General features: G+C 70.7%; 182 protein-coding genes, 3 pseudogenes and 2 riboswitches (1 of these 187 only partly in view). Of the genes and pseudogenes, 121 read left to right on the top strand and 64 right to left on the bottom strand.

All coding sequences use genetic code 11. The features are described 5' to 3' along the window. Positions 1–1,314, top strand: partial view of a nucleotide pyrophosphatase/phosphodiesterase family protein gene (locus QIY60_RS03560; RefSeq protein ID WP_283141094.1) — the 3' portion only. Its footprint begins 69 nt before the window's first position; only the last 1,314 of its 1,383 coding nucleotides appear in the window; its start codon lies beyond the left edge, outside the window; the stop codon is at positions 1,312–1,314. Between the two features lie 122 nt (positions 1,315–1,436). Here QIY60_RS03560 and QIY60_RS03555 read toward each other — a convergent pair whose 3' ends face one another. Next, a complete protein-coding gene (locus QIY60_RS03555) occupies positions 1,437–2,519 on the bottom strand; it encodes a methyltransferase (protein WP_283141093.1) in 1,083 nt (360 codons plus the stop codon). Between the two features lie 373 nt (positions 2,520–2,892). On the opposite strand from QIY60_RS03555, the gene QIY60_RS03550 reads away from it, so the two are divergent. The 9 genes from QIY60_RS03550 (at position 2,893) to QIY60_RS03510 (ending at position 16,008) form a co-directional block, all read left to right on the top strand. After that, positions 2,893–4,095: a ScyD/ScyE family protein gene (locus tag QIY60_RS03550; protein ID WP_283141092.1), complete on the top strand. Its 1,203-nt coding sequence runs from the start codon at positions 2,893–2,895 to the stop codon at positions 4,093–4,095. Between the two features lie 281 nt (positions 4,096–4,376). Further along, the gene (locus QIY60_RS03545; protein WP_283141091.1) at positions 4,377–4,832 is read left to right on the top strand and encodes a carboxymuconolactone decarboxylase family protein; all 456 of its coding nucleotides are present in this window, start codon (positions 4,377–4,379) and stop codon (positions 4,830–4,832) included. Between the two features lie 249 nt (positions 4,833–5,081). Next, a complete protein-coding gene (locus QIY60_RS03540) occupies positions 5,082–6,650 on the top strand; it encodes a DUF4192 family protein (protein WP_283141090.1) in 1,569 nt (522 codons plus the stop codon). Between the two features lie 386 nt (positions 6,651–7,036). Next, complete coding sequence (locus QIY60_RS03535) at positions 7,037–9,022, top strand: glycogen debranching N-terminal domain-containing protein (RefSeq protein WP_349253894.1); 1,986 nt, start codon at positions 7,037–7,039, stop codon at positions 9,020–9,022. Positions 9,023–9,231: 209 nt separating this feature from the next. After that, positions 9,232–10,002, top strand: coding sequence for an NUDIX domain-containing protein (locus QIY60_RS03530; RefSeq protein ID WP_283141088.1), 771 nt, complete (start codon positions 9,232–9,234; stop codon positions 10,000–10,002). 298 nt (positions 10,003–10,300) lie between these two features. Next, positions 10,301–12,085 (top strand): ATP-binding cassette domain-containing protein, encoded by a 1,785-nt coding sequence (locus tag QIY60_RS03525; RefSeq protein ID WP_283141087.1) that lies wholly within the window; start codon positions 10,301–10,303, stop codon positions 12,083–12,085. Positions 12,086–12,245: 160 nt separating this feature from the next. After that, entirely contained in the window at positions 12,246–13,133 is an 888-nt protein-coding gene (locus tag QIY60_RS03520) for an FCD domain-containing protein (protein ID WP_283141086.1), read from the top strand. Positions 13,134–13,481: 348 nt separating this feature from the next. Further along, positions 13,482–15,023, top strand: a complete 1,542-nt coding sequence (locus tag QIY60_RS03515; RefSeq protein ID WP_283141085.1) for an RNA polymerase sigma factor — start codon at positions 13,482–13,484, stop codon at positions 15,021–15,023. Positions 15,024–15,177: 154 nt separating this feature from the next. After that, positions 15,178–16,008, top strand: coding sequence for a serine protease (locus tag QIY60_RS03510; protein ID WP_283141084.1), 831 nt, complete (start codon positions 15,178–15,180; stop codon positions 16,006–16,008). Between the two features lie 98 nt (positions 16,009–16,106). Here QIY60_RS03510 and QIY60_RS03505 read toward each other — a convergent pair whose 3' ends face one another. Beyond that, positions 16,107–16,337 (bottom strand): hypothetical protein, encoded by a 231-nt coding sequence (locus tag QIY60_RS03505; protein ID WP_067165114.1) that lies wholly within the window; start codon positions 16,335–16,337, stop codon positions 16,107–16,109. 432 nt (positions 16,338–16,769) lie between these two features. On the opposite strand from QIY60_RS03505, the gene QIY60_RS03500 reads away from it, so the two are divergent. The 6 genes from QIY60_RS03500 to QIY60_RS03475 all read left to right on the top strand — a co-directional run bounded on the left by QIY60_RS03500 (position 16,770) and on the right by QIY60_RS03475 (position 23,662). Further along, complete coding sequence (locus tag QIY60_RS03500; protein WP_283141083.1) at positions 16,770–18,890, top strand: DNA topoisomerase IV subunit B; 2,121 nt, start codon at positions 16,770–16,772, stop codon at positions 18,888–18,890. Positions 18,891–19,070: 180 nt separating this feature from the next. After that, complete coding sequence (locus QIY60_RS03495; protein ID WP_283141082.1) at positions 19,071–19,586, top strand: CcdC protein domain-containing protein; 516 nt, start codon at positions 19,071–19,073, stop codon at positions 19,584–19,586. Next, complete coding sequence (locus QIY60_RS03490) at positions 19,583–20,758, top strand: histidine kinase (RefSeq protein ID WP_283141081.1); 1,176 nt, start codon at positions 19,583–19,585, stop codon at positions 20,756–20,758. The genes QIY60_RS03495 and QIY60_RS03490 overlap by 4 nt, the downstream gene beginning before the upstream one ends. 122 nt (positions 20,759–20,880) lie before the next feature. Beyond that, positions 20,881–21,492, top strand: coding sequence for a response regulator transcription factor (locus QIY60_RS03485; protein ID WP_283145802.1), 612 nt, complete (start codon positions 20,881–20,883; stop codon positions 21,490–21,492). Positions 21,493–21,590: 98 nt separating this feature from the next. Continuing rightward, a complete protein-coding gene (locus QIY60_RS03480; RefSeq protein WP_283141080.1) occupies positions 21,591–22,067 on the top strand; it encodes a DUF485 domain-containing protein in 477 nt (158 codons plus the stop codon). Further along, on the top strand, positions 22,064–23,662 hold the full coding sequence (locus tag QIY60_RS03475) for a cation acetate symporter (protein WP_283141079.1): 1,599 nt from the start codon (positions 22,064–22,066) through the stop codon (positions 23,660–23,662). Before QIY60_RS03480 ends, QIY60_RS03475 begins: the two co-directional genes overlap by 4 nt. Positions 23,663–23,761: 99 nt before the next feature. Here QIY60_RS03475 and QIY60_RS03470 read toward each other — a convergent pair whose 3' ends face one another. After that, a complete protein-coding gene (locus QIY60_RS03470) occupies positions 23,762–24,451 on the bottom strand; it encodes a response regulator (protein ID WP_283141078.1) in 690 nt (229 codons plus the stop codon). Between the two features lie 134 nt (positions 24,452–24,585). Here QIY60_RS03470 and QIY60_RS03465 point away from each other — a divergent pair, with 134 nt between their 5' ends. From QIY60_RS03465 to QIY60_RS03455, 3 genes are read left to right on the top strand one after another with little or no spacing between them, the layout of a single operon-like run. Further along, the gene (locus QIY60_RS03465; protein WP_283141077.1) at positions 24,586–25,431 is read left to right on the top strand and encodes an ABC transporter ATP-binding protein; all 846 of its coding nucleotides are present in this window, start codon (positions 24,586–24,588) and stop codon (positions 25,429–25,431) included. Then, positions 25,421–26,281, top strand: a complete 861-nt coding sequence (locus tag QIY60_RS03460) for an ABC transporter permease (protein WP_283141076.1) — start codon at positions 25,421–25,423, stop codon at positions 26,279–26,281. The genes QIY60_RS03465 and QIY60_RS03460 overlap by 11 nt, the downstream gene beginning before the upstream one ends. A gap of 54 nt (positions 26,282–26,335) precedes the next feature. Then, positions 26,336–27,376, top strand: coding sequence for an ABC transporter substrate-binding protein (locus QIY60_RS03455; RefSeq protein ID WP_283141075.1), 1,041 nt, complete (start codon positions 26,336–26,338; stop codon positions 27,374–27,376). A gap of 19 nt (positions 27,377–27,395) precedes the next feature. On the opposite strand, the gene QIY60_RS03450 is transcribed toward QIY60_RS03455, so the two are convergent. The 5 genes from QIY60_RS03450 to QIY60_RS03430 all read right to left on the bottom strand — a co-directional run bounded on the left by QIY60_RS03450 (position 27,396) and on the right by QIY60_RS03430 (position 31,708). Further along, positions 27,396–28,073 carry a response regulator gene (locus tag QIY60_RS03450; RefSeq protein WP_283141074.1) on the bottom strand — a complete coding sequence of 226 codons (678 nt, stop codon included), beginning with the start codon at positions 28,071–28,073 and terminating at the stop codon, positions 27,396–27,398. Then, positions 28,070–29,764 carry a sensor histidine kinase gene (locus tag QIY60_RS03445; RefSeq protein WP_283141073.1) on the bottom strand — a complete coding sequence of 565 codons (1,695 nt, stop codon included), beginning with the start codon at positions 29,762–29,764 and terminating at the stop codon, positions 28,070–28,072. Before QIY60_RS03445 ends, QIY60_RS03450 begins: the two co-directional genes overlap by 4 nt. 297 nt (positions 29,765–30,061) lie before the next feature. Continuing rightward, on the bottom strand, positions 30,062–30,298 hold the full coding sequence (locus tag QIY60_RS03440) for a hypothetical protein (protein WP_283141072.1): 237 nt from the start codon (positions 30,296–30,298) through the stop codon (positions 30,062–30,064). A gap of 96 nt (positions 30,299–30,394) precedes the next feature. Next, the gene (locus QIY60_RS03435; protein ID WP_283141071.1) at positions 30,395–30,976 is read right to left on the bottom strand and encodes a DUF6082 family protein; all 582 of its coding nucleotides are present in this window, start codon (positions 30,974–30,976) and stop codon (positions 30,395–30,397) included. A gap of 24 nt (positions 30,977–31,000) precedes the next feature. Continuing rightward, on the bottom strand, positions 31,001–31,708 hold the full coding sequence (locus QIY60_RS03430; protein ID WP_283141070.1) for a DUF6082 family protein: 708 nt from the start codon (positions 31,706–31,708) through the stop codon (positions 31,001–31,003). A gap of 414 nt (positions 31,709–32,122) precedes the next feature. Between QIY60_RS03430 and QIY60_RS03425 the strand changes: the two genes are divergently transcribed. After that, on the top strand, positions 32,123–33,226 hold the full coding sequence (locus QIY60_RS03425; RefSeq protein ID WP_283141069.1) for a CobW family GTP-binding protein: 1,104 nt from the start codon (positions 32,123–32,125) through the stop codon (positions 33,224–33,226). 39 nt (positions 33,227–33,265) lie between these two features. Here the strand turns inward: QIY60_RS03425 and QIY60_RS03420 are convergent, their stop codons facing one another. Further along, the gene (locus tag QIY60_RS03420; RefSeq protein WP_283141068.1) at positions 33,266–35,716 is read right to left on the bottom strand and encodes a DNA topoisomerase IV subunit A; all 2,451 of its coding nucleotides are present in this window, start codon (positions 35,714–35,716) and stop codon (positions 33,266–33,268) included. Positions 35,717–35,897: 181 nt separating this feature from the next. Here QIY60_RS03420 and QIY60_RS03415 point away from each other — a divergent pair, with 181 nt between their 5' ends. The 4 genes from QIY60_RS03415 (at position 35,898) to QIY60_RS03400 (ending at position 40,688) form a co-directional block, all read left to right on the top strand. After that, complete coding sequence (locus tag QIY60_RS03415; protein ID WP_283141067.1) at positions 35,898–37,250, top strand: pitrilysin family protein; 1,353 nt, start codon at positions 35,898–35,900, stop codon at positions 37,248–37,250. Next, complete coding sequence (locus QIY60_RS03410; protein WP_283141066.1) at positions 37,247–38,635, top strand: pitrilysin family protein; 1,389 nt, start codon at positions 37,247–37,249, stop codon at positions 38,633–38,635. The genes QIY60_RS03415 and QIY60_RS03410 overlap by 4 nt, the downstream gene beginning before the upstream one ends. Before the next feature lie 225 nt (positions 38,636–38,860). After that, positions 38,861–39,021: riboswitch (cyclic di-AMP (ydaO/yuaA leader) on the top strand. Positions 39,022–39,034: 13 nt separating this feature from the next. After that, positions 39,035–39,805, top strand: coding sequence for a M23 family metallopeptidase (locus QIY60_RS03405; RefSeq protein WP_283141065.1), 771 nt, complete (start codon positions 39,035–39,037; stop codon positions 39,803–39,805). 205 nt (positions 39,806–40,010) lie between these two features. Next, positions 40,011–40,688: a GntR family transcriptional regulator gene (locus QIY60_RS03400; RefSeq protein ID WP_283141064.1), complete on the top strand. Its 678-nt coding sequence runs from the start codon at positions 40,011–40,013 to the stop codon at positions 40,686–40,688. Between the two features lie 212 nt (positions 40,689–40,900). Here QIY60_RS03400 and QIY60_RS03395 read toward each other — a convergent pair whose 3' ends face one another. Further along, entirely contained in the window at positions 40,901–41,182 is a 282-nt protein-coding gene (locus tag QIY60_RS03395; protein WP_067165150.1) for an HPr family phosphocarrier protein, read from the bottom strand. Positions 41,183–41,356: 174 nt separating this feature from the next. Here QIY60_RS03395 and QIY60_RS03390 point away from each other — a divergent pair, with 174 nt between their 5' ends. The 4 genes from QIY60_RS03390 (at position 41,357) to QIY60_RS03375 (ending at position 47,013) form a co-directional block, all read left to right on the top strand. Further along, the gene (locus QIY60_RS03390) at positions 41,357–44,476 is read left to right on the top strand and encodes a GNAT family N-acetyltransferase (protein WP_283141063.1); all 3,120 of its coding nucleotides are present in this window, start codon (positions 41,357–41,359) and stop codon (positions 44,474–44,476) included. 36 nt (positions 44,477–44,512) lie between these two features. Then, positions 44,513–45,100 carry a DUF5998 family protein gene (locus QIY60_RS03385; RefSeq protein WP_283141062.1) on the top strand — a complete coding sequence of 196 codons (588 nt, stop codon included), beginning with the start codon at positions 44,513–44,515 and terminating at the stop codon, positions 45,098–45,100. Then, positions 45,100–46,293 carry a nucleotide pyrophosphatase/phosphodiesterase family protein gene (locus QIY60_RS03380; RefSeq protein WP_283141061.1) on the top strand — a complete coding sequence of 398 codons (1,194 nt, stop codon included), beginning with the start codon at positions 45,100–45,102 and terminating at the stop codon, positions 46,291–46,293. Before QIY60_RS03385 ends, QIY60_RS03380 begins: the two co-directional genes overlap by 1 nt. Before the next feature lie 72 nt (positions 46,294–46,365). Beyond that, on the top strand, positions 46,366–47,013 hold the full coding sequence (locus QIY60_RS03375; protein ID WP_283141060.1) for a thymidine kinase: 648 nt from the start codon (positions 46,366–46,368) through the stop codon (positions 47,011–47,013). A 104-nt stretch (positions 47,014–47,117) separates the two neighbouring features. On the opposite strand, the gene QIY60_RS03370 is transcribed toward QIY60_RS03375, so the two are convergent. Next, complete coding sequence (locus tag QIY60_RS03370; RefSeq protein WP_283141059.1) at positions 47,118–47,891, bottom strand: VOC family protein; 774 nt, start codon at positions 47,889–47,891, stop codon at positions 47,118–47,120. Positions 47,892–48,115: 224 nt separating this feature from the next. Between QIY60_RS03370 and QIY60_RS03365 the strand changes: the two genes are divergently transcribed. Beyond that, the gene (locus QIY60_RS03365) at positions 48,116–48,964 is read left to right on the top strand and encodes a sulfurtransferase (RefSeq protein ID WP_283141058.1); all 849 of its coding nucleotides are present in this window, start codon (positions 48,116–48,118) and stop codon (positions 48,962–48,964) included. Positions 48,965–49,059: 95 nt separating this feature from the next. Here QIY60_RS03365 and sepH read toward each other — a convergent pair whose 3' ends face one another. Then, positions 49,060–50,094 carry a septation protein SepH gene (gene sepH / locus QIY60_RS03360; RefSeq protein ID WP_283141057.1) on the bottom strand — a complete coding sequence of 345 codons (1,035 nt, stop codon included), beginning with the start codon at positions 50,092–50,094 and terminating at the stop codon, positions 49,060–49,062. A gap of 499 nt (positions 50,095–50,593) precedes the next feature. On the opposite strand from sepH, the gene QIY60_RS03355 reads away from it, so the two are divergent. Next, a complete protein-coding gene (locus QIY60_RS03355; protein WP_283141056.1) occupies positions 50,594–51,394 on the top strand; it encodes a hypothetical protein in 801 nt (266 codons plus the stop codon). Between the two features lie 4 nt (positions 51,395–51,398). Here QIY60_RS03355 and QIY60_RS03350 read toward each other — a convergent pair whose 3' ends face one another. Together QIY60_RS03350 and QIY60_RS03345 are read right to left on the bottom strand one after the other, a co-directional pair. Then, complete coding sequence (locus QIY60_RS03350) at positions 51,399–52,709, bottom strand: D-arabinono-1,4-lactone oxidase (protein ID WP_283141055.1); 1,311 nt, start codon at positions 52,707–52,709, stop codon at positions 51,399–51,401. Further along, positions 52,678–53,916, bottom strand: a complete 1,239-nt coding sequence (locus QIY60_RS03345; protein ID WP_190091538.1) for an MFS transporter — start codon at positions 53,914–53,916, stop codon at positions 52,678–52,680. Before QIY60_RS03345 ends, QIY60_RS03350 begins: the two co-directional genes overlap by 32 nt. A gap of 214 nt (positions 53,917–54,130) precedes the next feature. Here QIY60_RS03345 and QIY60_RS03340 point away from each other — a divergent pair, with 214 nt between their 5' ends. Both QIY60_RS03340 and QIY60_RS03335 read left to right on the top strand, forming a co-directional pair. After that, the gene (locus tag QIY60_RS03340) at positions 54,131–55,282 is read left to right on the top strand and encodes a ferrochelatase (protein WP_283141054.1); all 1,152 of its coding nucleotides are present in this window, start codon (positions 54,131–54,133) and stop codon (positions 55,280–55,282) included. A gap of 9 nt (positions 55,283–55,291) precedes the next feature. After that, entirely contained in the window at positions 55,292–56,110 is an 819-nt protein-coding gene (locus tag QIY60_RS03335; protein ID WP_283141053.1) for an inositol monophosphatase family protein, read from the top strand. 66 nt (positions 56,111–56,176) lie between these two features. On the opposite strand, the gene QIY60_RS03330 is transcribed toward QIY60_RS03335, so the two are convergent. Continuing rightward, entirely contained in the window at positions 56,177–56,350 is a 174-nt protein-coding gene (locus tag QIY60_RS03330) for a hypothetical protein (protein ID WP_190091535.1), read from the bottom strand. Between the two features lie 392 nt (positions 56,351–56,742). On the opposite strand from QIY60_RS03330, the gene QIY60_RS03325 reads away from it, so the two are divergent. The 4 genes from QIY60_RS03325 (at position 56,743) to QIY60_RS03310 (ending at position 60,318) form a co-directional block, all read left to right on the top strand. Beyond that, entirely contained in the window at positions 56,743–57,396 is a 654-nt protein-coding gene (locus QIY60_RS03325; protein WP_101390599.1) for a response regulator transcription factor, read from the top strand. 5 nt (positions 57,397–57,401) lie between these two features. Further along, positions 57,402–58,643, top strand: coding sequence for a HAMP domain-containing sensor histidine kinase (locus tag QIY60_RS03320; protein ID WP_283141052.1), 1,242 nt, complete (start codon positions 57,402–57,404; stop codon positions 58,641–58,643). 393 nt (positions 58,644–59,036) lie between these two features. Continuing rightward, positions 59,037–59,333 carry a DUF4193 domain-containing protein gene (locus QIY60_RS03315; RefSeq protein WP_067165176.1) on the top strand — a complete coding sequence of 99 codons (297 nt, stop codon included), beginning with the start codon at positions 59,037–59,039 and terminating at the stop codon, positions 59,331–59,333. A gap of 10 nt (positions 59,334–59,343) precedes the next feature. Then, entirely contained in the window at positions 59,344–60,318 is a 975-nt protein-coding gene (locus QIY60_RS03310; RefSeq protein ID WP_283141051.1) for a hypothetical protein, read from the top strand. A 110-nt stretch (positions 60,319–60,428) separates the two neighbouring features. On the opposite strand, the gene QIY60_RS03305 is transcribed toward QIY60_RS03310, so the two are convergent. Next, a complete protein-coding gene (locus QIY60_RS03305; RefSeq protein WP_283141050.1) occupies positions 60,429–60,884 on the bottom strand; it encodes a DUF3093 domain-containing protein in 456 nt (151 codons plus the stop codon). 58 nt (positions 60,885–60,942) lie between these two features. Here QIY60_RS03305 and QIY60_RS03300 point away from each other — a divergent pair, with 58 nt between their 5' ends. From QIY60_RS03300 to QIY60_RS03265, 8 genes are all read left to right on the top strand, one after another. Further along, positions 60,943–61,527: a PaaI family thioesterase gene (locus QIY60_RS03300; RefSeq protein ID WP_283141049.1), complete on the top strand. Its 585-nt coding sequence runs from the start codon at positions 60,943–60,945 to the stop codon at positions 61,525–61,527. Further along, positions 61,524–62,039 carry a dUTP diphosphatase gene (dut, locus tag QIY60_RS03295; protein WP_190091529.1) on the top strand — a complete coding sequence of 172 codons (516 nt, stop codon included), beginning with the start codon at positions 61,524–61,526 and terminating at the stop codon, positions 62,037–62,039. Before QIY60_RS03300 ends, dut begins: the two co-directional genes overlap by 4 nt. Position 62,040: 1 nt before the next feature. Next, positions 62,041–62,829, top strand: coding sequence for a DUF3710 domain-containing protein (locus QIY60_RS03290; protein WP_283141048.1), 789 nt, complete (start codon positions 62,041–62,043; stop codon positions 62,827–62,829). Between the two features lie 134 nt (positions 62,830–62,963). Next, positions 62,964–63,695, top strand: coding sequence for an ABC transporter ATP-binding protein (locus tag QIY60_RS03285; protein WP_190091527.1), 732 nt, complete (start codon positions 62,964–62,966; stop codon positions 63,693–63,695). 157 nt (positions 63,696–63,852) lie between these two features. After that, positions 63,853–66,396: a sensor histidine kinase KdpD gene (locus tag QIY60_RS03280; RefSeq protein WP_283141047.1), complete on the top strand. Its 2,544-nt coding sequence runs from the start codon at positions 63,853–63,855 to the stop codon at positions 66,394–66,396. A gap of 31 nt (positions 66,397–66,427) precedes the next feature. After that, positions 66,428–67,117: a response regulator gene (locus QIY60_RS03275; RefSeq protein ID WP_190091525.1), complete on the top strand. Its 690-nt coding sequence runs from the start codon at positions 66,428–66,430 to the stop codon at positions 67,115–67,117. A gap of 108 nt (positions 67,118–67,225) precedes the next feature. Continuing rightward, positions 67,226–67,624 (top strand): OB-fold nucleic acid binding domain-containing protein, encoded by a 399-nt coding sequence (locus QIY60_RS03270; protein ID WP_079126363.1) that lies wholly within the window; start codon positions 67,226–67,228, stop codon positions 67,622–67,624. Between the two features lie 3 nt (positions 67,625–67,627). Beyond that, positions 67,628–68,356 carry a DUF3159 domain-containing protein gene (locus QIY60_RS03265; RefSeq protein ID WP_283141046.1) on the top strand — a complete coding sequence of 243 codons (729 nt, stop codon included), beginning with the start codon at positions 67,628–67,630 and terminating at the stop codon, positions 68,354–68,356. 115 nt (positions 68,357–68,471) lie between these two features. Here the strand turns inward: QIY60_RS03265 and QIY60_RS03260 are convergent, their stop codons facing one another. Then, positions 68,472–69,149 carry a TrkA family potassium uptake protein gene (locus QIY60_RS03260; RefSeq protein ID WP_283141045.1) on the bottom strand — a complete coding sequence of 226 codons (678 nt, stop codon included), beginning with the start codon at positions 69,147–69,149 and terminating at the stop codon, positions 68,472–68,474. Next, complete coding sequence (locus tag QIY60_RS03255) at positions 69,149–69,817, bottom strand: TrkA family potassium uptake protein (RefSeq protein ID WP_283141044.1); 669 nt, start codon at positions 69,815–69,817, stop codon at positions 69,149–69,151. The genes QIY60_RS03260 and QIY60_RS03255 overlap by 1 nt, the downstream gene beginning before the upstream one ends. A gap of 270 nt (positions 69,818–70,087) precedes the next feature. Here QIY60_RS03255 and QIY60_RS03250 point away from each other — a divergent pair, with 270 nt between their 5' ends. Together QIY60_RS03250 and QIY60_RS03245 are read left to right on the top strand one after the other, a co-directional pair. Beyond that, on the top strand, positions 70,088–72,139 hold the full coding sequence (locus QIY60_RS03250) for an APC family permease (RefSeq protein WP_283141043.1): 2,052 nt from the start codon (positions 70,088–70,090) through the stop codon (positions 72,137–72,139). A gap of 119 nt (positions 72,140–72,258) precedes the next feature. Then, a complete protein-coding gene (locus tag QIY60_RS03245) occupies positions 72,259–73,605 on the top strand; it encodes a TRAM domain-containing protein (protein ID WP_283141042.1) in 1,347 nt (448 codons plus the stop codon). A gap of 226 nt (positions 73,606–73,831) precedes the next feature. On the opposite strand, the gene QIY60_RS03240 is transcribed toward QIY60_RS03245, so the two are convergent. Beyond that, complete coding sequence (locus QIY60_RS03240; RefSeq protein WP_283141041.1) at positions 73,832–74,941, bottom strand: hypothetical protein; 1,110 nt, start codon at positions 74,939–74,941, stop codon at positions 73,832–73,834. Between the two features lie 957 nt (positions 74,942–75,898). Here QIY60_RS03240 and QIY60_RS03235 point away from each other — a divergent pair. Continuing rightward, positions 75,899–77,725, top strand: coding sequence for a reverse transcriptase/maturase family protein (locus QIY60_RS03235; RefSeq protein ID WP_283141040.1), 1,827 nt, complete (start codon positions 75,899–75,901; stop codon positions 77,723–77,725). Positions 77,726–77,800: 75 nt separating this feature from the next. Here the strand turns inward: QIY60_RS03235 and QIY60_RS03230 are convergent, their stop codons facing one another. After that, positions 77,801–77,980 (bottom strand): hypothetical protein, encoded by a 180-nt coding sequence (locus tag QIY60_RS03230; protein ID WP_283141039.1) that lies wholly within the window; start codon positions 77,978–77,980, stop codon positions 77,801–77,803. On the opposite strand from QIY60_RS03230, the gene QIY60_RS03225 reads away from it, so the two are divergent. The 6 genes from QIY60_RS03225 (at position 77,942) to QIY60_RS03200 (ending at position 86,704) form a co-directional block, all read left to right on the top strand. Then, positions 77,942–79,225, top strand: coding sequence for a transposase (locus tag QIY60_RS03225; RefSeq protein ID WP_283141038.1), 1,284 nt, complete (start codon positions 77,942–77,944; stop codon positions 79,223–79,225). The two genes, QIY60_RS03230 and QIY60_RS03225, sit on opposite strands and share 39 nt — an antisense overlap. A 655-nt stretch (positions 79,226–79,880) precedes the next feature. Next, positions 79,881–81,779, top strand: a complete 1,899-nt coding sequence (locus QIY60_RS03220; RefSeq protein ID WP_283141037.1) for a hypothetical protein — start codon at positions 79,881–79,883, stop codon at positions 81,777–81,779. After that, a complete protein-coding gene (locus QIY60_RS03215) occupies positions 81,779–83,929 on the top strand; it encodes a DEAD/DEAH box helicase family protein (protein ID WP_283141036.1) in 2,151 nt (716 codons plus the stop codon). The genes QIY60_RS03220 and QIY60_RS03215 overlap by 1 nt, the downstream gene beginning before the upstream one ends. Before the next feature lie 59 nt (positions 83,930–83,988). After that, the gene (locus QIY60_RS03210) at positions 83,989–84,174 is read left to right on the top strand and encodes a hypothetical protein (RefSeq protein ID WP_283141035.1); all 186 of its coding nucleotides are present in this window, start codon (positions 83,989–83,991) and stop codon (positions 84,172–84,174) included. Further along, positions 84,171–86,231: an AAA family ATPase gene (locus QIY60_RS03205; RefSeq protein ID WP_283141034.1), complete on the top strand. Its 2,061-nt coding sequence runs from the start codon at positions 84,171–84,173 to the stop codon at positions 86,229–86,231. Before QIY60_RS03210 ends, QIY60_RS03205 begins: the two co-directional genes overlap by 4 nt. Then, on the top strand, positions 86,231–86,704 hold the full coding sequence (locus QIY60_RS03200) for a DNA phosphorothioation-associated protein 4 (RefSeq protein WP_283141033.1): 474 nt from the start codon (positions 86,231–86,233) through the stop codon (positions 86,702–86,704). The genes QIY60_RS03205 and QIY60_RS03200 overlap by 1 nt, the downstream gene beginning before the upstream one ends. Positions 86,705–87,732: 1,028 nt before the next feature. Here QIY60_RS03200 and QIY60_RS03195 read toward each other — a convergent pair. The 5 genes from QIY60_RS03195 to dndB form a co-directional block, all read right to left on the bottom strand. Further along, positions 87,733–89,445 (bottom strand): hypothetical protein, encoded by a 1,713-nt coding sequence (locus QIY60_RS03195; RefSeq protein ID WP_283141032.1) that lies wholly within the window; start codon positions 89,443–89,445, stop codon positions 87,733–87,735. A gap of 134 nt (positions 89,446–89,579) precedes the next feature. Next, on the bottom strand, positions 89,580–89,957 hold the full coding sequence (gene dndE / locus QIY60_RS03190; protein ID WP_283141031.1) for a DNA sulfur modification protein DndE: 378 nt from the start codon (positions 89,955–89,957) through the stop codon (positions 89,580–89,582). Then, a complete protein-coding gene (gene dndD, locus QIY60_RS03185; protein ID WP_283141030.1) occupies positions 89,947–91,974 on the bottom strand; it encodes a DNA sulfur modification protein DndD in 2,028 nt (675 codons plus the stop codon). Before dndD ends, dndE begins: the two co-directional genes overlap by 11 nt. Continuing rightward, on the bottom strand, positions 91,961–93,559 hold the full coding sequence (gene dndC / locus QIY60_RS03180) for a DNA phosphorothioation system sulfurtransferase DndC (RefSeq protein WP_283141029.1): 1,599 nt from the start codon (positions 93,557–93,559) through the stop codon (positions 91,961–91,963). The genes dndD and dndC overlap by 14 nt, the downstream gene beginning before the upstream one ends. Next, positions 93,556–94,695 (bottom strand): DNA sulfur modification protein DndB, encoded by a 1,140-nt coding sequence (gene dndB / locus QIY60_RS03175; RefSeq protein WP_283141028.1) that lies wholly within the window; start codon positions 94,693–94,695, stop codon positions 93,556–93,558. The genes dndC and dndB overlap by 4 nt, the downstream gene beginning before the upstream one ends. Before the next feature lie 247 nt (positions 94,696–94,942). Between dndB and dndA the strand changes: the two genes are divergently transcribed. Beyond that, positions 94,943–96,109: a cysteine desulfurase DndA gene (gene dndA, locus QIY60_RS03170; protein WP_283141027.1), complete on the top strand. Its 1,167-nt coding sequence runs from the start codon at positions 94,943–94,945 to the stop codon at positions 96,107–96,109. A 21-nt stretch (positions 96,110–96,130) separates the two neighbouring features. On the opposite strand, the gene QIY60_RS03165 is transcribed toward dndA, so the two are convergent. Both QIY60_RS03165 and QIY60_RS03160 read right to left on the bottom strand, forming a co-directional pair. Further along, a complete protein-coding gene (locus QIY60_RS03165) occupies positions 96,131–97,567 on the bottom strand; it encodes a DNA phosphorothioation-associated putative methyltransferase (RefSeq protein ID WP_283141026.1) in 1,437 nt (478 codons plus the stop codon). Between the two features lie 717 nt (positions 97,568–98,284). Continuing rightward, positions 98,285–98,680, bottom strand: coding sequence for a hypothetical protein (locus QIY60_RS03160; protein ID WP_283141025.1), 396 nt, complete (start codon positions 98,678–98,680; stop codon positions 98,285–98,287). A 1,450-nt stretch (positions 98,681–100,130) separates the two neighbouring features. Between QIY60_RS03160 and QIY60_RS03155 the strand changes: the two are divergent. Further along, positions 100,131–100,310, top strand: a pseudogene (locus tag QIY60_RS03155) (hypothetical protein); the annotation flags it as partial. A 315-nt stretch (positions 100,311–100,625) separates the two neighbouring features. On the opposite strand, the gene QIY60_RS03150 reads toward QIY60_RS03155, so the two are convergent. Then, on the bottom strand, positions 100,626–101,306 hold the full coding sequence (locus QIY60_RS03150; RefSeq protein ID WP_283141024.1) for a hypothetical protein: 681 nt from the start codon (positions 101,304–101,306) through the stop codon (positions 100,626–100,628). A 911-nt stretch (positions 101,307–102,217) separates the two neighbouring features. On the opposite strand from QIY60_RS03150, the gene QIY60_RS03145 reads away from it, so the two are divergent. Together QIY60_RS03145 and QIY60_RS03140 are read left to right on the top strand one after the other, a co-directional pair. Then, positions 102,218–102,631: a hypothetical protein gene (locus QIY60_RS03145; protein ID WP_283141023.1), complete on the top strand. Its 414-nt coding sequence runs from the start codon at positions 102,218–102,220 to the stop codon at positions 102,629–102,631. Positions 102,632–103,116: 485 nt separating this feature from the next. After that, positions 103,117–103,707: a hypothetical protein gene (locus QIY60_RS03140; protein WP_283141022.1), complete on the top strand. Its 591-nt coding sequence runs from the start codon at positions 103,117–103,119 to the stop codon at positions 103,705–103,707. Positions 103,708–104,808: 1,101 nt separating this feature from the next. Here the strand turns inward: QIY60_RS03140 and QIY60_RS03135 are convergent. Together QIY60_RS03135 and QIY60_RS03130 are read right to left on the bottom strand one after the other, a co-directional pair. Then, positions 104,809–105,207, bottom strand: coding sequence for a DNA-binding protein (locus tag QIY60_RS03135; RefSeq protein ID WP_283141021.1), 399 nt, complete (start codon positions 105,205–105,207; stop codon positions 104,809–104,811). Next, positions 105,204–105,488 (bottom strand): hypothetical protein, encoded by a 285-nt coding sequence (locus QIY60_RS03130; protein ID WP_283141020.1) that lies wholly within the window; start codon positions 105,486–105,488, stop codon positions 105,204–105,206. Before QIY60_RS03130 ends, QIY60_RS03135 begins: the two co-directional genes overlap by 4 nt. Before the next feature lie 468 nt (positions 105,489–105,956). Between QIY60_RS03130 and QIY60_RS03125 the strand changes: the two genes are divergently transcribed. The 9 genes from QIY60_RS03125 (at position 105,957) to QIY60_RS03085 (ending at position 117,619) form a co-directional block, all read left to right on the top strand. Beyond that, entirely contained in the window at positions 105,957–106,814 is an 858-nt protein-coding gene (locus QIY60_RS03125; protein WP_283141019.1) for a hypothetical protein, read from the top strand. A 15-nt stretch (positions 106,815–106,829) separates the two neighbouring features. Beyond that, positions 106,830–107,618 carry a hypothetical protein gene (locus QIY60_RS03120; RefSeq protein ID WP_283141018.1) on the top strand — a complete coding sequence of 263 codons (789 nt, stop codon included), beginning with the start codon at positions 106,830–106,832 and terminating at the stop codon, positions 107,616–107,618. 115 nt (positions 107,619–107,733) lie between these two features. Further along, positions 107,734–107,934, top strand: coding sequence for a helix-turn-helix domain-containing protein (locus QIY60_RS03115; protein ID WP_283141017.1), 201 nt, complete (start codon positions 107,734–107,736; stop codon positions 107,932–107,934). Position 107,935: 1 nt separating this feature from the next. Further along, positions 107,936–108,418, top strand: coding sequence for a hypothetical protein (locus QIY60_RS03110; protein ID WP_283141016.1), 483 nt, complete (start codon positions 107,936–107,938; stop codon positions 108,416–108,418). A gap of 98 nt (positions 108,419–108,516) precedes the next feature. Further along, positions 108,517–109,005, top strand: a complete 489-nt coding sequence (locus QIY60_RS03105) for a hypothetical protein (RefSeq protein WP_283141015.1) — start codon at positions 108,517–108,519, stop codon at positions 109,003–109,005. Positions 109,006–109,432: 427 nt separating this feature from the next. Then, positions 109,433–110,995 (top strand): TIGR02677 family protein, encoded by a 1,563-nt coding sequence (locus tag QIY60_RS03100; protein WP_283141014.1) that lies wholly within the window; start codon positions 109,433–109,435, stop codon positions 110,993–110,995. Beyond that, positions 110,992–112,230 carry a TIGR02678 family protein gene (locus QIY60_RS03095; RefSeq protein ID WP_283141013.1) on the top strand — a complete coding sequence of 413 codons (1,239 nt, stop codon included), beginning with the start codon at positions 110,992–110,994 and terminating at the stop codon, positions 112,228–112,230. The genes QIY60_RS03100 and QIY60_RS03095 overlap by 4 nt, the downstream gene beginning before the upstream one ends. Beyond that, positions 112,227–116,366 (top strand): TIGR02680 family protein, encoded by a 4,140-nt coding sequence (locus QIY60_RS03090; RefSeq protein WP_283141012.1) that lies wholly within the window; start codon positions 112,227–112,229, stop codon positions 116,364–116,366. The genes QIY60_RS03095 and QIY60_RS03090 overlap by 4 nt, the downstream gene beginning before the upstream one ends. Positions 116,367–116,377: 11 nt before the next feature. Then, complete coding sequence (locus QIY60_RS03085) at positions 116,378–117,619, top strand: TIGR02679 family protein (RefSeq protein WP_283141011.1); 1,242 nt, start codon at positions 116,378–116,380, stop codon at positions 117,617–117,619. Positions 117,620–118,032: 413 nt separating this feature from the next. Here the strand turns inward: QIY60_RS03085 and QIY60_RS03080 are convergent, their stop codons facing one another. Beyond that, positions 118,033–119,106 carry an enoyl-CoA hydratase/isomerase family protein gene (locus tag QIY60_RS03080; protein WP_283141010.1) on the bottom strand — a complete coding sequence of 358 codons (1,074 nt, stop codon included), beginning with the start codon at positions 119,104–119,106 and terminating at the stop codon, positions 118,033–118,035. A 231-nt stretch (positions 119,107–119,337) separates the two neighbouring features. Here QIY60_RS03080 and QIY60_RS03075 point away from each other — a divergent pair, with 231 nt between their 5' ends. After that, a complete protein-coding gene (locus QIY60_RS03075; protein ID WP_283141009.1) occupies positions 119,338–119,733 on the top strand; it encodes a helix-turn-helix transcriptional regulator in 396 nt (131 codons plus the stop codon). Between the two features lie 24 nt (positions 119,734–119,757). Here QIY60_RS03075 and QIY60_RS03070 read toward each other — a convergent pair whose 3' ends face one another. After that, entirely contained in the window at positions 119,758–121,326 is a 1,569-nt protein-coding gene (locus tag QIY60_RS03070; RefSeq protein WP_283141008.1) for a PucR family transcriptional regulator, read from the bottom strand. A gap of 303 nt (positions 121,327–121,629) precedes the next feature. On the opposite strand from QIY60_RS03070, the gene QIY60_RS03065 reads away from it, so the two are divergent. Then, complete coding sequence (locus QIY60_RS03065; protein WP_283141007.1) at positions 121,630–122,133, top strand: molybdopterin-dependent oxidoreductase; 504 nt, start codon at positions 121,630–121,632, stop codon at positions 122,131–122,133. A 45-nt stretch (positions 122,134–122,178) separates the two neighbouring features. Here the strand turns inward: QIY60_RS03065 and QIY60_RS03060 are convergent, their stop codons facing one another. Then, a complete protein-coding gene (locus QIY60_RS03060) occupies positions 122,179–126,726 on the bottom strand; it encodes a bifunctional nitrate reductase/sulfite reductase flavoprotein subunit alpha (RefSeq protein WP_283141006.1) in 4,548 nt (1,515 codons plus the stop codon). Positions 126,727–126,999: 273 nt separating this feature from the next. Further along, positions 127,000–127,151, top strand: a riboswitch (cobalamin riboswitch). 183 nt (positions 127,152–127,334) lie between these two features. On the opposite strand from QIY60_RS03060, the gene metE reads away from it, so the two are divergent. Next, entirely contained in the window at positions 127,335–129,656 is a 2,322-nt protein-coding gene (gene metE / locus QIY60_RS03055; RefSeq protein WP_283141005.1) for a 5-methyltetrahydropteroyltriglutamate--homocysteine S-methyltransferase, read from the top strand. A gap of 60 nt (positions 129,657–129,716) precedes the next feature. Here the strand turns inward: metE and QIY60_RS03050 are convergent, their stop codons facing one another. Further along, positions 129,717–130,511 carry a VOC family protein gene (locus tag QIY60_RS03050; protein WP_283141004.1) on the bottom strand — a complete coding sequence of 265 codons (795 nt, stop codon included), beginning with the start codon at positions 130,509–130,511 and terminating at the stop codon, positions 129,717–129,719. Between the two features lie 238 nt (positions 130,512–130,749). Here QIY60_RS03050 and QIY60_RS03045 point away from each other — a divergent pair, with 238 nt between their 5' ends. From QIY60_RS03045 to QIY60_RS03025, 5 genes and pseudogenes are all read left to right on the top strand, one after another. Continuing rightward, positions 130,750–131,658: an ABC transporter substrate-binding protein gene (locus QIY60_RS03045; protein WP_283141003.1), complete on the top strand. Its 909-nt coding sequence runs from the start codon at positions 130,750–130,752 to the stop codon at positions 131,656–131,658. A 113-nt stretch (positions 131,659–131,771) separates the two neighbouring features. Beyond that, positions 131,772–132,161: a cell division protein SepF gene (locus QIY60_RS03040; RefSeq protein ID WP_283141002.1), complete on the top strand. Its 390-nt coding sequence runs from the start codon at positions 131,772–131,774 to the stop codon at positions 132,159–132,161. 123 nt (positions 132,162–132,284) lie between these two features. Then, positions 132,285–133,409, top strand: a complete 1,125-nt coding sequence (locus QIY60_RS03035) for an ATP-binding protein (protein WP_283141001.1) — start codon at positions 132,285–132,287, stop codon at positions 133,407–133,409. Further along, a pseudogene (locus tag QIY60_RS03030) lies at positions 133,406–133,726 on the top strand (nucleotide pyrophosphohydrolase); the annotation flags it as partial. The gene QIY60_RS03035 and the pseudogene QIY60_RS03030, both read left to right, overlap by 4 nt. Before the next feature lie 230 nt (positions 133,727–133,956). Beyond that, on the top strand, positions 133,957–134,448 hold the full coding sequence (locus QIY60_RS03025; protein ID WP_101390628.1) for a DUF6099 family protein: 492 nt from the start codon (positions 133,957–133,959) through the stop codon (positions 134,446–134,448). 26 nt (positions 134,449–134,474) lie between these two features. Here QIY60_RS03025 and QIY60_RS03020 read toward each other — a convergent pair whose 3' ends face one another. Continuing rightward, positions 134,475–134,705: a hypothetical protein gene (locus QIY60_RS03020; protein WP_283141000.1), complete on the bottom strand. Its 231-nt coding sequence runs from the start codon at positions 134,703–134,705 to the stop codon at positions 134,475–134,477. A 248-nt stretch (positions 134,706–134,953) separates the two neighbouring features. On the opposite strand from QIY60_RS03020, the gene QIY60_RS03015 reads away from it, so the two are divergent. The 6 genes from QIY60_RS03015 (at position 134,954) to argF (ending at position 143,567) form a co-directional block, all read left to right on the top strand. Next, positions 134,954–135,883 carry an LLM class F420-dependent oxidoreductase gene (locus QIY60_RS03015; protein WP_283140999.1) on the top strand — a complete coding sequence of 310 codons (930 nt, stop codon included), beginning with the start codon at positions 134,954–134,956 and terminating at the stop codon, positions 135,881–135,883. Positions 135,884–135,885: 2 nt separating this feature from the next. After that, the gene (gene mmuM / locus QIY60_RS03010; RefSeq protein ID WP_283140998.1) at positions 135,886–136,833 is read left to right on the top strand and encodes a homocysteine S-methyltransferase; all 948 of its coding nucleotides are present in this window, start codon (positions 135,886–135,888) and stop codon (positions 136,831–136,833) included. Positions 136,834–137,011: 178 nt separating this feature from the next. Next, positions 137,012–138,478 carry a 3' terminal RNA ribose 2'-O-methyltransferase Hen1 gene (locus tag QIY60_RS03005; protein ID WP_283140997.1) on the top strand — a complete coding sequence of 489 codons (1,467 nt, stop codon included), beginning with the start codon at positions 137,012–137,014 and terminating at the stop codon, positions 138,476–138,478. Beyond that, positions 138,475–141,141 (top strand): polynucleotide kinase-phosphatase, encoded by a 2,667-nt coding sequence (locus QIY60_RS03000; protein ID WP_283140996.1) that lies wholly within the window; start codon positions 138,475–138,477, stop codon positions 141,139–141,141. The genes QIY60_RS03005 and QIY60_RS03000 overlap by 4 nt, the downstream gene beginning before the upstream one ends. A 99-nt stretch (positions 141,142–141,240) precedes the next feature. Continuing rightward, positions 141,241–142,473, top strand: a complete 1,233-nt coding sequence (locus tag QIY60_RS02995) for an arginine deiminase (RefSeq protein WP_283140995.1) — start codon at positions 141,241–141,243, stop codon at positions 142,471–142,473. Between the two features lie 62 nt (positions 142,474–142,535). After that, positions 142,536–143,567, top strand: a complete 1,032-nt coding sequence (gene argF / locus QIY60_RS02990) for an ornithine carbamoyltransferase (RefSeq protein ID WP_283140994.1) — start codon at positions 142,536–142,538, stop codon at positions 143,565–143,567. On the opposite strand, the gene QIY60_RS02985 is transcribed toward argF, so the two are convergent. Then, positions 143,527–143,988 (bottom strand): ATP-binding protein, encoded by a 462-nt coding sequence (locus tag QIY60_RS02985; protein WP_283140993.1) that lies wholly within the window; start codon positions 143,986–143,988, stop codon positions 143,527–143,529. The two genes, argF and QIY60_RS02985, sit on opposite strands and share 41 nt — an antisense overlap. A gap of 586 nt (positions 143,989–144,574) precedes the next feature. Here QIY60_RS02985 and QIY60_RS02980 point away from each other — a divergent pair. From QIY60_RS02980 to QIY60_RS02970, 3 genes are all read left to right on the top strand, one after another. Continuing rightward, positions 144,575–145,402, top strand: a complete 828-nt coding sequence (locus tag QIY60_RS02980; protein ID WP_283140992.1) for an enoyl-CoA hydratase family protein — start codon at positions 144,575–144,577, stop codon at positions 145,400–145,402. 3 nt (positions 145,403–145,405) lie between these two features. Beyond that, on the top strand, positions 145,406–147,721 hold the full coding sequence (locus QIY60_RS02975; protein ID WP_283140991.1) for a bifunctional salicylyl-CoA 5-hydroxylase/oxidoreductase: 2,316 nt from the start codon (positions 145,406–145,408) through the stop codon (positions 147,719–147,721). A gap of 126 nt (positions 147,722–147,847) precedes the next feature. Further along, positions 147,848–148,303: a TerB family tellurite resistance protein gene (locus tag QIY60_RS02970; protein WP_266984794.1), complete on the top strand. Its 456-nt coding sequence runs from the start codon at positions 147,848–147,850 to the stop codon at positions 148,301–148,303. Between the two features lie 64 nt (positions 148,304–148,367). Here the strand turns inward: QIY60_RS02970 and QIY60_RS02965 are convergent, their stop codons facing one another. The 4 genes from QIY60_RS02965 to QIY60_RS02950 form a co-directional block, all read right to left on the bottom strand. Further along, complete coding sequence (locus tag QIY60_RS02965) at positions 148,368–149,330, bottom strand: M56 family metallopeptidase (protein WP_283140990.1); 963 nt, start codon at positions 149,328–149,330, stop codon at positions 148,368–148,370. Between the two features lie 4 nt (positions 149,331–149,334). Further along, positions 149,335–149,760: a BlaI/MecI/CopY family transcriptional regulator gene (locus QIY60_RS02960; protein WP_283140989.1), complete on the bottom strand. Its 426-nt coding sequence runs from the start codon at positions 149,758–149,760 to the stop codon at positions 149,335–149,337. 113 nt (positions 149,761–149,873) lie between these two features. After that, positions 149,874–150,713: a PaaX family transcriptional regulator C-terminal domain-containing protein gene (locus QIY60_RS02955; protein WP_283140988.1), complete on the bottom strand. Its 840-nt coding sequence runs from the start codon at positions 150,711–150,713 to the stop codon at positions 149,874–149,876. 4 nt (positions 150,714–150,717) lie between these two features. After that, positions 150,718–152,337 (bottom strand): AMP-binding protein, encoded by a 1,620-nt coding sequence (locus QIY60_RS02950; RefSeq protein ID WP_283140987.1) that lies wholly within the window; start codon positions 152,335–152,337, stop codon positions 150,718–150,720. Between the two features lie 210 nt (positions 152,338–152,547). Between QIY60_RS02950 and QIY60_RS02945 the strand changes: the two genes are divergently transcribed. The 11 genes from QIY60_RS02945 (at position 152,548) to QIY60_RS02895 (ending at position 165,274) form a co-directional block, all read left to right on the top strand. Beyond that, positions 152,548–153,657: an acyl-CoA dehydrogenase family protein gene (locus QIY60_RS02945; RefSeq protein WP_283140986.1), complete on the top strand. Its 1,110-nt coding sequence runs from the start codon at positions 152,548–152,550 to the stop codon at positions 153,655–153,657. After that, entirely contained in the window at positions 153,654–154,052 is a 399-nt protein-coding gene (locus QIY60_RS02940; protein WP_283140985.1) for a RidA family protein, read from the top strand. The genes QIY60_RS02945 and QIY60_RS02940 overlap by 4 nt, the downstream gene beginning before the upstream one ends. A 344-nt stretch (positions 154,053–154,396) precedes the next feature. Then, positions 154,397–156,751, top strand: a complete 2,355-nt coding sequence (locus tag QIY60_RS02935; protein ID WP_283140984.1) for a collagenase — start codon at positions 154,397–154,399, stop codon at positions 156,749–156,751. A gap of 80 nt (positions 156,752–156,831) precedes the next feature. Continuing rightward, positions 156,832–158,028 carry an FAD-binding oxidoreductase gene (locus tag QIY60_RS02930; RefSeq protein WP_283140983.1) on the top strand — a complete coding sequence of 399 codons (1,197 nt, stop codon included), beginning with the start codon at positions 156,832–156,834 and terminating at the stop codon, positions 158,026–158,028. Further along, on the top strand, positions 158,025–158,396 hold the full coding sequence (locus tag QIY60_RS02925; RefSeq protein WP_283140982.1) for a (2Fe-2S)-binding protein: 372 nt from the start codon (positions 158,025–158,027) through the stop codon (positions 158,394–158,396). The genes QIY60_RS02930 and QIY60_RS02925 overlap by 4 nt, the downstream gene beginning before the upstream one ends. Then, entirely contained in the window at positions 158,377–159,825 is a 1,449-nt protein-coding gene (locus tag QIY60_RS02920) for an NAD(P)/FAD-dependent oxidoreductase (protein WP_283140981.1), read from the top strand. The genes QIY60_RS02925 and QIY60_RS02920 overlap by 20 nt, the downstream gene beginning before the upstream one ends. A gap of 119 nt (positions 159,826–159,944) precedes the next feature. Next, on the top strand, positions 159,945–160,874 hold the full coding sequence (locus QIY60_RS02915; protein WP_283140980.1) for a dihydrodipicolinate synthase family protein: 930 nt from the start codon (positions 159,945–159,947) through the stop codon (positions 160,872–160,874). Positions 160,875–160,876: 2 nt separating this feature from the next. Next, positions 160,877–161,878, top strand: coding sequence for a proline racemase family protein (locus QIY60_RS02910; RefSeq protein ID WP_283140979.1), 1,002 nt, complete (start codon positions 160,877–160,879; stop codon positions 161,876–161,878). After that, positions 161,875–162,843 carry an ornithine cyclodeaminase family protein gene (locus QIY60_RS02905; protein ID WP_283140978.1) on the top strand — a complete coding sequence of 323 codons (969 nt, stop codon included), beginning with the start codon at positions 161,875–161,877 and terminating at the stop codon, positions 162,841–162,843. Before QIY60_RS02910 ends, QIY60_RS02905 begins: the two co-directional genes overlap by 4 nt. A 28-nt stretch (positions 162,844–162,871) precedes the next feature. Further along, entirely contained in the window at positions 162,872–163,582 is a 711-nt protein-coding gene (locus tag QIY60_RS02900) for a GntR family transcriptional regulator (protein ID WP_283140977.1), read from the top strand. A 144-nt stretch (positions 163,583–163,726) separates the two neighbouring features. Beyond that, positions 163,727–165,274, top strand: a complete 1,548-nt coding sequence (locus tag QIY60_RS02895; protein ID WP_283140976.1) for an MFS transporter — start codon at positions 163,727–163,729, stop codon at positions 165,272–165,274. Between the two features lie 53 nt (positions 165,275–165,327). On the opposite strand, the gene QIY60_RS02890 is transcribed toward QIY60_RS02895, so the two are convergent. Next, a complete protein-coding gene (locus tag QIY60_RS02890; protein ID WP_283140975.1) occupies positions 165,328–166,854 on the bottom strand; it encodes a UDP-N-acetylglucosamine 1-carboxyvinyltransferase in 1,527 nt (508 codons plus the stop codon). A 366-nt stretch (positions 166,855–167,220) separates the two neighbouring features. Between QIY60_RS02890 and acnA the strand changes: the two genes are divergently transcribed. Beyond that, a complete protein-coding gene (acnA, locus tag QIY60_RS02885; protein ID WP_283140974.1) occupies positions 167,221–169,935 on the top strand; it encodes an aconitate hydratase AcnA in 2,715 nt (904 codons plus the stop codon). Between the two features lie 88 nt (positions 169,936–170,023). Here the strand turns inward: acnA and QIY60_RS02880 are convergent, their stop codons facing one another. The 5 genes from QIY60_RS02880 to QIY60_RS02860 all read right to left on the bottom strand — a co-directional run bounded on the left by QIY60_RS02880 (position 170,024) and on the right by QIY60_RS02860 (position 178,507). Then, entirely contained in the window at positions 170,024–170,941 is a 918-nt protein-coding gene (locus tag QIY60_RS02880; RefSeq protein ID WP_283140973.1) for a VCBS repeat-containing protein, read from the bottom strand. Between the two features lie 216 nt (positions 170,942–171,157). Continuing rightward, positions 171,158–172,090 (bottom strand): VCBS repeat-containing protein, encoded by a 933-nt coding sequence (locus QIY60_RS02875; protein WP_283140972.1) that lies wholly within the window; start codon positions 172,088–172,090, stop codon positions 171,158–171,160. Positions 172,091–172,340: 250 nt separating this feature from the next. Further along, the gene (locus tag QIY60_RS02870) at positions 172,341–173,306 is read right to left on the bottom strand and encodes a VCBS repeat-containing protein (protein WP_283140971.1); all 966 of its coding nucleotides are present in this window, start codon (positions 173,304–173,306) and stop codon (positions 172,341–172,343) included. A 213-nt stretch (positions 173,307–173,519) separates the two neighbouring features. Next, entirely contained in the window at positions 173,520–174,506 is a 987-nt protein-coding gene (locus tag QIY60_RS02865) for a VCBS repeat-containing protein (protein WP_283140970.1), read from the bottom strand. A 149-nt stretch (positions 174,507–174,655) separates the two neighbouring features. Beyond that, a complete protein-coding gene (locus QIY60_RS02860) occupies positions 174,656–178,507 on the bottom strand; it encodes a GH92 family glycosyl hydrolase (RefSeq protein WP_283140969.1) in 3,852 nt (1,283 codons plus the stop codon). Positions 178,508–179,037: 530 nt separating this feature from the next. On the opposite strand from QIY60_RS02860, the gene ngcE reads away from it, so the two are divergent. The 10 genes from ngcE to QIY60_RS02810 all read left to right on the top strand — a co-directional run bounded on the left by ngcE (position 179,038) and on the right by QIY60_RS02810 (position 192,777). Then, positions 179,038–180,492 (top strand): N-acetylglucosamine/diacetylchitobiose ABC transporter substrate-binding protein, encoded by a 1,455-nt coding sequence (ngcE, locus tag QIY60_RS02855; protein ID WP_283140968.1) that lies wholly within the window; start codon positions 179,038–179,040, stop codon positions 180,490–180,492. A gap of 58 nt (positions 180,493–180,550) precedes the next feature. Then, positions 180,551–181,477: a sugar ABC transporter permease gene (locus tag QIY60_RS02850; protein ID WP_283140967.1), complete on the top strand. Its 927-nt coding sequence runs from the start codon at positions 180,551–180,553 to the stop codon at positions 181,475–181,477. Further along, positions 181,474–182,388 carry a carbohydrate ABC transporter permease gene (locus QIY60_RS02845; protein ID WP_283140966.1) on the top strand — a complete coding sequence of 305 codons (915 nt, stop codon included), beginning with the start codon at positions 181,474–181,476 and terminating at the stop codon, positions 182,386–182,388. The genes QIY60_RS02850 and QIY60_RS02845 overlap by 4 nt, the downstream gene beginning before the upstream one ends. A 216-nt stretch (positions 182,389–182,604) precedes the next feature. Further along, positions 182,605–183,804: an ROK family transcriptional regulator gene (locus tag QIY60_RS02840; RefSeq protein WP_283140965.1), complete on the top strand. Its 1,200-nt coding sequence runs from the start codon at positions 182,605–182,607 to the stop codon at positions 183,802–183,804. Between the two features lie 120 nt (positions 183,805–183,924). Next, a complete protein-coding gene (locus QIY60_RS02835) occupies positions 183,925–185,040 on the top strand; it encodes a sugar ABC transporter substrate-binding protein (protein ID WP_283140964.1) in 1,116 nt (371 codons plus the stop codon). Between the two features lie 198 nt (positions 185,041–185,238). Then, the gene (locus tag QIY60_RS02830; protein WP_101390667.1) at positions 185,239–186,027 is read left to right on the top strand and encodes an ATP-binding cassette domain-containing protein; all 789 of its coding nucleotides are present in this window, start codon (positions 185,239–185,241) and stop codon (positions 186,025–186,027) included. 56 nt (positions 186,028–186,083) lie between these two features. Beyond that, on the top strand, positions 186,084–187,364 hold the full coding sequence (locus QIY60_RS02825) for a sugar ABC transporter permease (RefSeq protein ID WP_283145801.1): 1,281 nt from the start codon (positions 186,084–186,086) through the stop codon (positions 187,362–187,364). Positions 187,365–187,578: 214 nt separating this feature from the next. Further along, positions 187,579–189,525 (top strand): 1-deoxy-D-xylulose-5-phosphate synthase, encoded by a 1,947-nt coding sequence (gene dxs / locus QIY60_RS02820; protein WP_283140963.1) that lies wholly within the window; start codon positions 187,579–187,581, stop codon positions 189,523–189,525. Between the two features lie 163 nt (positions 189,526–189,688). Further along, positions 189,689–191,164 carry an amino acid permease gene (locus QIY60_RS02815; RefSeq protein WP_283140962.1) on the top strand — a complete coding sequence of 492 codons (1,476 nt, stop codon included), beginning with the start codon at positions 189,689–189,691 and terminating at the stop codon, positions 191,162–191,164. A 140-nt stretch (positions 191,165–191,304) separates the two neighbouring features. After that, positions 191,305–192,777, top strand: a complete 1,473-nt coding sequence (locus QIY60_RS02810; RefSeq protein ID WP_283145800.1) for a glycosyltransferase family 39 protein — start codon at positions 191,305–191,307, stop codon at positions 192,775–192,777. Here QIY60_RS02810 and QIY60_RS02805 read toward each other — a convergent pair. Further along, positions 192,741–193,148, bottom strand: coding sequence for an NTP pyrophosphohydrolase (locus QIY60_RS02805; RefSeq protein WP_283140961.1), 408 nt, complete (start codon positions 193,146–193,148; stop codon positions 192,741–192,743). The two genes, QIY60_RS02810 and QIY60_RS02805, sit on opposite strands and share 37 nt — an antisense overlap. 160 nt (positions 193,149–193,308) lie before the next feature. Between QIY60_RS02805 and QIY60_RS02800 the strand changes: the two genes are divergently transcribed. After that, positions 193,309–194,472, top strand: a complete 1,164-nt coding sequence (locus tag QIY60_RS02800) for a hypothetical protein (RefSeq protein ID WP_283140960.1) — start codon at positions 193,309–193,311, stop codon at positions 194,470–194,472. 77 nt (positions 194,473–194,549) lie between these two features. Here QIY60_RS02800 and QIY60_RS02795 read toward each other — a convergent pair whose 3' ends face one another. From QIY60_RS02795 to QIY60_RS02775, 5 genes are all read right to left on the bottom strand, one after another. Continuing rightward, positions 194,550–196,679: a 3-hydroxyacyl-CoA dehydrogenase NAD-binding domain-containing protein gene (locus QIY60_RS02795; RefSeq protein WP_283140959.1), complete on the bottom strand. Its 2,130-nt coding sequence runs from the start codon at positions 196,677–196,679 to the stop codon at positions 194,550–194,552. Continuing rightward, entirely contained in the window at positions 196,676–197,902 is a 1,227-nt protein-coding gene (locus tag QIY60_RS02790) for an acetyl-CoA C-acyltransferase (protein ID WP_283140958.1), read from the bottom strand. Before QIY60_RS02790 ends, QIY60_RS02795 begins: the two co-directional genes overlap by 4 nt. A gap of 206 nt (positions 197,903–198,108) precedes the next feature. Beyond that, complete coding sequence (locus QIY60_RS02785) at positions 198,109–199,392, bottom strand: ribonuclease D (protein WP_283140957.1); 1,284 nt, start codon at positions 199,390–199,392, stop codon at positions 198,109–198,111. 113 nt (positions 199,393–199,505) lie between these two features. Beyond that, positions 199,506–200,168, bottom strand: a complete 663-nt coding sequence (locus QIY60_RS02780) for a response regulator transcription factor (RefSeq protein WP_101390672.1) — start codon at positions 200,166–200,168, stop codon at positions 199,506–199,508. Positions 200,169–200,475: 307 nt separating this feature from the next. Then, a complete protein-coding gene (locus QIY60_RS02775; protein ID WP_283140956.1) occupies positions 200,476–201,120 on the bottom strand; it encodes a DUF3000 domain-containing protein in 645 nt (214 codons plus the stop codon). A 148-nt stretch (positions 201,121–201,268) separates the two neighbouring features. Here QIY60_RS02775 and hemE point away from each other — a divergent pair, with 148 nt between their 5' ends. After that, positions 201,269–202,315 carry a uroporphyrinogen decarboxylase gene (gene hemE / locus QIY60_RS02770; RefSeq protein ID WP_283145799.1) on the top strand — a complete coding sequence of 349 codons (1,047 nt, stop codon included), beginning with the start codon at positions 201,269–201,271 and terminating at the stop codon, positions 202,313–202,315. A gap of 1 nt (position 202,316) precedes the next feature. Here hemE and QIY60_RS02765 read toward each other — a convergent pair whose 3' ends face one another. Further along, positions 202,317–203,696 (bottom strand): FAD-dependent oxidoreductase, encoded by a 1,380-nt coding sequence (locus tag QIY60_RS02765; RefSeq protein ID WP_283140955.1) that lies wholly within the window; start codon positions 203,694–203,696, stop codon positions 202,317–202,319. Between the two features lie 122 nt (positions 203,697–203,818). Here QIY60_RS02765 and hemG point away from each other — a divergent pair, with 122 nt between their 5' ends. Both hemG and hemQ read left to right on the top strand, forming a co-directional pair. Further along, positions 203,819–205,258: a protoporphyrinogen oxidase gene (hemG, locus tag QIY60_RS02760; RefSeq protein WP_283140954.1), complete on the top strand. Its 1,440-nt coding sequence runs from the start codon at positions 203,819–203,821 to the stop codon at positions 205,256–205,258. Positions 205,259–205,262: 4 nt separating this feature from the next. Beyond that, a complete protein-coding gene (gene hemQ / locus QIY60_RS02755) occupies positions 205,263–205,976 on the top strand; it encodes a hydrogen peroxide-dependent heme synthase (RefSeq protein WP_283140953.1) in 714 nt (237 codons plus the stop codon). A gap of 74 nt (positions 205,977–206,050) precedes the next feature. On the opposite strand, the gene QIY60_RS02750 is transcribed toward hemQ, so the two are convergent. From QIY60_RS02750 to QIY60_RS02725, 6 genes and pseudogenes are all read right to left on the bottom strand, one after another. After that, on the bottom strand, positions 206,051–207,649 hold the full coding sequence (locus tag QIY60_RS02750; RefSeq protein WP_283140952.1) for an alpha/beta hydrolase: 1,599 nt from the start codon (positions 207,647–207,649) through the stop codon (positions 206,051–206,053). A 141-nt stretch (positions 207,650–207,790) separates the two neighbouring features. After that, the gene (locus tag QIY60_RS02745) at positions 207,791–208,540 is read right to left on the bottom strand and encodes a TIGR04222 domain-containing membrane protein (RefSeq protein ID WP_283140951.1); all 750 of its coding nucleotides are present in this window, start codon (positions 208,538–208,540) and stop codon (positions 207,791–207,793) included. Positions 208,541–208,614: 74 nt separating this feature from the next. Then, positions 208,615–209,361, bottom strand: a complete 747-nt coding sequence (locus QIY60_RS02740; RefSeq protein ID WP_283140950.1) for a DUF4142 domain-containing protein — start codon at positions 209,359–209,361, stop codon at positions 208,615–208,617. Positions 209,362–209,515: 154 nt separating this feature from the next. Beyond that, entirely contained in the window at positions 209,516–210,949 is a 1,434-nt protein-coding gene (locus QIY60_RS02735) for a DUF692 domain-containing protein (protein WP_283140949.1), read from the bottom strand. Between the two features lie 153 nt (positions 210,950–211,102). Further along, positions 211,103–211,705, bottom strand: a pseudogene (locus QIY60_RS02730) (DUF4142 domain-containing protein); the annotation flags it as partial. A 156-nt stretch (positions 211,706–211,861) separates the two neighbouring features. After that, positions 211,862–212,590 (bottom strand): peptidyl-tRNA hydrolase, encoded by a 729-nt coding sequence (locus tag QIY60_RS02725; RefSeq protein WP_283140948.1) that lies wholly within the window; start codon positions 212,588–212,590, stop codon positions 211,862–211,864. Between the two features lie 71 nt (positions 212,591–212,661). Between QIY60_RS02725 and QIY60_RS02720 the strand changes: the two genes are divergently transcribed. The 4 genes from QIY60_RS02720 to QIY60_RS02705 are packed head-to-tail and all read left to right on the top strand — an operon-like array spanning position 212,662 to position 215,028. Continuing rightward, the gene (locus QIY60_RS02720) at positions 212,662–213,339 is read left to right on the top strand and encodes an AIM24 family protein (RefSeq protein WP_283140947.1); all 678 of its coding nucleotides are present in this window, start codon (positions 212,662–212,664) and stop codon (positions 213,337–213,339) included. Between the two features lie 5 nt (positions 213,340–213,344). Continuing rightward, complete coding sequence (locus QIY60_RS02715; RefSeq protein WP_283140946.1) at positions 213,345–214,166, top strand: ATP-binding cassette domain-containing protein; 822 nt, start codon at positions 213,345–213,347, stop codon at positions 214,164–214,166. Beyond that, positions 214,163–214,831: an ABC transporter gene (locus tag QIY60_RS02710; RefSeq protein ID WP_283140945.1), complete on the top strand. Its 669-nt coding sequence runs from the start codon at positions 214,163–214,165 to the stop codon at positions 214,829–214,831. The genes QIY60_RS02715 and QIY60_RS02710 overlap by 4 nt, the downstream gene beginning before the upstream one ends. 14 nt (positions 214,832–214,845) lie before the next feature. Next, a complete protein-coding gene (locus tag QIY60_RS02705; RefSeq protein ID WP_283140944.1) occupies positions 214,846–215,028 on the top strand; it encodes a hypothetical protein in 183 nt (60 codons plus the stop codon). Positions 215,029–215,051: 23 nt separating this feature from the next. Here the strand turns inward: QIY60_RS02705 and QIY60_RS02700 are convergent, their stop codons facing one another. Continuing rightward, positions 215,052–215,948, bottom strand: a complete 897-nt coding sequence (locus QIY60_RS02700; protein ID WP_283140943.1) for a polysaccharide deacetylase family protein — start codon at positions 215,946–215,948, stop codon at positions 215,052–215,054. 617 nt (positions 215,949–216,565) lie between these two features. On the opposite strand from QIY60_RS02700, the gene QIY60_RS02695 reads away from it, so the two are divergent. The 4 genes from QIY60_RS02695 (at position 216,566) to QIY60_RS02680 (ending at position 222,791) form a co-directional block, all read left to right on the top strand. Further along, a complete protein-coding gene (locus QIY60_RS02695) occupies positions 216,566–217,951 on the top strand; it encodes an MFS transporter (protein WP_283140942.1) in 1,386 nt (461 codons plus the stop codon). Beyond that, on the top strand, positions 217,948–219,921 hold the full coding sequence (locus QIY60_RS02690; protein WP_283140941.1) for a prolyl oligopeptidase family serine peptidase: 1,974 nt from the start codon (positions 217,948–217,950) through the stop codon (positions 219,919–219,921). The genes QIY60_RS02695 and QIY60_RS02690 overlap by 4 nt, the downstream gene beginning before the upstream one ends. A 201-nt stretch (positions 219,922–220,122) precedes the next feature. Beyond that, positions 220,123–222,063: a RiPP maturation radical SAM C-methyltransferase gene (locus QIY60_RS02685; RefSeq protein ID WP_283140940.1), complete on the top strand. Its 1,941-nt coding sequence runs from the start codon at positions 220,123–220,125 to the stop codon at positions 222,061–222,063. A 50-nt stretch (positions 222,064–222,113) separates the two neighbouring features. Then, positions 222,114–222,791, top strand: a complete 678-nt coding sequence (locus QIY60_RS02680) for a DUF5825 family protein (protein WP_283140939.1) — start codon at positions 222,114–222,116, stop codon at positions 222,789–222,791. Positions 222,792–222,807: 16 nt separating this feature from the next. Here QIY60_RS02680 and QIY60_RS02675 read toward each other — a convergent pair whose 3' ends face one another. The 4 genes from QIY60_RS02675 to zapE form a co-directional block, all read right to left on the bottom strand. Then, positions 222,808–223,692, bottom strand: a complete 885-nt coding sequence (locus QIY60_RS02675) for a PPK2 family polyphosphate kinase (protein WP_283140938.1) — start codon at positions 223,690–223,692, stop codon at positions 222,808–222,810. Between the two features lie 60 nt (positions 223,693–223,752). Then, complete coding sequence (locus QIY60_RS02670) at positions 223,753–225,129, bottom strand: alkaline phosphatase PhoX (RefSeq protein ID WP_283140937.1); 1,377 nt, start codon at positions 225,127–225,129, stop codon at positions 223,753–223,755. Between the two features lie 167 nt (positions 225,130–225,296). Next, positions 225,297–225,722, bottom strand: coding sequence for an OsmC family protein (locus QIY60_RS02665; protein WP_283140936.1), 426 nt, complete (start codon positions 225,720–225,722; stop codon positions 225,297–225,299). Positions 225,723–225,774: 52 nt separating this feature from the next. Continuing rightward, complete coding sequence (gene zapE / locus QIY60_RS02660; RefSeq protein WP_283140935.1) at positions 225,775–226,845, bottom strand: cell division protein ZapE; 1,071 nt, start codon at positions 226,843–226,845, stop codon at positions 225,775–225,777. Positions 226,846–226,881: 36 nt separating this feature from the next. Here zapE and QIY60_RS02655 point away from each other — a divergent pair, with 36 nt between their 5' ends. From QIY60_RS02655 to msrB, 4 genes are all read left to right on the top strand, one after another. After that, positions 226,882–227,646: a pyrimidine reductase family protein gene (locus tag QIY60_RS02655; protein ID WP_283140934.1), complete on the top strand. Its 765-nt coding sequence runs from the start codon at positions 226,882–226,884 to the stop codon at positions 227,644–227,646. A 164-nt stretch (positions 227,647–227,810) separates the two neighbouring features. Beyond that, entirely contained in the window at positions 227,811–228,281 is a 471-nt protein-coding gene (locus QIY60_RS02650) for an indole-3-glycerol phosphate synthase (protein ID WP_283140933.1), read from the top strand. Positions 228,282–228,433: 152 nt separating this feature from the next. Further along, a complete protein-coding gene (gene murC, locus QIY60_RS02645; protein ID WP_283140932.1) occupies positions 228,434–229,825 on the top strand; it encodes a UDP-N-acetylmuramate--L-alanine ligase in 1,392 nt (463 codons plus the stop codon). A 13-nt stretch (positions 229,826–229,838) separates the two neighbouring features. Continuing rightward, positions 229,839–230,246 carry a peptide-methionine (R)-S-oxide reductase MsrB gene (gene msrB, locus QIY60_RS02640; RefSeq protein WP_283140931.1) on the top strand — a complete coding sequence of 136 codons (408 nt, stop codon included), beginning with the start codon at positions 229,839–229,841 and terminating at the stop codon, positions 230,244–230,246. The last annotated feature ends 440 nt before the right edge of the window (positions 230,247–230,686 follow it).

Here is a 230,686-nt window from a genome sequence, read left to right as displayed (position 1 = left end):
ATGCCCCGGCTCAAGGCGCTCGCGGGCTCCGGCTCCCAGGCCCGGCTCGGCACGGTGCTCCCGGCCGTGACCTGCGCCGCCCAGTCCACCTTCCTCACCGGCACGCTCCCCGCCGAGCACGGCATCGTCGGCAACGGCTGGTACTTCCGCGACCTGGGCGACGTCCTCCTGTGGCGCCAGCACAACGGCCTGGTCGAGGGCGACAAGCTGTGGGACGCGGCCCGCCGCGCCCACCCGGGCTACACGGTCGCGAACATCTGCTGGTGGTACGCGATGGGCGCGGACACCGACATCACGGTCACCCCCCGTCCGGTCTACTACGCCGACGGCCGCAAGGAGCCCGACTGCTACACCCGGCCCCCGGCGCTCCACGACGAACTCCACGACAAGTTCGGCACGTTCCCCCTATTCAACTTCTGGGGACCCGGCGCGAACATCGTCTCCTCCCAGTGGATCGTCGACGCGACCCGCCACATCCTGGCGACCCGCACCCCCGACCTGGCGCTGTGCTATCTGCCGCACCTGGACTACGACTTGCAGCGGTACGGGCCCGACGACCCGCGCTCCTACAAGGCGGCCGCCGACCTGGACGCGGCCGTGGCGCCGCTGCTCGACGACGCGGAGGCGGGGGGCCGCACGGTCGTGGCCCTGTCGGAGTACGGCATCACGCGCGTCAGCCGGCCCGTGGACATCAACCGCGCCCTGCGCCGCGCCGGGCTGCTCGAAGTCCACACCCAGGATGGCATGGAGTACCTGGACCCGATGGCGTCCCGCGCCTTCGCGGTGGCCGACCACCAGCTCGCGCACATCTACGTCCGCAGGCCCGAGGACCTGGACGCCACCCGCGAGGCCCTCGCGGACGTGGCGGGCATCGACCAACTCCTCGACGACGAGGGCAAGAAGAGCTTCGGCCTCGACCACCCGCGGTCGGGCGAACTGGTCGCGGTCGCGGAGCCGGACGCCTGGTTCACGTACTACTACTGGCTCGACGACGACCGCGCCCCCGACTTCGCCCAGCTCGTCGAGATCCACCGCAAGCCCGGCTACGACCCGGTCGAGCTGTTCATGGACCCGCTCGACCCGTATGTGAAGGTCAAGGCCGCGAAGGCGCTGGCGCGAAAGAAGCTGGGGATGCGCTACCGGATGGCGGTCGTGCCGCTGGACCCCTCGCCGGTGCGGGGCAGCCACGGACGGCTGCCCGACGACCCGCAGGACGGGCCGCTGCTGCTGTGCTCGGCTCCGGACGCGGTGGGCGACGAGGTGGAGGCCACCGAGGTGAAGGGGCTGCTGCTGAGGCTGGCGGGGCTGGAGTAGTTCCCCGTTGCACCTGTTGTACGAAGAAGCCCGTGCACGAAGAAGCTTCCGTGCACGAAGAAGCTCCTGGCGGATCGTTCCGCCAGGAGCTTCTTCGTACGCGTACGTGAGGTGGGGCCGGGTCAGACCGGGCGCGCCTCGACGATCGAGACGCCCGCGGCGGTCTGCACGATGCGGTCCAGCTGGAAGCCGGTGGCGCGCAGGATCTCCGAGTACTGGCGGGCGGTGCGCTCCTTGCCGCCGACCAGGATCATCAGCCACAGGTCGACGAGCTTGGCGGGGTGCGCCGCGTTGCCCTCCGGAGGCACGAATTCCATGACGAGCAGCCGGCCGTCGGGGCTGATTGCCTCACGGGCGTTCTTGAGGATCTCCAGCGCCTTCGGTTCCGGCCATTCATGCAGAATGTGCTTCAGCAGATAGGCGTCCGCACCGGCCGGCAGCGGACCGAAGAGATCGCCCTTGTCGATCTCGACCCGGTCGACCACGCCCTCTTCCGTGAGAAACGCGTCGGCGCCGAGCTCGTCCGCCCGGGAATCGAAGAGGATGCCCTTCGACTGGGGCGTCTTCTTCAGGATCGCGGACAGCAGACCGCCGCGGCCGCCGAAGACGTCGACGAGCGTCTTGTACTTGGAGAAGTCGTACGCGGCGAGAATGGGCTCGGTCTCCATATTCGAGAGCGTGCCCATGCCGTTGAGGAAGATCTCCGCGAATTCCGGGTTCTGGCCCAGGTACTCGTACGCGTGCATGCCGCGGTTCTTCTCGAGGCTCGGCTGGCCGGTGCGCACGGTGTGGATGAGCCCACCCCAGTCCTCCCAGCTCGCGGGGTGGCCTGTCAACAGGGCCATGTCGCGCATCGACATCGGCGTGCCGGTGCGCAGCGCGTCGGCCATGGGCGTCAGCTTGAACCGGCCGTCGCTCTGCTCGCTGAATATCTTGTAGCCGGCGAGGGCGCGCAGCAGCCGGTGGACCGCGTCCGGGTCGGCCTCGATCCGCCGGGCGATCTCCTCCGAGGACAGCGGGCCGTCGGCGAGCTGGTCGGCGATCTTCAGCTCGGCCGCCACGTAGATCGCCTGGGACACCCAGGCGCCCTGGGCCAGTTCGAGGACGGCGATCGGCGCGGGCACCATCAGCTGGGCGAGGCGCTGCACCCGCGCGCGCACCCCTTCGACGATGCGGACGACTCGGGCGGGCGGAATTGGGGGCATACGTATCCTCCGTGGGCGGGTTGCGCAGCGGTATGCAAGAGTCTCAATTACCGGGATACCGGAAACTATGGGCGTCGCCCGGCAGACTCTAGAGCCGAGCCCGGCGGCGAACAACCACTCAACGCGCAAGAACCCGCCCCGAGTTGGCCGAAATTCGGCGCGAGTTCGGCACCAGTGAATTCCTAGTGCGAATCAAGTGTGCAACTGCGGCTGGGGCGCAGTCGGACAGGGCTTACAACTTACCGGGGAATACAGGACGGTTGAGGTAGAAGCGTCTATCGTGGCGCCGGTTGAGTCGGCTCCCAATGACGGGGGCACGCCATGATGAGGGAGAGACATGTCGAGAATACGCAGGTCTTGGAGTGGGGCCTTCGTGGCAGCGGCGGCGGTGGGCACCCTGGCCGTCACGCTGATCCCCGGCCCGGCACAGGCCTCGCCGAAGGAGGCGAAGGCCGCTGCCGGTACCACCGCGGGTGCCACTGCCAACGTCGAGGTCATCGCGAGCAAGCTCAACAACCCCCGCGGCCTCTCCGTCCAGGCGGACGGGACGATCCTGGTCGCCGAGTCGGGCGTGGGCAAGCCGGGCTGCGCGCCGGGCACCCACTGCGTCGGGCTGACCGGTTCCGTCTACCGTGTCAAGGGCACCCAGCAGGGCCGCGTGGTCACGGGCCTGCCGTCCTCCGCCGTGGCCCCGAAGACCCCGTACGAGCCGATCTCGGCCGCCGGTCCGAACGACGTGGAGGCCAACGGGTCGGGTTACCTCGTCCTCAACGGCTTCGGCGGCGGTACGGACGACCGCGCCAAGCTCGGCGCGGACGCGGCCAAGCTCGGCACGCTCCAGACGGCGAGCGGCTGGGTCGTCGGCGACCCGGTCAAGCACGAGACGCTGCTGGACCCGGACTGGATCCTCGGCCACCCGGCCAACGGGGAAGAGGCGTCCATCCACAGCAACCCCTGGCGCTTCGCCCGCAACGGCCGCGGCTTCCTGGTCACGGACGCCGGCGCCAACGACCTGATCGGCGTCGGCTTCGGCGGCCGCACCACGACCGAGGCGATCTTCCCGGACAACGAGCTCCCGGCGCCGGGCGCCGCCGCGGCCCCGTCGGCCAAGGAGAAGAAGGCCCTGGAGTCGCTCGCCCCGCAGACCAAGTCGGTCGCGGCCGACGGCACGGTCAAGGTGCAGTCGGTGCCCAGCGGCATCGTCAAGGGCGCAGACGGCGCGTTCTACATCTCCGACATGGGCGGTCTGCGTCAGGGCGGCTCGCGCATCTGGCGGATCGTGCCGGGCCACCGCGCGGAGGTCTTCGCCAGCGGTCTGACCGCGGTGACCGACCTGGCCGCGGACAAGAACGGCAACCTGATCGCCGTGTCGCTGACCGCCGGCTTCCAGCAGCAGGGCCCGCCGCTGCCGGGCAAGCTGAACCGGATCGACATCAAGACCAAGGCGGTCACCGAGATCCCGACCGACGGCAAGCTGTCGTTCTCCACCGGCCTGGCCGTCGGCCCGAACAACGAGTTCTACGTGACCAACAACTCGGTCGGCACCGAGGGTCAGCTGCTCAAGATCACGGAGTAGTTCCGATCGGCCGGTCCTGATCGACCGGTCCCGATCGGTTGGTCCTGATCGACTGGTCCTGATCGACTGATCAGCGCGTGACGTGCGGCCCCGCCGGGCACCTGACACCCGGCGGGGCCGCTTCGTCGTACGCTCCGAAGATCGCCCGAAAAATTCTTCTTCTCCCTCGGTCACACTCCTTCGCCGGGACCCGTCAGACCAGTGACGCGGGATCCCGACCGATGGGATCGAGCCGGCGTCACCGCTGAAAGATCGCAGTAGATCTCTGAAGGAGAGCAGTCATGGAAGCACGGATGCAGAACCCGGCGATGGTCCTCCCCGACGCGATGCAGGCCATCCAGGGCCTGTACAAGGCCACCTACGCGGGCGGCGTCCCGGCGGGCCTGCTCGCGCTGAGCCACCTGCGCGCGAGCCAGATCAATGGCTGCAGCCCCTGTGTGGAGTCGGCGTCCGGCCAGGCGCGCAAGGCGGGCGAGAGCGACGAGAAGATCTTCTCCGTCGGCGCGTGGCGGGAGACCCCCTTCTTCACCGACTCCGAGCGGGCCGCGCTGTCGCTCACCGAGCACGTCACGCGGCTGAACGACCGCGAGGACCCGGTCCCGGACGCGGTGTGGAACGAGGCCGCCAAGCACTTCAACGAGCAGGAGCTCGCGGCGCTCGTGCTGCACATCTCCGTCAGCAATCTGTTCAACCGCCTCAACGTCACGACGAAGCAGCAGGCCGGCCAGAAGTGGTAGGCACGGCCTAGCGAGGTGTTCGGTACGGCCCCGCCGGACCCGGACCGAGCGGGCGGTGTGGCGGTCGCGCGACGACACGCGACGGCCACGCCGCCCCTCAACACACGGATCGGTCCGCTGAGGCCGCTCACGCGGATCGGTCCGCCGACGCAGATCAGTATGCAGATCATCGCGGTGGCTCGTTCTCGCCTGTGGACAACGTTTTCCACAGGGGTGGTGAGGGGTGGCCGGGCGCGGGACCGTCGAGGCATGAACAAGCACCACGAATCGTACGGTTCCCACGGTCTGCCCGACGACGACCCGCAGCTCACCCTGCGCAACCCGGCCGAACTGGCCGATGCCCTGCCGTATTTGATGGGCTTCCACCCGACGGACTCCATCGTGATGGTCGCCCTCCACGGTCGCCGGGGCCGCTTCGGCGGGCGGCTCCGGCTCGGCATCCCCCGTGCGCCGGGGGAGTGGCCGCACGTCGCCGAGCAACTGGCCGAGTGCCTGGTGGCGGGGAGCGAGCGACGGGGCCCGCGCCCGGACGCGATCATCGCGTTCCTCTGCCAGGACCCGGACCCGGCGGGTGAAGTGACGGCTGGTCAAGTCATGGAGAGGCTGAGGCCGTTGGCCCAACTCCTGCGGACGGCGTGCGGCGCGCTGGACGTCCCGGTCCTGGAAGCGCTGTGCATCTCGGACGGGAGGTACTGGTCGTACTGCTGCCCGGACGCGCGCTGCTGCCCACCGGAGGGGAACGTGCTGGCCATGCCCGGTACGTCGGTGCTGGCGGCGGCCGCGACCTTCGCCGGACTCCAAGTCCGGGGCTCCCTACGGGAGATGGAGGCGCGTCTCGCCCCCTGGCGGCGCCCGGCGGCGGCCGACCAGGAGCGCGTGCTCGCGGTGGCGGAGGAGGCCCTCGTGCCGCGCATCCTGGACGAGGAGGAGCGGCTGCGGGTCGGACGGGAGACCCTGGACCTGGCGGGCCGCGTGATGCGCCGCCTCTCCGGCGCACCCCCGGCCACGGGCCGCACGGACGCGGACGCGCTGGACGACGGCCTGATCGCCCACGACGAGGCGGCGGCCCTGGTCCTCGGCCTCCAGGACCGCACCACCCGGGACCGCGCGGCCGAGTGGATGGAGGGCCCGGACGCCGCCCCGGCCCAGCGACTGTGGCGCGCCCTGGCCCGCCGCTGCGTGGGGCGCTACGGAGAGCACGCGGCGGCCCCGCTCACCCTGGCGGGCTGGGTGGCCTGGTCCACGGGCGACGAGCCCGCCGCCAGGGTCGCCCTGGGCCTGGCGCTGCGCGCCGATCCCGAGTACCAGTTCGCCCAACTCCTCCACCAGGCCTGCAACCAGGGCCTGGACCCGGAGGCGCTGAGGAGATGCCTGCGGGAGGAGAGGCGGGAGCGGGAGGGGGCAACGGCTGCGACGGGGGGTGCGGTCGGGGATCCGGTGGCTGTTGCGGTCGGCGGGTGTGGCGACCCGCGCTCGGGTCTCGGGGCTGAGGCGGGCTTGGCCGAGCCTGCGATCGGGCCCGCCGCTCATGAGCCTGGCGTCCCAGGGGCCGGGCCTGCCGTCGCCGGGCACGGGGTGGCCGTGGAGGCGACAGCATCCGGTGTGGCCGGGCCCGCTCGGCGGCTCAAGTCCCGCCGCAAGGCTGCGGCGAACCGGAACGACCGCACTGCTGCCACCGCCCCGGCGAACAGGAGGGACGCGGCATCCGCCTCCGTCCGGCCCGAAGGTGTCGAGGGCGGCGCCCCGGCGGCCGGGTCCGCCCGGCGTGGGGCCCGGCGGACCGGTCGGGCGGGGCAGCGGGACGGGACCGGCCGATGACGCCGGGTCCACGCCGCGCCGTGTCGCTCCGTGACCCGTGCACGGCCCGCCGCGTTCACGAGGGGGGCGCCGCGCGAGGGCGGTCCGCCCGACCCGCGAATGCGGCCGGAGTGCTCGGAAGGCAAGGTATGGCGTTCAATGTCCCTCCCCGGGCCAATCCCCCCTCCCGGGTCGATCCCTCTCCCCGGACTCCCCGGGCCGAAGACCCGCCCCCGCCCTGGGGTGATGTCTCTCCCCGGGCCGACGCTCCTGCCCGGGGTCATGTCCCGCCCCGGGCCCCGGTCGGAGGCGGTCCGGCCTCCCCGGGAACGGGCCGAGGATCCGGGCTCGGGTCCGGACCAGGCGCAGGCCCAGGACCGGGGCGGCGCCCGGCACCCGCACCCCGGGTGTCCGGCCCGGCCGGAACCTCAGGACCCGGCCCCGGCTTCGGTGAACTCCCCCCACTGCACGCGGCCCTGATCTCCGTTGCCCTGCCCGGCCTCGTCGTCTCGGCGGAGCACGGCCAGCTCACCGGCCACGGCCTGGAGGGCTTCTACCGCCACGGCCGCCGCCTGCTCGCCCGCTGCCAGCTGAAGGTGGCGGGGCGGGAGCCGATCGCCCTCCAGGGCAGACCGATATCGGCCGACCGCGCCCGCTTCTTCGCGGTGGTGCGCACCCCGGCCGACAGCGGCCCCGACCCCGAGATCGCGATCGAGCGGCTGCGCCAGGCCGACGGCAGCGAGCGGATCACCCTGCGCAGCTCGTCGCCCCGCCCCCTGCGGCTGCCTGTGGAGATCGCCCTCGGGACCGACCTCGCCGATCTGGGCGCGGTCGCGGCGGGCCGGGCCGGACCCGAACTGCCGGGCAGCGTCCACGACTCGGGCATGCGCTGGACGGCCCCCGGCGCGCACGCGGTGGTGAGCGCGCACCCGCCCCCGGCCGACGCGCTCGCCTCGGCGGGCGTGCTGCGCTGGGACGTGGAGCTGCCCCCGGGCGGTACGTACACGATCGAGCTCCACATCCGCACCGACCGCCCCGCCCGGCTGCCCGGCCAGGCCGCGAGCCACCCGCTGCCGCAGGCCGAGGCGGAGGGCGACGACCCCCGGGTCGGGCCGCTGCTCCAGAGCGGCCTCGACGACCTGCGGGCCCTGCTCGTACGGGACCCGGCCCACCCGGCGGACGTGTACGCGGCGGCGGGCGTCCCCTGGCGCACCGGCCCGGCCCCGGCCGAGGCGCTGTGGGCCGCGCGGATGGCCCTGCCGCTCTCCACCCGGCTGGCAGCCGCGACCCTGCGCGCCGTCGCGCGTACCCAACTGGCGGGCGGAGAAAGGGAGTCGGGCCGCATCCCCGGGCCGCTGCGGGACGCGGGACCGCATCTGCCGCCGAGCTGCACCGGAGTGGAGGCCACGCTCGCGTTCCCGGTGGTGCTCGCCGAGGCCCGCCGCTGGGGGCTCGCCGAGTCCGAGGTGGCCGAGCTGCTGCCGGCGGCGGAGCGGTGTCTGCGCTGGCTGCGCGTGTGCGTAGGTGAGGACGGCTATCTCGGCGAGCCGGGCCCGGCGGCGGGCCTGGCCCGGGCCGAGACCCAGGCCCACGCCCACCGCGCCGCCGTCCTGGGCGCTGAGCTGCTGCGGGAGTGCGGCAGGCCGGGGGCCGAGGAGTGCGCGGCCTTGGCGGCGGGGCTGCGCGAGCGGTTCCGGGAGGAGTTCTGGATCGAGGACCTCGCGGGCGGGCGCCCCGCCGCCGCCCGTACCGCCGACGGCCGACGGTTGCCACCGCTCGGCGCGGGCGCCGCCCACCTCCTGGACACCGGGCTGCTCGGCGCGGGACGGCTCGCCCCCGGGCTGCTCGACAAGGTGCAGACGGAGCAGCTGGCCCGGCTCCTGGGCGGCCCGGCCATGGACTCCGGCTGGGGCCTGCGCGGCCTCGGCGCCAAGGAGCCGGGCTACAACCCGTTCGGCCACCGCGCGGGCGCGGTGCGGGTGTACGACACGGCGGTCGCCGTCACGGGCCTCGCGGCCGCCGGGTACGAGAAGGAGGCGAGCGCGCTGCTGCGCGGACTCCTGGACGCGGCCGAGGCGTTCGGCTACCGGCTGCCCGAGATGTACGCGGGGGAGCAGCGCACCGCGGACGGCGCCCCGCTGCCGCACCCCGCCGCGTGCCGCCCGGCCGCCGTCGCCGCGGCCTCGGCGGTCCAGCTGCTCACCACGCTCGCGGGGATCCGCCCGGACGCCCCGGCGGGCACGGTAGCCCTCTGTCCCGTACGGTCGGCGCCGCTCGGCGCGGTGCGGCTGTCGGGGCTGAGCGTCGCGGGGGAGCCGTTCGCCGTGCGGGTCAGCAGGCTCGGCGTCGGCATGGTCGAGCAGGCCGCCGGCCGGCTCCAGTTGGGAGGCTGAACGGAGTGCTGAGTGAATCCGGTACGGAGGAAGAGGTCGCGCCGGTCCCCGCGGTGGGGGCGGTGGGCGCCGAGGGCATCGAGCCGCATGTGGTGAGAAGCCGTGCGCGGGGCGCCTCGGGAGGGACCCGTGGGGCGCCTGGTGAAGATGGTGCGACCAGCCGCGTCCGGGGGCGTGTTTATCGTCAGGGAGACGACTATGATCGCTTCATGTCTCCCTACGACCCGTCGGCCTTCCCGCCCTTCGCCGTGACCGTCGACCTGGTCGTGCTCACCGTGCGGCGCCACGCCCTGTGCGCGCTGGTCGTCCGTCGCGGGGAGCCGCCGTTCCAGGGGCGGTGGGCGCTGCCGGGCGGCTTCGTCCGGGGCGACGAGGACCTGTCGGCCGCGGCGGCCCGCGAGCTGACCGAGGAGACCGGACTCTGCGCCCAGGACCCGGCGGCCACCGCCCCGGCCCCGGGCAACGGCGCCCATCTGGAGCAGCTCGCCACGTACGGCGACCCCCGGCGCGACCCCCGGATGCGGGTGGTCAGCGTGGCGCACCTGGCGCTCGCCCCCGATCTGCCCGCCCCGCGCGCGGGCGGTGACGCGCACAGCGCGCGCTGGGCGCCGGTCGAGGACCTGCTGAGCCAGGACGGCGGCTTCGGCCGCGAGGACGAGCAGCCCGCCCCGCTCGCCTTCGATCACGCCCAGATCCTCGCGGACGGCGTGGAGCGGGCCCGTTCCAAGATCGAGTACTCGTCGCTGGCCACGGCGTTCTGCCCGGCCGAGTTCACCGTCGGGGAGCTGCGGCGGGTGTACGAGGCGGTGTGGGGGGTCGCGCTCGACCCCCGCAACTTCCACCGCAAGGTGACCGGCACCCCGGGCTTCCTGGTCCCGGCGGGCGGCACCACGACCCGTCAGGGCGGCCGCCCCGCGCAACTGTTCCGCGCGGGCGGCGCGACGCTCCTGAACCCCCCGATGCTCCGCCCGGAGGTCTGACCCACCTGGGAGGCTCGCGCCCGCAAAGGGGCGCGGGGCTGTGTCATTGTGCGGCTCCGCCGCGATGGGGGTCCCCCCTGTTCGAGCGAAGCCGAGAACAGGGGGGAGCGACCAGCCACGCACGGTCCGCAGCTGAAAGACACCTCCAGCGGGCTGCCCGCGCGCGGGTGGACGCATACCCGCCGTGGCACACGCATGCTCCGGGATGCACGAAAAGTCGGAAATGTCGCGTTATGTTACTCCGGTACTCGGCGCCCCCGCCGCACCGTCGAGCGGTCTCACCCCCGCGAGAGAAGCGATGCTCCAGGCCATCGGACTCACCAGCACACCCCGCCGCGACCGTCCGCCCGAGGTGGACGACCTGACCTTCGAGGCCCGGCCGGGCCTGATCACCGCGCTGCTCGGCGCCCCCGGTTCCGGCAAGACCGCGGCCCTGCGCCTGATGCTGGAGCTCGAACCGGGCCGGGGCGTCACCTACTTCCGGGGCCGCCCGCTCCACAAGGTGGCCCACCCGGCCCGCGAGGTCGGCACCCTGCTCGGCGACGTGCCGGGCCACCCCGCCCGTACGGTCCGGGGCCAGCTCCGCCTCATGTGCGCGGTCGCCGGGGTCCCGGCCGCCCGCGCCGAGGAGATGCTCCACGTCGTCGGCCTCGACGGCCTCGGGGACCAGCGGCTAGGCACCCTCTCGCTCGGCATGGACCGCAGGCTCGGCCTCGCCGCCGCCCTCCTCGGCGACCCGCACACGCTGCTCCTCGACGAGCCCGCCGAGGGCCTCTCGCCGCGCGAGAACAGCTGGCTGTACGGGCTGTTGCGCGGCCACGCGCAGCACGGCGGCACCGTGCTGTGCACCTTCGCCGACCCCAAGGAGGCGGCCCGGGTGGCCGACCGGGTGGTCACCGTCGACGGGGGCCGCCTCGTCGCGGACCAGGACGCGACCGAGTTCGCCCGCACCCGGCTGCGCCCCCGGGTGGCCGTCGCCACCCCGCACGCCGCCCGCCTCGGCGCCCTGGTCAGCCGCGAGGCCCGCGCCGCACGCCGCTCCGTCGAGGTGGTCACCGAGGACGGCAGCCACCTCTCCGTCTACGGGACGACCTGCGCCGAGGTCGGCGAAACGGCCTTCCGCCACGGCGTCCTCGTCCACCGCCTCACGGAAGAGGTCGGCGACACCGGCCCGACGGCACCGGGCCCCCGCCCGTCCCCGGCTCCGGCGGCGGCCACCGCCCCGGACCCCGCCGCGCCCACGGAACTCCTCCCGTCGCACACCGGCGCCCCCACCCCCCACCCGCGCCCCCCGATCACCCCCGCCCTCCCCCGCACCCCACTCCGCCCCCTCCGCTACGAGCTCCGCCGCCTGCTCGGCGTGCGCACCACGTACCTGCTCGCCGGTGCCGTGCTCGTCGGGTCGGTCGCGCTCGCCGTGGCGCTCGGGCGCACCGGGCGCACACCGCTGCCGCACCTGGCCGCCGCCTGGCCGCAGCTGCTGCCGCTGCCGCCCGCCGCGTTCGGCGCCGGTGTCCTCGGCGCGCTCGCCTTCGGCGAGGAGTACCGCTACCCCGCGCTCGCCGCCGACCGCGGCACCGTCCCGCGCAGGCTCGGGCTGCTGCTCGCCAAGCTCGCCGTGTCGGCCGGGGCCGCCCTCCTGCTGGCCGTGCTCACGGTCGTCCTGGACGTGCAGGCCCTGCGTCTGGTGTACGGCGGCGACTTGGTGCGGATCCCGCCGGACTGGCCCTCGCTGGCGGCGAGTTGGGCGGGGCTGACCGTCGGCTGCGCCTGGGCCGGGCTGCTCGCGGCCGGCGTCTTCCGGGCCACCACGGCCGGGCTCGCCGCCGTCCTGGCGGTGCCGGTCGCCGTCGTACCCCTCGTACAGAAGGCGCTGTCGGCGCCGCAGGCGCGTTCGGTCGCCGGGCTTCCGGCCCGGCTGCGGGACGTGGCCTGGCTGCGCTGGCCGCACGCGCTGGACAACGGGCTCGGTGCGGCGCTGCACCTGCTCGCCCGGCCGCAGGGCGCGGCCCTCGCGCTGTCGCTCTGCGTCCTGCTCTGCGCCTACGTGGTCACCGGCCTTCGCGCGAGGGCCCGTTGGTGACCCCGTCCTGACCTCGGCGTATGGCGATGGCCGCAACTCCCCAAGGAATGCCCGCTTCTTTCCGATAAAGCGTCAATTGCGAGGGGTGCGGCGATCACCCTTTCGTGTGCTTTTCACCAAAGACCTCAAGGGCCGTGGAAGTCCCGCCGACAAAGGATGCGTGAGTACCCTTGCGCACACCATGATGACCACCGCCCGCGCCGCCGACACCGGCCTCGCAGGACCGGGCGAACTCGACCGCTACCCCTACGCGGAGGCGCGTGGCGCCGACCGCGTCTCCCTCCCCGCGTGGGACGGGGGCGAGGCAGACCTCGGCCGGGTCAGCCGCCGCGCGGCGGGCAGCCGCGGGAGAGGACTGCACGGCCAACTCGTCCAGCAGCTCGGCCAGATGATCGTCTCCGGCGATCTCGGCGCCGACCGCCCGCTGGTCCCCGAGGAGATCGGCCAGCGCTTCGAGGTCTCCCGGACCGTCGTGCGCGAGTCGCTCCGCGTACTGGAGGCCAAGGGCCTGGTCAGCGCCCGCCCCAACGTCGGCACCCGGGTCCGCCCGGTCAGCGACTGGAACCTGCTGGACCCCGACATCATCGAGTGGCGCGCCTTCGGCCCGCAGCGTGACGACCAGCGGCGCGAGCTCAGCGAGCTGCGCTGGACGATCGAGCCGCTGGCCGCCCGGCTCGCGGCGGGGCACGGCCGCGAGGACCTCCAGCAGCGCCTCGGCGACATGGTCGAGATCATGGGGCACTCGCTCACCCAGGGTGACGTGATCACCTTCTCGCGGGCCGACGCGGAGTTCCACTCCCTGCTGATCCAGGCCGCGGGCAACCGCATGCTGGAGCACCTCTCCGGCATCGTCGGCGCCGCCCTCCAGGTCTCCGGCGGACCGGTCACCGGCTGTGACCGCCCCTCCGACGCGGCGCTCACCCACCACGCCCGGATCGTGGACGCGCTGGCGGCCGCCGACGGGGCGGCCGCCGAGGCGGCCATGCGGCAGCTGCTCACCGTCCACCCCGAGGTGGAGCGCGTCGTTCCCGCGCCGCGCGAGCACTGACGGCGGAGCGCGGCCGGGCGCGGGCCCGCCGCCCCGCCCGGAGGAAGCACGCGTCGCCGGACCTCGGGGGGTCCGGCGACGCGATTGTGGGCACTATGACCCGTGTGGCCGTTTTTGTCGTGAATGGGGTGTGACTCGGGCCACGTGGATTGGGCGTAACACTCCTCGAAACCGTGCGATGACCTAAGAGGTAACAGCCGAGGAAGGAATACAGCGGCCGCTCGCGGCGCTGTGCAGCTCCGAGGTTCAGCCCGCGCCGTCGGCACAATCCCCAGCCGACGGTCGTCGGCTCCGGCCCGATCATGGGCGGGGCCGGAAGCCGTTTTCCATCGTTCCGAGAGGTTGTTCGTGTCGGCCAGCACATCCCGTACGCTCCCGCCGGAGATCGCCGAGTCAGAGTCTGTGATGGCGCTCATCGAGCGGGGAAAGGCTGATGGGCAGATCGCCGGCGATGACGTGCGTCGGGCCTTCGAAGCCGACCAGATTCCGCCAACCCAGTGGAAGAATGTTCTGCGCAGCCTCAACCAGATCCTCGAGGAAGAGGGTGTGACGCTGATGGTCAGTGCCGCGGAATCTCCCAAGCGCACCCGGAAGAGCGTCGCAGCGAAGAGCCCGGCGAAGCGCACCGCCACCAAGACCGTCGCGGCCAAGACGACCGTGACCAGGACCGTCGCGGCCACCGCGGCCCCGACGGCCGAGACCGTGGACGTGTCGGCGGACGACGCCGAGGCGCCCAAGAAGGCCGCCGCCAAGAAGACGGCCGCGAAGAAGACCGTCGCCAAGAAGGCCGTGGCCAAGAAGACGGCCGCCAAGAAGACCGGCAAGAAGGGCGACGACGAGGTCATCGAGGGCGACGAGCTCCTCGAGGACGTCGCGCCCGGCAAGGGTGACGAGGAAGAGCCCGAGGGCGAGAGCAAGGGCTTCGTCCTGTCCGACGAGGACGAGGACGACGCGCCCGCCCAGCAGGTCGCCGTCGCCGGCGCCACCGCCGACCCGGTCAAGGACTACCTGAAGCAGATCGGCAAGGTCCCGCTCCTCAACGCCGAGCAGGAGGTCGAGCTCGCCAAGCGCATCGAGGCCGGCCTGTTCGCCGAGGACAAGCTCTCGGCCGCCGACAAGCTCGCCCCCAAGCTCAAGCGCGAGCTGGAGATCATCGCCGAGGACGGCCGCCGCGCCAAGAACCACCTGCTGGAGGCCAACCTCCGCCTCGTGGTCTCGCTGGCCAAGCGCTACACGGGCCGCGGCATGCTCTTCCTGGACCTGATCCAGGAGGGCAACCTCGGTCTGATCCGCGCGGTCGAGAAGTTCGACTACACCAAGGGCTACAAGTTCTCCACGTACGCCACCTGGTGGATCCGTCAGGCGATCACCCGCGCCATGGCCGACCAGGCCCGCACCATCCGTATCCCGGTGCACATGGTCGAGGTCATCAACAAGCTCGCGCGCGTGCAGCGCCAGATGCTCCAGGACCTGGGCCGCGAGCCCACCCCGGAGGAGCTGGCCAAGGAGCTCGACATGACCCCGGAGAAGGTCATCGAGGTCCAGAAGTACGGCCGTGAGCCGATCTCCCTCCACACCCCCCTGGGTGAGGACGGCGACAGCGAGTTCGGTGACCTCATCGAGGACTCCGAGGCGGTCGTCCCGGCCGACGCGGTCAGCTTCACGCTCCTCCAGGAGCAGCTGCACTCGGTCCTCGACACCCTGTCGGAGCGCGAGGCGGGCGTGGTCTCCATGCGCTTCGGCCTCACCGACGGCCAGCCGAAGACCCTGGACGAGATCGGCAAGGTCTACGGAGTGACGCGTGAGCGCATCCGCCAGATCGAGTCGAAGACCATGTCGAAGCTCCGCCACCCGTCGCGCTCGCAGGTCCTGCGCGACTACCTCGACTAGGTCGCGTTCTTACGTACGCAGTACGTAGTCGTACGTGACGCAGGGCCCGGTTTCCGCAAGGGAACCGGGCCCTCGTGCGTGTCTGAGCGGGTGCGGGCCGTCAATAGCTCGTTGACTCTGGGTGTGCCTGTGTCACCCGGAGTCAGGAGACCGTATGCGACGTCCCACCGTCCTAGCGCTGCGCGGGGCGCTGGCCCTCACGGCCGCCGCGACCGCCGTACCGCTGGCCGCGCCCGTACCGGCCGCCGCCGACAGCGTGGTCATCGGGGGCACGCCCGCCTCCGTCGAGGACAACCCGTACGCCGTCGCGCTCTCCAGCCGTACCCGGTTCGGGGGTACGCGTGCGGGGCAGTTCTGCGGGGGAGTGGTGGTCGCGCCCACCAAGGTGGTCACCGCCGCGCACTGCCTCAGCAAGGAGGTGCTCGGCGCCGACGGGGTGGGGGACCTGAAGGTGATCGCGGGGCGCTCCCAGCTGCGCAGCAACAAGGGCGAGGAGGTCGTCGTGCGGGAGACCTGGGTCAACCCCGCCTACGACCCGGTGAGCAACGCCGGTGACCTGGCGGTGCTCACCCTGGCGAGCGCGCTGCCCGCGTCGTACGTCATCGGGGTCGCCGGGCCGGGCGACGCCGCGTACGAGGCGTACACCGCCGCGACCGTGTACGGCTGGGGCGACACCTCGGGGCGGGGCACTTACGCCTCGGTGCTGCGGTCGGCCCCGGTCCAGGTGCTGCCGGACGGGGCCTGTGAGCGCGCCTACCCGGGGAACTCGGAGGGTGAGTACCTGAGCGCCACCATGCTCTGCGCGGGCGATCCCAGGGGCGGCCACGACGCCTGCCAGGGCGACAGCGGGGGACCGCTCATCGCCCGTGGGCGCCTGATCGGCCTGGTGTCCTGGGGCAGCGGCTGCGGGCAGGCCGAAAGCCCGGGGGTGTACACCCGTATCTCCGCGTTCGTCGGCCCGTCACGGAACGCGGCGCCCCTGTAGCGGGGCGCGGGCACGAGAACGGGCGGCCGCCCCCGCGCGCGGGGGCGGCCGCCCGTCGCCGGTCCTGGACCGGCCCTGGCTCGTCGTCAGTGCGAGGTTCAGCGATCCTCTTCGCCTGCGGATTCGGGCACCGCGGTGAGGCGGTCCGTCTCGTCCTGTATCTCAGCGGCGATCTTCTTCAGTTCCGGCTCGAACTTGCGTCCGTGGTGAGCACAGAAGAGCAGTTCGCCGCCGCTGGTCAGAAGGACACGCAGGTATGCCTGTGCGCCGCAGCGGTCGCAACGGTCAGCGGCCGTCAGGGGGCTCGCGGGGGTCAGAACAGTAGTCACGTCGCCTCTTCTCTAGCTCGACGAGCTGTCGTACCAGGGTCAACATCCAACCAGGCCGAAAACGTTCCCGCTCGTGCCTTTTCCTCGAAACTTCTTGGTCAAGGTGGCTGTCTGCTGCCGGTTGGCGGCGAATGAGCCGTATTGCGGTGCTTTACGGTTTCGCGTTGCTTGTCTCGTTTGGTCCTCCCGGCGGGGTTGCCGGTTGTTCATGAGGACGTGCCCGGAGCCTAAATGGTTCATGCCTGGATGGGAACGTGATATCCGCATCACCCCAACGAGGGATCGAACATGCATACGAGGCTGGACTAGCATGAGTATTGCCGAGGGTGGCGTGACAAAGGCTCTACCAGGCCTCGGTACCCTCTGACCGGCGACCGACGCCGACCCCCTACCCATCGGGGGCGAATTGAAATTCAGCGAGGAGCGAACTGCGTGACCGCCGAGACGTCCGTTCCGTCCACTGCGCTGCTGTCCGGCGCCGACCGGGACGGCTCCAACTACACCGCGCGGCACCTGCTCGTCCTTGAAGGCCTCGAAGCGGTCCGCAAGCGCCCCGGCATGTACATCGGCTCGACCGACAGCCGCGGCCTGATGCACTGCCTCTGGGAGATCATCGACAACTCCGTCGACGAGGCCCTGGGCGGGTACTGCGACTTCATCGAGGTGATCCTGCACGACGACGCCTCGGTCGAGGTGCGGGACAACGGCCGGGGCATCCCGGTCGACGTCGAGCCCAAGACCGGTCTGTCGGGCGTCGAGGTCGTCATGACCAAGCTGCACGCCGGCGGCAAGTTCGGCGGCGGCTCCTACGCCGCCTCCGGCGGTCTGCACGGCGTGGGCGCGTCCGTGGTGAACGCGCTCTCGGCCCGCCTCGACGTCGAGGTCGACCGCAACAGCGCGACGCACTCGATCAGCTTCCGGCGCGGCACCCCCGGCATGTTCACCGAGCAGGGCCCCGACGCCCCCTTCGACCCGTCGAGCGGGCTGCTCAAGGGCAAGCGGGTGCCCAAGACCCGCACCGGCACGCGCATCCGCTACTGGGCGGACCGCCAGATCTTCCTGAAGGACGCGAAGCTCTCCCTGGAGACGCTCCACCAGCGCGCGCGCCAGACCGCCTTCCTGGTCCCCGGCCTGACCATCGTCGTCCGGGACGAGCGCGGCCTCGACGGCGAGGGCAAGACGGAAGAGACGTTCCGCTTCGACGGCGGGATCAGCGAGTTCTGCGACTACCTGGCCCAGGACAAGGGCGTCTGCGACGTGCTGCGGCTCACCGGCCAGGGCACCTTCAAGGAGACCGTCCCGGTCCTGGACGAGCGCGGCCACATGACCCCCACCGAGGTCACCCGCGAGCTCGCCGTGGACATCGCGCTGCGCTGGGGCACCGGGTACGACACCAACCTGAAGTCGTTCGTGAACATCATCGCCACCCCCAAGGGCGGCACCCACGTCACCGGCTTCGAGCGCTCGGTCACCAAGACCGTCAACGAGGTGCTGCGCTCCGCGAAGCTGCTGCGCGTCGCCGAGGACGACGTCGTCAAGGACGACGCCATGGAGGGCCTGACGGCGGTGGTCACCGTCCGTCTCGCCGAGCCGCAGTTCGAGGGCCAGACCAAGGAGGTGCTCGGCACCTCGGCGGCCAACCGGATCGTCGCCAATGTGGTCGCCAAGGAGCTGAAGGCGTTCCTGACCTCCACCAAGCGCGACGCCAAGGCGCAGGCCCGATCGGTGCTCGACAAGATCGTGGCCGCGGCCAGGACCCGGATCGCCGCCCGGCAGCACAAGGAGGCGCAGCGGCGGAAGACCGCCCTGGAGTCCTCCTCGCTGCCCGCCAAGCTGGCCGACTGCCGCAGCGACGACGTGGAGCGCAGCGAGCTCTTCATCGTCGAGGGCGACTCCGCGCTCGGCACCGCGAAGCTCGCCCGGAACTCGGAGTTCCAGGCGCTGCTCCCGATCCGCGGCAAGATCCTCAACGTTCAGAAGGCGTCCGTCTCGGACATGCTCAAGAACGCCGAGTGCGGCGCGATCATCCAGGTCATAGGAGCGGGCTCGGGCCGGACCTTCGACATCGACGCGGCGCGGTACGGCAAGATCGTGCTGCTCGTCGACGCCGATGTCGACGGCGCCCACATCCGCATCCTGCTGCTGACCCTCTTCCAGCGCTACATGCGCCCGATGGTCGAGGCGGGCCGGGTCTTCGCCGCCGTCCCGCCGCTGCACCGGATCGAGCTGGTCCAGCCCAAGAAGGGCCAGGACAAGTACGTGTACACGTACTCGGACAGCGAGCTGCGCCAGACCCTGCTGGAGTTCCAGCGCAAGGGCGTCCGGTACAAGGACTCCATCCAGCGCTACAAGGGCCTCGGCGAGATGGACGCCGACCAGCTGGCGGAGACCACGATGGACCCGCGGTTCCGCACCCTGCGCCGGATCAACATCGGTGACCTGGAGGCCTCCGAGCAGGTCTTCGATCTGCTGATGGGCAACGAGGTGGCGCCGCGCAAGGAGTTCATCACCAGCTCGGCGGCGACGCTGGACCGCTCGCGCATCGACGCCTAGCCGCGGCGGGCCCGGCCGGAGTGGCCGGGCCGGTCCGGGCGGCCGGGGTGGCGTGTCCACCCGTGGGTGGAGCCGAGAGCTCCACCCACGTTCAACCCCTGCTCCGATGTGTCTGACCAGCCCGTTTCCGTAACTTCGATGGCGTAGGGAAGTCCTGCCGTCGTGGTTCCGGAGGCCCAGATGTCCGCGCTCGTGAATGTGCTGGTGGCGGTAGCCGTCGTCGCGCTGATCGTCTCGCGCCAGGTGCGGCCCCAGCAGCCGGCCGACGCCAAGCGCTGGTGGCTCGTCCCGGCGGTCCTGGTGTACCTGGCGATACGGGAAAAGGGCCTGGTCGACCCGGACCACCACCTGGCCTCGGTGCTGCTGCTCGGCACGGAGGTCGCGACCGGGCTGCTCATGGGCGCGGCCTGGGGCTGGACCGGCAAGCTGTGGACCGGGGCGGACGGCTCGGTGTGGACCAAGGGCACCAGGGCGACGGCGGCCGTCTGGGCCGTGGGCATCGCCGTCCGGGTGGGGCTCGCCGGCATCGGCGCCCTGGCCGGGATACGGATGGGCACGGGCGCGCTGCTCCTCGGCCTGGCGGCCTCGCTCCTGGTGCGCAGCGGCATCCTGGTGCGGCGGGCCCAGTCGCTGCCCGCGTCGTACGGTGTTGCTGCCGACGGCCCGGCCCGGCCGCTGTGGAAGGACCGCGTGTGACCACCGACGTCTGGTTCACCTGGCCCTCGCGGGAGGCGCTCTCCGGCGAGGGGCTCAGCCGCGCACGGCTGGGCATCATGTGGGGCGTGCGCGGGCTGCTGCTCGGCGGAATGCTGTGGACCGCGATCAGCGAGAAGGGGCCCGACGGCTGGGCCTGGGCGGTGGGCGTCACCATGGTCCTGGTCATGGTCGTGCTGGCCCGGGCGTTCTGGCAGCAGACGCTCGCCCACCGGCTGTGGCCCTCGCTGGGGCTGCTCGCGCTGCTGATGGCGTCGGCGCTGGCGGCGCAGCAGACCGACTGGCACGTCTTCGCGATCATCGTGTGGTGCGGTTGCGCGATCTCCGCCCTGGAGCGGCTCCCGCTGGGCGCCGCCGTCCCCTGCACCCTGGTGGCCCTCGGGGCGTACGCGGTGGTGAACACCGACAGCTGGCTGACCACCGCCCTCACCACCGCGGGGCTCGGCCTCGCCGGATATGTGCTGCGGCTGGACGCGGAGGCGCGGGGCAGCGCCCAGCGGCTGCTCGCCCAGGAGCGGGCCGCCCGCGCCGCCGAGGCCGAGTCGGCCGCGCTCGCCGAGCGGGCCAGGATCGCCCGCGAGATCCACGATGTGCTGGCGCACAGCCTCTCCGCCCAGCTGGTGCATCTGGAGGCGGCCCGGCTGATGATCGAGCGCGAGCCCGCCGGGGACTTCCGGGACCGGATCCTGGAGCGGGTGGTCGCCGCCCGGTCGATGGCGCGGGACGGCCTGGCCGAGACCCGGCAGGCGCTCTCCGCGCTGCGCGGCGAGATCACGCCGGTCGAGGACTTCCTGCACACGCTCGTCGACGGCGGCGGGCCCGGCGGCCCGGCCGGGGTCGAAGTGGCGGGGGAGCGGCGGCCGTTGACGGCCGAGGCGTCCCAGGCGGTGCGGCGCGTGGCGCAGGAGGCCTTGACGAATGTGCGCAAGCACGCGCCGGGCGCGGCCGTGGCCGTCCGGCTGGAGTATCTGCCGGACGAAGTGGCCCTGGAAGTGCGGGACTCGGGCGGCGGCCGGGTCGCCGACGAACTGGCGGTGAGCGGTTCCGGATACGGTCTGCTGGGGATGAGGGAGCGCGCCGAGCTGCTCGGCGGGACCCTGGAGGCGGGACCGGAGGAGGAGGGCTTCGTGGTGAGGCTGAGGGTGCCGGCATGACCGGCGAAGGGGGCGGTGTGGCTGTGGGAGGTGCCGGGGCCGGGAGCGGGCCCGGAGGCGGGGGCCGCGCGATCCGCGTGGTCGTGGCGGACGACCAGTCGGTGGTGCGCGAGGGGATCGTGATGCTCCTCGGGCTGCTGCCCGGAGTCGAGGTGGTGGGCGCGGCCAGGGACGGCGAGGAGGCGGTCGCGCTGGTCGCCGAAGTGGCCCCGGACGTCGTCCTGATGGACCTGCGGATGCCGCGCTGCGACGGGGCCGAGGCCACCCGCCGCATCCGCTCCGCGTATCCGGGCACGCAGGTCGTGATCCTGACGACATACGCCGACGACGACTCGCTCTTCCCGGCGCTGCGGGCCGGGGCGCGCGGGTATCTGACCAAGGACGCGGGCGGCGACGAGATCGTCAAGGCGATACAGGACGTGCTGGCCGGACAGGCCGGTCTGGCGCCCTCGGTGCAACGGCGGCTGCTCGAACGGGTGACGGCGCCACCGCCCGCGGCGGCTCCGGCGGTGCTGCCCGACGGGCTCACCGGCCGCGAGGGCGAGGTGCTCGGCCTGGTCGCGGAGGGCCTGTCCAACCCCGAGATCTCCCGTGCGCTGCACATCTCCACGGCGACGGTGAAGACGCACATCAACAACATCTTCGCCAAGACGGGAGCCAGGGACCGGGCACAGGCCGTGCGGTACGCGTATCAGCACGGCCTGGCGCGGCCACCGGGTTCGGCCATCACCTAATGGGGTGAAGAGGGGGCGTTGAAGAGTGCGGGGGCGTCCCCTCTGCCCATCCTTGGGCACGCGGCCGAACAGGGCCGTGGACTAAGGAGTGTTGTTCGGTGGAGAGACAGGAACGGCACGAACCGGCGGCGGGACGGATCGACGACCCCTGGTACGACGCGCTCGCCTCCGGGTGGGGCGAACTGGACGGCACGGTACCCGCGTTCGCCCCGCCGCAGCAGCGGGCGGCCGAGCCGGACCCGGGGCACAGTGCGGCCGACATCTATCTGGAGGTGCAGCGCAGCGCCGCCTTCCAGGAAGTGCGCGCCCGCTACCGCAGGTTCGTGATCCCGGCCGCGCTGGCGTTCCTCGCCTGGTACATCGCGTATGTCGTCGCCGCGACCACCGCACCAGCCCTGATGGCCCGTCAGGTGGTCGGGGCGGTCAATGTCGCCATGGTCGCCGGGCTCGGCCAGTTCCTCTCCACCTTCCTGCTGACCTGGGCGTACGCGCGTCATGCGCGGCTGCGCCGGGACCGGGCCGCGCTCGAACTGCGCTGGGACACCCAGGAGATGACGCGGGGGATGGCCCGGTGAGCGTCGGCAGGGATCATCAGGCGCTGGCGCTGCTGCTGTTCAGCGCGTTCGTGGCGGCGACGCTGGCGATCACCACCTGGGTGAGCCGCAACCGGCGCGGCTCGGCGGAGGAGTTCTATGCGGGCGGGCGGCTGTTCTCCCCCATGGAGAACGGTTTCGCCATCGCGGGCGACTACATGTCGGCCGCCTCGTTCCTGGGGATCTCCGGACTCATCGCGCTCTTCGGGTACGACGGGATGCTCTACTCCGTCGGGTTCCTGGTGGCCTGGCTGGTGGTGCTGCTGCTGGTGGCCGAACTGGTCCGCAACTGCGGGCGGTTCACCCTCGCCGATGTGATCGCCGCCCGGATGAGCGAGCGCCCGGTGCGGATCGCGGCGGGAACTTCTTCGGTCACCGTGTCCGTTCTCTATCTGGTGGCGCAGATGGTCGGCGCGGGCAGTCTGGTGGCGCTGCTGATCGGCGGCTCCAGCGGCGCGGCCCGCTCGTGGACCGTCATCGGCGTGGGCGCGCTGATGGTGGTCTATGTGTCGCTCGGCGGGATGCGGGCGACCACCTGGATCCAGATCGTGAAGGCCGTCCTCCTCATGGCCGGAGCGGTCACGCTCACCGTGCTGGTGCTGATGCGCTTCCACGGCAACATCAACCTGCTGCTCAACACGGCGGCCGATCGGAGCGGCCACGGAAAGGAGTTCCTCTCCCCGGGGCTCAGATACGGCGGCGGCTGGACCGCGCGGCTCGACTTCATCAGCCTGGGCCTGGCCCTGGTGCTCGGTACGGCGGGGCTGCCGCACATCCTCTCCCGCTTCTACACGGTGCCGACCGCCCGGGCCGCGCGCCGCTCGGTCGTCTGGGCGATCGGTCTCATCGGCGGCTTCTATCTGATGACCATCGTGCTCGGCTTCGGCGCGGCCGCCGTGGTCGGCTCCGCCGAGGTGAAGTCCGCGAACGCGGCGGGGAACACGGCCGTACCGCTGCTGGCGCTGGATCTGGGCGGCGGTGCGGGTTCCACAGGCGGAACGGTTCTCTTCGCGGTCGTGGCCGCGGTGGCCTTCGCCACCATCCTGGCCGTCGTCGCCGGGATCACGCTCGCCTCCTCCGCCTCCGTCGCCCATGACCTGTACGCCTCGCTGCGGCGGCGCCACGCCAAGCAGCACAGCGAGGTCGCGGTGGCCCGGGTCGCCGCCGCCGGGATCGGGGCGGTCGCCATCGGCCTCGGGCTGCTGGCCCGGGACCTGAACGTGGCGTTCCTGGTCGGGCTGGCCTTCGCGGTCGCGGCCTCGGCCAATCTGCCCGTGCTGCTCTACACGCTGTTCTGGCGGAACTTCACCACCCGGGGCGCGGTCTGGTCGGTCTACGGCGGGCTGGTTCCGGCGCTGGTCCTGGTGGTGCTCTCACCGGTGGTCTCGGGCGGGCCGCACGCGCTGTTCCCCGGGGTGGACTTCCAGTTCTTCCCGCTGGAGAACCCGGGGCTCGTCTCCATTCCGCTGGGCTTCCTGTCCGGGTGGCTGGGCACGCTGACCTCGCCCGAGCCGCCGGACGAGGCCCGCCACGCGGAGACGGAGGTGCGGTCGCTGACGGGGGCGGGCGCGGTCTAGCTGCCGAGCAGGATCGATCCTCCCGAGGTCAGGGCCGCGCGTCCGCCGCCCTCGTGGCCCGGGCCGTCCGTCAGACGTCCGCCGGGCCCGGCCCGTCCCTCACACCGCCCAGGCGTACCGGTGTTCCGGGCGGCCCGTCTCCCCGTACCGCAGGGTGAGGCGGAGGCGGCCGGACTGCTCCAGGAGCCGGAGGTAGCGCTGGGCGGTGGAGCGGCTGAGGCCGGTGCGGCCCGCCACCTCATGGGCCGACAGCGGATGGTCCGCGTGGTGCAGCACCTCGCGGATCAGCTCCGCCGTGGGCTCCGAGTGGCCGCTGGGCAGCCCGGGGGCGGTCGCGGCGGTCCGCAGCGCCCCGAAGATCCGGTCGACCTGGTCCTGCCCGGTTCCCTCGGCGCCGTCCTCCCCGGCGCGGTCCACGGTGCGGCGCAGGGTCGCGTACGCGTCGAGCTTGGTCCGCAGGCCCGCGAAGGTGAACGGCTTGACGAGGTAGTGCAGCGCGCCGTGGCGCATCGCGGCCTGGACGGTGGCCACGTCGCTGGCCGAGGTCACCATGATCACGTCGGTGTGGTGGCCGAGCCGGCGCATCCGGCGGACCAGCGAAAGACCGGTCTCGTCCGGCAGGAAGTGGTCGAGCAGCACCAGGTCGACCCGGTGGCGCTCCAGTGCCGCCAGTGCCTGGGCGGCGCTGTGCGCGCGGGCGACGACCCGGAACCCGGGAACCTTCCCGACGTATGCCGCGTTGATCTCGACGACACGGAAGTCGTCGTCCACGACCAGGACGTCTATCAACGTGTTTCCTTCCCGTTGAATCCCCGCAGTTGTAGCGCGAGCAAAACGAGCACAACAGGGGTCAGCGAGCAGAAGTGCGGCTTGCGCCCACAAGGCTGCCGCCGTGCCCGGCGCCGCCTCTACGGTCCCGCTCCATGAGCACAGAGCAGAGGGGCACAGAGCGGAGCGGCCCCGGCAGAAGCCCCGCCATCGAACTGCGGAGCGCGAGCAAATCGTTCCGTACGCCGTCCGGGGCGCTGCACACGGCCGTCCGGGACCTGGACCTGACCGTGGGGCGCGGTGAGTTCGTCGCCGTGGTCGGCCCCACCGGCTGCGGGAAGTCGACGACCCTGACCCTGGTGAGCGGTCTGGAGGAGCCCACCGAAGGCGAGGTCCTGGTGGCCGGGGAGCCGGTGGACGGCATCGGCGACAAGGTCGGCTTCGTCTTCCAGCAGGACGCCGTCTTCCCCTGGCGGACCGTCCTGTCGAACGTGATGGCGGGGCCGCGCTTCAGGGGCGCGTCGAAGGCGGAGGCCAGGGAGCGGGCCCGCGCCTGGCTGGCCCGGGTCGGGCTCGCGTCCTTCGAGGACCGCTATCCGCACCAGCTCTCCGGCGGCCAGCGCAAGCGCGTCGCCCTCGCCGCGACCTTCGTCAACGACCCCGAGATCCTGCTGATGGACGAGCCGTTCTCGGCGCTCGACGTACAGACCAGGGCGCTGATGTCCGACGAACTCCTCGACCTGTGGTCCGGAACGGGATCCTCCGTCGTCTTCGTCACCCATGACCTGGAGGAGTCGATCGCCCTCGCCGACAGGGTCGTCGTGATGACCGCGGGCCCCGCGACCGTCAAGCAGGTCTTCGACATCGACCTGCCGCGCCCCCGCAAGGTCGAGTCGATCCGTCTGGAGCCCCGGTTCATCGAGATCTACCGGGAGATCTGGGAGTCGCTCGGCGAAGAGGTCCGCATCACCCGGGAGCGGGGTGCCGCCGATGTCGCCTGACACGATCGCCGCCGCCCCGGCCAAGCCGACCGAGCGGACGAAGGCGCGGGCGCGCGCCGCGCGCAACCGGCGCTTCCTGGTCCACGGAAGCCGTGTCGTGCTGCTGGTCGCCGTGATCGCGCTCTGGGAGGTGCTGGCCCGCACCAAGGCCATCGATCCCTTCAACTTCTCGATGCCGTCGAAGATCTGGGAGCAGATACGCGACTGGGCCGTGCACGGCACCGCGCAGGGCTCCCTGTGGGAGCAGATCTGGTACACGCTGTACGAGGCGCTGCTCGGCTGGATCATCGGCGTCCTGGGCGGTGTCGTCCTCGGCATCACCCTCGGCCGGATCCGGTTCCTCGCCGATGTCCTCGGCCCGTACATCAAGGTACTCAACGCGATCCCGAGGATCGTGCTCGCGCCGATCTTCCTCATCTGGTTCGGGCTCGGCCCGGCCTCCAAGGTCGCGTCGGCGGTCGTCCTGGTCTTCTTCCCGGTCTTCTTCAACGCGTTCCAGGGCGCCCGCGAAGTCGACCGAAATCTGGTGAACAACGCCCGCATCCTGGGCGCGAGCAACCGCCGGGTCACCCTCCAGGTCGTCGTTCCCTCCGCCACGTCCTGGATCTTCACCAGCCTCCACATCAGCTTCGGGTTCGCGCTGATCGGCGCGATCGTCGGCGAGTACATCGGCGCGACCAAGGGCCTCGGGCTGCTCGTCGCCGCCTCGCAGGGGACGTTCAACGCCGCCGGGGTGTACGCGGCGATGGTCATCCTCGCGGTCGTCGCCCTGCTCACCGAGGGGCTGCTCACCTTCGCCGAACGCCGGCTGTTCCGCTGGCGGCTCACCGAGCCCGGCGCCGAACGCTGACGGGCCCGCCCCCCCTGTACTTCCCACTCTCACCTATCACCGGGACGTGATGACATGCGCAGCCACCACTTCAGCAGAATCCCCGCGGCCGTCCTGGCGGGCGCCCTGGCCGCCACCGCCCTCACCGCCTGCGGCTCGGACGACTCCGGCTCCGGCTCGTCGAACAAGGTCAAGATCATGGTCGGCGGTCTGGACAAGGTCATTTATCTGCCCGCGATGCTCACCCAGCAGCTCGGCTTCTTCAAGGCCGAGGGCCTGGACGTCCAGCTGCTCAGCGAGCCCGCCGGGGTGCAGGCCGAGACCGCGCTGATCTCCGGCGACGTCCAGGGCGCCGTCGGCTTCTACGACCACACGCTCGACCTCCAGGTCAAGGGCAAGCAGGTGGAGTCGGTGGTGCAGTTCTCGCACGCGCCGGGCGAGGTGGAGATCGTCTCCAGCAAGGCCGAGGGTGACATCGCCACGCCCAAGGACTTCAAGGGGAAGAAGCTCGGCGTCACCGGCCTCGGCTCGTCGACCGACTTCCTCACCAAGTACCTGGCGGTCCGCGACGGGCTGAAGACCAGCGACTTCACGCCGGTTGCGGTCGGCGCGGGCCAGACGTTCATCGCCGCCCTGAAGCAGGGCTCCATCCAGGGCGGCATGACGACCGACCCGACGGTCGCCAACGTCCTGGACCAGAAGCTCGGCAAGGTCCTCATCGACATGCGGACGCCCGAGGGCTCGCGGGCCGCGCTCGGCGGCCCGTACCCCTCGTCGAGCCTCTACATGAACGCGAGTTGGGTGAACGGGCACCAGGAGACCGTGCAGAAGCTGGCGAACGCGCTGGTCAAGACGTTGCGGTGGATGTCCTCGCACAGTGCGGAGGAGATCGCGGCGAAGATGCCCGCCGACTATGCGAAGGGCGGCAAGGCGCTCTACGCGCAGTCCATCAAGAGCACCCTGCCGATGTTCACCAAGGACGGAGTGATGCCCGCCGACGGCCCCGAGACGGTCGAGAAGGTCCTGAAGGCGTTCAACCCCAACCTCAAGAACGCGGACGTGGACCTGTCCAAGACGTTCACCACCGAGTTCGTGAACAAGGTCCCCAAGGGCTGAGACACCCCGGACCCCGGTGTCAGCGGCCGGTCGCCCACTCGTAGCGGTGCTCGGGGCGGCCGGTCTCCCCGTAGCGCAGACCGAGCCGCACCCGGCCCGCCCGCTCCAGGAGCTTCAGATAGCGCTGGGCCGTCTGCCGGCTCACCCCCGCCCGCTCCGCGATCTCCTGTGCCGAGAGCGGGCCGTCGGCCGCGAGCAGCACCTGGCGCAGCAGTTCGGCGGTGGTGGGGGAGTGGCCCTTGGGCAGGTCGGGCTCGGCGGAGACCGAGAGGGCGCCGAAGATCCGGTCCACCTGGGCCTGTTCGGCCTCGCCGCCGCCGTCGAGGGTGCGGCGCAGCGCGGCGTACGCCTCCAGCTTGGTGCGCAGCCCCGCGAAGGTGAACGGCTTGACGAGGTACTGGAGCGCCCCCTGGCGCATCGCGGCCTGGACGGTGCTCACGTCGCGGGCGGCCGTCACCATGATCACGTCGGTGTGGTGGCCGAGCCGGCGCAGCTCGCGTACGACGGCGAGGCCGTTCTCGTCCGGCAGATAGTGGTCGAGCAGGATGAGATCGACGGGGCGCTCGGCGATGAGCGCGAGCGCCTCCGCGGCCGAATGCGCCTTCGCCACCACCCGGAAACCGGGAACCTTTTCGGCGTACGCGGCATTGATGTCGGCGACCCGCCGGTCGTCGTCCACGACGAGGACGTCGATCATCGCGCCTCCCTGGGCAGTACGGTCCCGTCCGGATCGCCGCGCAGTACGGCCCCATCCGGATCCCTGTCCAAGGCCTCGCTCAGCGCCTCCGGCAGGACCACGGTGAACTCGGCCCCGCCGTCCGGACCCGTCGCCACGCGCGCGTGCCCGCCCTGCCGCTCGGCGAACCGCCGGACCAGGGCGAGCCCCAGGCCCCGCTTGCCGTGGGCGGGCAGAGCCTTGGTGGACCAGCCCTCGGTGAAGATCAGTTCGCGCTGCCCGTCGGGAACGCCGGGGCCGCTGTCGACGACCCGCAGCACGGCCGTACGCCCCTCGGCGCGCAGCGTCACCCCGACCGAGGCGTCCGGAGTGCCGGCGGCCGCGTCCAGTGCGTTGTCCACGAGGTTCCCGACGACGGTGACGAGCCCGCGCGGGTCGACCAGCCGGTCGGGGAGCAGGGTGTCCGGGGTGATGCGCAGGGCGACCGCGCGCTCGGCCGCCACGGTGGCCTTGCCGACCAGCATCGCCGCGAGCAGCGGGTCGCGGACCTTCTCGGTGACCTGCTCGGCGGTGGTCCGGTGCACCCCGACGACCTCGGTGACGAACTCGACCGCCTCGTCGTGCATCTCCAGCTCCAGCAGGCCGAGCAGGGTGTGCAGCCGGTTGGCGTGCTCGTGGTCCTGGGCGCGCAGGGCGTCGATGAGGCCGTGGGTGGAGTCCAGCTCGCGCCCCAGGCGCTCCAGCTCGGTGCGGTCCCGCAGGGTGGCCACGGCGCCGCCGTCGTCGGTCGGCACGCGGTTGGCGACCAGGACGCGGTGGCCGCGTACGGTCAGCAGATCGGTGCCCGAGACGCGGCCCGCGAGCACATCGGTCGTCCGCCCCGCGCCGAGCACCTCGTCCAGGGGACGGCCCGCGGCCTCGGGGCCGACGCCGAGCAGCCGCTGGGCCTCGTCGTTGAGCAGCCGGATCCGGCCGGTCCGGTCGAGCGCCACCACGCCCTCGCGGATCGAGTGGAGCATCGCCTCGCGCTCCGCGAGCAGCGCAGAGATGTCGGAGAAGGCCAGGTCACGGGTCTGTTTCTGGATCCGTCGGGAGATCAGGTACGCGGCGAGCGCGCCCGCCGCGAGGGCGCCGCCCGCGTAGGCGAGCAGCCCGGGGATGGCGGCCAGCAGCCGGGCGCGCACGCTGTCGTACTCGATCCCGACCGACACCGCCCCCACGATGGCGCCGCCGGAGTCCCGCAGCGGCACCTTGCCGCGTGCCGAGCGGCCCAGCGTGCCGCTGTCGATCTCCATGACCTCCTCGCCCGCCAGCGCCTCGCTGGGGTCGGTGGAGACGACCTTGCCGATCTGCCGGCCGTCGGTGTGCGACCAGCGCACGCCGTGCCGGTCCATGACCACCACGTATTCGGCGCCGGTGGCCCGGCGGATCCGCTCGGCCTCGCGCTGTACGGGGCCGTCGGCGGCGGGCCGGGACGCGACCAGGTCCGCCGCGACCTGCGGCTGGGCGGCCGTCGACTGGGCGATGGCGAGGGCCCGGCGCATCGCCTGGTCGTCGAGCTGGTGGCTGAGCGGGGCGAGGAACAGGCCGGTCGCGAGCACGGTGACACCGGCGGCGATGGCCAGCTGCATCAGCAGCACCTGGGAGAAGACGCGCTGCGGCCAGCCGAACCGCCGCCGTCCGGGTGGGGGCGTGCTGGGGACGGCATTCATGCCTATGCACGGTAGACGGCTCCGCGGCGCATTCCGAAATCTGTTCGTACCGTGGGCGCCGCCCGCATTCGCGGCGGCTGTTTCGCCCGACAGCGCCCTGGGGCCCGTCGGCCGGGGGTCTTCCCACACTGAGCCCGAAGGGGACCATCGATGAGACGCACCCGGCTCCGCCCCACCCTGACCGCCCGCGGCACCAGCACCAGCGGGCCGGTGGACCACACCGGGCGACTGCCGAGGGACACCGCTGTCTGGCTTCGGGCGTGAATTCCTTATCCGCTCTTTATCTTTATCGGCTCCTCATGCCTCCGGGATGTCCGCCTTGGCGCGCACCAGCGTTTCGCGGGTGATCGCGACGATCCGCTCGTATTCGGCCCGCGCGGCGTCACTCGGCAGCTTGCCGTCCAAGTCGTCGGTCATGTCCGTGCCGATGACGGCGAACCTGCCGTCGCTCAACTCGAAGATGTCCGGGCACGTCTGTCCCGACAGGCTGCCGCGTTCCCGTGGGGAGGCACCGACCCTGCGCACGATTTTCACCAAGGGACCGTTCCAATGGCTCGGAGGAGTCTAGGACGTAGGACAGATAACCAGACTCTCGGAGGCCGCGGTGGGCCCGTGCGGAATTGGTGAGGATTACCTCAACTTGCTGATGTTTCGCACGATCTCGTCCACACGGCGGCCGAGACGTGCCTCCTGCGAGTCCTTCTGCAGCGCTGCCCGGTGCTGCCGGGTGAACTCCCAGTATTCGCGGAAAATAGGACTGCGGCAGATGACCCGCAGATGCCCGCCGATCTCGCTCTCGCTCGTCGAACCGGTCCGGTACGCGTGCAGCACATTGCTGTAGAGGGCGTTCGCGTAGAGGAACTGCCGCTGTTTGACCGGGGGCACGTCCTCCTCGAACGTGTCCAGGACCGCCGCGAGTTCGGGGTCGTCCATGGCCTTGCTGAGCAGGTCGAAGTGGAGCCGGTGCTGGTGGGTGAGGGTCATCCGGCGGGCCAGCAGCCGGTGCTGGAGGGCGAGTCCGGCGGCGCCCGCGGCGACCGCGAGCCCGGCGAAGACGCCGCCGGCGGAGGCCCCGGCGGCCGCCGGGGCGATCGCGTGGAACCCGGCGCCGAGCGCCAGGCTGAGGACGGCGGCCAGCGCCACGGCGCCCGCCGCGAGCGCCGCCGTCGCCGCCGTACCGTCGTGCTGTCCGGTTCTGTGCAGGCTGGTCATGTCTCTTCTCCCGTACGACTGTTACTACTCTGGGGGAGCGGGCGGCCCCGGCGTGGCCCTGATCTCCTCATCGATCAGCTCTGCCAGTTTCCTTTCGTGACTGTCCCCGGGAAGCGCGAATTTCGCGTCCCTGGAGAGCGCCCAGTAGCGACGATAGGGCTCGCTGCTCCGTAAGGACCGTGCGTGTACGCGCAGTTCGTCGTCCGAATAGCTGCCCCACTGGCGGGCGAGCAGCAAGTGCCCGAACGTCAGGTTGGCGAACAGGTACTGACGCTCCTCCTCGTGAGGGATACCCGGAAAGCCGTTCCACACTGCCGCGAGCGACGGATCCTCCATGGCCATCCGGGTGAGCTGCACATGGAGGGAGCGCATATTCGCCTCGGCGCTGCGGTGCAGTTCCTGGCGGGACTGGGTCAGTTCCTCGCGCTGGTCCGCGAGTTCGGTCCGCTGCATGCGCAGTTCCTGGTATTGGAGCAGCAGCGCCACCACGAGTATGAGGAATGCCAGGCCGGAGAAGACGGCGCTGGCGGCGCTGAAATAGTTGCCGATCTGGCTGCGGTGCTCGGCGCGGCCGAGGCTGCCCTCGCGCCGCTGGACGGTGTCGATGAGCCAGCCGCTGACCAGGACGGCGGCGGCACTCACCAGGGCGGTTCCGGCGAGCGTGGCGGCCGTCCAGAGGGCGAACTTCGCGGTGGAGCGGAGCCAGGCGGACGGGGCTGGGGTTCCTGTCATGAGACCTCCCGGGTGTGGGCAGTCAATCTGCCCGCGAGCCCTTTGGGCGACGCGCGGCCGGGACGGCGGGCGCGGGCGTTCCGGCCACGGGCGGGGGGCGCTCGGGCGCGTGGGGTGCGGCTGATGCGCTGCGGGCGGGTGGCGACGTGCTGACGCGCCGCGGGGGAGGGCATCGGGCTGGACCCACGTCGTCCGGGCAGTCCGATCCCGTCCGGTCGCCTCATCCGCTCCGGCCGTCCCGTCCCGTCCGGGCGCCCCGTCCCTCCGACCCACCCCGTCGGGGCTGCCCCACCTCGCCCGGGCCGCCCCCCGTCCCGTCCACGGCCTCCCTGCCCCGGGGACGCCAATATCCTGGAGCGGGCCCGAGGAACGTCCCCGGGCCCCGCCCACGCCCCCCGCCTGAGAGAGGCCCCCGTGAGTCCGACCGGTCCGACCCAGCAGATCCCCGTCGTCGTCCTCGCGGGCTTCCTCGGCTCGGGCAAGACCACCCTGCTCAACCATCTCCTCCGGGCCAGCAGGGGCACCCGGATCGGGGCGATCGTCAATGACTTCGGGTCCATCGAGATCGACGCGATGACCGTGGCCGGACAACTCGGCGACTCGACGCTGTCGCTCGGCAACGGCTGCCTGTGCTGCGCCGTCGACGCGAGCGAGCTCGACGTCTATCTGGAGAAGCTGACCCGGCCCGCCGCCCGGCTCGACGTCGTCGTCATCGAGGCGAGCGGCCTCGCCGAGCCGCAGGAGCTGGTGCGGATGGTCCTGGCCAGCGAGAACCCCCGGGTCGTGTACGGCGGGCTCGTCGAGGTCGTCGACGCGGCCGAGTACGAGGCGACCCGTGAGAAGCACCCCGAGATCGACCGGCACCTCGCGGTCGCGGACCTCGTGGTGCTCAACAAGACCGACCGGGTGCCCAGGGCGGGCCTCGACCGGCTGCGCGCGTCGCTCGGCGGGGCCGCGTCGGTGGTCGAGTCCGTGTACGGCCGCGTCGACCCGGAACTGTTCTTCGACCGCAGGCCGAGCACCGAGCGGGTCGGGCAGCTCGCCTTCGAGGACCTGCTGGACGACGAGGAGGAGCACGGGCACGGGGAGGCGTGCGGCCCCGAGTGCGGCCACGGGCACGCGGCCCATCTGCACGCCGCGTACGAGTCCGCCGCCTTCACCTCGGCCGCGCCCATGGACCCGCGCCGGCTGATGGCCTTCCTCGACAGCCGCCCCGAAGGCCTCTACCGCATCAAGGGGTTCGTCGACTTCGGCGCGGCCGACCCGCGCAACCGCTACGGCGTCCACGCCGTCGGCCGCTTCCTGCGCTTCTACCCGGAGCCCTGGCCGCCGGGCGAGGAGCGCCTCACCCAGCTCGTCCTGATCGGCTCCGGGATCGACGCGGAAGGCCTGCGCAAGTCACTGGAGGCGGCGGTCGCGGGCCCGGGGGAGATCCAGGACGAGCCCGCGATGTGGGGCGTGCTCCGCTACGTACAGCAGGCGGACGAGGCCGAGGAGGCCCCGGGCGCGGACGACTGACCGCGGCCGGAGCCTCCCCGTACGACTGCCCTCGTACCGCTACGACGCCGGGCCCGCCAGCACCGTCACCGCGTGGCCCAGCGGCGTGCCCGAGCCGTCGCGGCGCGGGTCCGGCTCCGGGAGCTCCACCGGCGTGCCGTTGGCCTGCGCCGCCTTCGCCGGGGCCGCGCCCGCCCAGGCCAGGACCAGCATGTCCTCGCCCTTCAGGAACCGCTGGCAGCGCACCCCGCCGGTGGCCCGGCCCTTGCGCGGATACTGGTCGAACGGCGTCAGCTTGACGGTCGCCGCCGAGTCCCCGAGCAGTGTGCCGCGCGAGCCCGCCACCGTGAACACCACGCCGTCCGCCGCCGGGTCGACCACGGTGAACGAGATCACCTTGGCGCCCTCGGCGACCTTGATGCCCGCCATACCGCCCGCCGGGCGGCCCTGCGGCCGTACCTGCGAGGCCTGGTAGCGCAGCAGCTGGGCGTCGTCCGTGATGAAGACCAGGTCCTCCTCGCCGGTGCGCAGCTCCGCCGCGCCGACGATCCGGTCGCCGTCCTTGAGGGTGATGACCTCCAGCTCGTCCTTGTTGGCCGGATAGTCGGGCACCACGCGCTTGACCACGCCCTGCTCGGTGCCGATCGCCAGCCCCGGCGACGACTCGTCCAGGGTCGTCAGACAGACCAGTGTCTCGTCGGCCTCCAGCGACAGGAACTCCGAGACCGGGGCGCCGCCCGAGAGGTTGGGCGCCGCCGCCGTGTCCGGCAGCTGCGGCAGGTCGATCACGGCGAGCCGCAGCAGCCGCCCGGCCGAGGTGACCGCGCCGACGTCGCCGCGCTGGGTGGCGGGCACCGCGGACACGATCACATCGTGCTTGGTGCGCCGCTCGGCCTCCGCGAGCGGTTCCGCGTTCGCCGTACGCGCCAGCAGGCCCGTCGAGGAGAGCAGCACCCGGCACGGGTCGTCCGCGACCTCCAGGGGCACGGCCGCGACCGGCGCGCCCGCCGACTCCAGCAGGACCGTCCGCCGCTCGGTGCCGAACTTCTTGGCCACCGCGGCCAGTTCGGTCGAGACCAGCTTGCGCAGCTCGGTGTCGGACTCCAGGATGCCGGTCAGCTCGTCGATCTCACCGGTGAGCCGGTCGCGCTCGCTCTCCAGCTCGATGCGGTCGAACTTGGTGAGCCGGCGCAGCGGGGTGTCCAGAATGTACTGCGTCTGGATCTCGCTGAGCGAGAAGTGCTCGATCAGGCGCTGCTTGGCCTGCGCCGAGTTGTCACTCGACCGGATGAGACGGATGACCTCGTCGATGTCGAGGAGCGCGACGAGGAGGCCCTCCACCAGGTGCAGCCGGTCGCGGCGCTTGGTGCGGCGGAACTCGCTGCGGCGGCGCACGACCTCGAAGCGGTGGTCGAGGTAGACCTCCAGGAGCTCCTTGAGGCCCATGGTGAGCGGCTGGCCGTCCACAAGGGCCACGTTGTTGATGCCGAAGGACTCCTCCATCGGCGTCAGCTTGTAGAGCTGCTCCAGGACGGCCTCGGGCACGAAGCCGTTCTTGACCTCGATGACCAGGCGCAGACCGTGCGAGCGGTCGGTGAGGTCCTTGACGTCGGCGATGCCCTGGAGCTTCTTCGAGCCGACCAGGTCCTTGATCTTGGAGATCACCTTCTCCGGGCCCACCGTGAACGGCAGTTCCGTGACGACCAGGCCCTTGCGGCGGGCCGTCACGTTCTCCACCGACACCTTGGCGCGGATCTTGAAGGTGCCGCGGCCCGACTCGTACGCGTCCTTGATGCCGGACAGGCCGACGATCCGGCCGCCGGTCGGCAGGTCGGGGCCGGGGACGAAGCGCATCAGCGCTTCCAGGTCCGCGTTCGGATACCGGATCAGGTGGCGGGCGGCGGCGATGACCTCGCCCAGGTTGTGCGGCGGCATGTTCGTGGCCATGCCGACCGCGATCCCCGTCGCGCCGTTGACCAGCAGGTTCGGGAACGCGGCGGGCAGGGCCACCGGCTCCTGCTCCTGGCCGTCGTAGTTCGGGGAGAAGTCGACGGTGTCCTCGTCGATCGACTCCGTCATGAGCGAGGTGGCGTCGGCCATCCTGCACTCGGTGTAGCGCATCGCGGCCGGCGGGTCGTCGTTGCCGAGCGAGCCGAAGTTGCCGTGGCCGTCGACCAGCGGCAGGCGCATGGAGAAGGGCTGAGCCATCCGCACCAGCGCGTCGTAGATCGACGCGTCGCCGTGCGGGTGGAGCTTGCCCATGACCTCGCCGACCACGCGCGCGCACTTCACGTAGCCGCGCTCGGGGCGCAGGCCCATCTCGTTCATCTGGTAGACGATGCGGCGGTGGACCGGCTTCATGCCGTCGCGGGCGTCCGGCAGGGCCCGCGAGTAGATCACCGAGTAGGCGTACTCGAGAAAGGAGCCCTGCATTTCGTCCACGACGTCGATGTCGAGGATCTTCTCCTCGAAATCGTCCGGCGGCGGGGTCTTCGTGCTGCGGCGGGCCATCGCGGCTGTGGCTCCTTCACCAACGAGTTCTTCTTAGCGACCACCAACAAGGTCTGCTGCTGACGCCGACCATTGTGGACCGTCCCACTGACAACGCCGACCGCGACCCGGGAACTTCGCCAGGTGTCGGTGCGCTTGCATACAGTGGCAGGACTTCTTCACCGCGATCGAAGGGACGTACATGCCCATGGGTCACACGGCCACCGCCCAGGCCGGCTCCGGCGGCCTGACAGCGACCGAGCACCGGCTGGCCAACGGCCTGCGCGTGGTGCTCTCCGAGGACCACCTGACCCCGGTCGCCGCGGTCTGCCTCTGGTACGACGTGGGTTCCCGCCACGAGGTCAAGGGCCGCACGGGCCTGGCTCACCTCTTCGAGCACCTGATGTTCCAGGGCTCGCACCAGGTCCACGGAAACGGTCACTTCGAGCTGGTGCAGGGCGCGGGCGGCTCGCTCAACGGCACCACCAGCTTCGAGCGCACCAACTACTTCGAGACCATGCCCACGCACCAGCTGGAGCTGGCGCTGTGGCTGGAAGCCGACCGCATGGGCTCCCTGCTCTCCGCCCTGGACGACGAGTCCATGGAGAACCAGCGCGACGTCGTCAAGAACGAGCGCCGCCAGCGGTACGACAACGTGCCGTACGGCACGGCGTTCGAGAAGCTCACCGCCCTTGCCTACCCCGAGGGCCACCCGTACCACCACACGCCGATCGGCTCCATGGCCGACCTGGACGCGGCGACGCTGGAGGACGCCCGGAACTTCTTCCGTACGTACTACGCGCCGAACAACGCGGTCCTCTCGGTCGTCGGCGACATCGACCCGGAGCGCACCCTCGCCTGGATCGAGAAGTACTTCGGCTCCATCCCGACCCACGACGGCAAGCAGCCGCCGCGCGACGGCGCGCTGCCCGGCGTCATCGGCGAGCAGCTGCGCGAGGTCGTCCACGAGGACGTCCCCGCGCGCGCCCTGATGGCCGCCTACCGGCTGCCGCACGACGGCACGCGCGAGTGCGACGCCGCCGACCTGGCGCTCACCGTCCTCGGCGGCGGCGAGTCCTCCCGCCTGCACAACCGCCTGGTGCGCCACGACCAGAGCGCCGTGGCGGCCGGGTTCGGCCTGCTGCGGCTGGCCGGCGCGCCCTCGCTCGGCTGGCTGGACGTGAAGACGTCCGGCGGCGTCGAGGTCCCCGACATCGAGTCGGCCGTCGACGACGAGCTGGCCCGGTTCGCCGAAGAGGGCCCCACGGCCGAGGAGATGGAGCGCGCCCAGGCCCAGCTGGAGCGCGAGTGGCTGGACCGGCTCGGCACGGTCGCGGGCCGCGCCGACGAACTGTGCCGGTACGCGGTGCTGTTCGGCGACCCCCAGCTCGCCCTGACCGCCGTCGACCGGGTGCTCGACATCACCGCCGAGGAGGTGCGGGACGTGGCCCGGGCCACCCTGCGCCCGGACAACAGGGCGGTGCTGGTGTACGAGCCGACGACCGCCGAAGCAGATGACGCGGCCGACGCCGACGCCAAGGGAGCAGAGCAGTGAGCGAGACCGGCGTGACCATGCAGTTCCACCCCCAGCCGGCCGCCGGCACCGCGCGTCCCTGGGCGTTCCCCGCCCCCGGCCGCGCCACCCTGCCCAACGGGCTCACCGTGCTGCGCTGCGACCGCCCCGGCCAGCAGGTCGTGGCCGTCGAGATCTTCCTCGCCGCCCCGCTGGACGCCGAGCCGGCGGGCCTGGACGGCGTCGCCACGATCATGGCGCGCGCGTTCTCCGAGGGCACCGACAAGCGCTCCGCCGAGGAGTTCGCCGCCGACCTGGAGCGCTGCGGCGCCACCCTGGACGCGCACGCGGACCACCCCGGCGTGCGGGTCTCCCTCGAAGTGCCGGTCTCCCGGCTGCCCAAGGCGCTCGGCCTGCTCGCGGAGGCGCTGCGCGCCCCCGCGTTCGCCGACGCGGAGGTCGACCGGCTGGTCCGCAACCGCCTGGACGAGATCCCGCACGAGCTGGCCAACCCGGCCCGCCGCGCCGCCCAGCAGCTCTCCAGGGAGCTCTTCCCGGCCACCGCGCGCATGTCGCGCCCGCGCCAGGGCACCGAGGAGACCGTCACGCGGATCGACGCGTCGGCGGTGCGGGCCTTCTACGAGGCGTACGTACGCCCGGCGGCGGCCACCGCGGTGGTCGTGGGCGACCTGGGCGCCACCGACCTGGACGCGGTCCTGGCGGACACCCTGGGCGCCTGGACCGGCACCCCGGCCGTGGAGCGCCCGATGCCCCCGGTCACCGCCGACGACACCGGCCGCGTGGTCATCGTCGACCGGCCCGGCGCCGTCCAGACGCAGCTGCTGATCGGCCGGATCGGCCCGGACCGCCACGACCGGGTCTGGCCCGCCCAGGTCCTCGGGACGTACTGCCTGGGCGGCACGCTCACCTCCCGCCTGGACCGCGTCCTGCGCGAGGAGAAGGGCTACACGTACGGAGTGCGGGCGTACGGACAGGTGCTGCGCTCCGGCGCGGAGGGCACCGGCGCTGCCATGCTCGCCATCAGCGGCTCGGTCGACACGCCCAACACCGGCCCGGCCCTCGACGACCTGTGGACGGTGCTGCGCAAGCTCGCCGCCGAGGGTCTCGACGACGCCGAGCGGGAGACCGCCGTGCAGAACCTGGTGGGCGTGGCCCCGCTCAAGTACGAGACGGCGGCCGCCGTCGCCGGGACGCTGGCCGACCAGGTCGAGCAGCACCTCCCGGACGACTTCCAGGCGCAGTTGTACGCGCGGCTGGCCGACACGGGCACCGTGGAGGCCACCGCGGCGGTCGTCAGCGCCTTCCCGGTGGACCGTCTGGTGACCGTCCTGGTCGGTGACGCGGCGCAGATCGAGGAGCCGGTCAAGGCGCTCGGCATCGGTGAAGTCACCGTCGTCGCGGGCTGATTGAGCCACCCGCCGGGGCTGTCCCGCAGGCGGGCGGACGAGGTGGGTGAGGACCCCGGTGGCCGAGTGGCCGTCGGGGTCCTCCCTTATGTCCGGTTTATTGGGGAGGTTGCCTGTCTGTCATGTGGCGTGCGCTACAAAAAGACGTGTCTGTTTGGTGATTGAAAGATCGGCCGTCTAGCGTCGGTCGGGCTGTCCGTCACCACCCGTCGCAGCCGCGGCACCGGACAGCGATCGCCGAGTCCCCAACTGGCGCGAGCCAGGGGAGCCGGGGACCCACTCAGTCCCTGGGGTGAATCGGACGCCTCCGCCCGCGGAGGGGCCCGTAGGAGACCTTCCAGCTCCGAACCCGTCAGCTAACCCGGTAGGCGAGATGGAAGGAAAGGACACCGCCTCTCCATGGCGTTCACCCGTGCCACCGGGAAACACCGTCGTCCGAGCGCCGTGTCGCGCAAGAGCGCGAACATAGCGGGCATCGCCACCCTCGCCACCGCCGGCGTCGTGGGCACCCTCGCCTCCCCGGCCCTGGCCGCCGAGAACGCGGCGCCCGCCGCGGCCTCCGTCGAGGACACCGGCATCACCCAGGCCATCGTGATCGGCGACTCCCTCGCCGACCGCATCGACGCCCAGGCCGCCGCCCAGAAGCACGCCGCCGACAAGGCCCGCGCCGCCGCCGAGGCGAAGCGCAAGGCCGAGGCGAGGGCCAAGGAGGAGCGCGAGGCCAAGGAGCGCGCCGCCCGCGAGGCCGAGCGCAAGCGCCTCAACTCCTTCGTCGCCCCGATCGACGGCGGTTACGTCTCCACCGGCTACAAGACCGGCGGCTCGATCTGGTCCTCCGGCAGCCACACCGGCATCGACTTCCATGCGGGCGAGGGCACCTCGGTGCACGCCGTCGGCCTGGGCACCGTCGTCGAGGCGGGCTGGGGCGGCGCGTACGGCAACAACATCGTGATCCGGATGAACGACGGCACGTACACGCAGTACGGCCACCTGTCGTCCATCGGCGTCTTCGTCGGCCAGCGCGTCGAGCCGGGCCAGCAGATCGGCCTCTCCGGCAACACCGGCAACACCACCGGCCCGCACCTCCACTTCGAGGCCCGCACGGCGCCGACGTACGGCTCGGACATCGACCCGATCGCGTATCTGCGCTCGCACGGCGTCAACGTCTGACGGCCGTCCCCGCACGTTCCACCGGAGCCCCCGGCGCACCCGCGCCGGGGGCTCCGGCGTCCGGGCCGGATGCGGAGAGCCGTCCGTGGCCAAAAGATATGCATTGCATACGGCATGTCACCGGGAATTAACAGCCGCTGGAATAGAGTCGCCGAACAGGCGTCGATCGACCGCGTTTCGCGGGGATTAAGGCGGAGGTTCGGTCATGCGCATTCCGGCGCAATCGGTATGCACGGCAATCCGCGACGACATCGTCGCGGGGCTCTTCGCGCGCGGCAGCCGGCTCACCGAGGAAGTGCTCGCCCGGCGGTACGGGGTCTCGCGCGTCCCGGTCCGCGAGGCGCTGCGCACGCTGGAGTCCGAGGGGTTCGTCACCACGCGCCGGCACGCCGGGGCCTGTGTCGCCGAGCCGACCGAGCAGGAGGCCGCCGACCTGCTCGAACTGCGCGCGATGCTGGAGCCGCTGGCCGCCTCGCGGGCCGCCGCCCGGCGCACCGAGGCCCATCTCAAGGTGCTGCGCGGCCTGGTCAGGCTGGGTCAGGACCGCATCCGGCGGGCCCAGGGCGAGGATCTGCGCTCGCTGGGCGTCTGGTTCCACGAGACGCTCGCCCAGGCCTCCGGCAGCCCCGGCCTCATCGCGCTGCTCACCCAGCTGCGGCACAAGATCGCCTGGATGTACGTGGTGGAGCAGCCCGCGCTGCCCGCCGAGTGCTGGGCGGAGCACGGGGCGCTCGTGGACGCGGTGGCACGCGGCGACGCGGAGCGGGCCAGGTCGCTGGCGGCCCACCACGCCGAGCGTGCGTTTTCCGCCTATCGCCTGCGGCGCCCGGTGGACGTGAGGACTTCGCAACATGCCGTAAACGCCGCGAGCGCCCGCGCTTAACGGGGTCGCCGTATACAAAGGGAGTGCTGGGGCGGGGTTCTTTTGCGCTGCCCGGAATCGCCGCGGGAATTGGCGGCGCGAGCACGAGGCTCGCGCAGTCGTGTATCCCACCCGAATAGAAAGGAGCCGCGGACCCTGAATTCAGGATCCGCGGCTCCTTTCGCGAAGTGCGGTGACGCGCCGGTCCGGGCCGTTCGGCCGACCGGATGCGGTCAGACGGTCTCGGGGAGCTCCTCGAGGCCCTCCGCGACGAGCTTCGCCAGGCGCTCCAGGGCCGCCTCGGCGCCCTCCGCCTCGGAAGCCAGCACGATCTCCTCGCCGCCCTGCGCACCCAGGCCGAGCACCGCGAGCATGGAGGCGGCGTTGACCGGGTTGCCGTCGGCCTTGGCGATCGTCACGGGGACGCCGGAGGCCGTGGCGGCGCGGACGAAGATGGAAGCGGGGCGGGCGTGCAGGCCCTCGGCCCAGCCGACATTGACGCGGCGCTCAGCCATGGTGATGCCCTTCGAAATCTCTGACGGTTGTCTAGACCAGTCTCTCATGTCCTGCGGAGTGCTCGTGCCGACGTCGGTCCCGGATCCGGCGGCCCTTCGGCCCTGGCCGCCGTCTCCACCCTGCCCCCTACCTTGACCTGACCGCAGCGGCCCCGCGACCCGTAGGCTGCCGGTATGCAGGCTCCCCAGGAGAAGACGCAGGACCCCGCGTACCCGGCCCACTGGGAGGCCGACGTCGTGCTGCGCGACGGGGGGACCGCGCGGATCAGGCCCATCACGACCGACGACGCGGAGCGGCTCGTCTCGTTCTACGAGCAGGTGTCGGACGAGTCCAAGTACTACCGCTTCTTCGCGCCCTACCCCCGGCTGTCGGCGAAGGACGTGCACCGCTTCACCCATCACGACTACGTGGACCGCGTCGGGCTCGCGGCGACGGTGGGCGGCGAGTTCATCGCGACCGTCCGCTACGACCGGATCAACGCGCAGGGCAGGCCGGCCTCGGCGCCGGCCGACGAGGCCGAGGTGGCGTTCCTGGTCCAGGACGCGCACCAGGGGCGCGGGGTCGCCTCCGCGCTGCTCGAACACATCGCGGAGGTCGCGCGCGAGCGGGGGATCCGGCGGTTCGCGGCGGAGGTGCTGCCCGCCAACAACAAGATGATCAAGGTGTTCACTGACGCGGGCTACCAGCAGAAGCGTTCCTTCGAGGACGGCTCGGTCCATCTCACGCTCGATCTGGAGCCGACCGCCGAGTCGCTGGCCGTGCAGCGCGCCCGCGAGCAGCGCGCGGAGGCGCGCTCGGTGCAGCGGCTGCTCGCCCCCGGCTCGGTGGCCGTGATCGGCACCGGGCGCGCGCCCGGCGGCGTGGGCCGCACGGTGCTGCGCAACCTGCTCGGGGCGGGGTTCACCGGACGGGTGTACGCGGTCAACAGGGCCTTCCCGGAGGGCGGTTCCGAGGTCGACGGCGTACGTGGAGTCCGCTCGCTCGGCGACATCACCGAACAGGTCGACCTCGCGGTGGTCGCGGTCCCGGCCGAGCGGGTGCCGGAGGCGGTCGCGGAGTGCGGCGAGCACGGGGTGCAGGGCCTTGTGGTCCTGTCCGCCGGGTACGCCGAGAGCGGCGCGGCCGGACGCGAGCGCCAGCGCGAACTGCTGCGGCAGGTGCGGTCGTACGGCATGCGGCTGATCGGCCCCAATGCCTTCGGCGTCATCAACACCGCACCCGGCACGCGCCTGAACGCCTCGCTCGCCCCCGAGCCGCCGCAGCGCGGCCGGATCGGCCTGTTCACCCAGTCGGGCGCGATCGGGATCGCACTCCTGTCGGGCCTGCACCGGCGGGGCGCGGGCCTGTCGACGTTCATCTCGTCGGGCAACCGGGCGGACGTCTCGGGCAACGACATCCTCCAGTACTGGTACGAGGACGCGGACACGGACGTGGTCCTGCTGTACCTCGAATCCATCGGCAACCCGCGGAAGTTCACGCGGCTCGCTCGGCGGACGGCGAGGGTGAAGCCGGTGGTCGCGGTGAAGGGCGCCCGCCACAGCGGCTCGACCCCGCCGGGCCACGCGGTCCCGGTGACGCGGGTCCCGGACGCGGCCGTGTCGGCGCTGCTGCGCCAGGCGGGCGTGATCCGGGTGGACACGGTGACCGAGCTGGTCGACGCGGGCGTCCTCCTCGCGGGCCAGCCGCTCCCGGCGGGCCCGCGCGTGGCCATCCTCGGAAACTCGGAGTCCCTCGGCCTCCTCACGTACGACGCCTGCCTCACGGAGGGCCTGCGCCCGCACCCGCCGGTCGACCTCACGACGGCGGCCACCCCCGAGGACTTCCGCGACGCGCTGGCGCGGGCCCTGGCGGACGAGTTCTGCGACGCGGTGGTGGTCACGGCGATCCCCTGGGTGGGCGAGCCCAACTACCCCGACGAAGCCCTGGCCACGGCCCTCCAACAGGCCACAGCCACGGCTCCGGCGAAGCCGGTGGCGGTGGTGCACGTGGAGCTGGGGGGCTTGGCGGAGGCGCTGGCCAGCGCGGCGAGCACGGGGCGGCGCAACGCGGCTGCGGGCCGTGGGTCCGCTGTGCCCACCCTCCCCCAAGCTCCCGGCTCCGCTCGAGCAGGGGGGACCCCCATCGCCCCAGCGGAACGACTGCCCACAGCTGAAGGCAGCAGTCCGGCGCGGCGGGCCGGGGCTGCGGGCCCCGAGGTGGCCCCAGGGCACAGCCCCCAGGGGGTGCAGGGGCGCAGCCCCGCGGCTGGCGCGGGCGCGGTTCCCGCGGTGGTGCCCGGGGCGCAGTCCGAGCGGGGCGCAGGGGCCGCAGGCCCCGCCGGGGGGCCGGGGGCGGAGCCCCCGGGGGCTTCCTCCTACCTCGACCCACCCCCACCCCCGGAGGGTCCAGGGAAGGGGCGGGGTGGGGAACAAAACCCCGCCCACCCCCACCGCATCCCCGCCTACCCCGCCGCAGAACGAGCCGTACGCGCCCTCGCGGAAGCCGTCCGGTACGGGCAGTGGCGGCGGCAGGCCGCCGAGCAGGGGAAGGTGCCGGAGTACGACGACATCGACGAGACCGGGGCCGCCGCCGACATCGAGCGGCTGCTCGGGGACGCGGACCCGAGGGGGACGACCCTCGCCGCCGCCGACGCGGAGGCCCTGCTCGGCAGGTACGGCATCCCCGTCCGACGGGCCCTGCCCGCGCCCCACCCGGACGCCGCCGTCGACGCCGCCACCCGCCTCGGCTACCCCGTGGCCCTCAAGACCACCGCCCCCCACCTGCGCCACCGCCCCGACCTCGGCGGCGTCCGCCTCGACCTCGCCGACGAGGAGCAACTGCGGCGCGCGTACGCCGAGTTGACCCAGGTCCTCGGCAAGCCGGAGGAGCTGCTGCCGGTCGTCCAGGCGATGGCACCGCGCGGGGTGGACACCGTCGTACGCGCCGCCATCGACCCGGCCGTCGGCGCCGTGCTCTCCTTCGGCCTCGCCGGAGCCGCCTCCGAGCTGCTCGGCGACACCGGCCACCGGCTGGTCCCGGCCACCGACCGGGACGCCGCCGAGCTGGTCCGGTCGATCCGGACCGCACCCCTCCTCTTCGGCTGGCGCGGCTCCGCGCCGGTGGACACGGCCGCCCTCGAAGAGCTGCTGCTGCGGGTATCCCGCCTGGTCGACGACCACCCGGAGGTCGTCGCCGTCTCCCTGGAACCGGTCGTCGTCGCCCAGCACGGCCTCTCCGTACTCGGCGCGAGCCTGCGCCTGGCGCCCCCGCCGCCCCGCTCCGACCTGGGGCCGAGGCGTCTGCCCAGCTACTGAAACGATCGGGCCCGAAGGCCCCGTAGGATGGAGCTCATGGCGAAGACCGGCACGATGACCCAGGGGCTGCGCGCGGCGATCGAGCGCAGCGGCTACTACCCGGCCCTTGTGGCCGAGGCGGTGGAGGCCGCCGTCGGTGGTGAGCCCATCGCGTCGTACCTGGTCCATCAGGAGACCACCTTCGACGCCAACGAGGTGCGCCGCCACGTGACGGTCCTGGTCCTCACGGGAAACCGTTTCATCGTCAGCCACACCGACGAGCAGAACGCCGACACCAGCTCCCCGACGCCGTACGCGACGACCTCCACCGAGTCCGTGAAGCTCGACCGGATCTCGTCCGTGGTCGTCAGCCGCGTGGTCGCCAACCCCGAGTCGTACACCCCGGGCACCCTGCCCCGCGAGGTCGTCCTGACCATCGGCTGGGGCGCGGTCTCCCGCATCGACCTGGAGCCCGCCGCCTGCGGCGACCCCAACTGCGACGCCGACCACGGCTACACCGGCAACGCCACCGCCGACGACCTGAGCCTGCGCGTCAGCGAGGCCGGGGACGGCCCGGACACCGTGCGCCAGACCCTCGACTTCGCCCAGGCGCTCTCCGAAGCCACCGCGGCCACCGCCCGCTGATGGCCCAGCCCGCCTGGCAGGACCCCGAGCCCCTCGCCCTCGACACCGCCCCCCTGCCCGAGTACGGCAGCGGTTCGCTAGCCGACCTGCTGCCCACCCTCGCGGCCGGCATGGGCGTGCCCGGCGTGACCGCCGCCATCCCCGAGCTGACCCCGGCCGACCGGAACTGCGTGTTCCTGATCGACGGGCTCGGCTGGGAGCAGATCAAGGCCCACCCCGACGAGGCGCCCTATCTGCACGGGCTGCTCGCCACCTCGCGCGGCGGCACCGGACGGCCGATCACCGCCGGGTTCCCCGCCACCACCGCCACCTCGCTCGCCTCGGTCGGCACCGGCCTGCCGCCCGCCGCGCACGGCCTGCCCGGCTACACCGCGCGCGATCCGCAGACCGGCGCGCTGATGAACCAGCTCCGCTGGAAGCCCTGGACCGACCCGCACGTCTGGCAGCCGTACCCCACGGTCTTCCAGCTGGCCGACGCGGCCGGCGTGCACACCGCCCAGGTCTCCTCGCCCACCTTCGAGCACACCCCGCTCACCAAGGTCGCGCTCAGTGGCGGAACGTTTCACGGCCGGCTGACCGGCGAGGACCGCATGGACCTGGCCGCCGGGCAACTGGCCGCCGGAGACCGCTCGCTGGTCTACACGTACTACAGCGAGGTCGACGGCAAGGGCCACCGCTTCGGCGTCGACTCGGACGCCTGGCGCGGCCAGCTGATGTACGTCGACCGGCTCGTCCAGCGCCTCGCCGAGCAGCTGCCGCCGCGCTCCGCGCTCTACGTCACCGCCGACCACGGCATGATCGACATCCCCTTCGACGAAGAGTCCCGCATCGACTTCGACGAGGACTGGGAGTTGCGCGCCGGAGTGGCCCTGCTCGGCGGCGAGGGCCGGGCCCGGCACGTGTACGCGGTCCCGGGCGCCGAGGCCGACGTGCTCACGGTCTGGCGCGAGGTCCTCGGCGAGCAGTTCTGGGTGGCGAGCCGCGACGAGGCGATAGCGGCGGGCTGGTTCGGACAGCCGGGCGCCTGCGACGAGCGCGTGTACGGCCGGATCGGCGATGTCGTCGCGGCCGCGAGCGCCGATGTGGTGATCACCGCCTCGCAGAACGAGCCGCACGAGTCCGCGATGGTCGGCATGCACGGCTCGATGACCCCCGTCGAGCAGCTCGTACCGCTCCTCGAAGTACGCTCGTAACCCTTCCGCACTTCCCCCTGTCCTCTCCTGTACGCGGACGCGTGCGCAGATCCGAAAGGCCGTCACCTTCCCATGCCCGAGCTGGTGTTCTTCTCCGGAACGATGGACTGCGGAAAGAGCACCCTCGCTCTTCAGATCGAGCACAACCGCTCCGCGCGCGGCCTCCAGGGCATGATCTTCACGCGGGACGACCGCGCGGGCGAGGGCAAGCTGTCCTCCCGGCTCGGCCTGGTGACGGACGCCGTCGAGGCCGCCGAGGGCTTCGACTTCTACGCGTATCTGGTCGCCCACCTCTCCAAGGGCGGCCGCTGCGACTACGTGATCGCCGACGAGGCGCAGTTCCTCGCGCCCGGCCAGATCGACCAGCTCGCCCGGGTCGTCGACGACCTCGACCTGGACGTCTTCGCCTTCGGCATCACCACCGACTTCCGCTCCAAGCTCTTCCCCGGCTCGCAGCGCCTGGTCGAGCTGGCCGACCGCGTCGAGGTACTCCAGGTCGAGGCGCTCTGCTGGTGCGGGGCGCGGGCCACGCACAACGCGCGCACCCGGGGCGGCGAGATGGTCGTCGAGGGCGCGCAGGTCGTGGTCGGGGACGTGAACCAGTCCGAGGACGAGATCGGGTACGAGGTGCTGTGCCGGCGCCACCATCGGCGGCGGATGACGGCTGCGGTCGCGCGTGCGGGTGCGTTGTCGCCGGATGTGCTGCCGGTCGACGCGTAGCGCTCCGCGGGGGCCCGGGGTCTGTCTGCGGGGCGGTGGGGGCTGGGCGTGCCCACGCGGCGGAGCCGCAAAATGTCACAGTCCCGCGCCCCTATCGGGGCGCGTCAGCCGCTTGAACGTACCAGCGTGAACACCGCCCCCTCCGGGTCCGTCACCGTTGCCGTGCGGCCGCTCTGGTCCTCGTGCGGGGGTCTGAGCACCTGGCCGCCCAGCTCCGTGACCCGCTCCGCCGCCTCGTCCGTGTCCGCCACCTCGAAGTACGTCATCCAGTGCGCGCCCTTGTCGCGCGGCAGGGCGTTGCCGACGCCGTGCAGGGAGCAGACCGGGCGGCCCTCGATGTGCAGCGTCACGTAGTCGAAGTCGGCCGAGACCACCGCCTCCTTCTCGTAGCCGAACACCGACTCGTAGAACTTGCCGACCGTGGACGTCTCGCGGGTCACCAGCTCGTTCCAGACGGGGGTGCCCGGCGCGCCCGCCACCATCGTGCCGACGTGCGCCTCGGCCTGCCAGGCGCCGAAGACCGCGCCCTCCGGGTCCGAGGCGATCACCAGGCGTCCCGCGTCGCCCGCGTCGAGCGGACCGACCCCGACCGTGCCGCCGCAGTGCCGGATCGTCTCGGCCGTCGCGTCGGCGTCGTCGGTGGCCAGATACGTCGTCCAGGCGATCGGCAGATGGCGGTCGGGCGGCAGCTGGCCGATGCCCGCGACCTCGGCGCCGTCGAGCAGCGCCCGCACATAGGGGCCGAGCGAGGCGGGCCCCGGCCGGAACTCCCAGCCGAACAGCGCCGCGTAGAACTCCTGGGTAGGAGCCAGGCCGTGCACCATGAGGCTCACCCAGCAGGGTGTGCCGGGCGTGCGCCGGGTCTCTGCCTGGGACATCGTGACTCTCTCCTCGGACCATCGCTGGGGGAACGCGCCCTGAAGAGGCGGGCGGCCGGGCCGCGCCGGCGCCCACCCCCTCGCTGATGCTTGCACCACCGACGGCGAAGCGCTCCCCGGCCGCGCCGCTTTTGGCGCGTTCCCGCAGGAGCATGCCCGCTTTGGTATTTCCCATCCGTTTCGCGGCCGTTACGCGGCGCCGCGCGCTGCGCGAGGATGGCCCCATGAACGCCATCATCAGCGCATCCGAACTGGCGGACGAGCTGGCCGGGGCCCGCCCCCCGGTCCTCCTGGACGTCCGCTGGCAGCTCAGCCTGGCGAAGGCCGCCGGCGCCGCCGCCTTCGACGGCCGGGCCGAGTACGAGGCCGGGCACCTGCCCGGCGCGGTCTTCGTCGACCTCGACGCGGAACTGGCCGGGCCGCCCGGCGCCGGCGGCCGCCACCCGCTGCCCGACGTGGCCGCCTTCGGCGCCGTGATGCGCCGCGCGGGCGTCTCGGCCGGGACACCGGTGGTCGTCTACGACGGCGGCCAGGGCTGGGCGGCCGCGCGCGCCTGGTGGCTGCTGCGCTGGACGGGTCACCAGGACGTCCGCGTCCTCGACGGCGGCCTCGCCACCTGGACCGGCGCACTGTCCACCGACGTCCCGGCACCCGCCGAGGGCGACTTCGCCCCCGAGCCCGGCGCGGTGGGCCTGCTCGACGCGGACGGGGCAGCCGCGCTGGCCCGCTCCGGACTGCTGCTGGACGCCCGCGCGGGGGAGCGGTACCGGGGCGAGGTCGAGCCCATCGACCGGGTCGGCGGCCACATCCCGGGCGCGGTCTCCGCCCCGACCACCGAGAACGTGGGCCCCGACGGGCGCTTCCTGGCTCCCGAGGCCCTCGCCGACCGCTTCAAGGCCCTGGGTGCCTCCGGCACCGAGGTCGGCGTCTACTGCGGCTCCGGGGTCTCCGGCGCCCACGAGGTGCTGGCCCTGGCGGTCGCGGGGATCCCCGCCGCGCTCTACGCCGGGTCCTGGTCGCAGTGGTCCTCGGACGAGTCGCGCCCGGTCGCGACGGGCCCCGACCCGCAGTAGCGCACGACGAGGGGCCCGCGCTCGGCGCGGGCCCCTCGGCTCGTATCGACGTACCTCGCACCGACGTGTGAAGCGTCGATGTGCGAGGCGTCCTACTACTCCTGTTTCTTGCGCCGGGTTCCGAAGACGATCTCGTCCCAGCTCGGCACGGCGGCCCGGCGCCCGGGCCGGACGCCGTCCGCCTCGGCCTGGCGGTCCGTGGTGCCGGTGAGGCGGTCGCGGTGGCCGCTCACCGAGCGGGGCATCAGGACGTCCGCGTACGCCGCGCCGGCGCCCGCCGACGCCGCCGGTGCGGGCGGCTCCTCGACCTCGGGCTCCGCCTCGGGCTCGCTCGCCGAGGGCTCCGGCGGAGCGGCGGGCCGCTCGGGCACCACCATGTCGCCGCGGAAGCTCGGCACGGCCTCCAGGAGGCTGGTGAGCGAGTCGCTCTCGTCCGCCGCCGGTTCCGGCGCGGGCGCCGTGGGGCGCTCCAACTGGCGGTCCAGGGCGCGGTCCAGCGGCCGGTCCCGGGGCAGTCTGGCGATCCTCGGCACGAACGGGAAGCTCGGCTCGGGGGTGTCGTCGGTCTCGCCGATCAGCGAGCGGGCCTCGTCGTCGACGGCCTGGACGAGCCGACGCGGCGGGTCGTAGGTCCAGCTGGCCGCGTGCGGCTCGGTCGCCACCCGGTACACGAGCAGGACTTCCCAGGTGCCGTCGTCGCGGCGCCAGGAGTCCCACTGGACGCTGTCCTTGTCGGCGCCGCGCAGCAGCAGCCGCTCCTGGACGGCCTCGCCGAGCTGGGGTCCGGTGTTCTCGCCGGGGCGCCGCACGGGGGTCTTGCGCGCCCGCTCGGCCATGAAGGCGCGCTCCGCGAGCACCGGGCCCTCGAAGCGCCGGACCCGGTCGACGGGGATCCCGGCGAGCTGGGCGACCTCCTCGGCCGAGGCACCCGCACGTATCCGTGCCTGGATGTCGCGAGGCCGGAGGTGGCTCTCGACCTCGATCTCGATCTGCCCGAGCCGGGCGCGGTCGTTGCGCACGGCGGCGCGCAGCCGCTCATCGATCGGAAGCGTGTACTCCGTGCTGTCCGCAGCCTTGAGCACCAGTCGTGTGCCGTCGTTGGAGACGGCCACGACACGCAGTTCGGGCATGGGGACCTCCCGGGTGGTGCCTGCCGACGTCACCTGCGTCGCTGCTTCCGCTAGTCGAGTGTGGCCTGCCCGGGTGCAGCCTGCCACAACCTTGCCGAGTTGCCCGGCGTGTCGGGCATGGGCCCTGGAACGCCGTTATGGCACGGTTACCTGTTTGCAACGCAGAGTGACCGAAGTGGTCGCTCTGGACAGCAGGCGTCCGTGCGGTGCCGCGGCGCCGCCGGTTCGAGTGCCGCTTTCGGCCCCCTCCCGCAGAGCCCGGAAACCCGAGAGGGAGACCAGGCCCAGGGCTCGCCACAGTACTCCATTCGGGCCACCTGGGTGGACCGCCGCGCCGCCGAAGTTCTCCCGGGGGGCGGGAGTTGGACGCCGTGCGCCCGGCGAATACGCACTTCATACGTGTCGTGCTTCACAGAATCGCCAGAAACGGAACTAATCGCTTCGCCCATAGGTCCCCTCTACGTACAAGCTGACGGAGAAGGGCGAACAGAGGCTGTAAATGGGTGACAAGCCGGATACCGGTACGAAGCAGGACGAGAGGCGCCTCGATCTGAGTGTGCCCCAGGTCGCGGGCAGCGCGCTCGCCGCGATCGCGGCCGCCGTGCTCGCCTCCAAGCTCGGTGTCTACGGGACGATCCTCGGCGCCGGTGTGGTGAGCGTCGTCGCCACCTGCGGCGGCACGGTCTTCCAGCACCTGTTCCGCCGCACCGGGGAACAACTGCGCGACGTCACCGTCCAGTCGCTGCCCAAGGCGCGCCGCGACCCGGACCTTCCGGCGTACGAGGACACCCGCGAGGGCGAGTTCGGCGCGGCCACCGTCCACGGCACCCGGCTGCGGGGCTGGAAGCGGTCCGCGCTCGGCGCCGCCGTCGTCTTCGCGGTCGCGATGGGCGGCATCACCGCCTACGAACTGGCGTCCGGCGGGGAGCTGGGCGGCGGCAAGGGCGGCACCACCTTCGGCTCGGTCGTGAGCGGCAGCGGGGGCGGCGGCAAGCCGTCGCGGAAGGACTCGGAGAAGGACTCCGAACCCGGGCGGCGCACCCCGCACACGCCCGGCACGGGCGCCGACGGGGGCACGTCCCCCTCACCGGACCCCGCGCAGGGGACCGTCGGAACGCCCGCTACCGGCGGCGCTTCGGGCACGGGAGGCACCACCCCGACGCCCACCCCCACTCCCTCGACTTCCACCGGCGGCACCCCGAGCCCGCCGCCGTCGCCCCCGCCGTCCACCGGCTCGGGCAGCGCCACCCCGGACACCGGGTCGGCAGCGGGGTCCGCAGCGACCCCGCCCGCGCCGTAGGGCGTCAGTCCCCGAGCACCCGGCGCAGATAGGCGTTGCCGAACAGCCGGTCCGGGTCGAGCCGGTCGCGCAGCGCCGTGAACTCGCCGAAGCGCGGATAGGCCTCGGCGAAGTACTCGGCGTCGCGGGTGTGCACCTTGCCCCAGTGCGGCCGGCCCGCGTGCACGGCCATGATCCGCTCCACGGCGGTGAAGTACGCCTGGTACGGCGTGCCCTTGTACATGTGCACGGCGATGTACGCGGTGTCGCGGCCCGACGCCGTGGAGAGCGCGATGTCGTCGGCCGGGGCGGTGCGCACCTCGACCGGGAAGCTCACCCGCAGGTTCGACCGGTCGACCAGCGCCCGCACCTCGCGCAGCGCCGCCACGACGGCCTCGCGCGGCACCGCGTACTCCATCTCCACGAACCGCACCCGGCGCGGACTTGTGAAGACCCTGTACGGAATGTCGGTGTACGTACGGGCGGAGAGGGCGCGGCTGGAGACCTTGGCGATCGCGGGGATCGTCGCGGGGACGGCCCGGCCCAGCGAACAGACGACCTGGAAGAGGCCGTTGGACATGAACTCGTCCTCGATCCAGCCGCTCACCCGGCCGGGCGGGGCAGCGGGGCCGGCGCTGCGGTTGTTGCGCTTGGTGTTGCAGTTGCCGGTGTGCGGGAACCAGTAGAACTCGAAGTGCTCGTTCTCGGCGTGCAGCGCATCGAACTCCGAGGTCACCTTGTCGAAGGCCATCGGCTCCTCGCGCGCGGTGAGCAGGAACTCGGGCTCCACGGCGAGGGTGATGGCCGAGACGACGCCGAGCGCCCCCAGCCCGATCCGGGCCGCCGCGAAGACCTCGGGATTCTCCTTGGCCGAGCACTTCAGGAGCGAGCCGTCGGCGGTGATCAGCTCAAGGGCGGTGATCTGCGCGGCTATAGAGGCCGAGTCGCGGCCGGTGCCGTGGGTGCCGGTGGAGGTGGCCCCGGCCACCGTCTGCTCCATGATGTCGCCCATGTTGGTGAGCGAGAGGCCCTCGCGCGCGAGGACCGCGTTCAGCCGCTTCAGGGGCGTGCCCGCCTCGACGGTCACCGTCATCGCCGTACGGTCGATCTCCCGGATGCCGGTGAGCAGATCCGGACGTATGAGCACGCCGTCGGTGGCGGCGGCCGTGGTGAAGGAGTGGCCGGTGCCGACCGCCTTCACCTTCAGGCCGTCCTCGGCCGCCCGGCGCACGGCGTCGGCCAGTTCGGCCGCCGAGGCGGGGGAGACCTCCCGCACCGGCCGGGCCGTCACGTTGCCCGCCCAGTTACGCCACGTGCTGCTGCTCGCTCCGCTCATCTGCTCCGAGCCCCTCCCGTTGCGGCGCCGGCCTGCGCAGCCGGCGGTACCCCAGGAACGCCACCGCGGCCGCGAGCGCTCCCGCCACGACGGGCACCAGATACCCCGAGCGCGCGCCCGCCGCGTCCACCGCCCAGCCGGCGGCCGACGACCCGAGCGCCACACCGACCGCGAGCCCGGTACTGGTCCAGGTCATGCCCTCGGTGAGCTTGCTGCGCGGTACGTGCTGTTCGACGAGGGCCATGGTGGTCACCATCGTCGGTGCGATGGACAGGCCCGCGACAAAGAGCGCCACGGCCAGGAACGGCAGGCTCCCGGCCAGTTGGAGCGGGATCATACTCACCGCCATCGCACACACTCCCACCAGCCACCTCGTGGCCGGGGCGCCCTTGAGGCGCAGCAGCCCGAACACCGCTCCCGCGAGGCACGAGCCCAGCGCGTACACGGCGAGCACCAGACTGGCCGCCGCCTTGTGGCCGCGCTCGTCCGCGAAGGCCACGGTGACCACGTCGACCGCGCCGAAGATCGCGCCGGTGGCGACGAAGGTGGCGACGAGGACCTGGAGGCCGGGGGAGCGCAGCGCGGAGCCGCCGGTGTGGTGCTCGCGCGGGTGCGGCACGGGCTCGGTGGCGCGCTGGGCGGTCAGCCAGAAGACGCCGACGACCAGGAACCCGGCCGCCATCAGCGGCCCCGCCTCGGCGAACCAGGCGGTGGAGAGCCCGATGGAGAGGATCGGCCCGACGATGAAGCAGAGCTCGTCGACGATCGACTCCCACGAGTACGCGGCGTGCAGGCTCTGCCCGTCGCCCCGGTAGAGCTCGGCCCAGCGGGCGCGGACCATGGAGCCGACGCTGGGCACACAGCCCGCGGCCGCCGAGAAGACGAACAGCGACCAGTCCGGCGCGCCCTGCTGGGCGCAGACGAGCAGCCCGGCCACGGCGGCCACCGCGGCGAGGGTCGCGGGGCGCAGCACCCGGCGCTGGCCGTGCCGGTCGACCAGGCGCGAGATGTACGGGCCGAGCACGGCGGCCGACATCGCGAGGGTCGCCGAGAGCGCCCCGGCCAGGCCGTAGCGGCCGGTGAGCTGGGAGACCATCGTGACGATGCCGATCCCCATCATGGACAGCGGCATCCGGCCGAGCAGCCCGGCCGCGGAGAACCGCTTGGTGCCGGGGGCGGCGAATATCGCGCGGTACGGACTGGGCATGGGCGCTCCGGCGGCCGGCTCAACCATGTGGCTGAAGCGTGTAATTAATACCTAAACCTTACGGTGTTGAAGTTACGGCGCCGAGTGCCACGGCGCACGCGGTTTTCCGGCCCGCTTCCCGGCCCCGTTTCCGGCCCCGCCGGTGTGCGTCCCGTGGCCGCCCCGTTCCCGGCCGGTTCCGCGGTTGTCAGTGGCGGATGGCAGGATCGGAGCCATGTCCGATCTGCGCGATCAAGCTCCCGGAGCGGCCGACGACGCGGCTCCGTACGACGCCCTGCTGCTGCTCTCCTTCGGCGGCCCCGAGGGCCCCGACGACGTGGTCCCGTTCCTGGAGAACGTGACGCGCGGCCGGGGCATCCCCAAGGAGCGGCTCAAGGAGGTGGGGCAGCACTACTTCCTGTTCGGCGGGGTCAGCCCCATCAACGACCAGAACCGCGCCCTCCTGGACGCCCTGCGCGAGGACTTCGCGCAGAACAGCCTGGACCTCCCGGTCCACTGGGGCAACCGGAACTGGGCGCCGTACCTGACGGACACCCTGCGCGAGATGGCCCTGGCGGGCCACCGCCGCATCCTCGTGCTCACGACCAGCGCCTACGCGTCGTACTCGGGCTGCCGCCAGTACCGGGAGAACCTGGCGGACGCGCTGGCCGCGCTTGAGGCGGAGGGCGTCGAGCCGCCGCGCGTGGACAAGCTGCGGCACTACTTCAACCACCCCGGCTTCGTGCGCCCGATGATCGACGGCGTCCTCGCCTCGCTGGCCGGGCTCCCCGAGGAGGTCCGCGCCGGCGCCCACCTCGCCTTCACCACCCACTCGATCCCGGACGCCTCCGCCGACACCTCGGGCCCGGCCGAGGAGCACGGCGAGGGCGGCGCCTATGTGCGCGAGCACCTGGACGTGGCCCGGCTGATCGCCGACGCGGTGCGCGAGGAGACCGGCGTCGAGCGGTCCTGGGAGCTCGTCTACCAGTCCCGCTCCGGCGCCCCGCACATCCCCTGGCTGGAGCCGGACATCTGCGACCACCTGGAGGCGCTGCACGGCAAGGGCGTGCCCGCGGTCGTGATGGTGCCCATCGGCTTCGTCTCGGACCACATGGAGGTCCTGTACGACCTGGACACGGAGGCCACCGCCAAGGCCGCCGAGCTCGGTCTGCCGGTCGTGCGGTCGGCCACGGTCGGCGCGGACCCCCGGTTCGCCGCCGCCGTGCGCGAGCTCGTCCTGGAGCGGGCGGCGGCCGAGCGCGGACAGAGCGTCGAGCGCTGCGCCCTGGGCGCGCTCGGCCCCTCGCACGACCTCTGCCCGGTCGGCTGCTGCCCGGCCCGCGCCCCCCGGCCCGCCGCGGCCGGCGCCGACAGCCCGTACGCGTAAGGAGCGACGATGACCAACGCCGAGAACGCTGAGAACGCCGAGAACAGGGAGCTGCTCGCGCTCGCCCTGGAGGCCGCCCGCCGGGCCGGGGCGCTGCTGCGGAACGGGCGCCCGGACGACCTGGGCGTCGCCGCCACCAAGACGAGCTCCATCGACGTCGTCACCGAGATGGACATCGCCGCCGAGAAGCTGATCACCGGCTTCCTCTCCGAGCACCGCCCCGCCGACGGCTTCCTCGGCGAGGAGGGCGCCTCCAGCGAGGGCACCAGCGGGATCCGCTGGGTCATCGACCCGCTCGACGGCACCGTCAACTACCTGTACGGACTGCCCACTTGGGCCGTCTCCATCGCCGCCGAGCGCGACGGCGTGCGGGTCGCGGGCGTGGTCGAGGCCCCGATGCGCGGCGAGACGTACCACGCGGTGCTCGGCGGCGGAGCGTTCCTCGGCGAGCGGCGGCTGCGCTGCCGTCCGGCCGCCCCGCTGGAGCAGTCCCTGCTCGGCACCGGCTTCGCCTACGTCCAGTCGGTCCGGGCCCACCAGGCGTCCGTCGTCCAGCGGCTGATCCCGCGGTTCCGGGACATCCGGCGCGGCGGCTCGGCGGCGATCGACCTGTGCGACGTGGCGGCCGGGCGGCTCGACGCGTACTACGAGCGCGGGCTGAACCCCTGGGACCTGGCGGCGGGCGACCTCATCGCGCGCGAGGCGGGCGCCCTGACCGGCGGGCGCGCGGGCGACCCGCCCTCCCGGGAGCTGACGATCGCGGCGACCCCGGAGCTCTTCGGCCCGCTCCAGGCCCTCCTGGAGGAGCACGGCGCCTGGCACGACTAGGGCCTGTCCCCGGACAGCGGAGACCCCCGGCACCGTCCCGCGGTGCCGGGGGTCTCCTGCGGCGCGTCAGTGTGCCGCGGCCGCCACCTCGACGCCGTGTTCGGCGGCGAGGCGGTGGAGATCGTCGAGCTCGGCCTGCTCGACCTCCGCGAGGAAGTCGTCGCCGTTCTCGCGAGCCCGCGTGAGGTCCGTCTCCGTGGCTTTGATGCGCTGCAGGAGTCCTGCGGTGAATGCGTCCATGGTGCGCCCCCTCGTCGTGGGTCGGTGGCGGTGGCACGGGGGTGTGCCGACGGTGGGTCACGATCACGAGCAGCGGGTAGTGGCATGCCACATACAGGGCGTGATCGCGGGTGTGCAGTCGTCCTCCCCCAGCCCGCTGTACGAGAAACCTCAACTCGCGCGGCAATCCCGGGAATTCCCGGACGACCCGGGAAGCCGCAGGTCGGGCGGCAGCTGGGCGGCGGCACCGTCTTACCGCCGGTTTATGGCCGTAAGGGGCAGGATGGAAGCACACAGTCACTGCTTCAGTGCCCACAGAACGGCCCGTACGGGCTCAGGAACGCCCGCGCGGGGCCCACAGGCGCCCACGGGGCATCACCGGCCCGCGAGGGCTCACAGGAAGGAAATGCGCCGTGCGCGTACTCGTCGTCGAGGACGAGCAGCTGCTCGCCGATGCGGTGGCCACCGGACTGCGCCGGGAGGCAATGGCCGTCGACGTCGTGTACGACGGCGCCGCCGCCCTGGAGCGCATCGGGGTCAATGACTACGACGTGGTCGTGCTCGACCGGGACCTCCCGCTGGTGCACGGCGACGACGTCTGCCGCAAGATCGTCGAGCTGGGGATGCCCACCCGGGTCCTGATGCTGACCGCCTCCGGCGACGTCAGCGACCGGGTGGAGGGCCTGGAGATCGGCGCCGACGACTATCTGCCCAAGCCGTTCGCCTTCAGCGAGCTGACCGCCCGGGTGCGGGCCCTGGGCCGGCGCACCACGGTGCCGCTGCCGCCCATCCTGGAGCGCGCGGGCATCAAGCTCGACCCCAACCGGCGCGAGATCTTCCGCGACGGCAAGGAGATCCAGCTGGCCCCCAAGGAGTTCGCGGTCCTGGAGGTGCTGATGCGCAGCGAGGGCGCGGTCGTCTCGGCCGAGCAGCTCCTGGAGAAGGCCTGGGACGAGAACACGGACCCGTTCACCAACGTGGTGCGCGTGACGGTCATGACGCTGCGCCGCAAGCTCGGTGAGCCGCCCGTCATCGTCACCGTGCCCGGCTCGGGATACCGGATCTGACCGCGATGGCCACCACCCCCGCGCCACCCGCGGCGCCACCGAAGCCGACCTGGGACCCGAGGGGCGCCGAACCCCCCCTGCCATGGTTGCGCCCGACCATCCGCATACGGCTGACCCTGCTCTACGGCGGAATGTTCATGATCGCGGGCATCCTGCTGCTCTCGATCATCTATCTGCTGGCGGCGTCGGCCCTGCGCACCGGGAACGACCTGCCGTTCAAGCTGCTGCCCGGCAACCAGATCACGGTCAACGGCACCTGCCCCGGGCTCTCCGGCCAGATGCCCGCCGACGTGGCGAACTCCGCCCTCAGGGCGTGTTTCGCCCAGCAGCGCCAGCACGCCCTGGACAACCTGCTGACCCGCTCGCTGATGGCGCTGGTGGGTCTCAGCGTCATCGCCTTCGCGTTCGGATACGCGATGGCGGGCCGCGTCCTGTCGCCGCTGGGCCGGATCACCCGCACCGCCCGCCGGGTGGCCGGGACCGACCTGACCCGGCGGATCGAGCTGGACGGCCCGGACGACGAGCTCAAGGAGCTCGCGGACACCTTCGACGACATGCTGGACCGCCTGGAGCGGGCCTTCACCGCCCAGCAGCGGTTCGTCGCCAACGCCTCGCACGAGCTGAGGACCCCGCTGGCGATCAACCGCACGCTCCTGGAGGTCCACCTCTCCGATCCCGGGGCGCCCACCGAGCTCCATCAGCTGGGCAAGACGCTGCTCGCCACCAACGAGCGCAGCGAGCAGCTGGTGGAGGGCCTGCTGCTGCTCGCCCGCAGCGAGAACGAGATCGTCGACCGCAAGCCGGTCGACCTGGCCGAGGTCGCCTCCCGCGCCATCGACCAGGCCCGCGGCGAGGCCCAGGCCAAGGGCGTGGAGATCCGCGGCGAGCGGGCGCTCGCGGTGGTCCAGGGCAACGGCGTCCTCCTGGAGCGGATCGCCCTGAACCTGGTGCAGAACGCCGTACGCTACAACGTGCCGCAGGACGGCTGGGTCTCGGTGACCACCGAGCTCAAGGACGGCCACGCGGTCCTGGTGGTCTCGAACACGGGGCCGGTGGTTCCCGCGTACGAGATCGACAACCTCTTCGAGCCGTTCCGGCGGCTGCGGACCGAGCGGACCGGCAGCGACAAGGGCGTCGGCCTCGGCCTGTCCATCGCCCGATCCGTCGCGCGGGCCCACGGAGGCCGTATCATCGCGGAGCCCCGTGAAGGAGGCGGCCTCGTGATGCGTGTCACCCTGCCCGTCTGAGATGCTTTTCGATGCCATCGAGAAGTTCGCTTTGAGCGGAATTTTCGGGACCTGTTCCGAAGATATTCGTGTGTGATCAATCACAGGGGCAAATTTCCGGCCATCTACTCTCCGTGATCAAGGCTTCCCCCGGAAAACCGGGAAAAGTCCGGGTTTCCGGGGGGTGAGATCACGGGAAGTACACGGGGTGACGCCCGTGAAGTGCGACATTCGGACCGTGTACGGTCCCGATCGCCATCCAAGACGATCACTCTTGAGGAGTGCGGCTGGGTGTCGATTGAGTAACAGACCTTGATGTGAGGCAAAATCTCCGCCTCGGGTCGGGCACAAGTCCGGCCTCTCACGCGTTACGTGCGCTGGAGACACCGCAACCACCCAGAGGGGGAGAGCGACATGGCAACGGACTACGACACCCCACGCAAGACCGATGACGACGTCGATTCCGACAGTCTTGAAGAACTGAAGGCCCGGCGGAACGACAAGTCCGCCTCGGCCGTCGACGTCGACGACTTCGAGGCCGCGGAGGGCATGGAACTGCCCGGCGCGGACCTTTCCAACGAGGAACTCGCCGTCCGGGTCCTGCCCAAGCAGGCCGACGAGTTCACCTGCATGAGCTGCTTCCTCGTGCACCACCGCAGCCAGCTGGCCCGGGAGAAGAACGGCCAGCCGATCTGCCGCGACTGCGACTGATCAGCAGGCCGTGGCAGGCGCCGAACCGCCCCGGAAGCGACCGTTCCGGCGAAAGGGTGCCTCGGGTACGCCCGAGGTGTCACAGGGCGGCACAGGCCCGGCAGAGGGCGTCCAGACGCCCGCCGAGCCCTCCGCCCTCCCCGCGGTGAGCTCTGCCGCTCGTGCACATGAGGACGAGCGGGGCCGGCCGGCCTCGCTCGAAGCAGTACTGGACGACCAGGCGGGGCCCGCGGCCGGGGCCCGACGCCTGGACGCCCTGCGCCGAGCCGCCGCAACCAAGGGCGTCCCGGCGCTCAAGAAGGGCGTCCGCTGGAGCGGCGCGAGTGCCAGGGCCGGAATCGGGCACCTCACCGACCGCGTCATCGAGATCGCCCCGCGCATTCCGGTCCGCGACCTGGCGACCCTGCGCCGGCAATTCCCGGGTCTCGGCCCGGAGGAAATCGCGGACAAACTGATCACGGGCGCCGCGAACGCCACGTCGACGGTGGGCGCGGGCATCGGCGCCGCCGCGATGCTCCCCGTCCCGCCGGCCATGCCGGCCGAGCTGGCCGCCGAGATCACCGGCGTCGCCGCCATCGAACTCAAGCTCATCGCCGAGCTCCACGAGGTCTACGGGATGCGCCCGCCCGGCAATCTGAAAGAGCGCTCCATGGCGTATCTGACGTCCTGGACCGAGGAGCGCGGCGTCCAGGTGACCAAACCGGCGACCGTCAATGCCGCGCTCGGCGGCCAGATGAAGCGCGAACTGCGCCAGCAGATCATGAAACGCATGGTCCGCAATCTGCCGAACCTGACGCCGTTCATGGTCGGGGCGGCGGTGGGTGCGGTGATGAACCGGCGCGACACGAAGAAAGTGGCCGCGCATGTCCGTGCGGATCTGCGCAAGCACCAGGTGCCGTGGGATGCGCTGTCCTCGCTCCCGGCGCTGGAGCAGCCCGCCGATCCCCTGCGGCCCGGGGAGCTCCCGAAGGAGCTCGGGCGCTAGGCGCTTCGCTGGAAATGGGGTTTGTCGGCTGCGGGCTGTCTGTGGCTGGTCGCGCAGTTCCCCGCGCCCCTGAAGGGGCGCGGTACCGCACCGGACCTCCACAAGTCCGCTCAGGCCGAGGAGGCCTCCAGCGCCTGCTTCAGCCCCTGCGGGTCCCGTGTCGACAGATAGACGTACGGCGTCGGGTCCTGCGGGTCCGTGACCTCCACCCGCACCGCCGTCGGGATGTAGCTGCGCAGCAGCATGAAGGCGCGCGGGTCGGCCTTGTGGAGGCGCCAGGCCCTGGCCTCCTCCGCGTCCAGCACCTCGGGCTCGCCGAGCGCCGTCACCGGGATCCGGGCGTCGCCCGCCACCAGCGTGCCCGCCACGACCCGGATCCGTACCGACCCGTACGAACTCACCACCACCGCGGCCGCGGCCGTCCCACCGATGAGGCCCGCGAGCAGCGGCAGGCCGCCCAGCGGCAGCAGCATCAGCGCGCACGCCACCCCGACCAGGGCGGCGATCAGCCACCACGAGCGAGGGGCGGTGAGGCGTTCGGTGTACTGAGGGGCGTTCGGCTGCATGACAGCAAGCTTGGCACGGCGCGACTCGCGCCCGGGACCGCGGGTAAGGTCAGCGGCTGTGACTGCTAGATCTGCGTCCCTGACGCCCCCGGCCGACGCGAAGCCGCCGGTCCGGCACCCCGACGCGCCCGCCCCGGGCGAGCTGCTCGGCGCGCACTACGAGCACTGCTTCGGCTGCGGCGGCGGACAGCCCCACGGACTGCACCTGGAGGCGCGGGCCGGCGCGGGCGTGACCGTCACCGCCGAGTTCACCGTGCGCCCCGCGCACCAGGGCGCCCCCGGCCTCGCGCACGGCGGGGTGCTCGCCACGGCGCTCGACGAGACGCTCGGCTCGCTGAACTGGCTGCTGCAGACGATCGCGGTGACCGGCCGCCTTGAGACCGACTTCGTGCGGCCCGTGCCGGTGGACACCGTGCTGTTCCTGGAGGCCGAGGTCACCGCCGTCGACGGCCGGAAGATCTACTCCAGGGCGACCGGGCGGATAGGCGGCCCCGACGGGCCGGTGGCGGTCCGGGCCGACGCCCTCTTCATCGAGGTGAAGGTCGACCACTTCATCGAGAACGGCCGCCCGCAGGAGATCCAGGCCGTCATGTCCGACCCCGACCAGGTCAGGCGCGCCCGCGCCTTCGAGGTGAACCCGTGACCCGTAACCCCGTAGACGTCCTCATCCGCCGAGTGGACCCGGAGGTGCCGATTCCGGCGTACGGGCACCCCGGCGACGCGGGGGCCGACCTCGTCACCACCGAGGCCGCCGAGCTCGCCCCCGGCGAGCGGGCCGTCCTGCCGACCGGGGTGAGTATCGCCCTGCCCGACGGGTACGCGGCCTTCGTGCATCCGCGGTCCGGCCTGGCCGCGCGCTGCGGTGTCGCCCTGGTGAATGCCCCGGGGACGGTGGATGCCGGGTACCGTGGGGAAATCAAGGTGATCGTGGTCAATCTCGACCCGCGCGAGACCGTGCGGTTCGAGCGATTCGACCGGATTGCCCAACTTGTCGTCCAGCAGGTCGAGAAGGTCCGCTTCCACGAGGTGGCGGAGCTTCCCGGCTCGGCGCGGGCCGAGGGGGGCTTCGGTTCCACCGGCGGTCATGCCGCCGTGGACGGCACTACGGGTGGGAATCGATACGCTTCGGTCGTATCCGACCGGGAAGGACAGTGACGTGTTCGGACGTCGCAAGAAGAGCGGATCCGCCGAAGACACGGCGGGCGAGGCCGAGCAGGTCGTCGACGGCATCGATGCCGAAGATACCGACTACGCCGATGACACCGCCGACGACGCGGACGAGCCGCGCAGGGCGAACCTGCCGCCGGCGCCCCGGCCGGACGGTCCGTGGGACATCTCCGAGGTCTCCGAGGCCGGCGAGGGCCGGGTCGACCTGGGCGGGCTCTTCGTCCCCGGGGTCGAGGGCATGGAGCTGAGGGTCGAGGTCGCGGGCGACGCGATCGTCGCGGCGACCGTCGTGCTGCGCGACAGCGCCGTACAGCTGCAGGCCTTCGCGGCCCCCAAGAACGAGGGGATCTGGGGCGAGGTCCGCGAGGAGATCGCCTCCGGCATCACCCAGCAGGGCGGCATCATCGACGAGGTCGAGGGTCCCCTCGGCTGGGAGCTGCGGGCCCAGGTGCCCGTCCAGCTCCCGGACGGTACGAACGGGGTGCAGCTGGTCCGCTTCGTGGGCGTGGACGGGCCGCGCTGGTTCCTGCGCGGTGTGATCTCCGGCCAGGGCGCGGTGCAGCCGCAGGCCGCGGGGCTCCTTGAGCAGATCTTCCAGGACACGGTCGTCGTGCGCGGCGAGGGCCCGATGGCCCCGCGCGACCCGATCGTCCTGAAGCTGCCGGACGACGCGCAGATGATGCCCGACGGCGTCCAGCAGGAGGAGCAGGAGGGCTCGCGCTTCTCCGGCGGCATGGGCCAGCTCCAGCGCGGCCCGGAGATCACCGAGGTCCGCTGACCGTTCGCGGTTCTCCGGCGGGCCGTACCCCTTCGCGGGGTGCGGCCCGTCGGCGTTCGCGGGCATTGCCCGGAAGGGTGCCTGCTGCACATACTGGCGCGGGCCGGGGCACACAGACGTACGGGGGAGTGGGCATGAGCGAGAGCACCAGCGGGCGCGGCACGGCCGTAGCCGAGCAGCCGGGCACCGGGCCGATGGTCCGCGTCGAGGACCTGCGCCGTTCGTACGGCGAGGGCGCCGCCGCCGTCCACGCGCTGCGCGGGGTCTCCTTCGAGGTGCCGCGCGGCGAGCTCGTCGCCCTCAAGGGGCGCTCCGGATCGGGCAAGACGACGCTGCTCAACCTGGTCGGCGGGCTCGACCGGCCCGACGGTGGCCGGATCACCGTCGACTCCACCGACCTGGCGGACCTCGGCGAGGAGGGCCTCCTCGCGCTGCGCCGCGACCGGATCGGCTTCATCTTCCAGTCCTTCGGACTGATCCCGATCCTGTCGGCCGCCGAGAACGTCGGCGTCCCGATGCGGCTGCGCAAGGCCGACCCGCGCGAGCGCGACGCGCGCGTGGAGCTGCTGCTCGCCCTGGTCGGGCTCGGCGACCACGCCCAGCAGCGCCCCGGCGAGCTCTCCGGCGGCCAGCAGCAGCGGGTAGCCATCGCCCGCGCGCTCGCCAACCGGCCCGCGCTCCTGATCGCCGACGAGCCCACCGGCCAGCTGGACGCCGAGACCGGGCTCGCCGTCATGGAGCTGCTGCGCGCGGTCGTGCGCAGCGAGGGCGTCACCGCCCTGGTCGCCACCCACGACACCCAGCTGCTCGGGCTCGCGGACCGCGTCCTGGAGCTGAGCGACGGGCGCATCATCGACCACGGCTGACCGCCCCGGGCCCCACCCCGCGTATCAGAATCGCGTCAATACGGCAGCTCAGCCGCACCCCCGGTCCGATTTGCCGGAATCGGGGGCCGTAAGGTCGGCAGCGCGTACGCGGCAGTTCTCTGAAGTACGCAGCAGTTCTCTGAAAGACAATGGGGCCATGGCACGCGGCAAGCTTCGGATATACCTCGGTTCGGCACCGGGCGTCGGCAAGACGTACGCGATGCTGTCCGAGGGCCACCGGCGCGTGGAGCGCGGCACCGACTGCGTGGTGGCGTTCGTGGAGCACCACGGGCGCCCGCGCACCGAGGTGATGCTGCACGGCCTGGAGCAGATCCAGCGCCGCACGATCGAGTACCGCGGCTCCACCTTCACCGAGATGGACGTCGACGCGGTCCTGGAGCGCGGTCCCGCAGTCGCCCTGGTGGACGAGCTCGCCCACACCAATGTGCCCGGCTCGCGCAACACCAAGCGCTGGCAGGACGTCGAGGAGCTGCTCCAGGCGGGCATCGACGTGGTCTCGACCGTCAACATCCAGCACCTGGAGTCGCTGGGCGACGTCGTCGAGTCGATAACCGGCGTGCGCCAGCGCGAGACGGTGCCCGACGAGGTGGTGCGGCGGGCGAACCAGATCGAGCTCGTCGACATGTCGCCCCAGGCGCTGCGCCGCCGGATGGCGCACGGCAACATCTACAAGTCCGACAAGGTCGACGCGGCCCTGTCCAACTACTTCCGCCCCGGCAATCTGACCGCGCTGCGCGAGCTCGCGCTGCTGTGGGTCGCCGACCGGGTCGACGAGTACCTCCAGCAGTACCGGGGCGAGCACAACATCCGCTCCACCTGGCAGGCCCGGGAGCGGATCGTCGTCGGTCTGACCGGCGGGCCCGAGGGCCGCACCCTGATCCGGCGCGCGGCCCGGATGGCCGCCAAGGGCTCCGGCAGCGAGATCCTCGCGGTGTACGTGGCCCGCAGCGACGGGCTGACCTCCGCCTCGCCCAAGGAGCTGGCCGTCCAGCGCACCCTGGTCGAGGACCTCGGCGGATCGTTTCACCACGTCATAGGCGACGACGTGCCCGTCTCCCTCCTGGAGTTCGCCCGGGGCGTCAACGCCACCCAGATCGTCCTCGGCTCCAGCCGCCGCAAGGCCTGGCAGTACGTCTTCGGGCCGGGCGTCGGCGCCACCGTGGCCCGCGAGTCCGGGCCCGACCTGGACGTGCACATCGTCACCCACGAGGAGGTCGCCAAGGGGCGCGGCCTCCCGGTGGCGCGCGGCGCCCGGCTCGGGCGGGCCCGGAGCATCTGGGGCTGGCTCGCGGGCATGGCGGGACCGGCGCTGCTCACGCTGCTGCTGACCAACGTCGACGCGGACCTCGGGCTCGCCAACGACATGCTGCTCTTCCTGACGCTCACGGTCGCCGCGGCCCTGCTCGGCGGACTGATGCCGGCGCTGGCCTCCGCCGCGTTCGGCTCGTTCCTGCTGAACTACTACTTCACCCCGCCCGTCCACGAGATCACCATCGCGGACCCCAAGAACATCCTCGCCATCGCGATCTTCTTCCTGGTGGCGGTCTCGGTGGCCTCCGTGGTCGACCTCGCGGCCCGCCGCACCCACCAGGCGGCCCGGCTGCGCGCCGAGTCCGAGATCCTCTCGTTCCTGGCCGGCAGCGTGCTGCGCGGCGAGACCACGCTCGACGCGCTCCTGGAGCGGGTCCGCGAGACCTTCGCCATGGAGTCCGTGGCCCTCCTGGAGCGGGCCGGCGACGTCGAGCCGTGGACCTGCGCGGGCAGCGTCGGCCCGCACCCCGTGGCCCGCCCCGAGGACGCCGACGTCGACATGCCGGTCGGCGACCACATGGCGCTGGCGCTGAGCGGCCGGGTGCTGCCCGCCGAGGACCGCAGGGTGCTCGGCGCCTTCGCCGCCCAGGCCGCCGTCGTCCTCGACCGCCAGCGCCTGGTCGACGAGGCCGAGGAGTCCCGCAAGCTCGCCGAGGGCAACCGCATCCGCACCGCGCTGCTCGCCGCCGTCAGCCACGACCTGCGCACCCCGCTGGCGTCCATCAAGGCCGCCGTCACCTCGCTCCGCTCCGACGACGTCCAATGGTCCGAGGACGACGAGGCCGAGCTCCTGGCGGGCATCGAGGACGGCGCCGACCGGCTCGACCACCTCGTCGGCAACCTGCTCGACATGTCCCGCCTCAACACCGGCACCGTCAGGCCGATCATCCGCGAGATCGACCTCGACGAGGTGGTCCCGATGGCGCTCGGCGGCGTCCCCGAGGACAGCGTCGAGCTGGACATCCCCGAGAGCCTGCCGATGGTCGCCGTCGACTCCGGGCTCCTGGAGCGGGCCGTCGCCAACATCGTCGAGAACGCCGTCAAGTACAGCCCCGACGCCACGCCCGTCCTGGTGGCCGCCAGCGCGCTCGGCGACCGCGTGGAGGTCCGGGTGGCCGACCGCGGCCCCGGCGTCCCCGACGACAGCAAGGAACGGATCTTCGAGCCCTTCCAGCGGTACGGTGACGCTCCGCGCGGCGCCGGAGTGGGACTGGGGCTCGCGGTCGCCCGGGGATTCGTCGAGTCGATGGGCGGCACCCTCACCGCCGAGGACACCCCCGGCGGCGGCATGACCATGGTGCTCACCCTCAGGGCGGTGCCCGGCCCCGGCCCGGTCGTCGCCGACCTCTCCGCCCAGGTCACCTCGTGACCCTCGGCCCACGGCAGAAAGCAGGATCCGCATGACCCGGGTGCTCGTGGTGGACGACGAGCCACAGATCGTCCGCGCCCTCGTGATCAACCTCAAGGCGAGGAAGTACGAGGTGGACGCGGCCCCCGACGGGGCGACCGCCCTCCAGCTCGCGGCCGCCCGCCACCCCGACGTGGTCGTCCTGGACCTCGGTCTGCCCGACATGGACGGCGTCGAGGTGATCAAGGGGCTGCGCGGCTGGACCCGGGTGCCGATCCTGGTGCTCTCCGCCCGCCACACCTCCGACGAGAAGGTCGAGGCGCTGGACGCGGGCGCCGACGACTACGTCACCAAGCCGTTCGGCATGGACGAGCTGCTCGCCCGGCTGCGGGCGGCCGTCCGCCGCGCCGAGCCGGTCGGCGGCGAGGGCGCGGACGACGTGGTGACGGTGGAGACCGACGGCTTCACGGTCGACCTGGCCGCGAAGAAGGTCAACCGGGAGGGCCGGGACGTACGCCTCACGCCCACCGAGTGGCACCTCCTGGAGGTGCTGGTCCGCAACACCGGCCGGCTGGTCAGCCAGAAGCAGCTCCTCCAGGAGGTCTGGGGCCCCTCCTACGGGACGGAGACGAACTACCTGCGCGTCTACATGGCCCAGCTGCGCCGCAAGCTGGAACTGGACCCCTCGCATCCGCGCCACTTCATCACGGAGCCGGGCATGGGGTATCGCTTCGAGCGGTGAGCGCGCTGTGTCCGCGCGGTGAGCGGGGTGTGAGCGGGGTGTGAGCGGGCTCGTGACGGGGTGACCGCGGACACCTCCCGTGTCGGTGGGGGCCGGTACGCTTTCTGTATGAGTGCTGACCTTCGAACCGAGAAGCCCGCGGGGCGCTTCCGCCGGATGCTCGACCGGCTGTCCACCTCGCAGGAGGAGCTGCACTCCGCGGAACTGCAGGAGGACACGCAGGCCACGGGGTGCACCCGCATCTCCGACTGCGACGACCGCCAGATAGTCAAGGTGACTGGTACCTTGCGGACGGTCACCCTGCGCCCGAGGGCGGGCGTCCCGGCGCTGGAAGCCGAGCTCTTCGACGGGACCGCCCCGCTGGACGTGGTGTGGCTGGGACGGCGCTCGATCGTGGGCATAGAGCCGGGCCGCAAGCTGATCGCCTCGGGCCGGATCTCGATGAGCCACGGCCGGCGGGTGCTGTTCAACCCCAAATACGAACTCCGACCGCTCGGACAGGAGTAGCCGGTGACGTCAGTCGACAAGCCGACCACCACCACGACCGCCGCCAAGCACGCGCGCACCGCACCGGACGCCGACGCCAAAGCCGTCACCGAAGCCGCGCTCTTCGAGGCGTTCGGCGGGATCCGGGGCATGGTGGAGACGTGCCTGCCCGGCCTCCTCTTCGTCACGATCTTCACGGTCAACAAGGACCTGCACAGCTCGGCGATCGCCGCCGTCGCGGTCTCGCTGCTGCTCGTCGTGGTCCGGCTGATCCGCAAGGACACCGTCAAGCACGCCTTCAGCGGCGTCTTCGGCGTGGCCTTCGGCGTGGTCTTCGCGATGATGACGGGTAACGCGAAGGACTTCTACCTGCCGGGCATGCTCTACACCCTGGGCCTGGCCGTCTCGTACCTGGTGACGACGCTCTTCGGGGTCCCGCTGATCGGGCTGATGCTGGGCCCGGTCTTCAAGGAGAACCTGTCCTGGCGCACCAGGAACCCCGGCCGCAAGAAGGCGTACGCGAAGGCGAGTTGGGCCTGGGGCCTGATCCTGCTCGCCAAGTGCGCGATCCTCTTCCCGCTCTACTGGTGGGCCAACACCTCCCAGCTCGGCTGGGTGCTGATCGCCCTGAAGATCCCGCCGTTCCTCCTGGCGGTCTGGCTGACCTGGATCTTCCTGGCCAAGGCCCCGCCGCCGATCGACGTGTTCGCGGAGATGGAAGCGGAGGAAAAGGCCGCGGAAGCGGCCCAATAGGGGCGCGGGGAACTGCGCGACCAGCCACAGACGGTCCGCAGTGACACGATCACCAATGGAAGGGGCCGGGAGTACGCAACGTACTCCCGGCCCCTTCCATTGGTGTGAGGGAGCGTCAGCTCGCGGTGTCGTCCCGCCGCACGGACAGCAGATCCTCCAACTGCTCCTCGCGGGCCTGGGCGGCAACGAACAGCAGCTCGTCCCCCGCCTCCAGCGTCTCCTCCGCCTGCGGAGTAAGCACCCGGGTGCCCCGGATGATCGTGACCAGCGAGGTGTCCTCGGGCCAGGCCACGTCCCCGACCTGGGTGCCCGCCAGCGCCGACTCCGGCGGCAGCGTCAGCTCGACCAGGTTGGCGTCGCCGTGGCTGAAGCGCAGCAGCCGTACCAGGTCGCCGACGCTCACCGCCTCCTCGACCAGCGCCGACATCAGCCGCGGGGTCGAGACGGCCACGTCCACGCCCCACGACTCGTTGAACAGCCACTCGTTCTTCGGGTTGTTGACCCGGGCGACCACGCGCGGCACGCCGTACTCGGTCTTCGCGAGCAGCGAGACGACCAGGTTCACCTTGTCGTCGCCGGTGGCCGCGATGACCACGTTGCAGCGCTGCAGCGCCGCCTCGTCCAGCGAGGTGATCTCGCAGGCGTCGGCGAGCAGCCACTCCGCCTGCGGCACCCGCTCCACCGAGATGGCGGTGGGCGCCTTGTCCACGAGGAGCACCTCGTGACCGTTCTCCAGGAGCTCGCCCGCGATGGAACGACCCACCGCGCCGGCCCCGGCAATCGCGACGCGCATCAGTGACCGCCCTCCTCGGGACCCTGGGCGAAGGCCGCCTCGACCTTCTCGACCTCGTCCGTACGCATCATCACGTGGACGAGGTCGCCTTCCTGCAGGACCGTCTGGGAGCTCGGCAGCACCGCTTCGCCCAGCCGGGTGAGGAACGCGACGCGCACGCCCGTCTCCTCCTGCAGCTTGCTGATCTTGTGGCCGATCCAGGCCGTGGAGGTGTGCACCTCCGCCAGCTGCAGCGCGCCGCTCGGGTCGCTCCACAGCGGCTCCGCGCCGGACGGCAGCAGCCGCCGCAGCATCTGGTCGGCGGTCCAGCGGACCGTGGCGACCGTCGGGATGCCGAGCCGCTGGTACACCTCGGCGCGGCGCGGGTCGTAGATGCGGGCCGCGACGTTCTCGATCCCGAACATCTCGCGGGCCACCCGGGCCGCGATGATGTTGGAGTTGTCGCCGCTGGAGACCGCCGCGAACGCGCCGGCCTCCTCGATCCCCGCTTCACGCAAGGTGTCCTGGTCGAAGCCGACGCCGGTGACCCGGCGCCCGCTGAACCCCGAACCGAGCCTGCGGAAGGCCGTGGGGTCCTGGTCGACGACGGCGACCGTGTGCCCCTGCTGCTCCAAGGTCTGCGCGAGAGCGGCTCCCACTCGCCCGCAGCCCATGATGACGATGTGCACGTCCCCTCACATACTTCCTTGTCGGCGTTGCCCGGTGACGAGCTTATGCGGCTCGCGGCGGGATGCACTCACCAGCGTCGGTACTTCCGCGGGCGCAGTCGGTGAGCCTCCCACCGGACGACGCCCCGCCGCACACCCGTCGCGCAGGCTGAGACGCGCGAAAACGACAAGGCGTTCACTCCACTGCGGCCATCTGGGCTTTTACCACTTGCTGACGGAATGGCGGGGGCGGTGGGCCGCATCCGTATGAAGCCCTTACGCTTCTCTGTTGTGTCCAAACTGACCGACGTGCCCAAACGGATCCTGATCGGCCGGGCGCTGCGCAGCGACAAGCTGGGAGAAACGCTCCTCCCCAAGCGCATCGCGCTCCCCGTCTTCGCGTCCGACCCGCTCTCGTCCGTTGCGTACGCGCCCGGAGAAGTCCTCCTGGTGCTCTCCGTGGCGGGTGTGTCGGCGTACCACTTCAGCCCCTGGATCGCGGTCGCGGTCGTGGTGCTGATGTTCACCGTGGTCGCCTCGTACCGGCAGAACGTGCACGCCTACCCCAGCGGCGGCGGCGACTACGAGGTCGCCACCACCAACCTGGGGCCCAAGGCCGGACTCACCGTCGCCAGCGCGCTCCTCGTCGACTACGTCCTGACCGTGGCCGTCTCGATCGCCTCCGGCATCGAGAACCTCGGCTCGGCCGTCCCGTTCGTCGTCGAGCACAAGGTGCTCTGCGCGGTCGTCGTCATCGTGCTGCTCACGCTGATGAACCTGCGCGGCGTGAAGGAGTCGGGCAAGCTCTTCGCCATCCCCACGTACGTCTTCGTGGGCGGCGTCTTCGTCATGATCGCGTGGGGCGCCTTCAAGGGCATGGTCCTCGACGACACGATGAAGGCCCCGACGGCCGACTACACGATCCACGCCGAGCACCAGGGCCTGGCGGGCTTCGCGCTCGTCTTCCTGCTGCTGCGCGCCTTCTCCTCCGGCTGTGCCGCGCTCACCGGCGTCGAGGCGATCAGCAACGGCGTCCCGGCCTTCCGCAAGCCCAAGTCGAAGAACGCGGCGACCACCCTCGCCCTGATGGGCGGCCTCGCGGTCACCATGTTCTGCGGCATCATCGCGCTGGCCATGGCCACCAAGGTGCGGATGGCCGAGAAGCCCGGCACCGACCTGCTCAGCAACGGCGTCCCGGTCGGCGACGGCTACGTCCAGAACCCGGTGATCTCCCAGGTCGCGGAGGCCGTCTTCGGCAAGGGCAGCATCTTCTTCATCATCCTGGCGGCGGCCACCGCGCTGGTCCTGTTCCTGGCCGCGAACACCGCGTACAACGGCTTCCCGCTGCTCGGCTCGATCCTCGCCCAGGACCGCTACCTGCCGCGCCAGCTGCACACCCGCGGCGACCGCCTGGCGTTCTCCAACGGCATCGTGCTGCTCGCCGGGGCCGCGATCCTGCTCGTGGTGATATACGGCGCGGACTCGACCCGGCTGATCCAGCTCTACATCGTCGGCGTCTTCGTCTCGTTCACCCTCAGCCAGACCGGCATGGTCCGGCACTGGAACCGGCACCTGGCCGGTGAGCAGGACCCGGCCAAGCGCCGCCACATGGTCCGCTCCCGCGCGATCAACGCGTTCGGCGCCTTCTTCACCGGGCTCGTCCTGGTCGTCGTCCTCGCCACCAAGTTCACCCACGGCGCCTGGGTCGCCCTGATGGGCATGGTGATCTTCTACGGAACGATGACCGCGATCCGCAAGCACTACGACAAGGTGGCCGACGAGATCGCGGCGGCCGAGGAGCGCCCGGACGAGTACGTCCGCCCCTCCCGCGTCCACTCCGTGGTCCTGGTCTCCAAGCTCCACAAGCCGACCCTGCGCGCCCTCGCCTACGCCAAGCTGCTGCACGCCAACCAGCTGGAGGCGATCAGCGTCAGCGTGGACGCGGCCGAGACCAAGGCGCTCAAGGACGAGTGGGAGCGGCGCGGCATCGACGTACCGCTGAAGATCATCGACTCGCCGTACCGCGAGATCACCCGCCCGGTCATCGAGTACGTCAAGGGCCTGCGGCGCGAGAGCCCGCGCGACGCGGTGAGCGTCTACATCCCCGAGTACGTGGTGGGCCACTGGTACGAGCACCTGCTGCACAACCAGAGCGCACTGCGCCTGAAGGGCCGCCTGCTCTTCACGCCGGGCGTGATGGTGACGTCCGTCCCTTACCAGCTCCAGTCCTCGGAGGCCGCCAAGAAGCGGGCCCGCAAGCGGCAGGAGTGGAACGCGCCGGGTTCGGTGCGGCGGGGCCCGGTGGCACCGCAGCGCCCGAAGGAGCCGAGCGGCAAGGGCTGAGCGGCAACGCTCAGCGGTCGGCGCGGTCGGCGTCGTCGGCGCGCGCACGTAGACTGGGGGGCTGCCGTCCGTACGAGGACGGCGGCCCCCCTTCCCCTTGGCACCTGGAGTCCTCCGTCATGCAGAACGAGCCTGAGTCCTCGTCTTCGTCCTCGTCCTCGCTGGTCGGGGAGGAGTACGAGGTCGAGGTCGGTCCCGTCGCGCACGGCGGCCACTGCATCGCCCGCACGGAGCAGGGCCGGGTGCTGTTCGTGCGGCACGCGCTGCCGGGCGAGCGGGTCGTGGCCCGTGTGACGGAGGGCGAGGAGGACTCCCGCTATCTGCGGGCCGACGCGGTCGAGGTCCTGTCCGCGTCCAAGGACCGGGTCGAGGCGCCGTGCGTGTTCGCGGGCCCGGGCAAGTGCGGCGGCTGCGACTGGCAGCACGCGAAGCCGGGCGCGCAGCGCCGCCTCAAGGGCGAGGTCATCGCCGAGCAGCTGCAGCGGCTCGCCGGGCTGACGCCCGAGGAGGCCGGCTGGGACGGCACGGTCATGCCCGCCGAGGGCGACAAGCTCCCCGCGGGCCAGGTCCCGGCGTGGCGCACCCGCGTCCAGTACGCCATCGACGAGGACGGCCGGGCCGGCCTGCGCAAGCACCGCTCGCACGACGTCCAGGTGATCGACCACTGCATGATCGCGGCGCCCGGCGTCAGCGAGCTGGGCATCGAGAAGCGCGAGTGGCCGCAGATGGAGTCGGTCGAGGCGATCGCCGCGACGGGCTCGCACGACCGCCAGGTGGTCCTGACCCCGCGCGCGGGCGGCCGCCTCCCGCTGGTCGAGCTCGACAAGCCGGTCTCGGTCCTGCGGGTGGAGGAGAAGGACGGCGGCGTCCACCGCGTCCACGGCCGGGCGTTCGTCCGCGAGCGCGCCGACGAGCGCACCTACCGCGTGGGCATGGGCGGCTTCTGGCAGGTCCACCCGCAGGCCGCGGACACCCTGGTCAAGGCCGTGATGCAGGGCCTGATGCCGCGCAAGGGCGAGATGGCGCTCGACCTGTACTGCGGCGTGGGCATCTTCGCGGGCGCCCTCGCCGAGCGCCTCGGCGAGACCGGCGCCGTCCTGGGCATCGAGTCGGGCAAGCGCGCGGTGGAGGACGCCCGCCACAACCTGGCCGACTTCCCCCGCGTCCGGGTCGAACAGGGCAAGGTCGAGCAGGTCCTGCCCCGCACGAAGATCACCGAGGCCGACCTGATCGTCCTCGACCCGCCCCGAGCGGGCGCGGGCAAGCAGACGGTCAAGTACCTCGCTGGCCTGGGCGCCCGCCGCATCGCCTATGTGGCCTGCGACCCGGCGGCGCTGGCTCGGGATCTGGGGTATTTCCGGGAGGGCGGGTACAAGGTGCGGACGCTTCGGGCGTTCGATCTTTTCCCGATGACCCATCATGTTGAATGCGTCGCGATCCTTGAGCCTGCCGAAAAGGGCATCTGACCTGCAGGTTTAGGTGGTGTGCATTATGTGCGTTGTGGGCGTTACGGGCGATATCTTGACGCATATTCGACGCATGTGAGGCCCTCCTGACGCACGTTTGACGCACGTTCTGATGGCCCGCCAGGCAGCCGTTCGCGCAGGTGACGGTGCGTCGGGTGGGGTCTGTCGGGGTTCCTTCTTTGCTATCTCTTGGTAAAGAGCTGTCGTTTATAGCTGGGTTTGGGGCTCAGTAGGAGCGGGGTCCGTAAGGGCTCCAGTGGCCGAGGAAAGGCTTGAGGTCGTCGCCGCTGGGCTTCGGCGGGGAGGGCAGCTTCGGCGTTTCGGCGGACTCGGTGAGGTGTTGGAGGCGGGCATCCGCGAAGGCGAGCCACGCCTCGATCTCGGTCTTTTCCTGCCCAGACGGCAGTGATGTGGCTTGGTCGCGCACGGCGGTGACGTATTCGGTCAGCCGCTTGGTCTGGTGCCAGGCGTCTGCCTGTTCTCCGAGGTGTTTGACTCGATAGGCGTGCTCGTACGCGGCGCGGGCTTTGTCCATGGCGGTTTCCCAGTTCCGCTGCTGCTCCTCGCGGGCTTGCTGGTCTGCAAGACGTTTTCGTTCGGCGGCTTCGCCGCGGAGGTCGACTTCTTGCACGATTTCGGCGAGTTGGTCTTCCAATGGCCGGTCGGGGAGGTCGGCCCATTCGCTGGCGCGGTGCGGGTTGCCGCCACGGAGTATGAAACGCAGGCGGTTTGAGTGCGTGTAGTCGAAGCGGGCGATGCGCATCCATGAGTACTTCTTGGCGTCGGTGAGTTCCTTGTCGGTGGGGACGTGTTCGCTGCGGTCCTGTTCCTGGAGGACGAGGAATCCGACGCTTTCGCCTTGGGCGGTGACGGTGAAGTGGGGTGGCGCTTTGCGGCGCCGATGGGGTGGGGGAGCGCCCTGGGTGGTTCCGAGCGCTGCCTTGTGGCCTTGTGTTTCGGTGGCGGTGATGAGGGCCTGGATGATGCGCAAGGCCCGGCCTTGGACGGGTTTGGTCAGGCCCATGGGCTGTGGCAGCTTTTGAAGGGCGGCCACGATGGAGTGGGGTTTGGTGAGTCTGGCCGGAACGGGGAGCGGGGTGAGTTCGGCGAGGCGCCAGGCGGGGATGTCGACGAGTTTGATTTCGTAGCCGCGGTGGGTTCGGTATCCGTAGACCTCCTGTGTGTGAGGGATCTTGCCGGACTTGCGGGCGGCGCTGACCCGTGACGCCCAATTCACTGCGTGCGGGCCGGATTCGAGGGGCTTGACGAGACAGCCATCGTTCGCGGCCAGTTCTTCGAGGAGTTGGTCCGCGTAGTTCGTACGGGCCTGCGGCACAGTTCTGGGACGTGCTGCTGGTGTCCGATTGCGGCCGGGCCTCTCAGCTTGGCTCTGTCGGGGATCTTGGAGTTTTCCGGTGTGGCAGCGTGATCAGTGGGCATGCTCGGGCTGTTCCGAAGGCCGATGCAGTTGTCGAGGTGCACGTTGTCCCTCCGCCCCCGTCCTGGTGAGCAAGTACCGTCTCTGACCGCGCAGATCGCGCGAGCAAGCAACCCGGGCGGTACGACGGCGATATGGGTACGTGACCGCCTCGATGGGCTGTGGAACGACGAAGACTTCGCCGACTGGTACCCACGCGATGGTCGGCCGAGCCTCTCACCTGCCCAATTGGCCACCGTCTGTGTGCTGCAGTTCCTGCTCGGCTTGTCAGACCGGCAGGCCGCCGAAGCGGTGCGCTGCCGCATCGACTTCACATGTGCGCCGTTTCACTCGGCGCTGGATCGCTCCCGCAGGGAGCCGAGGTTCGGAAGGAGGTGGCCTCGGGGCTGCCCGTCTGACCTGGACGCGAAAGCGCGAGGGGACCACAGCATGACGGGAAAGCATGGAGGGTTGCGAAGGCATCGAAGACCCTGCTGTGCGAGGCCCGCGTGATACGGCGAAGGCCATACTGCTTGAAGCCGAGTCTCCAGGGACGCAAGTCGTACGTCCTGCGACACGATGCCTGTAGTCGCAGCCACCGGTATCGGGCGGTCCTATTTGAGCCGCCTCAACCCTTCCGGCCGGTGGACAGCGGGCAGCGAGCCCGCTCAAGGGGACGGACAGGCCGCCTACGTCACGCTCGATACGTCCAGCGCAAGGGGAATGCGGGATCGCCTACGGGGCGCGAGCCCTATGGCGACGGAGTGCCCGTAGTAGTCGTGGGAGTCACGCCCCACCAAGGAGGACGGGAAAGCCGTCCGCAGGGCCAAGGGGCACAGGTGTCAGCAGATCGACGGTGATGGTGAGGTATGCGTAATGCAGAGCGCCGAAGCCCTCCTGGAGATCATTCGTGAGCGCGGCAGGAAGAGGCTGCCGCTGGAACGCCTCTACCGATGTCTGTTCAACCCGGAGTTGTACTTGGTCGCCTACGGGCGGATCTATCGCAACCATGGAGCGATGACACCGGGCAGTACTGCCGAAACCGTGGACGGCATGTGCCTGGCAAAGATTCAGGCGATCATCGACGCGCTCCGATCTGAGCGTTATCGCTGGTCCCCGGCACGCCGCGTCTACATCGAGAAGAAGGGAGCGACGAAGCGTCGGCGCGGTTTAGGTCTGCCAACCTGGTCGGACAAGCTGTTGCAAGAGGTGATGCGTCTGTTGCTTGAGGCGTATTACGAGCCGCAGTTCTCCGATCACTCCCACGGATTCCGGCCCGGCCGGGGCTGCCACACCGCCCTGCAGGAGATCTATGCCGGGTGGCGAGGAGCCACATGGTTCGTCGAGGGAGACATCGCCCAGTGCTTCGACCGGCTCGACCACCAGGTCCTGCGGTCGATCCTGGCCGAGAAGATCCATGACAACCGCTTCCTGCGGTTGGTCGACGGACTACTCCAGGCCGGATATCTGGAACAGTGGCGCTATCACGCGACGTTGAGCGGTTCGCCGCAAGGCGGCGTGATCTCGCCGATCCTGTCCAATATCTACCTGGACCGGTTGGACAAGTACATCGAGGCGAAACTGCTGCCCGCCTACAACCGGGGAGCCCGACGTGCCGAGAACCCGGCATACGCACGGATTGCGCACGCGATCGAGACAGCCCGGCGGAACCACCGCGTCGAGGAGGTACGGCAGTTGCGCAAGCAGATGCAGCGCATGCCCTCCAAAGACGTGAATGACCCCGGCTTCCGGCGCCTGCGATATATCCGTTATGCCGACGACTGGGTGCTGGGCCTGACCGGCCCAAGGCAGGAAGCAGAGCAGATCAAGGAGGAGGTCGGCCGGTTCCTGCATGACGAGCTCAAGCTGGAACTGTCCGAGACCAAGACCTTGATCACCCACGGACGGACGCAGGCCGCCCGCTTCCTGGGCTACGAGATAGTGGTCCTGGACAGCGACAGCAAGCACGACCGGCGCGGTCGCCGCAGCATCAACGGGCAGATCGGGCTGAAGGTGCCGGCTGACGTCGTCCACGCCAAGTGCAGGCCCTACCTCCACCACGGCCGACCGGCCAGGATCGCCGGACGCATGGTCGACAGCGACTTTTCCATTGTCGCCCAGTACCAGGCCGAGTTCCGTGGCATCGCGGAGTACTACCAACTGGCGTTCAACCGCCACCGCTTCCGACGGCTGAAGTACGCCATGGAAGTGTCGCTGACCAAGACGCTGGCGCAGAAACACCGCACCAGCGTCCCGAAGGTCTACCGCCGCTACCGCGCCGTGCTCCAGACCGACCTCGGCCCCCGCAAGGGGCTGCGGGTCACCGTCGAACGCGGCGACGGGCGACCGCCGTTGGTAGCCGAGTGGGGTGGGATCTCACTGAAGCGAAGGACCAAGGTCTCTCGCCTCGACGACCAGCCCCGAAGGGTCTGGAACGGTGACCGGACGGAGCTGCTGCAACGGCTCCTCGCCGATGTCTGCGAGCTCTGCGGTTCGCGGACGGATGTGGAAGTACACCACATCCGGCACCTGAAGGACCTGACCGTCAAGGGGAGGCCCAAGCGTTCGACATGGGCCAGGACGATGGCCGCGCGCCGTCGCAAAACCCTGGTCGTCTGCCGTCGCTGCCACGAGGACATCCACGCCGGACGTCCCACGGGCAACAACTCACGAAGAACGGCACTGGAGAGCCGGGTGCGGTGACAAGCCGCACGCCCGGTTCGGGAAGGGGCCGTCGGAAAAGGACCCCAGCCAGAGGCACCTCGTCGGCGGCCTACTTCACACGCCCTCGCGCTGGAGCTCGATGATCCCGGCTTCCACCACAGCGTGCTGTCCGACTTCCGAGAGCGCCTCGCCGAGGGCGACCGTGCCGACCGACTCCTGGACCTCGCGCTCGTTCGACTCAAGGACGCCGGGCTCGTGCGTGAGCGCACCACCCAGCGCACCGACTCGACCCACGTGCTGGCCGCGGTCCGCGACCTGACCCGGCTGGAACTGGTCACCGAGGCAGTCCGTGCCGCGCTGGAAGAAGTGGCCCGCACCGCTTCGCACCTGCTGGCCGGCCTGGTGGACGAGGACTGGGGGCGCCGCTACGGCCGCCCGGTCCGACTGGGCAAAAACCCCACCCGCCCCAAGACGCGGATCCTGGCCGCCGGTGACGACGCCTGCCGGCTGCTGGAGCGCCTGCACCGGCAAGGACCGGGCTACGGGCCCGGCCCGCAGGCCGAGGCCCTGCGACGAATCGTCGTGCAGAACTACTACCGCGACGCGGCCTACCGCCTGCGCTGGCGCACCGCCGAGGACGGCGGGCTCCCGCCTTCGGCGGCGGCAGTCGTCTCTCCCTACGACACCACGGCCCGTTACGTCCGGCACGGGCACATCATCCGCTGGAAGGGGTTCGCCGCCCACCTCACCGAGACCTGCGCGCCCGGCAGCGTCAACGTGATCACGGACGTGGCCACCACCTCGGCCGCCACCAGCGACGCCCAGGTTCTGCCCGGCCTCCACAGCCGTCTGGCGCGTCGCGGACTGCTGCCCGCCGAGCACCTGGTCGACGGCGGCTACACCTCGCTGGTCCACCTGGAACGAGCCGCCCGCGAACACCAGGTCACCGTCAGCGGGCCGCTGACGGCCAACCCAACCCGCCAGCACCGCCGGAACGAGGGCTTCGACCGGGACGACTTCCATATCGACTTCGACCGACAACAGGTCACCTGCCCCAACGGCCAGGTCAGCACCGGCTGGCACGGCCCCTACCCGACCTCCGTGCTCGCCGGCGCACCCCTGATCGTGGCGCGGTTCACCCGGAGCCAGTGCCAGCCGTGTTCGGACCGCCCCCGATGCACCAACGCCAGTGCCAGGAACGTGGGCTTTCCTCCGCGAGAGCTCCGCGAGCTGCAACTGCGCGTCCGCGCCGAACAGCAGACACCCGAGTGGAAGGCCCGCTACGCGGTCCGCTCCGGGGTGGAGGGCACCATCAACGAGTTCGCCCACGGACACGGCATGCGCCGCTGCCGCTACCGAGGCCAGCCGAAAGCCCACCTGCAGCACGTGCTCACCGCCATCGCCGTGAACATCGAACGGCTCAGCGGCCGACCGGCCACCGAGGAAACCCGCACACCCAGACCGCCGACCGCCTTCCAGACCTACCTCGACCAGCACCACATCCCCCGGCCGAAGTCCTGGCGAACCCTCGGCACCTGACCTCCACCACCAAGATCCCCGACAGAGTCAAGCTCAGGTGGTTCAGCGCTCTGCTCCACCGGACAGTTGTCCCGGGCGGTGAGATGCTGCCGCCCTTTGTCGGCGAGCTGGGCGTTCCAATGCCCGCGACGCTTGGTGATTTTGATGAGCCCTCGACTCTGTAGGGCCTGGGCGCTGGTCTTGTAAGTGCTGTCCGTCCAGAATCCGTTGGGGCACCCCCGGCCCACCCAGTCGAGCACCGCCTGCTGCCGCTCGTTGAGAGCCTGGCGCATGTAGTCCCTCCGTGGTTCTCCGCTCGTGCTGCAGAGAGAATGCCCCGTCCGCATCCGTTGCATTGAGGTGGCCGCCGGTCTCGAGGGTGCGTTCCCGGTGCTGGTACCTGGTGACCGGCAGCGTGGGGCGTGCCGTCGGCCGATCCTGCCCCGCTTGCGGGGACAGCCCGCCTCAGGTCACAAGGAGTCGGAGACCGTGAGATCGGGCACCGATAGGACCGTGCTCCGTCGACGTCCCCCTGTACCGTTGATGCGACCGCGCTGTCGCTGGGGTACTGGGAGGGAACACAGCTTCAGGGGGCGCGCGGGGCAGAACGTAGTGACGTCTTCGGCGTGTGGCATCAGGTGTTCCCTGTCGCACGCTGTTGGCGGTTGCCTCCGGTATGGAGATCACCGGACTCACACCGATCTTTCTGAGGGCCATGAACGCATTCCGCAGCTGGTACGAGGAGCTCAGCAGCCTCAGCCGGGACATCGTCTTGGAACATCTCTGCGCAGATGTTCCAGTGCCGCTGGAGCAGCTGGCTCAAAAGCATGTCCTCTCCCGGGAGGTAATAGGGCAGCGCTGTAGCTATCTCAGTTACAGCTTCAACCAGTGCTTGTCGGACAGTTCGGTCCCGAGTGGCTGGATAGCCCAGGTTGAACTTGAGCTTCAGCAGCCGCGTGTAGTCAGCGGACTCCTCTACCGCTACCCCTGGCTTGGCGAGAACGTTGGGGGCGGGCTCACGACCCTGCGCTTTCTCACCGGTATGTACTGGCAGGACGCAAGCACTGACGCGAGCGGGCAGTGGATCTACGGTTCTGATCTGCGAAAATGCGCGGCTGAGACGGTGCGAGTGCTCGATCTCTGCTCCGACGAGGTCATCAGCCTGTCGACAGCGACCCGTCTTTTCGAAGCGAGTGGAGCCCCGGTACCCGAAGATCCTGATGACCTGGACGCTTGGCTGGTCCACTGCGGGTTCGCGCGCGATGGAGATCAGATCTCGCAGTCTCTCCCAGACCCCGACGCTCTGGCTGAGTCGGTCGTCGAGGAGCCCGAGGACCTGCCCGAGCTCGTGCAGCGACTGACTCAGCTCCTCCAAGTAAACGAAAATCCCGTCGCCAATCTCACTCTCGGTGAAGTATTGCAGAGGGCGGGCGCACTTGACGGCGAGCTGGGTGAGGTTGTATGCCAGCTTCGGGATGCAATGTTCTTGGGTGATGGATTGTGGGTCATTCCCGAGAAAACAGCTGTCCGGAGGGTCGAAGGAGCGGGAGAGTCGGCCGATGATCTGCGACCGTCCGCTGACGAGGGGAGCGGTCGGACTGTAAGTTCCAGCATGAGTGAGCACGGCGAGATCATTGCGGAGAGTGACATTCCTTCTCTTGCTGACGGCTCGCACGTTCCAGAGGGGCAAGAGCCGGTGGGTCAGGGCGCTCGGCGCCAGAAACCCCTCCGTAGCGACCTTGATCGATCTGCGGCTCCTGCAGATCGCATCGCGAACCTGCTCGAAGACAAGCCTGAGGGCTTGAGTAGCTCGCTCATCAGGCATGCTCTTGGCGCGACAGTTTCTCAGGAACAGGTGATAAAGGCGCTCTTTGGAGATGACCGCTTCGCTATCACGCATCAAGGAGCGTGGTACCTGCAGAGTTTATTCGGGATGTCTTCCCCGTCTGCTGATGCCCCTGAGCATCCCCTCTTCACCATCGCTGAAGAACCTGCCGACGCCGCTCCCTCGGCCAGTGGAACAGCTGTTGGGTTCCGGGCTGCGGCTGGGGGGGCCAGAGCGGGCGGTGTCGCACAGCACGGAAACGACAGGCTCGACAAGATCGAAGCGGCGCTTCGTGAGGTAGACCGTCCACTGAGCATCGATGAGCTGAAGGCGCAGACGGGCATCACGCTTGGCAACCCCTATCTGAGACAGCAGATCGAGGCGGATCCGCGCTTCAGTCGGAGCCAGAAGACGATGTGGGCTCTGACCGAGTGGGGTATGCCTGTCTACAAGCCGATCAAGGAGTTGGTCTCGGACCTGGTCGACGCCCACGGCGGTGCGATCGCTGCCGACGAGGTCATCCGGCTCCTCCGGCGTGACTTTGAGATCAAGGAGTCGAGCCTGAGGCAGACCATGTCCTCACCTCCCTTCGCTACCTGCGGTGGAACGGTCCGTCGTCTCGGGGAGGACATTGGTGAGAGCGAGGTGTCTATTCCGGCTGGCCGGTCTGCGTCGCCCGAGGAATCCGGACGGCCGGACGATGAAGCGCCTGACGTAGACGATCTCATGGGCAAGATGGGACTGATCTGATGGCTGAGGAACCTCGACTGCGTGGGTGCAGCCTGGAGTCTGACTACCGCAGCGATCGCAGTCACCTGATCGAAGACTTCTATCTGCCCGCCCTGGCGGCCTCCACCACGTACGACCGGGCCGTGGGCTACTTCGCGGCCTCAGTGATTGCCACGCTCGGACAAGGCATCGACGACTTCACCGAGCGCGGCGGCACCATGCGGATCATCGCGTCTCCTTACCTTGAGCCAGCAGATATCAAGGACATCGAAGAGGGCTACGAGCTGCGCGAAGTCCTTCACCGAGCCGCCGTACGCGATCTTGAACAGGCAGTGGAAGACCAGCGCGCTGCGCGAGGACTCGGCAAACTTGGGCGTCTGGTCGCCGAAGGACGCATCGATTTCAAGCTGGCGTACGTCGAAGAGCGCGGCCGTGTCGGGATGTACCACGAGAAGATCGGTGTCTTCCGGGACGGGCGCGACATCGTCGCCTTCAAGGGGAGCGCGAACGAGACCCGCTCGGGTCTCGTCGGCAACTTCGAAGCGATCGAGGTCTACCGCAGCTGGGACCCTCGGGACACCGATCGTGCTGCACGGATAAGCAAAGACTTCGAAGACCTGTGGCACGACCGGACTCCGACGCTGCGCGTCGTGCCGTTCACTGAAGCAGCCAAGGCGGCTGTCGAGCGCAGCGCATTGGCGACTACTGGCCGCTACGAGCTGGACGATCTTCCGACTGGCGGGGCGCCCATCGTGATGTCTCCGCAGCCGCCGGCCGGAGCGCTAACGATCCCGCAGAGCCTGGTGGTGCGCGACTACCAGAAGGAGGCGGTGCAGAACTGGTTCCGCAACCAGTGCCGCGGCATCCTGCGCATGGCCACTGGTACGGGGAAGACCCTGACCGCGCTCTCTGCTGCAGCTCAACTCGGATCGTTCTTGTGTAAGAACGATGACAACGCCTCGCTGCTCGTCATCGTCGTGGCCCCGTTCCAGCACCTGGTCGATCAGTGGGCCAAGGACATCGAATGGTTCGGCGTGACCCCGCTTCGCGCGTACGAGTCGTCCAGCAAGTGGTCTCCACGTGCCCATGCCCTCCTGCAGAACCTCGCCTTGGGCGGCATGAGCGGCGGAGTTATCGTGACCACCAACGCCACCTTCGGCGGCGACACCTTCCAGAACTTTCTCGATGCCTACGGGGGCCAGCTTCTCGTTATCGCGGACGAGGCACACAATCTCGGCGCTCGGCACCTTCGCACTCAGCTCCCAGAGAAGGCTCAGTACCGACTCGGCCTGTCAGCGACGCCGGAACGCTGGTTCGACGATGAGGGAACTGACGCCCTCACCGACTACTTCGGCGAGATCGTCTTCGAGATGGGCATTGGCGAGGCCATCCGTTGCGGAGCCCTGTGTCGTTACACCTATACGCCTGTCCTTGTGGAGCTGGACGACGAGGAAGCTGAGCTCTATGCCGAGACCAGCGCGAAAATCGCCCGGCTCATCGCGTCAGGTACGGACTTGAGGGAGACAGTCGATCGCGACAGCCCGCTTGGCCGGCTCCTGAAGAAGCGCGCGGACATCATCGGCCACGCCCGGGGCAAGCTGGAGGTCCTGCGTACGGAGCTCGAGAAGCGCCGGGAGACCAGCCACCAGCTGATCTACTGCGCGGAGGGCAAGCACCCGCTCCTCTACGAGCAGGGCACCGAAGGGCCACGTCAGATCGACCAGGTGATGGACATGGTGGGCAATGAACTTCAGTTGGCTGCCGCCCGCTACACCTCCGAAACGAAACGACCCGCGCGGCAGGACATCCTTCGCCGCTTCGAAAGAAACGAGCTGCAGATCATCTCGTCCATGCGCTGCCTTGACGAGGGCGTGGACGTTCCTGCGTCGCGCACTGCTTACCTCATGGCGAGTTCGTCCAACCCCCGCCAGTTCATCCAGCGCCGCGGTCGTGTACTACGGAAGGCCCCTGGAAAGGACCGGGCAGACATCGTCGACTTCGTCGTCGTACCACCTGTGGGAGGCGGAGCGATTCAGTACGAGACCGAACGCAACTTGCTCCGCCGCGAGTTCGCTCGGGTCGAAGAGTTCGCCTACCTCGCCGAGAACGAAGCAGTCACCCTGGACGTCCTGCGCCCCGTGCGCGAGCGCTACGGCCTGTTCGACACCTGAGACCCACACCAAGACCCCCTCATTTATCCCGCATCCTCGACTCGAATCAGGAGTAACCCGTGAGCGACGAAACAGCCGGCTCACCCTCCGCGCGGACAGTGCGCGAGGTACTGAGCGAGCTGTCGCCGACTGCTAGGACCCTCGTGCAAAAGGTCATCGACCTGGAGAACGAGAACATCCACATCAGGGAATCGACGAAGGTGGTCCCCAGCATTGTGGACGCCGTGAGGGAGTTGACCAAGTGAAGCTGCTCAAGCTGACCCTCAAGGACTTCCGTGCCTTCTACGGTGAGCAGGTCCTCGACCTCTCCGTCAGGGAGGACAAACCGGCCGTTCTCATCTTCGGCAACAACGGCGCGGGCAAGACCACGCTGCTCAACGCGTTCGGATGGGTGCTGTACGGCACCTTCTCGGACGACGTCGAACAGCAGCACCGGGTGATCCACGACAAGAAGTGGGAAGAGACCTCCTTCGGGGAGGAGGCGACGTCCTCGGTCCGACTCGACTTCGAGCACGAGGGCATCCGCTTCTCCGCGACTCGGGGCGTCACGGTCAACAAGCAGACGGAAGAACAGCAGACGGTCAGCCCGTCTCTGACAGTCACCGAGGTTGGGCCCGACGGCGAGGCCAAGTCTGTACCGAATGGCCAGGACCGGATCGAGAAGATCCTTCCCAGGGGGCTGCGACAGTTCTTCTTCTTCAACGGCGAGCGTATGGAGAAAATGTTCTCCGGCGACGACAACAACGAAGAAGTGAAGAAGGCCATCAAGACGCTTCTCAACTTGGAGACCATTGAGCGGGCCATCGCTGATCTCCCCAAGGCTTCTCGTCTCCTTGCCCGTGCGATCGACTCCAAGGGCGATACCCGGCTGAAGCAGCTCACGGATCGCCAAGAGGAACTGGCGGCGCGAGCAAAGGCGGAGGAAGATGAAAAACTCCGCCATTCTGCAGCAATCAGCACCTTCCAGAAGGAAGTCGAGTCGATTGGTCGTGCTCTGCGTCAAAACGAGCAGGCCGAGCCATTGCAGAAAGAACGCGAGCGACTCACCCGCCGTATCAACCAGGAGAAGGAACGTCTTGCGGACCATAAGAGCCGCAAGCGTGAGCTGCTCTCCAAACATGGGTTCCTGGCCCTCACCGGCGGGCTCGACGACAAGGTAGTCGAACTTGCGGATCGGATGCGTGAGCGCAGGCAGCTGCCAGCCGGCATCCAGCGCAGCTTCATCGAGGACATCCTCGAAGAACAGCTGTGCATGTGCGGCCGCTCTGTCGAGGAGGGGACTCCCGAGTACGAGGAGCTCAACAAGCGGAAGTACAACGCTGGCCTTGAGGATGTCCAGCACCGCTGGATGCACGTCAGCGGCGAGATGCGCAGCATGAGCGACAAACGGCAGGAACTTCTGGAGCAGCTCACTCTGAACGCTTCTGACATCCAGAAGGCAGACGCTGCCATCAGCCAGCTGGAAGCGGAGCGGTCCGAGGTGGACCGCCAGCTGGAAGGTGTAAACATCCAGGACGTGAAACGTCTGGTCGAGCGCCGCAAGGAGTGTGGCGATAAGGAGACCGAGTCCCGCGTTGCGCACAGGGAATCCGAGAACCGGATCGCCTTGATCGAACAGGAATTGGTGAGTGTTGCTCGCCAGTACAAGTCTGCGGCGGCCAAGAACGAGGAGTCTCGCAGGATTCAGACTCAGGTCGGTTTGGTCGAGTCGGTTCGAAACGCGCTGATCGAGATTCTGACGATCAAGACGGAAGAAGTCCGGGATCAGCTCGACAAGAAGGTCAAGGAAGTCTTCTCCCGGATCTTCATCAAGAGCTACATCCCCGAGCTCAATGATTCCTTCGAGTTGGAATTGCGCGCGCCGAGCGGTGTAGCCATCCGCTCCACGGGCGAGAACCAGATTCTCGGGCTGAGTTTCGTAGGCGCTGTTTCCGAAGTGGCCCGGAGTATCAATGCCCGAAAGAGCCACGCAGATGAGGCGACGATTGAAAGCAGCGGCAGTGGTGTCTACCCAGTCGTGATGGATGCGCCCTTCGGTAGCCTTGATCTCACCTATCAGGAAGAGATCTCGAAGGCGCTTCCGGCGTTGACGTCGCAGATCGTGACCCTGCTGTCGCAGTCGCAGGCCCGTGGCAACGTTATGGAGAATTTGCAGCATGCGGCCAACCGCATGTATGTGCTGCGATCCTTCACGCCGAACAGGGCAGCTGAAGAAGAGACCATTGAGATCAACAACCGTGCAGTGCCGTACGTTTCCTACGGCGCCTTCGAGTACACCGTCCTGGAGGAGGTGACCGTCTGATGGCTACTACGGATCGCTTCCGTCGCCCGCACTCCCATGAGTCTCTGCTGGATAAGCTCGCAGACAAGAAGACCGGACCATTCGCGACCATGGTCGAGGCGATGATGTTCGCCGCCGTACTTGGGCACCGCAAGGGCGAGCGCATCGCGTTTGAGAAGTCCGACGAACCGATTCGCCTGGCACTGATGGAGGGCCGACTCTACGGTGACGTCCTTCTCGATATGCTCGCAGCGGTCGAGCATGAGGACGACCCGAAGATCCTCGGCAATGACCGGCAGGATGAACGAGTCCTGATCTTCGAGGAGTACGCGAACGGTGGCCTTGCGCATTTGCAGACGCTGATAAATCGCCAGCCACACCAGGAACTCGAGGTCATCATCTCTAACTTGGTCCTCGAGGGGCTCCGGAACCCTCCGGAGGAGAAGAAGGACGACGTCGGCGAGATCTTGGCCAGCGCTTCCCTGGACTGGTAGCCGTAGAGGCGGGGCGTTTCTCTTTTTACAGTAGAGGAACGCCCCATGATCACAAGTTGCTCTTTTGGAACCTTTGCGCATACGTGCCAGCCCCTATGAAGCGCTCCCGTTTCCACGGGTCATGCTCCCTGCAGTAGACGGCACAGTTCGTCGGGTTGATTGCCCCAGATAGACGGCGAGGCGCCACAAAAAGCTCCGCATTTTGGAGTCGTGCGTTACAGCCGGACGGGTCTTCGCACCGGCCACGCATTTTAGTTAGCCGGACTACCCATAGTGGACGGGGGATGCTGATAGTTCCCAGCGTTGGATGAATGAATATTCCGGCGTAGGCTGATGGCGCCCCATAGATCTCGATATGTGACGACTTCTTGCGGTTGCACCAGCCGCAAGCCAGCCGCAAGTTTTCGACGGCAGTTTCTCCGCCAATTGCGACAGGTCTAACGTGGTCAACTTGCGGGAGGAGGTCGACTGATTTTAGGCCGCGGGGGCGGATGAAATCGACCGCCACAGCTGGCTGCATCGCCGGACTGTTGTCGACTTTGAGGAAAAGATCTCTGGCCGTTGGGGAAAATAGATAGCCGCAAAGATAGCATCTAGGTTTTGATTCGCTGTACCAAATCTCTTCCCGTACGCGCTTGGAAATGCGCTGACGGGCAATTATGCGGCGAAATTCAATCTCGCTCCAAGCCGTCATGGAGATGACCCTGGCCAAGTGAGATACTTCGTCTATCGGAGTTGATGCATGGTCTCTACGTAGCGATTCTCTGACTTCGTTATAGAAGTGCGCGTAGCTTAGACTTGCATCTCTTTCGAAGGAAGCCGTGTCAACGATTCCGCTTATGTACCAGACGGCCCAGGTCGAATTGATATCGGACTTGAGTAGCCACCCTAATGGGCCATGGGCGAAAGGCGGAACCACTTCTCGCGCAAGTGCATGGATCGGATCCGTCTCCCACGGGGAGCTGAAGGTATCTTGGGCCACCTTTACCCAGGAGGCCAAGCTCTTAGTGTCCATGGTGGCGCCTCAGTCAGGGCTTGTAGTTTTCTACGCGAGGAAGACGTTCAGGGTCCTTACGATATTCGACCCACACCTTGGCCCACCTCTCCCGGACAGCCTTTTGGTCCTTCTTCAGGCCGACGCGCCAATCTCGATTGAAGTACTGAAGATTTACGCCTTGGAGCCAGGAGTCCATAGTTTCGGTCACGTCGGCGACAGAGCTCAAGGTGAGGTCGCGATCTGTCAGGAACTGAAAATAGTCGGCGCTTAGGATGGTGAGGTGAATCTTGTTGTACAGGTTCGAGTTGGTGTTCCCCCATGCATTATGGGAATTTTGGTCATCGTCGCCGAAGCGAGTTCTGATTTCCCAGAAGAATTTAATAGCCACATCGCGCCAAGGCCCATCAGCGGCTTGCCAGATGATCTGTTTACTTTCAAGTGTTTGGCCGGCTGAAACGAATTCTGAATCTTCGAGGAGCTTCCTGCGCCAAAGGTCGGCAAAGTCGACACTCTGGCCGAAAAGTTTACCTCCCTTGAGTTCGCGAAATATAGCGGTCAGGGATTTGAGCACCGTCCACTTCAGCAGTCCGCTTGCGTCGCCACCAATCCCTGTCTGCACGAGCCCCTTGAACGGACTGTCGCTAGACCTGGTCATGTATGCGACGGCCTGGGAATCATCAAATGGAATCCCTGCGCGCCGCAGGCGATCCGCTACCGGCTCTGTTTCTTCTTTGGAGAGAGAAGTGGAGACGATAGTGCCAAGGAGTGCTGGTTGCATCGGAGTGGCTTTCTGGTTAACCACCACGAACTGGAATACATGTTCCGAAGGGCTGGGGTCGAGCAGGAGTGAGATGGGGAGCGAGCGAGCCTTCAGCTCTAGGACTTTCCTATTTGTGAGATCCGGGTCCTCCCCGCGATTGATCCCTTCGGCGGCGAGTTCCATTCCCTCCTGAGTTCTTGTGAAATTCTGAGCGGCGTAAACCGCACCGTGGAGGCGATGCTGTCCATCTACCAAGACGATGGGGCGCAAGTAGCTCAGCATTGCATCGATACTGAATCCTGCCAGAGTGTCTGGGCGTTGTTCCGGGACCATCTCTCGAAGGATCGATGCTCGGATCTTCAACTCCTGATAGAAGTCCAAGATCTGAGTTTCTTCTACCAAGAGAACCGAAGTCAGATCGACTGACTGCTCGACTGTTTCGGAGTCTGATGAAAGGTCTTCAGGCGCCAACTCTTCTTGATCTGTATCTTCCTCATCGGAAAACTGGGTATGCCAGCCTTCATTTTGGTCGCGCGCTTGATCCAAGATAGCTCGGCGGCGATCTAGATCGAGGGGGTGCTCTCGGAGTGCAGGGACACGCTCTTCCAGCCGGTGGCACACTCGCTCCAGGGCGTCAAGAAGCGTGAGGCCATCAACGGATCGACTTCGGATGGTCAGATGTCCGAAGTTGGGATGTTGTGGATCTTCTACGAAAGTAACTGCGAGCGGGTCCTGGAGGGCGCCGAGTAGCGGGTTCTGAACGACATTGCGTTCATCGCTGAAGAAATGGGCCAGCTCACGAAGTCGTGCACGGCTCTCTTCGCGTTGCCAGCCCACAGTTTCGCTATCGCTGAGGCGGCGCCGTTGGGGAACTCCGACCCAGCGGTCGATGTCCGTGGCTTTGGCGGAGAAGAGTAGGAGGGGCTTACTGGTGCCTGACTCCCTTGAGACATACACCGGGTACTCGAAGATCTCCTCGGTCATGCCCGCTCCCCCTGCTCACGAATCGGCTCAACTCGCGCGATCTTACACGTGTTGCACGTCACGTGCGTCTGGCTTGTGTCGTGCAGGGGGGAGCCGCAGCCCGGCGTGAAGTCGGTGATCTGGTAGAGGTTTTGTTACCTTGCCGTCGACGAGATGAGCCCTTCGACCGTGGTCATCTCCTTGTGGGCACCGAGATACCCGATACCCCGAGCCAGGTGGATCGTGAGCGTCTTGGAGACATTCTCGTCCGTCGGCTCCAGGCCGTCAGCGACGCAGCGCTGCTTCAAGAGAGCCAAGTAGAGGTCTCCGTGCTGGCCGGCAAAGGTCTTCCAGGACATCTCGACGTTGGAGTCGGTGACGATGTCCTTGACCAGCGGGGTGGAGGCATCTGCCAGCGAGAGGGCGAGGGCCCAGCGGCACAGGACGTTCCACTGGGAGATGCCGGTGGTGCGCTTGAGGCGCACCAGGCGGTCCTTGCTCGGGGTGGCGAGGCGGATGTTCTCAAGCGACATTCTGAACTCCTTCGTTCCACCAGTAGCCCTCGACGACGCTGGTGGTGAAGTCCGTGTCGTCGTGGACCAGGGTGTACGTGTGGGCGACGGACTTCTTCAGGCGGCCCAGCAGGTACTCATCGATCTCCTCGTCTGTGGAGAGGAGGAGGACCTGTTCGCTGGCGTACGGGAAGTAGCGGTCGACGAGGTGCTCCCGGTGACGGCTGTCGAGGCGGCCGAGAGGGGTGTCGATGACGCTGGGCAGACGGTTTCCTGCCACCTTCATCAGCCCCCAGAGGAGGGAGATCGCAAGGAGCTGCCGTTCACCGGCGCTGAGCCGCCCGGGGTCGAGGGCTTCGCCTTCACCGTCGGACAGGGTGAGCGTGAACTTGTCGGTGTCGATCCTCAGGTCATGGACCAAGCCCTGCTTCCGCACGAGCTCCTTGAAGCTCTGCAGGACAGCGACTTCCAGGCGGTTGATGTGGCGATGGAGCAGAGCCTCACCGAAGCGTTCCAGAGTGCTGCGGGCCTTCTCCGAGTACTTGATGATCCGCTCGACCTCTTCGGCCTTGACCTTGGTCTGAACGAAGCTCTTGTGAGCGCGCTCCAGAGCGGCACTGGCATTCTCTCGTCGCCGCTTCAGTTCAGTGATCCGCTGGTCGTCGCGGGCCATACCTTCCTGAACGCGGGTGACCTTCTGAACCTGCTCGTCACGGGCCACCTGGAGAGCCTCCACCTTGCTCTGCGCAGGGACACCGGCCAGCTGACGGTCCAGCTGATCTACCTCTTCGGAGGCGGTGGTGGCCTGTTCTAGGAGTTCCGCTGCTCGTGCCTTGTCGCGGACCAGGCCCTCGTCCAGTACGGAGATCTGCGCCATCGCGTCGTGAGGAAGACCGAGATCGACCTTGAGGGCAGTGGACTTCGAGCGCTTGGCCCTGTCCTGGTCCAGCTTCTCCATCACTTCGGAGCGGGCGTTCTCAGGCAGGAGCTTGAGCAACCACTCATCGCGTTCGGTGAGGACATCGAGAACCTGTCCTGCCTCCGCCGCGGAGTGCTCCTGCTTGGCCTGCTTACGGAGGTCTTTGAGCTGCTTCCCCATCAGGAGGAAGGGGAGCGGGCCAGCCGCCAACTGGATCAGTGAAGCACGGAGGTCGGCCAGCTGGCCGACTGCGCGCTTGCGCTCGGCGTCCAGTTCAACGCGCCGCTCGAAGAGCCCGCCGCCCTCCTTTTTGAACGCGTCTTCGAGGTCACCGAGGTCACGCTCAGCCTTGCGGAGGGTCTTCGCGCGGTCGGCCCGCTCTTGCGCCGCGACATCCAACTCCTGCTGCACAGAGGCAAGCTCTTGCTCCTGCGCATGGATGTTGTCCATCAAATGCTGCTCTTCGGCAGAGAGCTTCTGGCGGCGCTGGAGCGCGAGGAGGTCGGTACGGAGTTGCTCCACTGTGCTCACGCCGAGGAGCGAGTGGACGGCCGACTCGATGACCGTCGCAGCGCGCTCGGGATCGGCGAGCGACTCGATCTTTTCCCCATCGAAGAAGGAGAGGGAGGCGACCTCCAGCGGGACTAGGTCCTCGACGTGGTCGGCCCACCCCTCGCTGAGATGCCGGCTGAACTTGAGCTCGGGCTGCGCACGGCGTGTGGCTTGGCCCTTGTCGCCGTAGCTCTCGTCGGCGAAGACGTTAAGGAACTCCTTCAAGGACTTCCCGCTGGTGTGCCAGCTCCGAACGACCTTGTAGTAGTGCTCCTTGGCATCCACCGTGACGGTGAACTCCAACGTGATCGACGAGCCGCGGGTCGGGTCGTGCTGCCGGTTGATGCTCTCGCGGAGGAAGGTTTCGTACGCCTTGTTGCCGCGGCCGCTACAGCGGGCCCGGGGTCCGTAGAGCACGAGCTGGATGGCGTCGAGAAGGGTCGTCTTGCCGCAACCGTTGAGACCGCCGATCAGGATAATCGGCTTGTTCTCCTTCACGGTGAGGTCAAGAGACTGCTTACCTCGGTACGCCCCGAACTCTTCGAGGGTGATCTTACGCAGGAGCATCGATGCCGGTTTCTTCGTCGAAGGTCGGGTTGGTCTCCGCGTCCTTGCGCCACTGCTTCTTGCGCTGAGCGAAGGCGAATGCGTCGTCGCGGTCCTCGTAAAAGCCCTTCTGGACAGCCGACTCGAGGGCATGGAAGAGACCGGAGCGCCGGGACATGGTCCGATACTTGCGCTCCACGGAGAGCAGCTCACGCACCATGTCGTAGTGCAGCTCGTCGCCCTCACAGACCTCCTTGAGGAGCTCCATCTCATCGGCACCCATGACGAGTTGCTCGTCGAGTGCGCCGCCGGGGAAGTCCTCGCCCGTAGCCTCCTTGTAGATCCTCGGCACGCTGTCCTCGACCTCGTGCTTGTCGAAGACCCAGATACGGCGGATCTCGTGGAGTTCGGCAGGAGTGATCAGCTCGATGTTGCGGACGTGCTCGGGCGCGTGGGCCCTGATCCAGGTCTGAGCGTCGAGGAGGTCCTTGAGCCACTTCTCCCGGAAGCTCTGGAGGTACGGGCCATGGACGACCACATCTTCACCGTCGCTGCGACGCGTGAAGAGGTTCACCTGGCCGTTCATCCGGCGGAAGTCGCGGGCCGGCCGGTCGGGGCGGGCGTGGGGCAGCTTCTTGACCGGGTTGTAGTCGGGGTCGTCCTTGTCCTCGACGAATCCGAAGGGGGAGTCGAGCTTGTCCCGGAGGTCCAGGAGCGGTCGCATCCACTCCTTCTCCTCGTCGTTACTGATCATGGCATTCATTGACTTGTCCTGCTCGACCAGAGTGCAGGTCCAGCAGCCGAAGCGACTGGATCCGCAGGACGGTGTGGTCGAGTCGACGACCAGCGGGCACTCGCCGTCTTCTGAAGCGCCCTGGTACATGGTCAGCAGGTCGTGATTGTTGTAGCCCCAGGGGTTGGGCTTCTGCATCAGGTATTCCCAGACGTCGTCGTTAGTCCAGTCCTCGACCGGGCTGTAGACGAGCGAGTTGGGGAGGTTCGCGTTGGGGGAGAGGCGGTCGCGGACACGCCGCTTCTCGTGCTTCTCCATGGCGCGGGCTCGGGCCTGGCTTTCCGTCTTGCGGATACCGAGGACCATGATGGCCTCACCATGTGCCGCCACGACGTTGCGGATGAAGGAGTTGGAAGGCTTGATCTTGAGCCGCTCGGTGCACCAGCGGAACTTCGGGCGCGGGGCGGGGTAGCCGCGGCCGATGAGGTTGACCCAGAAGGTGTCCTTGATCTCCGGGGTCAGCCGGTGAGGCTCAACGGGGAGGCCCTGCTCAGCGGCGGCCGTCTCCATGGCTTCCAGTGACGTGGTGACCCAGGCAGCCACAACGGGGTTCTCGACCAGCGTGTCCGTACTGATGACGTGAACCGTCTTGGTCCGCTTCTCGGCCGGCAGCTCCTTGAGGGCAGTCCAGACCAGCTGGAGGACAGCAGTGGAGTCCTTACCGCCGCTGTAGCCGATGACCCAGGGAACCTCGTCCGCGGTGTACAGCTCGCGGACCTCCTCGGTCAGCTCGGTGGTGACCTCGTCGAGCGACCGCCCGTCGAACGGCAGCCGTCGTACGGTGGGGATACCAAGAGGTAGCGGAGTGCTCATGCTTCGCCTCGCAGATAGGCGTTTTCCACACGCTGTTCCTCCGGGCTGAGGTCCAGGCCAAGGTGGTTACGCAGGTAGTTCACGGTCAGGGTCACGTTCTGGTGGCTCTTGGAGACACGGCCTCCCACGATCGCGCGTCCTTCCCAGTGCGGATTCGCCCGGGTCCAGTTCACCGTCTTCAACGGTGCCAGTTGCTTCTTCCACTTGGAGGGTGCGGTGGACTCCCGGAACAGGGAGTTCCCGATACGCCCCAGGGCGTGGAGCGCGATGCCGTGGCTGTGGATGAAATCGCGGCGCATCTCCGTTGCGGAGAGCTCTTTGTTGCGGACCTGTGCCCACTCGGGGAGCGACTTGTCGATCGCTTCCCAGTACGACAGCGCGAGATCGGTGGCCTTGGCGGCCTCGATCTGCAAGCCCTGCAACAGGGCCTGGGTTCCGAAGTAGAGGGCGCTGAGCGTGAACATCATCCGAGATCGGGGTGAGAGGTTGCTCTTCTCCATCTCGACGTAGCCCTTGAAGGTGCTCGACTGGCTGATCATCGAGCGGACTACCTGGGACGACGGGTCCCGATGGTCGTAGAGGACACCGATGGAGCGCGCCGGTCGCACCGCGTGCCGGTTGAGGTCGGCGAACATCTGCTGGGACCGGGCAAGCCCGGTGTCCTGGAAGAAGACGACGGCGATCGTCTCCTCGCCGAGGTCGGGGTTCTCCTTGAGCGCGAGCTCGATGGCGGCGCGTCGGTGCTGGCCATCGTTGATCAAGAACCGGGCGTCCATAGGGATCCGGAGCTGCCCTGTACGGAAGCCGGTGCCGTCAGGGCTGTGGCTCTCGAAATCCATGTCACCGTCGACGGAAGCGGTGAGGGCGCTGAAGATGTAGTCGTCCGGGTTGTCCAGGATGTACTTGGACAGTGCGGGGAGGCGTCCCTTGTTGAGGATGCGCTGAGCGCGCAGCTCGGGGGACAACTCGTCCTCGTCGAAGATAAAGATCTTGGGGATCAGGCGTAGCGGGCACATCGAGACGTAGAACTCGCGACCTGCCTGGATGCCGCGAATTGCCGGGAAAGTGTACTCGAACCCGGTAGATGTGCGTGGGGCGACGACTCGGGTCGTAGGTGCCACAGCTTCGTTCTCCACTTCGGCAACTTTAACGTACTCGCGGTCGCTGACGTCCCTAGTTTGACGTACCAAGGCGTGCTCCTGTGCGCAGGGCGCAGTTGGAGCAGTGGAAGCGACCGGCGAGGTGGGAGTGCCCGTCTTGGCGTATTGCCACCTGCGAGGATGACGTGAGCTGCTCTTGTTGTTGGCGTACGTAGGGGTGCCCTGCTGTGCGCTAGCTGGTGACGCGTGTACGTTAGCGGATTGACGTACACGGTGACAGTGAATGACCAAGAAGTGGGTGGCTGATTTGGTGGTGTATCTGGATGTGGCAGCAACGACGCGGGTCGACCCTCGGGTCGCCGACGTGGTGCTCCACTGGATGACCGAAGACTTCGGGAACGCCGGCAGCCGTACCCACGAGTACGGAACCAGGGCAAAGAAGGCGGTCAAGGAGGCGCGGACATTCCTGGCGGGAACGGTCGGCGCCAAGGTCGAAGAGGTCATCTTCACCAGCGGAGCCACCGAGTCCAACAACATCGCGCTCCTGGGTATCGCCCCGTACGGGGAGAAGCATCAGCGCCGCCACATCATCACGTCCGCCATCGAGCACAAAGCAGTCGTCGAGCCCCTGCTGCACCTCCAGAGCAAGGGGTTCGAAGTCGACTTTCTGAAGCCCGGCCCTTCGGGGCGGATCACTACGGAGGCCGTGCTGGAGAAGCTGCGCCCGGACACCCTCCTGGTGTCACTGATGCACGTGAACAACGAGACCGGCGTGATCCAGCCCGTGGCTGAGCTCGCGGAGAAGCTGAGGGCGACGCCGACGTACTTCCACGTGGATGCTGCCCAGGGGTATGGGAAACTTCCCGAGGATCTGACGGCGCCTATCGACTTGATCAGCATCAGCGGCCACAAGGTAGGGGCGCCGAAGGGCGTGGGAGCGCTGATCACGCGACGGCGTGGTTGGGACAAGGTGCCACTGGAGCCGATCATGTTTGGCGGCGGGCAGGAGCGGAAACTTCGCCCGGGGACGCTGCCCGTACCGTTGATCATGGGGTTCTACGAGGCGGCCAAGATCTTCCAGGAGTCGCGAGGGAACTGGGAGCGGGAGGCACGCGATATGCGCGAGCGCATCTTGAAGGCGCTCGGTAAGACTCGGTTCAAGGTCAACGGCGATGTGGATCATTCGGTGCCACACATCCTGAACGTGACCTTCGACGGCCTGAACGCGGAAGCGTTGATCGTGCGGCTGAAAAACCAGGTCGCGGTCGCTACAGGGTCGGCGTGCACTAGCGCCTCGTACACGCCGAGTCATGTTCTAACCGCGATGGGGCTTCCCGAGGACGTCGCTGCGAACGGGCTGCGCTTCTCCTGGTTCCCCAGCCAGGTTCTCGACTTCGATCCAGAGGAGCTTGCGGAGACAGTGGCACGGATGCAGCCGGACGCACCCTGAAGCCCGTATATCTTACCGGGATCAGTCGGTTGCGCGGTGCACCAGGCGGTGGCCGCGCAGCTCGCGTCTGCAGCGGATCAGCTCTGCTTCCCAACCACTCTCGGTACCGATGAGGTGAGGGTGCTCGTACAGTCCAGCCTTGATTTCTGAGTCGGTGAGACGGCGGTACTTCTGGGCGTCCGGGTCGTCGGGCGCCAAGAACTCGTGCTTCCTGTGTAGCAGAGGGCGGTTGGCGGAGTCGGAGTACGAGATGTGTGAGGTCTCAAGAGTCTTCAGGTCTACGAGGTAAGACGACGTGATCCGCGGGTGAGGATCGGTATCGAACTCCGGGTAGTCGAGCCAGCTCACTGAGCGACCTTGATGCTTGAGCTTGGTAACGGCCCACTGCTGCGGGCGGCCAGCGGCGATCGACGCGCAGTGCTCGTACAGCCGCAGGACGGTAGGCATGTGATCGACCGCGCGGCGGTGCACGTAGAGCGCGGTCTGGGTCAGCTTGCCGACTGCGGATGCGTGCATCGCGCTGCGTACGTAGCCGTCGTCGCGGAGCTTCAGTAGGAGGCGGTCTGCCCGCTGACACGCCTCTTTGTAGGAGGAGAAGAACGCGCGGACGTCGAGCTGGACGCTGAGAGGCAGGCCGTTGAAGGGGCCGCGCCCGTTGAAGAGTTCAACGGCCAGGAACAGCAAGGTGTTGAGGGTGGCGCGTTTTCCGCCTTCGCCCACCTTGTCCGCGTCGGCAGTGTCGCGGGTGAGGCGTTTGAGCTCGCCGGGTTTGAGGTGGGCCAGCAGCTCGGCCATCGGCCGCGGCATCTCCTCGACGTGGGGTGGCCGGCCACGCCGCTCGAGGTAATCGATGAGCGACGCGATGGCCGTGGTGGTGTCCTCGGAGGTGAGCCATTCCGCGTCCGGCACGATGCGGTGGGCCAGGTAGCTCAGGCGAGCGCTGTCATTCTTGAACGCGTAGACGATGCCGGGGGCAGCAGAGACACAGCGTGTGCCTGTGGTCTCTTCGACGTAGTTACGGATCTCGCTTGAGCCGAAGAGGTGCTGGAAGGTCCTGCGGCTGGTGAGCAAGCCGTCCCCGAACTCTTCACCTCGAACCTTGGACTTCTCCCAGGTGAGGCGAGTGGAGACGATCAGAACGGTGGTCGCCAGCTCCCAGGCGTGTAGCAACGTCTGGCGGCGCTCTTTCGGGTCCTCGATGACGTTGAGAACGTAGGTGAGCAGGACGACGTCGGCCGGAGCAGTGGGGCAGTCGGGGCTGTAGTACGGGTCCCAGCCGGTGATACGGCAGTCGAGTCGTTCCAGAGACCGGACGTCACCGCCGCGGCCGCAGCCGTAATCGAGGATGGTGCGGCCAGGGGCAAGTTGCTGGTCGGCCAGAGCCTGACGGGCGGGGATGGAGAGCGTGGCGCGACCGATTGCTGTACGCCGACGGTCACTGTTCCAGGACTCCTGCATGGGGCCTCGCTGAGTTGTGCGCGGTGCAGGCAGGTTATCCATTCGGTACAGGGCTGTCCCGAGAATCGGCGGGTATCTCGGTGCAGTGCACGGGCCTTGGTGATCTAGGCAATGGCCCGGGTGTCTGCCCGCGCCCCGTGGAGGCGAGTCGGAGGGCGTCCGCGCCGGGTGCGGCGTGCGTCAAGAGATCGCACGTAGCGCCCGTAACGCACACTGAACCCTGGTCCGAATTGTTCCTGGTGTGCTGCTGACCTGTGGTTTTCTTTCACATGTTTCTGATTCACATCTTCCCGATGACCCATCATGTTGAATGCGTCGCGATCCTTGAGCCTGCCGAAAAGGGCGCCTGACCTGCGGTATCGCCGAGTGTACATTATGTGCGTTGTGGGCGTTACGGGCGATATCTTGACGCATATTCGACGCACGTGAGGCCCTTCTGACGCACGTTTGACGCACGTTCTGATGGGTTGTCAGGTGTGCGTTTCTGCAGGTGGCGGTGCGTCAGATGCGGCCTTCCAGGAGTCCATCTTTACTGTCTCTTGGTGAAGCCGTGCCGGTTATGGTCTGATTTGAGGCTCAGTCGGAGCGAGGTTCGTAGCGGCTTCGGTGGCTGAGGAACGGCTCAAGATCTGAGCTGCTGGGCTGCGACGGTGTGGGCAGTTTCGGCGCCAAGGCGGACTCGGTGAGCTGTTGTAGGTGGGCGTCTGCGAACGCGAGTCACGCTTCGATTTCGGTCCTTTCCTGCCCGGGGGGCAGCGATGTGGCGTGGTTGCGCACTGCTGTGACGTATTCGGTCAGGCGCTTGATCTGATGCCAGGCATCCGCCTGTTCTTCGAGGTGCTTGATGCGATAGGCGTGGGTGTACGCGGCGCGGGCCTTGTGTGCAGCGCTTTCCCAGCTCTGCTGTACCGCCTCCTGGGCTTGCTCGTCTGCATGGCGGTTGCGTTCCGCGGCTTCGCCGCGGAGGTCGACTTCTTGCGCGATTTCGGCGAGCTGGTCTTCCAGGGGCCGGCCAGGGTGATCGGTCCATTCGCTGCCGCGGTGTGCGGTGCCGCCGCGGAGGATGAGACGCAGCCGGTTGGCGGGGGTGTAGTCGAAGCGGGGGATGCGCATCCACGTGTGCCTTTTGGCGTCGGCGAGTTCCTTGTCGGTGGGGACGTGTTTTCTGTGGTCTTGTTCTTGGAGGACGAGGAAGTCGATGCTTTCGCCGTGGGCGGTGACGGTGAAGTGCGGTGCTGCCTTCCGGCGGTGGCGGGGTGGGGGAGCGGTTTGAGTGGGGCCGTGCCGTATGGCCTTGTGATTCGGTGGCGGTGACAAGGGCCTGGATGATGCGCAGGGCTCGGCCGTAGACTGATTTGGGCAGTCCCATGTGGTGGGGTTGCTGTTGCAGGGCGGCCACCACGGGATGGGGCTGGGTGAGTCTCGCTGGCACGATGGGCGGGGTGAGTTCGGCGAGGCGCCAGGCGGGGATGTTGACGAGCGTGATTTCGTAGCCGCGGTGGGTTTGCTTTCCGCGGAGCTCGTGTGTGTGAGGGATCTTGCCGGACTTGCGTGCGGCGCTGGCCCGCGATGCCCAATTCGCCGCGTGCGGGCCGGATTCGACCGGCTTGATGAGGAAGTTGTTGTTGACTGCCAGCTCTTCGAGGAGCTGGTCGGTGTAGTTCGTGCGGCCCTTCGGCGCGGTATGCGGCGGCGTCAGCGTTGTTCCGGGCGCCTGGGGCACTTCGTTACTGTGCTCCCGGGGGCTGGTGTCGCCATCGGCGAGATACTCTCGCCCCTTGTCGGTTAGCTGGGCGTTCCAGTGCCCCCGGCGTTTGGTGACTTTGATCAGTCCTCGGCTTTGCAGAGCCCGAGCGCTGAACTTGTGGGTGCTGTTTGCCCAGACTCCGTCGGGGCACCCCTGCCCCACCCAGTCGAGAACGGCTTGCTGCCGCTCATTGAGGTTCCTGTGCATGCGGTCCTCCCGCGCGTCCTCTGGCGTACTACCCGGGAGACAATGCCCGCCGCTTCCAAGGGAATTCCGGGGGCCATGAGAGGCCGTTCGTTCGGATGAGACGTGCTGCGCGGCCTGTTTAAGTGGAGAACAACCGGGCGTTGGCGTCTGCGGAGAGGTGGAGGGGAACGGCTGCCCGTCCGAGAACACGGGTGCCGCGACAGTGACTGCCACCGCGCGGGGTCTGTTGACGGGAAGCGTCTCCTCTGTCTGTACGAGTCGGTCGAGCCGTGATTCGGGTAGTGTCCCGTTGGTCCGTCACGCCACGTGTGTTTACTGGTTCGGCGGGGCACTTTCCGCTGCGGCGGGCTCGTCGGGGTCGCCGTCGTGTGGCAGAACGTATTGTGTGGTTTTTACCGCCAGATGGAGCGGGAGAGGCAGCCCCAGAGTCACGTTGTAGTCAGGTGGGTGACGGCAGCCCAAGCTCCCGGCATACTGGACTTCTCTGGTACGGCGACAACCGCGATCTCCAGTGCAGCCGGGTTCCATGCGTTGGTGCCCGTGTCGATGACAGGCTCCGGCTCTTGGTCCTCTTGCTGGCTTGCCCTGTGGGGTGGGCGGGAAGGATAGAACCCCAGCAGTGGGGCGTACGGCATCCCTCAGTCGCTGCCCGCTGACAAGATGGCAGCGGCCGGGCCGGACTGGCTCACCAACCTTGTTACTCAAGAGCGGTGGGGCCTTGGCTACATCAAGGACCGCTACGGCGACCCGGCGACGGCCTGGGATTTTTGGAAGCGGAACCACTGGTACGCCAAGGGCACGACGAGTGCATCCCCGGGTCTGGCCCTGGTCGGCGAGCAGGGACCCGAGCTGATCGACATGCGGGGCGGAGAGACGGTTTTCTCCGCTCGTGACACCTCCTCCATGTTGGAAGGCCGGAACGTCACCGTTCACGTGCATGCGGCTCCTGACGTGCCCACCGAGGAGACCATCCTTCGGGCCCTGGAGCGCGCACACATCATGCACGGCCTGTAGTTCACGCGGCTCACGATGCTTTGGTGGGCCGCGCGCTCCGCTGGGTCGCATGTAGGTGTTTCGAAACGGGCGCTTTCGGCATGTGATGCGTCACACGTGCTTTGCTGGCGCGCCAATTTCCGCACGTTCCTCAGTTCGGCTGCGTCGGGTGCGCCAGCTCCACACTGTGTGCCCTACGAGGGCCACCGCTACGACACAGGCCCCGATGCGTACCGTGTTCAAGGTGACGATGAGGACCTGCGTGTCCGCCTCGGCCCTCAGTCGCTCGTTGGCCTCGAACACGGTGACCACCGGAATGAGCAGGCGGAACGGGAGCCCGCCGACGCCGGGGGTGCGTGCCACGTTCCCGATGAACCCCAAAGGCGCACCGAAGATCACCGCGCAGGCTGCCCACACGGCGATATGGTCCGTGAGGAGGCTGCCGCCGTGGTCCGGTACCAGCTGCTCTTTTATCTCTTCCGGTATCGAATCGTTGGACGCGGACGGAATTCCGGGCACAGGCGTGGGGTACAGGTCCTTGAAAACGTAGTAGGTGATTACGGCGACAATCAGACCGAGCGGTGCCAGCAGCGACGACTCGATTTTCGAGCGGCGCCAATAGCCGACCAGGAACGCATAGCACGCCCACGTCCATCCGATGGAGAACATGGCACCCACACCGGAGACGACGGAATTGTCTCCCCTCTCGGAGGCGGGGCCGATCAGGCCGAGCAGCACACCCCCCACGACAGCCACGGCGACCGGCATGACACGGGTGCGCCACACGTGCATGTTCCCTCTTCCCTGTTCCTTGAACCCAGTTGGCGCCGCTTCGGGGCTGTACGTGAGAGTGTGGCCCCGCAGCGGCGCCAACCTACCTCACCCGCCGCGGAGTTACCGCTCGGCGGCGGTGCCGGATACTAGACGACGGCGTAGTAGGTAGAGCACCTGTAGATCAATCCCGCTGTGATGCTTGCCTGGGAGACATCACCGGCAACAGCGCTGGAGCGTCTCCTGTCGCCGTTCATCTCCGCCGTGGACGTGTGGAACTTCGACGGGTGGTAGTAGTTCGAGTAGCACCTTTTCATGGTCGTACCGCCGGATGTAGTGAGGTACCAGCCGTAACACCACGTGCCGCCGCTGGACGGGTTCGTGCACTCATCCACCTCGGCGGGGCCTGCCGCGACGCCTGCCGTAATTGTCACCACACCCCATTCGGAGGGGTTGCCCAGTTCTGCGGGCACAGGGGTGCCGTCGCCCCGGTGGTGGACGGTAACGGTGGTGGTGGGGGCGGGTAGCCCCGGGGTTCTGTGCTGCGGCGGGCGTTGTCAGGAGCCCGGCCGCTAGGGCCGTTCCGGCAACGCAGAATGCGACTGATCTGACAGAGACTTTCACGAAACTCCTCCCGTAGTCCCCCCGTGGGGACTCGAACAGATTTTCTATAGGCCCACACTTGCCTGGAAAGGGAGGTCGAACGAGTTGACCGAAAGCCCTGCTTGATCGATTTGCGGGTTTATTCCGGATATTTCTTCACATGGCGACGCCCCTCTTGGAGTGCTTGCGCGAGCATCCCCCTTGAAGGCTGATGATCTTGGCGCCCCCACCTCCTATCGCCTCCGCTGTGGTCGGCGGCCCTACGAAGGGAGTCGCCTATCGGCGAGTACCGGATCATTGTCCGTGACAACCAGCTCGTTCCCATCGGAATGATCGACGACTACCTCTCCCTTGAGATGGTCCTGAAATTCAACGATGTCGGGCAGTGGACGCTCAAGATCAATTCGGGCAGGCCCCACGCGCGTCTCCTCCAGCCGGGTTGCGGCATTGCCGTCTACCGCGAAGGCGTCCCCGTGCCCGTGATGAGCGGGCCGGTCCAGGGGATTCAGAAGTACTGGACAGTCGACACGGATTCCGGCGAAGGCGCCCTGTTCGTCACCGACGCCGATGGCAACCAGATCGTTGCCTCTCGTCTTGCCTTCCCCGATCCGGGCAATGCCGTGGAGCAGCAGGCCAGGGCAAGTGACAGCGCCGCAGGCCGGCCAGGGAGGTCGGTCCATTCGTTGCCGCGGTGTGCGGTGCCGCCGCGGAGGATGAAGCGCATCTGGTTGGCGGGGGTGTAGTCGAAGCGGGGGATGCGCATCCACGTGTGCCTTTTGGCGTCGGCGAGTTCCTTGTCGGTGGGCATGTGTTTTCTGTGGTCTTGTTCTTGGAGGACGAGGAAGTCGATGCTTTCGGCGTGGGCGGTGACGGTGAAGTGCGGTGCTGCCTGCCGACGGTGCCGGGGCGGCGGATGGAGTGGGGCCGAGTGCCGCCGTGTGGCCCTTTGATTCGGTGGCTGTAATAAGGGCCTGGATGATGCGCAGGGCTCGGCTGTAGACGGATTTGGTCAGTTCCATGCGGCCCGACAAGTGCCGCTGGCCGAACTGCTCGACGAGGAGGTCGATTTCACCCCGCGGCACCGTGTGCCGAACCCGGACAGCGTGCCACGCTCCCCCCGTGCCCTGCTTAGTCGGCGACCGCCATGAAAGCTCAACTCGACGCCCTCCGGGACGCATTGCCACAATTGGGCGCCCCCCGGGCGCCTGCTATGTCTGGCGTCCCCACCGTGACGCTGGGCGAGCTCTCCGGGATCGGGACGCTCACCCTGCACCGTCACACGGCTCGAGTCCTGCACCACGACGCACCGGGCCCCGACCGGACCGAACCAGCGCTGACGAGCCAGGACGTGATCGCTGGCTGTCCCGCCAGCGGCTCAGTGCTCGTCAGTCCCGGCGACGGCCCCGAGGCCCGGGTGCAGGCCCAGGACATCCTTATCCCGGCAATCGCCCGGACCTTGGTCGCCCGGATCGCGACGGACGAGCAGGTCGGAGCCCGGCTCGGGCCGGGTGTGCACGCGGTGCGCGTGAATCCGGAGCTTCTCGACCCATGGTTCGCGGTCAGCGCCCTCACTCGCGCCGAGAACGCCACAAGAGCAGCCCGCACGTCCACCGGAACGAGCGGCGCCTTGCGCATCGATGTGAAACGCTTGCGCCTGCCCGTACTGCCGCTCGACGAGCAACGCCGTCGGAGCGAGACCCTGCGCCGTCTCACCGAGTGGGATACTGAGCTGTTGCGGCTTGCCGAGACGGGACATGAGGTCGTTCAGGCCCTCACCAGCGCTCTGGTTGATGGAAGGCTCGACCTGTCGGATGTCTGAGCCTGCAGCCTCAACGATTACGTCGGCAGCGACCGACGCCTGGATCGGACGCTTTCCGGGGCCGACCAGTCGGTAGTCGGTCGGGAGGCTTACGTCCTCGGCGAATGTGGCCGGGTGGTGTTGGCAGAGGCGAGGATACTGGCCGCGCCGACACCTTGGCGTGCGTCAGAATGGCGCCCGTAGCGCCCGTAATACACATGGCCGATTCGCCGGAATTGCTCCTACAGCCTCGGTGACCTGGGCCTTCTTTCACATGCTTTTGTTCCACATGTTTCGCGATGACGCATCACGTTGAGTGTGTCGCGATCCTTGAGCCTGCTGAAAAGGGCGTCTGACCTGCGCGTTCCTGCGGTGTGCAGGATGGGTGTCGTGCGTTACGGGCGATATCTTGACGTGCGGGCGACGCGCGTTTGACGCATGTTCTGATGGTGCATCAGCACTCTTGGAGTGCAGGTCGAGGGGCTGTGGCGAGGCGCCTCCGCTTCGGTTTACCAGGCCTTTGCTGGCCGGGGCTGTTCGGCACGGCCGAGGGGAACGTGGATGAAGTGGCCTGGTCGTACGAGTCGGGGCCATACGGGCTCCAGCCGTGCAGGAAGGGCCTCAGGCCGTCGGCGTTCGCGTTCGGGACGTCAGGCATCCGGGGTGGGGTGTTCAGTGGGTCCAGGTGTTCCAGGTGGGTCTCGGCCCAGGTGAGTCAGGCCTCTGCCTGGGTCTTGGCTTGTCCGTCCGGCATGGCGTGCATCTGCACGCCGACGACGTCGAGGTAGTTGGACAGGCGTGTTGCCTGGCGCCATGCCTTCGCTGGGGCTTCGAAGTGTTCGACGCGGTATGCCTCGGCGTATTCGGTCCTCCAGGGGGCGTTCGGTGGTGTCGGCCCACTCGCTGGCGCGGTGTGGCCGGTCGCCGCTGAGGATGATGCACGGGCGGTCGGACGGGGTGTGGTCGAACCTGGGGATCCTCACCGGTGCCTGCCGCACCTGCCCCGCGCCCAGTGCAAGGGCGACTCCGTCCCCCTGCCACCGGCCGACCCTGGGGAGGCAGCCTTCCGCAGCGGTATCCCGGCCGTCGGCAGTGGGCGACCGCCAGGCCGAGAGGGGCGCGTCAGACTTTCTCGGCCACGATCCGGGGGTGGTCCGCGGTGAGCAGGGCGATGTCCTCGAGGTCGGAGGTCAGGATGGTGATCCGTCCGGGGTGGGCGAGGGCGGTGGCGCAGAGTATGGCGTCGATGGCGTACTTGTGGCCGTGCAGCTCCGCCGTGCGCAGCAGAGTGGCCGCGGATTGGGCGACGGTCTGGGTGACCGGTTCGACCCGCAGCCGGGACAGCGTCCACTTCAGCGCGGCGTCATTGATCCTGGGGTGGATCACCGCGGCGAGCACCGCGGCGGAGGTGACGACGGGAAGGTCGGCGTCGCGGGCAGCGGTGAGCCACTCGTGAACCTCGCGGTCACGTTGCACGGCTTTGGCCAGGCCTTCGCTGTCCAGGATGAGGGCGCCGCTCACGCGCCCGCCCCAGCCCCGGAGGGGGCGGTGCCGGTGAGCCTGGCCCGCTTGGCGGCCACGGCCTCCGGATCGGCGGGGCCGTTGGCCTTGTCGAAGTCGGCGATCAGCTCGTCCAGGTTGTCGCGCTCGATCTGCCGCTGCGCGGCCTTCTCCAGGTAGGCGGACACGCCTCGCTTGCCGACCCGCTCGCGGATCGCCCGCAGGGTGCCGGCGGTGAGGGAGACGGAGATGCCGCTGCTGGGGCCGTCGCCGGGAGGGAAGTCGGTGTCGTCGTCAGCCATAGCATGAGTATGGCATTCCAAATGCTACAAGGTGACGCCTTTCTTTTTCGGATGCTCTTGAGTCGCATCATCTCGATGACCACCGCGTCGAGTTCGTCGCGATCCTCGAACCTGCGTTGCCGAGTGGGATCTTCGCAGCTCGGAAGCGGGTGTAGGCGCTCGACCGGGGCGCCGCGCCGGCTGGTAGGCGGTTGTGGTGGCGGGTGGCCTCCGGCGGTTGCCCGCCGTGACGAAGGGGGACGGTGACCGGCCCCGAGTGGCGTCATGCCCGGCAGTGGGCCTCGGCGGTCCAACTCGGTTGCGGAATGGGTCAGATGTAGTCGCACTTGGAGCTTTGGCGGGAAAGATCGAGGAAGTTCGATCACCCGTGTCCCTATTGGGTGATTAGGGCGGTCTTATGTAGTGGGGGGTGATCGCTGGGGGCGCCAGCCACCCGGTGCCGTGAGGGAACCCATAGGGAGATAGGCGATGTCGCCTGCCGTGAACCGCTCACTGCTGGACACAGTCGAATCCGTCTTTCAAGCACTCGCTGCCGACCCGAATCCGCTCACCCTCGACGAAGACCTATTCGGGCAAGACGTTCTGTCCAGGCCGGTTCCGGTGGACGAAGTGAGGTCACTGTTGCTGGAGTGCCCGGAGACGGAGACCCGGGACGCTGTCTGGAGAGCGCTCGTCCGCCGCGCTCGCAGAGGCGAGGACCGGGACGCGTGGGTGCTCGCCGCGGTGGGAGTCATGCTGCCGGGGCTGCGTCGTATCAGCAAGAAGCAGGCGGGCGGACCGCAGGTGGACCGTGGAGACTTGGACGCCGAGGCGGTCGCCGAATTCCTGGCCGCACTGAACAAGGCCGATCCAGCGGCCGACGGCCTGTCGAAGCGACTGTGGTGGGCGGCCTTCCGTGGCGCACACCGTGCCCGTCGGCGCGACCTGGATGCCGTTCAGCATCTCGCATCGAGTCTTGGCGAGAGCATTCCCTCGGCACCGCGTGCCCCCAGCCATCCGGATCTCGCGCTGGGCAGGCTGTGCGAGGAGGGGATCATCAGCCAAGCGGAAGGAGACCTCATCGGCCGGACTCGAATCGAAGGTGAACCGCTCGCGGTTGCCGCGCGGCGACTCGGCATCAGTTACGAGGCATGCAGCAAGCGGCGTGGCCGGGCGGAACGCCGAGTCGTGGAGCATCTGACCCGACGTGAACCAGATCAGCTGCCGTCCGGCGGAGCCGATGCCACTCGGCCGCTTGCCCTGCGGAGCATCGGGCAGCGGGGGCCGGGCATGAGGAGGAACGGGAACGGAACCGACCCCTTCGGAGTGATCCCCGTCGCGGCGTGAGGAAGAGGGGTCCATATGCCGTGGGCAGGTGAATGGGCGCCGCTGGATTCGGTTGAAGCGGCGTTCCGGGACCTTGACGCCAAGTCGGCAATCTTCTCCCTCGATGTCGACGGCATGGACATCGAGCACGAATTCCCCGAAAAGCGGGCCCCGTTGAGGGATCTGCGCACCCTGCTCCTGGACAGGGCGACACCGTACGCAGTTCGGGAGGACGTATGGAAGGAGCTGGTCTTCCGGGCGCAGAGCGAGGGAGGTGACTGGCCCCTCGCCGCGGTGTGGATGATGGCGCCCGGGCTGCGCGGAGCAGCGGCCCGGGTGGTACGAGGCGGTGGGGTGCCCTTTCCGGACACGGAGGCCGAAGTGATCGAGGGCTTCCTCAAGGAGCTCAAGTCGATCGACGTCGATGCGCGCGGAGTGGCATCGCGGTTGTGGTGGGCCGGCTACCGGGCCGGCTTGCGTGCCCGGGCGACGTACACCGGCGCGCTACGAGCTGTTCCTCTGGTCGATCGCCGGGTGTTGCATGCCCAGCGCCCGCCCTCGGGTCACCCGGACTTCGTACTGGACCGAGCGGTGCGCGCCGGCGCTGTCACCGCTGACGAGGCCGAGCTGATCGGCCGTACCCGGATGGAGAACGAGGGGTTGGCGGATGCCGCGCGCCGCCTCGGTATCGGATACACCGCGTGCCGCATTCGGCGTGCGGTCGCCGAAGAACGCCTCGCCCGCTACTTGCTGGTCCCGGGAGCCGACACCGGGCCGAATCTCCCTCCGAGCCTGACGCTCGCGGAACTGGCAGAGGTGGCTTGACATGAAACACAGAACCGAAACTCCTCCGATCACGCTGCGAGAACCTGCGCAGGGAGGCACCGATGCACCATCGGATCACCTGGCTCGGAAAGGAACCACCACACAAGGAATCACCGTGCGGGAACTGCTTGCTCTGCCGGCCGTGGTGGATCTGCGCATGGCCGCCGAGGTGCTGCACGTGGGCAGGACCAAGGCGTACGAACTGGCCCGCCACGGCAGGTTCCCGTGTCCGCTGCTGAGGATCGGCAAGACCTACCGCGTCCCCACCGCGCACCTGATCAGACTGGTCGGCCTGCCCGACCCTGAGAGCCCTTGACATGAGCATCCTTGACCAATACCGGGGCGCCAGATGGGCGCCCCGCCATGGCTGGAGGCCCGACCGCGAGGTCATCCTCGCCCTCAGAGCGGTCATCACCGAACACCTGGGCGGCGAAGCCGGAGACATCCTGCCTTCGGACGGCTTGGTCCCGGATGCTCTCGGAGCGGTGGTCGCGGCCCCCAGCACGAACGGCACACCAAGGCCGTTCGTGTCCGTCAGGGCCCAACTGCCGACCAGCCTGCGGGCCGATCTCTGGGGATTCGGCACGGTGCTGGCAGTTGAGATGGCCGACCGTCGTGCTGAGCCCGGCGCTGGAGGGCTGCTGCTGGTCGGCCGCGAGCGGCACCCCGTCATACGACCCGGACGGGGACTTGCCGCCGCGCTGATCGTCCAGCGGCTGGGCAGGCGGCCGGGAGACTGCGACTTCCGTGTGTACAGGAACATCGACGAAATGAAGGACCCGCTAGGGCGGGCAGCATGAGCCAAGTGTCCGCGGTCCGTCTCGGACCTACCTGCTGAAGCCCTTGAAGGTAGCTGCCGAAGAGCCGAGCCGACGGCTCTTGGGAACGGGGAGCTGTCATGTCGCCGAAGGAAATCGGACAACACGAGCTGCACCGATGCCCGTCCTGGTGTGTCGAGGACTGCGGCCCGGACCGTGACGACGCGCACCGGTGCGCGCCGGTGCGCCTGGGGGTACCCGGGGAGCAGGGCGGACGGGCCTCCCCGTCGATACTCACGGCGTACATCGCCTGGCTGCACGAGGATGAGGACGGGGCTGATGGCCGGAGGCCGGAGGTCTGGGTGTTGTCCGACGCCGGCAGCGCCGAGCTGAGCCTGGAGCAGTTCGACGACCACATCCGGGATGTGGAGAGCCATGCGCTGCGGCTGCGTGCACTGCGGACCCGGTATGCCGCGGTCCTCATGGGCGCGGAGGCGGAGACCGGCAAGCCCGGGGTCGCCGATGCGCGCGCCGTTCGTATGCCATCGAGATCGCTTGCCCGACATGGCTCAGCGTCCGTCAGGCCAGGCTGTGCGTGCGCCGAGGGCGGCAGCGGTCAGGCCGGCTGACTGTGCCTGGGGACGTCCGGACCGCGAAGCCGAAGCCCGCAACGAGCAGGGGGAGGCACGCGGTGAACCCGGCTCGGCGGGACGAGGCGCGGGCTCGGTCCGCCGAGTACGCCGGTGCCCATGGTTCGGCCTGCGCGATCTCGATGGGCAGGCCGCGGCTTTGCGGGACTTTCGGTCCTGTCTCGTTTCGCTGTCCGGAGATCTGGATGGATTTGATGAACCGTCAGGATGCGCTGGATGCCGCTGCTTCGGCACTTGAGCAACGCCGGGGGGACTGGCGGGATGTCGAGCCGATGCCGCCCGCCACGGATCGAGATCCCCCAGGATCCGGTGAATCAGCGGCCCGCGAGATCGCATTGCGGCATGAATCGGCCAAGTGCTTCCGTCCCTCCCGGCGACTGCGCCCCCTGCGGGACAATTGCCGACGATGACCGTCACCACCACCGCCCCGGAACCACGACCGGACGGCTACAGCTCATTCGCCCACCTCACCGTCCAGAACACGGCTCTCTACCGCCAGGTGATGCGGGTATTCGTCCTAGCCAAAGAGCGGTTCGCGGTGCATCTCCGTCCCGAGGACGTGCATGCCGCTCTGCCCGCCGAGGTGCGACCCGCGGAGTTGGATGTGGTGGTCAAAGCGCTCGACAGCCTCGTCGGCTGGGGAAATCTCCGCGCCGACCCCGACACCGCGCGCGTCACGGCCGTCGAGGACTTCTACCGGAAGCGGTTCATCTACCAGCTCACCCGAGAGGGGGAAGGCGTCGAGGAAGCCCTGGGCGTCTATGACGAGGCACTCGGGCGGCGCGGCGCGCTGCAGGCCGTCGCCCTGCACGACATCGTCACGCAGTTGCGAGCCCTCCTTGTGCTGGCCGCCGAGGAACAGCCGGATCAAGCCAAAACGCACCTCGCGCTTGACGCGCTGGCGAGTCGTTTCGCCGCCCTCGCCGACAACGCACGCGCCTTCATGGGGTCCCTGCAGCGGACCATCGACCTCCACGACGTCGACGAGGAAGTCTTCCTCGCCTACAAGGACCGGCTCATCCAGTACCTGGAGCGATTCATCCAGGACCTGATCACCCTTGGCGGGCGCATCGCCCGGCTGATCCTGGAACTGGAGGATGCCGGGAGCATCGAGCCGCTCCTGCGGGCGGCCGCGGCGCGTGAGGCGGCCGACGCCTCGCCGGAGGAGGCCCAGCACGCCGAGCGGGAGGCGCTCCAGCGCTGGTCCGGACGCTGGACCGGGCTCGCCGCGTGGTTCATCAGCCGGGAGGGGCGCGAGTCACAGGCCAGGCTGCTGCGCGGCCGGGCCCTCGGCGCCATCCCCCAGCTCCTGGCCGTCGTACGGTCGCTGAACGAGCGCAGGGCCGGGCGCTCCGACCGGTCCGCCGACTTCCGTACCCTCGCGCGCTGGTTCGCCGAGGCTCCCGACGACGACGCCCGGCACCGGCTGTGGCGCACCGCCTTCGGGCTGTACCCCGCCCGGCATCTGACCGTCGACGCCGACACCCTCGCCGCCCGCGCGGCGCTGCCGGTTCCCGCTGCCACTTCGTGGGTCGAGGCCGAGCCACTGCGGATCAGCCCCCAGTTGCGCCGCACCGGCAGCTATGAGCGGCGCGGCAAGCCCCGCAAGGTCGAGGACCGGGAGGAGCCGCGCCGCAGACTCGCCGAGGTGGCCGCCAAGCAGGCAGCCGAGACCGCGGCGGCACGCGCCCGGCTCGTCACCGACGGAATCACCCGGCTCTCCGGACTCGGCGAACTCGACCCGGTCTCCTTCGGGCTCTTCCTCCAACTGCTCGGCGACGCGCTGGCCACTTGGCGGCCCGGTATGCGGCACACCGTGGCCACCAGCAACGACGGCTCCATGGAGATCCGGCTCAGCGCGCTCGCCGACGGCGGCACCACGGAGATCAGGACGGCCGGAGGTGTCTTCCGTGGTCCCGACCACCTCATCGAGATCATCGACCTGACGGACGGAGCCGCCGACCGATGAACAGCACTCCGCTCGCCGAGGTGCTCGACGGCCAGCACGCAGCCGACCTCCGCAAGGCGGCTCGCGCCCTGCTCAAGCAGCCTCTCCTGCTCGCCCGCGGCCGGTACGCGGACGAGTTCCGCCTCGTCCGTCGGCACGCCTCCGAACTGCGCGAATGGTTCGACCGCAACACCGGCTGGTCCCTCCAGACGGACGCCGAGGCCGCTCGCCTGCGGAAGATACCCGGCGTCCTCAGCGACCCCACGCACCCCGCGCGCGAGGCGACCCGCGCAGCCGCCCCCTTCACACGGCGCCGCTACGTCCTGCTCTGCCTCGCCCTCGCCGCCCTGGAGCGCGGCGAGGCCCAGATCGCGCTCGGCCGCCTGGCCGACCAGGTCGTCCTCGACGCCGCGGACCCGCACCTCGCTCGCGCGGGCATCCAGTTCACCCTGGACCGCCGAGACGAACGCCTCGACCTCGCCGCAGTCGTACGGCTCCTGCTCAGCCTCGGCGTGCTGCGGCGCGTCGCCGGCGACGAGGAGGCATACGTCAGCGGAGCAGGCGATGCCCTGTACGACGTGGAACGGCGGGTCCTGGCAGGACTGCTCGCCGCACGCCGCGGCCCCTCCACCGTGCAGGCCGAGTCCCTCGCGGACCGCCTCGTCGAACTCGTCGCCGAGACCGCCCTGGACAGCGACGAACTGCGCTTCCGCGCGATGCGGCGCTCGCTGACCCGCAGGCTCCTGGACGATCCGGTCCTCTACTACGACGAGCTGACCGACGCCGAACTGGGCTACCTCACACGGCAACGAGGCTTCCTCACCGCCCGCATCACCGAGCTGACCGGACTGGTCCCCGAGGTGCGCGCCGAAGGCATCGCCATGGTCGATCCGGACGACGACCTCACCGACGTCCGGATGCCCGAGCAGGGAACCCACGGTCACGTCACGCTGCTGCTCGCCGAGCACCTGGCCGCAGCAGGCGGTGCCGTCACCGTCGACCAGCTGGCGCTCCGAGTCCGGGAACTCGCTGCCGAGCACGGCGGATTCTGGGCCAAGTCCGCGCGGGAGCCCGGCATGGAAGCCGAACTCGTGGAACAGGCCGTCCACCGGCTCGCCGCCCTCGGGCTGGTCTCCCGCTCTCCCCTCGGCGTCGCGCCGCGGCCCGCACTCGCCCGGTACGCGGTCGGCGAGACCGTCGTACTCGAACCAGGCACCGCACTCACGCCCGCGCAGCGAAAGGCCGGCAAGCCGTGACCCGCCTCCCCGACCCCTTGCGATCCCGCTGGCAGCCCCTGCGCATCGGACTCGTCGACCTCTTCCACTACGACGTGGAGGAATTCCACTTCCGGGACGGGCGCCTGCTCCTGCGCGGGAACAACGGCACCGGCAAGTCCAAGGTGCTCGCCCTGACCCTGCCCTTCCTGCTCGACGGGGACCTCGGCTCACGCCGCGTCGAACCCGACGGCGATCCGGGCAAGCGGATGGAGTGGAACCTGCTCCTGGGCGGCGAGCATCCGCACTCGGAGCGGCTCGGCTACACCTGGATCGAGTTCGGCAGGCTCGACGAGACCAGTGGCGAGCGGCATTTCCGTACGCTGCTCTGCGGACTCAAGGCAGTCAGCGGGCGGGGCATCGCTCGCCATTGGTACGCGCTCACCACCCAGCGAGTAGGGCACGGTCCCGGGGCCGTCGCCGCGACATCCCTCAGCCTGCTCGACGCCACCGGCACCGCCCTGTCCCGCGACCGGCTCGCCGAGGCCGTCGCCGGACACGGCATGGTGTACGACCAGGCCAAGACCTACCGCAGGGCCGTCGACGAGGCACTCTTCGGACTCGGCGAGCAGCGGTACGGCGCCCTGGTCGACCTGCTCATCCAGCTGCGCCAGCCGCAGCTGTCCAAGCGCCCCAACGAGGCAGCCCTGTCCCGGGCCCTCACCGAGGCGCTGCCGCCCATGGACCAGGCGGTCATCGCGGACGTGGCCGAGGCCTTCCGCTCCCTCGACGAGGAGAAGGAGGAACTGGCGGCCGCCTCTGCCGCCGAGCGGGCCGCCGCCGCCTTCCTGGACCACTACCGGCGCTACGCCCGGATCGCCACCCGCCGTCGCGCACGCCTCCCGCGCGGGGAGCACTCCCGCTACGAGCACCTTCAGCGGGACCTCGCCGAGGCGCAGGCCGAGCAGACCCGTGCCCAGGAGGAGCGGGCGGCCGCCGAGGAACGGATCGCCGCGCTGGAGGAGACCCAGGCGCGGCTGCGGGCCCAGGACGAGGCGCTGCGCGAGGGCCCCGAGATGCGCAGCGCCCGTGAGCTGGAGCAGGCCGCGAAGGCGGTGGAGCGGACCGCTCACGCCCTGGACCGCGCCCGGGACGACCGGGATCGGGCCGCGGCCCTGCACACCCGGGCCCTCGGGCGGCTCGGCGCGGCCGAGAACCGGCTGCGCGCCGCCGGCCGACTGGCCGAGGACACCTACCGCCAGGCACGGGAGGCGGCCGCCGCCGCACGGGTCGACCTCCCCGGGGACGACGTGCTCCCCGAGTCCGAACTGCGGCGCGCGGCCGAGGAGTCGACGGACCGCGGGCATCGTGCGCTCGCCCACGTGGAGGAGCTCGCGGATACGGCCGAGCGCGCGGCCGAGAGGCAGCGCCAGGCATCCGTCCGCCTCGACGAGGCGGATACCGACCTCGACCAGACCACCGCGGCGCAGGCCCAGGCGGAGGAAGCCGCCGCACGGGTGGGGCAGGCCCTGCTGGACGACGTACGAGAGCACGCGCGCGCCTGGACCGAACTGGCCTGCCCCGACCTGGCCGGCCTGCTCGATGAGGTCCAGGAGTGGGTGAGGCACCTCGACGGGCCGTACCCGGCTCGCGCACACGCGGCACGAGCCCACAGCGCCGCCTCGGCGCACCTGGCCGACCGGGCTGCCGAAGCGGCCCGCCGGGCGTCGGAGCTGGAGGTACGCACCGGCCAGGTCCGGCAGGAGCTCACCGCGCTGGAGGCGGGCGGCCGACGCGGCCCCCAGCCTCCGCCCACCCGCACACCCGGCCTGCGCGAGCGGCTTCCCGGCGCACCGCTGTGGCGGCTGGTGGACTTCCACGACGGCCTCCCGGACCAGGAGCGCGCCGGACTGGAGGCGGCGCTGGAGGCCTCCGGACTGCTGGACGCGTGGGTCCTTCCCGACGGCTCCGCCCTCGCCGCCGACGGGCACGACGTACTCCTCTCCCCGGCGACCGGGCCGGCGACCGGGCCGGTGGCCGGGCTCTCGCTCGGCACCCTGCTGCGCCCCGCCGTGGACGGCGGCGACGCACAGGCCGCGGCGGTGGGTGAGGACACGGTGGTACGGCTGCTCGCCGCCATCGGCATGGGTGAGGACAGCGGAGCCGGCACCTGGGCGAGGACCGACGGGCGCTTCCGCGTCGGCTCGCTCACCGGCCGCTGGGCCAAGCCCGCCGCCGAGTACGTCGGCGAGGGGGCGCGGGAGGCGGCGCGGCGGGCCCGGATCACCGCGCTGCACACCGAACTCGACCTGCTCCAGCAGGAGTCGGACACCGTCGCGACGCGGTCCGCGGAGGTGGCCGCACGTCGCCGGACCCTCGACGTCGAGCTGGCCGGCGTACCCGACGAAAGCGCCCTCACCAGGGCGCACGCCCAGGTGACTGCTGCCGTCGTGTCGGTGAGCCGGACTCGCATGCGGCGCGAGGACCGCGCCGCCGACCTCCTGGAGGCGGCCGGGCTGGCCGAACGGGCCGCCGCCGAACTCGCCGCGACCGCCAGTGAGTTGGGCCTGCCGGCCGAACGGGTCGGCCTCGCCGAGGTACGCCGGGGCCACGGCTCCCTCGCCGTAGCCCTGGCCGCCCTGTGGCCGACTCTGCGTGAACGCGGCGAGGCGGTGCGCCAGGCGGAGGAGGAACGCGCCGAGGCCGCGCAGGCGGGGGAGCGGACCGTGGAACTCGCCCTGCGCGCCGATGAGGCCGGGCGCGAGGCGGTGGCAGCGGACGAGCGCCACACCACGCTGCGCTCCACCGTCGGCGCGGCCGTCGCCGAACTCGGAAGACGGCTCACCGAGACCGCCGAAGCCCTGCGCGTCTGCGACGCGGACCAGCGGCTCACCCGCGAGCGCCGTGCCGAGGCGGACCGGGAGGCGAGCAAGGCCGAAGGCCGCATCGAGCAGTTGGAGAAGGGCCTCACGGAAGCGGCCGAGGCGCGTGCGGAAGCCATCGCGGGGCTCCAGCGCTTCACTGCCACCGGCCTGATCACGGTCGCCCTGCCGGACCTGTCGGTGCCGGCCGCAGGTGACGGCCCTTGGGCGGCCACCCCGGCGATCGCGCTCGCCCGCGCCATCGAGTCCGGGCTCGCGACGGCCGACGACTCGGACGGCGCCTGGGAACGCGTACAGCGCCGGCTGAGCGAGGAGCTCAAGACCCTGCAGGACACCCTGTCCCGGCACGGGCACACCGCCTCCGCCCGGATGGTGGAGGACGGCATGGTCGTCGACATCGTCTACCAGGGCCGCGAACGTGCCGTACCCGAACTCGCCGAGGCACTCACCGCCGAGGTCGGCGAACTCACCCGCATCCTCTCGGCCCATGAACGGGAGATCCTCGAAACCCACCTGATCACCGAGGTCGCGGGCACCCTCCAGGAACTCATCGGAGCCGCCGAACGACAGGTGCGCGACATGAACGCCGAGCTGGAGGACCGCCCCACCTCCACCGGCATGAAGCTGCGGCTGGTCTGGCGGGCCTCCCGCAAGGCCCCCTCCGGCCTCGCCCCGGCCCGTGAGCGGCTGCGCCAGTCCGCCGACGCCTGGACCCCGCAGGACCGGACGGCGGTGGGCGAGTTCCTCCAGACGCAGATCGCCCGGCAGCAGACGGACGACACGTCCGGCAGCTGGCTCGAACACCTCACCGCCGCGCTCGATTACCGCGCCTGGCACGAATTCGGGGTCGAGCGGCACCAGCACGGCCGCTGGGTCCCGGCCACCGGCCCGGCCTCCGGCGGCGAGCGGGTCCTCGCGGTATCCGTGCCGCTGTTCGCCGCGGCCTCCTCTCACTACGCGAGCGCGGGCAGCCCCCACGCGCCGCGCCTGGTCACCCTCGACGAGGCATTCGCAGGTGTGGACGACGACTCGCGTGCCAAGTGCCTGGGCCTGCTGCACGCGTTCGACCTGGACGTGGTGATGACGAGCGAACGGGAGTGGGCCTGCTATCCCCAGGTACCCGGCATCGCCATCGCCCAGCTTTCGCGGATCGACGAGGTGGCGGCGGTACTCGTCACCCGCTGGGAGTGGGACGGCACCAGGCGGCTCCGCCGAGAGGACCCGGTGCGGTCGGAGAGTCCGGATCCGGACCCGTTCGCGCAGACGACGGCCGGACCGGAGCAGCTGTGGACCTGACACCAGCACCTGTGGATCCGACATCCGCCACCGCCCCGGTCGACGAGGCCCGGCTGCGCCGCCTGCTCGGCGACCCCGCCCTCGACTGGCTGGTCGACCGGGCGCGCCGGCGCCTGGAGCGTGAACAGCCTCTCACCGGTCCGGTCTCTCTCAGCGCGCCCACTTCGGCCCAGCGAGTGTCGGCCGAGCGGCTCCTGGGCCGCTCCCCCGGGAGCGGGCGCTCACTGACCGTCCGGCTCGACGAGGTGGACGCCGTCCTGCGCCGCTCCGGGATCAGCCCCGACGGCCTGGCCGCCGCCGTGGCCGCGCTCACCGGGCCCATCGTGCTGCTCGGCCCGGCCCGTGAGGCCGAGGAACGGGCCTGGCAGGAGGCGTACGCGGTGATCGACGCCCTCGCGGACCAGGGCCCGGGGCTTGCCACATGGGCCGACCGGCTCCGCGGCGACGGCCTGGTACGACGCCTCGTCGGTACACCTGCCGCAGCCCGAGACCTCCTCGGTCAAGCCGCCACTGTCCTGAGCGCACTTCCGGCAGACCCGCCCGTCTCGCTTCCCGCCTTCGCGGCCAGGTTGCTCGGCGGTGCCCACGCCCTGGACGACGGCACCCCCTTGGCCACCGTCACCCTCTCGGGCATCCGAGCGCTGACCGGCTTCACGGACGGGACGGGCGCGGAATGGCGCCGGGAGGCGTGGGCGTCGGCGGGTCTGCTCCGGGATGAGCTGTCCTCGACCGTCCTCACCCTGAACCTGCGGGGCACGCCCGCCCTGGACTGGATGGCCGACGCGGGCGAGCCGTCCGTCCTCACCCTCCGCCAGCTCGCCCGCCACCCCGTTGCCGTTTCTGCCCCGGCAGTCCGGATCTGCGAGAACCCGGCGGTGCTCGCGGCGGCGGCGGACGCCCACGGGGCTGATTCCGCCCCGCTGGTGTGCCTCCAGGGCCAGCCGTCCGCCGCAGCGCTCGCCCTCCTGCGCCACCTGCACGAGGGCGGGGCGGCACTGCTCTACCACGGAGACTTCGACTGGGGCGGGCTCCGCATCGCATCCGCACTGCTGCGTCGCGTCCCTTGGCGGCCCTGGCGCTACACGGCCGCCGACTACCGGGCCGCGGCGCTCGCAAGACCTGACGGCCCGCCACTCACAGGGCAGCCGACCGAGGCCCCCTGGGACCCGGACCTACAGCGGGCTCTCTTGGGGCTGGGCGTCCGAGTCGAGGAGGAGACGGTCCTCGACGCGCTGCTGACCGACCTCGCGTGACGACGGTACGGGCCTGCGGCCACACATGAAGTGGCTCCAGAAGTACGGCCACATGGTGCCGCTCCTGCGGAACCCGCCCCGACCGGCGTCCGTCGAGGCCGCGTCGCGGATGATGAATGACGTCCTGGAGGCCGCCGACGCGGGACTGCCGGCCCAGCTCCTCGAAATCCCGCTGCTGACGCGGTGTCCCTGTCGGCGACGGTCGTGCTCGGGCACCCGAAGTACGTGAGCCCGAGCACCACGCCCAAGAGCTCGCGGCATGAATGACATCCCCCTACGTGCAAGGACTACGTCGGCTACTAAGCGGACTTGTGGAAGTCCGGTGCGGTACCGCGCCCCTTCACGGGCGTGGGGAACTGCGCGACCAGCCACAGACAGCCCGCAGCCGACGAACCCCATGTCCAGCGGAGCGCCTAGGTCGCGGAGCGGAACCCGAGTTCCCGCCCGCCCTCGGCCCCGAAGAACCTCTCCACCACCTCGTCCTCAACCTTCCCGAGCGTCCCCGGCACCCACCGAGGCTTCCGGTCCTTGTCGATCACCTGGGCCCGGATCCCCTCGACCAGGTCCGGGGAGGTCAGGGCCGCGCAGGAGATGCGGTACTCCTGGGTCAGTACCTCCTCCAGGGTGGGGAGTTCGCGGGCTCGGCGCATCGCCGTCAGCGTGACCTTCAGGGACGTGGGGGACTTCGTCAGGATCGTCTCGGCCGTTTGCTTCGCCTCCGGGACGCCCGTGGCGAGCAGGCGGTCCACGATCTCCTCGACCGTGTCCGCCGCGTAGCAGTGGTCGATCCAGTCGCGGTGTGCGGCGAGTTCGCCGGGCGGGGGAGGCTGGTGGGTGTGGTGGGCGAGAACATCTCGTACGGGTGTCGACGTCAACTCGGCAAGCAACGCCGGGAGTTGGAGCGACGGTACGTAGTGGTCCGCCAGGCCGCACAGGATCGCGTCCGCCGCGCCCACCGGCGTGCCCGTGAGGGCCAGGTGGGTGCCCAGTTCGCCGGGTGTGCGGCTGAGCAGATACGTACCGCCCACGTCCGGGACGAAGCCGATGCCCGTCTCGGGCATGGCGACCCGGGAGCGTTCGGTGACGATGCGTACGTTGCCGTGGGCCGAGATTCCGACCCCGCCGCCCATGACGATGCCGTCCATCACGGCCACGTACGGCTTGGACCAGCGCGCGATGCGGGCGTTGAGGCGGTACTCGTCCCGCCAGAAGTCCGCCGAGGCCGTGCCGCCCGTGCGGGCGTCCTCGTGGATCGCGCGGATGTCGCCGCCCGCGCAGAGCCCGCGCTCACCGGCGCCGGTGAGGACGACCGTCTCCACGGCCGGATCGTGTTCCCACGCCGTCAGCGCCTCGTCGATCCGGCGGACCATGGCGTGGGTGAGCGCGTTGAGCGCCTTCGGCCGGTTGAGGGTGAGATGGGCGGCGCGGCCCCGGATCGCGAGCAGGACGTGTTCGGCCTCGGCGCCGACGGCGGTGTCTGGCGTCATCGCGCGGTGTTCGGGAGTGCGCTGGCGGCGGTGGGGCCCATGTGCTGGCGGTTCCTTTCAGGTCCTTCAGGTCCTTGCGGATCCGGTCAGGCGATCCGGTCAGGCGATCTCCGTTGATCTCCATGAATGATCTCCCCGAAGATATAGTTGGACGTCCTAGTAAGTCCATCGGGTGAGTCGCCGACCGTGCCCGCCGCCCTCGCCCGCCGCTCTCGGGCCTAGAGTGCTCTCGTGCCGACGTACAGCATTGGCCAGGCAGCGGGGCTGCTCGGCGTGAGTTCCGAGACCGTCCGGCGGTGGGCCGATGCCGGGCGGCTGCGGATGGAGCGCGACGGCACGGGCAACCGGGTGATCGACGGGGTCGGGCTCGCCGCGTTCGCGCAGGAGCGGGCCGCCGGGGCGTACGAGGTTCCCGGCGGGGTGGCCACGTCGGTGCGGAACTCCTTCGTGGGGATCGTGACGGCCGTGACGGTCGACGACGTGGCCGCGCAGGTGGACATCCAGTGCGGGCCGCACCGGGTGGTCTCGCTGGTGACGCGCGAGTCCGTCGAGGAGCTCGGCATCGACGTCGGGGTGACCGTCACCGCCCGGGTCAAGTCGACTCATGTCCATGTCGACCTGGGGTGAGCCGCCAGCGGAGGGACCGCCTGCTCAGCGGCATAGCAGCGCCGCCCGTAGGTCCAGCTTGTGGTCGAGGCGGGACAGGTCTCTGCCGGTGAGGACCTCCACGCGCTCGATGCGGTAGTGGACCGTGTTCACGTGCAGATGCAGCGCCTCGGCCGTGCGCGCCCACGAGCAGTTGTGCGCCAGAAAGACCTCAAGTGTCTCCAGGAGCATGGCATGTGACGCACTGTCGGCTTGCGTCAGCGGTCCGAGCGTGCGCGCGCAGTACGCGGCTCGCACATCCGCCGGTACGCCCGCGAGCAGTGACTCCAGCGTCGACAGCTCCTCGACCGCCGTCACCCGGGCGGTGTCCGGCGACGTGGTCCGGGCCGCCGCGAGCGCGTACCGCGCCTGCCCGAGCGCGGCGCCGAGCCCGGCCGCGGCGGCGGGCGCGCTCACTCCGGCGTGGAGCGGGGTCGCCTTTGACCGGCAGTCCGCCAATAGGGGCCATATGTCGCCGAGTTGGTGCCAGGCGTCTTCCTGCTCCTGCTCCTGTTCCTGTTCCTGTTCCTGGATGATCGCCACCGCCTCGCCCCCCTCTGCCCCGCCCGTGCCCACGACGAACGTCGCCGGAGCCACGTGGTTCAGCGCCTCCGTCAGCGCGTCGACGGCGCCTGTCTGCCCCTCCGCGCCGCCGAGCGTCGCGACCAGTACCCGGTACGTGCCCCCGGCCCGCAACCCGCACGCGCGCAGCGCGCCCTCCACCGCCTTGGCGTCCGGGCCGCTACCCGCCACTCCCACCGCGCCCGCCCCCACCGCCGCGACCAGCTCGTCCGCCGCCTGCCGTCCCGCCGCCCGGCGGCGGTCGTGGTCGTGCCGGGACTGGGCCACGACCTCGGCTATCTCGTGGAGCACGCGCGGCGGAACCTCCGCCCCGGCCGGAAGGTGCAGATGCCAGGCGTCGTATGCGCCGCTCTCCGCCTGGATCCGCAGCGTCGTCCCCGCCGCGCCGCGCACGCGCAGTGCGGCGCGGTCCGCGGGCAGCGCGGGTGCCGAAGCGGTGCGGGCCACCGTACGGCCGCTGCTGGTCAGCAGGTAGCAGGGCGGGCCGTGGAGCGGGGCGAGCGCGCGGTCGAGGAGCTCGCCGGGGTCCGCGCCGCGGTCCAGGAGCCGGCTGAGCTCGGTGCGTACGTTCTCCGGCAGCGCGTAGTGCGGCGCCGGGAGGCGGCTGAGGTCGCCCCACTGGCGCAGGTACACCGCCTCGGTGATGGCGCGGAAACTCGTCCGCGCGGGCACGGCGAGCAGCGGCACCCGGTGTGCGCGGCAGGAGTCGATCAGCTCGTCGGGGACCGTGCCGTGGGTCTCCTCGCCCGCCAGGAGCGCGGTCGCCCCCGACGTACGCAGTGCCGAGACGAAGCGGTCGGTCTTGGCGCGGACATCACCCGGGCTCCACCACACCAGGCCGCTCAGCACGACCTCACCCTCCTGGAGGAAGCGCGCCGGGTCCTCCAGATCGGTCGCGGTCACGCCGCTGATCTCGCGGCCGAGGAGCGATTCCTCGCCCCACAGGAGGGTGAGGTCCAGGCTGTCGAGCTGGAGGAGGTGTCCGACGTGCATGCTCTGGCTCCTTGCGCGGCTGCCGGGCGGGCAGGTGCCCGGCTTCTCACATTCACTAGCCGAGTGCGAGTCGAGTCATCGTAAATGCCAGGCCAGAGATGCGGAACGGTTCTTGGTTGATCCTCCAGATACCGGTCGCGCCGCTGGGATGTTTTCCGTGTGGCCCACCGGTCGTTTCCGGCCACGCGCGCCTACGATCCGCCGGTCGGCCGGTCGGTTGGATGCGGCTGGTCGGCAGCGGTCGCCCGGCGCGGGCCGTGGCGGCTCGTGTGCGCCCGTCCCCGAACGGGCATATGCAAGAGCATGACGCGTAGTGGATTCCCAGTAGCCAGGCAGAATGGTGCTGTCAGCTCGCAGCTGAGATCGCTCGCCCTGTACGGGGACGTGGCCCGCCCCGCCACGCTCACCGTCGCCGACCTGCGGGAGGGCTGGGCGCCGCACCGGGCCGACGTCGTCTTCGACTGCGCCACCAGCGGCCCCCAGCGCCACCGCTTCGAGGGACCGCCGCTGCGGGACGTGGTCGCCGCCGCCGGTCCGGCCTTCGACGTCCGCCGCCGCAAGGACCGGTCCCGCTTCCTGCTCGCGGTCAGCGGGCGCGACGGTCACCATACGGTCCTGGCCTGGGCCGAGATCGACGCCGACTTCGGCGACAGACCGATCCTGCTCGCCACCCGCATGGACGGCCGCGAACTCGACGCCGAGGGTAGCCAGTTGGCGGTCCCGCCCGACCGGTGCGGGGCGCGCTACGTCAGCGCGATCACCCGCATCTGGGTCGGCGGCTCTCCCCCGGCGGCGGAGGTGCCGTAGCCGCCATGAGCCCAGGGCCTGTCCGGCTAGCGGGACGGCGGCCACTCAGTAGACATCGCGCACGTACCGCTTCCCCGCCGTCAGCTGCTTCAGATACGCCGCCGCCGACTCCTCGTCGAGCCCGCCGTGCGCCATCGCGATGTCGCGCAGCGCCCGGTCGACGTCCTTGGCCATGCGGGAGGCGTCGCCGCACACGTAGAAATGCGCCCCGTCCTGGAGCCAGGACCACAGCAGCGGGCCGTGCTCGCGCATACGGTCCTGTACGTACACCTTGGCGCGCTGGTCGCGGGAGAACGCCGTGTCCAGGCGTGTCAGGGTGCCCTCCGCGCTCAGTTTGGTCAGCTCGTCCTCGTAGTAGAAGTCGGTGGCACGGTGCTGCTCGCCGAAGAACAGCCAGTTCGGGGCGTGATGGCTCAGGGCGCGGCGTTCGTAGAGGAAGCCGATGAAGGGGGCGACCCCGGTGCCGGGGCCGACCATCACCATCGGCGTGCCCGGGTCGGTGGGCGGCCGGAAGTGCCGGGTGCGCTGTACGTAGACCGGAAGCGGCGCGTCCGGCGGCGAGTCCGCGAGCAGGGCCGAGCACACGCCCGCACGCGGGTGGCCGAGGCGGTTCTCGTACCGGACGACCGAGACCGTCACGGACGCCTCGTGCGGGTCGGTCAGCGGGCTGGACGATATCGAGTACAGCCGTGGCCGCAGGCCGCGCAGGACGCCCGCCCACTCGGGCGCGCTCGCGCGCACCCCGTGCTCGGCCACCACGTCCACCGCCTGACGGCCCCAGGACCACTGCGCCAGCTGCCACTTGTTGTCGGGGCGCAGCAAGTGCTTCAGACGGCGGTCATGGGTCCGCTCGGCGACGAACTTGAGCAGGTCGGGGCCGACCCGCGTGATGTCCAGGTGTCGGTGCAGCGCCGTACCGAACGGGACTTCGCCGACCCCGCGGATCTCGACGGGGGCCGTGGAGTCCAGACCGGTGACGGCCAGCCACTCGGCCACCAGGTCGGGTGAGTTGACCGGGTGCACGCCGAGCGCGTCCCCGGCCGCGTAGGTGAGCGGGGTGTCGCTCGCGCGGGTGTCGAAGGTGAACCGCCGCACCTCCTTGCTCGACCCGGGGAGGCTGAGCAGCGAGTTCCCCGTCAGCCGGGCCGTGACGGCGGCGGCCCGGGAGCTGGGGAGAGGCGCGGTGGGGGTGGTAGGGACCCTGGCGGTCGTGGAACTGCCGGGGATGGTGGTGGTGTTGAGGACCGAGGCTGTTGCTGTACCCGATGAACGGACGCCGTTCGCCGCGAGTTCCCGCCCGGCCGCGAATTCGTCGGAGAAGTTTCCGGGCGCCGCGGAGGAGGGCGCGGCGGGTGCGCCCAGGGCCGTATCGCCGGGGAGACCGGCGGGCGCCCCGGGAGCCGCATTCCCGGCGTCCGACAGCTCGTCGAGCAGGGCCAGCACCCCGTCGAGCCACTCCTGCGACCGGTCCTCGAAGTCCGGTTCGCAGTCGGTGCGGGGGAGCAGCCGGACCGCCCCCAGCTCGGCAAGGCGCCGGTCCAGGCGTCGGCCGTGCCCGCAGAATTCGTCGTACGACGAGTCCCCGAAGGCCAGGACCGCATAGCGGCGACCTTCCAGGCGCGGGGCCTCGTCATCGGCCAGGGCGTCCCAGAACGCGGCGCCGTTGTCGGGCGCTTCGCCGTCGCCGGTGGTGCTGGTGATCAGCAGCACCTCGGCGTCGGTGGGCAGCGCGTCCGGAGCGGTGTCGTCCATGGGGACGAGCCGGATCCGGTGCCCGGCGGCGGCGAGCCGTTCGGCGCCCGCTGCGGCGAGCTGCTCGGCGTTGCCGGTCTGCGAGGCCCACAGCACCAGCACGTCACGGCCCCGGGGGGCCGGTGGCGGCGCGACGGGTGCGGGAGCGGGCCGCGGGGTGGCCCGCGAGTACATCCCGGCCAGCACGCCGTTCACCCACAGCGCGTGCTCCTCGCTGAACGGCGCGGTCGGCGGCAGTACGGGGATGCCGGGCGCGCCCGACTCCAGCCCGGCCAGGAAGCCAGCGAGGTACTGGCGTTCCGGCTCGGTGAGGACCGGCGGGGGCGCCCCGAGTCCGAACACGGCGGCGGGGGCGGCGCCTTGGCCCGTCAACAGGGGCGAGTCGGAGCCCGTGCGTTGGGCGGGGACGCCGTGGGGGAGGGGCGCGGGGGCGTCGAGGAGCGCGGTACCCGCGACGAGCGCCCCCGCCGTGCTGGAGACGCCTTGAGGCACTCCTACAGCGCCGCCCACTCCCGCAACGTCGGCCACTCCCGCCGCCACCGCCGCAGCCCCGCCCGCAACCAGCGCTCCCGCAGCCCCGGACACACCTGCCGCCGCCCCAGCCACCCCGGCGGAGCCGTTCGTGCCCCCCGTCACTCCGCCCGCGACCGCCGCCGTCCCCGGCATGACGGGCCGTGCCACCTCGGCCGCGACCCTCGTCAGCGACACCGCGCACACCTTGAACTCGGGCTGCAGCGAGATCGGGTCGACCGCGTCGCTGGTCACCGCGTTGATGCTCAGATCCGCGCCGAACAGGTCGTTCCAGTGGAACGGCGCGAAGCAGCAGCCCGGTCGCACCCGGTCGGTCAGCACGGCGGGCAGCACCGCCCGTCCGCGCCGGGAGGCGATCTCCACCCCGTCGCCTTCGGCGATGCCGAGGCGTTCGGCGTCCTGCGGATGCACCTCCACGAACGGCGCCGGGTTGAGTTTGTTGAGCTTGGCCACCTTCCCCGTCTTGGTGAGCGTGTGCCACTGGTGCTGCAGCCGCCCGGTGTTGAGCACGAACGGGAAGTCGTCGTCGGGCATCTCGGCGGCGGGCATGTGCGGGCGCGCGTGGAAGACGGCCCGCCCGCTCGCCGTCGGGAACACCGGACCGCCGCCGTCCTCGGCCACGTACCGGATCGGGTTGCGGTCGGGACCCTCGGCGGTCGGGGCGGGCCACTGCACGGGCGTGGCGCGCAGCCGCTCGTAGGTCACCCCGCGCAGGTCGTAGCCGGTCTTCGGGTTCCAGGCGCGCTTGATCTCCTCGAAGACCTCCTCGGGACCCGCGTAGGTGAACGCCTGCTCGTAGCCCATGGCGCACGCCACGCGCGCGATGATCTGCCAGTCGGGCAGTGCCTCGCCGGGTGCGTCGACGGCCTGCCGGGCCAGGGTGAGGTTGCGCTCGCTGTTGACGAGGACGCCCTCGGCCTCCGTCCACAGGGCGCCCGGCAGCACCACGTCCGCGTACGCGGTGGTCTCGGTCTCGGCGAACACGTCCTGGACGACGACGAACTCGGCCGCCCGCAGGCCCTCGACGACGGTGCGGCGGTTGGCGACCGAGGCGACCGGGTTGGTGCAGATCACCCAGCACGCCTTGATGCCGCCGTCGGCCATCCGCCGGAACAGCTCGACGGTGCCGAGCCCCGCCCCGTCGGTGCGCAGCGTGCCAGGCTCCAGCCCCCACAGAGCCTCCGTGAAGGCCCGCTCCTCGTCGACGAGCACCGAGCGCTGGCCGGGCAGCCCGGGGCCCATGTAGCCCATCTCGCGGCCGCCCATGGCGTTCGGCTGGCCGGTGAGCGAGAACGGGCCGCTGCCGGGGCGGCAGATCGCGCCGGTCGCCAGATGCAGGTTGACCAGGGCGTTGGTGTTCCAGGTGCCGTGCGTGGACTGGTTGAGCCCCATGGTCCAGCAGCTCATCCACTCCCCGGCCGCGCCGATCCACTGCGCCGCCGCGCGGATGTCGTCCTCGGGGATCCCGGTGATCTCCGCGACCGAGGCGGGCGGGTAGTCGGCCAGGAACTCGCCCATCGCCTCCCAGCCCTCGGTGTGCTCCGCGATGAAGGCGGGGTCGGTGTGCCCGTTCTCCTGGAACAGGTGCAGCAGGCCGTTGAGCAGCGCGAGATCCGTGCCCGGCTTGATCTGCAGGAAGAGGTCGGCCTTGGCGGCGGTCGCGGTGCGGCGCGGGTCGACGACGATCAGCTTCGCCCCGGCCTTGACGCGCTCCATCATCCTCAGAAAGAGGATGGGATGGCAGTCGGCCATGTTGGAGCCGATGACCAGGAAGACGTCTGCCTTCTCGAAGTCCTGGTACGAGCCGGGCGGCCCGTCCGCGCCGAGCGACAGCTTGTAGCCGCTGCCCGCACTGGCCATGCACAGCCGGGAGTTGGACTCGATCTGGTTGGTGCCGATGAACCCCTTGGCCAGCTTGTTGGCCAGATACTGCGCCTCCAGGCTCATCTGACCGGACACGTACAGCGCGACGGCGTCCGGCCCGTGCTCGTCGACGAGCGCCCGCAGCCTGCCCGCCGTCTCGGCGATCATCGCGTCGACCCCGGCGGGCACCGGCTCGGCTCCGCGCTCACCCCGTACCAGCGCGGTGGACAGGCGTCCGGGAGCGGCCAGCATGTCGGCCGTCGTCGCCCCCTTGGTGCACAGCCGGCCGGAGTTGGCGGGGTGCGCCTTGTCGCCGGAGGCCTTGAGCACCGTGCGCCGGCCGTCCGGCCCCATGGCGATGTCGAGGACCATCCCGCAGCCCACACCGCAGTACGAGCAGACCGTGCGCACCTGTTCGGTGGCGGCCCGCGTGGCCTGTGCGGTCAACGGGTGTCCCCTCTCGTCTCGGCCGGGATCCCTTGGGCTCCGACCGTACGAAATGCCCGTTACTTCGATGTCACGTGCGGCGATCACGAGTGGTTACGTCGGCCACACTAATCGCGCCCCGATGCTGTGAGCACCTGTGTGCGACTGCGGCACGCCTCCGATGTCGGACATCACGGGGCGTGCACGTCCGGTGTGAGGGGGCGGTCCGGCCCCGTGTCTGGGTAGGGTGGCGCTCGCAGCTGGTTCGCCCTGCCCGCCAGGCAGGCGCGTCGCAAGAGGGAACCCGGTGGGAATCCGGGACTGCCCCGCAGCGGTGAGCGGGAACGACCGCCGTCATACGCACTGGGCCCGGCCGGGTCTGGGAAGCGACGGCCAGTAGGTGTCCGCCGGGAGACCGGCAGGCGTGCCCGCGAGTCCGAAGACCTGCCCGTTGCCCGTGCGCGACCGACCGCGCGCGGAGATCTTGGTGACCTCGTGGGCGGGTCGGCGGGACAAGAGGCGGTTCGAGCGCGGGCACCGTTCCGCGTAGGCCGCCCTGTCTGTCATCCCTTCGCGCCCACGACCCGTACCGGGGTCGATTTCGGGACATTCTCGCGAAGGAGAGTTTCGTGACCAGCAAGTCCGCAGCCGCGGCGGCACGGGCCACCGTGTACGGCTACCCCCGCCAGGGCCCCGACCGGGAACTCAAGAAGGCCGTCGAGGGCTACTGGAAGGGCCGCGTCGGCGCCGACGCCCTCCGTGACACCGCCCGCGACCTGCGCCGCGCCAACTGGCGCCGGCTCGCGGAGGCGGGCGTCGACGAGGTGCCCACCGGTGACTTCTCGTACTACGACCACGTCCTCGACACCAGCGTGATGGTGGGGGCGATCCCCGACCGGCACCGCGCCGCCGTCGAGACCGACACGCTGGACGGCTACTTCGCCATGGCCCGCGGCACCCAGGACGTGGCGCCGCTGGAGATGACCAAGTGGTTCGACACCAACTACCACTACCTGGTCCCCGAACTCGGCCCGGGCACCGTCTTCACCGCCGACTCCGGCAAGCAGGTCGCCGAGCTCACCGAGGCGCTGGCGCTCGGCCTCGCGGCCCGGCCCGTCCTGGTCGGACCGGTCACCTACCTCCTCCTGGCCAAGCCCGCCCCCGGCGTCGACGCCGACTTCGAGCCGCTGGCCCTGCTGGAGCGGCTGCTGCCCGTGTACGCCGAGGTGCTCGCCGATCTGCGGGCGGCCGGCGCCCAGTGGGTGCAGCTCGACGAGCCCGCCCTCGTCCAGGACCGCACCCCCGCCGAACTGGACGCCGCCGCCCGCGCCTACCAAGCGCTCGGCGGCCTCACCGACCGCCCCAAGCTGCTGGTCGCCTCCTACTTCGACCGCCTCGGCGAGGCCCTGCCCGTCCTCGCCAAGGCGCCCGTGGAAGGCCTCGGCCTGGACTTCACGGGACCGGCCGCCGCCAACCTCGACGGCCTCGCGGCCGTCGGCGGGCTGCCCGGCAAGCGGCTGGTCGCGGGCGTCGTCGACGGCCGCAACATCTGGATCAACGACTACGAGAAGTCCCTCGCCACCCTCGGCACGCTCCTCGGCCTCGCCGGCACCGTCGACGTGGCACCGTCCTGCTCACTGCTGCACGTCCCGCTCGACGCGACGGCCGAACGCGACATCGACCCGCAGATCGCCCGCTGGCTCGCCTTCGCCCACCAGAAGACCGCCGAGACCGTGACGCTGGCCCGCGGCCTCACCAGCGGCACCGGCGCCATCGCCGCCGAACTCGCCGCCAACCGCGCCGACCTGGCCTCGCGCGCCGGCTCCGCCCTCACCCACGACCCGGCGGTACGCGCGCGTACGTCGACGGTCACCGAGGCGGACGGCCGCCGCTCCCAGCCGTACGGCGAACGCGCACCGGCCCAGCGCGCCCGCCTGCGACTGCCTCTGCTGCCCACGACCACCATCGGGTCGTTCCCGCAGACCACCGAGGTGCGCTCCGCCCGCGCCGACCTGCGCGCCGGACGCGTCGACACCGCGGGCTACGAGGAGCGCATCAAGGCCGAGATCCGCGAGGTCGTCGCCTTCCAGGAGAAGGCGGGCATCGACGTCCTCGTCCACGGCGAGGCCGAACGCAACGACATGGTGCAGTACTTCGCCGAGCAGCTGACCGGCTACCTCGCCACCCAGCACGGCTGGGTCCAGTCGTACGGCACGCGCTACGTCCGCCCGCCGGTCCTGGCCGGCGACATCTCCCGGCCGAAGCCGATGACGGTGCGCTGGACCGCCTACGCCCAGTCGCTCACCGACCGCCCCGTCAAGGGCATGCTCACCGGACCGGTCACCATGCTGGCCTGGTCGTTCGTCCGCGACGACCAGCCGCTCGCCGAGACCGCCCGCCAGGTGGCGCTCGCCCTGCGCGACGAGGTCGACGACCTGGAAACGGCGGGCACTTCGGTCATCCAGGTCGACGAGCCCGCCCTGCGCGAGACGCTGCCGCTGCGCGCCGCGGACCGCGCGGCCTATCTGGACTGGGCCACGGAATCGTTCCGCCTGACCACCGCGGGCGTACGTCCCGACACCCAGATCCACACCCACATGTGCTACGCCGAGTTCGGTGACATCCTCCAGGCCATCGACGACCTCGACGCCGACGTCATCAGCCTGGAGGCGGCCCGCTCGCACATGCGGGTGGCCGACGAGCTCGCCGCCGCGGGCTATCCGCGCGAGGTGGGGCCTGGTGTCTACGACATCCACTCGCCGCGCGTACCGAGCGCCGAGGAGGCGGCCGCACTGCTGCGCAAGGGGCTTGCGGCCATCGCGCCGGAACGGCTCTGGGTCAACCCCGACTGCGGGCTGAAGACCCGCGGCTGGACCGAGACGAGGCAGTCCCTGGAGAACCTCGTCGAGGCCGCCCGGACGATCAGGACGCAGGTGCGGCAGGGGGCTTGACACGGCCGGGGTGTTCGGGCACGCGCGCGTGCCCGAACACCCCGGGACCCATCCGGCCCGCTACACGTCGGCCATCTGCGGCATCTCGCCCTGTGTCGTCTGCAGGTCGATCACCGAGAACGACGCGCCCTGCGGATCGCTGAGCGCCGCGAACCGGCCGAAGGGCGTGTCCATCGGCCCGAACCGCCGCACCCCGCCCCGCTTGACCGCCTTCGCCACCGCGTCGTCGCAGTTGTCGACCGCGAAGTACACGTTCACGTACGAGGGGACCTCGGGCGGGAACTCCTCCGTCATCTTCATGCGCCCCATGACCATCTCGTCACCCACGCTGAAGACCCGGAAGTCGGCCGCGTCGTCCTGCATCTGCTTCGCGCCGTACGGGAACACCGCGGGCAGGAACGCGTCGACCTTCGCCGGGTCGCGGGTGAAGAACTCGGCCCAGCAGAACGCGCCGGGCACGCCCTTGGCCTCGAAGCCCTCGTGGCTGCCCGCCTGCCACACGCCGAAAACGGCGCCGCTGGGCTCGCGGGCGATCGCCATCGAACCGAAGTCACCGACCTGCATCGGCTCCATCAGCACCTCGCCGCCGTTGTCCTTGATCTTCTTCGCGGTGGCGGCGACATCCGGCGACGCGAGGTAGAGACACCACGCCGACTGGCCCTCCTGGCCCGGCATCGGAGGCACGACGGCTGCCACCGCCCTGCCGTTCGCGTACGCCTGTGTGTAGTTGCCGTACTCCGACGACGCCTCGCCGAACGTCCAGCCCAGCACGTCACCGTAGAAGCTCTTCGCTCCCTCGACATCGGTGAACATCGCATCGGCCCAGCACGGAGTGCCCTCTGGTTCTGCGGCCATGACTGTGCTCTCTCCTGTGTGACAGACGGTCCGGCTTGCCACGCTAGCCAGCCGCCCCCGACCCCGCGCGTCGAGCACTCCCAAGCGCCGGGGCGCGGACGACCGGAGCGCCGAAAGGGGTGACGCGCTGGGACGGCGGGCAGGTAATCGGGTACGGATCCTGGCGGGGCGGGACGACTCGGGCGTAGCGTGACCCGGCGCTGGCGCGCACAGCGACCTACAGGGGGCATGTGACCTCATGGACAAGCCGGTCTGGCAGTTCTCGGACGACCGCGGGCAAGTGGCGACGGCGGGGGCGGTACCCACCCGGGTGACCGCCTACATCCAGGCCGGAGCCACGCTCTGGGACCACGGAGTCGGCCCCGGAGCCGTCTTCGGCTCCTTCCACGACGGGGCCGCGCCCGACCGCGCCAAGGCCGGCGGGCTGCCCCTGGACCGCCTGCGCTACCTGGGCGCGGGCGCCGCCCTCGACCTCGACGTACTGCTCCAGGGCACGCCCGACCTCGTGGTGGCCGTCAGCTACGGCGGCGGCCAGGTCTACGGCCTCGCCCCCGAGACGGCCAAACACCTGGAAGAACACGTTCCGGTGGTCGTCATCGACATCGGTCACTCGCGCTCCCTGGCAGAGATCAGGGACCGTTTCACCGACCTCGCCCGCGCCCTCGGCGGCGACCGCCACCACGAGGACGCCGCCCGCCTCCTCGACGCGGCGCAGCGCCGCCTGCGCACCGTGACGGCCGCCACGCGCGCGTACGCGGAGACGGACCCGCCCGCGGGGCCCCGCGTACTCGCCCTCTCGCCCGCCGGGACCGACCAGGTCCACGTGGCGCGCCCGGGCGCCTGGCCGGAGCTGCGCGCACTGGCCGAGCACGGCGTCCACCTGGTGGAGCCGCCCGCCGGAACCGGGGCGAACTGGACGACGCTCACCTGGGAGGAGGCGGCCGCCCTGCCCGCCGAGATCGTCCTGTCCGACGTACGGGTGAACGCCACCCCCGTCGAGCAGCTGCGCGCCGACGCGCACTGGAGGGCGATCGAGGACCGCGCGCGCGTACTGCCGTGGAACCCGGAGACGCCGTGCAGCGCCCGGGCCCACGCCCGGTTCTTCGCCCTGGTCGCCGACGCGATCGACTCCCGGACCGCACGTTAGTACGCCTCGGTTCGGACAACTTCACAGCTCAGAGCCGTGTCGGAGTTGGGCTGAACGGGTGAGCGGCGTCATCATGGCCGGATGCAGATACAGCACATGGGCGAGGTGGTCCGGTGAGCAGGTACGACGTCACCGATGAACAGTGGGAGGGGCTCGCCCAGGTCGTTCCGCTGCGCAGTCGCAACGAGTGGCCGTCGCGCGTCGACCACCGCACCATCCCCAACGAGTACGCGGCCGTCGCACAGCGCCGCTTCGTGGTCCTGCGCGTCCAGGTCTTCGCGGACGCGCGCGAGGTCGCCGAATACATGATGGCGCAGACCCCGGTCCTGCTCGATCTGACGGGCGCGGACACCGAAGTCGCCAAGCGCATCCTCGACTTCAGCAGCGGAGTGGTCTTCGGCCTGGGCAGCGGAATGCACCGGGTCGACCGCAACGTCTTCCTCCTCGCCCCCGTCGGCACGGAGGTGGAGGGCATCGCCGAGGCCGTCGTCCCGCATGCATAGGGCCCTCTCCGGTGCGGGAACCGGCCCAGGGCCGTCTCCCGTGCGGGGAACCGTCCCTCATTCGTAGGAAGGTGATCGAGGCGTAACGGTTCGTCACGTTTCTCGCTCATACGGTTCCGTTCCATGAACGGAACCTGTGACCGGCCCACCGTCACCGAACTGCGGCTCTCCGCCTTCAAGTCGCACCGCGGCGCGGTCTTCCCGCTCGGCCCGCTCACCTTCCTGGCGGGACCGAGCGGCAGCGGCAAGTCCAGCGTCCTCCAGGCGTACGAGGCACTGGCCCGGCTCGGCTCCGGCGCCACCCTCGCCTCGGCGTTCCCCGACCCCGCCGGCTGCGTACCGGAACGCGCCGAGGCCGACGCCCAGGGCCGCCGAGGGTTCCGCATCGGCTGCACCGTCGACGGTCCGGCCGGGCCCGTCCGGCTCGACCTCGCCGTCCAGGCCGAGCCGGAACTCCGCGTCGTCGGCGAACGTTTGACCAGCGACGGCGACACCCTCCTGTCCACCGCCCTGCGCGACCCCGGCCGCTCCACCGTGCAGGCCGCCTGGCACACCGCCGGCGCCGTCCCGGTCACCCGCGCCCCGCTCCCCGACGACCGGCTCGGCACCGCCCTGCTGCCGCTGCGCGTCGCCGGGAAGACCGAGGGACAGCTGCGGGTCCTCGCCGCCGCCGAGCAAGTGGTCGTCGCCCTGCGGTCCGTGTTCGCCTGCGACCCCCAGCCGCAGCGCATGCGCGAATCCGTCCCGCCCGGCCAGGGACGGCTGCGGCGCGGCTGCGACAACCTCGCCGAGATCCTCTCCCGCACCGCCGAGGAGTGCACCATCCGGCACGCCCGGCTGGTCACCGCGGCCCGCGCGGGCTGCGCCGGCCCGGTCACCGCGCTCGCCGCCGAAGAACTGGCCGACGGCACGTTACGGGCCGTGGTGGGCCGCGGCGAACGCACACCCACGCCCGTGGCCCGCCTGGGCGAAGGCGAACTGCGCTACCTCGCGCTCGCCCTGGTCCTGCTCACCGGCCCCGGAGTGCTCGCCGTCGACACCGTCGCCGAGATCCCGTCCGCCATGCAGACCCTCACCGTCCTCACCGACGGCTTCGACCGCGGCCTCGACCGGCGCCAGGCCGGCGAACTGGCCTCACTGGCCGCCGAGATGTGCCGACGCGGCCACATCCGCCTCACCGGCACCGTCACGGACGCCGGGTGCGCCCGAGGAGTCCAGGGGGCGGCAGTGGTAGACCTGGAGCCGTGACCGAACTCGACGTAGCGGGACTCCAGCGCCGACTGGCCGACTTCGCGGCCGCGCGCCACTGGCAGCCCTTCCACACCCCCAAGAACCTCGTCTCCGCCCTCAGCGTCGAGGCCTCCGAACTCCTCGAGATCTTCCAGTGGCTGACCCCCGAGCAGTCCGACCGCGTCATGCGCGACCCCGACCGCGCCCACCGGGTGACCGACGAAGTCGCCGACGTCCTGGCCTACCTCCTCCAGCTCTGCCAGGTCCTCGGCATCGACCCGCTCGCCGCGCTCTCCGCCAAGATCGACCGCAACGAGCTCCGCTTCCCCGTCCCCACCGCCCCGCCCGCCCCGCAACCCTCCACCGGGCAGGCCCCTGCACAAACCGGCCCCGCCCCTGTACGAAACCCCGAAGAAAGTCCAAACGGTCACTCTTCGGAGTGAGCGAGTTATTCAAAACCCCCTGCTCGTCCACAGATTTCCCAATTCCTCTGGCTTTCCTGGCCTCAGAAGCTCACTCTAGGTAGTGACGGGGAAACGGATCGTCGTATGAACGGGGGCGGCGCATGGACGCGGTACGGCTCATCGGAGTGAGCAGGTTGGCGCTCGCGGAAAGCACCGCGGCGCTGGAGATCGTCGCCGAGGCCTGGCAGGCACAAGCCCTCGCCCAGGCCATCGGAAGCCACCTGGCGGCCACCGGCCCGCCGGAGCTCAGGGGCGAAGCGCGCGGCCTCAGCGAAACCGGCGGCCGCGGCTGCGGCGCCCTCGACCACCCCGGGCTGCGCATCGGCGGCATCCGCGCCACCCAGCTCTCCGAAGTCACCGACGCCAGACAGACCCTGACCGGACTCGGCGGCCTGCTCGGAGACGTCGGCATGGCCCTCGTCGGCGTCGCCTGCGCCACCGACGAAGAAGGGCTCTACTGGCAGTGCATCGAAGCGATCGACGCCGCCGACGAGTCGAGCGACCGGGTCCGCGGAATGCTCCGCAGACTCACCGTGCGCGAGCAGGAAAGACGGCCCGGCGCCCTGCGCGACTCGACGGCGGGGCCGTCATGACCGGACGGAAGCCGCCACACCGGCACTCACACGCCCGTGGAGCGGCCCTCCACGTGCCCACCGGCGTCCCGCCCCGGCGCCACCCGCTCGGCGGACGACTGCAGATCCGCGTCGAGCTGCGACAGATCCGCGTTCAGCGCCGCCATCAGCTCCTCCATCTGCTGCAGCAGCCCCTTCGGCGCACCTTTCTGCTCGGGCGCGGACTGCCCGGCCGGCTCCTGCGGCACGGCCTGTTCCGGCACGGCTTCCTGGGACATGGCGGCCTCCTCGGCCCAAGCCCTCCCGCGCGGCTGCGGGGGTGGCAGTTCGACAGACGCGTCGGCAACGGCCGCCGGCGCGCGGGCCGGGCGGTCCGGCTCCGCCCGAGCCAACGACCACTCAGCGCGACAGTCACTGGTCAGGGCCCGCGCGGCCCGTCAGGTGGACGATATTCACCCGACTGGGCAGCCATCGCGCATGCGGCAAGGGCGGGGTTGACGACAGTTCGAAGGTGCAGGATGGATGCATGGATCTTCGAATCTTCACGGAGCCCCAGCAGGGCGCCGACTACGACACCCTCCTCGCCGTCGCGAAGGCCACCGAAGCCCTCGGATTCGACGCCTTCTTCCGCTCCGACCACTATCTGCGGATGGGCTCCGCCGACGGCCTCCCGGGCCCCACCGACGCCTGGATCACCCTCGCCGGACTCGCCCGCGAGACCAGCCGCATCCGCCTCGGCACACTGATGACCGCCGGGACCTTCCGGCTCCCCGGCGTCCTCGCCATCCAGGTCGCCCAGGTGGACCAGATGTCCGGCGGCCGCATCGAACTCGGCCTGGGCGCGGGCTGGTTCGAGGACGAACACAAGGCGTACGGCATCCCCTTCCCGAAGGAGAAGTCCGCACGGCTCGAAGAGCAACTGGCCATCGTCACCGGCCTCTGGGCCACCGAGACCGGCAAGACCTTCAACCACGACGGCACCTACTACCAGCTCACCGACTCGCCCGCGCTCCCCAAGCCCGCCCAGGCCAAGGTGCCGGTCCTGATCGGCGGCCACGGCGCGGTCCGCACCCCACGGCTGGCCGCACGGTACGCCGACGAGTTCAACATCCCGTTCGCCTCCCTGGCCGACAGCGAGCGGCAGTTCGGCCGGGTGCGCGCCGCCGCCCAGAGCGCCGGGCGCAGCCCCGACGACCTCGTGTACTCCAACGCCCTGGTCGTCTGCGTAGGAAAGAACGACGCCGAAGTGGCGCGCCGGGCGGCCGCCATCGGAAGGGAGGTGGAAGAGCTCAAGGCGAACGGGCTGGCGGGCTCGCCCGCCGAAGTGGTGGAGAAGATCGGCGCGTACGAGGCGATCGGCTCGTCCCGGATCTACCTCCAGGTTCTCGACCTGGACGACCTCGATCACCTCGAACTGATCTCCTCCCAGGTCCAGTCCCAGCTGAACGGGGCCTGACCGTGCGGCCCGCCCGTCCACTCGCCGACGCCCTGGCCGAACGGACCGTGGTCCTCGACGGCGGCCTCTCCAACCAACTGGAGGCCCAGGGCTGCGACTTGAGCGACCCGCTCTGGTCGGCCCGGCTGCTGGCCGACGACCCGAGCCAGATCGAGGCCGCACACGAGGCGTATGTACGGGCGGGCGCACAGGTGCTGATCACATCCAGCTACCAGGCGACGTACGAGGGCTTCGCCCACCGGGGAGTGCCCCGCCGCGAGGCGACGGCCCTGCTCACCCGGAGCGTGGAGCTGGCAAGGGGGGCGGGGGAGAGGGCGGGGAGGGGGGTGGGGGGAGGGGAGGGGGAGCCCCCCAAGAACGCCGAAGTCTGGATCGCCGCCTCCATCGGCCCCTACGGCGCCTTCCTGGCCGACGGCAGCGAGTACCGGGGCGGGTACGGGCTTGCGGTGAAGGAGCTGGAGCGCTTCCACCGCCCCCGCGTCGAGACGCTGGCGGCGGCCGGGCCGGACGTGCTCGCGCTGGAAACCGTGCCCGACGCCGACGAGGCCGAGGCGCTGCTGCGGGCGGTCGAGGGGTGCGGCGTACCGGTGTGGCTGTCGTACAGCGTGGAGGGGCCGCGGACCAGGGCGGGCCAGCCGCTGGAGGAGGCGTTCGCGCTGGCGGTGGGCCTGGACCAGGTGATCGCCGTGGGCGTGAACTGCTGCACGCCCGCCGACGCGGACCACGCCGTGGAGCTCGCGGCGTCGGTCACGGGCAAGCCGGTGGTCGTCTACCCCAACAGTGGGGAGCGCTGGGACGCGGAGGCCCGGTCGTGGCGGGGCGGGGCCACGTTCGACCCGTCCCGCGTGCGTGCCTGGCGCACGGCGGGCGCCCGCCTGGTGGGCGGCTGCTGCCGAGTGGGGCCGGGGGAGATGGCACGGCTGGCGGGGTTCGTGGCGGAAGAGGAGTGAGAGACGGGACGGGCTGATCCCAGGGGTGGAGCGCCGGGCGGGAACGGGCTGACGCCGAGGACGGCGTATCGAACCGGGCACGACGGGTCGGCATGCACCGCCCGGCTCGGCGCGCCGCTCCTGGCACCCACGGGAAAATGCCTGGTAGGAGCCCTCCAAACCGGGTGATACTCGACGCGTGTTCCTGACAATCACCACGACCGGTACCCCTGAACGCCCCGCCACCGACCTCGGGTTTCTGCTGCACAAGCATCCCGGGAAGGCGCAGGCGTTCTCCACGTCGCACGGCACCGCGCACGTCCTCTACCCCGAGGCGACCGCCGAGCGCTGCACGGCCGCGCTGCTCCTGGAGGTGGATCCGGTCGCGCTGGTGCGGCGGGGCAAGGGCAAGGGCCGTGGCGGAGCTCCCGATTCCGCGCTGGCGCAGTACGTCAACGACCGCCCGTACGCGGCCTCGTCGCTGATGTCCGTCGCGCTGAGCACCGTCTTCAAGAGCGCCCTGCGCGGTGTGTGCAACGCGCTGCCGGAGCGGGCGGAGGCGCCGTTGCCGCTGCGGATCGAGGTGCCCGCACTGCCCGCGCGCGGTGGCGCCGACCTCGTACACAAGTTGTTCGGGCCGTTGGGCTGGGCCTCGGTCTCGGCGGAGCCCGTAGCGCTGGACAAGGAGTTCCCGGAGTGGGGCGAGTCCCGTTATGTGCGGCTCGTGCTGGAAGGGGAGCTGCGGCTCGCGGACGCGCTGCGGCAGCTGTACGTGCTGCTGCCGGTGCTCGACGACGCCAAGCACTACTGGGTCGCGCCCGACGAGGTCGACAAACTGCTGCGCGCCGGTGACGGCTGGCTGGCCGACCACCCCGAGCAGAAGCTGATCACCAGCCGCTATCTGTCCCGGCGCTGGGGGCTGACCCGGCAGGCGATGGAGCGCCTCGAACTGGTCCGGCTGGCCGAGGCCGATGACATCGCGGTCGAGGCCATCGACAACGCGGTGGACGAGACGACCGACACCGAGGACCGGCCCGTGCCGCTCGCCGTGCAGCGGCGCGACGCCATCCTGGCGGCGCTGACCGCCGCCGGGGCGAGCCGCGTGCTCGACCTGGGCTGCGGCCAGGGCCAGTTGGTGCAGGAGCTGCTCAAGGACGTCCGGTTCACCGACATCGTGGGCGTGGACGTCTCGATGCGCGCGCTGACGATCGCCGCGCGGCGGCTGCACCTCGACCGGATGGGCGAGCGCCAGGCCGGGCGGATCACCCTGATGCAGGGCTCGCTCGCGTACACGGACAAGCGGCTCAAGGGGTACGACGCGGCCGTGCTGAGCGAGGTGATCGAGCACCTCGACCTGCCTAGGCTGCCCGCGCTCGAGTACGCGGTGTTCGGCGCGGCGCGCCCGCGAACGGTGATCGTGACGACGCCGAACGTCGAGTACAACGTGCGCTGGGAGTCGCTCCCGGCCGGGCATGTGCGCCACGGCGACCACCGGTTCGAGTGGACGCGCGCGGAGTTCCGCGACTGGGCAGCTTCGGTGGCCGAACGGCACGGGTACGGCGTCGAGTTCGTGCCCGTGGGGCCGGACGACGCCGAGGTGGGTCCGCCCACCCAGATGGCTGTATTCGAGATGATCACGACCGTGAAGGAGGCGAACGCCGCATGAACGCCGAGAACGACACCGACTCCGAGGCCGGTACCAGCATCAATACGAGTGCCAGCACCAGCACCAGTGCTGAGACGAACACGGAGACCGGGACTGGAGCTGGGACAGGGACCGCCCCCGGAACCCCGACCCCGCCCCGCAAGCGCGCGCTCGCCGTCCCCGACCTTTCCCTCGTCGTCCTCGTCGGCGCCACCGGATCGGGCAAGTCCACTTTTGCCCGTCGGTACTTCAAGCCCACCGAGGTCATCTCGTCCGACTTCTGCCGCGGCCTGGTGGCCGACGACGAGAACGACCAGAGCGCCAGCGGCGACGCGTTCGACGTGCTCCACTACATCGCGGGCAAGCGGCTCGCGGCCGGGCGGCTGACCGTCGTCGACGCCACCAGCGTGCAGGTGGAGAGCCGCAGACAGCTGGTCCAGCTGGCCCGGGAGCACGATGTGCTGCCCGTGGCCATCGTCCTCGATCTGCCCGAGGAGGTGTGTGCCGCCCGCAACGCGGCCCGGCCCGACCGCGCCGGCATGCCCCGCCAGGTCATCGCGCGGCACCGCCGTGAGCTGCGGCGTTCGCTGCGCGGCCTGGAGCGGGAGGGGTTCCGCAAGGTTCATGTCCTGCGCTCCGAGGCGGAGGTGGACGGCGTCGAGATCGCGATCGAGCGGCGCTACAACGACCTCACCCACCTCACCGGTCCCTTCGACATCATCGGTGACATCCACGGCTGCCGCTCGGAGCTGGAGACACTGCTGGCGAAGCTGGGCTACGTGGACGGCGCGCACCCCGAGGGCCGTACGGCGGTCTTCGTCGGTGACCTCGTGGACCGCGGCCCGGACAGCCCGGGTGTGTTGCGCCGCGTGATGAAAATGGTGGCCGATGGTAACGCTCTGTGCGTTCCCGGGAACCATGAGAACAAGCTCGGACGTTATCTGGGTGGCAAGAAGGTCCAGCGCACCCATGGACTGGCGGAAACCATCGAGCAGTTGGACAGGGAGGACGATGGATTCAAGGAACAGGTGAAGGAGTTCATCGACGGGCTCGTCAGCCACTACGTGCTCGACGGCGGCAAGCTGGTCGTCTGTCACGCGGGTCTGCCCGAGAAGTACCACGGGCGTACGTCAGGGCGTGTTCGCTCGCACGCGCTGTACGGCGAGACGACCGGCGAGACCGACGAGTTCGGCCTGCCCGTGCGCTACCCGTGGGCCGAGGACTACCGGGGTCGCGCGGCGGTCGTCTACGGCCACACGCCCGTCCCGAACACGTCGTGGATCAACAACACCATCTGCCTGGACACGGGTGCGGTGTTCGGCGGAAAGATGACTGCGCTGCGCTGGCCGGAGCGCGAGCTCGTCGACGTGCCTGCCGAGAGGGTCTGGTACGAGCCGGTCCGTCCGCTGGCCACCGAGGCGCCCGGTGGCCATGACGGACGCCCGCTCGACCTCGCCGATGTGCACGGCCGCCGGGTCGTGGAGACCGGGCAGCTGGGCAATGTGGCGGTGCGCGAGGAGAACGCGGCGGCCGCGCTCGAAGTGATGAGCCGGTTCGCGGTCGACCCGAGGCTGCTCGCGTATCTGCCGCCGACGATGGCACCGACGGCGACCTCACGGGAGGAGGGGTATCTGGAACACCCGGCGGAGGCGTTCGCGCAGTACGCGGCGGACGGGGTCGCGCGGGTCGTGTGCGAGGAGAAGCACATGGGCTCGCGGGCGGTGGCCCTGGTGTGCCGTGACGCCGAGGCGGCGCGCGAGCGGTTCGGGGTGGAGGGGCCGACGGGTGCCCTGCACACCCGCACCGGTCGTCCGTTCTTCGACGACGCGGCCGTCACCGAGGAGGTCCTCGGGCGGCTGCGGGCGGCCGTGTCCGCGGCCGGGCTGTGGGACGAGCTCGGTACGGACTGGCTGCTGTTCGACGCCGAGCTGATGCCGTGGTCGCTGAAGGCCTCGGGGCTGCTGCGTTCGCAGTACGCCGCGGTGGGTGCCGCGTCCGGGGCGGTCTTCCCGGGTGCGCTGGGGGCTCTGGAGGCGGCCGCGGCGCGCGGTGTCGACGTGGACGGGCTGCTTGCGCGGCAGCGTGAGCGGGCGCGGGACGCGGAGGCGTTCACCGACGCGTACCGGCGGTACTGCTGGACCACGGACGGCCTGGAGGGGGTGCGGTTCGCGCCCTTCCAGATCCTGGCCGCCCAGGGCCGCAGCCTGGCCGCGGTGCCGCACGACGAGCAGCTGGCGTGGCTGGACCGGCTGGTCGAGCACGACCCGACCGGTCTGCTCCAGGTCACCCGGCGTCTGGTCGTCGACACCGGCGACGAGGCTTCGGTGCGGGCCGGTGTCGACTGGTGGCTGGAGCTGACCGGTGCGGGCGGCGAGGGCATGGTGGTCAAGCCGCTCCAGGCGCTGGCCCGGGACGGCAAGGGGCGCCTCGTGCAGCCCGGCATCAAGGTGCGCGGACGTGAGTATCTGCGGATCATCTACGGTCCGGAGTACGTGCGCTCCGAGAACCTGGAGCGGCTGCGGCAGCGCTCCTTGGGCCACAAGCGGTCGCTGGCGCTGCGGGAGTACGCGCTGGGCCTGGAGGCGCTGGACCGGCTGGCGGCGGGGGAGCCGCTGTGGCGTGTCCACGAGGCGGTCTTCGCGGTCCTGGCCCTGGAGTCGGAGCCGGTGGACCCCAGGCTGTGACGCCGTGGGGGCGCGGCCGTGCGGCCGCGCCCCCACGGGCCGGGGCCGAAGCCGCCGGTTCGCCGGGTGAGCGGGCTGCGGGCGGGACAGGATGGGGACATGGGATTCCATGTCGACTCCGAGACCGGGCGGCTGCGCCGCGTCATCCTGCACCGGCCCGATCTGGAGCTGAAGCGGCTCACTCCGAGCAACAAGGACGCTCTCCTCTTCGACGATGTGCTCTGGGTGCGCCGGGCCCGCCAGGAGCACGACGGCTTCGCGGACGTGCTGCGCGACCGCGGGGTCGAGGTGCACCTCTTCGGCGATCTGCTGCGCGAGTCGCTGGCGATCCCGCAGGCGAGACGGCTCGTACTGGACCGGGTCTTCGACGAGAAGGAGTACGGGCCGCTGGCCACCGGGCATCTGCGCGAGGCGTTCGACGAGCTGTCCGCCGCCGAGCTCGCGGAGGCGCTGGTGGGGGGTATGACCAAGCGGGAGTTCCTGGAGCGCCACGCCGAGCCGGTGTCCGTCCGGTTCCACGCGATGGACCTGGACGACTTCCTGCTGGGCCCGCTGCCCAACCACCTCTTCACGCGTGACACCTCCGCCTGGATCTACGACGGGGTGTCCATCAACGCGATGCGCTGGCCCGCCCGGCAGCGCGAGACGGTCCACTTCGAGGCGATCTACCGTCACCATCCGCTCTTCGCGGGCCCCGAGGCCGGGCGGTTCCACACCTGGTCGAAGGGGCAGAGCGACTATCCCTCGACCATCGAGGGCGGCGACGTGCTGGTGATCGGCAATGGCGCGGTGCTCATCGGGATGAGCGAGCGGACGACTCCGCAGGCCGTGGAGATGCTGGCGCGCGGGCTCTTCGCGGCCGGTTCCGCAGGGACGATCGTGGCGCTGGACATGCCCAAGCGCAGGGCCTTCATGCACCTCGATACGGTGATGACGATGGTCGACGGAGAAACCTTCACTCAGTACGCCGGGCTCGGCATGCTCCGCTCGTACACGATCGAGCCGGGCGCCGGTGAGCAGGAGCTGAAGGTGACCGACCATCCGCCGGAGCACATGCACCGCGCCATAGCGGCGGCGCTGGGCCTGGACGGGATCCGGGTGCTGATGGCCACCCAGGACGTGCACTCGGCGGAGCGCGAGCAGTGGGACGACGGGTGCAACGTCCTGGCGGTCGAGCCGGGCGTGGTGGTGGCGTACGAGCGCAATGTCACCACCAACACGCATCTGCGCAAGCAGGGCATCGAGGTGATCGAGATTCCCGGCAGCGAGCTGGGGCGGGGGCGGGGCGGGCCGCGGTGCATGAGCTGTCCCGTGGAACGCGATGCCGTATAGTGATGCGTTGAATCGCATATACTTACAGTGTTCCCGCCTTCCGTCACCCAGGAGCAGTCACCATGGCGACAGACCTCGCAGGCCGCCACTTCCTCAAGGAGCTGGACTTCACCGCCGAGGAGTTCCGCGCTCTGGTGGGCCTCGCCGCCGAGCTCAAGGCCGCCAAGAAGGCGGGCACCGAGGTCCAGCGGCTGCGCGGGCGGAACATCGCGTTGATCTTCGAGAAGCCGTCGACGCGTACGAGGTGCTCCTTCGAGGTTGCGGCCGCCGACCAGGGTGCCTCCACGACGTACATCGACCCGGCGGGCTCGCACATCGGCAAGAAGGAGTCGGCGCGGGACACCGCACGGGTGCTCGGCCGGATGTTCGACGCGATCCAGTTCCGCGGGGACGCCCAGGAGACGGTCGAGACCCTCGCCGCGCACGCGGGCGTGCCGGTCTACAACGGCCTCACCGACGCCTGGCACCCCACCCAGATGCTCGCCGACGTCCTCACCATGACCGAGCACACCGACAAGCCCCTCGACCGGACCGCTTTCGCCTATCTGGGTGACGCCCGGTACAACATGGGCAACTCCTACCTGTTCACGGGCGCGCTGCTCGGCATGGACGTACGGATCGTGGCGCCCAAGGCGTACTGGCCGGCCGATGACGTCGTCGCCCTCGCGCACCGGGCCGCCGAGCGGAGCGGGGCCCGGATCACCCTCACCGAGGACATCGCCGAAGGCGTGGCGGGTGCGGACTTCGTCGCCACCGACGTCTGGGTGTCGATGGGCGAGCCGAAGGAGATCTGGGCCGAGCGGATCAAGGCGCTGGCGCCCTACGCCGTGACCATGGACGTCCTGCGCGCCACCGGCAACGCGGACGTCAAGTTTCTGCACTGCCTGCCCGCCTTCCACGACCTCGGCACGGCGGTCGCCCGCGAGATCCACGAGCAGTACGGGCTGGCCGAGCTCGAGGTCACCGACGAGGTCTTCGAATCCGTGCACTCGGTGGTCTTCGACGAGGCGGAGAACCGCCTGCACACCATCAAGGCGGTCATGGTCGCGACGCTTACGGGAACTCCGGCAGGGGCGGACGCGCCGGCAGCGTGAACCACACCGCCTTGCCGTGCGCGGTGGGACGGTGACCGCAGGCCGAGCTCAGGGTGCGGATCAGCAGCAGGCCCCGGCCGTGCTCCTGCCACGGGTCGGGCTCGGCGTCGGGTTCCGGGGTGCCGAGGTCACCCGGCGGCAGCGGGGAGCGGTCGTGGACCTCGACCTGGCAGCCCGAGTCCAGCAGCTCCACGACCAGCTCGATGGGCTGGTCGGCGGCGGTGTGCTCGACGGCGTTGGCCACCAGCTCGGCCGTGAGCAGTTCGGCGGTGTCGCTGTCGGCGGGGGCGTCGATGTCCGCCAGCGCGGTACGGATCAGGGCGCGGGCGATGGGGACGGCGGCGTTGGTGTGGGGGAGCGGGATGCGCCAGGAGGCCGGGGCGCCGGCCGGGTCGCGGGCGGCGCCGGAGGGGTCGGGCACGGCGGGGGTTTCCGTTCGGTCGCGTGGAGCGTCCGGGGCGCGGGGGGTGCGCGGGGCGCTGCTACTCGCTTTCAACTTTACGAACCGGGGCAAGGGGTCGGATAGAGCCCCCTGGCAGGCGGCGAAAGGGACGTGCGACGCACCGAAGAGGGGCCCTTCGCCCCGCCTCTCCGCCCCGGCGCCGCCGCCGCGCGTTGGGGCGGCCCTTGCCCGGGGCGCGCCCGGTCCCGCGCTCGGCTGGGCGTGCCTGCCCGCCGCACCTCCTCCTCGGCGGCGCCACCTCGACTCGGGCGGGCTCTTTCGGGTCGCAGCCCGGTCCCTTCGCTCGCCTGGGCGTACCTACCCGCCGGCTCTCCTCCCCGGCGCCGCCGCCTCGCCCCAGGCCGGCCCGGATCGCAGCCCGGCCACACGCTCACCCGCGCGTACGCGGCCGCGCCGCACCCCATGCGCGCGCCCACCCGGCGTAACCGCCCGGCCCGCACCCCCACCCGTCCCTCCCCATATCGCGTACTCGTGACGACGGTCACACATCAGTGATACCTTCGAGGTGCAGGCATCTGGCAGCCCGCTGAGGAGGCCGCACTTCATGAGCCCGTTCCCCAGCTCCGCACCCCGTACCGAAAACTGGCGCCACCTGCGGCTTTCCGTGGAGGACGGGGTGGCCACCGTCACCCTCGCCCGGCCCGAGAAGCTGAACGCGCTCACCTTCGGGGCCTACGCCGACCTCCGCGATCTGCTCGCCGAGCTCGCCCGCGAGCGGGCCGTGCGCGCCCTGGTGCTCGCGGGCGAGGGGCGCGGCTTCTGCTCCGGCGGTGACGTCGACGAGATCATCGGCGCCACGCTCTCCATGGACACCGCCCAGCTGCTCGACTTCAACCGGATGACCGGCCAGGTCGTACGGGCCGTGCGGGAATGCCCCTTCCCGGTGATCGCGGCGATCCACGGCGTCGCGGCCGGTGCGGGCGCGGTCCTCGCGCTGGCCGCGGACTTCCGTATCGCCGATCCCTCCGCCCGGTTCTCCTTCCTGTTCACCAAGGTCGGCCTCTCCGGCGGCGACATGGGCGCGGCCTATCTGCTGCCGCGCGTCGTCGGGCTCGGCCACGCCACCCGGCTGCTGATGCTCGGCGAGCCGGTCCGCGCGCCCGAGGCCGAACGGATCGGCCTGCTCAGCGAGCTCACCGACGAAGGGCAGGCCGACGCGCGCGCCGCCGAGCTCGCCCGCCACCTCGCGGCCGGACCCGCCCTCGCGTACGCGCAGACCAAGGCCCTGCTCACCGCCGAACTCGACATGCCGCTCGCCGCCGCCGTCGAACTCGACGCCGCCACCCAGGCGCTGCTGATGAACGGGCAGGACTACGCCGAGTTCCACGCCGCCTTCACCGAGAAGCGGCCCCCCAAATGGCAGGGGCGCTGAGCCGTGCCCGGGCCCCGGGACAGCACCCCTGACCCCGCCGCCGAACGGCCGCTGCGGATCGCGGTCATCGGCGGCGGTCCCGGCGGGCTGTACGCCGCCGCACTGCTCAAACGGCTCCGCCCCGAACGCGAGATCACCGTCTGGGAGCGCAACGCCCCCGACACCACCTTCGGTTTCGGAGTCGTCCTCTCCGACGAGACCCTCGGCGGGATCGAGCACGCCGACCCCGTGGTGTACGAGGCGCTGAAGGCCGAGTTCGTCCGGTGGGACGACATCGACATCGTCCACCGCGGCCGCACCCTCACCTCCGGCGGGCACGGCTTCGCCGCGCTCGGCCGGCGCAGGCTCCTGGAGATCCTGCACCAGCGCTGCCGCGCCCTCGGCGTGCACCTGCGCTTCCGCACCGAGGCGCCGCCCGCCGTCGAACTCGCCACCGGTTACGACCTGGTCATCGCGGCCGACGGTGTGCACAGCGCCACCCGCGAGACGCACGCCGAGCACTTCGCGCCCCGTATCACCGGCCACCGCTGCCGCTACATCTGGCTGGCCGCCGACTTCGCCTTCGACTCCTTCCGCTTCGAGATCGCCGAGACCGAGCACGGCGTGATGCAACTGCACGGCTATCCGTTCTCCGCCGACTCCTCCACCGTCATCGTCGAGATGCGCGAAGAGGTCTGGCGGGCGGCCGGGTTCCACGAGCTCGACGAACAGGGGTCGGTGGACCGCTGCGCCAAGATCTTCGCGGACGCCCTGGGCAACCGGCCGCTGCGGAGCAACAACTCCTCCTGGACCGTCTTCCGTACCGTCGTCAACGCGCACTGGTCGTACGGCAACACCGTGCTGCTCGGCGACGCCGCCCACACCGCGCACTTCTCCATCGGCTCCGGCACCAAGCTCGCCGTCGAGGACGCCCTCGCCCTGGCCGCCTGCGTCGAGGAGCAGCCCACCCTGCCGGCCGCCCTCGCCGCGTACGAGCTGGAGCGCAGGCCCGTCGTCGAGTCCACCCAGCGCGCGGCCGCCGCCAGTCTGCGCTGGTTCGAGGAGCTGGCGCTCTACCTCGACCAGCCGCCCCGGCAGTTCGCCTTCAACCTGCTCACCCGCAGCCGCCGGGTCACCCACGACAACCTGCGGCTGCGCGACCCCGGCTTCACCGGTGTGGTCGAGCGCGACTTCCCCTGCCCCTCCGGCACGCCTCCGATGTTCACCCCCTTCCGGCTGCGCGGGCTCGAACTGCGCAACCGCGTCGTCGTCTCTCCCATGGACATGTACAGCGCCGTGGACGGCCTCCCCGGCGACTTCCACCTCGTCCACCTCGGCGCCCGGGCCCTGGGCGGCGCGGGCCTGGTCATGACCGAGATGGTGTGCGTGAGCGCGGAGGGCCGCATCACTCCGGGGTGCACCGGTCTCTACACCCCCGAGCAGGCCGCGGCCTGGCGCCGGGTCACCGACTTCGTGCACCGGCAGGCCCCCGGCACCGCCATCGGCGTCCAGCTCGGCCACTCCGGGCGCAAGGGCTCGACCAAGCTGATGTGGGAAGGCATCGACGAGCCGCTCGACGACGGCAACTGGCCCCTCGCCGCCGCCTCACCGCTCCCTTACCGCCCCGGTGTCAACCAGGTCCCGCACGCGCTCGACCGCACGGGGCTGACCGACATCCGCGAGCAGTTCGCCGCGGCGGCCTGGCGGGCCGCCCGCTGCGACTTCGACCTGCTCGAACTCCACTGCGCCCACGGCTACTTGCTCTCCGGATTCCTCTCCCCTCTCACCAACCAACGCACGGACGCCTACGGTGGTTCCCTCGCCAACCGGCTGCGCTTCCCGCTGGAGGTGTTCGACGTGCTGCGGGGCATCTGGCCCGCCGATAGGCCGATGACCGTCCGCATCTCCGCGACCGACTGGGCGCCGGGCGGCACCACCGCCGAGGAGTCCGTGGAGATCGCCCGCGCGTTCGCCGCGCACGGCGCCGACGCCATCGACGTGTCCACCGGGCAGGTCGTCCCGGACGAGCGACCCGAGTTCGGCCGCTCGTACCAGACGCCGTACGCCGACCGGATCCGCAACACGCTCGGCGTGCCCGTCATCGCGGTCGGGGCGATCTCGTCCTGGGACGACGTGAACTCGCTGCTGCTCGCGGGCCGCGCCGACCTCTGCGCCCTCGCCCGGCCCCATCTCCACGATCCGCACTGGACCCTGCACGCGGCCGCCGAGCAGGGCTACTCGGGACCCGGAGCGCCCTGGCCGGCGCCGTACCGGGCGGGCAGCCGCAGGCCTCCGACCGGCCGTACGGACGCGCCCAGACCGCGGCTCACCCTGAAGTGAGCCGGGAGTGAGCCGCGGCTCGCAGGGAAATCTCGCAGGGAAATGACGCGCCGTGGGAACCATTCGGCCCGCCCGTCAGTTTCTACAGCGTTGTAGAAGTGACTATCGAGACCAGATGGAGACCTCATGGCCCTGTGGGACCGCTTCAAGGAGTCCGCGTCGACCATGCAGACGCAGCTGCTCGCCAAGAAGAACGACCTGAAGAGCGGTGCGTTCCGGGACGCCAGCATGGCGATGTGCGCCCTGGTCGCCGCGGCCGACGGCACCGTCGACCCGTCCGAGCGGCGCCGCGTCGCGCAGCTCATCTCCACCAACGAGGTGCTGCAGAACTTCCCGGCCGACGACCTCCAGCGCCGCTTCGACGACTACCTGAACAAGCTCACCGCCGACTTCGACTTCGGCAAGGTCAGCGTGTTGCAGGAGGTCGCCAAGGCGAAGAAGAAGCCCGCCGAGGCGCGCGCGGTGATCCAGATAGGCATCGTCATCGGCGGCGCCGACGGCGACTTCGACAAGACGGAGCAGGCCGTCGTGCGGGAAGCCTGCTACACGCTGGACCTGCCGCCGGCTGAATTCGACCTGTAGGAGGGCCCGTTCTGCCTGTAGGAACGCCCGTTCCGTGAGCCGGGCCGCCCGCCGGGGCGGCCCCTCACAGCACGGTCGCGGCCTTCAGCACCGTGAAGAGCGTCACGGTCGCGTTCGCCGACGACAGTGCCGAGACCGCCGCGCCGACCGCGGCGGTCCACAGCGCGAGCCCGGCCGCCGTCCACGCGGGCGGCAGCGCGGGCGCCGGGGGCACCGGGCCGAGCAGCGCCGCCACCCGGCGCGGCACCGGCCCGGCCGTCGCGAACCCCACCAGCGCGGTCGCCGCGCCCCGGCCCGCCGCCGGGCGCGACACCAGCGCGGCCCTGCCGATGGCCCGGGCGACCGTCCTGCGGTCGCCCACCGTCCGCGCCGCGTCCTCGTCCGCCCAGCGCTCGGCGGTGTACGCCACGGCGGTGCGCAGCGGGCGCAGGAACGGGTTCGCGCGCGCCGCGAGCCCGGCCGCCAGCAGGAACCGGTGGTGGCGCGCCGTCAGATGCGCCTCCTCGTGCGCGATCAGCGCCTGCCGTTCGCGCGCGTCGAGGCTCTCCAGCATCGCGCGCGACACGACGATCCGCCCGCGCGTCCCGGCCGCACCGCGCCCGCCCGGCAGGGCGTACGCGTAGGCCCGCGAGTCGTCGGGCAGTAGGGCCAGCCTGCCCTCGGGCAGCCCCGCCAGCGCCCGGGCCGCGCGCGTACGCACCCGCCGGTGCAGCCACACCAGGTGCGCGCACGCCCCGGCGACCGTCACCAGGAGCGGAATCGCCGCCTGGCCCACCACCTCGTCGTACGGCAGCACGGCCCGCACCTCGGGGTCGGCCCACGCGTCGGGCAGCGGATTGCCCGGCAACTGCGCCGTGCCCACCACCATCAGCAGCATCAGGCACAGGGTGCTGCACAGCGCGAGGACGCCGCCGACCGTCGCGAGCAGCCATGTCGCCGCGCGCGGATGCAGTTGCTGCTCGGCCAGCCGGGCGATCGGCCAGGCGGTCAGCGGCAGGACGAGCGGCAGAAAGACGAACACACCCACCGCGTCAGTCCCCGGTCTCCGCTTCGGCGCCGTCCGCATCGGCCAGGCCGTCCACACTGTCCGCGCCGTCGAGCAGCGTGCGCAGCAGTCGCTCGTCGTCGGGTGAGAGCGCGGTGACGAAGCTGGCCAGCACGGCGCCCCGGTCCGGCTCGCCGTCCAGCACCTTGCGCATCCGCAGCGCCGCGAGCCCGGCCTCGTCGGCCGCCGGCGTCCACACGAACGAGCGCCCCGCGCGCTCCCGGGTCACCGACTGCTTGGCGTACAGCCGCGACAGGATGGTCACGACGGTGGTGTACGCGAGCGCTCCGCCGATCCGCTCCCGCACCCAGCCGGCGGTCACCGGCCCCGCCGCGTTCCGCAGCGCCGCCAGGACCTGGGCCTCCAGCTCACCCTGCCCCCGCCTGCGGGCGCGCCTGTCCTCATCCGTCACTTCGTCATCCTACTGAGGGTGCCGAATCCTCCGGAGGGGTCCGGCAACATCCTGCCGTCAGCCGTCAGCCGTCAGCCGTCAGCCGTCAGCCGTCAGCCGTCAGCCGTCAGCCGTCAGCCGCCCTCCATCCCCGGCCCCCGGCGTACGAACGCCGCCCCCGCGTCCCGCAGCCGGGCGTGCAGGCGGTGGAACACCTCCGCCGACCGCTCGCCCGGCCAGTCGGGCGGCAGCAGGGCGGCGGGCAGGCCCGGGTCCGCGTACGGCAGGCGGCGCCAGGAGTCCAGGGCGAGCAGATAGTCCCGGTAGGCCTCCTCGGGCGGCACCTCGGACGACGTCTGCGCGCGTGCCTCCCAGGCCCGCAGCGCGGGCTCGTGCAGCCCCAGGAACTCGTCGTGCTGCTTGGCGATGGCCGTCAGGTCCCACCAGCGGGCGACCGCCTCGGCCGTCGGCGCGAAGCCCAGGTGCTCGCCCTGGAAGAGGTCGACGTACGGGGCGAGTTGGAGCCGTTCCAGGGTGTGCCGGGTCTCGTCGTACAGCCGTGCCGGGGCGATCCACACGCCGGGCGCCGCCGTGCCGAAGCCGAGCCCCGCGAGCCGGGAGCGCAGCACATGGCGCTTGTTGCGCTCGGACTCGGGGACCGAGAAGACGGCCAGGACCCAGCCGTCACGCGCGCGTGGCCGCGCGTGCGGGTAGATGCGGCGGTCGCCGTCGTCGAGCAACTGGCGCGCGTCGGCGGACAGGGCGTACCCGGCGGCGCCGCTCGCGGTGCGCTCGGGCACCAGGAGCCCGCGCCGTTTGAGCCGCGAGACCGACGACCGTACGGACGGGGCGTCCACGCCCACGGCGGCGAGCAGGCGGATCAGCTCGGCGACCGCGAGGGAGCCGGCCGTCTCGCGCCCGTACGCGCCGTAGAGGGTGACGATCAGGGATCGGGGTGTGTGCTGCTCGGCCACGTGATCACTCTAGGGCCCGCAGCCGGAAGCGCTGAAGCTTGCCGGTCGGCGTCCGGGGGAGGGCGTCGAGGAAGACGACCTCGCGCGGGCACTTGTAGGGGGCGAGCTCGGCCTTGACGTGGTCGCGCAGCAGCCCGGCCGTGGCCTCGCCGCCCACCACCCCCTCGCGCAGCACGCAGTACGCCACGACCACCTGCCCGCGTGCCTCGTCGGGGCGGCCGATCACGGCCGTCTCCACCACGTCGGGGTGGCGCAGGAGCGCGTCCTCCACCTCCGGGCCCGCGATGTTGTACCCGGCCGAGATGATCATGTCGTCGGCGCGGGCGACATAGCGGAAGTAGCCGTCGGGCTCGCGCACATAGGTGTCGCCGGTGAGGTTCCAGCCTCCTTTGACGTACTCCGACTGGCGGGGGTCGGCCAGATAGCGGCAGCCCACCGGTCCGCGCACCGCGAGCAGACCCGGCTCGCCGTCAACGACCGGTTGACCCGAGGCGTCGACCACGCGCGCGTGCCAGCCGGGCACCGGCTTCCCGGTGGCGCCCGGTCTGATGTCGTCGTCCGCCGCCGAGATGAAGATGTGCAGCAGCTCGGTGGCGCCGATGCCGTTGATGATGCGCAGCCCGGTGCGCTCGTGCCAGGCGCGCCAGGTCGCGGCGGGCAGGTTCTCCCCGGCCGACACACAGCGCCGCAGCGCCCCCACGTCGTACCCGTCGAGCTCGTCCAGCATCGCCCGGTAGGCGGTCGGCGCGGTGAACAGGACGGAGACCCGGTGCCGGGCGAGCGCGGGCAGCAGCTGCTTGGGGCCCGACTGTTCGAGCAGCAGCGAGGAGGCGCCCGCCCGCATCGGGAAGACGACCAGGCCGCCCAGGCCGAAGGTGAAGCCGAGCGGCGGGCTGCCCGCGAAGACGTCGTCGGGCCGGGGGCGCAGGACGTGCCGGGCGAAGGTGTCCGCGATGGCAAGCACGTCCCGGTGGAAGTGCATACAGCCCTTGGGTCGGCCGGTGGTGCCCGAGGTGAACGCGATCAGCGCGACGTCGTCCGCCGCCGTCGCCACGGCCGTGAACGGCCCCCGCGCGGTGGGCGCGTCGGCGAGGCGCAGCAGGTCGTCGGCCGTACTACCCCCGTAGGGGGTGATACGGAGGCCCGGCACGGCGGCCTTCTCCAGGTCCTCCAGCGACCGCGCGTCGCACAGGGCGTGCCCGATCCGGCCGAGCTCGCAGATGGTGGCGAGCTCGTGCGCCCGCTGCTGGGCCAGTACGGTGACGGCCACCGCGCCCGCCTTCATCACCGCCAGCCAGCACGCGGCCAGCCACGGCGTGGTGGGCCCGCGCAGCAGCACTCGGTTGCCGGGGACCACACCGAGCTCGGTGGTGAGGGCGTGGGCGATCCGGTCGACCCGCGCGCGCAGCTCGCCGTACGTCCACGGGGCGCCCTCCGACGTACGGAAGACGGGCCGGTCCGCGCCGAACCGCTCGATGGTGCGGTCCAGGAGCTCGGCACCGCAGTTGAGCCGCTCGGGGTAGCGCAGCTCGGGGAGGTCGAAGACCAGTTCCGGCCACTGATCGGCGGGCGGCAGATGGTCGCGGGAAAACGTGTCGGCATGCGCTGAGGTCTTCAGCTCCATACGGGATCGCCCCCTTGTCGCATCTGGAGCGTATCGTTTGGATGACGACAGTCAACGGTTCGCGATAAGAGCAGTTTTACGGGTCGGTAAGGACGGGTTTACCAGTCGGTCGGCTCAGAACCCGGGAGCCGGTCGGCTCAAACCCGGGAGTCGGTGGACGGAACACGGCGGGGACGCAGCGAGACTGGACGTGAGACGAGAGGGGCCGCCATGCCCGCATTCGCGCTGGAGCCGGAGCAGCAGGAGTGGTGCGCATGGCTGCGCGCCACCGCCGCGGAGCGGCTGCGTCCCCTTGCGGACAAGGGTGACCCGGGGCGCGTGAACCGGCCACTCGTCGCCGCCCTCGGCGAGCTCGGCCTCCTGGAGCGGTTGTTCGCCTCGGGCGCGCTCGACCTCTGTCTGATGCGCGAGTCGCTGGCGTACGCGTGCACCGAGGCGGAGACCGCGCTCGCCCTCCAGGGCCTCGGCGCCCACCCCGTCGCCGCGCACGGCACCGAGGCGCAGCGGGCCCGCTGGCTGCCCGAGGTCACCGCGGGGCGGGCCGTGGCCGCCTTCGCGCTCAGTGAGCCGGACGCGGGCTCCGACGCGGCCGCCCTCGCCCTCAAGGCCGAGCCGGACGGCGGCGGTTGGCGGCTGAGCGGCGAGAAGTGCTGGATCTCCAACGCCCCCGAGGCCGACTTCTGCACCGTGTTCGCCCGGACCACCGAGGGCGCCGGGGCACGCGGCGTGACCGCCTTCCTGGTCCCCGCCGACCGGTCCGGGCTGAGCGGCACCGCCCTCGACATGCTCTCCCCGCACCCGGTCGGGACGCTCGTCTTCGACGGGGTGCGCGTCGGCGCGGGCGACGTCCTGGGGGAGCCCGACCGGGGCTTTCGCGTCGCCATGGGCACGCTCAACCTGTTCCGGCCGAGCGTCGGCGCGTTCGCGGTCGGCATGGCGCAGGCGGCGCTGGACGCGACCGTCGCGCACACCGCGCGCCGCAGCGCGTTCGGCGGCCCGCTCAAGGACCTCCAGGCGGTCGCCCACCAGGTCGCCGAGATGGCCACCCGTACGGAGGCGGCGCGCCTGCTGGTGTACGGGGCGGCCGCCGCGTACGACAGGGGGGCGTCGGAGGTCCCCAAGTACTCCGCGATGGCGAAACTGCTCGCCACGGAGACCGCGCAGTACGTGGTGGACACGGCCGTCCAACTGCACGGCGCGCGGGCGCTGCGGCGGGGCCATCTGCTCGAACACCTCTACCGCGAGGTGCGCGCGCCCCGGATCTACGAGGGCGCGACCGAGGTGCAGCGCACGATCATCGCGAAGGAGCTGTACCGATGAGCCTCCACCGGGTGAACCCCGCCGAACTCTCCCCGGCCACCGGCTTCAGCCACGCCGTCGTCGCCACCGGCGGGCGGCTGGTCTTCCTCGCGGGTCAGACCGCGCTCGACACCGACGGCAAGGTGGTGGGCGAGACGCTGCCGGAGCAGTTCCGGACCGCGCTCACCAACCTCCTGGCCGCGCTCGCCGCCGCCGGGGGCACCCCGGCCGACCTGGCCCGGGTCACCGTGTACACCACGGACGTCGCCGACTACCGCGCCCGGGCCCATGAACTCGGCCTCATCTGGCGACAGCTGGCCGGGCGCGACTACCCGGCGATGGCGGTGATCGGCGTGGTGCGGCTGTGGGACGAGCAGGCGCGGGTGGAGCTGGACGGGTTCGCGGTGCTGGACTGACGGCTGTCGGCGGGCAGCTGACAGACAGCAGCTGACAGCTATCGACTGACAGATAGCAACTGACGTCTGACCCCGGCCTTCCGCCCCCCGAAGGGGACTAGCGGGGAAATAGAGGCCGCACAAGTCTTGTCAGTGCAATTTCACATTACTATGTTACAGCTCACGCGGCGGCTCGTCAGATCCCCAAGCGCCGTACGGAACCAGGCGATTCACCCCTTTTCCGGGGCGACTTCGTCGTGCCACGGCACACCGCACCGCCCGACAGAGCCGCAGCCGCAATACGCGTACACGCATCCCCGCACCGCCGCGCCACCCCCAACTCACCTCCCACACAGGAGACTTCGGTGTCCCAGCTCAGATCCGCGCGCAAGCCGCTGCTCGCCGCCGCCGTCGCGGCGACCCTGCTCGTCACCGCCGGGCAGGCCGCGCAAGCCGCGCAGGCCCCGCACCCCGCCAAGGCCGACGCCTCGCGCGCACTCCCCGCCACCTTCGCCGCGCAGCCCACCCCGGCCGCCGACGCGGGGGCGAACCCCTTCGACGAGGTCGACCACCTCGCCAAGGCGCCCAAGCAGACGGCCCGTCAGCTGCCCGCCCCCGGCGGTCAGCAGGAGGGGCGCATAGCCGGGCCGCAGACCCGCGCGGTCGCCCCGGCCGCACACAAGGGGCTGCGCGCCGCCGGGGTCGACTGCACCCTCGACGGCATCACCGGCCTGAGCCCGCAGGGGCTCGCCGACTTCCTCACGGACCCGGCCGTCACCGCCGACGGCTGTCTGCGCGGGCTCGTCTGGACCTGGGACGCGCGCCTCGCGCCGGTCATGTCCGACGCCCACGTACAGGCCGTCGCCCACCGCGCCACCAGCCTCGCCGCCTCCCACGACGGCAAGAACAGCAGCCATCTGCTCGAACTGTTCACCTACCTCCATGCGGTCGCCTACCAGGACTACGGGCGCGACGAGATAGACGTCACCGACCAGCCCACGGTCGACGCGATGCGCGAGGCCGTCGCCGCGCTCGGCTCCGCCGCGCACACCTTCGACGTCACCCCGCAGAACGCCCAGACCCTGCGCGAGGCGCTGTACGCGGCGAGCGCGCCGGGGCTTCGCCAGCACCAACTCCCCCTGATCAAGCGGGTCCTGGCGACCATGGCGCCGGGTGCCCCGACCGCCGCCAGCACGGACTGGGCGGGCGCCGCGCTCGCCGCGCTCTCCGTCAGCTACCTCGGCGTCTACCCGGGCAACAAGGACACCGCGTTCCAGGCCGCCGCGGCCGCCGACCCCGCCTACCGCGCCGCCTTCCGCGCCTTCTCCGGCTACACCCACCTCAAGGGCACGGCCAACGCCTGGGTGGTCCGCGACGCGCTGTCGGAGTACGGCCGCTTCGGCCAGATCGACGCCGTCAAGAGCCAGATCGTCCCCGACCTCGGCGCCCTGCTGCCGATCGTCCAGACGAACTTCGGCAAGATGAGCGCCCCCTGGATCTCGCTCGCGAGCTGGCTCAACGTCTACGGCCAGTGCGCCACGTACAACGTGTGCAAGGACCAGGTCGAGAACCAGCTCTTCACCCACACGTACACGTACGACAACGGCGCCATCCAGGTCCGCACCGCCCTCGACCAGGCCACCGTCGACCAGCTCTACTACGCGAGCAAGCAGGTGAAGTCGCAGTACTTCCGGGTGCTCGGCACCGACAAGCCGCTCGCGGGCGACACCAACACCACCCTCCACATCCACCTGTACGCCTCGCGCGCCGACTACGAGGTCTACCAGCCGTTCCTCACCGGCCTGTCCACCAGCAACGGCGGGATGTACATCGAGGAGGGCGCGACCTTCTACACCTACCAGCGCCGGGTGCCGCAGGACTCCTCGCTCACCCTCGAAGAGCTCTTCCGGCACGAGTACACGCACTACCTCAACGGCCGCTGGGCGGTGCCCGGGACGTTCGGGCAGGGCGCCTGGTACACCGGCGACCGCACCACCGCCATGGACGAGGGGACCGCCGAGTTCTTCGACGGCGGCACCCGCGACGACGGCATCGCCGTGCGCAAGTCGCTGGTCAGGGGCATCATCAACGACACGGCGGGCGGCGGCCCGCGCATGACCGTGGACCAGCTGCTGCACGCCAAGTACGACGGCGGCTTCCGCTTCTACAACTACGCGGGCACGTTCTTCGAGTTCCTGTGGAACGAGCACCCGTCGCAGCTGCGGGAGATGTACGGGTACCTGCGCGCGGACGACCCGGCGGGCTTCGACGCCTGGCGCGACCGGATGGGCCGGGACGCGGGCCTGCAGGCCGAGTACAACGCGTTCCTGGACGCGCAGATAGCCAAGGTGGACACGCTGTACGTGCCCGACACCAAGTACACCCCCAACGCCAAGCTGAAGTACTCGGCCCTGTCGGGCGTGCGCACCGCGTTCGCCAAGTCCACCTACAGCAAGCCGGACTGCGTCGAGAACGGCGATCCGGGCAAGCGCCGCTTCACCTGCACGGGCCAGGTCACCGCGAGGCTCACCGACGCGAACGACCCGGACCAGGTCTTCGAGGACATGTCCGAGACCGTCGACTACTTCATCCTCGACCGGGCGGAAGAGGGCGGCAACAACCTCGCCGACATGAACTGTTCCTTCGGAACAGTGGACATCTGGTCCAACAAGAAGGGCGGCACCTCCACTTACTCCTGTGAGGGCCCGCTGCGCAGCTGACGTCCCACCTCAAGGGGCCGGGGCGACTCCACCCGCTCCGGCCCCTTGGCCCCTCTAGAGGAATGTGACATATTACTGTGGTGCCCAAGAGACACCCCCTGGACGCCGTGATCGTCGGCGCCGGAGTCGTCGGTGCGGCCTGTGCGTACTACGCGGGGCGCTCCGGACTCCGCGTCGCGGTGGTCGACCGCGGTCCCGTCGCGGGCGGCACCACGGGTGCGGGGGAAGGAAACCTGCTCGTCTCCGACAAGGAGGCGGGTCCCGAGCTCGACCTCGCGCTGCTGTCCACCCGACTCTGGCGCGACCTCGCCCACGTCCTCCCACCGGAGATCGAGTACGAGCCCAAGGGCGGTCTCGTCGTGGCGCCCGACGAGACCGCCCTCACGGCGCTGCGCGCGTTCGCCGAGGAGCAGCGCAAGGCCGGGGTGCGGGCGCGCGAGATCGCCGCCGACCGGCTGCACGACCTGGAGCCCCATCTCGCCCCCGGCCTCGCCGGCGGCTTCCTCTACCCGCAGGACGCCCAGGTCCAGCCCGCCCAGGCGGCGGCGCAACTCCTTCGCGCGGCACGCCAGTTCGGCGCCGAGACCCACCTGGAGCAGGAGGTCGAGGAGGTCCTCACCGGGCCGGACGGCCGCATCCGGGGCGTCCGCACCCCGCAGGGCGACCTGCTCGCCCCGGCCGTCGTCAACGCCGCCGGGACCTGGGGCGGCGAGCTCGCCGCCCTCGCGGGCACCTCGCTGCCGGTGCTGCCCCGCCGCGGCTTCGTCCTGGTCACCGAGCCGCTGCCGCGTCTGGTGCGGCACAAGGTGTACGCCGCCGACTACATCGCGGACGTGGCCAGCGGCTCGGCCGCGCTGCAGTCCTCCGCGGTGGTCGAGGGGACGGCCGCGGGGCCGGTCCTGATCGGCGCCACGCGCGAGCGGGTGGGCTTCGAACGCGCCCTGTCGACCGAGGCGCTGCGCCGCCTCGCCGCCCAGGCCGCCGCCCTGTTCCCGGTCCTCGCGGGCGTCCGCGCGATCCGTACGTACCACGGCTTCCGCCCCTACCTCCCCGACCACCTGCCCGCGATCGGCCCCGACCCGCGGGTGCCCGGCCTGCTGCACGCGTGCGGCCACGAGGGCGCGGGCATCGGCCTCGCACCGGCCACCGGCCTGCTGATCGCCTCGGCACTGCGGGGCGAGCGGACCGCCCTGGACCTCCGGCCGTTCAGACCCGACCGTTTCGCGGCGGAAGAGGCGGAAAAGACGGAAGAGCACGAGCAGGGGATCGGCCGATGACGAAGGCGTACGAACCGGAGGACGGCTCCCTGGCGAACCGCCCCTCCCCGAGGGGCGCCGCATCACCCGCCGCCCTCGTCCGGGCGACCCCCGACCCCGCCTTCGACCTCACCTTCGACGGCCGGACGATCACCGCCCTGCCCGGGCAGAGCATCGCCGCCGCGCTCTGGGCCGCTGGGATCCTCTCCTGGCGCACCACGCGCGCGGGGGGCGAGCCGCGCGGCGCGTTCTGCGGGATCGGCGCCTGCTACGACTGCCTCGCCACCGTCAACGGCCGCCCCAACCAGCGCGCCTGCCTCGTCGCGGCCCGCCCCGGCGACGCGATCACCACCCAGGAGGGCACGGGCCATGCCGACCTCGCCGTCTGAGCCGTCCGAGCTGTCCGAGCTGTCCGACCTGGCCGTGGTCGGCGCCGGGCCCGCCGGGCTCGCGGCCGCCGTGGCGGCGGCCGACCTCGGCCTGAGCGTCACCGTCCTGGACGCGGGGGAGCGGCCCGGCGGGCAGTTCTACCGGCACCCCGCGCCCGGCCTGCGCGCCGCCCGGCCCGAGGCGCTGCACCACGACTGGGAGGCGTTCGCCACGCGCGCGTCCCGGCTCGAAGCCCACCGCCGCGCCGGCCGCGTCACCCACCTCGCCGCCCACCACGTCTGGACGGTCGTACGGGACGAGGCCACGGGGGAGTGGCTGCTGCACGCGGTCGCGAGCGGCCCCGGCGGCGAGGAGACTCCGGCCACGGTCCGGGCGCGGGCCGTGCTGCTCGCGACCGGCGCGTACGAACGCCAACTCCCCTTCCCCGGCTGGACCCTGCCCGGCGTCGTCGGCGCGGGCGGCGCGCAGGCCATGCTGAAGTCGGGCCTGGTGCTGCCCGGCAGACGGGTCGTGGTGGCGGGCAGCGGCCCGCTGCTGCTCGCCGTCGCCGCCTCGCTCGCGGCGGCCGGCGCCACCGTCCCGGCCGTGGTCGAGGCGTCCGCGTACACCTCGTACGCACGCGAACTGCCCGCGCTCGTCCGCAACCCCGGCAAGCTGGGCGAGGGGGCGCTGTACGGCGGCGGGCTGCTGCGGCACCGGGTGCGGCTGCTGACCCGGCACGCGGTGACGGCCGCGCACGGCACCGACCGCGTCGAGGCCGTGACGGTGTCCCGGCTCGACCGCGACTGGCGGCCCGTCCCGGGCAGCGAGCGCCGGGTGCCGTGCGACGCGCTCGCGGTCGGCCACGGCCTCGTCCCCCAGCTGGAGCTGGCGACCGGCCTGGGCTGCGCCACCCGCCGTACCGCCGACGGCACCCTCGCCCTGGACCTCGACCCCGCACAGCGCACCTCCGTGCCCGGGATCTGGGCGGCGGGGGAGACCGGCGGCATCGGGGGTGCTCAACTGGCTCTCACCGAGGGCGAGTTGGCGGCGGCGGCGATCGCGTACGAGCTGCACGGAACACGGCGTCCGCGAGGGGCCGCCGCTCTGGTGCGCAGGCGTGCGCGGCTGCGCCGGTTCGCCGAGGCGATGGCGGCCGCGCACCGGCCCGGCGACGGCTGGACCGGGTGGCTGGACGACGCGACGCTGGTGTGCCGCTGCGAGGAGGTCCCGGCGGGGCGGATCAGGGAGGCCGTGGCGGACCTCGGCGCGCGGGACGCCCGGAGCGTGAAGCTGCTGACCAGGGCCGGGATGGGCTGGTGCCAGGGCCGGATGTGCGGCCAGGCCGTGGCCTGCCTCGCGGGCGGCGCGCCGGCCGAGGACCGGCGGCCGCTGTCCTGCCCGGTGGAGCTCGGCCATCTCGCCCAACTGCCGCCGTCCGCAAGCTGACCGCGAGCCACCAGGCAGCCGTCCGCGAACCGGCGGCTGCCGTCATCACCCTGGTGCGCCTCTTGTGGTTGCCGTACAGCCTTCAGTAAAATGTCACACACCACACTAGGGAGTCACCGATGACGTCTGCCCAGACCGCCGTGTCCGCCCGCTCCTCCTCCGCCCGGCTGCCCTGGCGCGGCATCATGGTCGCCACCGCCCTGCCCCTGCGCGACGACCTGTCCGTCGACTACGACGCCTACGCCGACCATGTGCGCTGGCTGATCGACAACGGCTGCGACGGCGTCGTGCCGAACGGCTCCCTCGGCGAGTACCAGACCCTCACCGACGAGGAACGGGCCCGCGTCGTCGAAGTCGCGGTAGAAGCGGCGGGCGACGGCGCCCGGGTGATGCCCGGCGTCGCCGCGTACGGCAGCGCCGAGAGCCGCCGCTGGGCCGAGCAGGCCGCCGAGGCGGGCGCGGGCTCCGTCCTGCTGCTCCCGCCCAACGCCTACCGCGCCGACGAGCCCGCGGTGCGCGCCCACTACGCCGAGGTGGCGCGGGCCGGGCTGCCGGTCGTCGCGTACAACAATCCGTACGACACCAAGGTGGACCTGACGCCTCCGCTCCTCGCCGAGCTGCACCGGGACGGCAGCATCGTCGCGGTGAAGGAGTTCAGCGGGGACGTGCGCCGGGCGTACGAACTCGCCGAACTGGCCCCGGAACTCGACCTGTTGATCGGCGCCGACGACGTGCTCCTCGAACTCGCCCTCGCGGGCGCGGTCGGCTGGGTCGCCGGGTACCCCAACGCGCTGCCCGCCGCCTCGGTCACCCTCTACCGCGCCGCCGTCGCCGGGGACCTGGAGACCGCGCTGCCGCTCTACAAGTCACTGCACCCGCTGCTGCGCTGGGACTCGAAGACCGAGTTCGTGCAGGCCATCAAGTTGTCGATGGACATCGCCGGACGCCCTGGCGGTCCGGTCCGCCCGCCGCGCGCCGGGCTCGTGGGGGACCAGGAGTCCGCCGTCCGCGCGGCCACCGAGAAGGCACTCGCGGAAGGACTTCGCTGACCATGCGCACACGTCACGTCTACCACGCCGTCGACTCGCACACCGAGGGCATGCCCACCCGGGTGATCACCGGCGGAGTCGGTGTCATCCCGGGCGCGACCATGGCCGAGAAGCGGCTCCACTTCCTCGACCACCTCGAAGACCTCCGCACGCTGCTGATGTACGAGCCGCGCGGCCACGCCTCCATGAGCGGCGCGATCCTCCAGCCGCCCACCCGCCCCGACGCCGACTACGGCGTCCTGTACATCGAGGTCTCCGGGCTGCTGCCGATGTGCGGCCACGGGACGATCGGCGTGGCCACCGTGCTGGTCGAGACCGGCATGGTGGCGGTGACCGAGCCGGTCACCACGGTCCGCCTCGACACCCCCGCCGGTCTGGTGAGCGTCGACGTCCAGGTGGCGGACGGCGAGGCGAAGTCCGTCACGTTCACCAATGTGCCCGCCTTCTGCCTCGGACTCGACCGCAAGGTGGAGGTGCCCGGCCACGGCACGGTCACCTACGACATCGCGTACGGCGGGAACTTCTACGCGTTCGTCCACCTCGACGACCTCGGGCTGCCCTTCGACCGGGCGCGCAAGGACGACTTGCTCGCCGCCGGACTCGCGATCATGGACGCCATCAACACCACCGACCGGCCGGTGCACCCGGAGAACCCGGAGATCGGCGGCGTCAAGCACGTCTACCTCGCCGCGCCCGGCTCGGACGCGGTCCGCTCCCGGCACGCCATGGCGATCCACCCGGGCTGGTTCGACCGCTCCCCGTGCGGCACCGGCACCTCCGCCCGGATGGCGCAGCTGCACGCCCGCGGCGAACTCCCGCTCCACCGCGACTTCGTCAACGAGTCCTTCATCGGTACGGAGTTCACCGGCAGGCTGGTCGAGGAGACCACGGTCGGCGGCCTCGCGGCGGTCGTGCCGACGGTGACCGGACGCGCCTGGATCACGGGGACGGCCCAGTACTTCCTGGACCCGTCCGACCCCTTCCCGGCGGGTTTCCTGCTGTGAGGGAACCCGGCACGGATCTTGCCCTGGTCGGAGCCGAGGAGATCGCGCGTCTGCTCACGCCCGCCGCGGCCGCCGAGGCGGTGGCGGACGTGCTGCGCGGCGGGTTCGACCCCGAGTCGGACCCGCCGCGCGTCAACATGCCGGTCGCGGCGGGGGAGTTGCTGCTGATGCCCGCCGCCTCCGGGGCGTACGCGGGGGTGAAGATCGCGGGCGTCGCCCCGGCCAACCCCGCGCGCGGCCTGCCCAGGATCACCGGCAGCTATCTGCTCCTGGACGGCGCGACCCTGCTGCCGCTCGCCCTCCTGGACGGCGCGGCCCTGACGACCCTGCGCACCCCGGCCGTCTCCGCCGTCGCGCTCGCGCACCTGGCGGCTCCCGACGCGGCCCGGCTCGTCCTGTTCGGCGCCGGCCCGCAGGCGTACGGACATCTGCGAGCGACCCTGGCCGTACGGGAGTTGAAGGCGCTCACCGTGGTCGCCCGCAGCCCGGAGGCCGTCGAGGCGCTGGTGGCGTACGCCCGTACGCTCGGCGTGGAGGCGCGGGGCGGTGCGCCGGACGATGTCCGCGACGCCGACCTCGTCATCTGCTGCACCACCGCGCGCGAGCCGCTGTTCGACGGCCGGCTCGTCGCGGACGGGGCCACCGTGGTCGCGGTCGGCTCGCACGAACCGGACGCCCGTGAAACCGACTCGGCGCTGGTGCGGCGCTCGGCGGTGTACGTGGAGTCGCGGGCCGCGGCCCTGCGCGAGGCGGGCGATCTGCTGATCCCGCTGACCGAGGGCGCGATCGGGCCCGGCCAGGTCGTGGGCACCCTCGCCGAGCTCGTCAACGGGCGGGCCCCCGTCCCGTCCGACCGCCCCCGCCTCTTCAAAAGCGTGGGCATGGCCTGGGAGGATCTGGCGGTGGCGGCGGCATGGCACCGCGCACGGTGCAACCCGATAGGGCAACGTGACATTGTACGCTGAGCCTCCGCGGATTCACGGAGGAAGTGCCATGGGCGACCTGAAGCAGCGCAATCTCATCACGGCCCAGGAGCGGCTGCGCGACCAGGTCGCCCACGCCCTGCGCGCCGCCCTGGTCGCCGGTGAACTCCGCCCCGGCAACATCTACTCCGCCCCGGGCCTCGCCGCGGACTTCGGCATCTCGGCCACCCCGGTCCGCGAGGCGATGCTGGACCTGGCCCGTGAAGGCCTCGTCGAACCCGTACGGAACAAGGGTTTTCGCATCACCGAGGTGAGCGAGCGCGACCTCGACCAGTACACCGAACTCCGCGCGATGATCGAGGTGCCCACCGTCGGCAAGGTGACGCAGATCGCCACCGTGGAGCAGCTGGAGGAACTGCGGCCCGTCGCCGAGGAGATCGTCGCCCACGCGCGCGACCACAACCTCATCGGCTATCTCGACGCCGACCGCCGCTTCCACCTCCAGCTCCTCGGCCTCGCCGGGAACGAGCGGCTCGTCGAGACCGTCGGCGACCTGCGCAAGCGCTCCCGCCTGTACGGACTGACCCGGCTCGACGAGCGCGGCCAGCTCATCTCCTCGGCCGAGGAGCACATCGAGCTCCTCGACCTGATGGTGGCGGGCGACGAACGCGCCGCCGAGGAGTGCATGGCCCGCCACCTCGGCCACGTCCGCTCGCTGTGGGCGCAGGCCCGCGACGAGCCGGTGGAGCCGCGCCCCAAGCGCACGCTGGGCAAGCGCTGACCTGCGCACGGTGACGACTGCGGGGCGGCGGCGGGCCGTTGGGGCGGCCGGGACTTGATCGACTGGTGAGGCCCAGGGGCCGGGCTTAGTGTCGAGAGGTGGACGGGACCGTCCACCGTCCCTCGTACGAGGGCAAGGCCCGCCATGACGAGTTCGCAGCCGACACCCACGACCGAAACCGCCGCCCCCGACCGAGGAGGCGGCGGCAAGGGGATCGCGCTCCTGGTCATCGCCTCGTGCCAGTTGATGGTGGTGCTCGACATCACCATCGTGAACATCGCCCTTCCGCACATCCAGAGCGCGCTGGACTTCTCCACGACCAGCCTGGCCTGGGTGGTGAGCGCGTACACCCTCACCTTCGGCGGGCTGCTGCTGCTCGGCGGCCGGACCGGCGACATCCTCGGCAGGCGCCGGGTCTTCGTCTTCGGCGTCGTGCTCTTCGCGGTCGCCTCCCTGCTGGGCGGACTCTCCCAGGACTCCGGGCAGTTGCTGGCCGCACGCGCCTTCCAGGGCGTCGGCGGCGCCATCGCCTCACCGACCGCGCTGGCCCTGATCACCACCACGTTCACCGAAGGCCCCGAGCGCAACCGGGCGTTCGGCGTCTTCGCGGCGGTCTCCGCGGGCGGCGGCGCGATCGGCCTGCTCGCGGGCGGCCTGCTCGTCGAATGGCTCGACTGGCGCTGGGTGTTCTTCGTCAACGTGCCGATCGCGGCGCTGATCGTGCTCGCGACGCCCCGGCACATCCAGGAGTCCGAGCGCCATCCGGGCCACTTCGACTTCACCGGCGCGCTCACCTCGACCCTCGGTATGACCGCGCTGGTCTACGGCTTCATCCGGGCCGCCCAGGAGGGCTGGCGCGACCCGTACACCCTGGGGTCCTTCGGTGCCGCCGTGCTGCTGCTCGTCGCGTTCTTCCTGGTGGAGCGGCGTTCGGAGCGGCCCATCACCCCGCTGCACATGTTCGCCGACCGCAACCGCGCGGGCACCTACGGCATCATGCTGAGCCTCGCCGCCGCGATCTTCGGCATGTTCTTCTTCCTCACGCTGTTCGTGCAGAACGTGCTGGGCTTCAGCCCGCTGAAGGCAGGGCTCGCCTTCCTGCCGGTCAGCGCCGTCATCGCGGTGGGCGCGGGGATCGCCTCGCAGCTGCTGCCCAAGTACGGCCCCAAGCCCTTCATGGTGACGGGCTCGGTCCTGGCCGCGGCGGGCCTGTCCTGGCTGACGCTCACCGACATCCACTCCACGTACGCGGGCAGCATCCTGGGCCCGATGCTCGTCTTCAGCCTCGGCATGGGACTGAACTTCGTCTCGCTGACGCTGATGGCCGTCTCGGGCGTGCCCGTGCACGAGACGGGCGCGGCCTCCGGCATGCTCAACGCCACCCAGCAGGTGGGCGGCTCGCTGGGCCTGTCCATCCTGGTCACGGTCTTCGGCACGGCCAGCCGCAACGAAGCGAGCGACCAGGTGCCCAAGTTCCTGCACCAGGCGACCCCCGCCGAGCGCCTGAGGTTCCAGCGCACCGGCGAGCTCCCGCGCCCCTGGAGCGACCAGGTGCTCGCCTCCGGGGTCTCCACGGCCTTCATCGTGGCCGCGATCTTCACGATCGTGGCGGCGGTGATCGCCCTGCTGGTCATCCAGGTCCGCCCCGCGGACCTGGAACGCCTCCAGGGCGGAATGACCCCCGGTCCCTGAGGCCGCCCGGCGGGGACGATCTCAGGGACCGGGGACCAACGAGCGAGTTGTTGCTAGATGTCCCGGAAGATCTCGATCTGCGCGCCCACCGAGTTGAGCCGCTCCGCCAGCTCCTCGTAGCCGCGGTTGATCACGTACACATTGCGCAGTACGGACGTGCCCTCCGCCGCCATCATCGCGAGCAGGACCACCACCGCCGGGCGCAGCGCGGGCGGGCACATCATCTCCGCCGCGCGCCAGCGGGTCGGGCCCTCGACGAGCACCCGGTGCGGGTCGAGGAGCTGGAGGCGGCCGCCGAGGCGGTTGAGGTCCGTGAGGTAGATCGCACGGTTGTCGTAGACCCAGTCGTGGATGAGGGTCTTGCCCTGCGCCACGGCCGCGATCGCCGCGAAGAACGGCACGTTGTCGATGTTCAGGCCGGGGAACGGCATCGGGTGGATCTTGTCGATCGGCGCCTCCAGCTTGGAGGGGCGGACCGTCAGGTCGATCAGCCGGGTACGGCCGTTGTCGGCCGCGTACTCCGCCGAGCGGTCGTGGTCCAGGCCCATCTCCTCCAGGACCGCGAGCTCGATCTCCAGGAACTCGATCGGCACCCGACGGATCGTCAGCTCCGACTCGGTGACCACGGCGGCGGCGAGCAGGCTCATCGCCTCGACCGGGTCCTCGGAGGGCGAGTAGTCGACGTCGACGTCGATGTTCGGCACGCCGTGCACGGTCAGGGTGGTGGTGCCGACGCCGTCGACCCGTACGCCCAGCGCCTCCAGGAAGAAGCAGAGGTCCTGGACCATGTAGTTGGAGGAGGCGTTGCGGATGACGGTGACGCCGTCGTGGCGGGCGGCGGCCAGCAGCGCGTTCTCGGTCACCGTGTCGCCGCGCTCGGTCAGCACGATCGGGCGGTCCGGGGCGGTCCGCGTCACCTCGGCGTGGTAGATGCCCTCGGTGGCCGTGATGTCCAGGCCGAAGCGGCGCAGGGCGATCATGTGCGGCTCGATGGTGCGCGTACCGAGGTCGCAGCCGCCCGCGTACGGCAGCCGGAAGCGGTCCATGCGGTGCAGCAGCGGGCCGAGGAACATGATGATGGAGCGGGTCCGGCGGGCGGCCTCCGCGTCCATGCCGTCCATGTCGAGGTCGGCCGGGGGCACGATCTCCAGGTCGACGCCGTCGTTGATCCAGCGGGTGCGCACCCCGATGGAGTTCAGCACCTCCAGGAGCCGGAAGACCTCTTCGATGCGGGCCACCCGGCGCAGCACGGTGCGGCCCTTGTTGAGGAGCGAGCCGCAGAGCAGCGCCACGCAGGCGTTCTTGCTCGTCTTGACGTCGATGGAGCCGGAGAGCCGGCGCCGGCCGACCACCCGCAGATGCATGGGCCCGGCGTAGCCGAGGGAGACGATCTCGCTGTCGAGTGCTTCGCCGATGCGGGCGATCATCTCAAGGCTGATGTTCTGGTTCCCGCGCTCGATACGGTTCACAGCGCTCTGGCTCGTGCCCAGAGCCTCGGCCAACTGCGTCTGTGTCCAGCCCCGGTGCTGCCGGGCGTCACGGATGAGCTTGCCGATGCGTACGAGGTAGTCGTCTGACATGGCGGCAGGTTATCTCACATATGAGATGAGATTCTTGTCGGGGTGCGCCGTCGGGGTGAGGGCCCTGTGAAGCACCGTCAGCTCTGATGGTCGTGCGGCGCGGGTGCCGGGGCAACCGGAGTGCATCCGTCCGGAGGTGTTCGGGACAGCACGCGCGCGCATGCGGGGCGTGCCCGCGCATGACCAGCGGCCGCCCATGTACTAGAGTTATCTCGACATCGAGATATCTGCCGAGGCGCACCGCGGCCGCACGTCACCGTCGAAGTGGCGGTAAGGGTGACCTAACTTAGCCTTACCTTAGCGGATTGGCTATCCAGCGTGGCGGCAGGATGCGGTGGAACGCGCACATATATGAAGGAGACTGTCGTGTCGGCGAACAGCTTCGACGCCCGCAGCACGCTGCAGGTGGGCGACGAGTCGTACGAGATCTTCAAGCTGGACAAGGTCGAGGGCTCCGCGCGCCTCCCTTACAGCCTGAAGGTGCTGCTGGAGAACCTGCTCCGTACCGAGGACGGCGCGAACATCACCGCCGACCACATCCGGGCGCTCGGCGGCTGGGACTCCCAGGCGCAGCCCAGCCAGGAGATCCAGTTCACGCCGGCCCGCGTGATCATGCAGGACTTCACCGGTGTGCCCTGTGTCGTGGACCTCGCCACCATGCGCGAGGCCGTGAAGGAGCTCGGCGGCGACCCGGCGAAGGTCAACCCGCTCTCCCCGGCCGAGCTGGTCATCGACCACTCCGTCATCGCCGACAAGTTCGGCACCAAGGACGCGTTCTCGCAGAACGTGGAGCTGGAGTACGGCCGCAACAAGGAGCGCTACCAGTTCCTGCGCTGGGGCCAGACCGCGTTCGACGACTTCAAGGTCGTCCCGCCGGGCACCGGCATCGTCCACCAGGTCAACATCGAGCACCTGGCCCGTACGGTCATGGTCCGGGGCGGCCAGGCCTACCCCGACACGCTGGTCGGCACCGACTCGCACACCACCATGGTCAACGGCCTCGGTGTGCTGGGCTGGGGCGTCGGCGGCATCGAGGCCGAGGCCGCGATGCTCGGCCAGCCGGTCTCGATGCTCATCCCGCGTGTCGTCGGCTTCAAGCTGACCGGTGAGCTGAACCCGGGCACCACCGCCACCGACCTGGTCCTCACGATCACCGAGATGCTGCGCAAGCACGGCGTCGTCGGCAAGTTCGTCGAGTTCTACGGCGAGGGCGTCGCCGCCACCTCGCTGGCCAACCGCGCCACCATCGGCAACATGTCGCCGGAGTTCGGCTCCACCGCCGCGATCTTCCCGATCGACGGCGAGACGCTGAAGTACCTGCGTCTGACCGGCCGCTCCGAGCAGCAGGTCGCGCTGGTCGAGGCGTACGCCAAGGAGCAGGGCCTCTGGCTGGACCCGGCCGCCGAGCCCGACTTCTCCGAGAAGCTGGAGCTCGACCTCTCCACGGTCGTCCCCTCCATCGCCGGCCCGAAGCGCCCGCAGGACCGCATCGTCCTGGCCAACGCCGCGCAGCAGTTCGCCCTTGACGTGCGCAACTACGTCGACGAGGACGACGAGGCGGGCAAGGAGTCCTTCCCGGCCTCCGACTCCCCGGCCTCCGCCAACGGCGTCCCGACCCGCCCGACGCTGGTCACCCTGGCCGACGGTTCGTCCTTCGAGATCGACCACGGTGCGGTGACGGTCGCGGCCATCACCTCCTGCACCAACACGTCGAACCCGTACGTCATGGTCGCCGCCGCGCTCGTCGCGAAGAAGGCCGTGGACAAGGGCCTGACCCGCAAGCCGTGGGTCAAGACCACGCTCGCCCCGGGCTCGAAGGTCGTCACCGACTACTTCGACAAGGCCGGTCTGACGCCCTACCTCGACAAGATGGGCTTCAACCTGGTCGGCTACGGCTGCACCACCTGCATCGGCAACTCGGGCCCGCTGGACGAGGAGATCTCCAAGGCGATCAACGAGCACGACCTCGCGGTCACCTCGGTGCTCTCCGGCAACCGCAACTTCGAGGGCCGGATCAACCCCGACGTCAAGATGAACTACCTGGCGTCCCCGCCGCTGGTCGTCGCGTACGCCATCGCGGGCTCGATGAAGGTCGACATCACCACCGAGGCCATCGGCACGGACACCGACGGCAACCCGGTCTTCCTGAAGGACATCTGGCCGACCGAGGCCGAGGTCAACGACGTCGTGGCGAACGCCATCGGCGAGGACATGTTCAACAAGTCCTACCAGGACGTCTTCGCGGGTGACGCGCAGTGGCAGTCGCTGCCGATCCCGACGGGCAACACCTTCGAGTGGGACCCGCAGTCCACCTACGTCCGCAAGCCCCCTTACTTCGAGGGCATGCAGATGGAGACGACCCCGGTCACCGACATCACGGGCGCGCGCGTCCTGGCCAAGCTGGGCGACTCGGTCACCACCGACCACATCTCCCCGGCCGGTGCGATCAAGGCCGACACCCCGGCGGGCAAGTACCTCACGGAGCACGGCGTCAACCGCCGTGACTTCAACTCCTACGGCTCGCGCCGAGGCAACCACGAGGTCATGATCCGCGGCACGTTCGCCAACATCCGCCTGCGCAACCAGATCGCGCCGGGCACGGAGGGCGGCTTCACCCGCGACTTCACGGTCGAGGGCGCCCCGGTCTCCTTCATCTACGACGCCTCCCAGAACTACCAGGCCGCCGGCACCCCGCTGGTCATCCTGGCGGGCAAGGAGTACGGCTCGGGCTCGTCCCGCGACTGGGCCGCCAAGGGCACGGCGCTGCTCGGCGTCAAGGCCGTCGTCGCCGAGTCGTACGAGCGCATCCACCGCTCCAACCTCATCGGCATGGGCGTCCTCCCGCTCCAGTTCCCGGAGGGCGCCACGGCGTCGTCGCTGGGCCTGACGGGCGAGGAGACCTTCTCCGTCACGGGCGTCACCGAGCTGAACGACGGCACGACCCCGCGCACGGTGAAGGTCACCACGGACACGGGCGTGGAGTTCGACGCGGTGGTCCGCATCGACACGCCGGGTGAGGCGGACTACTACCGCAACGGCGGCATCATGCAGTACGTGCTGCGGAACCTGATCCGTAACTAACGGACCCCGGTCAGCAGGAAGGGCCGCACCCCGTCGCCGGGGTGCGGCCCTTCGTCATGCACGGCGCTTCAGAGAAGAGCCGGTGGGATCAGAACAGCAGGCGGTACGTGTTCCAGCCGCCGTTGCCGATCTTCACGCGGGACTCGAACGGGTCCTGGGCGTTGCCGTTGCCGGAGTAGCGCCACAGGCTGCCGTCGTTGCCGCGGGCGATCAGGTCGGCCTTGCCGTCGTAGTCGACGTCGCCGGTGGAGATGAGGGTGTTGTAGGTGTTCCACCCACCACCGATCTTCGTGCGGCCCTCGAAGGGGGCCTTGTAGTTGCCGGTGCCCTTGTAGAGCCACAGGGTGCCGGAACCGTCGCGGGCGACGATGTCGTTCTTGCCGTCGCCGGTGAGGTCGCCGTTGCCGGCGATCTGGTTGTACTGGCCCCAGCCGCCGCCGACCTTGTAGCGGGACGTCAGCTTGCCGTCGCCGTAGCCGAGGTAGATGTACAGGTTGCCGCTGCCGTCCCGGGCGAGGAGGTCGCCCGCTCCGGCGCCGCCGAGGTTACCCACGGACCAGATGTGGTTGTAGGTGTTCCAGCCGCCGCCGACGGTGAACTCGCCGACGTCCCACATGAAGTAGCGGAGGTAGCCGTCGGTGCTGCGGTACCAGATGCCGTCCGAGTGGCCGTCACCGTTGTGGTCGACCTGGGTGAGGTCCTTCTCGTTGCTCCAGTTCTCACCGGACTTCACTCGGTCGGCGAGACCACCGTTGCCGTCCGGCGCGTAGCTGTACAGGTAGCCGTTGCCGGCGAAGCCGTACAGCGCGTACCGGGTCGTGTCCGCGACCGCGGACGAACGCAGGCCGGCCGGGGCGTGAGCCTTGGCGGCCCCGTCCTTGGCGGACTTGGCGGGGTTCTCGGCCGCGACGGCGGAAGCACCCGTCGCGACGAGCGCGGCGGTGACCGCCGCGGTGGCGAGACGCGCAGCTATGCGCCCACGCTTACGGCCAGAAATCTTGGCCACGTATTTCTCCATGGAGTTGTTGAGACATGGCGCGCCTCACGAGGTGCGGCCCGCCATCGGATCAACCAGATCGTTTCACGGGTTTCTCACATCTCCCAAACAGGTTTGTGCGGGAATCGTCACGTCCGGTTGACGGTGACCCCCGGTACGCCGAAGGGCCGCACCGCCGAAGCGGTACGGCCCTCCGTCACCTCAGGTCAGGGACCCGACGGTCGATCAGAAGAACAGCCGGTAGGTGTTCCAGCCGCTCGTGCCGATCTTGACACGGGACGCGAACGGCGACGCCGCGTTGCCCGTGCCCTTGTACAGGTACAGCGCGCCCGAGGCGTCGCGGCCGATGAGGTCGGCCTTGCCGTCCAGGTCGATGTCGCCCGCGGCGAAGATGGTGTTGTAGGTGTTCCACCCACCACCGATCTTCGTGCGGCCCTCGAACGGCGCCTTGTAGTTGCCGGTGCCCTTGTAGAGCCACAGCGTGCCGTCGCCGCCGCGCGCCACGATGTCGGCCTTGCCGTCGCCGGTCAGGTCGCTGTTGCCCGCGAGCTGGGTGTACTGGCCCCAGCCGCCGCCCACCAGGTAGCGGGACGTCATCTTGCCGTCGCCGTAGCCCAGGTAGAGGTACAGGTTGCCCGAACCGTCGCGGCCCAGGAGGTCACCCGCACCGGCGCCGCCCAGGTTGCCCGGGGAGAGCAGGGTGTTGTAGGTGTTCCAGCCGCCGCCGACCTTCCACGGCTGGCTGCCGTCGTTCGCCGCGTAGTACAGGTTGCCGCTGTAGTCGGCCTGCCAGATGCCGTCCGCGAGGCTGTCGGCGTTGTGGTCGACCTGGCCGATCCACTTCTGGCCCCAGCCGGTGTTGCCCTCGAAGCCGACACGGCCCTCGAGGCCGCCGTTGCCGTTGGGGGCGTAGTACCAGGCCGTGTTCGACTTGTCGACGCCGTACAGACCATATATCGGAGCGTCGCCCTCGTTGGACGCCTGCGCGCTCGTCAGGGCGCTCTTGGCCGGCTTGGCCGTCGGAGCCTTGAACGGCTTCGCCGAGGGGTTGTCGGCGGCGAACGCGGAGGCGCCGGTGCCGACGAGGGCGGCGGTAACCGCCGCGGCAGCGAGGCGGGAAGCTATCCGTCCACGCTTACGGCCAGAGATCTTGGCCACGTATGTCTCCATTGGTCGTGATTGAGACGTGGTGCGGCTCGGGTGCCGAGCCGCGTCACGAGTTCAGCGGAATCGTTTCACGACTCCTTTACCTGTCAACCCGCCTAGACCCAAAGGGGATCAAGACAACAGCTCTTTCTCGGCCCTTGTTCACCCGCCGTATCCCGAAAACGTCCAAAAGGGCCGCATTTCCCAAACGGGAATGCGGCCCTCCGGACATCCGCCGGTCATCCGCCGTGCGGAGAAGGCGTCAGAACAGCAGCCGGTACGTGTTCCAGCCGCCGTTGCCTATCTTGACGCGCGGCTTGTACGGGGACGCGGCGCTGCCGGTGCCCTTGTAGAGCCACAGCGCGCCCGCCGCGTCGCGGCCGAGCAGGTCGGTGGTGCCGTCGAGGTCCACGTCGCCCGAGGAGACGAGGGCGTTGAAGATGTTCCAGCCGCCGCCGATCTTGACCCGGCCCTCGAACGGCGCCCTGTAGTTGCCGGTGCCCTTGTAGAGCCACAGCGTGCCGTCGCCGCCGCGCGCCACGATGTCGGCCTTGCCGTCACCCGTGAGGTCGCCGTTGCCCGCGAGGGCCGTGTACTGGCCCCAGCCGCCGCCCACCAGGTAGCGCGACGTGAGCTTGCCGTTGCCGTAGCCCAGGTAGAGGTACAGGTTGCCCGAGGAGTCGCGGCCCAGCAGGTCGCCGGCGCCCGCGCCGCCCAGGTTGCCCGGGGACAGCAGCGTGTTGTAGATGTTCCAGCCGCCGCCGACGGTGGTGTTCTCGAGCTCGACGTACGGCTCGTACGTCATCGTGCCCTTCGTGTCCCACTTCCAGCTGCCGTCCGCGACGCCGTCGGCGTCGTTGTCGACCTGGGCGCCGTTCTTCAGGCCGCCCTGGCCCTCTTCGAGCGGCATCCGGGGCGAGAAGCCGCCCTCGAAGTCCGGCAGATAGGCGTAGCTGTTGCCGGAGCGGTCCACGCCGACCAGGGGGAAGACCGGGTAGGCGCCGTTGGGGTCGCCGTCCGCCTTGGTGACGCCGTGCTTGGCGCCCTTCGCCGCGGCGTGCGCGGCGGCCTTCGCGGCGGCGGCCTTCACCGACGCCTTGGCGGACGGGGTCGGGTTGTCGGCCGCGAACGCGGAGGCGCCGGTGCCGACGAGGGCGGCGGCAACCGCCGCGGCAGCGAGACGGGCGGCGGCTCTCCGCCCACGCGTACGGCCAGAAGTCTTGGCCACGTATCTCTCCATAGAGTCGATGAGCCATGACGCGGCACCGGGCACGCCTGTGAACCGTGCGCCGGGACACGTCACGCGATCATCGAGATCCTTACACAACCCCTTTACCTGTCAACCTGTTTGAGTGCGGAGTGGCCACATGCGGACGGGCCGCACCCCCGTCCCCGGGAGTGCGGCCCGTCCGTATCGCAGGTCAGCGACCAGAAGCAGCGATCAGAAGAACAGCCGGTACGTGTTCCAGCCGCTCGTCCCGATGTTCTTGCGCCCCGCGAACGGCGCCGCCGCGCTGCCCGTGCCCGAGTAGCGCCACAGGGAGCCGTCGTTGCCGCGCGCGATGAGGTCGGTCCTGCCGTCCAGGTCCAGGTCGCCCATCGAGAACAGGGCGTTGTACGTGTTCCAGCCGCCGCCGATCCTGGTGCGGCCTTCGAAGGGGGCCTTGTAGTTGCCGGTGCCCTTGTAGAGCCACAGGGTGCCGGAGCCGTCGCGGGCGACGATGTCGTTCTTGCCGTCGCCGGTCAGGTCGCCGTTGCCCGCGATCAGGTTGTACGCGTTCCAGCCGCCGCCGACCTTGTAGCGGGTCGCCACCTTGCCGGTGCCGTAGCCCAGGTACAGGTACAGCGTGCCGGTGGTGTCGCGGGCGAGCAGGTCGCCGGCCGCGGCGCCGCCCAGGTTGCCCGGGGAGAGCACCAGGTTGTACGTGTTCCAGCCGCCGCCGACGGTCCACGGGGCGGTGGCGTCGTCCGCGGCGTAGTACATCGTGCCGTTCTTGTCCCACTCCCACCAGCCGTCGGCGTACCCGTCGGCGTCGTGGTCGACCTGGGTCGTCCACTTGATGAGGTCCCAGCCGGTGTCGATCTTGGCGCGCGGGCTGAGGGCGCCGCCGCCGTCGCGGATGTAGCCGTAGAGCGTGTTGGCGCGGTCCGCGGCGAACAGGTCGAACTGGGGGGCCTCGGCGCTGGGCGCGGAGGTCACCGCGCCGGACCGGGCGAGCGACGGCGCCGACGACGCCGGGGCGGCGGTGGTGTACGGCTTCGGCGGGTTGACCGCGGCGGCCGCGGTCGCACCGGTGCCGACGAGGGCGGCGGCGGCCACGGCGGCGCCGAGCCGGGCGGCTATCCGGCTCCGCTTGCTGCCGGAAGTCCGAGAAGTCCCGGAAGTCCCGGAATCCTTGGCCAGGGTCTTGGCCACGTAGTTCTCCATGATCCATGAGGCTCAGATGCGTCGTGGCGCGCCTCAGCAGTCGAGACGCGCCACGGGTTTCACCGGAATCTTGCCATGACTCCTTTACATGTCAATCGGCTTGAGGTAAAAGCGGCCAACTCCACACGGTCGCCTGCCCGCTGGGGCCGTCAGCGCAGCAGCTCGATCTCCGCCAGCGTCGCCGGTCCGCCCGCCGGCACCAGCCGGTAGTGCCCGTACGAGCCGGGCCGGGCCACGCCGAACACCCGGGTCTGCTTGTCCCAGGCGAACGACTCACCGGAACGCTTGTCCAGATCGACCCACTTCGTCCCGTCCGAAGACCCCTGAAGGACCCACCCCTCGGGGGCCTTCGCGCGGTCGGCGGACGTCAGGGTGTACCGCACCGCGCGCGTGGCCGACGCCACCGGCAGCTCGACCGAGTCGAACGTGCCCGCCGTCGCCGAGGTGTCGTCGAACAGCGGGCCGCTGCCCGAGATCGCGTCGGACGGCGGCGCGGGCACCTCGTCGTCGTGCGTGATCGACACCGGCGCCGCCTTCTCGCCCGTGCCCCAGGCCGAAGGGCGCGGCCCCATCGCGAAGTCCAGCGTGCCGCCCCGGGCCAGCAGGGAGTGGGGGAGCGCGGTGGAGTCCCAGGCCTTGCCGTTCACCTTCAGCGACTGGACGTAGAGGTTGCGGGAGCTGTTCTTCGGCGCCTTCACCACGAGGTCGCGGCCGTTCTCCAGGTGCACCGTCGCCTTGGTGAACAGGGGCGAGCCGATGGCGTACTCGCCGCTGCCCATGACCAGCGGATAGAACCCGAGCGCGGAGAACAGGTACCAGGCCGACTGCTCGCCATTGTCCTCGTCGCCGTGGTAGCCCTGGCCGATCCCGCTGCCCGTGTAGAGGCGGTTCATGACCTCGCGGACCTTCTCCTGCGTCTTCCAGGGCTGCCCGGCCGCGTCGTACATGTACGTCACGTGGTGGCCGACCTGGTTGGAGTGGCCGTACATGCCCATCCGGACGTCACGCGCCTCCGTCATCTCGTGGATGACGCTGCCGTACGAACCGGCGAAGTCGGGGGAGGCCGTCTCCGGGGTCGCGAAGAACGCGTCGAGCTTCTTCGCGAGCCCCGCGCGCCCGCCGTAGAGATTGGCGAGCCCGCGCGAGTCCTGCGGAGCGGTGAACGCGTAACCCCAGCCGTTGGTCTCGGTGTAGTCGTACCCCCAGACCCGCGGGTCGTACGTGCCGCTCGGCACCCGCCAGTCGCCCTTGGCGTCCCGGCCCTGGAAGAAGCCGGGCGCACCCGCCCCGGCGCTCGCCGCCTTCGGGTCGAAGAGCTTCACGTAGTTGCGGGCGCGGCCCAGGAAGTACGCCGACTCCTCCTGGTAGCGGGACCTGCCGGTCTTCTTGTAGAGCGCCTCGCCCATCTTCGCCAGGCCGTAGTCGTTGAGGTAGCCCTCAAGGGACCAGGACAGGCCCTCGTGCGTGGAGGTCGGGGTGTAGCCGAGGAAGGGCGAGGTGTCCATGCCCTTGCGGCCGACCCCCGCGGACGGCGGGGCGACGGTCGCGTTCTTCAGCGCGGCCTCGTAGGCGGCCTCGCCGTCGAACTTCACGCCCTTCACATACGCGTCGGCGAACGCCACGTCCGAGCTGGTCCCGGTCATCAGGTCCGCGTAGCCGGGCGAGGACCAGCGCGAGATCCAGCCGCCGTCCTTGTACTGCTGGACGAACCCGTCGACCATCTCGCCCGCCCGGCCGGGGGTGAGCAGCGAGTACGCGGGCCACGTCGTGCGGTAGGTGTCCCAGAAGCCGTTGTTGACGTACACCTTGCCGTCGACGATCTTCGCGCCGGTGTGCGTCGGGGTGTCCTGGCCGGTGCCGGGGGAGAAGGGGCTGGCGTACTGGTACTTGGAACCGACCTTCTCGAAGCCGGAGTTCGGGTACAGGTAGAGGCGGTAGAGCGAGGAGTAGAGGGTCGTCAGCTGGTCGTGGCTCGCGCCCTCGACCTCGACCCGGCCCAGGATCTCGTCCCAGGCCTGGCGCGCCCGGTCCCGTACGCGCTCGAAGGAGGTGCCCGCCGGGATCTCCGCGGCGAGGTTCGCCTTCGCCTGGTCCACACTGATGAGTGAAGTGGCGAGCCGCAGGGTGACCGTGCGGTCCTTGCCGGGCGTCAGGCGCAGATAGCCGGTGACGTCCGCGCCGCCGCCCCCGGGCAGCTTGCCGCCCGCGGTGGCCGGGGCGTCGAGGACGCCGTAGACGAAGAGCCTGGTGGCGCCCTCCGAGAGACCGCTCTTGACGTCGGAGTAGCCGGTGAAGGAAGAGGTCGACGGGTCCAGGGTGAGGCCGCCGTTGTTGTTGACGTTGTCGAAGAGCACGCTCGCGTCGTCACCGGGATAGGTGAACCGCATGGTCGCGGCGTGGTCGGCGGGCGCCATCTCGGCCTTGAGGCCGTTCTCGAAGGTGACGCCGTAGTAGTACGGCTTCGCGGTCTCCCTCTCGTGCCGGAACGGCAGCGCGCGTGCGCCGCGCGAGGCGTCCGGGGTGCCGGCGGCCGCCGACGGCATCAGCTGGAAGGTCTGCCGGTCGCCCATCCAGGGGCTCGGCTCGTGGCTGGCCGAGAACGCCTGGAGGGTGGGCAGGTTGTCCGCGTTGTTGCGCCGCGCGTAGTCGTACAGCCAGTCCTGCGAGCCCGCGTTGGTCACCGGGGTCCAGAAGTTGAACCCGCCCGGGACGGCCGTCGCCGGGAAGGTGTTGCCGCGCGAGAAGGAGCCGCTGGAGTTGGTTCCCCGGGTGGTGAGCGCGTAGTCGGCGAGGTGGGCCAGGCGCTTCTCCGGCTTCTTCGGGGCGATCGCCAGGTCGTCGATCCAGCCCTGGAACTTCGCCGGGCCCTTGGGCGAGTCGTACGCCACCAGGACCCGGTCGACGGTCTTGCCGGCGGCCACCGCCCCGATGCGCGAGGACACCTGGTTCCACTGGTTGACGTAGAGCGTCTTCGCCGCGCCCTGGCCCTGCGGGGTGAGGAGGCCGCCGTGCGAGTCGAGGGCCTTCAGGTCACTCAGATAGGTGCCGTCGGTGAAGGCGAGGTCCACCGACACGTTGGTGGCGGGATAGCCGAGGTCGGTCTCCGGCATCGACGGGAAGACCTTGTAGTCGAGCACGGTGTCCCGGCCGATCCGGGTGTCCACGTCGAAGACCTTGTTGTACGAGTAGGCCCGACCGTCCGCCTTGTGCGTACCGGCGTAACGCAGGGCCCTCTTTCCGGTGAATCCGGCGTTGGCCTTGGCGGTGGGGGAGCCGCCGGGCCCGCGGTCCGCCAGCGTCAGCATGTCCGGCGGAACCGGGGTGCTGGTGTCCCCGTCGGAGAACTGCACATCGGCCAGCTGGGTGATGTCGGCTCCGCCGTTGCGGGTGATCTCCAGCCGGTAGCGCGCGTACGCCGTGGAGCCCGCGAAGTCGTACGTCTTGGTCTGGAAGCGCGAGCTGAACGTTTCACCCGAGCGGGTGTCCAGCGTCGTCCAGGTGCTGCCGTCCGCCGAGCCCTTCAGCGTCCAGTCCTTGGGGTCGCGGGGAGCCGCGTCATTGGCCGAGGTCAGCGCGTAGGTGACGACCTTGACCGGGCTGTCGAGATCGAATTCCAGCCAGGCGGTGGGCTGGAAGGCCAGCCATTTGGTGCTGGGCTGGCCGTCGACGAGGTTCTCCTTCACCTCGCCCGAGCCGTCGTTCTCGGCGCTCGCCCGCACCGCCGTCACCCTGTCGGTGACGTTGCCCGGTATGCCGCTGGTGAATCCGCCGTCGACCCCCGACGCCCGCTTCCTCCCGTCCGGGCCCGTGTCCACGGTGTCGCGCCAGTCCGGCTGCGGCTGGCCGGTTTCGAACGAGGTGCGGAACTCCTGGCCGCCAAAGGCGGGTTGGGCCGAGGCCGGCTGGGCCGACGCGGCCCACTGGGCCGTCACCACGAGCAGGAGGGAGGCCGCCGCGAGGGCGGCCGCCGGCCCTTGTCGGAGCCGGGATCTGGGCAGCATACGGAGGCCTTTCCGTTGGCGGGCGCATGACACGACGACGCCCGGCCCGGGCCGGTGCGCTCCGGTCATGCGATCTGGACAACGTTGTCAGAGAGAAAATGCAGGATCCAGTAGGAAGGCAAGTCATGGGTGGTGTCAAGGGTGTTGAGGGGGAATGGCCTGGGCGTTTCGCGGCGCCGCGAGAGTGTCGCGGGGGTCCGGCCCACCGCGCTCCGCCATCAGATATCCAAGAGGTCTCAACTCGGGAAAGGATGCCGTCCAACCATGCTTTCGATCTTGCTCAGTTGACGGAAAGTGGACTATACCTGTCGGCGTCCGCTCCGCCGGGAAGCCGGCGGGCTCGGGGGACGGGGGACGTCGGGGAAGCAACGGCACGTCATCCTCCGCAATGTCCGACGTATCCGCTGCGTACCCTGCACTACCCAAGCTTCAGCACAACTGACCGCGGTGGCGGGGCCCTTCGCCTGCAGGCGATTCGGTACGGGCGACCGGTACACCGCCTGAGTCCTGGAGAAGGCGAGGACTTGAGCATGGGATCCACCTCCGCCCACGACAGCAATGAGGGCCTGGGCCGTCGCGATCTGATCAAGCGGTCCGCGGCGCTCGGTCTGATCACCGTTCCGGCGATGGGCTTCCTGTCCGCCTGTGCGAGCAGCAGCGACGACAGCCCCAAGGAAAAGCCCACCGGCGGCCCCAAGACCGCCAAGAACCCGCTGGGCGTCAATGAGTCGGCGGCTCTCGACGTCGTCATCTTCGACGGCGGTTTCGGCACCAAGTACGCCACCGACGCGAACGCCGTGTACCAGAAGGCGTTCCCGAAGGCGAAGATCAATTTCCACAAGACCCAGAAGATCCAGTCGGAGCTCCAGCCCAAGTTCAACGGCGGCACCCCGCCGGACCTGATCGACAACTCGGGCGCCGAGCAGATGGACATGGGCGTCCTGGTCGGAAAGAGCCAGCTCACCGACCTGACCCCGCTCCTGGACGCGCCGTCCATCGACGACCCGAGCAAGAAGGTCCGCGACACGCTGCGGCCCGGCATCGTCGAGATGGGCCAGTTCGACGGCGACCCGTGCTGGATCTTCTACTACGCGTACACCGTGTACGGCGTCTGGTACTCGCAGACCGCGCTGGACAAGCTCGACGCGAAGTACCCGGAGACCTGGGACGAGATGCTCGCCCTGTGCGAGAAGGCCAAGAAGCAGGGCATCGCGGGCTGGACCTACCCGGGCAAGTACCCGTACTACCTGCCGTTCTCGCTCTACCCGTTCATCGCCAAGATCGGCGGCCGCGAGGTCCTGGACGCCATCGACAACCTGGAGCCGAAGGCCTGGGAGCACCCGGCCGTCAAGGCCGCGTTCGAGGCGTACTACGAGCTCTTCAAGAAGGGCTACATCCTCCAGGGCACCCCGGGCATGACCCACATCCAGTCGCAGACCGCCTGGACCAAGGGTCAGGCGCTGTTCATCCCGAACGGCTCCTGGGTGGAGAACGAGGCCGCTCCCACCACGCCCAAGGACTTCAAGATGATGGTGGGCGCGCCCTCCAGTCTGGACGGCAACGACAAGATGCCGTTCGGCACCCTCTGGGCGTCCGGCGGCGAGCCGTTCATCGTCCCGGCCAAGGCGAAGAACCCGACCGGCGGCATGGAGCAGCTGCGCATCATGCTCAGCGAGGCCTCCTCGAAGAACTTCACCACCCAGGTCAAGTCGCTCTCCGCGTTCAACGGCGGCACGGACGGCCTGGCCCTGTCGACGGCCCTGCAGTCCGGTGTCGACGCGCTGAAGAAGGCCGGCACCAACGTCGTCAACCCGCGGCTCCAGGACTGGTACGTGAAGCTCCAGAAGGAGCAGATCGGTGTCGCCGGTCTCGGCGAGATGATGGCGGGTCGCGCGACCCCGGCCGAAACCATCAAGAAGATCCAGGGTTACGCCGACAAGGCCGCCCAGGACCAGAACATCAAGCACTACAAGCACAAGAAGTAGCGGCAGTGGTCCAGCGTCACCAGCGGCGGCACCCGCTAGAAGATCGGGGTCGGTAACCATGCAACACGGCAAGTACCGGTTCATCGTGGGATTTCTGGTACTCCCACTGACGTTGTACTCACTCTTCGTCATCTGGCCGTTCATCCAGTCCATCTACTACTCGTTCACGGACTGGACCGGTCTGAGCCCGGACTTCAAGATGGTCGGCTTCGACAACTACAAGCGGATGTTCGACGACGACATCTTCTGGAAGTCGTTGCAGCACAGTCTGCTGTTCGTGCTGCTGCTGCCGCTGGTGACGCTGGGTCTCGCGCTGTTCTTCGCCTTCATGCTCAATGTCGGGGGGCGGCGCCGAAAGGGCGCCGCCATTACCGGAGTGCGCGGCTCCGGCTTCTACAAAATCGCCTACTTCTTTCCGCAGGTGCTCTCGATCGCGATCGTCGCCCTGCTCTTCCAGTTCGCGTACAACCCCAACAACGGCGTGATCAACTCCGCGCTCAAGGGGGTCGGTCTCGGCAGCGTCCAGCCGAACTGGCTGGGCGACCCGGATCTGGCGCTGTACTGCGTGATGGCCGTGCTCGTCTGGTCCACGGTCGGCTTCTTCGTCGTCCTGTTCTCGGCCGGAATGGCGTCGATCCCCAGGGACTTCTACGAGGCGGCGCTGCTCGACGGCGCCAGCCGCTTCACCACGTTCTTCCGGATCACGCTGCCGCTGCTCTGGGACACCGTGCAGTCCGGCTGGGTCTACATGGGCATCCTCGCCCTCGGCGCCGAGGCGTTCGCCTCGGTGCAGATCATGACGGTGGGCCCGGGCGGCCCCGACTACTCGACCACGGTCCTGCCGCTCTACGTCTATCAGTCGGCGTTCCGCGACGGTCAGGCCGGATACGCGACCACGATCGGTGTCGCGCTGCTCGTCGTCACGCTGCTGTTCGCGGCGGTCGTGATGCGACTGGGCCGGCGCGAGCGGCTGGAGTTCTCATGACCACTGACACCTCGACCGCCGACCTCGCCGAGGAGGGCCCGCCCGTGGCCAAGCAGGCGGCGCCCGCGAAGAAGGAGAAGAAGGGCGAGGGCGCGGTCCTCAACGTCTTCTCGCACGGAGTGCTCATCCTCTGGGCGTTCATGGTCGTCATCCCGCTGCTGTGGGCGGTCATGGCGTCCTTCAAGGACGACAACTCGATCCTGTCCACCCCCTGGGCGCTCCCGGACAAGCTGCACTTCGACAACTGGTCGCGGGCCTGGACCCAGGCCCATATGAGCGACTACTTCCTCAACACCATCCTGGTGGTGGGCGGCTCGCTCATCGGCACGCTGCTGCTCGGCTCGATGGCCGCGTACGTCCTCGCGCGCTTCGACTTCCCGGGGAACCGGTTCATCTACTACCTGTTCATCGGCGGGATGAGCTTCCCGATCATGCTGGCCCTGGTGCCGCTGTTCTACGTGATGAACAACCTGAGCCTGCTGAACACGACGCACGGCCTGATCCTGGTCTACATCGCGTACTCGCTGCCGTTCACGGTCTTCTTCCTCACCTCGTTCTTCCGGACGCTCCCCACCTCGGTCGCCGAGGCGGCGATGATCGACGGCGCCTCGCACACCCGCACCTTCTTCCAGGTGATGCTGCCGATGGCCCGTCCGGGTCTGATCAGCGTGGGCATCTTCAACTTCCTGGGGCAGTGGAACCAGTACATGCTGCCGACGGTCCTCAACACGGACCCGGACAAGCGGGTGCTCTCCCAGGGCCTGGTCGAGCTCGCGACCAGCCAGGGGTACAAGGGCGACTGGTCCGGCCTCATGGCGGGCCTGGTGATGGCGATGCTGCCGGTGCTCGCCGCGTACGTCGTCTTCCAGCGCCAGGTCGTCGCGGGACTCACCGCGGGGGCGCTCAAATAGCGGTACGTCACGCTCCGCATCCACCACGGGACCGCCCGTCGGCGACACGCCGACGGGCGGTCCCGTCTATGTCCCACTGCTCAGGTCTTGACGGGAGACAACCCGAAAGGCTCAGCTTAGAGTTCACATGTTGGAGATAGGGCGGGGCCTCAAAGCTGCGGTCCCGTGCGGGGGCGGCCGTCGTGCCGCCTGCCTACGGCAGGAGTGGATGAGTCGATGGAGACTCCGGGGTCGCAGACGTCACTGCACCGGGCCAATCTGGAGCGGGTCGTACGCGCGGTGCGCATGGCGGGCTCGCTCACCCAGGCCGAGATCGCCAGGACCACGGGCCTCTCTGCGGCCACGGTCTCCAATATCGTTCGTGAACTGAAGGACGGCGGAACCGTCGAGGTCACGCCCACCTCGGCGGGCGGCCGCCGGGCCCGCAGCGTCTCGCTCAGCGGCTCCGCGGGCATCGTCATCGGCGTCGACTTCGGCCACACCCACCTGCGCGTCGCGGTCGGCAACCTGGCCCACCAGGTGCTCGCCGAGGAGGCCGAGCCGCTCGACGTGGACGCCTCCTCCGCGCAGGGCTTCGGCCGGGCGGAAGAGCTGGTCACCCGGCTGATCACGGCCACCGGCATCGGCCGGGACAAGGTCATCGGGGTGGGCCTGGGCGTGCCCGGACCCATCGACGTGGAGTCCGGCACGCTGGGCTCCACGGCCATCCTGCCGGGCTGGACCGGCATCAACCCCCGCGAGGAGCTCTCGGGCCGCCTCGGCGTGCCGGTGTACGTCGACAACGACGCCAACCTGGGCGCCCTGGGCGAGCTGGTGTGGGGCAGCGGGCGCGGGGTCAAGGACCTGGCGTACATCAAGGTGGCGAGCGGTGTCGGCGCCGGTCTGGTGATCGACGGGCAGATCTACCGGGGCCCGGGCGGCACGGCCGGCGAGATCGGGCACATCACCCTGGACGAGTCGGGCCCGGTGTGCCGCTGCGGCAACCGGGGCTGCCTGGAGACCTTCACGGCCGCCCGGTACGTGCTGCCGCTGCTCCAGTCCAGCCACGGGGCCGATCTGACCATGGAACGCGTGGTCCAGCTGGCCCGCGAGGGCGACCCGGGGTGCCGGCGCGTCGTCGCGGACGTGGGCCGCCACATCGGCAGCGGTGTCGCCAACCTCTGCAATCTGCTCAACCCCAGCCGGGTGGTGCTCGGCGGCGATCTGGCGGAGGCCGGTGAGCTGGTCCTGGGGCCCATCAGGGACTCCGTGTCGCGGTACGCCATCCCCAGTGCGGCGCGCCAGCTTTCGGTCCTTCCGGGTGCTCTCGGCGGCCGCGCCGAGGTGCTCGGCGCGCTGGCTCTGGTACTGAGCGAAATGGGCGATTCGACCCTGCTTGAGAGTGCTCTCCCGGCCGGGGCTCCTGCCTTCACTTAGATAACGGATGGCACCGTTGTCATCTCGTTAAGGATTTACTCCTTGACGGTGGCCCTGCAGCCGAGTTGACTTCCAGCCACCTCGGCCGCAACGTCGCGGCCTCGTCAGGGAGGTTCCAGAATGAACACGCGTATGCGTCGTGCCGCCGTGGCCGTGGCCGCCACCGCGATGGCCGTCTCTCTCGCCGCCTGTGGAAGCGCCAAGGAGTCGGGCGACAAGACCAAGGAGTCCGCCGGTTCCAAGAAGGGCGACGCGATCAAGATCGGTCTGCTCCTGCCGGAGAACCAGACCGCGCGTTACGAGAAGTTCGACAAGCCGCTCATCGAGAAGAAGGTCAGCGAGCTGACCAACGGCAAGGGCCAGGTCGTCTACGCGAACGCCAAGCAGGACGCGACGACGCAGACGCAGCAGGTCGACACGATGATCACCAACAAGGTCGACGCTTTGATCGTGGACGCGGTGGACTCGAAGGCGATCGCGGGTGCGGTGAAGAAGGCCAAGGACCGGGGGATCCCGGTCGTGGCGTTCGACCGTCTGGCGGAGGGGCCGATCGACGCGTACACGTCGTTCGACAACGAGCAGGTCGGGCATGTGCAGGGCAAGGCCCTGGTCGACGCGCTGGGCGCGAAGGCCAAGGACGGCCAGATCGTGATGATGAACGGCGCGATCACCGACCCGAACGCCGCGCTGTTCAAGAAGGGCGCGCACGCCGAGCTGGACGGCAAGGTGAACATCGGCAAGGAGTACGACACCAAGGAGTGGAAGCCGGAGAACGCCAACGCCAACATGGAGGGCGCGATCTCGGCCCTGGGCAAGGACAAGATCATCGGCGTGTACTCCGCCAACGACGGCATGGCCGGCGGCATCATCACCGCCCTCAAGGCCGCCGGTCTGCCCAAGCTCCCGCCGGTCACCGGCCAGGACGCCGAACTCGCCGGAGTCCAGCGCATCGTCGCGGGCGAGCAGTTCATGAGCGTCTACAAGCCCTACGTCCAGGAAGGCCCGATCGCGGCCGAGATGGCCGTCGCGCTGGCCAAGGGTGAGAAGCTGGACTCGATCGCGAAGTCCAAGGTCGACAGCCCGACCACCAAGGGCGTCCCGTCGGTGATCCTCCCGGTCGTGTCGCTGACCAAGGACAACATCAAGGACACCGTCATCAAGGACGGCATCTACAAGGCCGACGAGATCTGCACCTCGAACTACAAGGCCGCCTGCGACGCGCTCGGCCTGAAGTAGTCCCCCGCCGGAACCCCTGCGCACGCGCTGTGCGCGGGGCCCCGGCCCCCGAAGCCCCTCCGGCGCCCCGCCCTCCTTCTCAGCCCCCGCTATCGGGCGGGGCGCCGGACGGAACGCTTCTTCTCCCCGTTCTCTTCTGCTCAACCTCCGCGCCCCCTCCTCGGGCGCGGCATCCCCGCCGGTCAGGCGGCGAAGGAGATGGTTCACGTGTCCGCTACGCCCGTGCTGGCGTTGCGCGGGGTCTCCAAGCGGTTCGGTGCCGTTCAGGCGCTCACCGACGTAGAGCTTGAGGTCCACGCCGGTGAGGTGGTCGCCCTGGTGGGCGACAACGGAGCCGGAAAGTCCACCCTGGTCAAGACGATCGCCGGGGTGCACCCCATCGATGACGGCGTCATCGAGTGGGAGGGCCGCGGCGTACAGATCAACAAGCCGCACGACGCCCAGGCGCTCGGCATCGCGACCGTCTACCAGGACCTCGCGCTGTGCGACAACATCGACGTCGTCGGCAACCTCTACCTGGGCCGGGAGCTGCGCAAGCGCGGCATCCTCGACGAGGTCGAGATGGAGCGCCGCTCGCGCGAGCTGCTGACCACGCTGTCGATCCGCATCCCCAGCGTCCGCATCCCGATCGCGTCGCTCTCCGGCGGCCAGCGCCAGACCGTCGCCATCGCCCGTTCGATGCTCGGCGAGCCCAAGCTCGTCATCCTCGACGAGCCGACCGCGGCCCTCGGCGTCGAGCAGACCGCGCAGGTCCTCGACCTGGTCGAGCGGCTGCGCGAGCGCGGCCACGCCGTCATCCTCATCAGCCACAACATGGCCGATGTGAAGGCCGTCGCGGACAAGGTCGCCGTGCTGCGCCTGGGCCGCAACAACGGCGTCTTCGAGGTCAAGACCACCTCGCAGGAAGAGATCATCTCCGCCATCACCGGCGCCACGGACAACGCCGTGACCCGCCGTGCGGCGCGCAACGCGGAGGTTCAGAAGTGAGCACCGACAAGACCTCCCCCGTGGACAAGGCAGCGGCGGCCGACCCGACCGCGCCCATACACCTCGACAAGCCCCACGAGGCCCCCGTGGACGCGCCGCCGGCCGCGGGCGAGGCGGTCACCGCCGTCGACCCGCGCCTGCTCGTGCGCGAGCAGGGCTTCGCGGGCTACCTCTCCGAGTTCAAGCGCAAGATGAAGGCGGGTGACCTCGGGTCGCTGCCGGTCGTCGTCGGCCTGATCGTCATCATGGCGATCTTCCAGAGCCTGAACTCGAACTTCCTGACCGCCGGCAACCTCTCCGACATCAGCGTCGCCATGGTCGGTACGGGCATGATCGCCACCGGCATCGTCTTCGTGCTGCTGCTCGGCGAGATCGACCTGTCGGTCGGCTCGGTCAGCGGTGTCGCGGGCGCCACCTTCGCGGTGCTCAACGTCACGCACGGCATGGCCGAGTGGCTGGCCCTGGTCCTGGCCGTCCTGACCGGTACGGTCGCGGGCGCCATCCACGGCTTCGTCTTCGCCAGGATCGGCGTCCCCGCGTTCGCCGTGACCCTGGCCGGTCTGCTGTTCTGGAACGGCTTCATGCTCCAGGTCCTCGGCAGCAACGGCACGATCAACCTGGACTCCGAGGGCCTGGTCGCCAAGCTGACCAGCTACTACTTCAGCGATGTGGCGGCCGCGTACGGCCTGGCCGCGGTCGCGGTGGTGGCGTTCTTCCTCACCTCGTTCCTCGACAGCCGGCGCCGCGAGGCGGCCGGGGTGCCGTCCCGGCCGCTCAGCGAGATCGTGCTGCGCACGGTGCTGCTCGCCGTCCCGGCCGTCGGCGCCGCCGCCGTCTACAACCAGTACAAGGGCCTCCCGCTCGCGGTGGTGCTCTTCCTGGCGGTCCTGGTCCTCACCGACTTCGTGCTCCGGCGCACCGCGTACGGCCGCAAGGTCTTCGCGCTGGGCGGCTCCATCGAGGCCTCCCGCCGGGCCGGCATCAACGTGGTGATGATCCGCACCTCGATCTACGCCATCTCCGGCACCTTCGCGGCCATCGGCGGCCTCTTCCTCGCCTCGAAGATCACCGCGGCCAACCAGGGCGCGGGCAGCGGCGAGCTCCTGATGAACGCCATCGCGGCGGCCGTCATCGGCGGCACCAGCCTCTTCGGCGGCCGCGGCCGCACCTGGAACGCGCTGCTCGGTGTGCTGGTGATCACCTCGATCCAGTACGGCCTGGCCCTGCAGGGCATCGCCTCGCCGATCCAGTACATGATCACGGGTGGCGTACTGCTCGCGACCGTCGTGATCGACGCGGTCACCCGCAAGACCCAGAAGTCCGCGGGCCGCGCCTGACCCGCGGCCCACACCCCCTCGCGCTCCTTGCGGGGCAAGGGGGAACCCCGGACGTGCCCGGTGCCCTCGCGGCGCCGGGCACGTCTGTGCGCGGGCGCGGATGTCAGCCATTCGCGTGACGCGGAACGCACCGCCCGATGACCGCCGTCGCGGACGGAACATTAGACTCGGCCAAATCGGCATGCTCGACCAGCACGGATGCAAGGAGGCACGGGTGCCGCTGCTTACCCGTATCAGGGGACCGCGCGATCTCGACCGGCTCAGCCCGGAGCAGCTGGACCAGCTGGCCGCTGAGATCCGGACCTTTCTCGTGGACGCGGTCTCCAAGACCGGCGGGCACCTCGGCCCCAACCTGGGCGTCGTGGAGCTCACCATCGCGCTGCACCGCGTCTTCGAGTCGCCCAAGGACAAGGTCCTGTGGGACACCGGCCACCAGAGCTATGTGCACAAGCTCCTCACCGGCCGCCAGGACTTCTCCAAGCTGAAGATGAAGGGCGGGCTCTCCGGCTACCCGGCCCGCGCCGAGTCCGAGCACGACTTCATCGAGAACAGCCACGCCTCCACCGTGCTGGGCTGGGCCGACGGCCTGGCCAAGGCCAACGAGGTCCTGAAGAAGGACGACCACGTCGTCGCGGTCATCGGCGACGGCGCGCTCACCGGCGGCATGGCCTGGGAGGCGCTGAACAACATCGCCGCCGCCAAGGACCGCCCGCTGGTCATCGTGGTCAACGACAACGAGCGCTCCTACGCGCCGACCATCGGCGGCCTCGCCAACCACCTGGCGACCCTGCGCACCACCGACGGCTACGAGCGCTTCCTGGCCAAGGGCAAGGACCTCCTGGAGCGCACCCCGGTCGTCGGCAAGCCGCTCTACGAGACGCTGCACGGCGCCAAGAAGGGCCTCAAGGACTTCATCGCCCCGCAGGGCATGTTCGAGGACCTGGGGCTGAAGTACGTCGGCCCGATCGACGGCCACGACATCGAGGCCCTGGAGTCCGCCCTGACGCGCGCCAAGCGCTTCGGCGGTCCGGTCATCGTGCACTGCCTCACCGAGAAGGGCCGCGGCTACCAGCCCGCCCTGGCGGACGAGGCCGACCGCTTCCACGCCGTCGGCAAGATCCACCCCGACACCGGCCTGCCGGTCTCGACCTCCGGCCTCGACTGGACCTCGGTCTTCGGCGAGGAGATGGTCAAGCTCGGCAAGGAGCGCGAGGACATCGTCGCGATCACCGCGGCCATGCTCCAGCCGGTCGGGCTCGACAAGTTCGCCAAGGCCTTCCCCGAGCGGGTCTACGACGTGGGCATCGCCGAGCAGCACGCCGCGGTCTCCGCGGCGGGCCTGGCCACCGGCGGGCTGCACCCCGTCTTCGCCGTCTACGCCACCTTCCTCAACCGCGCCTTCGACCAGGTCCTGATGGACGTGGCGCTGCACAAGTGCGGGGTGACGTTCGTCCTGGACCGGGCCGGGGTCACCGGCACCGACGGCGCCTCGCACAACGGCATGTGGGACATGTCGATCCTCCAGGTCGTCCCGGACCTCAGGATCGCGGCCCCGCGCGACGCCGACCAGGTGCGCGCCCAGCTGCGCGAGGCCGTCGAGGTCGAGGACGCCCCGACCGTGGTGCGCTTCTCCAAGGGCGCGGTCGGCCCGGCGGTCCAGGCCGTCGGCCGGATCGGCGGCATGGACGTGCTGCGCCGCCCCGAGGCGGACCTCCCCCATAGCCTTAAGGGCATGGGAGGTGCCCCCACGGACGTGCTCCTCGTCTCGGTCGGCGCGCTCGCCCCGATGTGCCTGGAGATCGCCGACCTGCTGGACGCCCAGGGCATCTCGACCACCGTGGTCGACCCGCGCTGGGTCAAGCCGGTCGACGAGGCGCTGGCGCCGCTCGCCGAGACCCACCGGGTCGTCGTCACCGTCGAGGACAACAGCCGCGTCGGCGGTGTCGGCTCGGCCGTCGCCCAGGCGCTGCGCGACGCGGGCGTCGACGTGCCGCTGCGCGACTTCGGCATTCCGCCGCGCTTCCTCGACCACGCCTCCCGCAAGGAGGTCATGGCCGAGATCGGGCTGACCGCGCCGGACATCGCGCGCCAGGTCACCGGCCTGGTCGCCAAGCTCGGCGGCCTGGAGAGCGAGAGCGCCGTGGAGCCCGCGCGCGACTGACGAAGGCGCCGGTGAACAGCCGGCGACCGGTCAATGGGCCGGTCCGATCGCCCTGTACGGGTGGTTGGACCGGCCCATCCGCGTGAATTACCGTTGCTGCCCCGTACCCGTACCGCGTCTCGTCCCGATCATGGCGGGGACATGAGCTAGCGGAGGTGCACAGGTGGCTGGTACCGGTCTCTTTCGGACCAAATCTATTGAGAAGTCCATCGCGGACACAGAGGAGCCGGAGCACGCGCTCAAGAAGTCGCTGTCGGTCCTCGATCTGACGGTCTTCGGCGTCGGTGTCATCATCGGCACCGGCATCTTCGTCCTCACCGGCAAGGTCGCCAAGGAGAACGCGGGCCCGGCGGTCTCCCTCGCGTTCGTGGCGGCCGGCGTCGTCTGCGCGCTGGCGGCGCTCTGCTACGCGGAGTTCGCCTCCACGGTCCCGGTGGCCGGGTCCGCCTACACGTTCTCCTACGCCTCGCTCGGCGAGCTGCCCGCCTGGACCATCGGGTGGGACCTGGTGCTCGAATTCGCCCTCGGCACCGCGGTGGTGGCCGTCGGCTGGTCGGGGTACGTACGCTCGCTGATGGACAACGCGGGCTGGCACCTGCCGGACGCGCTGGCCGGGCGCGAGGGCGCCGACGGCTTCGGCTTCGACATCCTCGCCGCCGCCCTCGTCCTGCTGCTGACCGCGATCCTCGTCCTCGGGATGAAGCTCTCCGCGCGCGTGACCTCGGTCGTCGTGGCCATCAAGGTCACCGTCGTGCTGATCGTGATCATCGCGGGCGCCTTCTTCATCAAGTCCGAGAACTACAAGCCGTTCATCCCGAAGGCGCAGCCGCAGGAGGCGGGGGGCAACCTCCAGGCGCCGCTCATCGAGCTGATGTCCGGGTACGCGCCCACCAACTTCGGTGTGATGGGCATCTTCACCGCCGCCTCCGTCGTCTTCTTCGCCTTCATCGGCTTCGACATCGTGGCGACCGCCGCCGAGGAGACCAAGAACCCGCAGCGCGACATGCCGCGCGGCATCCTCGGCTCGCTCTTCATCTGCACCACCCTGTACGTCGCCGTCTCGGTCGTCGTCACCGGCATGCAGCACTACTCCAAGCTCTCCATCGACGCCCCGCTCGCCGACGCCTTCAAGGCCACCGGGCACCCCTTCTTCGCGGGCGTCATCAGCTTCGGCGCCGCCGTCGGCCTCACCACGGTCTGCATGATCCTGCTGCTCGGCCAGACCCGGGTGTTCTTCGCGATGAGCCGCGACGGGCTGCTGCCCCGCTTCTTCTCCCGCGTCCACCCCAAGTACCGCACCCCGCACCGCCCGACCATCCTGCTCGGCGGGCTCATCGCGGTCCTCGCGGGCTTCACCAGCCTCAGCGAACTGGCCGAGCTGGTGAACATCGGCACCCTCTTCGCCTTCGTCATCGTCGCGGTGAGCGTGGTCATCCTGCGGCGCACCCGGCCCGATCTGCACCGCGCCTTCCGCACCCCGCTGGTGCCCTGGGTGCCGATCCTGTCGGTGGCCGCCTCGCTGTGGCTGATGCTCAATCTGCCCGCCGAGACCTGGCTGCGGTTCGGGATCTGGATGGCGATCGGCTTCGTCGTCTACTTCCTGTACGGGCGGTCCCACAGCCGCATCAACGCAGAGTGACGCCCACCGGTTCCCGGAGTTGATCGCGCGGCCCCGTATGTCCCGCTTCGGCGAGAACTGCGGGGCCGGATAGCGTGCACCCCGTGCACCGTACGTCCACCGACTCCCTCGTCCCGTCACACTCCGTACGCACGTCACGGGTGCCGCGGCCGCGTGCGGAGCCGGTGCCCGGGCGCGGCGCCGGATACTGGACGCGGCTGCTGCCCGCGCTCGCCGCCCTGGCCGTACTGACCCGGCTGCCCTCCTTCCGGCATCCCCTGTGGAACCCCGATGAGGGCTATCTCGCCGTCCAGGCCCGCCAACTCGCCGCCGGGGGAGCGCTGTACGACACGGTCGTCGACCGCAAGCCGCCGCTCCTTCCCTGGCTGTACGAGGCCGCCTTCGCGGTGTTCGGCGACACCTCGCTCGGCCCGCTGCGGGTCGCCGCGGTCGGGGCGCAGCTGCTCACCGCGGTGCTCCTCGCCTCCACCGCCCGGCGCCGCTGGGGCGACCGGGCGGGCCGGGCCGCGGGCGTGCTGCACCTGCTCGTCTCCGTCGGCCTCAACCCCGAGGACACCCAGGCGGCCACCTTCGAGGTGTTCATGCTGCCCTTCACGGTCGCCGCCGTGCGCTGCGCCGACCGGCGCCAGTGGGCCCGCGCGGGCCTCGCCGTCGCCGGGGCCTTCCTCACCAAGCAGACCGGCGGCGCGGCGCTCGTCCCGGTGCTCTGGCTGATGTGGCGCACGGCCCCGCCGCGCCGCTCCGCCCTGCTGCGCACCGGCGCCGGGCTCTGCGGACCGGTGCTGCTCGGCGCGCTGCTCACCGGCCCGGCCCGGTTCCTGTTCTGGACGGTCACCGGATCCGGCGCCTACGCCTCCTTCACCGGCTCCGAACTCCACGTACTGGCCCGGGGGTTGGTCAACACCGCGCTCCTCGCGTTCGCCTGCGCCGGTCTCCTTCCGCCGGTGGTGCGGGTGCTGCGGATCGCCAGGACCGGCGCCGCGGACGTGTGGCTGTGGCTCGCCTCCTCGGCCGGGGCCGTCCTCGCCGGCTTCCACTTCTTCGGCCACTACTACCTCCAGCTCGTCCCCCCGCTGGTGCTGCTCGCGGCGGCCGCGCTGCAGATCCTCCCGCCGCACCGGCTGACCGGCGCGCTGCTCGCGTCGGCCTGCACCTGCGCGCTCTTCCTCGCCTGGGGCCTGCTCGCCCCGCGCCCCGAACTGGCCCACGCCGAGCGCCTGGCGGCCGCCGTACGGGCGCGCTCGGCGCCGGACGACCCGGTCCTGGTGTGGGGCATACACCCCGAGACGTACTGGCTCTCCGGCCGCGCCCCCGCCACCCGCTATCTGACCGCCGGACTGCTCACCAACTACAGCGGCGGCCGCGACGGCCCCCAAGTGGGCGAGAAGTACGGCGTGGAGGGCTCCTGGCCGGTCTTCCGCACGGAGCTGACCGCGCGGCCGCCCGTACTGATCGTCGACGACTCCCGGGGCGCGCCGTACGCCCCCGAACGCCTGCCGAGCCTGCGCCGCCTGCTCGCGGCCCGCTACGAGCCGCTGGCCGGGACGGTCGACGGGGCGGTGCTGTACGTACGGACTCAGCCGTCCGCGCCCTCTACGCCCCCGGCGGGATGACGCACCGCCCGCGGCCCCACGCACCGCGCCCCGTGCGCCTCCACCCGGCGGCGCAGCTCGCGGTCGGCCGTCACCACCAGGCAGGGGCGGTCCGGGGCGCGCCCGGCGGCCAGCTCCACGATCCGGTCGTCGCCGCTGCCGGGCGCCGAGTCCACCCGTACGCCCGCCACCGGCTCCACCCCGCGGGCCGCGCCCTCGACCACCAGGACCAGGTCGACGGGGCCCGGAAAGCCCGGCAGACCGGTCCCGGCGTAGCCCACCAGGCGGTCGCGCAGGCGCTCCGCGGCGCCGCGCCGGTCGCGCCACCAGCCGTCCGGCACCGAGCCCACCACATTGGCCGCGTCCACGATCACCAGCGAGGTCGTCCCCATCCCGGCAGCGTGCCACGGGAGCCGGGAAAATCGCACGTCGGGCGGGGGAAATCCCGCGAATTCCGGGCCCGGGAGCGAGTGTTATTGTCGCTGGAGTCTCATGGTGTGTCGCATCTTGCCGCTCATCGCGGATCTGGTAGGGAAAGGTGGTCGGTGAGCCATGGCGTTCAAGCCTGCGCGTGCATCGAAGGGGCAGGCGGGCCGCGAGCACGAGACCCCCACCGCGGCACCCGCCGCCGTCACCGCGCCCGGCCTCGTCCCCTCGCCCGCCCTGCCCGACGGCTCCCCGGCGGTCACCGGCTGGCTGCTGCGCGGCAAGGACGGACGGCTGACCGCTTACGCGCCGGGCGCGGGCGGTGTGCTCCGCTGGACCGAGACGCACCCCGGCGGCCCCGAGTGGACCGGCCCCGAACTGGTCGCCCCGGCGACCGGGCTCGACCCGCGCCTGACCGTCGCCCAGGGCGCAGACGGCTATGTGCACCTGCTGGCCCTGCGCCGCACCACGACGCCCGCCGGTGAGTCCAGGACGGACGTCGTGCACGCCATCCAGTACCAGTCGGGCCGCCCGGTGAAGGACTGGTACCCGATGGGCACCCCCTACCGCGACCAGGAGAAGGCCGCGAAGGTCGGCCACCCGGCCGCCGTCGTGGACTCCGCCGACAATCTGAACGTCTTCGTCCGCAACGCCGGGGGCGGCGTCTGCGCCCGTGGCCAGCTGTCCTCCGGCAAGTGGGGCAACTGGAAGGACCTCAAGGGCTCCGGCTCGTACGGCACGATCTGCGCGGGCGCGTCCGAGGGCGGCCGCGTCGAGGTGCTGGCCCCGGCCAAGCGCGGAGTGATGCGCTGGGCGAGGAGCACGGGCGGCGGCGAATACGAGCAGGTGCCCGACCTCAAGCTCCAGGTGGCGGACGGCTCGGTGAGCGCCCAGCACACCGGGGAGGGCCGGATCACCTTCTTCTGGCGCGAGGCCGAGGGCGGCGACGTGCACGCCTTCCGCGCCGACGACCCTGCCGTACCGCTCGGCGGCGCCGCGAACGGCCCGGTCGCCGTGCTGCGTACGCCGGTGGACGGCCACGACTGCACCCTGATGGCCCAGCGCGGCCCCGACGGCCGCCCGGCGCTCGCCGCCTACCCCACGGAGGCCGAGTCGGCCGGCGCGGTGTGGGCCTCCACGGGCGAGGTCTGCGCGGGCGTACCGGCGCTGGCCACCGACGCCGCCGGGCGGGTCGTCCTCGCCGCCTTCGGCACCGACGGACGGCTGCGGATCACCCGTCAGAAGACCAACGAGCCGGGCCTGGCCCTGGAGCCCTGGACGGTCGTCTGACCCGGGCGCCCGCCCCGCATGCGCCAGGAGGCCCCCCGCTGCTGCGGGGGGCCTCCTGCGTGCTGCTCAAAGGGGCGTTACGCCGGGACGCTCGCCACGCCCTGCGCCAGGAACTTCTTCCCGTTCACGCGCTCCGAGACGCCCTCACGGTCCAGGTACGGCGTGATGCCGCCCAGGTGGAAGGGCCAGCCGGCGCCGGTGATGAGGCAGAGGTCGATGTCCTGCGCCTCGGCGACGACACCCTCCTCCAGCATGAGCCCGATCTCCTGCGCCACCGCGTCCAGGACGCGGTCCCGGGTCTGCTCCTCGGTCAGGACGACATCGCCCTGCTTGAGGAGGGCGGCGACCTCGGGGTCCAGCTCGGGCTTGCCGCTGTCGTACACGTAGAAGCCGCGCTTGCCCGCCTTGACGACGGCCGCGAGGTTCTCGGAGACCGTGAACCGCTCCGGGAAGGCGCGGTTGAGGGTCTCGGACACGTGCAGACCGATGGCCGGGCCGACCAGCTCCAGGAGCACCAGCGGCGACATCGGCAGACCCAGCGGCTCGACCGCCTTCTCGGCGACCTCGACCGGGGTGCCCTCGTCGATGACGTTCTGGATCTCGCCCATGAAGCGGGTCAGGATGCGGTTGACGACGAACGCCGGGGCGTCCTTCACCAGGACCGCGGTCTTCTTCAGCTTCTTGGCGACGCCGAACGCCGTGGCCAGCGCCGCGTCGTCGGTCTGCTCGCCGCGCACGATCTCCAGGAGCGGGAGGATCGCGACCGGGTTGAAGAAGTGGAAGCCGACGACCCGCTCGGGGTGCTTCAGCTTCGACGCCATCTCGGAGACCGACAGCGAGGAGGTGTTGGTGGCGAGGATCGCGTGCGCCGGGGCGACCGCCTCGACCTCCGCGAACACCTGCTGCTTGACGCCGATCTCCTCGAAGACGGCCTCGATGATGAAGTCCGCGTCGGCGAAGCCCTCGGCCTTGTCCAGCACACCGGAGACCAGGCCCTTGAGGCGGTTGGCCTTGTCCTGGTTGATACGGGACTTGGCGAGCAGCTTGTCGATCTCGGCGTGGACGTAGCCCACGCCCTTGTCGACGCGCTCCTGGTCGATGTCGGTCAGGACGACCGGCACCTCAAGGCGGCGCAGGAACAGCAGCGCGAGCTGCGAGGCCATCAGGCCCGCGCCCACCACGCCGACCTTGGTGACCGGGCGCGCGAGCGACTTGTCGGGCGCACCCGCCGGACGCTTGGCGCGCTTCTGCACCAGGTTGAACGCGTAGATGCCGCTGCGGAGTTCGCCGCCCATGATCAGGTCGGCGAGCGCCTTGTCCTCGGCGTCGAAACCGGCCTGGAGGTCGCCGTCCTTGGCCGCCTCGATGATGTCGAGCGCGCGGTAGGCGGCCGGGGCCGCGTTGTGCACCTTGGAGTCGGCGATGAACCGGCCCTTGGCGACGGCCTGGTCCCAGGCCTCGCCGCGGTCGATCTCGGGGCGCTCGACGGTGACGTCGCCCTTGAGGACGTTCGCGGTCCAGATCAGCGACTGCTCCAGGAAGTCCGCGCCCTCGAAGATCGCGTCCGCGATGCCGAGTTCGAAGACCTGCTTGCCCTTGAGCTGGCGGTTCTGGTTCAGCGAGTTCTCGATGATGACCGAGACCGCGCGCTCCGGGCCGATCAGGTTCGGGAGCAGGGCGCAGCCGCCCCAGCCCGGAACCAGCCCGAGGAAGACCTCGGGCAGCGAGAAGGCCGGGATGGCCTTGGAGACGGTGCGGTAGGAGCAGTGCAGACCGACCTCGACACCGCCGCCCATGGCCGCGCCGTTGTAGTACGCGAAGGTCGGCACGGCCAGCGCGGCGAGGCGCTTGAAGACCTCGTGGCCGCTCTTGCCGATGGCGAGCGCGTCCTCGTGCTTCTTGAGGATCTCGACGCCCTTGAGGTCGGCGCCGACCGCGAAGATGAACGGCTTGCCGGTCACGCCGACACCGACGATGTCGCCGTTCGCGGCCTCGGCCTCGACCTGGTCGATCGCGGTGTTCAGGTTCGCCAGCGAGCCCGGGCCGAAGGTGGTCGGCTTGGTGTGGTCGAAGCCGTTGTCCAGCGTGATCAGCGCGAACTTGCCCGCGCCGAACGGCAGGTCGAGGTGGCGCACGTGCGCCGAGGTGACGACCTCGTCCGGGAACAGCTCGGCCGCACCCTTCAAAAGCTCAGCGGTGGTGCTCACTTGCTGCCTCCGGCGTCCTTGTGGTGCGGGTTCTCCCAGATGACCGTGGCGCCCATGCCGAAGCCGACGCACATGGTGGTGAGGCCGTAGCGGACCTCCGGCTGCTCCTCGAACTGCCGCGCCAGCTGCGTCATCAGGCGTACGCCGGAGGAGGCGAGCGGGTGGCCGAACGCAATGGCGCCACCGTACTGGTTGACGCGGGCGTCGTCGTCGGCGATGCCGTAGTGGTCCAGGAAGGAGAGGACCTGGACGGCGAAGGCCTCGTTGATCTCGAAGAGGTTGATGTCCTCGATCGACAGACCGGCCTTGGCCAGCGCCTTCTCGGTCGCCGGGATCGGGCCGTAGCCCATCACCTCGGGCTCGACGCCCGCGAAGGCGTACGAGACCAGGCGCATCTTGACCGGCAGGCCGTTCTCGCGCGCGAACTCCTCGGACGCGATGATCGACGCGGTGGCGCCGTCGTTGAGGCCGGCCGCGTTGCCCGCGGTGACGTTGCCGTGGACGCGGAACGGCGTCTTCAGGCCCGCCAGGCTCTCCAGCGTGGTGCCCGGGCGCATCGGCTCGTCGGCGGTGACGAGGCCCCAACCGGTCTCGCCCACCTCGGGGTTGGTGTTGCGCACCGAGATCGGGACGAGGTCCTGCTGGATCTTCCCGTTCGCGTACGCCTTGGCCGCCTTCTCCTGCGAGCGCACGGCGTACTCGTCGGCGCGCTGCTTGGTGATGTGCGGGTAGCGGTCGTGCAGGTTCTCCGCGGTCATGCCCATGAACAGGGCGGACTCGTCCACCAGCTTCTCGCTCACGAAGCGCGGGTTCGGGTCGACGCCCTCGCCCATCGGGTGGCGGCCCATGTGCTCGACGCCACCGGCGATCACCGCGTCGTACGCGCCGAAGGCGATGGAACCGGCGACCGAGGTCACGGCGGTCAGCGCGCCCGCGCACATACGGTCGATGGAGTAGCCCGGCACGGACTGCGGCAGACCCGCGAGGATGCCGGCGGTGCGGCCCAGGGTCAGACCCTGGTCGCCGATCTGCGTGGTCGCGGCGATGGCGACCTCGTCGATCTTCTTGGGGTCGAGGGCCGGGTTGCGGCGCAGCAGCTCCCGGATCGCCTTGACGACGAGATCGTCGGCCCGGGTCTCGTGGTAGATGCCCTTCGGGCCCGCCTTGCCGAACGGGGTGCGGACGCCGTCGACGAAGACGACGTCCCTGACGGTACGAGGCACGATGGCTCTCCTCCAGGGTGCGGGGTGGCACTGCTGCGCGTGGCGCACTCGCCTGAGCGCGCGCTCACCCCGCCATGCTACTTGCGGGTAACCAAACTGCCCAGTCCCCCCGGCAGGAGCGGCGAAGGTCACACTCCGCGGGGCCCCGAAATGGCCGTACCCCCTGATGACCGAGGTCGTCAGGGGGTACGTGAGCACCGTGCGGCTCAGCTGTTGGCGGCCAGCGCGGCCGCGAGCAGCGGCGTCACCTGCTCGACCTGCCAGCGCCGGGCGCCGTACGCCGTGAGCGCCTCGGCCACCGCGGCCTCGGACCGGTCGCCCGGCGGCTCCCAGCACACCCGGCGGACGGTGTCCGGGGTGATCAGGTTCTCCTGCGGCATGTTCAGCCGCTCGGCCAGCTCCGACACCGCCGCCCGCGCAGCCGAAAGGCGTGCCGCGGCGGCCGGGTCCTTGTCCGCCCACGAGCGCGGCGGCGGCGGGCCCGCGACCGGCTGCCCGGGCTGCGGAAGGCCGGAGTCCGGCAGGGCCCGCGCCCGGTCGACGGCCGCCTGCCACTGCTCCAGCTGGCGCCGCCCCATCCGGTGCCCGTATCCGGGCAGGGCCATCAGGGCCTGCACGTTCAGCGGCATCGCCAGCGACGCCTCGATGATCGCGGAGTCGCTGAGCACCTTGCCCGGCGAGACGTCACGGCGCTGGGCGACCTTGTCCCGGGCCGTCCACAGCTCGCGCACGGCGGCCATCTGGCGGCGCCGGCGGACCTTGTGCATCCCGGAGGTGCGCCGCCAGGGCTCCTTGCGCGGCGGCGCGGGCGGTGCCGCGGCGATCGCGTCGAACTCCTGCCGGGCCCAGTCGAGCTTGCCCTGCCGGTCGAGCTCCTTCTCCAGCGCGTCGCGCAGGTCGACGAGGAGCTCCACGTCGAGCGCCGCGTACCGCAGCCAGGGCTCGGGCAGCGGCCGGGTCGACCAGTCCACCGCGGAATGGCCCTTCTCCAGGGCGTATCCCAGGACGCTCTCGACCATCGCGCCCAGGCCCACGCGCGGGAAGCCCGCGAGGCGCCCGGCGAGCTCCGTGTCGAAGAGCCGGGACGGGATCATGCCTATTTCGCGCAGGCACGGCAGGTCCTGAGTGGCGGCGTGCAGGATCCACTCGGTGTCGGCGAGGGCGTCGCCGAGCGCGGAGAGGTCGGGGCAGCCCACCGGGTCGATGAGCGCGCTGCCCGCGCCCTCGCGGCGGAGCTGGACGAGGTAGGCGCGCTGGCCGTACCGGTAGCCGGAGGCGCGCTCGGCGTCCACGGCCACGGGGCCGGTGCCGGCCGCGAACGCGGCGACGACTTGGGCGAGATCCTCGTCGGTGGCTACGACGGGCGGAATGCCGTCACGCGGCTCCAGCAGGGGAGTCGGCTGCCCATCGACCGGGACGTCGTCGTCCGGGGGGGCGCCCCCGGTGGTTCGCAGTGCTGTCTCTGCTGCGGTCTTTTGGGCGTCGGTCACCTGTCAAGGGTACTTGTGTATATGCCGCGCCCGTCGACGGAACGTTCCGTCGACGGGCGCGCGAGGGGCGCACGGCGCCTTGTGGGGGGAGCATGCCCCTCGGGACCCCTGGGTCAGTGGATGATTCCGGTACGCAGTGCGACGGCCACCATGCCGGCCCGGTCGCCCGTGCCGAGCTTGCGCGCGATCCGGGCGAGGTGGCTCTTCACGGTCAGCGCGGAGAGCCCCATGGACACGCCGATCGCCTTGTTGGACTGGCCCTCGGCGACCAGCCGCAGCACCTCGACCTCGCGCCCGGAGAGCTCGCGGTAGCCGCCCGGGTGGCTCGGGGCACCCGGGGGGCGGCGGTGCATACGGGCCGCCGCGGCGCCGATGGGCGCGGCACCGGGGCGGGTGGGGTGGCCGATGTTCGTCCGCGTACCGGTGACGACATAGCCCTTCACGCCGCCCGCGAGGGCGTTGCGCACGGCGCCGATGTCGTCGGCGGCCGACAGGGCCAGACCGTTGGGCCAGCCCGCCGCGCGGGTCTCGGACAGCAGGGTGAGCCCGGAACCGTCGGGCAGATGGACGTCGGCAACGCAGATGTCGCGCGGGTTGCCGACGCGGGGACGTGCCTCCGCGATGGACGACGCCTCGATGACGTCCCGTACTCCGAGGGCCCACAGGTGGCGGGTGACGGTGGAGCGGACTCGGGGGTCGGCGACGACGACCATGGCCGTCGGCTTGTTCGGGCGGTAGGCGACCAGGCTTGCGGGCTGCTCAAGAAGAACGGACACCAGGCCTCCTGGGGGGAAGGTGCGGGACGGAGCCGGCTCGGGGATGAAGCCGGGGCGAACCGTGCAGATAGGGTCACAGACCTCTTCGGCAGGGTGCCGGTCCGGCTTTAGGGAATGATCACGATTTGGTGAGAAACATTTAGGGCAATTAGGACACGTGGTCGATGGGGGCGCGGCCGGTCGATAGGTGGCCGCCACGAGCGGGGCCGCGCCCCACGTCCCTGGGCAGGCCCGCATCCCTAGGGGCGCGGGGAACTGCGCGACCGGCCCACGACGGCCCGCAGACGAACAAGCGCACCCCGAAGGCTCAGCGAGGATCCCGCCGCTGCGGCAGAGTCACCACGCCCGCGTCGGCCGTAGGCACCGGCGGCAACCCCGCGACCTGGCACAACAGATCGCACCAGGCAGCCAGATGCGCGGCGGTGTCCGGCACCCCCCCGTGCCCCTCGCGCGGCGTCCAGGACGCCCGGATCTCGATCTGCGTCGCGGGCAGCCGCTGGGCGAGCCCGCCGAAGTAGTACGAGCCGGCCCGCGTCACCGTGCCGCTCGACTCCCCGTACGAGAGCCCGCGCGCCTCCAGCGCACCCGTCAGCCAGGACCAGCACACCTCGGGCAGCAGCGGGTCCGCCGCCATCTCCGGCTCCAGCTCCGCCCGTACGAGCGTGACGAGGCGGAACGTTCCCTGCCAGGCGTCGTGCCCGGCCGGGTCGTGCAGCAGCACCAGCCGGCCGTCCGCGAGGTCCTGGTCGTCCTCGACGACCGCCGCCTCCAGCGCGTACGCGTGCGGTGCGAGGCGCTGCGGCGGCCTGGTCGGGTCGACCTCGATCTCGGGGCGCAGCCGCGCGCCCCGCAGCCCGTCGACCGCCTGGCGGAAGGCGAGCGGAACGGTCCTGCCGTCCGCACTGTCCGTGCCGCCGGCGCCATCCGAAGTTCGTCCCTGAGCGGCAGCCATGCGGGGAAGACTAGGCGGAACGGGCGCCCGGCGCCGGTAGGGACACCCGGGCCCCGCCGACGGCTTCCGGGCTCGTGCGAAGATTCTGGGCGTGAACGCCAACGCACTTCCCCGAGCTCTCAACTCCGTTCGAGCAGGGGACACCCCAATCTGGGGCCCGCCGACACAGACCTACGACTCCGCCTTCCTCAAGGCCTGCCGCCGCGAGCCCGTGCCGCACACGCCGGTCTGGTTCATGCGGCAGGCGGGGCGCTCGCTGCCGGAGTACCTGAAGGTCCGCGAGGGCATCCCCATGCTGGAGTCGTGCATGCGGCCCGAGCTGGTCACCGAGATCACGCTCCAGCCCGTGCGCCGCCACAACGTGGACGCGGCGATCTACTTCAGCGACATCGTGGTCCCGCTCAAGGCCATCGGCGTCGACCTCGACATCAAGCCCGGCGTCGGCCCGGTCGTCGCGGAGCCGATCCGTACGCGCGCGGACCTGGAGCGGCTGCGCGACCTCACGCCCGAGGACGTCCACTACGTCACCGAGGCCATCGGCATGCTGACCGCCGAGCTCGGCGAGACGCCGCTCATCGGCTTCGCGGGCGCCCCTTTCACCCTGGCGAGCTACCTCGTGGAGGGCGGCCCGTCCCGCAACCACGAGCACACCAAGGCGCTGATGTACGGCGACCCGCAGCTGTGGGCCGACCTGCTCGACCGCCTCGCCGAGATCACCGGCGCCTTCCTGAAGGTCCAGATCGAGGCGGGCGCCTCCGCCGTCCAGCTCTTCGACTCCTGGGTGGGCGCGCTGGCCCCCGCCGACTACCGCCGCTCGGTGATGCCCGCCTCGGCGAAGGTGTTCCGCGAGGTCGAGAAGTACGGCGTGCCGCGCATCCACTTCGGCGTCGGCACCGGCGAACTGCTCGGCCTGATGGGCGAGGCCGGGGCGGACGTCGTCGGCGTCGACTGGCGCGTCCCGCTCGACGAGGCCGCCCGCCGCGTCGGCCCCGGCAAGGCGCTCCAGGGCAACCTGGACCCCGCGGTCCTCTTCTCGACGCCCGAGGCGGTCGAGGCGAAGACCCGCGAGGTCCTGGACGCGGCGGCGGGCCTGGAGGGCCACGTCTTCAACCTGGGCCACGGCGTCCTGCCCACGACCGACCCGGACGCGCTGACCCGTCTGGTGGACTACGTCCACACGCAGACCGCGCGCTGAGTCAGACCCCCGCCGCCCGTACGGCCGACACGGCCTTGCGGGCGGCGACCAGGACCGGGTCCCAGACCGGCGAGAACGGCGGGGCGTAGCCCAGGTCCAGCGTGACCAGCTGCTCCACGGTCATCCCCGCCGTCAGCGCGACGGCCGCGATGTCGACGCGCTTGGCGGCGCCCTCGCGGCCGACGATCTGGACGCCCAGCAGCCGTCCCGTACGCCGCTCGGCGAGCATCTTCACCGTCATCGGGGCGGCCCCGGGGTAGTACCCCGCGCTGTTGGTGGACTCGATGGTCGCGGTCACGAACTGCAGCCCCGCCTCGCGGGCCTCGCGCTCGCGCAGCCCCGTGCGGGCGATCTCCAGGTCGCAGACCTTGCTCACCGCCGTACCGACGACGCCCGGGAACGTCCCGTAGCCGCCGCCCACGCCCGAGCCGATGATCTGGCCGTGCTTGTTGGCGTGCGTGCCCAGCGCGATGTGCCGCTCGCGGCCCGACACCAGGTCGAGGACCTCCACGCAGTCGCCGCCCGCCCAGATGTCGTCGTGGCCCCTGACCCGCATCGCGAGGTCCGTGAGCAGTCCGCCGTGCTCGCCGAGCGGCAGCCCGGCCTTCCGGGCCAGCTCGGTGCGCGGCTCGACGCCGATGCCGAGGACGACGACGTCAGCCGGGTACTCGGCGTCCGCCGTCGCCACCGCCCGCACCCTCCCGTCCTCACCGGTGAGGACCTCGGTGACCGCTGCGCCGGTGACCGTGGTGATGCCCATCCCGTCCATCGCCTCGTGGACCAGCCGGCCCATGTCCGCATCGAGCGTGGACATCGGCTGCTCGCCCCGGGTCACCACCGTCACCTCGTAGTCGCGGTGCAGCAGCGCCTCGGCCATCTCCACGCCGATGTAGCCCGCGCCCACGATCACCGCGCGGCGGCCCTCGGTCGCGTTCAGCGTGTCGAGCAGCGCCTGACCGTCGTCGAGGGTCTGCACCCCGTGGACGCCCGGCGCGTCGATGCCCGGCAGCGACGGCCGCACCGGGCGGGCGCCGGTGGCGACGACGAGCTTGTCGTACGCCGTCCACGACTCCTCGCCCGACTCCAGGTCGCGGGCGCGCACCCGCCGCCCCGCCGTGTCGATCTCCACGGCCTCCGTGCGCATCCGCAGGTCGATGCCGCGCTTGCGGTGCTCCTCGGGCGTACGGGCGATCAGCTCGTCCCGCCCGGGCACGTCGCCGCCCACCCAGTAGGGAATGCCGCAGGCGGAGTACGAGGTGAAGTGGCCGCGCTCGAACACCACGATCTCCAGGTCGTCCGGCCCCTTCATCCTGCGGGCCTGCGACGCGGCGGACATCCCCGCCGCGTCGCCCCCGATGACCACCAGTCGCTCCGCCGCCATTGCGCACCCCTAGCTCGGTCCGTCCCGCTCTTCCTTCGGAAGATACGTGCGGGAGCTCCCCGGAATTCCCCGGGCGCGGCACTCGGCGCGGGGCTGTCGGCGGCGTCTGAGAGAGTGGACGCATGGACAACTCGGCCGTCAGCGCACCGCACATCGTCGTCGTCGGAGGCGGCATCTCCGGACTCGCCGCCGCCCACCGCCTGCTGGAGTCGGGCGCGCGCGTGACGGTCCTGGAGGCCACCGACCGCCTCGGCGGCAAGCTGTACGCGGGCGAGATCGCGGGCGCGCGCGTGGACCTCGGCGCCGAGTCGATGCTGGCGCGCCGGCCCGAGGGCGTCGGCCTCGCGCGCGAGGTCGGCCTCGGCGACCGGCTGCGGCCGCCCGCGGCGACGGCGGCGATCTGGACGCGGGGCGCGCTGCGCCCGATGCCCAAGGGGCATCTGATGGGCGTCCCGGCCGACCCCGCCTCGCTCACCGGGATCGTCTCCGCCGAGGGCCTGGCGCGGATCGCCCAGGACCGCGAACTGCCGCCGACCGAGGTCGGGGACGACATCGGCGTCGGCGAGTTCGTCGCGCGCCGCGTCGGCCGCGAGGTCGTCGACCGGCTGGTGGAACCGCTCCTGGGCGGGGTGTACGCGGGCGACGCCTACCGGATCTCGATGCGCGCCGCCGTGCCCCAGCTCTTCGCCGCCGCGCGCGAGAACACCTCGCTGCTCGACGGCGTCGCCCGGATCCAGGCGAAGGCCGCCGCCGGGCCGCGGAACGACGGCCCGGTCTTCATGGGCCTCGACGGCGGCATGGGCACCCTGCCGCTCGCGGTCGCGGACGCGGTACGGGCCAAGGGCGGCTCCATCCGCACCGAGACGCCGGTGCTCGCCCTGACCCGCACCGCCACCGGCTGGCTGGTGCGCACGGACTCCCGGGAGGCGCCCGCGATCGAGGCGGACGGCGTGATCCTGGCGTCCCCCGCCTGGTCCGCGTCGGCGCTGCTCGCCCCCGAGTCCCCGGCCGCCGCAGCCGAGTTGGCCGGCGTGGAGTACGCCTCGATGGCCCTGGTCACCATGGCCTTCCGGCGCTCGGACCTGGAGCGCCTGGAGCGCAGCTCCGGCTTCCTGGTCCCGTCCGTCGACGGCCGCACGATCAAGGCGTCCACCTTCTCCTCGTACAAGTGGCAGTGGGTCACCGACCGCGCCCCGGACCTCTTCGTGCTCCGCACCTCGATCGGGCGGTACGGCGAGGAGGAGCACCTGGAGCGCGACGACGCCGACCTGGTGGACATGTCGCTGCGTGACCTCGGGGAGGCGGTGGGCCTCGCCGCCAAGCCGGTCGCGAGCGAGGTGACGCGCTGGATCGGCGGCCTGCCGCAGTACCCGGTGGGCCACCTCGCGCGCGTGGCCCGGGTCCGCGCCGCCGTCGCGAAGCTGCCCGCGCTGCGGGTCTGCGGGGCCGCGTACGACGGGGTCGGCATCCCCGCGTGCGTCTCCGGTGCCCGCCTCGCCGCGGACGAGATCATCGCCACGTCGACCCTGGCGCAGAACACTCAGCGTGACGCGGGACAATAGCCTCATGAGTGCACCGGAAAAGATCCCGAACGCAGGGAAGAAGGCGAAGGACCTCAACGAGGTCATCCGCTACACGCTGTGGTCCGTCTTCAAGCTGCGCGACGTGCTGCCCGAGGACCGCTCCGGCTTCGCCGACGAGGTCCAGGAGCTGTTCGACCAGCTCGCCGCCAAGGACATCACCGTCCGCGGCACCTACGACCTCTCCGGGCTGCGGGCCGACGCCGACCTCATGATCTGGTGGCACGCGGAGACGGCCGACGAGCTGCAGACCGCGTACAACCTCTTCCGCCGCACCAAGCTGGGCCGCGCCCTGGAGCCGGTCTGGTCGAACATGGCGCTGCACCGCCCCGCCGAGTTCAACAAGTCGCACATCCCGGCCTTCCTCGCCGACGAGACCCCGCGCGACTACGTGTCGGTGTACCCCTTCGTGCGCAGCTACGACTGGTACCTGCTGCCCGACGAGGACCGCCGCCGGATGCTCGCCGACCACGGCAAGATGGCCCGCGGCTACCCGGACGTGCGCGCCAACACGGTCGCCTCGTTCTCGCTCGGCGACTACGAGTGGCTGCTCGCCTTCGAGGCCGACGAGCTGTACCGCATCGTCGACCTCATGCGTCATCTGCGCGCCTCCGAGGCCCGGATGCACGTCCGCGAAGAGGTCCCGTTCTACACGGGCCGCCGCAAGTCGGTCGCGGATCTGGTGGCGGGCCTGGCCTGACGGCCGCCCCCACCGCGTATGCCCGGTGGCCGGGCCCGCCCAGGCGGGCCCGGATCCACCCCTGACCCGGAAGATCAGAGAGCGGACGGCCGCTGCCCAGCCCTGGGCGCCGACCGCTCGTCCAGCGACACCGGGTTCGGCTCCGGGTGCGGCGCGCACGCAGCGCGCCGCACCGGCGTCCGTCCGTTCAGCAGGTAGTCCATCAGGTAGCCGTTGACGCAACTGTTGGGACCGCCGCCGATGCCGTGCGTACCGGCGTTCTTCTCGGTCACCAGGACCGCCCCCGGCAGTCTGCGCTGGAGTTCGAGCGCCCCCGGGTACGGCGTCGCCGCGTCCCGCTCGGCCGCCAGGATCAGCGTCGGCGGCAGCGCCCCCGGCTCCGTCCTCACGTCCACCGGCTTCTGCCGGGGCGCCGGCCAGTAGGCGCACGGCAGGTTCATCCACGCGTTGTCCCACGTCTCGAACGGGGCGATCTCCGCGAGCGCGCTGTTGTCGCGGTCCCAGGTGGCCCAGTCCGTCGGCCAGGGCGCGTCGTTGCACTCGACGGCCGTGTACACCGCGTTCGCGTTCTCGTCGTCCCACGCCGCCTCCGGCTGCGGTGCCGCCTGCTCGACCAGCGGCTTCGGGTCGCCCTTGAGGTAGGCCGAGAGCGCGGTCGCCCGCATCGCCCAGTAGTCGTCGTAGTACCCGGCCTTGAGGAAGGCGGCCTGGAGCTGCCCGGGGCCGACCTTGCCGCCCGCGGGCTCCTCGGCCAGCCGGGCGCGCACCTTCTCGAAGTTCTCCAGGACCTGCTCGGCCGTGGTGCCCAGGTGGTAGACGTCGTCGTGCCGGGCGACCCAGCCGCGGAAGTCCTCCCAGCGGCCCTCGAACGCCAGCGACTGGTCGAGGTTGTTGCGGTACCAGATCTGCCCCGGGTCGGGGTCGACCGCCGAGTCGAAGACCATCCGGCGCACATGGGAGGGGAAGAGCGTGGCGTACACGGCACCGAAGTACGTCCCGTAGGAGGCGCCCATGAACGTCAGCTTCTCCTCGCCGAGCGCGGCCCGCAGCACTTCGAGGTCGCGCGCGTTGTTGAGGCTCGTGTAGTGCCGCAGCGCCGCGCCCGCGTTCCGCGCGCAGCCCTGCGCGTACGCCTTGGCCTGCGCGATCCGCTCCAGTTTGTACGAGGGCGAGGGGTCGGTCGGGGACTGGGTGGGCGCCTTGGTGAAGTCCTTCGGGTCCTGGCAGGACAGCGGCGCGGAGCGGCCCACCCCGCGCGGGGCGTAGCCGACCAGGTCGTACGCCTCGGCGAGCGGCTTCCACTCGGGCAGGTCGGCGACCATCGGGAAGTACATGCTGGAGCCGCCCGGGCCGCCGGGGTTGTAGACCAGGGAGCCCTGGCGCTCGGCCCGCTTGCCGGTGGCCCGCACCCGGCTGACGGTGAGGGCGATCTGACGGCCCCTCGGCTTGGCGTAGTCGAGCGGGACCCGGACCGTGCCGCACTGGACGGAGTCGGGGAGCATCTCCGCCTTGGGGCAGTGGCCGAAGGCGATCCCGGCGGCCGCCGCGCGCTGGGCGGCGACCACGGTGCCGCTCGCCTCGGCGGTGAGCGGATCCACGCCGCCGGCCGGTGCGGCGGCCAGGGTGGAAAGAACGAGGGAACCGAGCGTTCCGTACAGCGCTGCTGCTCTCATCGCACATCCCTTTGCGGTCCATCCGGCACGACAGGCCCGGTACAAAAGGGATGATTAGCGGAGGAATTGGTGAAGTAAAGCACCGGAGCGCGGTGCGCCGGGATCAAAGTCCGAGATCACCGACGTCGAGCGACGTGCCGGTCAGGCCGCCCGTCGGCCGCTCAGGGCGGTCCGCAGCGCCGGGTCGTCGACCGCGCTCACGCCCCGTACCGCGACGGCGGTGAGCGGGTCGCCGGCCGGGTCGATCCGGCCGAGCAGCCGCTGGCCGTCGGGGGAGGCCCAGCGGGTGTGCGGATGGACCTCGAAGCGGGCGATGAAGAGGCAGCCGAGGGTCAGGACCATCGGCAGCGAGAACCAGGCGGCGATCTCGGCCTGGGTGGCGCGGTCCTGACCAGGCATCAGGAAGGCGATCGCGCCCAGGGTGAGGGTGAGCGCCGCCGCGCCGCGTACGGCCCGTACGGAGGCCGTGACGCCCGTCCTGGTCGCGTCCGGGACGGCGAGTCCGGCGGCGGCCAGCCGGTCGGCCAGGGCGTGCACCGCGTCGGCGGCGGCCGTGGCCGACCGGATCGCCGCTATCCGGGCCTGTCCGCCCGGGCCGATCGCGCCGATCACCGACCGCTCCAGGTCGTCGCGGCCCTCCGGGTCGACGACCGTGGCCCAGCCGGTGTGCGCGAGCAGCAGCCGGCGGGCGCGGTGCATGGTGACCAGGGTCAGGTCGGTGACCCGGAACGGGCCGCCCGCCAGGAACGCGGCCTCGTACAGCGAGAGCCCGAGTTCCGGGTCCCGGGTGACGGGGCCCTGGTCGGCCGCGGCGGACGCGGCGAGGCAGAGCCGCGCGCACGAGAACGCGGACGCGAGGCACGCGGCGACCAGGAAAAGTACCCAGAACATGGCCGAGTTGTATGTGAAGCGGTCAGCTCGGCGCCATGCCTTTCCCACGATGTGGGCACAGAGTTATCGGTTCGTTACGGAGTGTCGGTGGGGTTGGCCCGGCTGGCGGCGGGCGGCAGCGGGAACGACGGGGTGACCGGTACGGGGGAGGCGGGAGTGGCGCCCGGGGTGGGCGGGGGCGGCCCGCTCGGCGACGCGGTCGTTCCGGCGACGCTGTCCCGGGCCAGCGCGTCGAAGTCGACGAGGCCGGTCGCCTCCAGCATCCGGATGTGGTCCAGGACGGTCGTGTTGGCGTCGTCGGCGAGGGCGCGCACCAGCGAGTTGCGGGTGTTGGCCCGGATCTGCGCGACCAGCGAGAACACCTTCCCGTGCGCCGAGCGCAGGATGTTGGTGAAGTCCTTCTCGTACGTGGTGCCGCTCTCCGACGTCAAGGTCCGCAGCCACCCCCGCTGTTGGGCGTTGGGCTGGTCCGGCAGCTCCATCCCGAGCTGGGCCGCGACCTCGCGCACGCGCGCGTCGAGGAAGGCGTGCCCGTCGACTAGGTGGTGCCCGGCGGCCGTGACGGCCGCGCTGGGCGCCCGCTCGACGGCCTGCTGCCCGGCGGGCAGCTCCCACAGCCCCGCGAGTCTGACCCGTACGACGAAGTCCCGGTCGGCGGCCGACAGCGGCCCCCAGCGGGTGGGCACGGACCCGGCGTTGAGGTTGGAGAGGCCGGTGCCCGAGCGGTCGGCGTAGGACCAGACGGGGAAGAGCAGGGCGGCGATGGTCGCGGTCAGGGCGACGACGACCAAGCCGGTACCGGAAAGAATTATCCGACGCATGAAAGCCTCCAAGTGCGGTGCGCACGGTAATGCGGAGGCGGGTGATCCGGGGAGTGTTTCGAGGAAAACCGTGACGGGGCGGTGTGGGAGGCATCACGAGTTGGGCGAGGCCGCCACGAGGGGTGTCGGCGGCTGGTACGTTGCCCGCCCTCGCTCAGGCCGCCCTGACCAGCCCCTTCAGGAAACGGGCGGCCCGCCCCTGCGGTCGGGTGCCAGCGCGCTCCTTCCACCACCGGCCCAACTGCCGTGCGACGTTGCCGTCGAGGTCCTTCTTGAGCAGCGACTCCACGAAGTCGAGGGCGTCGCGGCGGTAGCCGTCGCGCATGGGGCGACTCCTGGCGTACGCGAGGTACGCCGGGCGGTACGCGTCCCCGAGGATCCGCGGCAGCTCCGGCGCCACCTTCGCGACGACGTCGGCGCGCTTGGCGGCGAGCGCGCGTGCCTGGACGCGGAGCCGGGTGGGGTCGAAGCCGTGGGGGACGGGGGTGCCGGCGACGAGGGCGGAGAGGAGGGCGGTTTGCGCGACGGCTAGACGCAGCCGGGGCTGCGCCCCGGGGCCCTGTTCGCCTGCGGGCCGGTGGTCCGTTGTGCCTGCGGAACGCCTGCCCACAACGGACGGCAAATGTCCTGTGCGGGGTCCGGGGCGGAGCCCCGAGCGGGGTGCAGGGGCCGCAGGCCCCGCAACGGGGTCCGGGGGCGTAGCCCCCGGGAGGGCCACCTCCACCCCCACCCACCCCCGGAGGGTTTCGGGAAGGGGCGGGGTGGGGGAATCTCCCGCCAGCACGCGACGGATCGCCCCCAGTTCACCCGCCAACTCCGCCTCCGGCGGAAACGCGTCGTCCCGCTCCAGCAGCACCCCCCGAGGCGAAACCCGCGACACCAGCTCGGCCAGCACGCCCAGCACCTCCGCCCCCACCGGATGCGCATGCGTGTCGTGCCACACCCCGTCCTTCTCGACGCCCCCGGCGACATGCACGTACGCGATCGCCTCCACCGGCAGCTCGGAGAGCGCCTTCGCCGGGTCCTCCCCCCGGTTCACCCGGTTCGTGTGGAGGTTCGCCACATCGATCAGGAGCCGCACCCCCGTACGCTCCACCAGCTCCGCCAGGAACTGGCCCTCCGTCATGTCCTCGTCCGGCCAGTTCACCAGTGCCGCTATGTTCTCCAGGGCGAGCGGCACCGGCAAGGAGTCCTGCGCGATGCGGACGTTCTCGCAGAGCACCTCCAGCGCGTCCCAGGTGCGCGGCACCGGCAGCAGGTGCCCGGCCTCCAGGCGCGGCGACGCGGTGAGGGCGCCCCCGGCCCGTACGAACGCGATGTGCTCGGTGACCAGCGGAGCCGACAGCGCCTCCGCCCGCGCCGCCAGATCGGCCAGGCGCCCCGCGTCGGGCCGGTCGGCGCCGCCGAGGCCCAGCGAGACGCCGTGCGGCACGACCGTGACCCCGCGCCGCCGCAGCCGTACCAGCGACTCGGGAAGGTGGCCGGGGCAGAGGTTCTCGGCCACCGCCTCCACCCAGTCGACGCCCGGCAGCCGCTCGATGGCGTCGGCGATCTCGGGCCGCCAGCCGATGCCGATGCCCAGCTCCATGGTTCGCCCCCCGGCGGTTCGTGTCGCGGCGTCGTTCATGACGTCATGACGTGTGGAGTGGTCATGGCCCCGCCGCGCCCGCGCCAACCCGCCGCACCCCACCTTCAGAGCTTCATTTGAGGTTCGCCCGGCCGGATGGGCCTCTGCCTACTTCTGCGTCGCCAGCGCGTCGTAGTCGACCATCCCCGTCGCCTCCAGCATGTTGATGTGGTCGAGGACCGTCTGGTTGGCGTCCTGGGCCAGGTCCCGGACCAGCGAGTTGCGGGTGTTGGCGCGGACCTGGGCGACCAGGCCGAAGACCTTGCCGTGGGCGCTCCGCAGCAAGTTCGCGAACTTGACCTCGTAGTCGCGGCCCTGCGCCGCCGACAGCTCCTTGAGCCACCCCTGCTGCTGCTCGTTGGGCTGGTTGGGCAGCTCCATGCCGAGCTGCGCGGCGACGTCCCGGACGTGCTTGTCGAGCGCGGTGTGGCCCGTCACGAGATGGTCCCCCGCCATCTTGACCGCCATGCTGGGCGCCCGCTCCTGCGCCTGCTGCCCGGCGGGCAGCTCCCACAGCCCGGCCAGCCGTACCTTGGTCACGAACTCGCGGTCGGTGGGCGAGAGCGGGCCCCAGCGGGTCGACACGGACGCCTGGTCGAGGTTCGACTGGTCCGTCCCGAGCCGGTCGGCGTACGACCAGACGGGGAAGGCGAGCGCCCCGATGGTGGCGGCGAGCGCCACGATGATCAGTGCCGTTCCGTTGAACCGGCCGAGGATCCCGATTCCTTCGGTCCGGTCCGTCCGTCGGATGCGTCCCACAACATGCCTCCCAGGCAGGCAACTTGGCAGTACCGGGAGGTACGGACGGGACACGTGTTGCGTTCAGACCGTTCAGACTGTTCAGAGCATTCAGTTCGGACCATTCCGCTCGGATCAGCGGCCGCGCAGCGCCGGATGGTCCGCCACCACCGTGCACGACCCCGGCGCGATCTCCGTGAACCCCGCGTCCCGCACCACCGGCAGCCCGCCGGCCGTCAGCGCCGCCCACCGCTCGCGCGGCGCCACCCGTACCGACAGCGCGAAGTCCGCCTCCCGCCACGCCGTGCGCTCCGCCTGCGACAGGTCCCACCACGCGAGCTGCGCCCCGTGCCCGGCCTGGGCCATCGCCTTGCCCGCCGACATGTCGAGCTCCGGGTTGAGCCACAGCACCGGCGCCAGCGGGTCGGGCGCGCCCGGCTCGGCCGGGTCGTCCAGGTCCGTGCCGGAGACCTGGAGCTTGACCAGCGCCTTGGGCCAGCCGTCGAGCGGGACCGGCGGGAAGACCCGCACCTCCGCCGACTTCCCGGTGACCGTGATGCCCGGCAGCGCCGAGGCCTTGCGCCACTCCGCGCCGCGCGCCCGCCGCACCACCTTGCGGATCCTGGCGTCCTGCCAGTCCCGCACCGCCGCCGCCCACTCCCCGTCGCCGAGCGACCGCTCGTCGCTGAGCATCACCAGCACGGCCCGGGCGGCCGTCTCCAGCGCGTCGGTGCGGGCCGGCGGCTCCGCCTTCTCGATGCGGACGACCATCGGGAGGACGTACTGAGGGGCCTCGTCGCGCGGGTTCGGCTCCTGGTGGAACGGGCTCGGGGCGGGGGTCACGGGAGTCTCGTCACTGCTCACCCGACCAGTCTGCCAGCCGCCGATTCCCGGATTCTTGGCGGAATGAATCCTTCCGGGACAGGATGCCTGCCATGAAGAGCGATCTTTTCTCATCGGAGCACATGGCGCAGCCGGCCACCGAGGCCGGAATGACCCTGCAGAACGCCAAGTCCATCAAGTACGCGGTCAACGGCGAGATGCTCGCGCGCCAGGGAGCGATGATCGCCTACCGCGGAAACCTGCAGTTCGAGCGCCGCGGCCAGGGCATAGGCGGCATGCTCAAGCGCGCCGTCACCGGCGAGGGCCTGCCGCTGATGGCGGTCAAGGGCCAGGGCGAGGCGTGGTTCGCGCACGAGGCGCAGAACTGCTTCGTCGTCGACATCGAGCAGGGCGACGTCCTCACCGTCAACGGCCGCAACGTCCTCTGCTTCGACGCGTCCCTCTCGTACGAGATCAAGACCGTCAAGGGCTCCGGCATCGCCGGCGGTGGCCTCTTCAACAGCGTCTTCACCGGCTGGGGCCGGCTCGGCCTGGTCTGCGAGGGCAACCCGCTGGTGATCCCGGTCACCGCGCAGCAGCCCGTGTACGTCGACACCGACGCGGTGGTCGGCTGGACCGCCAACCTGAGCACCTCGCTGCACCGCTCGCAGTCCATCGGCTCGATGATCCGCGGCGGCTCCGGCGAGGCCGTGCAGCTGATGCTCCAGGGCGAGGGCTACGTCATCGTCCGCCCGAGCGAGGCGACCCCGAAGAAGGCCGAGCAGCACTGAGCCCCGTGCGCACCCTGAGCTCGGTGGGCCGCCGGTACGGGATCGGCGGCCCCTGGGTGCTGCGCGGGGTCGGCCTGGAGCTGCCCGCGGGCTCCCTGGTCCGGGTGGAGGGCACCAACGGCACCGGCAAGTCGACCCTGCTGCGCCTGCTGGCCGGGATCGACACGCCCACCGAGGGCCAGGCCCTAGGCCGCCCGCGCACCGCGTACGTGCCCGAGCGCTTCCCCGCCGCCCTGCCGTTCACGGCGGCGGGCTATGTGACCCACCTCGGGCGCATACACGGCCTGTCCCGGCGGACCGCGGCCACGCGCGCGGGGGAGTGGCTGGAGCGGTTCGGGGCGGGCGCCCACGCCCGTACTCCGCTCGCCGAACTCTCCAAGGGCACCAGCCAGAAGGTCGCCGCCGCCCAGGCCCTGGTCGCCGCGCCCGAACTCCTGGTGCTCGACGAGGCCTGGACCGGCCTGGACACGCCGGCCCGCGCCGAACTCGACCGCGCGGTCGCCGAACGCGTCGCGGACGGCGCCGCGGTGGTCTTCGTCGACCACGACCCCCGGCGGCTCGCGGACGCGGTGGACACGCGGTACGCGGTCGAGCGCGGCGGCCTGGTCCGCCGTACGGAAGCGGAGCACTCGGCGGTGAGCCCGCTGGTCCGCGTCGATGTGGTCGGACCCGTGCCCCCCGAGGGGCTGCCCGGCGCGCCCGAGCTGACCTCGGGCCCGGACGGCGCGCACACGCTCACGGTCGCGGCCGCGCACTCCGACGCGCTGCTGCGCGCACTGCTCACCGCCCGGCCGCCCTGGCACATCCGAAGGGTGTCGCGCCCATGAGCGCTCTCGTCCGCTACCAGACCGCACTGCTGCTGCGCTCCCAGCGCTGGCTCGCGCCCGTGCTGTTGTACGTGGCCTTCGTCGTCGTCGGCGTCCAGCCGGGCAACCCGGTCCTCGACGCGCTGGGGTACGCGGCCGCCGGGCTGCTCCCCGTCGGCGCCTGGCTCGCCCGGGTCTGCGTCACCCAGGAACCCATCGCCGCCCGTGAGTGCGCGGCCGCGGCGGCGGGCCCCGGCCGGGTCCATCTCGCGGCGCTGGCCACGGCGCTCGGGGCGACCGCGCTGCTGGGGGCCGCCGGGACGCTGTACGTCGTGACGGTGGGGGATCCGGCCAGTGCCGACCACCGGGTCGCGGTGCCGCTCGGCCCCGCCGCGTCGGCCGGGCTGCTGGCGAGCGCGGTCTGCGCGCTGCTCGGCGCGGCGGTCGGGGCGCTCGGCAGCCGCCCGCTGCTGCACGCGCGCGGCTGGTCGCTCTGCCTCACCGCGCTCGCGGCGCTGCTCGCCCTGGTGGCCGAGCCGTCGCCCGCCAGGTACGCCGTCAACGGCCTGGTCAGCGGGTCGCGGACCGGTGACGTGCATCTGGCGCTGGTGCCGCTGATCGCCGCGGCGCTGCTCACCGCCGCGGCCTGGGCGGGCGCCTGCGCGCTCACTTCCCGGCGCGGGTGACTAGCCTCGTGGGTATGGACGACGAGACGTACTGCGCGCCGACCGCCCCCGAGCGGCCCGCCCCGGCCGACGGGCCTCCGTACGCCGAGTGCGTGCTGTGCCGCGAGCCGACCGAGTACCCGGAGTCGGTCAAGGGCATCACGCTCTGCCCGGTGTGCGAGTGGCAGGAGGCCCAGCGCACCGCCTGCTCCGGCTGACCACGGGCCCTCGGCGCCCGGGTCTACCTCTTGGCGGCCGAGCCGATGAGGCCGGAGACCTTCACGAAGCGGTAGCCGCGCTTGCGCAGCTCCGGCACGATCCGCTGGATCGCCCGGTCGGTGACCGGCGCCGCGCTGCGGGTGCAGTGCATGACCACCAGCGAGCCCGGCTTCACCCCGGCGAGGACCTGCTCGGCCACCGCGTCCGCGTCGTGCGCGAACGCGTCACCGCTCACCACGTCCCACTGCACCGCCGTCATCTTCAGCGGGGCCAGCGTCCGCAGCACCTCGTCGTCGTAGCAGCCGCCGGGGAAGCGGAAGTACGGCACCGCGTTGCGCACCCCGGCCTTCTTGAAGGAGGCGGTCGCCTTCTCGACGTCGGCGCGCATCTCGTCCCCGGCGACGACCGGCAGCCCGTAGCAGGGGGACTTGAAGGCGTAGTGGCTGTACGAGTGGTTGGCGACCTCGAAGTTCGGGTCGGTCCCGATGGCGCGCGCCTCGGCCGGGTACTCGTCGGCCCAGCGGCCCGTCATGAAGACGGTGGCGGGCACCTTGAGCCGCCGCAGATCGGCGATGAGCGCGGGGTTGTCGAAGCGCTCGCCGCTCGCCGCGCGCGGGCCCTGGTCGGCGGTCATGTCGGCGTCGAAGGTGAGCGCGACGACCTTCTCGGCGCCCTTGCCGCCCTTGGGGGCGCGGCTGAAGACGGGGGTGAGACCGCCGGGGCCGGGCGCGAGGGTGGGCGCCTGGACGGAGGCCCGCGGGGTGGGGGAGGCGGGGGGAGCCGAGGGGGCGGGGGACGGCTTGCTCGCGCCCGGCGCCGCCTTCGCGCCACGGTCGGCGGGGGCGGGATCGGAGCTGCAGCCCGCGAGCGCGGCACCGAGAACGGCAATCGCCAGCAGCTTTCGTACAGAAATGGTCACGGGCGGAAACTATCCGATCATTTGCTGAGCAGAGGTGTGCGCGGCCGTCGGGCCACATACGTTTCCGGCCAATGAGTGAACCGGACGGAACCGGTCCGAGTGCCCGGCGCCGGGGAGCGCATCCGGGTGCGTCGAGTCGCCTCGGCGGGGTGCCCGGGACCGGCCGCGCGCCGGCCGTACGCCGTGCGCACGCCGGGTCCGGTTCGCCGCAGGAAAGGTGAATATGCCAGTCGTGGTGCACGATCCGGCGTGTTCGGGCGGGGCGTTCGCCGCAGCGAAGCGAGGGTGCCGGATCCGGCCGACGGCTCCGGTCGCGGAGGACGCGGCCATTCCCCTTGCCCCGCACCGGAGTCGGTAAGAGCCGCCGCCCGCGCGGGAACCCGTACAGAGCAATCGGTTTCTTTGCCGAGCGCTTACAGAGTTCAATTCCGGCCTCGGCGGCAGGACCCTTGTCGCTCCGGCGGGCCCGTGGTTAGGCTCCCGCTCGTTTCGAATCCTGCACACTTTCTTCGCAACCTGACCAACTGTGGGGTGGCTGTGCGTGAACCAGGGTTTCCGGCGTGCGCGGGGCTGTTACCGCAGTTGCCTGAGTTAGCTCTGTTGCCTGTGGGGCGCTGATGGGATCCGCCACCGCGGCGCCCGGCAAGGCCGTCGTCCGTCGGCCGCTGTCCCGGGACGTCCGGCTGTTCTGGTGCGCGAGCGCCACCGACGCGCTCGGCTCCCAGGCCTCCGGCGTCGTCCTGCCGCTGCTGCTCCTGGGCCTCGGCCACTCGGCCACGACCGTCGGGCTCGTCGCGGGCGTGTCGACCGCGGCCGGACTGCTCCTCGCGCCGATCGCCGCCGTGCCCGCCGACCGGGGCGCGCGCAAACCGGTGATGCTCTGGTCCGCACTGGTCTCGGCGTTCGCCATGGGCGGGGTGGCCGTCGCCGCCGCCGTGGGGCGCCCGCCGCTCGTCCTGCTCCTGGGCGCCGTCCTGGTGGAACGATTCTCCACCGCCGTGTACGAGGCGGCCGCGGCCGGCACCGTGGCCCTGATCGCCCCGCCCGCCGACAGCCCCCGGGTGGTGGCCGGGCTCTCGGCCGCCGACCAGGGCGCGCTGGTCCTCGGCCCGGCCCTGGGTGGCGCCCTCTACCAGGCCTCCCGCGCCCTGCCCTTCGTCGCGGACGCGGTGTCGTACGCGGTCGCGGCGGTGTGCGTGGGCGCGCTGAAGTCGGACCTGCGGCCGGGGGAGGGGGAGGCGGTTTTCGGGGGAGCGGCGGGGTCGGAAGGAGCGGCGCCCGGAGGAGCGGCAAAGGAGCCGAAGCGGGGTGCGCCCGGCGCCCAGACCCTGCCCGACGTCCAGACCCTGCCCGGCGCCCAGAGCCCGGCCGGCCCCCGCCCAAGCCCTCCGCGCCGCCCCGCCCTCCGCGCCGAGCTCGGCGCCGGGCTCGCCCTCGTCCGCACCTCGCCCTTCCTCCGGCTCGTCCTGATCTGGACGGCCACCGTCAACGGCGTGATCGTCGCGCTGTACTACGGCGCCGTCTTCACCCTCCAGAAGGGCGGCCACGGCGGCGCCCCGATGGGTCTCGTCCTCGCGCTCTCCGGCGCCGCCGGGCTCGTCGGGTCGCTGGCCGCGCCGCACATCGCGGGCCGGATCAGCGCGGCCCGGCTCCTGGTCACCGTCTCGTGGCTGCTGGTGCCGCTCGCCGCCGCGCTCGCGGCCGCGAAGGGGCCCTGGGCGTACGGCGGTCTGTTCGGGGTGTTCTGCCTGCTGATGCCGCTGGTCACCGTGGTGCTTCAGTCCCGGGCGATCCAGGAGACCCCGCCCGCCCTCCAGGCCCGTACCGGCGCGGTCCTCGCCACCGCCGTCGGTAGCTCCGCCGCCCTCGCGCCCGTCGTCGCGGGCGTGTGCGCGTCCCGCGCGGGCACCGCCGCGCCCGCCGTCGCGAGCGCGGCGGTGCTCACGCTGCTCGCCTGCTGGACGACGTACGGACGAGTCCCGGCTCGGGGGGTCGCCGTATGACCGGCCGCTACCAGGTCTACCGGGCCGCCCTGCCCGAGGTGTGCGCCGCCGACCCGGCGCGGATGGCGTTCACCGCCGACGCCGAGGGCCGCTGCGAGGTGTTCACCTGGGACGCCGGGACCGGACGCACCCGGCAGGTCACCGACCGCCCGCACGGCACCTTCCACCACGCCATCGACCGCGACGGCCAGGTGTGGTGGTTCGACGAGGACGAACACGGCGCCGGGCACTGGCGGTTCCAGCCCTTCGACGGGGGCGCGGACCTCCCCGGCCTGACCGGCCCGGCCCCGGGCGAGCCGCGCGGCCTCGCCGTCGGTGACAACGCGACGGTCGCGATGGGCCTCGGGGACGCCCGGACCACCGCCGTCCACATCGGCCCGCGCGGCGGCCCGGCCCGCGAAGTGACGCGCGTCGACGGCCACGCCACCCTCTCCGGCATCACCCCTGACGGCCGCCTCCTCGCCGTCAGCGGCGCGGCGGGCTCGGCGCGGGCCGTGACCGTCCTCGCCGACGACGGCACCACGCGCGCGGTGCTGCCCGGCGACGGCGAGCACGGCAGGCTCTGGTCCCTGGGCTTCGCCCCCACCGGCGACCGCGCCGAACTGCTCCTCGTCCGCGAGGCCGACGACCGCTATCTGCTGGCGAGTTGGCGCCCGGACGGCGAGCCCGGCACCGGCCGCCCGGAAACAGAGCCCCGCACCGGGCACCCCGACACGGAACCGCACCCCGGATCCGGGCCCGCGTCCGGCATCACCACCCACACCTGGTGCGCCTTCGACACCGAGATCACCGCCCGCTGGCACCCCGACGGCCACTCCGTCCTCGTACGCCAGGACCGCCACGGCCGCAGCACCCTGCACCGCGTCGACCTGCGCGCACGCACGGTCGAGCCGGTGCCGGTGCCGCGCGGCACCCTCCTGGACGCCGCGCCCCGCGCCGGAACCGACGTCCACTACCTCTGGACGGACACCGCGAATCCGCCCCGGATGGGCTCCACCGCCGGGACGCCGCTGCCGCCCACGCACGGCATCCCCGCCCCGGTGCCCGGCGAGCACCGGGACCTGTGGACGCCCGGCCCCGACGGCCCGGTGCACAGCCTGCTCAGCCTGCCCGAGGGCCGCAGGGGAGCCGTCCCCGCCGTGTTCCTGGTGCACGGCGGGCCCGCCGACCACGACCGGGACGCCTACGACGGCGTGGTCCACTCGCTGGTCGCCTCCGGCTTCGCCGTCGTCCGCGTCAACTACCGCGGCTCCACCGGATACGGGCCGCGCTGGCGCCGGGCGTTCGGCCAGGGCGTCGGGCTCACCCAGGTCGACGACCTGGTCGCGGTGCGCGCGGACCTCGTCGCGAGCGGCGTCGTCCGCGCCGACGCGGCCGGGCTGTGGGGCACCTCCTGGGGCGGCTACCTCGTCCTGCTCGCCCTCGGGCTGCGCCCGGACCTGTGGCAGGCGGGCGTCGCGGTGAAGCCCGTGGCCGACTGCGCCGCCGCCTACCGCACCAGCACCCCGGCCCTGCGCGCCCTGGACGAGCGGCTGTTCGGCGGCACCCCCGACGAGGTGCCCGAGCGGTACGAGCGCAGCTCGCCCCTGCGGTACGCGGCCGCCGTGCGGGCCCCGCTCCTGGTCGCCGCCGCGACCCGGGACGCCAAGTGCCCGCCCGGCCAGGTGCGCGACTACCTCGCCGCGCTGCGCCACGCGCGCGTACCGCACGAGTCGATGTGGCTGGAGACCGGCCACGACGGCTACCAGGCGGACGACCACGTGGCGGTCCTGCGCCGCGCCGTCGTCTTCCTCGACCGCGAGCTGCGCGGCCCCGGCCGCGCGGCCGCTCCCCAGACTCCCCGCTCGGACCGGAGCGGGGATTCCGGACGGGTCCGCACCAAGGCCCCCGCCGGAACAGGCACCACCCGACACGATGAGAGGAGTTCCCATGCAGAAGGACATCATCCAGAACGACCCGCTCGCGGGTGACGAGGAGAACCGCAAGCCCAGCGTCGGCGTGACCATCAAGGTTCCGTTCCGTAACGCCGAGGACGGCGAAGAGGACTGATCCTCGCCAGTCGGCCCGGCGGTCTCCTCGACCGCCGGGCCGGCCGGTGCCTCGCTTTCCCACCTCTCGCACACCCTTACCGCTCTTACTCCCTTACGTCGCCGTACCCGCGAGGAGCCCACATGCGTGTTCTGCTGGTCAACATGCCCTGGTCGCCGATCGACCTGCCGTCGCTGGCCCTGGGAATCCTCAAGCGCAGCGTCGACGAACGCGTGCCGGGCGCCAAGGCGGAAGTGCTGCACGCCAATCTCGAATTCACCGACTGGATCACCGAGCGCACCGAATTCACCGCCGACGACTACGAGTACTACGCGCTCTCCTCCTATTTCATGGGCTGCGGCGACTGGGTGTTCTCCTCCGCCCTCTACTCCGACCCGACCTGGCGCGACCAGGAGTTCGCGGATGCGATGAAGGGCAAGCTGCGCAAGTCCCGGCTGCGTATGTCACAGGAACTGCACCGCGTCGTACCGGAGTTCGTGGAGATGATCGCCGAGCGGATCGTCGCGTACGGGCCCGATGTCGTCGGCTTCACCTCCACCTTCCAGCAGAACACCGCGGCCCTCGCCGCCGCCCGGCACGTCAAGCGGCTCGCCCCGCACATCGTGACCGTGATGGGCGGCGCCAACTGCGACGGCGAGCAGGGCGAGGCCGTCCACCGCAACTTCACGTTCGTGGATCACGTCATCCGCGGCGAGGGCGAGACGGCCTTCCCCCAGCTGCTCACCGCCATCGGCGAGGGCTCCGACCCGGCCGCGCTCGCCGCCGTGCCGGGCCTGTGCCACCGCGCCGCCGACGGCACGGCCGTGGTCAACCCGATGGCCACCAGCCCGATCCCGCCCGTCGCCATCCTGCCCCCCGACTACAGCGGCTACTTCGAGCGGCTCGGCACCTCGGTGGCTCGCAACTGGGTCGAGCCGAAGCTGGTGGTCGAGGGGGCGCGGGGTTGCTGGTGGGGCGAGAAGCACCACTGCACGTTCTGCGGGCTCAACGGCTCCTTCATGCAGTACCGCTCCAAGACCCCCGAGACGTTCTACTCGGAGATCATGGAGCTCGCCCGCCGCCACCGGGTCCTCGACATGTACCTCGTCGACAACATCCTCGACATGGGCTACCTCTCCACGGTGCTGCCCCGCATCATCGAGAGCGGCTACGACCTGCGCATGCACATCGAGATCAAGGCCAACATGCGCCGCAGCCAGCTGCGTACGCTCGCCGAGGCCGGGCTCATCTACGTCCAGCCGGGCATCGAGAGCCTCAACAACCGGGTCCTCGACCTGATGGACAAGGGCGTCAGCGGCTGCCAGAACGTCCGGATGCTCCGCGACGGCGCCGAGACCGGGCTCTCGGTGGCCTGGAACTATCTGCACGGCTTCCCGGGCGAGACCGCCGAGGACTACGACCCGGTGATCGCCCAGATACCGGCCCTCGAACACCTCAACCCGCCGGTCGACCTGTCCGCGCGCATCGCCATCGAGCGCTTCAGCCCCTACTTCAACCGCCCCGAGCTCGGCTTCGACGGCCTGCGCCCCGAGGAGCACTACCGCTTCACCTACGACCTGCCCGAGTCGGAGCTCTACGACCTCGCGTACGTCTTCGAGGCCCCCCAGCGCGGCATCGGCGAACCCACCGTCACCGCGCTCAACGACGCCATCGACGCCTGGAAGAAGCACCACGCGGACGCCCGGCTCACCCACACCGACCTCGGCGACCGCATCGTCCTGGTCAGCCGGCGCCGGACGTTCGCGTGGCGCGCGATGGAGCTGACCGACCCGTACGAACTGGTCGCCTTCCGCCTCCTGGACCAGCCGCACACGGCCGCCGCCCTCACCCGCAAGGCCGCCGCCCGCGCCAAGGACGCCCCCGCCCGCGACGAGAGCGAGGTGCAGCGCCTGCTCGACTCCTGGCTCGCGCTCGGCATCGTCTTCACCGACGGCGGCCAGTACGTCCACATCGCGCCCTCGGCCGTCAACGAGGACCTGCTGCGCCTGGACTTCATGCGCCACGCCCACGCCGCCCTCGACGCGGCCGAGCAGCCCGCCCGCCCCGAGCCCGCCCACGTATGACGGCGACGACCGCCGACCGCGAAGACCGTACGAGCCGGAGGACCAGCCCGATGAGCACCGCCCTCACCACGCGCACCGCGGCCCTCACCGTCGCCGCCTGGCGCGACTACGACCCCGACGCCTGCGCCCTGCCCGGAATGCACCTGGGCGACCTCGAACTGACCGGCCCCGCGGGAGAGGAGGCCGACCGGCTGTGGGAGACGGGCGTGCGCCGCGTCCGCCTCGCCGAGCCGGTCGACCTCGCCGACCCGCGCGCCCCGGGCGCCGCCCACCGGGCCGTACGCGCCCTCAGCCTCGTGCGCGACCTCACCGCCCGCGCCGTGCTCGTCGAGTGGAGACTGCGGCTCGACCCGGCGGCGGACGCCGACGCCTGGCAGGTCCTGAGCCACATCCAGCCGCCGCAGCGCCTGGAGGGGCCCGCCGACGCGGCCGAAGCGCTGCGCCGGTGGCGCGACGGCCACTACCTGTGCAAGTGCCTGTGGCGCCAGGGGCCCGGCTTCGTCCAGATCCGCGACCGCCGCTGGGGCGACCTGCGCCGCTTCACCGCGGACGAGCCCGAGTACCACGAGGTCATCGAGGCCCTGGTGCACGGCGCCCCGGCGGACTCGGTCCCGCCCGCGGTCCTGGCCGACTTCCTCTCCGAGAAGCTGGTCCTGGAGGTGGGCGACCTGGCGTGGTGGCTGCCGTACCGGGTGAACCGCTGGATCCAGGAGGCCATGGCGATCTGACGGAACATCAGGTACGTCAGGTCAGCAGCCGCGTCCGGCACTCCTCCACGTCGAAGTCGCCCTTCGGGTACCGCGGATCGAGCTCCCGCAGATGCTCCAGGAGGAGCCGGCTGATCGCCCAGTTCCGGTACCACTTGCGGTCGGAGGGCACCAGGTACCAGGGGGCCGCGTCCGTCGAGCACCGCTCCAGGGCGATCTCGTACGCCTCCTGGTACGCGGGCCACAGCGCCCGCTCGTCGATGTCGCCCGGGTTGAACTTCCAGTGCTTGTCCGGATTGTCGAGCCGCTCAAGGAGCCGCCGGCGCTGCTGCTCGTAACTGATGTGCAGGAAGACCTTGACCACGCTCACGCCGTCGTCCGCGAGCGACTGCTCGAACCGGCTGATCTGCCCGTAGCGGCGGCCCAGCTGGCGGCGCGGGACCAGCTCGCGGACCCGGGCGATCAGCACGTCCTCGTAGTGCGAGCGGTCGAAGATGCCGATCTCGCCGGGCTGCGGCAGCGCCCGCATGATCCGCCACAGGAAGGGGTGGTTCAGCTCCTCCCGGGTGGGCGCCTTGAACGCCTTGATGCGGCAGCCGGACGGGTTGAACAGGCCGATGACGTGCTTGACCGTGCCGCCCTTGCCGCTGGTGTCCATACCCTGGAGCACCAGCAGCACCCGGCGCCGGTCGCCCGCCGTGCTCGCCGCGTACAGCCGCTCCTGCAGCCCGGCGAGCTCCTCGCCCATCCGGGCGGTCGCCGCCAGCCCCTCCGCCTTGTCCTTCGGCCCGGCCGGGGTGGCGTCGGCCGGATAGGAGGCGAGGTCGACGCGCTTGCCCCCGGGGACGCGCAGCAGCCGGCGCAGATCCCGCTGCTCGGGCTTCTTCCTGCCCTTGCCGCCTTTGCTGCCCTGCTTGGCCACTGCGCACCCCTTACGGTCGGTTCCCTCGATCGTGCGACGGAACGCGACGCGGCGCGAGCGCTAGTGGGTGAAGGGGCCCGTCACCGCGAAGGTCGTCCCCGGCGTGTAGCAGTTGACGTACATGGTGCGCCCGTCCGGCGCGAAGGTGACCCCCGCGAACTCGCCCCATTCGGGGGCGCCGGGCTTGCCGATGTCTTGGCGGCCGCGTGCCATGGCGTACACCTCGCCGCGCCGGGTCAGTCCGAAGACGTGCTGGGCGCCGTTGCCGTCCTCGCAGACCATCAGGCCGCCGTCCGGCGCGAGCGTGATGTTGTCCGGGGACTCGCCGGGCAGCTGGATGTCGGTGGCCGGGCCGAAGACGACCACCAGGGTGAGGCGGCGGCGCCTCGGCTCGTACCGCCACACCTGGCCGAAGTGGTCGGCGCCCGAGCCCTCGGCCACGCGCGCGTAGCTGGAGACGAAGTAGACGCAGTCGCCGCTCCAGTAGCAGCCCTCCAGCTTCTGCGCGTGGGTGATGCCGCCCCGGCCGAAGTCCTGGAGCCGGACCGGCGTCCGCCGGGCCGACGGGTCGGGCACCGGCACCCACTCGATCCCGTCGAAGCGCGCGCCCGGCTCCTGCACCACCGACAGATCGGGCACGTCCGGGACGCGCATCGCCTCCAGGGCGCCGCCCGCGCGCAGCGAGCCCGTGCCGCCGAGCGGCCGGTTCGGCAGGAAGCGGTAGAAGAGCCCGAAGGGCTTGTCGAAGGCGTCCTCGGTCTCGTACACGACCCCTCGGTACGGGTCGATCGCGATCGCCTCGTGCTGGAAGCGGCCCATCGCGGTGAGCGGTACGGCCCCGGTGCGGCGCGGGTCGGCGCCGTCGACCTCGAAGACGAAGCCGTGGTCCTTGGTGTACCCGTTGGTACCGGCCCGGTCCTCGGTCTCCTCACAGCTCAGCCAGGTGTTCCAAGGGGTGCGGCCGCCCGCGCAGTTGACGGCGGTGCCGCTGAGGGCGACCCGCTCGGACAGCACCCGGTTCTCCGCGTCGAGCTCCAGGGCCATACACCCGCCCTTGCCCATCGGGTCGTACACCAGCCCCTCCACATGGGGGACCGGGATCGCGGCGGTGACCCGGTTCTCGTGGTTGCGCACCAGCCGGACGCCGCCGCGGCGCCCCGCGAACGCGGCCATGCCGTCGTGGTTGCTCGGCACCCGGCCCTCGCCGGAGCGCAGTTGGTCGCCCTCGCGCGAGAGCACCCGGTAGCGGAATCCTTCCGGCAGATCGAGCAGCCCGGCCGGATCGGGCACCAGCGGCCCGTAGCCGCGCCGACTGGGGGCGGCCGCGGCCGGGCCCCCGCTGAAGAGTTCGGAGACCGCGCCCGTGAAAGCGATCGCGGCGGCGGACGCGCCGGTGCGGGCGAGGATCTGACGTCGTGTTGCTCGCGCTTCGGACATGAGGCAACTCCCCTGTTGGCGGACAGGTAATGACGAGACCCGCATGATCCATCACGCGATCGGGTGATACGCGGATCATGCGGGTCGTGTCGCTTCACATGGCCGAAAACGGCCGGGGAGTCGGCCGGACAGCGCGGGATGCGCCGACCGGACGGAAGGCCGGAGCGTCAGACGAGCTCGGCGGTCAGCGTGATCGTGGTGCCCGTGAGCGCCTGGCTGACCGGGCAGTTCTTCTTGGCGTCCTCGGCGGCGGCCGCGAAGCCGTCCGCGTCCAGACCCGGCACCTCGCCGCGCACGGTGAGGTGGATGCCGGTGATGCCCTCGCCCGGCTGGAACGTCACGTCCGCCTTGGTCTCAAGCCGGGTGGGCGGGTTGCCCGCGCCGGCCAGAGCGTGCGAGAGGGCCATGGAGAAGCAGCTGGAGTGCGCGCCCGCGATGAGCTCCTCCGGGCTGGTCTTGCCGTTGGCCTGCTCGGCGCGGGACGCCCAGCTGACCGGCTGCGAACCGATGCCGGACGAGTCGAAGGTGACGGTCCCCGAACCCTTGAGGAGCTCGCCCTCCCAGACCGTGTGCGCCGTACGCGTGGTGGCCATGATGTATCCCTTCTGGTGGCTAAGGGGGTTTACGGCCCCCTGTACGCCAAACCTACTGCTCCACAAGCCCCTTCGCGTCGCGAGCGAGGGCAGTGAGCCGGGAGATGGCCCGGAAGTACTTCTTCCGGTAACCGCCGTTCAGCATCTCGTCACTGAACAGCCGGTCGAAGGGGACCCCGGACGCCAGCACCGGCACCTCGCGGTCGTAGAGCCGGTCGGCGAGGACCACGAGCCGCAGCGCGGTCGACTGGTCGGGAACCGGCTGCACATCGGTGAGGCACACCGCCGTCACGCCGTCGGTGAGCGCCCCGTACCGGCTGGGGTGGACCCGCGACAGATGGCCGAGCAGCCCGGGGAAGTCGTCGAGCGCCGCGCCCTCGGTCGCGTACGCGGCCTTGGCGACCTGCTCGTCCGAGTACGGCGCCGGAGCCTCGGGCAGCCCCCGGTGGCGGTAGTCCTCGCCGTCGATCCGCAGCGGGCGGAAGTGCGCCGACAGGCCCTGGATCTCGCGCAGGAAGTCGACGGCCGCGAACCGGCCCTCGCCCAGCTTGCCGGGCAGCGTGTTGGAGGTCGCGGCCAGCGCCACGCCCTGCTCCACCAGCTTGCCGAGCAGCGACGACACCAGGACCGTGTCGCCCGGGTCGTCCAGCTCGAACTCGTCGATGCAGAGCAGCCGGTGCCCGCTCAGGGTGCGCACGGTCTGCTGGAAGCCCAGCGCGCCGACCAGGTTCGTCAGCTCCACGAAGGTGCCGAACGCCTTGAGCGCGGGCTCGGCCGGGGTGGCGTGCCACAGCGAGGCCAGCAGATGGGTCTTGCCGACGCCGTACCCGCCGTCCAGATAGACCCCGCGCGGCCCGGTCGGCGCGGCCGGCTTCCTGGCGAACCACTTGCGGCGCCCGCTCCCGGTGGCGTGCGCCCCGCCCAGACCGGCCGCGAAGGAGCCGAGCACCTTGACGGCCTCGCTCTGGCTGGGCTGGTTCGGGTCCGGTACGTACGTCTCGAAGCGGACCGAGTCGAACCGCGGCGGCGGCACCATCTCGGCGACCAGACGGTCGGCGGGGACATGCGGCTCGCGCGCGCAGAGCGACAGCGGGGCCGCTTCGGTTATGGGACTGGTCGACACAGTTCCCCACTGTAAGCGCCGTGTAAGACTGCACGGATGCGACGCCTGTTCCCTGTGACCGACCAGACATCCGCCTCCGACCAGGGCGAGTGGTCGTTCGACGCGCTGGCGGAGGCCTACGCGTACCCCGAGACGGACGGCCCCTGGCTGCGGGCCAACATGGTCTCCTCGCTCGACGGCGCGGGCCAGCATGAGGGCCGCTCGCAGCCCCTCTCCTCCGACACCGACATGCGGATCTTCGGCACCCTGCGGGCGCTGGCCGATGTGGTCGTGGTGGGCGCGGAAACGGTACGTCAGGAGGGCTACCGCCCGGCCCGGGCGCGGCAGGCCTTCGCGACCCGGCGCGCGGCCGCGGGCCAGGGCCCGGCTCCCGTGATCGCGGTGGTGACGGCCGGTCTCGACCTGGACTTCGGCCTGCCCCTGTTCACCTCGCCGCTGGTGCCCACCCTGATCCTGACCGGCGCCGCCGCGCCGCCGGACCGGGTACGCGCGGCCGAGCTGGCCGGCGCGGAGGTCGTGGTTGCGGGCGACGGGCCGGGCGTGGAGCCCGCCAGGGCGGTCGCGGCGCTGGCCGAGCGGGGGCTGCGCCGGATGCTGACGGAGGGCGGGCCCCGGCTGCTCGGCCAGTTCGTGGCCGCCGGAGTGCTCGACGAGCTGTGTCTGACGGTGTCGCCGATGCTCACCGCGGGCAGTGCTCAGCGCATCGCCGGAGGGCCGCCGGTGAGCGCTCCGGAGCACTTCCGGCTGGAGTCGCTGCTGGAAGAGGCCGGGTTCCTCTACACGCGTTACCGTCGAATCTGACAATCAGCGGAATTTGCCGTTCCGGTTAGCTTCCGGTGGGCACACTTACTCACGCAGACCCCGTGCGGGCACGGGGAAGGATGGTTTCCGCAGGGGCGGGTAACCACGTCGAGGCCCCGCTGCCTCGCGGGGCACCGGCCGGAGTGAAGAGAAGGGCGTTTGTCGTGTTCACAAGCGTATTGATGATCGAGAAGCCCCTGACCTCCGTGGACGTGGAATTCGTCACCACCCTGCACGGCGACGAGCCGGTCTCCTTCGTCGTGCTCATGCAGCCCCGGGGCGACCAGGACCGCCTCCTGCGCGCCATCGACGACGTGGCCCTCGGTGAACTCGACGAGGCCGTCCACGAGACCGGCGACCAGGGCCCGGCCGCTGCCGTACGCGCACTGGAGCACTCACTGGCGTCCCTGCGTGCGACCGGCAGCCAGGCCGTCGGCCAGATCGTCGAGGACCACCCCCTGGACCTGCTGAAGTCCGTCGTCGACGGGGTGAACGCCGACGAGGTCATCGTGCTGACGGCGCCGCACTACGTGGAGGAGTTCTTCCACCGCGACTGGGCCTCCCGGGCCCGCCACAAGGTCGGCGTCCCCGTCCTCAAGCTCTTCGCGCACAGCGAGGAGGCGCACAGCGAGTAAGGGGCCGGGCGCCCGGGGGAGAGGGGGAGGCTCCCGCCCGCCGGGCGGACACCCCGTGCGCCCGCCGACCGGCGAATAGGGCGAGCGCCGCCCAGCGAATAGGCTGAGGCCGAACCGAACTCCGTACGTCGCACCCCCGGGAGACACACGCAATGGCACCCGCGATTCCCACCGCCATGGAACGGCCGCACTTCATCGGCATCGGCGGTGCCGGAATGTCGGGGATCGCGAAGATCCTGGCCCAGCGCGGCGCGAAGGTCGCCGGCAGCGACGCCAAGGAGTCCGGCACGGCCGAGGCGCTGCGCGCGCTCGGCGCGACCGTCCACATCGGGCACGCCACCGAGCACCTCGCCTCCGACGCCAGCAGCGTCGTCGTCTCCAGCGCCATCCGCGCCGACAACCCGGAGCTCGTCCGCGCGGCCGAGCTCGCCATCCCCGTCGTCCACCGCTCCGACGCGCTCGCCGCGCTCATGGGCGGCCTGCGCGCGATCGCCGTCGCCGGCACCCACGGCAAGACGACCACCACCTCGATGCTGGCCGTCGCCCTGACCGAGCTGGGCCTCGACCCCTCGTACGCGATCGGCGGCGACCTCGCCGGACCCGGCACCAACGCCCGCCACGGCGAGGGCGACATCTTCGTGGCCGAGGCGGACGAGAGCGACCGCAGCTTCCAGAAGTACGACCCCGAGGTCGCCATCGTCCTCAACGTCGAACTCGACCACCACGCCAACTACGCCTCGATGGACGAGATCTACGACTCCTTCGAGACCTTCGTCGGCAAGGTCGTCCCCGGCGGCACCCTCGTCATCTCCGCCGACCAGGCGGGCGCCGTCGAGCTGACCCGCCGGGTGCGCGACCTCTCGTCGCTGAAGGTCGTGACGTACGGAGCGGACGAGCACGCCGACGTACGCGTCCACAAGGTCACCCCGCGCGGTCTGACCAGCGAGGTCACCGTCCTGCTCGGCGGCAAGTACCTGACCTTCACAGTCTCGGTCCCCGGCCGTCACTACGCCCTCAACGCGGTCGCCGCGCTCGCCGCCGGCGTCGCCCTCGGCATCCCGGCGCACAACCTGGCCTCGGCCCTCGGCAAGTACACCGGCGTCAAGCGCCGTCTCCAGCTCAAGGGCGAGGCCGCGGGCGTCCAGGTCATCGACTCGTACGCGCACCACCCGACCGAGATGACCGCAGACCTGGAGGCGATGCGGGCCGCCGCCGCGGACTCCCGGCTGCTCGTGGTCTTCCAGCCGCACCTCTTCTCCCGCACCCAGGAGCTGGGCACCGAGATGGGCCGCGCGCTCGCGCTGGCCGACGCCTCGGTGGTCCTCGACATCTACCCCGCGCGCGAGGACCCGATCCCGGGCGTCACCAGCGCGCTGATCATCGACGCGGCCGGAACGGCCGGCGCCGACGTCACCGCCGTCCACGACAAGACGACGGTGCCGGACGTGATCGCGGGAATGGCCAGGCCCGGCGACCTCGTTCTCACCATGGGCGCGGGCGACGTGACGGACCTGGGCCCGCAGATCCTGGCGCGGTTGAGCTGAGGGAGTGCCTTCGATGTCGTACGAGGTCGAGAAGCCGGACGAGCAGTGGCGGGCGGAGCTGAGCCCGGGGGAGTACGCCGTGCTGCGGCAGGCCGGCACGGAGCCCGCGTTCGTCGGTGAGTACACGGACACCAAGACGAAGGGCGTCTACTCCTGCCGGGCCTGCGGCGCGGAGCTCTTCACCTCCGAGACGAAGTTCGAGTCGCACTGCGGCTGGCCGTCCTTCTTCGACCCGAAGGACACGGACGCGGTGGAGCTGATCGACGACCGCTCGCACGGGATGGTCCGCACGGAGGTGCGCTGCGCCCGCTGCGGCTCGCACCTGGGCCATGTCTTCGAGGGCGAGGGCTACCCGACCCCGACGGACCAGCGGTACTGCATCAACTCGATCTCGCTGAAGCTGACGGCGGACGAGGACTGACGACTGGCGTGGCCACCGGCCCGAGTTGACGTCGGGTACGGGAGTGCGTAGTGTTCTCCGAGTTGTCGCGGGACCGTAACGGTTCTGCGACAGCCGTCCGCCGCAGACTTGCGGCACCCCAACCCAGCGCGACCTCCCGAACGGGATGAATTTCGGCATGCCGAATTTCATTTCGAATGGAAAGTGTGGGAGCGGACGACTCGAACGGCCCGATTAGGAGCCGCCCGGAAAGTCCGCTAGAGTCTGGGACGTCGGAACGGCCCAACGGCCGGAAAGACAAAACGACTTGACCCGGGAGACCGGGAATCGGACACGAAAGAGTCTGATAGAGTCGGAAACGAAGGAAGCGCCCGGAGGGCCCGGAAACGGGAACAAAGGAAGCGTCCGTACCTTGAGAACTCAACAGCGTGCCAAAAGTCAACGCCAGATTGACACCCCCG

It is taken from the genome of Streptomyces sp. BPTC-684 (genome assembly GCF_030028635.1).
In the GTDB taxonomy this organism is placed as follows: domain Bacteria; phylum Actinomycetota; class Actinomycetes; order Streptomycetales; family Streptomycetaceae; genus Streptomyces; species Streptomyces noboritoensis.
The sequence above is the reverse complement of the archived record's forward strand: the minus strand, read 5'-3'. Positions and strand labels throughout refer to the sequence as shown.

Excerpts from the sequence above, each read along its gene's own strand:
- QIY60_RS02830 (WP_101390667.1), top strand. The coding sequence starts at position 185,239 with ATGGTTCACGTGTCCGCTACGCCCGTGCTGGCGTTGCGCGGGGTCTCC.
- QIY60_RS03120 (WP_283141018.1), top strand. The coding sequence starts at position 106,830 with ATGCCGTGGGCAGGTGAATGGGCGCCGCTGGATTCGGTTGAAGCGGCG.
- QIY60_RS02710 (WP_283140945.1), top strand. The coding sequence starts at position 214,163 with ATGAGCGCTCTCGTCCGCTACCAGACCGCACTGCTGCTGCGCTCCCAG.
- QIY60_RS03105 (WP_283141015.1), top strand. The coding sequence starts at position 108,517 with ATGTCGCCGAAGGAAATCGGACAACACGAGCTGCACCGATGCCCGTCC.
- QIY60_RS03285 (WP_190091527.1), top strand. The coding sequence starts at position 62,964 with ATGAGCGAGAGCACCAGCGGGCGCGGCACGGCCGTAGCCGAGCAGCCG.
- QIY60_RS03045 (WP_283141003.1), top strand. The coding sequence starts at position 130,750 with ATGGACAAGCCGGTCTGGCAGTTCTCGGACGACCGCGGGCAAGTGGCG.
- QIY60_RS02800 (WP_283140960.1), top strand. The coding sequence starts at position 193,309 with ATGGCGTTCAAGCCTGCGCGTGCATCGAAGGGGCAGGCGGGCCGCGAG.
- QIY60_RS03435 (WP_283141071.1), bottom strand. The coding sequence starts at position 30,976 with ATGACCAGCCTGCACAGAACCGGACAGCACGACGGTACGGCGGCGACG.
- QIY60_RS03025 (WP_101390628.1), top strand. The coding sequence starts at position 133,957 with ATGGACGCGGTACGGCTCATCGGAGTGAGCAGGTTGGCGCTCGCGGAA.
- QIY60_RS03455 (WP_283141075.1), top strand. The coding sequence starts at position 26,336 with ATGCGCAGCCACCACTTCAGCAGAATCCCCGCGGCCGTCCTGGCGGGC.
- dndA (WP_283141027.1), top strand. The coding sequence starts at position 94,943 with ATGACCAAGAAGTGGGTGGCTGATTTGGTGGTGTATCTGGATGTGGCA.
- QIY60_RS02900 (WP_283140977.1), top strand. The coding sequence starts at position 162,872 with ATGGGCGACCTGAAGCAGCGCAATCTCATCACGGCCCAGGAGCGGCTG.
- QIY60_RS03510 (WP_283141084.1), top strand. The coding sequence starts at position 15,178 with ATGCGACGTCCCACCGTCCTAGCGCTGCGCGGGGCGCTGGCCCTCACG.
- QIY60_RS02680 (WP_283140939.1), top strand. The coding sequence starts at position 222,114 with ATGAGCACCGCCCTCACCACGCGCACCGCGGCCCTCACCGTCGCCGCC.
- hemQ (WP_283140953.1), top strand. The coding sequence starts at position 205,263 with ATGAGTGCACCGGAAAAGATCCCGAACGCAGGGAAGAAGGCGAAGGAC.
- QIY60_RS03485 (WP_283145802.1), top strand. The coding sequence starts at position 20,881 with ATGCTCCTCGGGCTGCTGCCCGGAGTCGAGGTGGTGGGCGCGGCCAGG.
- QIY60_RS03345 (WP_190091538.1), bottom strand. The coding sequence starts at position 53,916 with ATGCCCAGTCCGTACCGCGCGATATTCGCCGCCCCCGGCACCAAGCGG.
- QIY60_RS03245 (WP_283141042.1), top strand. The coding sequence starts at position 72,259 with ATGCAGAACGAGCCTGAGTCCTCGTCTTCGTCCTCGTCCTCGCTGGTC.
- QIY60_RS02665 (WP_283140936.1), bottom strand. The coding sequence starts at position 225,722 with ATGGCCACCACGCGTACGGCGCACACGGTCTGGGAGGGCGAGCTCCTC.
- QIY60_RS03375 (WP_283141060.1), top strand. The coding sequence starts at position 46,366 with ATGCCCGAGCTGGTGTTCTTCTCCGGAACGATGGACTGCGGAAAGAGC.
- QIY60_RS02910 (WP_283140979.1), top strand. The coding sequence starts at position 160,877 with ATGCGCACACGTCACGTCTACCACGCCGTCGACTCGCACACCGAGGGC.
- QIY60_RS02670 (WP_283140937.1), bottom strand. The coding sequence starts at position 225,129 with ATGTCCGAAGCGCGAGCAACACGACGTCAGATCCTCGCCCGCACCGGC.
- QIY60_RS03365 (WP_283141058.1), top strand. The coding sequence starts at position 48,116 with ATGAACGCCATCATCAGCGCATCCGAACTGGCGGACGAGCTGGCCGGG.
- QIY60_RS03355 (WP_283141056.1), top strand. The coding sequence starts at position 50,594 with ATGGGTGACAAGCCGGATACCGGTACGAAGCAGGACGAGAGGCGCCTC.
- QIY60_RS03380 (WP_283141061.1), top strand. The coding sequence starts at position 45,100 with ATGGCCCAGCCCGCCTGGCAGGACCCCGAGCCCCTCGCCCTCGACACC.
- QIY60_RS03370 (WP_283141059.1), bottom strand. The coding sequence starts at position 47,891 with ATGTCCCAGGCAGAGACCCGGCGCACGCCCGGCACACCCTGCTGGGTG.
- QIY60_RS02750 (WP_283140952.1), bottom strand. The coding sequence starts at position 207,649 with ATGAGAGCAGCAGCGCTGTACGGAACGCTCGGTTCCCTCGTTCTTTCC.
- QIY60_RS02850 (WP_283140967.1), top strand. The coding sequence starts at position 180,551 with ATGCAACACGGCAAGTACCGGTTCATCGTGGGATTTCTGGTACTCCCA.
- QIY60_RS03545 (WP_283141091.1), top strand. The coding sequence starts at position 4,377 with ATGGAAGCACGGATGCAGAACCCGGCGATGGTCCTCCCCGACGCGATG.
- QIY60_RS02775 (WP_283140956.1), bottom strand. The coding sequence starts at position 201,120 with ATGGCTGCCGCTCAGGGACGAACTTCGGATGGCGCCGGCGGCACGGAC.
- QIY60_RS03445 (WP_283141073.1), bottom strand. The coding sequence starts at position 29,764 with ATGAATGCCGTCCCCAGCACGCCCCCACCCGGACGGCGGCGGTTCGGC.
- QIY60_RS03430 (WP_283141070.1), bottom strand. The coding sequence starts at position 31,708 with ATGACAGGAACCCCAGCCCCGTCCGCCTGGCTCCGCTCCACCGCGAAG.
- QIY60_RS02655 (WP_283140934.1), top strand. The coding sequence starts at position 226,882 with ATGCGACGCCTGTTCCCTGTGACCGACCAGACATCCGCCTCCGACCAG.
- QIY60_RS03080 (WP_283141010.1), bottom strand. The coding sequence starts at position 119,106 with ATGACGCCAGACACCGCCGTCGGCGCCGAGGCCGAACACGTCCTGCTC.
- QIY60_RS03335 (WP_283141053.1), top strand. The coding sequence starts at position 55,292 with ATGACCAACGCCGAGAACGCTGAGAACGCCGAGAACAGGGAGCTGCTC.
- msrB (WP_283140931.1), top strand. The coding sequence starts at position 229,839 with ATGTCGTACGAGGTCGAGAAGCCGGACGAGCAGTGGCGGGCGGAGCTG.
- QIY60_RS03065 (WP_283141007.1), top strand. The coding sequence starts at position 121,630 with ATGACGCGTAGTGGATTCCCAGTAGCCAGGCAGAATGGTGCTGTCAGC.
- QIY60_RS02925 (WP_283140982.1), top strand. The coding sequence starts at position 158,025 with ATGACGAAGGCGTACGAACCGGAGGACGGCTCCCTGGCGAACCGCCCC.
- QIY60_RS03540 (WP_283141090.1), top strand. The coding sequence starts at position 5,082 with ATGAACAAGCACCACGAATCGTACGGTTCCCACGGTCTGCCCGACGAC.
- QIY60_RS03320 (WP_283141052.1), top strand. The coding sequence starts at position 57,402 with ATGGCCACCACCCCCGCGCCACCCGCGGCGCCACCGAAGCCGACCTGG.
- QIY60_RS03315 (WP_067165176.1), top strand. The coding sequence starts at position 59,037 with ATGGCAACGGACTACGACACCCCACGCAAGACCGATGACGACGTCGAT.
- QIY60_RS03260 (WP_283141045.1), bottom strand. The coding sequence starts at position 69,149 with ATGCGCGTCGCGATTGCCGGGGCCGGCGCGGTGGGTCGTTCCATCGCG.
- QIY60_RS02865 (WP_283140970.1), bottom strand. The coding sequence starts at position 174,506 with ATGGAGAACTACGTGGCCAAGACCCTGGCCAAGGATTCCGGGACTTCC.
- QIY60_RS03420 (WP_283141068.1), bottom strand. The coding sequence starts at position 35,716 with ATGGCCCGCCGCAGCACGAAGACCCCGCCGCCGGACGATTTCGAGGAG.
- argF (WP_283140994.1), top strand. The coding sequence starts at position 142,536 with ATGGCGACAGACCTCGCAGGCCGCCACTTCCTCAAGGAGCTGGACTTC.
- QIY60_RS03035 (WP_283141001.1), top strand. The coding sequence starts at position 132,285 with ATGAACGGAACCTGTGACCGGCCCACCGTCACCGAACTGCGGCTCTCC.
- QIY60_RS03525 (WP_283141087.1), top strand. The coding sequence starts at position 10,301 with ATGCTCCAGGCCATCGGACTCACCAGCACACCCCGCCGCGACCGTCCG.
- QIY60_RS02940 (WP_283140985.1), top strand. The coding sequence starts at position 153,654 with ATGAGCCTCCACCGGGTGAACCCCGCCGAACTCTCCCCGGCCACCGGC.
- QIY60_RS02980 (WP_283140992.1), top strand. The coding sequence starts at position 144,575 with ATGAGCCCGTTCCCCAGCTCCGCACCCCGTACCGAAAACTGGCGCCAC.
- QIY60_RS02735 (WP_283140949.1), bottom strand. The coding sequence starts at position 210,949 with ATGGAGCTGGGCATCGGCATCGGCTGGCGGCCCGAGATCGCCGACGCC.
- murC (WP_283140932.1), top strand. The coding sequence starts at position 228,434 with ATGGCACCCGCGATTCCCACCGCCATGGAACGGCCGCACTTCATCGGC.
- QIY60_RS02860 (WP_283140969.1), bottom strand. The coding sequence starts at position 178,507 with ATGCTGCCCAGATCCCGGCTCCGACAAGGGCCGGCGGCCGCCCTCGCG.
- QIY60_RS03215 (WP_283141036.1), top strand. The coding sequence starts at position 81,779 with ATGGCTGAGGAACCTCGACTGCGTGGGTGCAGCCTGGAGTCTGACTAC.
- QIY60_RS02890 (WP_283140975.1), bottom strand. The coding sequence starts at position 166,854 with ATGTCAGACGACTACCTCGTACGCATCGGCAAGCTCATCCGTGACGCC.
- QIY60_RS02695 (WP_283140942.1), top strand. The coding sequence starts at position 216,566 with ATGGGATCCGCCACCGCGGCGCCCGGCAAGGCCGTCGTCCGTCGGCCG.
- QIY60_RS03130 (WP_283141020.1), bottom strand. The coding sequence starts at position 105,488 with ATGGCTGACGACGACACCGACTTCCCTCCCGGCGACGGCCCCAGCAGC.
- dndC (WP_283141029.1), bottom strand. The coding sequence starts at position 93,559 with ATGAGCACTCCGCTACCTCTTGGTATCCCCACCGTACGACGGCTGCCG.
- QIY60_RS02765 (WP_283140955.1), bottom strand. The coding sequence starts at position 203,696 with ATGGCGGCGGAGCGACTGGTGGTCATCGGGGGCGACGCGGCGGGGATG.
- QIY60_RS03460 (WP_283141076.1), top strand. The coding sequence starts at position 25,421 with ATGTCGCCTGACACGATCGCCGCCGCCCCGGCCAAGCCGACCGAGCGG.
- QIY60_RS03340 (WP_283141054.1), top strand. The coding sequence starts at position 54,131 with ATGTCCGATCTGCGCGATCAAGCTCCCGGAGCGGCCGACGACGCGGCT.
- QIY60_RS02685 (WP_283140940.1), top strand. The coding sequence starts at position 220,123 with ATGCGTGTTCTGCTGGTCAACATGCCCTGGTCGCCGATCGACCTGCCG.
- QIY60_RS03220 (WP_283141037.1), top strand. The coding sequence starts at position 79,881 with ATGGAGATCACCGGACTCACACCGATCTTTCTGAGGGCCATGAACGCA.
- QIY60_RS03350 (WP_283141055.1), bottom strand. The coding sequence starts at position 52,709 with ATGAGCGGAGCGAGCAGCAGCACGTGGCGTAACTGGGCGGGCAACGTG.
- QIY60_RS03165 (WP_283141026.1), bottom strand. The coding sequence starts at position 97,567 with ATGCAGGAGTCCTGGAACAGTGACCGTCGGCGTACAGCAATCGGTCGC.
- QIY60_RS03150 (WP_283141024.1), bottom strand. The coding sequence starts at position 101,306 with ATGCACGTGTGGCGCACCCGTGTCATGCCGGTCGCCGTGGCTGTCGTG.
- QIY60_RS03385 (WP_283141062.1), top strand. The coding sequence starts at position 44,513 with ATGGCGAAGACCGGCACGATGACCCAGGGGCTGCGCGCGGCGATCGAG.
- QIY60_RS03465 (WP_283141077.1), top strand. The coding sequence starts at position 24,586 with ATGAGCACAGAGCAGAGGGGCACAGAGCGGAGCGGCCCCGGCAGAAGC.
- QIY60_RS03000 (WP_283140996.1), top strand. The coding sequence starts at position 138,475 with ATGAACGCCGAGAACGACACCGACTCCGAGGCCGGTACCAGCATCAAT.
- QIY60_RS03330 (WP_190091535.1), bottom strand. The coding sequence starts at position 56,350 with ATGGACGCATTCACCGCAGGACTCCTGCAGCGCATCAAAGCCACGGAG.
- QIY60_RS03100 (WP_283141014.1), top strand. The coding sequence starts at position 109,433 with ATGACCGTCACCACCACCGCCCCGGAACCACGACCGGACGGCTACAGC.
- QIY60_RS03200 (WP_283141033.1), top strand. The coding sequence starts at position 86,231 with ATGGCTACTACGGATCGCTTCCGTCGCCCGCACTCCCATGAGTCTCTG.
- QIY60_RS02805 (WP_283140961.1), bottom strand. The coding sequence starts at position 193,148 with ATGGGGACGACCTCGCTGGTGATCGTGGACGCGGCCAATGTGGTGGGC.
- QIY60_RS03050 (WP_283141004.1), bottom strand. The coding sequence starts at position 130,511 with ATGGCCGCAGAACCAGAGGGCACTCCGTGCTGGGCCGATGCGATGTTC.
- QIY60_RS03125 (WP_283141019.1), top strand. The coding sequence starts at position 105,957 with ATGTCGCCTGCCGTGAACCGCTCACTGCTGGACACAGTCGAATCCGTC.
- QIY60_RS03145 (WP_283141023.1), top strand. The coding sequence starts at position 102,218 with ATGATCGACGACTACCTCTCCCTTGAGATGGTCCTGAAATTCAACGAT.
- QIY60_RS03395 (WP_067165150.1), bottom strand. The coding sequence starts at position 41,182 with ATGGCTGAGCGCCGCGTCAATGTCGGCTGGGCCGAGGGCCTGCACGCC.
- QIY60_RS02745 (WP_283140951.1), bottom strand. The coding sequence starts at position 208,540 with ATGTTCTGGGTACTTTTCCTGGTCGCCGCGTGCCTCGCGTCCGCGTTC.
- QIY60_RS03415 (WP_283141067.1), top strand. The coding sequence starts at position 35,898 with ATGCCCATGGGTCACACGGCCACCGCCCAGGCCGGCTCCGGCGGCCTG.
- QIY60_RS02895 (WP_283140976.1), top strand. The coding sequence starts at position 163,727 with ATGACGAGTTCGCAGCCGACACCCACGACCGAAACCGCCGCCCCCGAC.
- QIY60_RS02740 (WP_283140950.1), bottom strand. The coding sequence starts at position 209,361 with ATGCGTCGGATAATTCTTTCCGGTACCGGCTTGGTCGTCGTCGCCCTG.
- QIY60_RS03070 (WP_283141008.1), bottom strand. The coding sequence starts at position 121,326 with ATGCACGTCGGACACCTCCTCCAGCTCGACAGCCTGGACCTCACCCTC.
- QIY60_RS03020 (WP_283141000.1), bottom strand. The coding sequence starts at position 134,705 with ATGTCCCAGGAAGCCGTGCCGGAACAGGCCGTGCCGCAGGAGCCGGCC.
- QIY60_RS02845 (WP_283140966.1), top strand. The coding sequence starts at position 181,474 with ATGACCACTGACACCTCGACCGCCGACCTCGCCGAGGAGGGCCCGCCC.
- QIY60_RS02840 (WP_283140965.1), top strand. The coding sequence starts at position 182,605 with ATGGAGACTCCGGGGTCGCAGACGTCACTGCACCGGGCCAATCTGGAG.
- QIY60_RS03405 (WP_283141065.1), top strand. The coding sequence starts at position 39,035 with ATGGCGTTCACCCGTGCCACCGGGAAACACCGTCGTCCGAGCGCCGTG.
- QIY60_RS03270 (WP_079126363.1), top strand. The coding sequence starts at position 67,226 with ATGAGTGCTGACCTTCGAACCGAGAAGCCCGCGGGGCGCTTCCGCCGG.
- QIY60_RS03275 (WP_190091525.1), top strand. The coding sequence starts at position 66,428 with ATGACCCGGGTGCTCGTGGTGGACGACGAGCCACAGATCGTCCGCGCC.
- QIY60_RS03235 (WP_283141040.1), top strand. The coding sequence starts at position 75,899 with ATGCAGAGCGCCGAAGCCCTCCTGGAGATCATTCGTGAGCGCGGCAGG.
- QIY60_RS03095 (WP_283141013.1), top strand. The coding sequence starts at position 110,992 with ATGAACAGCACTCCGCTCGCCGAGGTGCTCGACGGCCAGCACGCAGCC.
- QIY60_RS03400 (WP_283141064.1), top strand. The coding sequence starts at position 40,011 with ATGCGCATTCCGGCGCAATCGGTATGCACGGCAATCCGCGACGACATC.
- QIY60_RS03110 (WP_283141016.1), top strand. The coding sequence starts at position 107,936 with ATGAGCATCCTTGACCAATACCGGGGCGCCAGATGGGCGCCCCGCCAT.
- QIY60_RS03390 (WP_283141063.1), top strand. The coding sequence starts at position 41,357 with ATGCAGGCTCCCCAGGAGAAGACGCAGGACCCCGCGTACCCGGCCCAC.
- QIY60_RS03305 (WP_283141050.1), bottom strand. The coding sequence starts at position 60,884 with ATGCAGCCGAACGCCCCTCAGTACACCGAACGCCTCACCGCCCCTCGC.
- ngcE (WP_283140968.1), top strand. The coding sequence starts at position 179,038 with ATGGGATCCACCTCCGCCCACGACAGCAATGAGGGCCTGGGCCGTCGC.
- QIY60_RS02945 (WP_283140986.1), top strand. The coding sequence starts at position 152,548 with ATGCCCGCATTCGCGCTGGAGCCGGAGCAGCAGGAGTGGTGCGCATGG.
- QIY60_RS02835 (WP_283140964.1), top strand. The coding sequence starts at position 183,925 with ATGAACACGCGTATGCGTCGTGCCGCCGTGGCCGTGGCCGCCACCGCG.
- QIY60_RS03495 (WP_283141082.1), top strand. The coding sequence starts at position 19,071 with ATGTCCGCGCTCGTGAATGTGCTGGTGGCGGTAGCCGTCGTCGCGCTG.
- dndE (WP_283141031.1), bottom strand. The coding sequence starts at position 89,957 with ATGTCGCTTGAGAACATCCGCCTCGCCACCCCGAGCAAGGACCGCCTG.
- QIY60_RS02690 (WP_283140941.1), top strand. The coding sequence starts at position 217,948 with ATGACCGGCCGCTACCAGGTCTACCGGGCCGCCCTGCCCGAGGTGTGC.
- QIY60_RS03530 (WP_283141088.1), top strand. The coding sequence starts at position 9,232 with ATGTCTCCCTACGACCCGTCGGCCTTCCCGCCCTTCGCCGTGACCGTC.
- QIY60_RS02915 (WP_283140980.1), top strand. The coding sequence starts at position 159,945 with ATGACGTCTGCCCAGACCGCCGTGTCCGCCCGCTCCTCCTCCGCCCGG.
- QIY60_RS03195 (WP_283141032.1), bottom strand. The coding sequence starts at position 89,445 with ATGACCGAGGAGATCTTCGAGTACCCGGTGTATGTCTCAAGGGAGTCA.
- QIY60_RS03450 (WP_283141074.1), bottom strand. The coding sequence starts at position 28,073 with ATGATCGACGTCCTCGTCGTGGACGACGACCGGCGGGTCGCCGACATC.
- QIY60_RS02970 (WP_266984794.1), top strand. The coding sequence starts at position 147,848 with ATGGCCCTGTGGGACCGCTTCAAGGAGTCCGCGTCGACCATGCAGACG.
- hemG (WP_283140954.1), top strand. The coding sequence starts at position 203,819 with ATGGACAACTCGGCCGTCAGCGCACCGCACATCGTCGTCGTCGGAGGC.
- QIY60_RS02920 (WP_283140981.1), top strand. The coding sequence starts at position 158,377 with ATGCCGACCTCGCCGTCTGAGCCGTCCGAGCTGTCCGAGCTGTCCGAC.
- QIY60_RS02705 (WP_283140944.1), top strand. The coding sequence starts at position 214,846 with ATGGACGACGAGACGTACTGCGCGCCGACCGCCCCCGAGCGGCCCGCC.
- dndD (WP_283141030.1), bottom strand. The coding sequence starts at position 91,974 with ATGCTCCTGCGTAAGATCACCCTCGAAGAGTTCGGGGCGTACCGAGGT.
- QIY60_RS02720 (WP_283140947.1), top strand. The coding sequence starts at position 212,662 with ATGAAGAGCGATCTTTTCTCATCGGAGCACATGGCGCAGCCGGCCACC.
- QIY60_RS03160 (WP_283141025.1), bottom strand. The coding sequence starts at position 98,680 with ATGCGCATCCCCCGCTTCGACTACACCCCCGCCAACCGGCTGCGTCTC.
- QIY60_RS02950 (WP_283140987.1), bottom strand. The coding sequence starts at position 152,337 with ATGGAGCTGAAGACCTCAGCGCATGCCGACACGTTTTCCCGCGACCAT.
- sepH (WP_283141057.1), bottom strand. The coding sequence starts at position 50,094 with ATGCCCGAACTGCGTGTCGTGGCCGTCTCCAACGACGGCACACGACTG.
- QIY60_RS03280 (WP_283141047.1), top strand. The coding sequence starts at position 63,853 with ATGGCACGCGGCAAGCTTCGGATATACCTCGGTTCGGCACCGGGCGTC.
- QIY60_RS02995 (WP_283140995.1), top strand. The coding sequence starts at position 141,241 with ATGGGATTCCATGTCGACTCCGAGACCGGGCGGCTGCGCCGCGTCATC.
- QIY60_RS03015 (WP_283140999.1), top strand. The coding sequence starts at position 134,954 with ATGGATCTTCGAATCTTCACGGAGCCCCAGCAGGGCGCCGACTACGAC.
- QIY60_RS03555 (WP_283141093.1), bottom strand. The coding sequence starts at position 2,519 with ATGCCCCCAATTCCGCCCGCCCGAGTCGTCCGCATCGTCGAAGGGGTG.